The sequence below is a fragment of the Methylobacterium litchii genome, assembly GCF_038442315.1.
Classification (GTDB): Bacteria; Pseudomonadota; Alphaproteobacteria; order Rhizobiales; family Beijerinckiaceae; genus Methylobacterium; species Methylobacterium litchii.
Map to the genome: position 1 here is coordinate 110,845 of NZ_JBBXMY010000006.1, position 178,314 is coordinate 289,158.

Genomic DNA, 178,314 nt, shown 5'->3' on the forward strand with positions numbered 1-178,314 from the left:
GAGGCCGGGGCTCAGCGTGTGCAGCCGCGCCATCGCCAGGGAGAGGAGGTCGCCCCGCTTCGAGGTGACGAGCGCGTGCAGCTCGTCGAGGATCACGCAGCGCAGGCCGGCGAACAGGTCGGCGGCCTCGCGATGGGCGATCAGCAGCGACAATTGCTCCGGCGTCGTGAGCAGGATGTCGGGCGGGCGGCTGACCTGCCGGGCGCGTTTGTGGGACGGGGTGTCGCCCGTGCGGGTCTCGACGCGGACGGGGAGATCCATCCCCTCGATCGGCGCGTCGAGGTTGCGGGCGATGTCGACGGCCAGCGCCTTCAGCGGCGAGACGTAGAGCGTGTGCAGGGCAGGCTTCTTCGCCTTGCCGCCGCCGCGCTCGGAGAGCGCGACGAGGCTCGGCAGGAAGCCGGCCAGCGTCTTGCCCGCGCCGGTCGGCGCCACGAGGAGCGCGGAACGCCCCGCCCGCGCGAGGCGCAGCAGATCGAGCTGATGGCTGCGGGGCTCCCAGCCCCGCGCGGCGAACCACGATCGGAAGGCTGGGGGGAGATCGTCCGCCGCGCCGCTCAGGCGAGGGCCATGAGGAAACGGTCGATCAGTTCGAGGGCGCGCTCGCTCATCGCGCCGGGATGGCGCACGAAGATGTGGCATCCCCCCGGATAGATCGCCGTGTGCCCGCCATTGCCCGCCGCCGCCCAGCGCGCGGACATGTAGAGCGTGTCGTCGATCAGCGGATCGCAGGTGCCGACCGTGAACAGGGCCGGCGGCAGGCCCTTGAGGTCGGCGTAGATCGGCGAGACGTCCGGCCGGCGCCGGTCGATCCCCTCGCGCACGTAGCCGTCCGCGAAGCGGGTCAGGTCTTCGGTGTTCACCACGAGGCGTTCCGACCCCCAGTTCCGCACCGAGGGGGTGAGGCCGAGATCGAAGAAGCCGGCATTGAGGTTCGCCCCGCGGAAGGCGCGGCCGAGCCCGTGCTTGTCGCGCAGGCGCAGCATCACCATCACGGCGAGGTGGGCGCCCACCGATTCACCACCGATGGTGAGCGCCGAGACGCCGAACTCGGCCCGGCCCTTGCCGACGAGCCAGAGCGCCGCTGCCTCGCAATCGAGGAGGGCGGCCGGGTAGGGGTGTTCAGGGGCGAGCCGGTATTCCACCGAGAGCGTGACGAACCCGCAGGTGTCGGCGACCCGCTCCAGCCACGGGTCCTGCTCGTCGGCCGAACCCCAGATCCAGCCGCCGCGATGAATGTGCAGATAGGCACCGCGCACCTTCGCCCCCGGCTTCGGCCGGATGCAGCGAACGCGCAGCGGGCCGTCCGGCCCATCGATGGTCAGCCATTCGGCCCGCGCGCTGCGCGGCATGGCCGGGGAGGCCTGGGTGCCGGCCCGGCGGCGGGCGCGCACCTCCGCGATCGGCAGCGTCCAGGGGTCCGGCTGCGCGGCATGGGCCGCGACGATCTCGGCATTCAGCCGTTTCGTCTCGGGATCGATCGTCGCCGGGTCGAACAGGGCGTGGTCGATCATTCTCTCGTCTCTGTCGGCCGGCGGGGCTCGGGCGGCATCCCGGCCATCTTGGCGTGAGTCGCCATGCTTGCCATCTGGGGCGGGGCGGCGAAATCCGCCACTGTCGCGGATGTCACCGGCTTTCGCGCCGGTGTGGTGCGCCGGCCACGGTTATGCCCGGTTCCGGGACGAAGTTAGGGCGCTCGAGCGAGACGAACGATGCTTCTCAACCACGATCGACACCAGACCGGCGCGCCGCCCCATTCCGCCTACCCGACGGGGCAACCCTCGACCCTGCGCCGGTTCCTCGGCGGATCGCCCGCAGGCGTGTTCCTGCGCCTGCTGTTCCTGTCGATCCTCGTCGGCGCCTTCATGTCGATGCTCGGCGTCACGCCGGGGCTGCTGTTCTGGCGCGCGGTCGATTCGATCCAGGACCTCGTCCATCTCGCCGCGAGCCAATTGCACGACCTGACCGGCTGGGTCGTGGCCGGCGCCCTCGTCGTGGTACCGCTCTGGCTCGTCGCCCGGCTGTTCGCCGTCTCGCGCTAGGAAAAGCCCGGCGTCGCGTGCGCTGGCGCACGGACGCCCCCACCATCGCGGCGGGACGGCTTTGAAACCGTCCGTTCAGCGGGTCCTGCCGTGACCGCCTCCGCCGCCATCCCCATCAATCATGCCCGCGTGCTGCGTCTCGCGCTGCCGATGACGCTCGCCAACGTGACGACGCCGCTGCTCGGCTTCGTCGGCGCGGCGGTGATCGGCCGGCTCGGAGACGCGGCCCTGCTCGGCGCCATCTCGCTGGGCGCCGTCATCTTCGATGCGATCTTCTGGTCCTTCGGCTCGCTGCGCATGGCGACGGCGGGGCTCACCGCCCAGGCGGTCGGCGCGGGGGACCGGTCAGAGGTGGACCGCACCCTCGCCCGCGCCCTCGCGGCCGGCGCGCTCGCGGGCCTCGCCATCGCGCTGCTGCAATGGCCCCTCGGGCAGGCGGCCTTCGCGGTGAGCGGCGCGAGCCCGGCGGTGGTCGCGGCCCTGTCGGCCTACTTCCACATCCGCATCCTCTCGGCGCCCTTCGTGCTGGCGAACTACGCCCTGCTCGGCTCGGTGCTCGGCCGGGGGCGGACCGACCTCGGCCTCGTGCTGCAGGTCGCGATCAACCTCATCAACATCGCGCTCACCCTCGCCCTGGTGCTCGTGGCCGATCTCGGCATCGCGGGGGCGGGCCTGGCGGCGCTTGGCGCCGAGGCCGCCGGGCTGGTGCTCGGGCTGTTCGTGGTCTCGCGGCTAGGCTCGCGACCGTTCCGGGTGCCGCTGGCGGAAATCCGCGACGCGGCGGCGCTGAAGCGGACGCTGGCCGTGAACATCGACGTCATCCTGCGGACGCTCGCGATCATCGCGGCCATCGTTACCTTCTCGGCGCTCGGGGCACGGCAGGGCGACGTGATCCTCGCGGCGAATGCCGTCCTGTGGAATCTCGTGCTGATCGGCGGATTCTTCCTCGACGGCTTCGCTACCGCCGCCGAGACCCTGTGCGGGCAATCGGTCGGCGCACGCGACGCGGCCTCCTTTCGTACCGCCGCCTCGCTCAGCCTGCGCTGGTGCCTCGGGTTCGGACTCGCGGTGAGCCTGCTGGCGCTGACCGGCGGGGGCGCCTTCATCGATTTCGTGACGACGAACGGTCCCGTCCGCGAGGCGGCGCGGAGCTACCTGCCCCTGGCCGGGTTCGCCCCCGTCGCGGCGGCCTCGGCCTTCGCCTACGACGGCATCTTCATCGGCGCGACATGGACCCGGGCGATGCGCAACCTCATGCTCATCGCCTTAGTTGTCTTCACCATCACCGTCGCGCTGGTTCAGGCCCTGGGCCTCGGGAACACGGGGTTCTGGGTCGCCCTCATCGTGTTCCTCGCCGCGCGGGGCATCGGCCAGCGGATCGCCTATCCCGGCCTCCTGCGGCGCACCTTCGCCTGAGCTAGGCTCAGCGCGGATCCTTCCACGTGGTGGCCGTCGCGACCGTTGCCGGGCGGGGGATCGACGCCTCGGCCCGGCGCTGCGGCGCCCGGCGCGCGGAGACCACGCGACGGCTGCGGCGGACATGGCGGCGGCCGCCGCGCTCCGACGAGTTGCCGATGACGCCACCGATCACGGCCCCCGCCACGGCGCCGATGGGGCCGCCGACGAGGGCGCCCGCCACGGCGCCGGAGCCGACGCCGATGGTCGTGCGGCTCTGCGCCGAAGCGGCCTGAGGCGTCGCCAGGATACCGGCCAGCGCCAGCATCAGAAAAGTCCGTCTCATCAATAAGTCCAAAATTGCAGTGCGTTCGGCGGGCTTAGAATTGCCGACAGTGACGAAAGCACGGCCGTCGTCTGTTCTCGGGCGGGTGTCAAACCGTCCGGGCCCTCAATCGCCGATGCAAAACACCGATGCCCTGCGCGCCGCCGTCGTTTAGTGTGCGGCGCAACGCGACCACACCGGAACGGGCCACCGGCCGGGCGAAGGGTCGACCGATGAACAGCCGTGGCCGGAGGGCCGCGAGGGAAGGATGGTGCCGATGGCCACGCTGACCGATCTCCGCCTGCGCCGCAGCGTGCTCTACATGCCGGGCTCGAATCAGCGGGCGCTGGAGAAGGCCAAGTCGCTCCCCTGCGATTCCATCATCCTCGATCTGGAGGATGCGGTCGGCCCCGACGAGAAGGAGACGGCGCGCGAGCAGGTCTGCGCGGCGGTGAAGAACGGCGGCTACGGTGAGCGCGAGTTGATCATCCGCGTCAACGCGCCGCAGACGCCCTGGGGCGAGGCGGACCTGCATGCCGCCATCGAGGCCAAGCCCGACGCGATCCTGATGCCGAAGGTGTCGTCTCCCGCCGTGCTGGAGAACATCGCCGACCGGCTCGAATCCCTCGATGCGCCGGAGGATATCCGCATCTGGGCGATGATCGAGACGCCGGCCTCGATCCTCAACATTCACGACATCGCCAAGGCCCGGCGCGACCACCGCAACCGGCTCGCCTGCTTCGTTCTCGGCACCAACGACCTTTCGAAGGACACCTGGGCCAAGATCGTGCCCGGCCGCGCGCCATTCATGCCATGGATGATGACCGTCCTGGCCGCCGCCCGCTCGGAGGGCCTGACTATCCTCGACGGCGTGTTCAACGACATCTCGGACGTGGAGGGCTGCCGCGACGAGTGCCGTCAGGCGCGCGACCTCGGCTTCGACGGCAAGACGCTGATCCACCCGAGCCAGTTGGAGCCCGCCAACACCTCCTTCGCCCCCACGGAGGAGGAGGTGCGCCGGGCCAAGATGGTGATCGAGGCCTTCGAGAAGCCGGAATACGCCAAGCGCGGCGTCATCAAGCTCGAAGGCCGGCTCTACGAGCGCCAGCACCTCGCCATGAACCGCCGCGCCGTGAACTGGGCCGAGGCGATCCAGGCCAAGGGGTTCTAGGCCTCCGCCAGAGCCCGCGCGTCGCGGCCGACGAAGGCCGCGACCGACGTGCCGCCCTCGGCGCGGACCCGTTCCGCGAGGCCGCGCTTGATCCGCCCGACCAGACCCGGCCCTTCGTAGACCAGGGCGGAATAGAGCTGCACGAGGCTCGCCCCGGCGCGGATCTTCGTCCAGGCGGTCTCGGCCGAATCGACCCCGCCGACGCCTACAAGGGGGATCGCGTGCCCGACTCGCTGCCACGCCTGCGCCAGCATCCGCGTCGCCGGGACGAAGAGCGGACGGCCGGACAGACCGCCGGTCTCACGGGCGAGCGCGCCCTCGCGCAGGCTCGTGGGCCGGTCCACGGTGGTGTTCGAGACGACGAGCGTCTGAACACCCCGCCGCAGGGCGGTGGCGCAGACGGCGTCGAGGGCGTCGAGGGCCATGTCCGGGGCGATCTTCAGCAGGATCGCCGCCTCGGCGCCCGCCGCGTCGCGGGCCGCGACGACGCGGGCCAGAAGCTCGTCGAGGAAGGCTTCCCCCTGCAAATCGCGCAGGCCCGGCGTGTTCGGCGAGGACACGTTCACGGTGACGAAGGCGACATGCGGCACCAACGCCGCCGTGCAGGCGGCGTAGTCGGTGAGGCGGTCGGTCGAGTCCTTGTTCGCCCCGATGTTGACCCCGACGAGACCGGGTCGCCCGGCCCGCGCCTTCAGCCGCGCGGCGACCACGTCCAGCCCCTCGCTGTTGAGGCCGAAGCGGTTGATCACCGCCCGGTCGGCGGGCAGCCGGAAGACACGGGGCTTGGGATTGCCCGGCTGCGGCCGGGGCACGACGCCGCCAACCTCCACGAACCCGAAACCGAGCCCGAGCAGGGCATCCGGCACCCGCGCGCCCTTGTCGAAACCGGCCGCGAGGCCGACCGGGTTCGGGAAGCGCCGGCCGAGGACATCGACCGCAAGGCAGGGATCGTCGGGCGCGGGCGAGCCGGCCGGCAGCGCCGCGAGGGCGCGAATCGTCAGGTCGTGGGCGCGCTCGGCGTCGAGGCGGTGCAGCAGGGGCCGCACCAGGGGGAAGGCCGCGTCGATCATTGCGGGGGGATCCCCTCCGGGAAGCTGTGGCGCCCATTCTGGCCGAGGGGCATCTCCTCGACCGAGACCACCGCCGACAGCGGCAGGTCGCCGTAGAGATGCGGGAACAGGTCGCCGCCGCGCGAGGCTTCGTAGCGCAGGGCCTCGCCCAGCCGGTCGCCCTCGACCGCGACGAGGAGGAGGTCGTCCTGCCCGGCGAAGTGGCGGGCGGCGGTCTCGGCCACCTGCGCGGCGGTAGAGAAATGGATGAACCCGTCCGCGACATCCACCGGCGCGCCGGTGAAGCGGCCCAGCCGCTCGGCGTCCCGCCACAGGGCGCGCGGACAGATCTTGTAGATGAGCGGCATGGTCAGGTCCCTCGTGGGCGTCGGATAGGGCCAGCCCCGTTCGGCGGCAACAGCCGAAAGCACGGAATCCAGTCTTTCTGAACGGTCACTTGAGTCTCGATTGCAATCGGCGCGGTATAGTTCTAGTTTCCTAGAATTAGGCTGCGCGTCTCAGCCATGCCGGCTATCGGATTGTATCCGGCGCGGAACAGGCGGGCCGAGGTCTCCGGACCGTTTTGACCAGACTCGGCGGGTCGCATGCTGTCGCACGAACAGATTTGGAACGCCATCGACCGCCTCGCCGAGCGCCATGGCTATTCCGCCTCCGGGCTCGCCCGCAAGGCCGGGCTCGATGCCACGAGCTTCAACCGCTCGAAGCGAGTCGGTGCGGACGGGCGCAAGCGCTGGCCCTCCACCGAATCAATCTCGAAGGTTCTGGCCGCCACCGGGGCGAGCCTGGATGAATTCCTTCGGCTCATCGAGGCCCGCGCCGTGCCGGCCCGGACGATGGTGCCGCTGATCGGCCTCACGCAGGCCGGCTCCGGCCGGGTGTTCACCGACGATGGCATGCCGACCGGCGGGCCGGGCTGGGAGGAGATCGAGTTCCCCGACCTCGGCGAGGAGCGCGCCTTCGCGCTGGAGGTGCAGGGCGATTCGATGAATCCCCTGTTCCGCGACGGCGACGTGCTCATCGTCTCGCCCACCGCGAGCGTGCGGAAGGGCGACCGGGTCGTCGTGCGGCTGCATGGCGGCGAGGTCCTGGCGAAGGAGCTGCGGCGGCGCACCGCGCGAACCGTCGAACTCGCGTCTCTGAACCCGGAGCATGCCGACCGGGTGCTCAACATCGGCGAGATCGCCTGGATGGCCCGCGTCATGTGGGTCCGCCAGTAAGGATCGCCCGCTCTTGGCCGGGCCGGCGGCAGAGGCTATCGCTCCGGCAGGCGAGGACGTTTTGGCGAAGGCGGGGATGGCGCAGCGCGACACGGATCCCGGCGAGGCCGCACGCACGGTGCTCGCCGCCCTGCCGACCCCGAGCCTCACCCTCGCTGCGGACGGCACGATCCTATGGACCAACCCGGCCTTCGACGCCCTCACCGGGCACGGGCCGTCGGCGCTTGCGGGCCAGGGGCTGGAGGCGCTCGCCTGCCCCGGCAACGCCGCCGCCGACGCCACCCTCGACGCGCCGCAGGAATTCCTGGCCCGCCGGGCGGACGGCGCGACCTTCTGGGCAAGCCTGACGCTGGCGCCCTTCGCGGAGGGCGGCCGAAAGATCGGCCAGATCCTCGACGTGACGGCCCGTCACGAGGCGGAGGCCGCCCTCGCCCTCTCCCGCCAGCGGGAGGCCCTGGGGCTCCTGACGAACAGCGTCGCCCACGAGTTCAACAACTTCCTGCAGATCCTGATCGGCTACATCGACGGGTTGAAGCGCCGCCTCGGCGACCGGCAGGAACCGTTCATCCAGCGGGCGATCTCCCGCTCGGCCGACGCCACCGAGCGGGCCGCGATCCTCACCCGGCAATTGCTCGCCTATTCCCGGCGCATCGCGCCCGATGTCCGCCCCGTGGACCTCGACGCGCTTATGGCCGATCTCGGCGGGCGGCTCGCGACCGACCTACCGCCGGGGATCCGCCTCGCCATCGAGCAGACCCCCGGCCTGCCGCGGGCGATCACCAACCCGACGCAGATCGAGTTCGCCCTACGGCACCTCGTGGCCAATGCCTGCGAGGCCATGCCGGACGGGGGCACGCTGACGCTCTCGACCTTCCGCATCGAACCCGGCGACCGCTCGCTGCAATATCCCGGCGCCGGGGCGGTGGGGATCGTGGTGGGCGATACGGGGCAGGGCATGTCGCCAGAAATGCTGGCGCGGGCGCTCGCCCCGTTCCAGACCAGCCGGGAAGCGGGGAGGGGCGCGGGCCTCGCCATCGTCCACGGTTTGATGAAGCGCCAGAACGGCACCATCTCCCTCGACAGCGAACCCGGCGGGGGCACGCGCGTGCGCCTCGTCCTGCCGGCGGCGCCGGAACGGACCCTGCACTGACGCGGTGAACTGCGCAGCTTGCGGAGTGACGGACTAAAATCCCCGCCCATCCGTTCCCATATGATCACTGGCGGCTTCGTCGCCGGTTCGTCTTCAGAGGCGTTTCATGTCGACCATCCAATCGCGCAGCCGGCGCAAGGCGGCCCTCCTGGCGCTCGCCGCGGCGCTGACCGTCGCGGCCCCGATCGCCGAGGCTCGGCCCGGCGGCGGCGGATCCATGGGTTCGCGCGGCTCGCGCACCTACACCGCGCCCTCGGCCACGCCGACCGCCCCCGGCGGCGGCATGACCATGCAGCGCAGCCAGACCTCGCCTTCGCCGGGCATGACCAATCCCGGCATGCAGCCCTCCGGGCGGCGGTTCGGCGGCGGCTTCTTCGCGGGCCTGCTCGGCGCCGGCCTGCTGGGCGCCCTGCTCGGCGGCGGCTTCTTCGGTGGCCTCGGCGGCCTCGCCTCCATGATCGGCCTCCTGTTCCAGGTCGGCCTGCTCGTGGTCGTCGTGATGCTGGTGATGCGGTTCTTCCGCCGCCGCAACGCCGAGCCGGCCGCCGCCAGCTATGCCCGCACCGGCCCGAACCCCGGCAACGGGGGGCCCATGGGCGGTCCGATGGGCGGCCCGACGGGCGGTCGGGCCGGTGGTCCGATGGGTGGCATGGCCGCCGGCCCGATGGGCGGCACGCCGCGCCAGCCGCAGATGCGTCAGGTGCAGATCGGCCCGAACGACTTCCAGGCGTTCGAGCGGCTGCTCGGCGACATCCAGGACGCGTATTCCCGCGAGGACCGCGTGACCCTGTCGAACCTCTCGACCCCCGAGATGGTCGGGTACTTCGATGAGGAGTTGCAGGGCAACGCCTCGCGCGGTGTCGTGAACCGCATCTCGGACGTGAAGCTCCTGCAGGGCGACCTCGCGGAGAGCTGGGGCGAGGACCGCACCGACTACGCCACCGTCGCCATGCGCTACGCCCTGAAGGACGTGACCATGGAGCGGGGCAGCGGCCGGATCGTCGCCAACGGCGACCCGGAGGCGACGGAGCTCTGGACGTTCCAGCGTCAGCCCGGCCGGGGCTGGATCCTCTCGGCGATCCAGCAGACCACCCGCTAAGGTCCCGACAGGCCGGCGCCCCTCAGGCGCCGGCCTTTTTTCTGTCCGCGTCCCAGGCGTTGGCGAGGGCGACGAAGCCCTCCACCGGGATCTCCTCCGCCCGCGCCGTCTCCACGATGCCCACCGCGTCGAGCAGGGGCGACGGATCGGGGATGAGCGCCTTGAGGCTCTGGCGCAGCATCTTCCGCCGCTGCCCGAACGCCGCCCGCGTCACCGCCTCCAGCGCGCCCGCCCGGCAGGGCAGGGGCACCGCGCGGGGCACAAGTCGCACCACGCTCGACGTCACCTTGGGCGGCGGCACGAAGGCCGAGGGCGCCACGTCGAACAGGATCGACGCCTCCGTCCGCCAGCCGCACAGCACCCCGAGCCGCCCGTAATCCGCCCGCTCCTCCGGCGTGGCGACGATGCGCTCGGCCACCTCCCGCTGGAACATCAGCACCGCGCTGTCCCACCACGCGGGCCACGCCTCGCCGGAGAGCCATCCGGTCAGCAGCGCCGTGCCGACATTGTAGGGAAGGTTCGCCACGATCCGCGCCTTGCCGTTGCCGACGACGGGCCGAGGATCGAAGGCGAGGGCGTCGGCGTCGATCACCTCAAGCCGGCCGGGATAATGCGCGGCGATCTCGGCGAGCGCCGGCAGGGCACGCGGATCGCGCTCGATCGCCACGACACGCGCCGCCCCCTCCGCCAACAGGGCGCGGGTGAGCCCGCCGGGACCGGGGCCGACCTCCACCACCGTCACCCCGTCGAGGGGCCCGGCGGCACGGGCGATGCGGCCGGTGAGGTTGAGGTCGTAGAGGAAGTTCTGGCCGAGCGCCTTCTTCGGTTCGAGGCCGTGGCGCGCCACCACCTCCCGCAGAGGCGGCAGCCCGTCGGATGCGCTCACAATTCGTCCTCGGGATCGAAATGGTTGGTGCCCGGCGGACGCTGCCGCCCGGCATAGACGCTCGTGGGATGGGCCGGGTCCCGCGCGAATCGGGGGACCGTACCGGCCAGCCGCTTGGCGAGGCGGATCGCGGCGATGAGGCTGTCCGGCCGGGCGATGCCCTGCCCGGCAATGTCGAAGGCGGTGCCGTGGTCCGGCGAGGTCCGCACGAAGGGCAGGCCGAGGGTGACGTTCACCCCGTCATCGAAGGCGATGGTCTTGATCGGGATCAGCGCCTGATCGTGGGTCGGGGCGAGGGCGACGTCGTAAGTCGCCCGGGCGCGGGCATGGAACAGCGTGTCGGCGGGCAGCGGCCCCCGGATGTCGATGCCCTCGGCGCGCAACCGCGCCACGGCGGGCGCCAGCACGTCCCGGTCCTCGTGGCCCATCGTGCCGGCCTCCCCCGCATGGGGGTTCAGCCCCGCGAGGACGAGGCGCGGCTCGGGCAGGCCGAACCGCTCGCGCAGGTCGCGGGCGACGATGCGCGCGGTCTCCTCCACGAGGTCCTGGGTGAGCAGGTCCGGCACGTCGCGCAAGGGGACGTGGATCGTCACCGGCACGACGGCCAGCGTCTCGCTCCAGATCATCATCACCGGCCGGGGCGGCGTGACGCCCGGCGGCACCGCGAGTGCCGCCAGGAACTCCGTGTGGCCGGGATGGGCGAAGCCCGCGCGGGTGAGGACGTGCTTGGCGATGGGGTTCGTCACCACCGCCGAGGCACGCCCGGCCTTCACCAGCCCTACGGCGGCGCTGATCGATTCGATCACCGCGCCCGCATAGCCGGAATCGGGCACACCGGGGGTCGCCTCTACCGTGGCGCCGCTCGGCAACGGGACGACGGGCAGGGCGCGGGGGAACACCTCGGTCGCGGTCTCGGGATCGACTTCCGCCACGGGAACGAGACGGCCGAGGCGCAGGGCGAGGCGTTCGAGGAAGGCGGGATCGCCCAGCACGAAGAAGGGCGGCAGCGGGTCCGGGCCGCCGCGTTCGAGCCACGCGGCGAGCGCCAGTTCCGGACCGATCCCGGCGGGATCGCCGAGGGTGAGGGCGAGGGAAGCCATGGCGCTCTATACCGCGCCCCGCGCCGCCCGCGCCATCATCGCGCGGAGGCGATACCGTCCGCCGTGGTCGCGATGCCGACGTTCTGGCGCAGATCCGCCTCACCCAGTGTCTTCAACTCGACCCGGAGCAGCACCGTCTGGTTGCGCTCGCGGACGCCGGTCGCCGTGGCGATGGGCGAGTTGATGTAGTTGAGCGTGACGGTGGTGCACTCATCCTGATAGCCGCCGCCGAAGCTCGCCCCGGCGAAGTAGAACCGGCCGGGATTCTCGTAGAGCGGCGCCGAGCCGATCGGGTTGGCGAGGTAGCCCGCCAGGGCGTCGGTGTAGGTATTGCGCACGTCGAGGTAGTGGGTCAGGTCGAGCAGCATCGAGCCCGAGACGAACCAGTTCGGCGTGATGTTGTAGGTGGCCGAGGCCGTCACGCCCTCGCGGTAGTGGCTGTAGCCCAGCAGCGGCTGCGCCTCATAGTACGAGTAGAACAGCGAGGTCGTGAGCGGCACGAACGGGGCGAAGCGAGCCGTGACGCCCGTCTCGAACCGCGCGACGTGGAAGTCCGACTGGTTGAACCGCGCCCGTGTGATGAACGTGATGTTCTGGTTCGGCGACAGCTGGAAGCGGCCGACATAATCCGACAGCGTCTTGTCGAGGCCGGATTCGAGACCGGTGTTGGCGAGGTCGCCCCGGCGGAAGGAGTTCACGCCGGCAAGCTGGATCGACTCACCGAACATGACGTTCGCGTACCAGCCCGAGGGCGTGACGACGGAGTACTGGCCGCCGAGATTGGTGCGGACACCGCCCTCGACGCGGTCGTAGCCGGAGAACTTGTCCCACTCGAACAGCGACGTGTCGTCGAAGACGAGACTCTGCGCGTCCTCGTTCGGCAGGCGGCCGATCTTGGTCTCGGAGGGGCGCAGCAGAAGCTGGCCGATGGGCTCCAGGGTGTGGACGCCGAGCCCGCCGAAATTCGCGACGAACGGATAGCGGTAATCGAGGCCGACCGTCGGCATCACCCGGCCCGACACGCCGTCATCGATCCGCGCCACCGAGGGGGCGAGGTCGTTCTGGTAGCCTGACAGGTTCGGGTTCACGAAGAACGCGTCCGCCCGCAGCGAGGCGAAGGGCGTGAACTTCTGCCCGTAATCGTCGATGAAGCTGCGCCGCCAGGTCAACTGCGCCGAGGCGCGGGTGTTCTGCCCGGCCAGCCCCTGGATCAGGCAGGCGCCACGCACGAACACCGCGCAGGTCTGGTACAGCGGAAAGCTGATGCCGTTGATGCTCGGCGAGAACTGGTAGGTCGTGGTGCGCGGCAGGCCCTGGTACTGGGTCACGTCGCGGTCGAGGCTGGTGATGTTCGCCTGGAAGCGCAGCTCGCCGCCGATCTCGGACGGGCCGTTGATGCGCTTGTCGTAGTCGATGACCGGCGCGACGATGGGCTGCTGCTTCTGCCAGTCGAAGCTCGACAGACCTTTGAAGTAGTAGCCGCGCGCGTCGAAATACGAGCGGTCGCCCTGGCCGGTCAGGTAGGCCGTAGACACCGCCTCGCGGAAGAAGTCCGTGGTGATCGACTGATTGCGGATGCGGTAGTTGTCGAGGAACCACTTGTCGGTGACGCCGACGACATCCCAGCCCGTGCGCCAGCGCTCGTTGATGTAGAACCGGCCCTGGCTCTCGATGGAGCCCCGGAAGTCGCGATCGCCCGCGCCGAGGGGGCTCGGCAGGAAGGCCGAGGGCGTCGTCTGCGAGATGCCCGACAGGCGCAGGGAGTAGAAGCCGTTATCCAGGCGGTGGCGGAACTCGGCCTGCCCGAGCACGCCCTGGCGGCTCAGCAGGGTCGGCGTCAGCGTCAGGTCGTAGTTCGGCGCGAAATTGATGAAGTACGGCAGCGACACGCCCCGGCCGAGGGCCGTGGTCGAGATGAAGCGCGGCGTCAGGAAGCCGGTCTTGCGGCGCTCGCTCGGGTCCGGCGCCTCGAAATAGGGCAGGTAGACCACCGGGATGCCCGCGATCTCGAGGGTCGATTCCTCGAAGTAGATCGTGTGCGTCTCGTTGTTGTGGATGATCTTCTGCGCTTTGATCTGCCACAGCGGCGGCTTCTCGGGCGCGTTCTTGCACGGCTCGCAGGCGGTATAGCTGCCGTAGTCGAAGGAGGTCTGCTCGCCGTTCACCCGCTCGCCGCGCGGCGCCGAGAAGCGCACCCGCACGGTCTCGTTCTTCCGCTCGACGGATTGCTGCACCCGGAGCGAGTCCACGAAGCCGGTCTTGAAATCGTCGGTGAGCTCCATGCGCTCGCCGGTCACGACGCCGCCGTCGGACTCGGTGAGGCGGACGTTGCCCTCGGCGAAGACGCGGCCGGTGCCGCGATCATAGCGCACGCGGTCGGCCTGCAGGGTCCGGGGGCCGTAATGCAGCTCCGCGTTGCCGCGGGCCGTCACCGTGTTGCGGTCGTTGTCGTAGACGAGCTCGTTCGCCTCGACGAGCAGCTTCTCGCCCGGCTTGCCTTTGGGCGCGGGAATGCTCTGGGCGTGCCCGCTCGATACGGGCAGCACCGCGACCGTCAGAGCCACCGCGAGACCGGCGCTCCGCAGGATGTCGGCGACCTTACGCAACGCCAGTCCCAACTCCTGTGACGACTTCCGCCACGACACTCACACTCGTCTCCCGACCCACGGGGCCGCAGGCTTCAGCCGTCCTCTTGGTACAGAAGCGCGAGCGTACCGAGAAGACTTCCTACCACCGCCGGGAACCAGGCAGCCACAGGTGTTGCAACCAAACCCGAGGCGCCGAGCCCTTCCATGATCTGGCGCACCACGTACAGGGTGAACCCCGCCGCGACGCCCCCGAGGACGAGTTTTCCAACGCCACCAAAGCGGAAGAACCGTAACGAAACGGTTGCGGCGACGAGAACCATCGCCACGAACAGAATCGGCCTCGCCCACAGGACATCGTACTGCAGCCGGTACCGGGTCGCATCCAGCCCCGCCCGCTCGGTCTGTGCGATGGTCGCGGGCAGTTGCCAGAAGGGCACAGATTCCGGGCTGGTGAAGCGCTGCCGCACCCGCTCCGGCTGGAGGTTCGACGCGATGAGGTAGGTGCCGAAGCTCTCCGGCGGCGCGTCCGGCCGCATGATGCGGGCGTCGGTCAGCTCCCAGAATCCGTCGTGCAGAATCGCACGCGCCGCGACGATCTGCGAGGTGAACTCGCCGTGATCGTCGAAGGTGAACACGCCGACCCCCGCCAGCGTGGTGGTGCCCTCGATCGCCGTCTCGGCGCGGATGATGGCCTCGCCGTCGATGCTCTTCTGGCGCAGCCACAGGTCCTTGCCCGAGGACGCCTTGGTGGATTTGGCGAAGATCTTCGCCTCGATCTCGGTGGAGCGCTGCTTCAGCATGGCCGAGACAGGGTTGTAGACCCCCACCGCCACCGCCCCAAGGGCGAGGGCCACGAACAGGCCCGGTTGCAGGAACTGCCACGCGGAGATGCCGGCGGCGCGGGCCACCACCAGCTCCAGCTTCCGCGACAGTTGCAGCATCGCCGCCATGGAGCCGAACAGCACGGCAAAGGGCAGCACGCCCTCCGCGACGGTGGGCGTTCGGTAGAGCGACAGCTGCGCCATCAGCCCCGGCGAGGCCCCCTGCGCCTCGCCCGCCCGGCGCAGGAGCTCCACGAAGTCGAGGGTGTAAACCAGGGCAAAGACGGTGATGAACACGCCGAGCACCGTGCGGGCGAAGCGCGCGGCGAAGTAGCGTCCGAGGGTGGGGCCGATTAGCATCGCGGGACGCTACTGCGCGGGGGCGAGGCGGGGAGGGCGCAGCCGCCCCCGCACGAACCGGGCCAGGCCGGCGTTGAAGGCCCGCACCCGTGGCCCCTGGAAGATCACGAGGCTCGACAGGAGGATCGCGAGGAGCGGCACGCCGTAGATCGCCACCACCGCGCCGGTGCTGCGCGCGGCCGCGCTGACGGCGGCGAACCCGCCGATGCGCAGGGCCACCACCGCGACGATGGCCCCGGCGATGGCGAGCCCCCGCCCCTGGCGGGTGGTGCGCGGGTCGCCGAGCGCGGCGAAGGCGATGAAGACCAGCGCCAGCGGATAGAGCGCCGCCGAGAGCCGGTCGTGCAACTCGGCCCGGAAGCGGCCCTTCTGCAATTGGTAATAGGCTTCGCTGCGATCGGGGAACAGGAGCTGCGCCGTCGAGCGCTCGCGCGGCTTGTAGATCGTGTCCGAGTCCGGCGGCGCGAAGGCGGCGAGGTCGATCGTGTAGCGGTCGAATTTCAGGACAGAGGAATCCCGGCTGTCCTTCTGCTGCTGCAGCACGGTGCCGTGTTCGAGGATCAGGTAGCTCTGCCCGTCGATGTCGACAGCGTTGCCCTTGTCCGCGAGGTAGACCTTGGTCTTGCCCGCCTCGCGCTTGTCCTGGATGAACAGCCCTTCGAGCACGCCCCCCGGCCCACGCTGGCGGAAGTGGAAGGTGATGCCGTTGTCGAGCTGGGTGAACTGGCCTTCCTTCACCACGTTGGCGATGAAATCGCCGCGCACGCGGGTGATGACGTCGCGCAGTTCCTGGAAGCTCGCGGGCATCACCACGATCACCACCACGCCGACGAGGAAGCTGACGCTGAGCGCGAGCGTCACGAAGGGCCGCAGCAGCGCGCGCGGCGGCATCCCGGCCGCCGACATCACGATCAGCTCGGAATCGCCGTTCAGCTTGTTCAGAGCGTAGATCGTCCCGATGAACAGGGCCACGGGCGCGATCACCACGACCAGCGTCGGCAGCGACAGCGCCGTCACGAACAGGAAGACGAGCAGCGTCTGCCCCTTGGCCGTCACGAGGTCGAGCTCGCGCAAGGCCTGGGTGACCCAGATCGTCCCGGTCAGGCCCAGCAGACAGGCCAGCGTGCCGCCTGCCGCGATCCGGAAGATGTAGCGTTCGACCTGCCTCATCGTCTGAGAGGCCTACTCCCTGGTTCGCTCCCCTGCCAGCGGCATGACGGGATAAGTGGGGCGATTCCAGGGCTCTCGCGCCGCGTTGCGTTCTGCGTCTCAACGGCTACACAGGTGAGATTGCGCATCGCGGCCGGCGTTCCACGGCCGAGGCGGCGGGATGGCTCCAAGCATGACGGACAAGATCGACATCGCCTTCGGGTCCCTCGGCCAGGGTGGCCAGGGCGACCTCGTGGTGTTCGTAGGCGACGACCTCGCTCTGGGGGGCCCGGCGCGGGATGCCCTCGGCGGGTCCGGCGCGGACCTCGTGGCCAAGGCGGCGGCCTCCGAGAAGTTCAAGGGCCGCTCCCTCTCGGCGCTCATGCTGCCGGCCCCGGCGGGCGTCTCCGCCGACCGGCTCGTGGTGGTCGGCCTCGGCAGTGAGGCGGATCGCGGCAAGCTCGATTGGCCGGCGCTCGGCGGCTTCACCGCCGCGAAGGTGTCCGGCCGCACGGCGCGGATCGTCTTCGACCTGCCGGGCGTCGCGACGGGGCCGGAACAGGCCGCCGCCTTCGCCCTCGGGGCGCGGCTGCGCAACTACACCTTCGACCGCTACAAGACGAAGAAGAAGCCCGACGCCGAGGACAAGGCCGGCACGAGCCTGACCATCCTCGTCGCCGACCAGGCCGCCGCCGCCCGCGAGGCCGAGACGGCGCGCGGCCTCGCCGACAGCGTCATCCTCGCCCGCGACCTCGTGAACGAGCCGCCGAACGTCCTCTTCCCCGAGGAATTCGCCAAGCGCGCCAGCGAATTGAGCAAGCTCGGCGTCGAGATCGAAGTCCTCGACCTCGCCCGCCTGCGCGAGATCGGCATGGGCGCCCTCCTCGCCGTGGCCCAAGGCTCGGGGCGCGAGCCGCGCGTGGTCATCATGCGCTGGAACGGCGGCGCGTCCGGCGAGGCACCCGTCGCCTTCATCGGCAAAGGCGTCGTGTTCGATTCGGGCGGCGTTTCGATCAAGCCGGGCGCCGGCATGGAGGACATGAAGGGCGACATGGGCGGCGCCGCCGCCGTGGTCGGCGCGATGCACGCGCTCGCCTCGCGCAAGGCCCGCTGCAACGTCATCGGCGCCATCGGCCTCGTGGAGAACATGCCCGACGGCGGCGCCTACCGCCCGTCCGACATCCTCACCTCCCTGTCCGGCCAGACCATCGAGGTCATCAACACCGACGCCGAGGGCCGCTTGGTCCTCGCCGACGTCATCACGCACATCGTCCGCACGGCCAAGCCGAAGGCAATGATCGACCTCGCGACGCTGACGGGCGCCATCATCGTGGCGCTGGGCCAGGACATCGCCGGGATGTTCTCGAACGACGACACGCTCGCGCAGAACATCCACGCGGCGGGCGAGGCGACCGGCGAGGCGGTGTGGCGGATGCCGCTCATCCCCGCCTACGACAAGGCCATCGACTCGAAGTTCGCGGACATGAAGAACACCGGCGGGCGCCACGGCGGCGCGGCGACGGCGGCGTCCTTCATCAAGCGCTACGTCGAGGACACGCCCTGGGCGCATCTCGATATCGCGGGCGTGGCCATGTCCTCGACCTCGAACGAGATCAACAAGAGCTGGGGCGCCGGCTGGGGCGTGCGCCTGCTCGACCGGCTGATCCGCGACCATTACGAGGCGCGCTGACCGGCTGGGAGTTGCTTCCGTGGCGGGCGATGCCTTCCTCGACGTGGTCGGATCGGGCTTCGCGCCCGTTCGGTCGCCGGCCCCACGCCACGCGGCCCCGCGCGGGATCTGGGCGGGGCAGGGCGTCGTGGCCGCCGTCCCGGTCGCGGCGGCGCTCGTTGCGCTGGCCCTCGTCGCCGCGAGCGGCCTGAGCCGCCGCTCGGGCCTGCCGGAGGCGCTGGAACCCTACGCCTACGGCTACTTCCTCGACCGCTATCCGCTCTTCGCCTTCGCCCTCGTCTATGGCGCGGCGCGGATCGTCGCCGCCGCCGCCGGGCCGGGACCGGCTGGGCCGGTGCGGCGGGTCGTCTTCGCCCTCCTGGGGCTCGGTGCGCTGGCCATGGCGGGGCTCTATCCGACCTTCGGGGGCCTGACCCTGCGGGGCGGCTACGCCACCGGCAGCATGGCCTTCCTGACCGGGCAGCCCCTCTGGCTCGCCTACGCCCTCGGTGCCGCCGTCGCGGCCTCGATGGTCGGCGGGATCGTCGGCGTCGCCGTCATCGCCGCGAGCCGTCCCCTCCGCCCGCGCTGGCGGCGGATCGGCTGGGGCGCCCTGTCCTTCGTGGCATTGTGGTTCGGTGCAGGGGTCATCGGCCTCGCAAAGACGTTCGGCTTCGGCCCCTGGCCGGCACGGGCCATGACGGCGAGCGAAGCCGGGCTCGCGGCCGGGCTGCTGCTCGTGGCGATGGCACCGCACAGCCTGCTCGTCGCGTTACGCCGTCGCCGCGCTGTCGCCTGAGGCCAGCTTGCGCGCGTCTTCCGCTTCGCCCACAGTTCCGGGTGAGGGGGCGGGATTGACGGCCGCAAGAGCCGCACCTGCGGGAGAAACGCCATGAATGCCAGCGTGACCATGAACCGCGATGCGGTCGGCGCGCCGGGCGGCTCGGCCACGCGGCCGTGGCTCGCCGCCTATCCGCCGGGCATGCCGGCCGAGATCGACGTCGCCAGCCTGAAGACCCTGCCGGAGCTGTTCGCGCACAGCATCGCCACCTTCCCCGACAGGCCGGCGGCGACATGCTTCGGCTCGGACCTGACCTATGCCGAACTGGGCCGGCAGGCGCGGGCGCTCGCCGCCTACCTTCAGGCCGATGGCGTCGCCAAGGGCGACCGGGTGGCGATCATGCTGCCGAACGTGCCGAGCTACGTGGTCGCCATCGTCGCGGTGCATCTCGCCGGGGCGGTCGTCGTCAACATCAACCCGCTTTACACGAGCCGCGAGATGGCGGCGCAGGTGTCCGATTCCGGCGCTCGCGTGCTGATCGTGCTGGAGAACTTCGCTCACACCGTCGCGGGCGCCCTCGACGAGATCGACCTGCGCCGGGTGATCGTCGCCGGGCCCGGAGACGGGCTCGGGGTGAAGGGGCAGGCGATCAACCTCGCCAGCCGCCACCTGCGGAAAGCCGTGCCGGCCTTCACGCTGCCCGACGGGATGGCCGTGCGCTACGGCGCTGCCGTGAAGACCCGTGCCACCCTGCGCCCGGTGCCCGTCGCCCCGGACGACCTCGCCTTCCTGCAATATACCGGCGGCACGACCGGCGTCGCCAAGGGGGCGATGCTCACCCACCGCAACGTCTCGGCCAATGTCGAGCAATGCGTGACGTGGTTCGAATCGACCGATACGAGCCGGCTTCGGGTCACGGTCACGGCCCTGCCGCTCTACCATATCTTCGCGCTGACGGCCTGTTTCCTGTTCGCCGTGCGAACCGGCGGCAGCTGCCTGCTGATCCCGAACCCGCGCGACTGCGACGGCTTCGTGAAGACGCTCTCGCGCACGCGCTTCACCGGGCTCGCCGGGGTGAACACCCTGTTCAACATGCTGGTGAACCACCCGAAGATCGGCACGGTGGATTTCTCCCACCTCGATTTCGTCATCGGCGGCGGCACCGCCGTGCAGAGCGCCGTCGCCGCGCAATGGAAGGCGCTGACGGGCAAGGCGATCGTGGAGGGCTACGGCCTGTCCGAGACCTCCCCCGTCCTCTGCGCCAACCCCTACGCGCTCCAGGATTTCAGCGGCACCATCGGCTACCCGCTGCCCTCGACGGACGTCTCGATCCGCGACGGGGACGGCGAGCCGTTGCCCCCCGGCGAGCGCGGCGAACTCTGCGCGCAGGGTCCGCAGGTGATGAGCGGCTACTGGAACCGGCCGGACGAGACCGAGCGGGTGATGACCCAGGACGGCTATTTCCGCACGGGCGACATCGCGGTGATGGATGAGGGGGGGCAGGTCCGCATCGTGGACCGGCTCAAGGACATGATCCTGGTCTCCGGCTTCAACGTCTATCCGAACGAGGTCGAGGACGTGATGGCCTCGCACCCGGCCGTGCTCGAATGCGCTGTGGTCGGAACGCCCTATGCCGAGACCGGCGAGATGGTGGTGGCCCACGTCGTCCTGAAGGACCCGAGCGTCACGAAAGACGCCCTGCGCGCCTACGCCCGCACGCAGCTCACCGGCTACAAGGTGCCCCGCACGGTGGTGCTGCACGATGCCCTGCCGAAGACCAATGTCGGCAAGGTGCTGCGGCGGGTCCTGCGCGACGAGACACCGCCGGCACCGGACGCGACGTAACCTCGCGGGCCTCCTCGCCGAATGGTGAGGTGGGCCGGCTTGTCCGGCCCACGTTCCGGCCCGATCTCCCGTTACGAGATCGCGGCACGAGGCAGGGAGAAAACCATGTTGATCAGGCGCCATCGCGGGTGGGAAATCCCCGAATCCCAAGCCACGCCTGAGACGATATTCCTCAACCGCCGCAGCCTGATCGGCGGCGCGGCGGGTCTGGCGGCGGGTTCGCTCATTGGCGGGCGGGCTTTCGCGGCGGGCGACGCCGGCGCCTACCCGGCCCCGCGCAACGACGCCTACACCCTCGACCGCGCGGTGACGCCCGAGCGCTTCAGCGGCGACTACAACAACTTTTACGAATTCGGCATGTCCAAGACTGTCCTTCCGGCCGCCAACGCGCTGAAGACCTCGCCTTGGACGGTGAAGATCGACGGGCTCGTGGAAAAGCCGTTCGAGATCGGCGTCGATGACCTGATCAAGAAGATCGGGCTCGAAGAGCGCCTGTACCGCCACCGCTGCGTCGAGGCGTGGTCGATGGCGGTGCCGTGGACCGGCTTCCCGCTCTCGAAGCTCGTGGCCTTGGCCAAGCCGACCTCCGGCGCGAAATACGTGCGCTTCGAGACCTTCATGGACAAGGCGATGGCGCCGGGCCAGCGGGTCTTCTACTACCCCTGGCCCTACATCGAGGGCCTGACCATGGCCGAAGCCGGCAACGACCTGCCCTTCGTCGTGACCGGCATCTACGGCAAGCCCCTGCCGAACCAGTTCGGCGCGCCGATCCGCATCGCGGTGCCGTGGAAGTACGGCTTCAAGTCCGCGAAATCGATCGTGAAGATGTCCTTCACGGCCGACCGGCCCAAGACCTTCTGGGAGGGGCTGCAGGCCTCCGAATACGGTTTCTGGGCCAACGTGAACCCGGCCGTACCGCATCCCCGGTGGAGCCAGGCGAGCGAGCGGGTGCTCGGCACCGACCAGCGCGTCCCCACGCTGATCTACAACGGCTACGGCGAGCAGGTGGCGGGGCTCTACAAGGGCATGGAGGGCGAGCGGCTGTTCGTCTAGCCGCCCGCCTCCGGGCTCACATCTCCAGGCAGATCTTCCCGAAGTGGCGGTTGCTCTCCTGGTGCTCGAACGCCTCGACCATGGCGTCGAGGGGGTAGCGGCTGTCGATGACCGGCCTCATGCCGTTGGCATCGATGGCCCGCACCCCTGTACCAGCACCGTGTCCCCCGCCTTCACCTTCCCGTCGTCGTGGAGTGCCCGCCACGCGGTCAGGCCGGCGGTGGTGAGCGTCGCCGCCTCGGCATGGTCCCAACCGGCCGGGGCATGGGTGAAGGCCGTCGCCGGGGCGGTGATCGCCTCGCGGGCATAGCCATCGACCCCGTCGCCCGGAACGGTCGCGAAGCCGACGACGTCGGGCTGTCCGTCGAGCCAGGTCGGGAAGAAGGTGCTGACCACCGCGAAGTCGTGGTCGTTCAGCGAACTCGCTCGAACCCGCCGCCGGCCCCGACGACGAGCGCTTTCGTCATCCCGCCCATACTCACCTCCCGGTTGCATCCGCGACCGGGACATAGCGCAGCCTCCCCGCCAGAGGATGCCGGCCGGACCGCCAATCGATGAGGGCTCGGCAACGCCAAGTTGCGATTGGTATGGTTAACCAACCGGGGGTTGCAGCTTCCGCAAAATTCCGCGCGGTTATGCGTTCAATAGGTCCAGCGTTGGGCTTTCTGGACGAGGAAGTCGCGGAACGCCTGCACCCTGGCCACGGAGCGCATCTCCTCGGCATAGACGAGGTAGCTCTCCAGCGTCGGCATGTCGGTTTCCCGCAGCACCTGCACGAGGTTGTCGTCCCCATCGACGGCATAATCGGGCAGGATGCCGATGCCGGCACCGGCCTCCATCGCCCGCTGCAGAGCGCCGATGTTGTTCACCGTCAGGTGGACCGGCCGCCGCTCACGCCCGTCGCGCCCGGCATCGGCCAGCCAATGCGCCGCCAGCAAATAGGACGGCTCGTTGCCGCCGAAGGAGACGATGCGGTGCTCGTCGAGATCCTGCACGGTCTTCGGCTCGCCGAACCGCTTCACGTAATCCTGGCTGGCGAAGGCGTGGTAATGCACCGTGAACAGCCGCCGCTGGATCAGGTCCGGCTGGGCGGGACGGCGCATCCGAATCGCCACGTCGGCCTCGCGCATCGCGAGGTCCAGCTCCTCGTTGGTGAGGATCATCTCGATCCGCACATCCGGATAGAGGTCGAGGAATTCGCCCACCCGCTGGGACAGCCACGACACGCCGAGGCCGACCGTCGTCGTCACCTTGAGGTCGCCGGTCGGGCGCTCCGACGTCTCGACAAGGCGCGCCCGGGTGTTCTCCAGGCGCAGCTTCATGTCCTTGGCGGCGCGGAACAGCAGATCGCCCTGCTCGGTGAGGATCAGCCCGCGGGCATGCCGGTGGAACAGCGGCGCCTTCAGCTCCCGTTCGAGGGCGCTGATCTGGCGGCTCACCGCCGATTGGCTCAGCCCGATATCGTCCCCGGCCTTCGTGAAGCTGCCCGCCTCGGCGACGTTCAGGAAGATACGAATCTTGTCCCAGTCCAACGCCAGAACTCCCGGTCGTGCTGCGCCGCGGAGCCCGATGACCCGCTTCGGCTGGGCGGAAGCTGCCTCCGTGCCCTCGACCGACAACGCCGCTGGGCCGACATCAACGCCACCGTGCCATGCGATATACGCATTCCTGCGCGGAGAACAGACCTATGCATCCGGCGCGGGCCTTATAGGCCCGACGACCGGTGCATAATCCCAGAAAAAGCGGGGACGGCGCGTCGATTATTCCGCCGCCGCGCGGGCCGGGCTCTCGCCGATCTCGAGATTGGCGAGGTACTTCTCGGCCTCCAGCGCCGCCATGCAGCCCATGCCGGCGGCGGTGATCGCCTGACGATACACATCATCGGTGACGTCGCCCGCCGCGAACACGCCGGGGATCTCCGTCTCGGCGGTGCCAGGCTTCACGGTGAGATAGCCGCCATCCCGCAGGGGCAATTGCCCGTCGAAGATCGCCGTGGCGGGCTGGTGGCCGATGGCCACGAACACGCCATCGGTCTTCACCTCGCTGATGTCGCCGTTGCGCGTATCTTTCAGGCGCAGATGGGTGACGTTCGGCGCGGGCTTCTCGACGCCGCAGATTTCATCGATCTGCTTGTGCCACAACACCTCAACATTCGGGTGCTTGAACAGGCGCTCCTGCAGGATGCGCTCGGCGCGGAACTGGTCGCGACGGTGCACGACCGTGACCTTCTTGGCGATGTTGGCGAGGTACAGCGCCTCCTCGACGGCGGTATTGCCGCCGCCGACCACCACGACCTCACGACCCCGAAAGAAGAAGCCGTCACAGGTGGCGCAGGCGGAGACGCCGCCGCCCTGGAACTTCGCCTCGGAGGGCAGGCCGAGCCACTTGGCCTGCGCTCCAGTCGCGATGATGAGCGCGTCGCAGGAATAGGTCTCGCCGGAATCGGCTTCCAGCCGGAACGGCCGGGTCTGCAGATCGACCTTGGTGATGTACTCCGAGAGAATTTCCGTGCCGACATGCTCGGCCTGAGCCCGCATCTGCTCCATCAGCCACGGGCCCTGGATCGCCTCCGCGAAGCCGGGATAATTCTCGACATCGGTGGTGATCATGAGCTGCCCACCGGGCTGGAAGCCGGAGATCAGCAGCGGCTTCACCATGGCGCGAGCGGCGTAGATCGCGGCGGTGTATCCGGCCGGGCCGGAGCCGACGATGATGAGCTTTGCGTGCGTGTGGGCCATCGGTCTCGAACTCTTCGTCTTGCCGCAGGGGCGTCAATCTCGGCCACGGCGACGCGCAATATAGGCATCCGCGAGCGCCTGCGCGATCACCGGCGTCGCGTCGATGGGGGTATACCGCAGATCCGTGAGCCGTCCGTCAAACGGCGCGAGCGCCCCGGCACGCACCAATGCCGCATACATCGCTTGGTGGCGGGGCGGTGTCCCCTCGATCTTGAAAAGCAGGACCGGAACACCTGTCGCCACGGCCTCGCTCACCATGTTCACCGAATCGGAGGTGACGACGATCGCCTCAGCCAGCGCCAGCATGGCGACGTAGGGGTTCTCGCCGGTCCCGTCCCAGAAGAACCCGCCGGTCTCGGCCGCAAGGCGGCGAGTCGGTGCGCGTAGACGCTCGGGGGTGCGGCGCGAGGCCGTGACCATCAGCGAACACCCCGTCGCCGCAAGAGAACGCAGATCGACGAGCAGCCTCGCGATCATGTCCTCCGAGAACCGCAGGTGACGGCTGTCCCCACCGAGCAGCACCGCGACGCGCCGTCCCACAAGGTGCGCTAGGCGTGGATCGGGCGTTGCCCGCGCCGCATCCAGCCTCGACGCGGAGACGCGGTGCGGGGAGGTAATCGTGCGGAGCACGTTGGAGCCGCGCAGCGAATCGTGCTCCGGCACCCAGATGAAATCAGCGGTGCTGGCGCCCGTGCGCGGGTCCTTGAGGAAAGCCGTGAAGCCGACGCCGAGCCGTCGGCAGGCGCGCAGGTACGGCGCCGCCCGGCGCCCTGAGGCGATGACGAGATCGGGGAGGGGACCGCGCAGGGCACCGCCGGGCCGGCGGGGCCCCTGTCGCGGATCAATGGGCCCCCAGGGTGCGAACCACCCGAATGGCCCCGAGGCGGGGATCCGGCGCAACTCCGCTTTAAGCCCCAGACATTCGGCGAGGCCGAGGCACTGATTCTCGTCGCCGGCCTTGCCGTCTGTGATGATCCAGGCGCGCAGACCGGCGAGGCCGGGCATTGCTAGTCCCGCGGCAGGTTGCGGGCGAGCCACTGAGCGTAGATGTCGGCGATCACGGAGACGCGCCGACGCTCGTTGTCCGGGTCGTACCACGCGCCGCCATAACTCGACGGCGTCGCGGTCATTTGGTGGTGCCGGCCCAACACCTCACCCCGGCGCCCGACGAGGAGGGCGTCGCCCTCCAGATAGTCGCTCTGCGTGCCGCCGAGGCCGAACCGCCCGCCGTTATTGCCCACATAGTCGCGCAGCGACAGGCCAGTGAGCACGACGACAAGGCTGGGGCCGCGCCCGCCGATTCGATCCGCGAGGTTCTTCCGCAATGCCGCCGTTAGGTCGACCGCCAGCGCCTCGGCCGGCAAGCCTCCGCCCTTGGCGAGCAGCGGCCGCGCATCGACGCGCACGTCGGAGAAGACCGGCGTCGGCGGGAAATCACCCGCCGAGGCTGGCCCGCACAGGCCGACGAGGGCCACGAGACCGGCGGCAAACCGAAAACCACGCGCCATCGGCTCAGCCGCCAAACCGGATCTCAACCACTTCGTAGGACTTGCCACCGCCCGGCGTCGTCACCTCGACGGTGTCGCCCACGGCCTTGCCGATCAGCGCACGGGCGATGGGCGAACCGATCGAGACACGGCCCGAGCGCACGTCGGCCTCCGGCTCGCCGACGATCTGGTAAGTCTTCTCTTCCTCCGTGTCCTCGTCCACGAGTTTCACGGTGGCACCGAAGATGATCTTGGAGCCGGACAGCTTGGCGACGTCGATCACCTCGGCACGGGCGATCATGCTCTCAAGTTCCATCACCCGGCCCTCGTTGTGGGACTGGGCTTCCTTGGCGGCGTGATATTCGGCGTTCTCGGACAGGTCGCCCAGGGCGCGCGCTTCCGCAATTGCCTGGATGATCCGCTGCCGCTCGACCTGTTGCCGATGCTTCAACTCTTCTTCCAGGGCCGCATAGCCGCGGGTCGTGATCGGAACCTTGTCTATGCTCATTGTCTCGCGCCGTAATGAAGAAGCCCGGCCGGGAGCGGGTCACTCCCTCCGGGCCCTGATAGTGTTACCGGGGCCTGCAACTTCAGGCCGCGAAATATTCCTGCAACGCGCGTACCTTGAGATCGCCTTCGAGATAGGCCTTGATCCCCTCGGCCGCCGCCATCGCGCCGGCTAGAGTGGTGTAGTACGGCACCTTATGCAAGAGGGCGGCGCGGCGGAGCGAGCGCGAGTCCGACAGCGCGCCGGCTCCCTCCGTCGTGTTGAACACGAGCTGGATGTCGCCGTTCTTGATGGCGTCGACCACGTGGGGCCGCCCTTCCAGAACCTTGTTGATCCGCTCGGACTTGAGGCCCTGCTCCACGAGGTAGCGCTGCGTCCCGCCCGTGGCGAGGATGGTGAAGCCGAGATCGGCCAGGAGCTTCATGGCGGGCAGGATGCGCGCCTTGTCGTCGTCCCGCACCGACACGAACACCGCGCCCGACCGCGGCACCTGATTGCCCGCGCCGAGCTGGCTCTTGGCGAAGGCGACGCCGAAGCCGGCATCGAGGCCGATGACCTCGCCGGTCGAGCGCATTTCCGGTCCGAGCAGCACATCGACGCCGGGGAATCGAGCGAAGGGGAACACCGCCTCCTTCACCGCGATATGCGGCAGGGTCTTCTTCACGAGGCCGAAGGTCGACAGCTTCTCCCCCGCCATGACCCGCGCGGCGATCTTGGCGATCGGCTCGCCGATCACCTTCGCCACGAAGGGCACCGTCCGCGAGGCGCGGGGGTTCACTTCGAGCACGTAGATCATGCCGTCCTTGATGGCATACTGCACGTTCATCAGGCCGCCGACCTTAAGGGCCAGCGCCATCGAGGTGGTCTGCCGTTCCAGCTCGGCGATGGTCTCGGGTGAGAGCGAGCGCGGCGGCAGCGAGCAGGCCGAATCGCCGGAGTGGATACCCGCCTCCTCGATGTGCTCCATGATGCCGGCGATGAACACGGTCTCGCCGTCGCAGACCGCGTCCACGTCCACCTCGACCGCGTCCGACAGGTAGCGGTCGAACAGCAGCGGGTTCTTGCCGAGCACCGTGTTGATCTGCCCCGTCTTGTCGTTGGGGTACCGCGCCTTGACGTCGGACGGGATCAGACTCGGCAGGGTGTCGAGGAGATAATCGGCAAACTGCGCCTCGTCGCGGATGATCGCCATGGCCCGGCCGCCGAGCACGTAAGATGGGCGCACGACGAAGGGCAGGCCGAGATCGGCCGCCACCAGCCGGCTCTGCTCGACGGAATAGGCGATGCCGTTCTTCGGCTGCTTCATCGCCAGCTTGTCGAGCAGGCGCTTGAACTGGTCCCGGTCCTCGGCGAGGTCGATGGCGTCCGGCGAAGTGCCGAGGATCGGAATGCCGGCGGCTTCGAGGGCGCGGGCGAGCTTCAGGGGCGTCTGCCCCCCGAACTGCACGATGACGCCGTGCAGCGTGCCGTTCTGCTTCTCGGTCTCGAGGATTTCGAGGACGTCCTCGGCGGTCAGGGGCTCGAAATAAAGGCGGTCCGAGGTGTCGTAGTCGGTCGAGACCGTCTCCGGGTTGCAGTTGACCATGATGGTCTCGTAGCCCGCGTCGCTCAGCGCGAAGCAGGCGTGACAGCAGCAATAGTCGAACTCGATGCCTTGACCGATCCGGTTCGGGCCGCCGCCGAGGATCACGACCTTCTTGGCGTCGGTCGGCGCGGCCTCGTCCACCACAGTGCCCGCGAAGGGCGCCACGTAGGTCGAGTACATGTAGGCGGTGGGCGACTTGAACTCCGCCGCGCAGGTGTCGATCCGCTTGAATACCGGGCGCACGGCGAGCGCCCGGCGCTTCTCGCGCACCTCGCTCTCTTCCATCTTGGCAAGGACGGCGAGGCGGGCATCGGAGAAGCCCGCTGCCTTAAGCTGCCGGAAGGCGCCCGGCGTGGTCGGCAGGCCGTGGGCCTTCACCCGCTGCTCGAGGTCCACGATGGCCTGAAGCTGCTCCAGGAACCACGGGTCGATCTTGCAGGAGGCGTGGACCTCCTCATGGCTCACGCCGAGGCGCAGGGCCTGGGCGACCTGCAACAGGCGGTCGGGCGTCGGGGTGCCGAGCGCCGCCTTGATCGCGTTGCGGTCATCGCCCTTACCGAGGCCCTCGATCTCGATTTCGTCGAGGCCGGTCAGCCCGGTCTCCAGCGAGCGCAGGGCCTTCTGGAGGGATTCCGCGAAGCAGCGGCCGATGGCCATCGCCTCGCCCACCGACTTCATGGCGGTGGTCAGCGTCGGCTCGGCGCCGGGGAACTTCTCGAAGGCGAAGCGCGGGATCTTCGTGACGACGTAGTCGATGGTCGGCTCGAAGGAGGCTGGGGTCGCGCCACCCGTGATGTCGTTGGCGATCTCGTCCAGGGTGTAGCCCACGGCGAGCTTGGCCGCGACCTTCGCGATAGGGAAGCCAGTCGCCTTCGAGGCGAGCGCCGATGAGCGCGACACACGCGGGTTCATCTCGATCACGATCATCCGCCCGTTCTCGGGGTTGATCGCGAACTGCACGTTCGAGCCGCCGGTCTCGACGCCGATCTCGCGGAGCACCGCCAGCGATGCGTCGCGCATCACCTGATACTCCTTGTCGGTGAGCGTCAGGGCCGGGGCGACGGTGATCGAATCGCCCGTATGGACGCCCATCGGGTCGATGTTCTCGATGGAGCAGACGATGATGCAGTTGTCGTTCCTGTCGCGAACGACCTCCATCTCGTACTCTTTCCAGCCGAGCACGCTCTCCTCGATCAGCACCTCGTTGGTGGGCGAGGCGTCGATGCCGCGCTCAACGATGTCGAGGAATTCCTCGCGGTTGTAGGCGATGCCGCCGCCGGTGCCGCCCATGGTGAAGGACGGGCGGATGATCGCGGGCAGGCCGACTTCGGCCAGCGCGATCAGCGCCTGGCCGAGGGCATGTTCGCCGTAGCGCTTGCGCCGCTCGGACTCGCCCGCGTGCCACTTCTTCTCGAAGGCGGCGAGGGCGTCGGCGCGGGCCTGCTCGTCGGTGTGGGTGGCCTCGATCCGGGCGATCTCGGCCTGATACTTCGCCCGGTCGGCCTTCTTGACCGCCGACGCGTTGGCTAGCGCCGACTTCGGCGTGTCGAGGCCGATCTTGGTCATCGCGTCGCGGAACAGCGAACGGTCCTCGGCCTTGTCGATGGCCTCGGCGGTGGCGCCAATCATCTGCACGCCGTACTTGGCGAGCACGCCCATCTTCTGGAGCGACAGGGCGCAGTTCAGCGCCGTCTGGCCGCCCATGGTCGGCAGGATCGCGTCGGGGCGCTCCTTCTCGATGATCTTGGCGACGATCTCCGGCGTAATCGGCTCGACATAGGTCGCGTCGGCCATGTCCGGGTCGGTCATGATCGTGGCGGGGTTCGAATTCACGAGCACGATGCGGTAGCCCTCCTCGCGGAGGGCCTTGCACGCCTGAGTGCCGGAATAGTCGAACTCGCAGGCCTGCCCGATGATGATCGGCCCCGCCCCGACGATCAGGATCGAGGAGATATCGGTGCGTTTGGGCATCGGACGCCTTGATACAGGCACACGCGCCCCGTCGTCGGGCATGGCCCCACGACCGGACGCACGGCGGGATTGTCGTTGAGCCCTGCGTTTACACGCGGCTTCGCACCCGAGACAAGGGCGCGCGGCCGCTCAACGCAAGGAGGATGCCGACCTATCCACTCAGACGGCGGCGAAAAGCGCCGCGATAGCGCGGTCGATGGCGAGGTAGAACACGCCGAAGGCCACGACGGCGGCGGCGGCGAACTCCACGGCCACGTTCGGCAGGGTCTGTGCCCGGCGCAAGCTCTCGCGCCCGGCGACGATGGAGACCCAGGCGAGCGCCAGCACGGCCGGCATGGCGAAGAGGTAGGAGAAGGTGCTCTCGATCCGGTCGAGCCCGGCGACGGGGTCGATCAGCGCGCGGATGTTGCGCACCCACGGCGCGTAGGCCGCCGCGTAGAGGGCCGTGAGCCAAGCCAGGGCCGTCGCCACGCCCAGGTGGAAGCTGAAGGCACGGTGCAGACGCGAGAAGTCGTCGCTTGCCTGTCTGGCAATCATTGGGATCATCCCCCGCCGCGGCCGGCGCGATCGCGATGGCGTCGCCGTCTCAAGCCGTTGGCGGGGGATAAGCCTTCCGAATTCGGGGTTTTTGTGACCCCGATGGGGCAGTCTCGGGATCAGGCTTGCGCGGCCGATTCCGGCTTGCCCGAGCGCATCAGCGCCACGAACCGCTCGAACAGATAGTGGCTGTCACGCGGGCCGGGCGAGGCCTCAGGGTGGTGCTGCACCGAGAAGGCCGGGCGGTCGGTGAGCGACAGGCCACAATTCGAGCCGTCGAACAGCGAGACATGCGTCTCCACCGCCGAGGCCGGCAGGCTGGCCGGGTCCACCGCAAAGCCGTGGTTCATGGACACGATCTCGACCTTGCCGGTCGTCTTGTCCTTCACCGGATGGTTCGCGCCGTGGTGGCCCTGGCCCATCTTCACCGTGCGGCCGCCGAGCGCCAGACCCATGAGCTGATGCCCGAGGCAGATGCCGAACGTCGGCACCTTCTCCTCAAGCAGCTTGCGGATCACCGGAACGGCGTACTCGCCGGTCGCGGCCGGGTCGCCGGGGCCGTTCGAGAGGAACACGCCGTCCGGCTTCATGGCCAGGATCTCCTCGGCCTTGGTGGTGGCCGGCACGACGGTGACGTCGCAGCCCGCTTCCGCCAACAGCCGCAGGATGTTGCGCTTCACGCCGTAATCGATGGCCACGACCTTGAAGCCCGTGCCCGGCGCCCGCTTGCCGTAACCGTTGCCGAGCGCCCAGACAGTCTCCGACCATTCGGACGTCTCACGGCTCGTCACCGGCGGCACGAGGTCCAGTCCCTCCATCGGGGCGAGGGCGGCGGCGCGGGCCTTGAGGGCCTCGCGGTCGAACTGCCCGTCGGGATCGTTCGCGATGACGGCGTTCGGCATGCCGTTGTCGCGGATGAGCGCGGTGAGCGCCCGGGTGTCGACTCCGGTGATGCCGACGATGCCACGTGCTCGCAGCCAGCCGTCGAGATGCGAGGAGGAGCGCCAGCTCGAAGGCTTAGTCACGGCCGAGGCGATGACGGCGCCGCGCACGCCGGAGGCCGGCGCCGCATCGAGGCTTTCGAGATCCTCGTCGTTGGTGCCGACATTGCCGATGTGCGGGAAGGTGAAGGTCACGATCTGCCCGGCATAGGACGGGTCGGTCAGGATCTCCTGATAGCCCGTCATGGCGGTGTTGAAGCAGACCTCGCCATCGGCCACGCCGGTCTGGCCGATGCCGAATCCTTCGAGGATCGTGCCGTCCGCCAGCACCAGAAGGGCAGTGGCGACGGGCTCGGACCAGGGCGCGGGCTCGGCCGTGGGGTGCGCGGACGCGCCGTCGTCTTGCAGCATCGGGACCTTCTCGCTTATCTCGTCGGCATCCGGCGCCTTGCGGCGCGCGCGGAACCCTCCGGCGCGTCTTAAAGACTGCGGCGTGTGATGTGGTCAATGTGGCTGCAACTCGCGTGACGTTCAACGCCCGTCGTCGCGGGGCAGCCGCCCGCTTTTCACACCCTCTGAAGGACTTCGAGATGCAGTTGCGCGAGCGTTTCACCGCCGAGATGAAAGAGGCCATGAAGGCCGGCGACAAGGGCCGCCTCGCCACCGTGCGGATGATGCAGGCCGCCCTGAAGGACAAGGACATCGAGGCGCGCGGCCTCGGCAAGGATCCGGCCTCGGACGACGACATCCTCTCGCTGCTGCAGAAGATGATCAAGCAGCGCACCGAATCGGCCACCGTCTACGAGCAGGCCGGACGCCCCGAACTCGCCGAGAACGAGCGCGCCGAGATCGCGGTGATCGAAAGCTTCCTGCCGAAGCAGATGGACGAGACCGAGGTGAAGGCCGCCGTCGAGGCCGCCATCCTCGAGACCGGCGCGGCCGGGCCGAAGGACATGGGCCGGGTGATCGGCGCCCTGAAGGGCACCTTCGCTGGCCGCATGGACTTCGCCAAGGCGAGCGGCCTCGTGAAGGAAGCCCTCGCCGCGAAGGCGTGAGGGCCGGAACAACGCAACATCGCGGTTCTGCCCGCAATCCCCCGGGCGGGGCGGCGGGCGGATCGGGACTCGGTGGGGTGGAACGCGCTATACTCGCCGGTCCCGTCCTCTGCCCCGCGATACCCTTGCGCTATCCGCCGCACATTCTGGAAGAAATTCGCGCCCGGCTTCCGGCCTCGGCCGTGGTCGGCCGCCGGGTCCAGCTGAAGAAGGCGGGACGCGAATGGCGCGGGCTGTCGCCGTTCAATGCCGAGAAGACGCCGAGCTTCTACGTGAACGACCAGAAGCAGTTCTACCACTGCTTCTCGTCCGGCAAGCACGGCGACGTCTTCACCTTCCTGATGGAGACGGAGGGCCTGACCTTCCCCGAAGCCGTGGAGCGGCTGGCGGGCGAGGCGGGCGTTCCGTTGCCGGCGCCGTCTGTCGAATCGCGTGAGAGCGAGAAGCGACGCGCCACCGCCATCGACGTCATGGAGATGGCCGCCGCGTGGTTCGAGGAGCGCCTGCGCTCGTCCAAGGGCGCGGACGCCCGCGCCTATCTGGATCGGCGCGGCCTCGGCGACGACGTGAGGGCCCGGTTCCGCCTCGGCTACGCGCCGAACGAGCGCTACGCCCTGCGGGATCATCTCGCCGGCAAAGGCATCGAGCGCGACACGATGGTCGAACTCGGCCTGCTCGCGGGCGGCGAGGATGTGGCCGTTCCTTACGATTATTTCCGCGACCGGGTGATGTTCCCCATCACCGACATGCGCGGCCGGGTCGTGGCCTTCGGAGGGCGAGCTCTCGCCAAGGAAGTGCGCGCCAAATACCTGAATTCCCCGGAGACGCCGCTCTTCTACAAGGGGCGGATGCTCTACAACTTGCACACCGCGCGGAAGGCCGCGCACGAGCGCAGCTCGATCATCGCTGTTGAGGGCTATGTCGACGTCATCGCGATGACGCTCGCGGGCCACGGGGAAACGGTGGCGCCGCTCGGCACCGCCCTCACCGAGGACCAGTTGGCTCTGCTCTGGCGTCATGCCGACGAGCCGGTGCTGTGCTTCGATGGCGACGGGGCGGGCGTGCGGGCCGCTCACCGGGCCATCGATGTCGCGCTGCCTCTGCTGGAGCCGGGCAAGAGCCTGCGCATCGCCCTGCTACCGGCCGGGCAGGATCCGGACGACCTCCTGCGCTCGGGCGGCCCCGCTGCCATCGACCGTGTGCTCGAAGCGGCTATCCCCCTGTCGGAACTGCTCTGGCGCCGGGCGGTCGAGGCGCAGCCCGTCGACACGCCGGAGCGCCGGGCCGGGTTCGCCCGCGCCCTGCGCGCCACCATCACGACGATCCGCGATGAGACGGTGCGGCGCTATTACCGCGACGACATCGAGGAGAGGCTGCGCGGTCTGTCGCCCCAGCCCGTGCGCAATGCGCCGCAGAACCGCGAGCGCGGTCGGCGGCAGCCCGAGCCGGTTTCACCGCGCCTGCGGGCCGCGCCCAGCGCCTCCGTCACCGCTTCGGCGGGGTTCAGCGGCGCCGCGCCCGTGCGGGAATCGATGATCGCCGCCACCTTCCTCGTGCACCCGGCGATGGTCTCGACCTTCGGCGACGAATTGGCGGAACTGGACTTCGCTGATTCGGACTGCCGGGCGGTCGTCTCGGTCCTGCTGGCCTGCGCGACCGAGCACGCGCTACCTGACGCGACTCTGTTGCAGGAACGCCTCACTCGCACGGGACTGGCCGAGGCCGCAGAGCGCGTGCTGGGTCTGGCCCGTTCGCGGGAGCGGGCACAACTCGATCCGCAGGGGGATCCGGCACAGTGCGCGGACGCCTTGCGCCAAGCGATGATCTTGCACCGGCAGGCTGGAGCGCTACATAGCGAACTTCACGAGGCCCGGCAGGCGTTTGAGGCCGATCCGACAGACGCCGGCTGGACTTGGGTCTGCGACGTGAAAGAGAGGCTGGCAATCGTGCTGTCTGCGGAGTCGGAGGCTGATCTTCCGGCGACGGATGCGCGAAGCGCGCCGTGACTTCCCTGGGGCGCTGGCGCTATAGGCGGCTATCGGCTGTGGCCGCTCCACGCTGGCAGCCTTAGTTAACACAAGGTCAAGCGTCAGGCTTGCATACGAAGATGGGTCGCGCGGTCATCCGCCGCGATTCGCACCAGTTTTTGCATCGCGGCGTCGAAGGCGTGGACAGGCTCCCGATGCCTCCGCAATCCGCCGCAACGGGACAACAATAGGCTCATCATGGCGACGAAGGCAACGGAACGGGACGAGGCGGACGCTGCACCCGAGCAGCAGACCGACGGGCCGCTCCTCGACCTGTCTGATGCCGCAGTGAAGCGGATGATCAAGCTCGCGAAGAAGCGCGGCTACGTGACCTATGAAGAGGTCAACGAGGTGCTTCCGGAGGGCCAGTCCGACCCGGACCAGCTCGAGGACGTGCTATCCCAGCTGTCCGAGATGGGCATCAACGTCGTCGAGGCCGAGGAGACCGAAGAGGCCGCCGCGGGCGAGAAGGCGGCGACCGGCGAGGCCGACGAGGAGGAGGCCGAGGGCGGCGAAGTCGCGGAGGTCACCTCGACCCGCGCCGTCGCTGTGGCCACTACGACCAAGGAGCCGACCGACCGCACCGACGATCCGGTGCGCATGTACCTGCGCGAGATGGGCTCGGTGGAGCTTCTCTCCCGCGAGGGCGAAATCGCCATCGCCAAGCGCATCGAAGCCGGGCGCGAGGCGATGATCGCTGGCCTGTGCGAGAGCCCGCTGACCTTCCAGGCCATCATCATCTGGCGCGATGAGTTGGTGGAGGGGAAGGTCCTTCTGCGCGACATCATCGACCTCGAAGCGACCTATGCCGGGCCGGACGGGCGCAACGCGCCGCAGATGGCCGAGGGCGAGGCCGACGAGGATGCCGACGCGCCGACGCCGCCCGACGGGGGCGACGAGGAGGACGATCTCGAGAACAACGTCTCGCTCGCCGCGATGGAAGCGGAGATCAAGCCGCGCGTCCTCGAGACCTTCGACGCCATTGCCCAGAACTACCACAAGCTGCGCAAGGCGCAGACGGAGACCGCGTCCGTCGCCGTCGCTGACAAGACGTCGGCACAGACCAAGAAGCAGGGCGATCTGAAGGATATCGTCGTCGCCGACGTGAAGTCCCTGTCGCTCAACAACAACCGCATCGAGGCGCTGGTCGGCCAGCTCTACGCGATCAACAAGCAGCTCATCGGCCACGAGGGCCGGCTGATGCGCTACGCGGAGAGCCACGGCGTCGCCCGCGACGAGTTCCTGCGCCATTACCAGGGCTACGAGCTCGACGCGGCCTGGATGGACCGTGTCGGCACGCTCGGCGGCAAGGGCTGGAAGAACCTCGTTGAGAAGGGCCAGAAGCAGGTCAAGGAACTGCGCGCGCAGATCCTCGACCTCGCCTCCGAGACCGGCCTGGAGATCGGCGAGTTCCGCCGCATCGTGAACATGGTCCAGAAGGGCGAGCGCGAAGCCCGGCAGGCCAAGAAGGAGATGATCGAGGCGAACCTGCGTCTCGTGATCTCCATCGCGAAGAAGTACACGAACCGTGGCCTGCAGTTCCTGGATCTGATCCAGGAGGGCAACATCGGCCTGATGAAGGCCGTGGACAAGTTCGAGTATCGCCGGGGCTACAAGTTCTCGACCTACGCGACGTGGTGGATCCGGCAGGCGATCACCCGCTCGATCGCGGATCAGGCGCGGACCATCCGCATCCCGGTCCACATGATCGAGACCATCAACAAGATCGTCCGCACCTCGCGCCAGATGCTCCATGAGATCGGCCGCGAGCCGACCCCGGAGGAGCTGGCCGAGAAGCTGGCGATGCCGCTCGAAAAGGTCCGCAAGGTCCTGAAGATCGCCAAGGAGCCGATCTCCCTCGAAACGCCCATCGGCGACGAGGAAGACAGCCACCTCGGTGACTTCATCGAGGACAAGAACGTCGTCCTTCCGATTGACGCGGCGATCCAGTCGAACCTGCGCGAGACCACGACGCGCGTGCTCGCGTCGCTGACCCCGCGCGAGGAACGCGTGCTGCGCATGCGCTTCGGCATCGGCATGAACACCGACCACACCCTCGAAGAGGTCGGGCAGCAATTCTCCGTGACCCGCGAGCGCATTCGCCAGATCGAGGCGAAGGCGCTGCGCAAGCTCAAGCATCCGAGCCGCAGCCGGAAGCTCAGGAGCTTCCTCGACAACTGAGTCGGCGGCGCGTGCCGCCGGCTCACGGCAAAGCCTTGCTTTGCCGTTACGGAATCCCACCTTGGCGCCATGCTCGAACGACGTCCGCCACTGCCCGGAACACCGACGGCCGATGCGGACGGCTCCGAGACCAGCGACGTGCCGTTCGGCGCGCTGGAACCCTCGGTCGGCATCCGCGACTGGCTGCTTGGTGAAGGCGCCCGCATCGACAAGGCCGAGCGGATGCTCGAAGGCTTGGCCGAGCGGCTGATCGACATCGGCGTTCCGGTCGATCGCGCCTCCACCGCCATCGACACGCTCCATTCGGAATATGCCGGCGTCGGGCGCGTCTGGACGCGCAACGGCGGCGTCACGGTGCGGCTCTTTCCGCACGGCAGCCGCTCGCAGGAGGCGTATCTCCGCAGCCCCTTCGCGGAGGTCCACCGGACCGGCCGATGGCTGATCCTCGACCTCTCCGAGACGCCGGACGACGCCTACGCCATCGTGCCGGACCTCAAGGCGGAAGGGTTCACGCACTATGTCGTCGCGCCGCTGTTCTTCACGAACGGCACGCAGAACGGCATCACCTTCGCCACCAAGTGCCCGACGGGGTTCGAGCGCGAGCACATCGCGATCCTGCGTTTCATCATGCCCGCGCTCGCGGCGGTGATGGAGATGCGGGTGCTGAACAAGCAGCTCGACCACGTGCTGCGGGTCTATGTCGGCGACGAGCCGCACCGGGCGATCCTGTCGGGCGACATCCGGCGCGGGCAGGTGACGCGCATCCGCTCCGCGATCCTGTTCGCCGACATGCGCGACTACACGCGCATCTCCGCCGACATGACGCCGGAGGAGGCGGTGGCCCTCCTCAACGTGTTCTTCGATTGCCTTGTCCCGCCCATCGAAGGCGAAGGCGGCGAGGTACTGAAATATCTCGGCGACGGGCTGCTCGCGATCTTCCGCGAGAGCGGCGACGACCTCGGCGGCGCGGCCAAGGGCGCCCTGACGGCGGCGCAGCATATCCTGGCCGCCATCGACGAAGCGAACGCCCTGCATCAGTTCCCGGTGCCAATCCAGGCGGGCATCGCCCTCCACCACGGCGAGGCGGCCTACGGCAATGTAGGCTCGGGCTCGCGCCTCGACTTCACGGTGATCGGCCGCGACGTGAACCTCGCGAGCCGGCTCGCCAAGCTCAACCGGGGCCTCGGCGAGGAGCTTCTGATGTCGAAGCCCTTCGTGGATTTCCTGTGGGGCGATCCGGTGCCTGTCGGCGTCCACACACTCCATGGCTTCGAGGAACCGATGGCGGTGTTCAAGCCGAAGTTCCTGCGGCCACGCAAACGGGATTGACCCCGGCGGCGCGAGGGCCCACATCTGCCTCTGTTCCAGGGAGATCCCCGGCAAGGGGCTGAGAAACCGATGGCACGCCCTTGATGGGGCCTGCGGCGCGGAAATCCTTCGAACCTGATCCGGTTCACACCGGCGTAGGGATTGGACCGCGGCCGTCGTCCTGACAGGCCATCGCTTTTCACGAAGCACCCGGCCCCATCCCTCCGCCCGATAAGCGGAGTGTCGCCATGGGGCTTCCGAGGCCCGTTTCACCCATTGGACAGCGCCGGGATCCGGGGTTCGACGCCCGGACCTCGAGACTGCCCGCGCGTGCGGATGTCGCCGTCATCGGCGGCGGGCTGATCGGCCTTGCCAGCGCGTGGCGCCTCGCGTCCCGGGGGCTCTCCGTCACGGTGATCGAGCGGGGAAGCATCGGTTCCGGCGCGAGCCTTGCCGCCACAGGAATGCTGGCGCCGGCCGCCGAGCACGAGCCCGGCTCCGACCCGCTGCTGCCGCTTGCCATGGACTCGCTCGCCCGCTGGCCCGGCTTCCGCGGCGAGCTCGAAGCCGCCTCCGGCCTCTCCATCGATTACCGGCCTGACGGCACGCTGGTCCTCGCCGTCGGCCGCGACGAGGTGGAGCGCCTGCGCTTCCGCTACGATCTGCAGCGCCGCTCCGGCCTCGACGCGACATGGCTGAACGGCACCGAGATCCGCCGCCTGGAACCCGTCCTGCGCCCCTCGGTGACGGCGGGCGTGCAATGCCCCCTCGACCATCAGGTCGATCCCCGTCTCGTCATGGCGGCGCTGGTGCGCGCCTGTGAGGCGGCGGGCGTGACGATCATCGAGCGCATGGCCGTCACCGGCCTCGACTGGTCGGGCGGGCGTGTGACCGGCGTGCTGACGGAGGCCGGGCGCCTCTCCGCCGAGACGATCGTTCTTGCAGCCGGCGCGTGGAGCGGGGAGGGCGGTTTGCTGCCGGACAGTCTCGCGCTGCCGGTGCGCCCCCTGAAGGGGCAGGCCCTCGCCCTGCGGACCACACGCCAGACCGGCACCCTGTCCCGCATGGTCTGGACCGAGCAGGTCCACATGGCCCCGAAGAGCGACGGCCACCTCGTCATCGGCGCGACGGTGGAGGATTGTGGATTTCGCGCGGGCGTGACGGCGGGCGGGCTCTACGCCCTGCTCGAAGGCGCGCGACGGGTGCTGCCGGGCATTGAGGAGATGGAGGTCGAGGCCGTGTGGAGCGGCTACCGCCCGACCTCCGACGACGACGCGCCGATCATCGATACCATCGCACCGGGGTTGGTCGTCGCCACCGGCCACCATCGCAACGGCTATCTGCTGGCGCCCGTCACCGCCGATGCCGTGGCCGACCTCGTGGCCTCGGGCGAATTACCGGCCGTGGCCCAAGCTTTCACCCTGTCGCGCTTCGCGCGACCGGAGCCGAGGAGGGCCGCGCGATGAAGCTCTTCGTCAACGGCGAGCCCCGCGAGAGCGAGGCCGCCACCGTCGAGGCCCTGTTCACCGCCGAGGCGGACGAGGCTGGGATCGAGGGGCCGCAGGGCATCGCCATCGCCCTCAACGGCCGCGTCCTGCGCCGGAAGGACTGGGCCGACACCACCATCACGCCGGGCGACCGCATCGAGATCGTCCGCGCCATGCAGGGAGGCTAGAGCATGGACAGCATCGTCACGCCGCTGCGCCCCGAGGAGGACGACGCCCTGGTGATCGCCGGGGTGCGGCTCTCGTCGCGCCTGTTCCTCGGGACTGCCGGCTACCCGACCCAGGCGATCATGCGCGACGCGGTCGAGGCGTCCGACGCGGAAATCGTCACCGCGTCGATCCGCCGGGTCTCCCTCCGGGGGCACGGGTCGGACACGGTGAGCCTGCTGAAGGGGCGCCGCTTCCTGCCGAACACCGCCGGCTGCGAGACCGCCCGCGACGCCATCATGACCGCCGAACTCGCCCGCGAAGCCCTCGACACCACCTGGATCAAGGTCGAGGTGATCGGCGACCGCGAGACCCTGTACCCGGACGTCGCCGAACTGATCGAGGCCTGTCGCCACCTCGTGGACGAGGGCTTCACCGTCCTGCCCTATTGCAACGACGATCCCATCGTCTGCCGACGGCTGGAAGACATCGGCTGCGCCGCCGTGATGCCCATGGGCTCGCTGATTGGCTCCGGCATGGGCGTCGCCAACCCGGCCAACATCGAGTTGATCTGCCGCCGGGCGGGCGTACCGGTCATCGTCGATGCCGGGATCGGAACGGCGTCCGATGCTGTGATCGCCATGGAACTCGGCGCCGCCGCCTGCCTCGTGAACACCGCCGTCGCCAAGGCCGACGATCCCGTGCGGATGGCCCGCGCCATGGCCCGCGCCGTCGAGGCGGGTCGCGATGCCTATCTCGCTGGGCGCATTCCCCGCCGGGGCCGGGCCGATCCGTCGAGCCCGCAACTCGGCCTCGTCGGCTCATGAGTCTGCCGTCGCCGCTGCTTGCGGTGACGGACCGCCACGGCCACGCCCGCCCCCTCGCCGAGACGGTGCGGGCGGTGCTGGCCGGGGGAGGGCGTTGGATCTGGTTCCGCGACCGCGACCTGTCGGCGGACGAACGGCGCGACCTCGGGGAGGCGGTGACGGGGGCGGTGCGCGCGGCCGGCGGCTTCCTCAGCGTCGGCGGCGATCTCGACCTTGCTCATGCGCTCCGCGCGGACGGGGTACATCTGCCGATGTCCGCCCTGCCCGGATTGCGAGAGCGGGCAGGCCCTAAGCTACTCGTTGGCCTCTCCGCGCATTCGGTTCGCGACGTCGCGGCGGCGGCCGAGGCGGGCGCCGATTACGTGACGCTCAGCCCGATCTTTCCCACCGCCAGCAAGCCCGGCTACGGACCGTCCCTCGGGCCTGAGGCGATCGCCGCCGCACGACGCATCGGCCTGCCCGTCGTCGCCCTCGGGGGACTCACGGAGGACACGCTCGGCCCCTGCCGCGTAGCGGGGGCGGCGGGGTTCGCCGTCATGGGCGGGCTGATGCGGGCGCCCGATCCGACTGACGCGGCACGCCGCCTCTTGGCCGCGTGGTCCTCTCAGCCCTGCGGCGATGGCCCGTAGGGCGGGCGCGGGATGGCCCGGTGGGCGGCCCGCAGGGCGGCGGACCAGCGCTCGCGCAGATCGTGGAAATAGCCCTCGCCCGCCTCGATCCGGTGGTTCACCTCCAGGGTCAGCACCCCGCGCCGGGCCACGGCGATGTCGATGGGCAGGCCGACACCAAGATTCGAGCGCATGGTCGAATCCATTGAGACGAGGCCCACCTTGAGGGCGTCGTACAGATCGGTCTCGAACTTCACCGCCCGGTCGAGGATCGGCTTGCCGTATTTGTGCTCGCCGATCTGCAGGAACGGGGCGTCGGTGCTGCACTCGATGAAATTGCCGGCCGAGTAGATCAGGAAGAGCCGCATCGGCTCGTTGCCGATCTGTCCGCCGAACAACAGCGAGATCGAGAAGCGGATGCTCGCCGCCTCGAATCCCTTCTGCTCAATGGTCCGCACCGTGCGGATCGCCCGGCCGACCAGCTGCGCCGCCTGGAACATGGTCGGCGCGTCGATCAGGCGTTGGGCAGGCTCGCCCTCGTCGCCCGGCACCCCCTCCTGCAGCATGCTCAGCACCGATTGGGTGATCGAGAGGTTGCCGGCCGAGGCCAGCATCATCACGCGCTCGCCCGGCACGTTGAAATGGTGCAGCTTGCGGTAGGTCGAGATGTCGTCGAGCCCCGCATTGGTGCGGGTATCGGCGACCATCACGAGACCCTCCTCGACGAGGACACCGACGCAGTAGGTCATGGGTTCAGGGTTCCGGCGTGGGATGCGTCAGCATTGGACGGCCGACCTGCCTTGCTCGACGCGAAGCTTCACGTCCAGCGTCTCGGTGCCGCCACCCATGCGGCTGCCGCGGATCGGGGCCGCGCCGAGATAGTCCAGCCCCATGGCGAGGCGGATGTACTGCTCGGACGGGCTGATCTTGTGGACCGCGTCGAAGGCGACCCAACCGAGGTTCGGCACCAGCGCCTCGGCCCAGCCATGCGGCGCTTCGACCTCGGCCTCGCCGTCGTCGCGCGCGCGGTAGCCCGCCACGTAGCGCGCCGGGATGTTCAGGTGCCGCGCGCCCGCGATGAAGACGTGGGCGATGTCCTGCGAATTGCCGCTGCCCGCCGCCAGGGCCTTGGCCGCCGGGACGGCGGCGTTCGCCGGGCCCGATTCGAACGTCACCGCGTCGTGCACCGTCTCCATGAGCCGGTGAAGCACGGCGAGCGGGTCCTCGGCGCCGCGCGCGGCCTCCTCGGCGAGGTCGTGCAACTCGGGGCTCGTGGCACAGAACTCCGTGTCGCGCAGGTAGAATAGGTCGGGCAGCCGCTCGACCGAACCGCGCACGACGCCGTGCGTGTCGTCGGTATCCGCCTCGCCGGTCACGCGGATCATCAGGGCGTCGGCCGCCTCGTCCGGGGTGAACCAGTGGACGATGTTGCCGAACCCGTCCTCGCGGGCGGTCAGGCGACCGTCCACGGAGGTGTCGATGCGCCAGCGGCGGATGTATTGCCCGTCATGGTCGCGCGGCGTCAGGCGCAGGATCTGGATCAGACCCCGTGCCGGCTGCTCGTAGGTGTAGCTGGTCTCATGGACCACGCGGATGCGCATGCGCCTTTCCCGCCTGTGATGGTCGTCAACTGCCCGGCCCCCGGCCGGACTCAGCCGACGAGATACTGCTTGGCGATCGCTTCGCCCACCCCGTTGTTCTCGACGATGAACGCTTCCACGAACTCGTGGAGGCCGGCGTTGAAGATGCGGTCGATGTTGTCGCTCTCCAGCTTGGCGAGCAGGTTGCCCGCCAGCCGCTGGCTCGGCCCGCGCCGTCCGTAGGCGTCGGCGATGAGGTCGAGGTACTCCACGATCACGCCGTAGCAATTGGCGAAGGAGCGCGGCATCTGCTTGTTGAGCATCAGCAGGTCCGCCACCAGCAGGGGCTTCACGCTCTCGCGGTAGACCCAGTGATAGGCCGTCAGGGCCGACACTTCGCGCAGGATCGTCGTCCACTGGAAGTAGTCGAGGCTGCCGCCGATCTTCTCGTCGTGCGGCAGGAGGATCTGGTATTTCACGTCCAGGATGCGGGCGGTGTTGTCGGCCCGCTCGATCGCCGTGCCGAGCCGCGTGAACCAGAAGGCGTCGTTGCGCAGCATCGTGCGGAACGCTGAGCCATCATAGGTGAGCGAGACGGTCTTCACCCAATCGAGGAAGCGGCCGAACTCGTCGCGGTTCAGGTCGCGCCCGGCATAGGAGCGCAGTTCGAGCCACGCACCGTTGATCGCGTCCCACATCTCGGTGGTCAGCGCCGTGCGCACGGAACGGGCATTCTCCCGCGCCGCCTCGATGCAGGAGCGGATCGAGGACGGGTTGTGGGGGCTGAAGGCGAGGAAGTCGCACACCGTGTCGGCATTCACGACGCTGTAATGCGGCTTGAACAGCTCCGGGTCGCCAGCCGAGGCCAAAGCCGATTCCCACTCGTTGCTCTCCCCGTAACTGGAGGGGAGGGCGGCGAGGCGGTGGGCGGCGTCGAGGATGCGCGCGACGAAGTCGGCGCGTTCGACGTAGCGCGAGAGCCAGTAGAGGTTGTCGGCAGTCCTGGAGAGCATGTTGCGGCTCGATCGTCCCGGCCCCGGGGGGCTTACGCGGTCTTGAACGGGTTCAGGCGGTCAGGCGTCGAGCACCCAGGTGTCCTTCGTGCCTCCGCCCTGGCTCGAATTCACCACGAGGGATCCTTCCTTGAGGGCGACGCGCGTCAGACCGCCCGGCACGATACGAATCTCGTCCGCCCCGCATAGCACGAAGGGCCGCAGGTCGACGTGGCGCGGGGCGATGCCGGAGGCGACGAAGGTCGGGCAGGTGGAGAGCGAAAGGGTCGGCTGGGCGATGAACCCGTCCGGCGCGTGGCGCAGCTTCTTCGCGAAGTCGTCGATCTCGCGCTTGCTCGCATGGGGGCCGACGAGCATCCCGTAGCCGCCCGAGCCGTTCACTTCCTTCACCACTAACTCGGACAGGTTGTCCATCACGTAGGAGAAGGCCTCCTTCTCGCGACAGCGATAGGTCGGCACATTGTGCAGGATCGGCTCCTCCCCCGTGAAGAACTTCACGATCTCCGGCATGTAGCTGTAGACCGCCTTGTCGTCCGAAATGCCGGTGCCGACCGCGTTGGCGAGCGTCACCGAGCCCCGCTCGTAGGCGTTCATGATGCCCGGCACGCCGAGCACCGAATCCGGTCGGAAGACCAGCGGGTCGAGGAAGTCGTCGTCGAGGCGACGGTAGATCACGTCCACCTTCCGCGGCCCCTCGGTGGTGCGCATGTAGACCACGTCGTCCTTGGTGAAGAGGTCGGACGCCTCCACCAGTTCGACGCCGAGTTTGTCGGCCAGGAACGAGTGCTCGTAGAAAGCCGAATTGAAACGGCCGGGGGTGAGCAGCACGACGGTCGGGTCGCGGGTGGCCGAGGTCGGGGCGAGGCTGCGCAACGTCGCGAGGAGGGCGTCGGGATAGTTCTCGACCGGGGCGACGCGATGCTTCGAGAACAGGTCCGGAAAGAGCCGGAGCATCACTTCGCGGTTTTCCAGCATGTACGACACGCCGGAGGGGATGCGGGCATTGTCCTCGAGAACGAAGAAGTCCTTCTCGCCGGTGCGGACGATGTCGATGCCGGCGACATGAACGTAGAGATCGTGCGGCACCCGGAAGTTGCGCATCTCCATCCGGTAATGGGCGTTCCGGTAGACGAGGTCGGCGGGAATGATGCCGGCCTTGATGCATTCCTGCGCGCCGTAGACGTCCTTCAGGAACATGTTCAGCGCCGTGACGCGCTGTTTCAGCCCCCGTTCCAGGAAATCCCATTCCGGCCGGGTGATGACCCGGGGAATGATGTCGAAGGGGATCAGGCGTTCGGTCGACTCGGTGTCGCCGTAGACGGCGAAGGTGATGCCGATGCGCCGGAACAGCAATTCGGCCTGGGAGCGGCGGGTGTTGAAATGGTCGGCGGGCGTCGAGTCGAGCCAGGCCTTCAACCGACCATAGGCCTCGCGGAGGGTGCTCGGATCGGCGGGGCCGCCCAGGCCGGTCATTTCGTCGAAGGCTGCGGCAGCCATGCTGTGCTCTCTCCCAAGCGCTCAAGCTCAAGAGGCAAGAGGCGCGCCATGGCCGTTAGCGTAGCGGTCCCGAGCCGGCTTACCAGGGGACACCAGTTCTAGATGAGCTTGAGCCCTTTCAGGCTCGCATGACCGTTACGGGCCATGATGATGTGATCGTGCACCACGATGTTCAGCGGCGCCAGGACTGAAACGATCTCGCGGGTCATGCTGACATCCGCTGCCGAGGGTTTGGGATCACCCGACGGGTGGTTGTGCGCGAGGATGATCGCCGTCGCCGAGAGTTCGAGCGCCCGCCGCGCGACCTCGCGGGGATAGACGGGGGTGTGGTCCACCGTGCCCCGCCCCTGAACCTCGTCGGCGATCAGATGGTTGCGCTTGTCGAGGAAGAGGATGCGGAATTCCTCGCGTGGGGCGAACGCCATGGTCGCCCGCAGGTATTCGGAGAGGGCGCTCCACGAGGTGAGCACGTCGCGCTCGCGGATCGCGCCCCGGGCGAGGCGGCGGCCGGCGGCCTCCACGAGCTTCAGATCGGCGACGACGCCCGGCCCGATCCCCCCGACTTCGAGGAGCCGGGCCCGCTCGGCGCCCAGCACCTCCGCGAGGCTGCCGAAGCGACGGATCAGCGCCTTGGCGAGCGGCTTCACGTCTCGGCGGGGAATCGCCCGGAACAGCAGCAATTCGAGGAGTTCGTAATCGGGGAGGGCGTCGCCCCCGGCCTCCGCGAACTTGTCGCGCAGGCGATCCCGATGGCCGAGATAGTGGGGCTCCTCCGCAGGGGGAGCCGGCGGCGGCGCGGACTCCACGCCCGTCCTCAGGCCGCCGGGTTGACCGGCTGGTGGAGGCCCTTGGGTGAGACCGTGAAGATCTCGACGCCCGTGTCTGTCACGGCGACCGTGTGCTCGAACTGCGCCGAGAGGGAGCGATCGCGGGTCACGGCGGTCCAGCCGTCGCCCAGCACCTTCACCGCCGGGCGGCCGAGATTGATCATCGGCTCGATGGTGAAGAACTGGCCGGGCTTCAGCGGCACGTCGTAGCTCGCCTCGACGTAGTGCAGGATGGTCGGCGCATCGTGGTAGCTGCGCCCGAGGCCGTGGCCGCAGAAGTCGCGCACCACCGAGCAGCGCTCGGACTCGGCGAAGCTTTGGATCGCCCGGCCGATGTCGTTGGTGGAGCCGCCGGGCTTCACCGCCGCGATGCCGCGCATCAGCGCCTCGTAGGTGATCTCGCACAGGCGCTGCGCCTTGCGCGGCACCTCCCCGACGAAGGCCATGCGGCTCGAATCGCCGTGCCACCCGTCGAGGATGAGGCAGATGTCGAGATTGATGATGTCGCCCTCGCGCAACGGCTTGTCGTTGGGGATGCCGTGGCAGACGACGTGGTTGATCGAGGTGCAGATCGACTTCGGATAGCCGCGATAGAACAGCGAGGCCGGATAGGCCTTGTTGTCCATGGCGAATTCGAAGGCGAGCTTGTCGAGGGCGTCGGTCGTAACGCCGGGCTGGGTTGCCTCCATCAGAAGGTCGAGGGCCTGGGCGGTGAGGTGCCCCGCCCGGCGCATTCCCGCGAAATCCTCCGGGCCGTGGATCGGCGGCTCCGGCGCCCGGCGCGCCTGGGCGCTCGCCTGTTCCTGCATCATGATCAGCGGTTTCTGGTAGGATCGTCTTACTGGCGTCGGTGTCTATGTACGGTGCGCCAGCCGGCAGGCCAAGCGCCCCGCGCGACGGGCGATGCGCAAACGGCATGTCCTGTCCGCGAGGCTCGCGTGCCGCCTCCCTTGCGCGGGCGGGGGCCGGGGCGGCATAAGCGCAGGCGGACATGCCCCACGGGCGGGGCAGGCGAGGGCCGGATGGCAGGCAAGTCGGTACCGCATTTCCACAACGAACCCGGCGTCCCGGCCATTTCGGTCGGCGCGAAGGAGTTCATGTGCATCGGCGCGCTGCCGCCGTTCGACCACCCGCACGTGTTCCTCGACATGGGCGCGGACAACGAGATCATCTGCCAGTATTGCTCGACGCTCTACCGCTACCAGCCGTCGCTGGGTGCCGGCGCGGCCGACCCGGCCGAGTGCGTCTGGCACGACGATTCGGCGGCGGCGGCGGCCTGAAAGGGCGCCCGAGAGCGGTGTCGCCCGAACCGACCTCTCCCGCCACCCAACTCGACATCGGGATCGTCGGCGCCGGCATCGGCGGCCTGACGGCGGCGCTCGCCCTGTCGGATGCGGGCCACGCGGTCACGCTGATCGAGCGGCGCACCGGTTTCAGCGAAGTCGGGGCGGGTATCCAGATTTCCCCCAATGCCAGCCGGGTGCTGGCCGGGCTCGGCCTGTCCGCCGCCCTGCGCCGGGCGGCGAGCGAGCCGCCGGGGGTCGAGGTGCGCGCCCTTGAAAGCGGCCGCCGGATCGGCGGCGTCGCCCTCGGCGCGGGCGCACGGGAGAGCTTCGGCGCGCCCTATTACGTGATCCACCGCGCCGACCTGCAGACCCTGCTGCTCGACGCGGTGCGGGCGCGGCCCCGCATCCGCCTGTTGATGGGCCGCTCGGCCGCGCAGGCGCGGGAGGGGTCTGAGCGGGTCCAACTCACCGTTGAGACCGGCACGGGCACGCAGGACTTGGACTTCGATCTCTTGATCGGGGCGGACGGGCTGCGTTCTGTCCTGCGCCAGCATTTCGACGATGCGCCCCTGCGGCCGGGCCGGGCGGCGGCATGGCGGGCCCTGATCCCGCGCGAGGCGGTGCCGGACTCCCTCCAGGGGGAGGCGACGGGCCTGTGGCTCGGGCGCGGCCGACACGTGGTGCACTACCCGGTGAGGAGCGGGAGCCTGCTCAACGTCGTGGCCATCGTTCCCGAGGCGGTGGGCGAGAAGGGCTGGGGACGGCTCGGCGAGCCGGCCGTGCTGCGCTCTCATTTCCGCCGCTGCGCCGAGCCCCTGCGGGAGGTGCTGGCCCTGCCCGATTCGTGGCTTGTCTGGTCCCTTGCCGACCGCCCGGCGCCCCGCCCCTTGGCGCGGGGGCGGATCGCCTTGCTCGGCGATGCGGGGCATCCGGTCCTGCCCTATCTCGCGCAGGGTGCGGCGCTGGCCATCGAGGACGCCGCCGTGCTGACGCGCTGCCTCGCGGAAGCGTCCGCCGTCCCGGCGGCCCTCGCCGCCTATGCTCAGGCTCGCGAGGCCCGCGTGCGGCAGGTGCAGCGGGCGGCCCGCGCCAACGGGCGCACCTACCATGCCGGCGGCGTGGTCGGCCTCGTCCGCGATGCCGTGATGCGGCGTCTTGGGCCAACAGGCATGCGCGACCGTTACGCCTGGGTCTATGGATGGACGCCCCCGGCTTGATCCCGGCGAGCGCGGCGGCTACCGCTGCGCTGCGAGCGGACGTGGCGGAACCGGTAGACGCACGAGACTTAAAATCTTGCGGCCGAAAGGCCGTGCGGGTTCGAGTCCCGCCGTCCGCACCACATCACCGGCATCGTCGTCACCGCCCCGTCCTCACGCCGCGCGAACCGTCGCCACGAAGCGGGTCATCTCGGCCTGAAGGCGCTCGGAATGGCGGGAGAGTTCGGACGCCGCGTCGAGCACTTGGCTCGCCGCCGCGCCGGTCTCCTCGGCCGCGCCCGCGACATCGGCGATGGTGTTCGTGACCTCGCCCGTGCCCGTGGCCGCCTGGGCGACATTGCGGACGATCTCCTGCGTCGCCGCACCCTGCTCCTCCACCGCCGCCGCGATGGCCGTCGCCACGCCGCTGATCTCACGGATGCGTCCGCCGATCGAATCGATGGCACGCACCGCTTGGCCGGTCGAGGCCTGGATCCGGGCGATCTGGGTCGCGATGTCCTCGGTCGCCCGCGCCGTCTGGCCCGCCAGCTCCTTCACCTCGGAGGCCACCACCGCGAAGCCCCGCCCCGCCTCTCCGGCGCGGGCCGCCTCGATGGTCGCGTTCAGGGCAAGCAAGTTGGTCTGCCCGGCGATGTGGGCGATCATCGTCACCACGTCGCCGATCCGCGCGACGGCCTCGTTCAGTTCCTGCACGGAGGACGCGGTCTCGCCGGCCTCGTCCACGGCCCGGCGTGCCAGATCGGCCGAACCCGCGACCTGCCGGCCGATCTCCTGCACCGACGAACCCAGTTCCTCGGCCGAGGCCGCCACCGTGGTGACGTTCACCGCCGCCTCCTCGGCCGCGACGGCGACCGTGGTGGATTGCGCGGCGGTGCGGGAGGCCGTGCCGGACATCGCCTGAGCCGTCGCCTGCAACTGCGTCGCCGAGGACGAGACCAGGGTGGCGATCCCGCCGATGGCGGCCTCGAACCCGTCGGCCATCTGGCGCATGGCGGTCTGGCGCTGCTCCTCGGCCGAAAGGCGGGCGACGCGGGTCTCCTCCTCAAGCTGCCGCTCGCGGATGAGGTTGTCGCGGAACACCTGCACGGTCGCGGCCATGGCGCCGATCTCGTCCCGGCGGCCCGCGCCGGGGATGGCGACAGTGGTGTCGCCCCCCGCCAGCTTCTCCATCGCGCCGGTCATGCGCTGGATCGGCCGCGAGATGCGCAGGAAGCTGAACAGGGCCGCCAGCAGCGACAGCACCACCACGAGGCCGGCGGCGAGGCCCGCCGTGCGGATCGCCGATTCGGCATCCGCGATGGTCCCGCTCACCGCGACCTCGGCGGCCTGCTTGTTGACCGCGACGTTCTTCTTCAGCGTGTCGGACGCGTTGGTCGCCAGTTGCAGCAGGTCGGGCCCGAGCAGGATCGCCAGGGCTTCGCTCCGATGGCCCGCAGCCAGGGTGTCGATCACCGTCGCCTGCTGCGTGAGATACGTGGCCCAGAGGGTCGAGAACCGCTCGTAGAGGGCACGCTCCTCGGCGGTCTTGTCCATGGCTTCGTAATCGTGCCGCAGCGTATCGATGGTCTTGCCGACGCCGTCGACCGATTTCCGGTTGTCGGCAAGGTCCTCCGCCGTCTGGGACGACAGGACCAGCCGGTAGAGCTTCACCCGGTGGTCGCGGATCGCGGTGTTGATCTGGTTGACGACGTTGACTGCCGGAAGCTTCACGCGGCCGATCTCGCCGATGTTCTGCTTCATCTCGGAGAGGCTTCGGACGGCGACATAACCTTGCCCTGCTGCGACGAGAGCCGCCAAGCCGAACATGCCCCCGAGGGCCGCTTTGATCGAGACATGCATGGTGGACGGCCAGTCAAAAGAACACTGCCGTCATGCATAAAAATACACATTGAAGATTGTATAAACATCATCCAATCGCTGCCTAGATTCACGGCAGCGATATCTTTCCGCACCCCGCAGCGATAGTTGGATCGCTGCGGGGGCGGGGGCGATCACCAGCCGCCGTAGCCGTAGGGCCGATCGCAATGGCGGCGGTGGCCGTAGCCGTAACCGGCGTAGCGGTAGCCGTCGTCGGGATCGACGTCGTAGCGGCGCACGACGCGCTCGGTGCGGTAGACCGGGACTTCGTCGACCTCGTAGGCGCGAACGCGCGGGGCCGGAGCATAACCGTAGCCGTAGGCGGGAGCGGGCCGGGCGTAGCCGTACCCGTAGGCCGGCTCGGCATGGGCTTCGGAGATGGCGGCGCCGAGAAGGGCGCCCGCCGCGAGGCCGCCGATCACGCCGGCGGCGACCGCGCCACCACCCCGCGCCTGCGCCTGCGGAGCGCCGAGGGACCCGACCATGACCAGGGTGGCGGCGGCCAGGGTAGCGAACGTCTTCATGGCCCAACCCTCTCGATGTCTTCGGCCGGCTGTTCCGGCCATGGAGAGAGAATGCCGTGCGCCGCCTGCATCGGCCCTGAAGCCATCTGGCAGCAATTGTTCAGCTTGGGGTGGCGTCAGGCCGAGGGGGATTCCACCGGCCCCGCATAGGCCCGCAGCCGCCGGGCCATGGTGATGCCGGGGATGGCCAGCGCAGCAAGGACACAGGCCGCCACGACGAGGAGCGCGGTGCCCATCACCCGGAACAGCACCACGCCGAGGATACCCCCGCCGAGGAACGCCGCCACGGTCACGAGGTGGAGGCGCAGCTTGTCCCGGTCGACGCCGGGGTGGCGTTCGAGGAGGTTGGCGAGCCCGATCCCAATATCCGTCACCATGCCGGTGACGTGGGTGGTGCGCACCCGCGCGTTGGTGATCTGCGTCACGGTGGCGTTCTGCAGGCCGAGGAGGAAGCTGAGGCCGAGCGCGAGCACCGCGCCGCGCGCGTCCTCCGGCAGGAACGGGGCCGCGCAGCCCAGCACCAGCAGCAGTGCCGCCTCACCGAGGATGCCGTAGGCGTAGACCCCCGGCAGATGCCGCGTGCGCCCGGCATCGATGAGCAGGGTCGCGGCCATCGCCCCCGCGACGAAGGCCAGCACGAGGAGCAGGCCGAACAGCGCCATCCGCACCTCGCCGAGGCCGAGATGGTCGGCGAGCGCCGAGACGTTGCCGGTCATGTTCGAGGAGAAGGTGCCGAAGGCGTAGAAGCCGGCGACGTTCAGGGCCCCCGCGATGGCGGCGAAGGTCCAGCCGAGGCGTTCGTCGATCCGGTACGTCCGGGTGGACCCTTCGTGAACAAGCATGGCGGCGGTGGTCTGGTAGGTAGCGAGAGATCGGGCGCGGCCGGATGATACCGGCCGGACGTTACCGAGCTACAGCCCCAGCGCCCCGCCATCGGAGCGCGGATCGTGCGTGGCAGCGATGCGTCCATCGCGGGAATGGCGCACCAGCATCCCGGCATGGCCGAGGGTGTCGCTGTAGGCTTGGCCGACCGGCTCGATCTCGTGGCCCATCCGCTCCAGGGCGGAAAGGCAGGCGGGATCGAAGCGATCCTCGACCTTCACGCTGAGCGACGGCGCACCCCAGGTGCGGCCGTAGAGCAGGCGTGGGGCATCGACGGCCTCCGCCACCGACATCCCGTAGTCGGCGTAGCGCGCGAAGATCTGCGCCTGGAATTGCGGCTGCCCGTCCCCGCCCATCGAGCCGTAGGCCATCACGCGGCCGTCGTCGAAGCAGGCCAACGCCGGGATCAGGGTGTGGAACGGACGCCGCCCCGGCTCCAGCGGGTTCACCGAGGCCGGATCGAGGGAGAACGACACGCCGCGATTGAGCCACGCGAGACCGGTCCGCGGCAGCACCGTGCCGGAGCCGTATTCCCAGTAGACCGACTGGATGTAGGAGACGGCGAGCCCGTCCTTGTCGATCACGCCCATCCACACCGTGTCGCCGCTATGCGAGACGACCGGGATCGAGGCGGCCCGCTTCATCTCGATTCGCGCCGCCTCGGCGGCGAGGCGCTGCGCGTCGAGGAAGGTCGCGGGATCGTGGCGCAGGCGGGAGAAGTCCGTCACCACCCGGTCGCGGATGGCGAAGGCGCGCTTCGTCGCCTCGATCATCCCGTGGTAATGCGCGGCCGTCTCCGGCTCGGCGATGGCGAGACGGTCGAACAGGCCGAGGATGATGAGCGCCGCGAGCCCCTGGGTCGGCGGCGGGAAGTTGTACAGCGTCGCGTCCCGGCGGCGCAGGGTGAGCGGCGCCCGCTCCGCCGGCCGGTAGGCCTTGAGGTCGGCGCGGGAGACCGGGGCGCCGAGCTTTTCGAGATCGACGCCGATCTCCCGGCCGATATCGCCCCGGTAGAAGTCGTCCAGCCCGGCGTGGCTCAGTTGTTCGAGCGTTCCGGCGAGCGCCGGGAGACGGCGCGTCTCGCCCGCCGGGAAGGGCTTGCCGTCCTTCAGGAAGGTCGCCGCGAAGTTCGGCGCCTCGTGCAGGGTGTCGCCCGGCTGCGGCGTGTAGCGCGCCTCGCTCGCCGACACCGGCACGCCCTCGCGAGCCTGACGGGTCGCGTCGGCCAGCAGCGTTTCGAGGGGAAGCCGTCCGCCCAGCGCTTTCGAGAGTTCGAGGGCAAGAGCCCAGCCGCCGACGGCGCCCGCCACCGTCACCATCGCCTCCGGGCCACGGGGCGGGATCGCGTCGTAGCCCTTCTCCCGGTAGCGGGCGATGGTGGCCTCGCGGCCCGCCGGGCCGCAGGCCTCGATGCCCCGCACCTTCCCGCCGCGCTCGCGCACCAGCCAGAAGCCGTCGCCGCCGAGGCCGTTCATGTGCGGGTAGACCACCGCGATGGACGCCGCCATGGCGACCATCGCCTCGATGGCGTTGCCGCCCTGCGCCAGCACGGTGAGGCCCGCCTGCGCCGCGAGGCTGTGCGGCGCGGCGACGGCGGCGGACGAGAAGATCGGTGTCTCGGGCATGGCGTGTCCGGCGGGTCTTGCTGTCGAATAGGCGAGGGCGGCGGGCAACGCAAAGCTTATACCCGGCGCGAGACCCATCGCGCCCTATGTCCGGGTCATGTTGATTTTCGAATGGACCGTCGCCGTCCTGCTCGGCGCGGTCGTCCTGACGGGGCTCGCCGCACGGCTCGGCGCCCCGTATCCGGCGTTTCTCGCCATCGGCGGCATCGGCCTCGCGTTCGTGCCCGGCGTGCCGAACCTGCGCCTCGATCCCGAACTGGCGCTCGCCTTGTTTCTCGCTCCGGTCCTGCTCGATGCCGGGTTCGATGCGTCCCTGCGGGACCTGAGGGTGAGCTGGCGACCCGTGCTCGGCCTCGCCGTGGGCGCGGTGGTGGTGACGAGCCTCGCGGTCGCGGTCGTGGCGAAGGTGATCGTGCCCGACATGCCGATTTCGGCCTGCATCGCGCTGGGCGCCATCGTCGCGCCTCCCGATGCGGTGGCGGCGATGGCGGTGCTTCGGCATGCGCCGATGCCCCACAGGCTCGCGACCATCCTCAAGGGCGAGAGTCTGCTCAACGATGCGGCATCGCTGCTGCTCTACCGTCTCGCCGTCGGTGCCGCGATGGCGGGCAGCTTCTCGATGCAGGAGGCCCTCCCGGGCTTCCTGCTCGGCGTCGCCGCGAGTTTCGTCGTCGGCCCGCTGCTCGGGATCGCTTTCGTCGCCCTGCGAAAGCGGATCAGCGATCCGCCGACAGCCATCGTGCTGCAATTCGTCGCCGCCTTCGGTCTGTGGCTCGCCGCCGAGAAGGTGGAGATGTCCGGCGTCCTCGTCGTCGTCACCTTCGCGATGACCGTGGCCAGGAAGGCGCCGGGCGTCACCGCCCCGCGGGCGCGGATCGTCTCCTACGCCGTGTGGGACACGGCGGTCTTCGTCATCAACGTGCTGGCCTTCGTCCTCATCGGCATCCAGATCGATCCGATCCTGGAGCGGCTGAACCCCACCGACCAATGGCAGGCGATCCTGTTGTCGGGCTTCGTCTTCCTGACCGTCGTCCTGGCGCGGCTCGCCTGGGTTCTCCCGACGAGTGGCCTGCGCGGCTTCGGCCTCGGCCCGCACGGGGACCGGGCCCGGCTCGGGGCCGGGGTGGCGGTGGCCTGGGCTGGGATGCGCGGGATCGTGACCGTGGCGGCGGCGCTCGCCCTGCCGCAGGACTTCCCGCACCGGGACCTCGTGGTGTTCACGGCCTTCTTCACCGTGCTCGGGACGCTGGTGCTGCAGGGCCTCACCCTGAGCCCGCTGCTCAGATTGCTGAAGCTGCCCGACGACGACCCCGTAGGGCAGGAGGTCGGGCGCGGGCGGGCTGCCGCCTACGGCGCGGCGCTCAAGAGCCTCGAAGCACGTGGGGATTGCGCCGCCACGGATTCCCTGCGCGCGGAGTTCCGCTCCGCCCTCGCCGAAGCCGAGGCCCATGAGGAAGGGCGCGCGCCCGAGAGCCTTCCCGCCGACGCCGCGCGCCTCAACGCCATCCTCGCCGCCCGCGACAAGGTGATGGAGATGCGCCGCAAGGGCGAGATCGGCGACGACGCCTACTTCCTGCTGGAAGAGGAGTTCGATTGGGCCGAACTCAGCGCGACCCCGCGCGCCGACTTGTGAGGCTCAGCCCGCCTTGCGCGCGGCGATGCGGGTCTCGATGGCATCCCACACGGTGACGGCGAGGTTCGGCCCGCCGAGGCGCTCGATGGCGCGGATGCCGGTGGGGGAAGTGACGTTGATCTCGGTGAGATGGCCGTCGATCACGTCGATGCCCACGAGGATCAGGCCGCGCCGCGCCAGCTCCGGGCCGATCGTCGCGCAGATCTCGCGCTCGCGCTCGGTCAGTTCGGAGGCCGAGGCCGCGCCGCCGCGCACCATATTCGAGCGGATGTCGCCCGCCGCCGGCACGCGGTTCACCGCGCCCATGGCGACGCCGTCCACGAGGATGATGCGTTTGTCGCCCTCGGTCACGCGGTCGAGGTAGCGCTGCGTCACCCAGGCTTCCTTGAAGGTCGTGGCGAAGAGATCGAACATCGAGCCGAAGTTCGGGTCCTTCTCCGTCACCTTGAACACCGCCGCGCCGCCATGGCCGTGCAGCGGCTTCATCGCCACCGTGCCGTGCTCCAGGCGGAACGCCTCGATGTCCGCGCGATCACGGCTGATCAGCGTCGGCGGCATCAGTTCGGGGAAATCGAGGACGAAGAGTTTTTCTGGGGCGTTACGCACCTCGGACGGGTCGTTGACGACCAGCGTCTTCGGGTGGATCCGCTCCAGCATATGAGTCGCCGTGACATAGGCCATGTCGAACGGCGGATCCTGGCGCATCAGAACCGCATCGCACTCGGCGAGGTCCATCCGCTCTGGCGGCGCGAGGGTGAAGTGATCACCCTGCACGTCCTGGACGGTCAAGGCCTCGACCCGCGCCGTCACCCGCCGGCCCTGCATCGAAAGCCGATCGGGGGTGTAGTGGAAGAGCCGGTGGCCCCGGCGCTGAGCTTCGAGCAGCAGCGCGAAGGTCGTATCGCCCGCGATCCGGATGTTCTGGATCGGGTCCATCTGGACCGCAACGGTCAGGCTCATGGTGGCTTTCCCGTGCGCGGGTGACGCGGCTGTCAGTTGTTCTGCATCGACTTGCCGCCGGTGCGGCGATCATAGTCGCCGATGGCCGCGCGGCACTTCTGAGACAGCTTGGCACGGTTGCGCTGCATGCAGCGGTCCGCGTCGGGGCTGTTCGGATCGACGCCGATGCACAGGCGGAAATAATCGTCGGCGCAGCCGAGCTGCAGGCCCTGATCTTCACGCTGCGCGAAAGCCGGAGCGGCCGAGAGCGTCAGAAACGTCAGTGCTGCGAGCGCGACGGCTCGCGGCGAACGAAGGGAATTGTCCGGAACCAGTCGCATCCAGCCTTGTCCTCAAACAACGATTGCGGGGCGGCGGACCAGCCCGCGTTGCGTCCGCATATCGGGCCAGCCGGGCGGTAGGCAAGCGCCCCGGCCACCACTTGTGTCGCACGTTGCAGAAATACGGCGGCCGGCTCCCGGCGAGAAAACGGCCCCGCCCGCATCCGGGCAGGGCCAGTTAAAGGGAGGAAACGCCCGCCATGGGCTACGGTCTTCAAGCAAGGCGCAGGCCAAGTGAATCCGGCCGCACCGCGACCCCGGCAAGCATCTGTTAACCATCCCGTGATGATCTGATCAGGCACGAGACCAGAATTCAGGCCCTTCCACCTAACGCCCCTTGCCGACGCCCATTGCCGGGCCTGGGCAAAAGCCCGGATCGCCGACAGGAGCCAGATCATGAACCGCCACCGGAAAATCGAACGCAGCGCCGTGTCCTCTCCGGCATCGGACGAGCCCGCCGGCACCGGCATCGTCATTGCCTTCCCGTCGCGGGGCACGCGGCCGACCCGCCCGGCGCCCGTCTCGGGCGAGTCGCGCGGCCAGATCCTGCTCTTCCTCGGCGTACGCTACGAGCGCCTCGCCTCCTGAGCGACCCCTCGTCCCGCCCGGGCCCCTTCCCGGTACAGTGACGCGTCCGGCGCGGCCGGCGGATGCGACCGCACGCCCGCAGCCCCGTTCAGCGCCATGCCCCAGACACTCAGCCTCCCGCATGCGGGCGCGATGCGCAGGCGCCGCGCCCTCCGCACGCTGCCCTTCGGCCTCGCCCTCGGCCTTCTGGTCTCATGCGCGCAGCAGGGGGATTTCGGGCGGCCCAAGGCCGGCGTCTGGAACAGCCTGATCGACGCCACCGGCACCGTGGCGGCGGGCGAGCGCGGCGGCCCGGCCTCGGCGTCGCCGCTCACCGACAACGAGCAGGACCTGCGCGCCCGCGCCTGGCGCTTCCTGATGCCCGCGACGACGCGGGAGGCCTTCCTCGACATCCTCGCCAACCTGACCCGCGCACGGGTGCTGCCGCCGTCCTGGCGGCCCCACGATCCATCGCGCTACCACGACGCGATCTTGGGCGAGGGACTGCGCTCCCCGGTCTCGCGCTACCGCCGCCTCACCGACGACGCCGTGGCCGATGCGCGGCTGATCCCGCCCTTCGCTGTGCTCGCGACGCGGGTGGCCGATGCCGACGCGCGGCGGCTGAAGAGCCTCCCCTTCGCCAAGACCCTCGACGATTGGGACGTGCGGCAGGCGGCCATGCGGGTGGCGGAGAACCGCTGCCTCGTGGCCTGGGTGCGGATGGAGACGGGCGAGCGCCTGGAAGCCTACCGCTACGCCTTGGAACACCTGTTCGCCGAGGCACCGGACCCCGCCGCCGCCGAATCCGAACGTGCCCTGGCGATGCTCTCCGGCCGGCGCCCCCTGCTCGATCCGGTGCTGCCGCCGGATGCGGCAATCCGCTGCGGGCTCGTTCCCGCGCCGGCCGTCGCCGTGGCGCCGCCGCTGGTCGTGAAGGACTGATACGGCGCTAGCGCTTGGCCGAATCGTCGGCGGCGGCGTCGGTGGTGCAGTTCACCGCTTGCACGGCGGCGTTGGCCGCCTCGCGCTGGCTCGGCAACCCGGCGATCACGCGCACCACGACGAAGCCGCGCCCCTCGGGGGCGACGATGCGTACATCGCGGCTCGGCTCGTTCTCGTCATCGTCGGCCAGCGCCTGATCGTATTGCGCGCGGGTGAGGATCACGAGGTCGAGGGCCCCGCGCACCGCCGCCTGATCGGTCACGGCGTAGAACGCGCCCTGCCGCCCATGGGCCGCGAGCGACAACGCTAGCGGACCCGTCCGGGCCGAGACGCGCATCGGCCCGTCCGTCAGGTCGAAGGCGCAGACGCCCACCGCCACCGCCGGGTCGGGGATCGGCAGCCACGCCTCCTGCGGCGCGGGCGTCTCGCCGGTCGAGAGGGCGTAGATCACCTGCGGATGGTCCAGGCTCTCGCTGGTGCGGGCGCGCGTCACCGCATCCGTCTCCGCGAGGCGCGGAATGGCCAGCACCGCCGCGATATGGACGATGCCCGCCAGGACGAGCCCCGCGAGGGTGGCGTAGGCGAGGCGCAGTCTCACGGCGCGCAACCCTTCCGAATGATGGAGGGCACGACGCTCCGGTCGAGGGAGCCGACGCCGGCGGCAGCCGGCGTGTCGTAGAGGCGCAGCGCCAAGCGCATCGGCCCGGTTGCGCGCGGGCTCGGGAGCCAGTTGCCGGGCTCGGCCTCCGGCGAAAGGGTGATCACGAAGCGCCCGTCCTGCCGACGCAGGATCTCGGTGGAGGTGAAACCGTCACGGATATGAGGACGATCCGGGTCGCGCACGCCGCGCCCGGCGACGGTCATCGTCCAGGCGCGGGCGGGGGGCACGACGCCGCCGATGGCGTAGGTGCAGGAGGCGTCGAGGGCGCGGCCCTCGTCGTCCTCGGCCGCCGTGAGGAGCAGGCCCTCGCCCACCGCGAGGGGGACCTCGCCCCGGCGGGCGTTCACGGCGCGGGTATAGGGATCGGCGCTGGTCGCCCCGGCGCGGGGCCACGCCGTCCAGGGGCCGATGCGGACGCCGCCGAACGGATAACCGCCCCGCGTCGCCCAATCGGCGCTAGCGAGACCGAGCACCGCCCCGAGGGCGAGGGCGTAGAGCACCAAGAGCGGCGTGCCGCTCTTGCGGACGAAGCGGGCGACGAGCCCCCCGGCCGCCCCAGCGGATGCGGGCAGGCGAGCGGCCTGACCGGACAACGCGACCTTCATGGCCTCATGCCTCACGGCAGGGCGATGCGGCCGCCCACGGCGCGGGCGCCCTCGGCGACCTCGCGGGCAGGCGCGGCGGAGGCGCGGTCATCCGAACCCGGCCGGGCATTGGCGCGGGGGCGCTCGGCGGCGCGGAACAACCCGTTCAGCCCGCCGATCACCTCGAACGAACGACGGGAGAGCTTGCCGAAGGCGCTGGCGTTCGGATCGACCGGCGCCGTCGCGCCGCCCGCCGCCGCCTGCGCGGCGGCCTTCGCGCTGTCCTTCAGGCCGGGCAGGCCCTTGATCTCGATGCCCTGGTGGGCCGGTTCCATCACGTCGTGCCACGTCTGGGCGGGCAGGGAGCCGCCGGTCAGCTTGTTGGTGGAGGTGTGGTCGTCGTTCCCGTACCAGACGGCGGCGACGTAATTGCCCGTGTAGCCCACGAACCATGCATCGCGGTAGGCGTTCGTGGTGCCCGACTTGCCGGCGACCTTGATGCCTTCGAGCTGCGCCCGCTTGCCGGTGCCTTCCTCGACCACCTTGTTGAGCATGAAGTTCATGTCGGCCACGACCTGCGGCGACAGGATCCGCTCGGGTGCCTCGTCCGCGTGGCGGTAGACGACCTCGCCGGAGGAATTGCGGATTTCGGTGGCGGCGTAGGGCTTCGCCTTGAACCCGCCGTTGGCGAACACGGCGTAGCCCGCCGCCTGATCGATCACCGTCACCTCGTCCGAGCCGATGGGCAGCGACACCGTGTCGATGAGCGGCGCGGTCACGCCCATGCTGTGGGCCATGGCGATGATCTTGGCGCGGCCCGCCTTCGCCGCCTTCGCCTCGTGGGTGATGCCGAGCGCCTTGCCGAGAGAGATCGAGATCTTGATCGGGATCGTGTTCACCGATTTCGCCACCGCGAGCCACATCGGCTGGCGGCCGGAATAGGAGCGCCCGTAATTCTGCGGGCACCAGTTGCCGATGCAGACGGGGCTATCCACCACCGTCGTGTCCGGCTTGAACTGGCCCGAGGCCAGGGCCGCCGCGTAGACGTAGGGTTTGAACGACGAGCCCGGCTGGCGCATGGCATCGGTGGCGCGGTTGAACTGGCTCTCGCCGTAATCGGCGCCGCCGACCATGGCGCGCAGAGCGCCATCGGGATCGAGGATCACCATCGCCGCCTCATCGACGTCGTAGGCGTCGCCGGACTTGCGCAGGATGTCGGCCACCACCTCGTCGGCGCGCTTCTGCACGGCGAGGTCGAGGGGAGTCTTCACCGTCAGCACCCGGTCGCGGATCTTGCCGCTGTCGGCCATGGCCTTCACCTGACCGAACGCCCAGTCGAGGTAGTAATCGGCCGTGATGTCGCGGGTGCGGGTGACGGGCGTGGCGGGGTTGCGCAGGGCCGTCTGGATCTGGCCCTCGGTGACGAAGCCAGCCTCGACCATGTTGTGCAGAACGTCGGCCGCGCGGGCGCGGGCGGCCGGCAGGTTCACGTGGGGCGCGTATTTCGTCGGCGCCTTGAACAGGCCCGCCAGCATCGCGGCCTCCGCAAGGCTGATGTCCTTGAGCGGCTTGCCGAAATAGTAATCCGCCGCCGCCACCGCGCCGAAGGTGCCGCCGCCCATGTAGGCGCGGTCGAGGTACAGCTTCAGGATCTCGTTCTTGGTGAGGTGGCTTTCCAGCCAGAAGGCCAGGAACGCCTCGTTCACCTTGCGCTCCAGGGAGCGCTCGTTCGTCAGGAACAGGTTCTTGGCAAGCTGCTGGGTTATGGACGAGCCACCCTGCGTGTTGCCGCCGCCGCGCGAGTTGGCGACCAGGGCGCGCAGCGTCCCGATCGGATCGATGCCGTAATGCTCGTAGAAGCGCCGATCCTCCGTGGAGATCAGCGCCTTGATCATGATGTCGGGAAACTGGTCGAGCGACAGCGAATCGTCGTGCTTGATGCCGCGCCGCCCGACCTCGGTGCCGTAGCGGTCGAGGAACGTGACCGCGAGGTCCTGCTGCTTCAGCCAGTTGTCGCTGGTGAGCTGGAAGGCCGGCTGCGCCAGGGCGAGCATCGCCAGGATGCCGCCCACGCCGAGCGTCAGCGCCTCGCTGGTGAGGTCGAGGCCGATCCGTTTCCACCCGCGCACGGCGAAGCGGCTCATGAAGCGCTGGAAGCGCTCGTAGACCTCGCCGGTCGAACGACCGCTGTCGTAGAGCGAGGCGTTGACCCACGCGTCGAAGGCGAGGGCCGCGCGCTCGATGCGAGTCTTGATTGCGTTCAATCTGGGCAGGCGCACGGTGTTCGGATCCGGTGTTCGGGCGCCCTCTCGGCTACCCTTTCCTTATCAGGGTTGCATCGCGGCGGCGAGGCGGCGCGATGCGCAGGTTAACGCAGGGGCCCCTCCAGGGGCCCTTTCCCCAGGGGCGGGATCATCATCGCGGTTAACGCGGCGATTGCGGCGGGCACGGGACGGCGGCTTGCCTCCGGCGGGCGCCTCAGGCAGACGGTCGGGGCCGATGTCCCGCTCCCCTTTCAAATCCGAGCCGCCTGCGGACGCGCCGTTCTGGCGCACCAAGTCCCTCGAAGAGATGTCTCCCACCGAGTGGGAGAGCCTGTGCGACGGCTGCGGCCGTTGCTGCCTCATCAAGCTCGAGGACGAGGATACTGGCGAGGTGCTGCACACCGATATCGGCTGCACGCTCCTCGACGGCTACGCCTGCCGCTGCCGGGATTATCCCCGGCGCCAGAAGAAGGTGCCCGATTGCGTGCGCCTGACTCCAGAGGCGGTGCGCGCGATCCCGTGGCTGCCGCCGACCTGCGCCTACCGCTTGGTCCGCGACGGGCTGCCGCTCTATTCCTGGCACCACCTCGTCTCGGGCAGCCGCACCACGATCCACGAGGCCGGCATGTCGGTGCGCGGGCGTATCGCCGGCGCCGAGGAGGAGTTCGGCGAGGACGAGTATCCCGAGCGCATCGTGGACTGGCCGGCGCTCTCGCCCGAGGACGAGGCGTAGCGTCGCGCCCTCATGCGGGTGCTTTGGAGAGCAGCCGCCCCCCGGCCAGGGCGTTCAGCCCGATCACCCCCGCCACGACCACGGCGTGGACGAGGAGGTCGGACGCGGTGGCCTCCGCCGGGTGGAACGGCACGAGGAGCGTCGCGGCGGCTCCCGCCACGGCGAGGCCGGCGAGCGCCGCCGTCAGGTTCGGCCGCAGGGGGCAGGCCCGGCGCAGCATCGCGACGATCAGCAGCGACAGCGGCACCGAAACGCAGACGAGGAAGCTGAAGCAGCTCACCGGCTCGTGCGCCTCGCTGAGGTCGAGGGGCGGGGCGACCCACGCCCGTAGGCATCCGAGGCCGCTCGCGCCGATCCACAGGGCGGCGGCCGGCACGGGCAGCAGCGCCCAGGCCGGCGAGCGGCCCGGCACGCTGGTGGCGAAGGCGGCGTAGGCGGCGGTGATCGCAGTGAGCGCCCCGCCCGCCGCCGCGAGCCAGAGATCGGCCCGGCCGGTGCGGTGTTCGAGCCCGATCATCGCGAGTTTCGAGGCGAGCAGCGTGCCGATGACGACTGCCGCGCCGATCCACAGCGCCGCCCGCAGCGCGGGACGGGGCAGGGGCCGTACGGGTTCGAGGCGGCCAGCGAGATCCTCGACGAGCCGGTCGTGGCGCGTGTCCATCATTCGCCCCCCGGCGTGAGACTGGCCCGGAGCGCCTTCAGGGCCCGGTGCAGGTTGACCTTCAGGGCGTTCTTGCTGCGCCCGGTGAGGGCGGCGGTCTCGTCGAGGCTCAGTTCGCGCAAACCCAGATGCTCCACCGCCTGCCGCTGCCCCTCCGGCAGGGCCGCCACCGCCCGCGCCAGGGCGGCGCCGCGCTCGCGCGCTTCGATGCCCGCGCCGGGGGCGGGGAGGGGATCCACCTCCGCCTCGTAGGAGAGGGGATCGAACACCTCCTGAGGCCGGCGCGCGGCCCGGCGCAGGCGGTCGATGGCCCGGCGCTTAGTGATGGCCCGCAGCCACGGCATGAAGGGGCGGGCGGGATCGTAGCTCGCCCGCGCGGCGTGCAGGGTCATCAGCGTGTCCTGCACCACGTCGTCCACCGCGTCGCCGCGCACACCCTGCGAGCGCGCGAAGCCGGCGATGACCGGCAGACAGGCGCGGAGCAGCGCGCGGTAGGAGGCCGCATCGCCCCGCTGCGCCGCCGCCATCAGGCCCGCCAATTCGCCTTCGAGCGCCATTCCGCTTCCGGCCCGTGCCTCTCCGCGAGCGCTTTCTAGCGCAGCCGGCCGAGATGCGCGACCGACCGGGGTGAACCCGCCGGCGCCGAGGGCGAATGAGGCGGCCATACCTAACCTCCCGTTCGCGCGGCGCCGATCACGCGGCCCGCTCCGTCCTGCACGATCACGGCGGCGGCCTCGCCCGCCGGCCAGGGCAAGGTCCATTCCCGTGCGGCGCCGGTCCAGCGGCCGATCTCGGCGACGGAGCGGACCACGTTCGCCTGCTTGATGGTGCGCCCGGCATTCTCGCCACGGGCGACGGATGTCACGTGGCTCGGATCGAACCCGACGAGGGTGACGGTGCCGGAGCCCGTCCCGGCGCCGAGGCGCACCCGGAGGCCGCCCTCGCGCGCGAGGGTCACCGGCACGGCCTCGCCGCCCCCCGCCTTCGCCGCCGCGATGGCCGCGCGGACGGCGGCCTCCTGCGAGCCGACGAGGCCCGTCTGCCCGTCGATCACGGCCTGGGGGGTGTAGACCTGCCCGTCGAGCCGCTTCGCGTAGGCGTTCTGCCGCTCGGTGGCGGCGGGGAGGGAGTAGGTGTCCCGCCAGTCGAGATGGTTCCAGTAGGTCACGTGATAGGCGAGGGGCAGGACGTCGCCGCCCTCGCGGGCCAGGGCGCCGATCAGCGCCTCGGCGGGCGGGCAGGACGAGCAGCTCTGCGACGTGAACAGCTCCACCACCACCGGACGGGCGGTGGCGGGCGCGAGGCCGGCGAGCAGCGCGAAAGCGGCGGCCGGGAGGAGGCGAAGGGAAGGCTTCTGTCTCATGGAAGGCTCCGGCGGGACAGACCTGCCCCACGCATATCCATTCGCCGCCCTTCCTGCTGCGGTTACGATCGATCCGCATATTTTAGGGAACGGATTGCGGGCGCTGCAATCAGAAGCTTTCTTTCGAAAAATATTCGCGTTTATTTGCGGCTGCGATCGTGTCGATTAGCTCTTTTGAAATAGCGAACCCGCACTCCCCAGGTGATCGTGCAAAGATAATCCGCTACAGCGCCGCAGCGTTGCTTCTCGGATCGGATCGCGAGCGATGGACGGGGTTCGTATCGGCTGCCTCGATGTCATCATGCCGGCATACAATGCGGCGGACACGATTGCGGAAAGCGTGCGCAGCGCCCTCGCCTTCCCCCTCTGCCGCCGCGTCTTCGTGGTTGATGACGCCTCGCGTGATGACACAGCCGCCATCGTCGAAGCCCTGGCGGTGCAGGCGGCGGATCGCGTGGTCCTCACCCGGCTGACGCGGAATGGCGGTCCGGCCTATGCCCGAAACATCGGCCTCGCGCTGGCCGAGACGGGTCTCGTCGCCTTTCTCGACGCCGACGATCTGTACGAAGAGCGGGCGCTCGACGTCGCTGTGGCCGCCCTCCACGGCATGCCGGATCTCGCTCTCCTTCGCTTGGCACTGAGTCCGCTCGGCCTCGACCCGGCTTATCGGGACCATCCGCTCTTCCCGGAAGCCTGGGCACGGGTGACGTTCAGCACGCCCAGCAACGTCGTGGCCCGCCGCCGCTCGATCGTGGATGCAGGAGGCTTCCCGGAGAACGACTTGTTCCGGCGTCAAGGGGGCGAGGATGTCGCGCTGTTCAAGGCGATCACCCGCACCTGCCGCACGGGCACGCTGTTCACGCAGCCGGGGGTCCTCTACCGCATCCGTCCGGATTGCGCGGCCCTACGCTTGTTGCGCGCTTACCTCGAACCAAAGCCGTCGCCGGAGATCGAAGCCGATCTCCCGAGGGCGGAAGCAATCACGGAGCGCATCATGCAGCGCCTTCAGATCCTGAGCCCCCTCGCGGTCCAGGAACCCGCCGTCGTCGAAGTGCTGATCACGTGGTCTCAAGCCGGCGCTGACTAATTCGGCCACACCTCGAAACGACTCACCTCGCCGAGCAGATCGACAAAACGCCTCGCCCCATGGTCGAGCAGGCGCTCCCCCGCCTCCGCGCTGCCGAGCCGGGCATCGCCGATGGCGCCGGCCGGGTTGAGGTTGCCGGCCTTCCAGGCGAGCGCCGCCGGGCGGCCGGTGCGCAGCACGGTGTGGGTGCGGGCGATCTCGGCTCCGCGCGACGGGAAGTCGGCAATCCTGTCCCGGCGCACGAGATCGGGGCGCAGCGCCAGCATCAACGCCGTCTCGATCCCGCCCGCATGGATGCCGTGGGTGATCTCGTCGGCCGGGAACAGCCCGTCCGGGTAGCCGAGCCGGCTCCACGAGGTCGTGACCGCGACCATGCCGAGCCGGTTGCGCAAATCCCCGGCCACGAGGTCGATCAGGGCCGAATTACCGCCGTGACTCGTAACGATGATCAGGCGCTTGCAGCCCGCGCGGGCGATGCCGGTGCCGATCTCGGTCCAGGCGGCGAGCGCCGTCGTGGTGGTGAGGGTGAGCGTGCCGGGGAAGTCGTCGTGCTCGTCCGACTTGCCGATGGTCTGGATCGGCAGGATCAGCGTCTCGACGTCGTGGGGCGTCAGCGCGACGACCCGGTCGAGATAACCCCGCGCGATGTCGGTATCGGTCGAGAGCGGCAGGTGCGGCCCGTGCTGCTCGGTGGCGGCCACGGGCAGGACAGCGACCGTCCGCGCCATGTCGCAGGCGGCGAATTCCTCGGTCGTCAGGTCGGACCAGTAACGCGCCGCCATTCCCTCACACCGTCCGAACCCGGCCCGGTGACGGTGTAACCGTCTCCCGGCGCCGGAGTCGACCGTCAGGCGAAGAGGGCGTCGATGTCGTCCTGGCTAGTGGCGATCTCCTCCGCCTGCGGCCCGTTGAGCATCAGCTCGGCGGCCCGCTCGCGACGGGCGCGCTCGGCCGGGTCGGAGATGGCGGCATCCCGCGCCCGGACGGCGCCGATGAAGCGGTCGAGCCGCTGCTCGAAGCTCTGCAGGGCGCTCACCACCTTGGAGATGCGCTGGCCGGTGATGTCCTGAAAGGCACAGGCCTCGAAGATCGTCCCGACATGCTCCTCGAGGTCGGGGCGCGACGCAGGACCGTCCGGCAGGTTCAGGATCGACTCGGCGGCGGCCATGATCCGGTTGGTGGCGCCCGCCGTGGCGGCGAGGACGCTGCCCAGCTCCTCATGCGCCATGGGGATCCGGTCGCGGGTCATCTCATTGGCACGCAGGGCCGCGATCTCCTCGCGCATATGCGTGATGTATTCGGCGATCTGGATCAGTTCGGAGACCACGGCGGTCGATTCGAACTCTCGGATATCGGCGGATTGTCTCCGCAGCGCGTCAGACATCTGATCTACCTCGAGTGCCGGACCACCTTCTGTGACCCGCCCGTCCCCCCCGCAGTCTTGCCGGGGGCACGCGGCGGATCCGCCGTCGCACCCCGGCGGGGCCGTCAGCTGCCGCAGACGGCTTCGATCTTCGACTTCAGCGTGGCCGCGTTGAACGGCTTCACGATGTAGTTGTTCACGCCCGCCTTCTTGGCGGCGATGACGTTCTCGGTCTTCGACTCGGCGGTGACCATGATGAACGGCGTCGTGCGCAGCGCCTCGTCGGCGCGGACATGGCGCAGGAGCTCGTAGCCGGTCATCGGCTCCATGTTCCAGTCCGAGATGACGAGACCGTACTTACGGCCTTTCATCCGGGCGAGGGCGGCCGTCCCGTCGGAGGCGTCGTCCACCTCTTCGAAGCCGAGCTGCTTCAGCAGGTTGCGGATAATGCGGACCATCGTCTGATAATCATCGACGACGAGGATCGGCATGCTCAGGTCGAGAGCCATGAACCAAATGCTCCGAAGTCACCCGGGAGATTGAAATCCCGGATCGTTGGATTGTCGTGTCCGCCGGAAGGACCGTGCGGAACCTGTTGTGACCCTAGCGCCGACCGCGTTGCAAAGGCGTTAAAGCGGTCGAAGAGAGCTCGCTTGACCGGCTCGGCCCGTTTCGGCAGGGTCCGGCCGCGTCGGGGCCCGGGCGGGCGCCCCGGCCTTCCCGCGCTCTCGCGAGTTTCGATCCCAGATCCGATGGCCTCAGGCGACGACACGACCGCGCGGCCCTTCCACCTCTGCCGTGTGGACGAGCCCGTGCCGGCCGCCCTGCGTGGAGCCGTGGCGGCGATCGGCAATTTCGACGGCGTACACCGTGGCCACAGGGCGCTGGCGACTGCCGTGCGCGAGGAGGCGAGGGCGGGCGACCACCCCGCCGTGGCCCTCACCTTCGAGCCCCATCCCCGTGCCTTCTTCCGCCCCGACGCGCCGATGTTCCGGCTGACCGGGCAGCACGCGAAGGAGATCCTCTTCGCCCATAGCGGCCTCGACGGGCTGATCGTCCGGCGCTTCGACGCCGCTCTCGCGGGGACGAGCGCTCGCGCCTTCGTGATGGATTTCCTGCGCGACGGCCTCGGCCTGTCGGGCGTGGTGGTGGGTCACGACTTCCATTTCGGCCGCGCGCGCGAGGGCTCGCCGTCCCTGCTGCGCGATCTGTGCCGCGAGGCGGGGCTCACCTGCCGCCTCGTGGATCCCGTGGCCCTGTCGGGGGAGGAGGAGCCGGTGTCGTCCAGCAAGATCCGCAATGCGCTCGCCGACGGGGACGTGGCGCGGGCGAACGCGCTGCTCGGCTACCGCTGGTTTGTGACGGCCGAGGTCCGCCACGGCGACAAGCGCGGACGCATCCTGGGCTACCCCACCGCGAACCTGATGCTCGCCGATTGCGCCCTCGCCCACGGCATCTACGCCGTGCGCATCAAGCTGCCGGACGGCACGATCAAGAACGGGGTGGCGAGCTACGGCCGTCGCCCGACCTTCGATGACGGCGCGCCGCTTCTCGAAGTGAATCTGTTCGACTTCGCGGGTGACCTCTACGGCCAGGAACTGGCCGTGGAGTTCGTGGCCTACATCCGGGGCGAGGAGCGCTTCGCCAGCGCCGACGACCTCATCGCGCGGATGCATCTCGACGCCGCCGAGGCGAAGCGGCTCCTCGCGGCGGATGCCGTGCCGACTATGCTCGCCTGAACGCGCGGGACGGGTATAGAAGGGCGCGAATTGTCGTCGGAGGCGTGACGTGCTGGGCCGTTTGGATCGGGGAAATTCGGGTGAGGCGGTCGTCTCCTACGGCGACGGCACGATGCGGGTGGTGAAGCCCGGCGCCTTCGTGCGCTGCGCGGTGACAGGGGACGCGATCCCCCTCGACAATCTCCGCTATTGGAGTGTCGCGAAGCAGGAGGCCTACGCCACGCCTGAGGCGCTCATGCAGCGCTTGAAGGAATACGGCCGTCCGTAAGCAGCGCCAACGGGTTGCACCGGAAACTCAAGGTTCAACTTCAACGGGTTTCCGGCGACGATGACAGGGCGGCGGCCAGTTGCCGCCGCAACGGCTCGGGCTCGACGAAGACGAGCCTGACCGTCAGCATGGCGACCCGCGCCAGAACATCCTTCGGCAGGCGGACGGCGTCCTTCTCCGTCGTGATGAGCCGCGCGCCGAGGCGGTCCGCGTCCGCCGTGAGCCGCGCGAGGTCGCTGTCGCGATAGGGATGATGGTCCGGGAAGGCGTGGGTCGCTGCCAGTACGGCGTCCTGGTCACGGAGCGTCGCGAAGAATTTCTCCGGCCGCCCGATCCCGGCGAAGGCCAGCCAGCGCCCTCCCGCGAGGTTGGCCCGCTCCGGCACGAGCCGCGCCCGGTGGACGGGCAGCCCCCGCGCCATCGCCTGCGCGGCCACGGCCTCACCCGCCGCACCCTCGCCGATCAGGATCACTCCGCCGACATGCGGCCATTGCCGCTGCAGCGGCACGCGCAGGGGGCCGGCGGGGAAGACGTGGCCGTTGCCGTTTCCGGCGGCGGCATCGACCACGGCGAAGGAGAGATCCTTCGCGAGGCTCGGGTTCTGCAACCCGTCATCCATCACGATGGCGGTGGCGCCGAGGCTGCGACACAGGGCGGCCCCGGCCGGGCGGTCGCGGGCGATCACGGCGGGCGCGGCGCGGGCGAGAAGGAGCGGTTCGTCGCCCACATCGGCGGCCCGGTGCACCGCGGGCGCGACACGTACGGGACCGGGGAGGCGTCCGCCATAGCCCCGGCTGAGGAAGACGGGCGAGGCGCCGAGGTCGCGCAGGATCGCCGCCACGGCCAGCGCCGAAGGTGTCTTGCCGGCCCCGCCGAGGGTGAAGTTGCCGAGGCAGATCACGGGGCAGGGGGCGTGCGCGCCCGGCCTGTCCATGCGGCGGGCGCCGGCCGCACCGTAGAGTGCGCCGAGGGGTGAGAGCAGCCGCGCCACGGGATGGCGAGGCCCGGCCTGCCAGAAGCCGGGCGGGCGCATCAGGCCCGGCCGCGCGCCGCCGGGTGCAGCCCCTGCAGCTTCATCTGCGCCACGAATGGATCGAGCACCGCCAGGGTGCGCGCCACCGCGCCCTCGAAGGGCTGCAGGGCAGCGTGGCCCGCCTCGGCCATCGTCGCGAGGCGTGCCGGATCGTCGAGCAGCCGCCCGACGGAATCGGCGAGTTCCGCGCCATTGGCGACGAGGGCCGCACCGCCCGCCCGGTCGAGGGCATCGTAGATCTGCACGAAATTGCCCGTATGCGGCCCGTGCAGCACCGCCGCGTCGAGGCGCACCGGCTCGATGGGGTTCTGTCCGCCGCGCGGCACCAGCGATCCGCCGACGAAGACGAGAGGGCTGAGCCGGTAGAACAGGCCAAGTTCGCCGATCGTGTCCGCGACGTAGAGGTCGACGCCCGGATGCGGGCGCCCCCCCGCCGAACGCCGGGCGCTACGCAGGCCGGCGGCGGTGGCGCAGGCGGCAGCCTCGGCGCCCCGGCCGGGATGGCGGGGGGCGAGCACCGTCAGGAGGTTCGGGAACCGGCCCTTCAGCTCCGCATGGGCGTGGGCGATGGCCGCCTCTTCGCCGGGATGCGTGCTCGCCGCCAGCCAGACCGGACGCCCGGTCAGCATCGGCCGGAGGTAGTTCAGTTGCTGCGGGTCCACGGGCGGGACCGGCGCGTCGAACTTCAGGTTCCCGGCGATGGAGACGCGCGGGGCGCCGAGTTGGGCGAAGCGGGCGCCGTCCTCCTCCGTCTGCGCGAGGCAGACGGCGATCCGCGACAGGAGCGCCGCCGCCGTGCGCTTCGCACGCTCCCAGCCCCGGAAGGAGCGCTCGGACATCCGCCCGTTCACGAGGATCAGCGGGATGTCGCGTTCGTCCAGGGCGACGATGGTGTTCGGCCAGATCTCCGATTCGGCCACCACGGCGATGTCGGGCTGCCAATGGTCGAGGAAGCGCTCGATCCAGCGGGGCGCGTCGAGGGGCATGTATTGATGCACCGCGCCGGGCGGCAGGCGTGCGCCGATCAGGTCGGCGGCGGTGCGGGTTCCGGTGGTGACGAGCACCGAGTAGCGGCGGGCGATCATGCCCTCCACCAGGGCGACGAGGGACAGGACCTCACCGACGCTCGCGCCGTGCATCCATACGAGCGGGCCGACCGGACGGGCCCGGCCCGGCAGGCCGCGCCGCTCACCGAGCCGGCGCGGATCCTCCTTCCCGCGACGGGCACGCCACGCGAGCAGCCCCGCCACGGCTGGCTCGCCGACGCGCAGGCCGGTGCGGTAGAGCCGCAGGGGCAGGGTCAGCGGGGCCGGCCTCATACGGCGACCTCCGGCATGGCGGCCGCCGGGGCGACGCTCTGCCCGTAATAGGCGGCGCGGTCAGGCCGCCCGACCAGCGCGTAGGCGCGGGCATGGACCCGGTCCATCTCCGTCTCGACGAGGAGGCGCAGGCGCTCGAACGCCTCGCCCTCGCACTCGCGGGGCACGAAGACCGGATCGCCCAGCACGACCGCCGCCCGGCCGAAGGGCAGGGCGAGGCAGGCGCGGTCCCAGGAGCCGAAGCGGATATGGCGGCTCATCACCACCGCCGAGGGCACGATGGGCCGCCCCGAGAACCGCGCCAGGGTGAGGATGCCGGCATCGCAGCGCCGCGTCACCTTCGGCACGTCGGCGCTGAAGGCGACGCATTCGCCGGCCTTCAGGGCCTTGAGCATGGCGCGCAGACCCTCCGCCCCGCCCTTGGAGCGGGCATCGGCCGTCCGCCGCCGGCCACGGGCCCCGGAGGCGCGCATCACCCGCACGCCGAGGCGTTCGAGGGCGATGGTGTTGATGTCGCCGTCCGGGTTGCGGGAGATGATCGTCGCGACGCGGTCGGTGGCGCGCATCATCAGCGGCATCTGGATGTGCTGGCCGTGCCACATGCCGAAGATGGCGGGCAATTGCGCGTCGAGCCATGCATTCGCGGCTTGCAAGTCGCCCGCGAACCCCGCGCCCGTCTCCATGGTGAAGCGGTTGGTGGCGCGGACGAAGCGCAGATAGCCGGCGGCGAGACGCCCAAGCGCCCGCTTCACCAGCGGCTGTCGAAGGAGGCGCTTGAAGAAACTCATCACGGCCCGCGTGTCAGGCCCGGCGGCATAGCCCCGCGAGCCGGCTCGGTTCAAGCCGCCCAAGCCAGACAATCGCTCATCCCAAGAGGGGAAGAGCCATCGCGCACACGACTCACAAAGGCGTGTCACCGCTTGTTTTGAACGATTACAAACTGTAGATTGGAACTGTTCCAGGAAGGGGGCGGCGATGGCGATGGTGGTGGACGATGCGGCGACGGCACTGGCCGAGGCGCGGCGCGATCTCGTGCTGCGCTATGTCCAGCCCGGCCTCGCGGGGCTGATCGACGGGTCGGTCTCCACCCTGGCGCCGATCTTCGCCGCCGCCTTCGCCACGGGCCACAATTGGTCGACCTTCCTCGTCGGGCTCGCAGCCTCGGTGGGGGCGGGAATCAGCATGGGCTTCACGGAAGCCCTGTCGGACGACGGCAGCGTGACCGGGCGGGGCAGCCCTCTGATGCGCGGCCTCGTCTGCGGGGTGATGACGACGCTCGGCGGCCTCGGCCACACCTTGCCCTACGCGATCCCCGACACCCTGCCGCCGGGCTGGCCCAACGCCTTCGTCTTCGCCACCACCCTCGCGGTGGCGGTCGTGGTGGTCGAGCTGGTGGTGATCGCGGGCATCCGCACCCGCTACATGGCCACGCCGTTCTGGCGGGCGGCCCTGCAGGTGATGTTCGGCGGCGTGCTCGTCCTCGTGACCGGGATCCTTATCGGCAGCGCTTGACGGCGGCGCCCGGCGCCGCGATGCCGGGGGCGAAGTCCGGAGCGCCCCCTCGCCTTGATCTTCCGCCTCGCGCATCTCAGCGACCCGCATGTCGGCCCCCTCGGCCGACCGCGCCTCAGCCAGTTGTTCGGCAAGCGCGCCACCGGCTACGCCAACTGGCGCCGGGGCCGCTCGCGCAGCCACGACATGGCGACCCTGTCGCTCCTCGTCACGGACCTGCGGGCGCAGGGGGCGGGGCACATCGCCTGCACGGGCGACCTCTGCAACATCGGCCTGCCGAGCGAATGGGCGACCGCCCACTCCTTCATGGGAGCGCTCGGTCCGCCCGAGGACGTGAGCCTCGTGCCCGGCAACCACGACGCCTATGTGCGCGGCTCGCTGGAGGGGCTGCTCGACGCCTGCGGCGCCTACACGGCGGACGATTCGGGCACGCAGGCCCATTTCCCCTATCTCAGGCGGCGGGGCCCCCTGGCGCTGATCGGCCTGTCGAGCGCCATCCCGACGAAGCCCTTCGTGGCGAGCGGGCGCCTCGGCCCGCCGCAACTCGCGGCGGCGGAAACCCTGCTGCGGGCGCTGGCCACCGAGCCGGGGCGGCCCTGCCGGGTGGTGATGATCCACCATCCGCCCCATCCGGGCGGTGCCTCGCCGGGGCGTGAACTGAAGGACGCCGCCGCCTTCACGGCGATGATCGGCCGGGTCGGCGCGAACCTGATCCTGCACGGCCACAACCACATCGCGAGCCTCGCCCGCATCGCCGGGCCGGGCGGGCGCATGGTCCCGGTAGTGGGCGTGCCCTCTGCCTCGGCCCTGCCGGATGGGCACGGCGCAGTACCGGCCCGCCGGGCGGGCTACATGCTCTACGACATCGCGCGGGTGAACGACGGCTACGCCATCGCGGCCCGGCGGCGCGGCCTCGACGCCGCCGGGTCCATGGCCGATCTCGGCCCCCTCGATCTGGGGCCGGGCGCGACCCTGTCAGTTTAGGGCTCAGCCGGCGCTGGCGAGGACCGGGGCCTGCATCCGGGCGATGCTGGCCTCGTAGCGTTCGGCCTGGGCGCGGGTGAGCCCGCTGACCAGGGCGAGGTTGCCGCGATAGACCGTGTAGGTGCCGTCGTGAGTCGGCTTGACGCGAATGGCTTCGGACATGGAAACCTGCCTCTTGCTGGAGAAAGCTGCCGCAGGGGTCATGGGATGCCGAACCCGTTCTGGGCCGACGCCCAGGTCGGACGCGCATCTGAGCCGAGGTTAGGCATGCGCCGCTTGGACGCAAGACCGGCCTGTGGTGAAGTACCGATGGCAGGGAATGTGCAGTGCGGGAAAACGTTGAGCGGTCTCGCAATCCTGCCGATGCCTAAAATGACGGCAGTATCGATGCATTTTGTATAAGTCGGTCGGAAGCGAATTTAGCCGGTTCAACGGATCCCGAATCACGCAAGTTCAGGTCAATCGAGGTCGATTCATGGAACTCTGGCGCCTGTCCGCGACGGACCTCGCGAATCGCATCCGAGCCGGCGACGTATCCGCCCGGGAGGTGGCCGCCGACGCCCTGGATCGCCTCGCGGCGGTCAACGGCGCGTTGAACGCCGTGGTCGATTACCGGCCTGAGGAGGTACTGGCCGACGCGGAGGCGGTGGATGCCGCCCGCGCGCGGGGCGAGGCGCTGGGGCCGCTCGCCGGGGTGCCGGTGACGACCAAGGTCAACGCCGACCAGCGGGGCTTTGCCACCACCAACGGCCTGCGCCTACAGAAGGACCTCGTCGCGAAGGACGACAGCCCCGTCGTCGCCAACCTCCGGCGGGCGGGGGCGGTGCTGCTCGGGCGCACCAACACGCCGGCCTTCTCGCTGCGCTGGTTCACCACCAACAGCCTACACGGCGAGACCAAGAACCCGCGCGATCCCGGCCTGACGCCGGGCGGCTCCTCCGGCGGGGCGGGCTCCGCCGTAGCGGCGGGCATCGGCGCCATCGCCCACGGCACCGACATCGCCGGCTCGGTGCGCTACCCGGCCTATGCCTGCGGAGTCCACGGCCTGCGCCCAAGTTTCGGCCGCATCCCCGCCTGGAACGCCTCCTCCCCCGAGCGCGGGATCGGCCCGCAGCTCATGGCGGTGTCTGGCCCGCTCGCGCGCAGCATCGCGGATGTCCGCCTCGGCCTCGCCGCCATGGCCGCGCCGGATCCGCGCGATCCCTGGTGGGTGCCCGCGCCCCTCGAAGGCCCGCCCGCGCCGCGCAAGGTCGCCCTGTGCCTGCGGCCGGGGGGCCTCGCCATCGTGCCGGAGGTCGAGGCGGCTTTGCGCGACGCGGCCCGGCGCCTGGAAGCCGCCGGCTGGCAGGTCGAGGAGATCGCCGACACGCCGCCGCTGCGCGAGGCGAACGACATCCAGTTGACCCTCTGGCTCGGGGACGGCTTCGCCGCCGTCCGCGCGGCGGCCGAGCGGGAGGGCGATCCGGCGGCCATCGGTCTCCTCGACGCCTTCCGCCCGCGGGCCGAGGCCCTATGGCCCGACGCGATCACCCAGGCGCTGACCCGCCGGGCGACCCTCGCCCGGCAATGGTCTGTGTTCCTGGCCGAGAACCCGGTGCTGCTCGTGCCCGTCTCCGGCGAGTTGCCCTTCCCGGACGGGCTCGACCGGACGCCGGAGGGCATCGCCCGCGCCTTCGAGGCGCAATTGCTTCAGGTCGCCCTGGCGCCGCTCGGCATCCCCGCGCTTACGGTCACGACCGGGCTCGTCGGGCGGAGTCCGGTCGGCGTGCAGGTGGTCGCCGGCCGCTTCCGGGAGGATCTGTGCCTCGCGGCGGGCGAGGCCATCGAAGCCGGGGGCGTCCCGCCGATGCCGGTGGACCCGGCGGGCGCCTGAGCCTCAGGCGCCGAGGCGCATCAGCAGGCCGGCGAAGAGCGCCGCCCGGCTCGGCAGGGAGTCGATGAGAACGTGCTCGTCCAGGGTGTGATAGCCGTGGCCGAGCACGCCCAGCCCGTCGAGGGTCGGGATGCCCATGGCCCCGGTGAAGTTGCCGTCCGAGCCGCCGCCCGCGCTGCAATGGGTGAGCACGACACCGGCCTCGGCCGCGAGGTCCTTCGCCAGGGCGTAGAGGGCGAGCGTCCCCGCATCCGGCTCCCAGACCGGCCGCGTGACGCCCCGGCTCACGGTGAAGCGCACGCCGTCCTCCTCGCCGGAAAGGGCGAGCATCCGCTCGACCACCCGGTCGAGGTCCGCTTGGCGCTTCGCCATGCTGAGCGCCTGCCCCCGGCACAGGGTCGGCACGCAATTCACCCACATCCCGCCGGAGACGATGCCCGTCGAGACCGTGCAATCGGCGTCCGATAGGGAGTCGATGGTAAGCACCTTGCGGGCCATCGCACGGATGGCGGAGCGCCCCTCGCCCGGCGAGGAGCCCGCATGGCTCGGCCGGCCGACCGCCTCCAGATCGAACCGGGCGATGGCGTAGCGGCCCGTCACCACCCCGTCGCCGGGCTGGCCGGGCTCCGGCACGAGCACGTAGGAATGCCGCGACGCCTCGGCCTCGATCAGGTCGCGGGTGGCGGGGCTGCCGATTTCCTCGTCGCTGGTGAACAGCACCGTCACCGGCAGGGGCGTCTGCGCCCCGGCTGCGATCAGGGCGCGGAGCGCGGCGACCGCGATGACGTTGCCGCCCTTCATGTCGAGGATGCCCGGCCCGTAGGCGCGGTTGCCCTCTACCCGCCAGGGCAGGCGCGCGAGAGTGCCCACGGGATGGACCGTGTCCAGATGACCGAGGACGAGGATGCCCTTCTCGTTGCTCTTCGGGTGCGGGAAGCGCGCCCGCACGCAATCGCCGAGGCCCATTCGGCCGGGGATCGTCTCCACCTGCGCGCCGAGCAGCGCGAGGTCGCGGGCGGCGAGCGCCATCATGCGGTTGACCGCACCCGCATCGTAGGTCGGGCTCTCGCATTCGACCCAGGCGCGCAGTTGCGCGAGCAGGGCCTCGGGGGCGAAGTGCAGGTCACGGGTCATCGGGCAGCCTCCGGGGCCGAGCCGGCAAAGGGGTCGTCCACGCGCGGCCAGAAATTCGGGTCGCGCTTCGTATAGGGAATCGCCCCGTAATCGGGCGGCACCGCGCCGGGCGCCGCGACGTAGCGCACGGCGGAGGCGATGGGGACGAAGCCGGCATAGAAGTGCTGCATCGACTTCACCACCACGATGCGCTTGTCGTCGAGGGTCAAACCGAGGCCGGTGAAGGCGTCCGGCGCGAAGGGCTGCTGGCGCTTGTGGGTGAGGACGAGGTGAATGCCGTCCGCCTCGACCCAGGCGGCCGGGCCGAGCGTGGCCCGCCCGCCGCTCAACCCGCCCTGGCTGTGATCGTCCGAGAGGCCGCGCACGGTGACGCGCAGGTCCACTGGATCGCCGGAGGTGACGCCGCACTTGCCGCCGACCCGCAGGTCGAAGGTCGCGCCGAGCCCGGCCTCGTGGCAGATACCGACCGCGCCGGGGTCCCAGATCATGCCGAGCGCCGCGCCCTTCTCCTGGCGGGCGACGAGACGGGCGAGGATCGCCGTGTTGTCGGAGGGCGCACCGGCGCCCGCATTGTCAGCGGTGTCGGCCAGCACCATCGGCCGGGGATCGTCGGAGGCCAGCGCCGCGTCGAGGGCGGCGTCGATGCTGTCGAAGGCGGTCGAGGCTTCCACCCGCATCGCCCAGATCTCGGCGGCGAGTTTGTTGGCGAGCGCCTGGGCCTTCGCCATGTCGCCATCAGCCACGACGAGCATCTTCGCCCCGACATCGGCCACATCGGCGTAAGGAAAGCCGTGGCCGAAGGAGACGGACAGGATGCCGTCGTGACCCTCCAAGTCGAGCATCCGGCGCACGAAGCCGGCGATGGGCTCGCGGGTGGTCTTCCACATGCTGACCATCCGGCAATCGCCATAGGCCATGACCGGACGGATGCGCTTTTCGACGGTGGCGACGACGAGCGGATAGAGGTCGCGGGCGCGGTCCACGATGTCGGTGTGGGGGTATTCCTTGTAGATCACCACCACGTCGGCCTCGCGCCGCAGCGTCTCCGTGAGGTGGCAATGCAGGTCGAGTTCGACGCCGATGGTCACGTCGGGTCCGACCAGGGCGCGGACCCGCTCCACCGTGTCGCCCTCGCAATCGTCGTAGCCCTCGGCCACCATCGCCCCGTGCATGAAGAGCAGCACGGCCTGGACCGGCATCGCGGCGCGGAGGTCATCGAGCAGGGTGTCGCGCAACTCTTCATAGACGTCGCGCAGGGTGATCCCGCCGGGCTGGGCGAAGGTCGAGATGCTTTCGGAAACCTCGTGGCCGTCGGCCTCGGCCATCTCGCGCCACGCCTTCAGGCCGATATTGCTGAGGGAGGGCGGGGCGCGCGTGCCGTCGCGGCGGGAGTAATCGGCCAGGAACGCCGCGCGGCCGGTCGGCAGCGGGGCAAAGGTGTTGGTTTCGGTCGCAAGGCCGGCGATGAAGATCTTCAAGACTTATCCTTCGCGTCTTTCCGCGCCGGCCGACGAGCAAGTCATGCGCCGGTTTCGGGGGTGAGGACGATGACGTGCCGCGTCGCCGCCGCGACGGCTTCCGGCGAATACGGCATCGGCGCGTAGCCCTGTCGAGCCCACACCTCCCCGAGGTCGCGGTAGTGCGGATCGCGCGGGTCGCCCGACTGGCCGGGGACGTTCACGAAGACCGATGCGTCCCAGCCGCCGACATCCACCACCATGCGGAACGAGGCGCCGTTGGTGACGCGGAACGAGTCCGTGCGGTACTCGGCGTGCATCACACAGGCGCCCGCTCCGCCGAGGGGAAACGGCCCGACATCCCATCCCGCGTCCCCGCCGAGTGCCGACAGGGGATGCGCGAACAGCGCTTGGTGGAGGCGGCCCCAGGCCCAGGCGGAAGCCTCCGCGCCCATCAGCGTGCCGCAGGTCGTCCAGGCGGCGGCGAGCGCCGTCTCGAGGAGCGCCGCGGGCCTGTCCACCGCCTCTAGCCGGGTGAGCAGGCTCTCCGTGTCGCCCGGGGGAATGAGCCTGCGGAGCGCCGCATCGGGCACCAGCGCCGCGATCAGCGCCGGGCGCAGGTGGCGGACCCAGAGTACTTCCACCAGGGCGGCGGCGGCGCTGGCAGCGGTAAGTCGGCCGTCGAAGCCCCGAAGCAGGTCCTGCGCCTGCCGGGCCTCGGCGCTCCCGGCCGGGACGGCGCAGGCGAGCCGCGCGATGCGCAGGGCCGGCTCCGAGACAACGTCGGCCTGCAACGCCTGCGAATCGGCCAGCGCGTGCCTGTCCTGCGAGCCCAGCACCGCGCGCAGACGCGTGGCGCGCCAGGGCTCGTGCCACTCGAAGCCAATCTTCCTGTCCTCGGCCGGGTAGCCCGGCGGAAGGTTCATCTCGTTGGCGGTAGCGAACCAGCCCTCGACTGGGTCGATGGCGCGGGGCAACTCCTCCGCGTCGAGGAAGCCCGCCCAGTCGAACCGCCCGTCGCCCGGCACGGGCAGGAGCCCGTCATGACCCGGCCGGCGCGGCGCCTTGCCGGCCATGAACCACGCGATCCGCCCATCCCGGTCGGCATAGAGCTGGTTCACCGAAGGCGCGGACCAGTACCGCAGCGCCTCCCCGAACGCCTCGGGGGTCCGCGCGTCGAGATAGGCGAGGCTGCCGAGATAAGCCGCCGAGCCCGGCGCGGACCACACCGTGGCCAAGGCGAAGGCCCGGCGCGCATCCTCCGCGATCACTGGCCCGTGGCGGGTGTAGGCGAGGGAGACGGTCTCGTCCGGCCCGCCCCGCACGGGGATCGCCTCCAGGACGCGGGCGATCCGCTCCCAGCCCTCGCCGTCGCGGATCAGGTCGGGATCGTCTCCGTGCTTCTCGCAGACGAACAGGTCCTCCTGATCCATCGGCGCGATGGTCAGGCTGAAGGCGGCGTGGCCGTTATGGCCGATGGAGATGCCGGGCAGGGCCGGCTCGCCCGCGCCGATCACGTCGAGGCCCGGCGCGGTGAGATGCACGGCGTAGCGCAGGGACGGGTTGAGGTAGATCCGGTGCGGATCGCTGGCGAGGATCGGCCGCCCGGTGGCGGTGCGGCCGGGGCCGATCACCCAGTTGTTCGAGCCCTCGCTCGGCTCCGGCGGGGGCGCGCTCGTCCGCCCGACGGTGCCGTGGGCATCGACCTTCGACCACGCCCACGCCTCCTCGCGGGTCGCTCGGAGCCGTTCGGGGCTGAACTGCACCTGCGCCGTGGCGAGGCGGAACAGGTCGAGGAGGTCGTCGGGCCAGTCGGCGGCATCGAGGCCATCGGGCACGAAGGGCGTGTGCGGCGGGCTCAGGTGCTTGCGCAACTCGTCCGTCTCATGGCCGCCGCCGAGGCTGAGCCCCTTCGCGCGGGCCACCTCGGAGAGGACGTTGCGCACGAGCCCGTGGCTGCGGATGCGCACCACGTCCTCCGGCGCCCAGAAGGCGGGGCGCGTGCCCATCCGCGTGAATTCGGGCGGCAGGAGATCCGATTGCGTCTCGGTCAGTGCGAGGTAGGCGTTCAGCCCGCCGACGAAGGCCGTGACGATGGCCTGCGTATCCTGCGGGCCGTAGGCGGCCCATTCGGCGGCCATGTCGCCCCGGTAGAGGAACAGCCGCGTGGCCCTGTCCTGCGCGAGGTAGCCCGGCCCGAAATCCGCCGCGAGCAACCCGAGCCCGCGCTTGCGCCACAGGTCGAGCTGCCAGAGCCGGTCGCGGGCGGCGTTGAAGCCCTGGACGCGGTAGGCGTCCAGAATGCTGCCCGCCCGGATATGGGCGAGGCCGGCGGCGTCGATGCGGATCTCCGCCGGCCCGGTCAGGCCGGGCAGGGCGAAGGTCCGGCTCACAGCACCACCTCGATGAGGTAGGGGCCTTTCTCCGCGAGCCCGTGCTTCAGGGCATCGATAAACTCGGGCAGCGTCTCGACCCGCCGGCCATCGACGCCGAAGCCCCGCGCCAGCGAGACCCAGTCGAGGGCGGGGTTGTCGAGGCTCAGCATCCCGATGGCCTTCGGGCCGGGATTGTGCGCGCCGACATTGGCGAGTTCGCCCCGCAGGATCGCGTAGGCGCGGTTCGACCAGACCACCGTCACCACGTCGAGGCGTTCACGGGCCTGCGTCCACAGCGCCTGCACCGTGTAGAGGCCGCTGCCATCCGCCTGCAGGTTGATGACCTTCCGGCCCGGCGCCCCGATGGCGGCACCGGTCGCCATCGGGATGCCGACGCCGATGGAGCCGCCGCTCAATTGCAGCCAGGCATGCGGGGCGCTGGCCTTGGTCAGCGCGAAGAAGTTGCGCCCCGTGGTGAGGGATTCATCGCAGATCACCGCGCCTTCGGGGATCAGCGCGCCGATCACGGCGCCGATGGCGTCCTGGTCCAGGGCCTCGGAGGTGGGGATCTCCGGCCGCGTGCCGAGATCGGGAAGGGCGATTTCGGGCGCGTTCACCGCCTCCGCGAGCCGTTCGAGGGCATCGATCTGGTCCTGCTCCGGCGTTGCCAGCGTCAGGGTCGTGCAGCCCTCCGGCGCGAGGAGGCTCGGCTTGCCGGGATAGGCGAAGAAGCCGACCGGCTGGGTCGCGCCAATCAGGATGATATGGCGGAAGCCCTTCAAGGCCTCGATGGCCTGATCGATCGGGTAGGGCAGGCGCTCGATGGGCACGGTGCCGACGCCCCGGTCGATCCGGGCGTTCGAGGTCATGGCCAGCAGCTTCGCGCCGGTCTTGCGGGCGATGCGGTCGGCGATCACCCGGCCCTCACCGCGCACCGCCCGGTCGCCGAGATGGAGCAGCACCGGCTCGCCGCTCGCCAGCACCTTCGCCGCCTCGCGGACCGCCTCGTCCTCGGCGCGGGCACGCTCGGGGATCGGCGGCACGGGGGCGATGCCGGTGCCAGGGTCCCAGGCGGTGTTGGCGGGCAGGATCAGCGTCGCGACCTGCCCCGGCGCTGTGCGGGCGGCGGCGATGGCGTCGGCCCCGTCGCGGCCGATCTCCTCCGCACTCATCCCCGTGCGGACCCAGGCCGACATCGGCCGCGCCAGACCCTCGATGTCCGAGGTGAGCGGCGCATCGTATTGCCGGTGGTAGATGGCGTGCTCGCCGACGATGTTGATCAGCGGCGAGCGCGCCCGCCGGGCATTGTGCAGGTTGGCGAGGCCGTTCGCGAGGCCGGGGCCGAGATGCAGCAGCGTCGAGGCCGGCTTGTCCGCCATCCGGGCATAGCCGTCCGCCGCGCCGGTGGCGCCGCCCTCGAACAGGCAGAGCACGCAGCGCATCCCCTCGACGCGGTCGAGGGCGGCCACGAAATGCATTTCCGATGTACCGGGATTGGTGAAGCAGACCTCCACCCCGCCCGCCACCAAGGTGCGCACAAGACTTTCGGCGCCGTTCATCGGCGCAGCCGCCGCCCCATCCGTCGGTTCAGCCACGCCAATCCTCCCAGCACGCCTCAATTCCACTCATCGTGGCACGGTGGAGCGGCGGCGCAAGGCCCCTTGAACGCAGAATGGACAAGCATCGCCCTGCGGCGTCACCGCCTGTTCTGGCGCGGGACTTGCCGGGGGCGCGGCGTCAGCCACGGTATCCGGACACCCGATGACGTTTCCCCGACGCACCGCCCTCGCGCTCACCGCCAGCCTCGCCCTCGCGGCCCAAGCCCAGGCCGACAGCGTGCTGCGCATCGCCATGACGGCGACCGACGTGCCCACTGCCACCGGCCTGCCGAACAACGGCTTCGAGGGCATGCGCTTCATGGGCTACCCGATCTTCGAAGCTCTCACGCAATGGGACCTGACGCAGACGGACAGGCCGTCGGGCATCAAACCGGCCCTTGCACAGAGTTACGAACAGGACCCCGCCGACGGGCACATCTGGACCTTCCACCTGCGCCAGGGAGTCAAGTTCCACGACGGCACGCCCTTCGACGCGAACGCCGTGATCTGGAACCTCGACCGGTTCTTCAAGAACGACAGCCCGCAATTCGAGCCGCAGGCGGCGGGCATCTCGCGGGCGCGGGCGCCCATCGTCGCGAGCTACCGCAAGATCGACGACGCGACGGTGCAGATCACGACCACGCAGGTCGCGTCGTACTTCCCCTACATGGTGGTGTACCTGCTGTTCACCTCGCCCCAGTCCTTCGAGAAGGCGGGCCGCGACTGGACGAAGGTGCCCGCCCTGCCGGCGGCCGGGACCGGGCCGTTCAAGATCGTGAAGGTCTCCCCACGCGAATCCGTCGATCTCGCCCGCAACCCGGACTATTGGGATGCCGGCCGCATGGCGAAGGTCGACCGCATCCGCCTGATGCCGATCCCGGAGGCGAATGCCCGCGTCGCCGCCCTGCGCTCGGGGCAGGTGGACTGGATCGAGGTCCCGGCCCCGGACGCGATCCCCTCGCTGAAGCAGGCCGGCTTCACGATCACCACGGGCTCGTACCCGCATGTCTGGCCGTGGATCTACAACATCGCCGGTACGAACAGCCCCCTGAAGGACGTGCGCGTGCGGCAGGCGTTGAATTACTGCGTCGACCGCGAGGGCATCGTCGCCCTGCTGAACGGCACCGCCGAGCCCGCCTCCGGCTGGCTCAACGACAAGGATCCGAATTTCGGCAAGCCGCAGAATCACTACGTCTCGGATCCGGAGAAGGGCAAGAAGCTCCTGGCCGAGGCCGGCTACGGGCCGAGCAAGCCCCTCAGCCTGAAGGTGATGGTGTCGTCGTCGGGCTCCGGCCAGATGCTGCCCATGCCGATGAACGAGTACCTTCAGGAGAACTTGAAGCAGTCCTGCAATGTGGACGTGTCGTTCAACGTGGTCGAATGGCAGGTGCTACTCAACGCGAGCCGGCTCCTGCCCGATTCGGGCAACCTGCAGGGCTCGAACGTGCTGAACGTCTCCTCGCCCTCCTCCGACGCGGCGGTGATGGAGCGGTACTTCTCCTCGTCCCGATTCCCGCCGGGCGGCTTCAACTTCCCGAACTGGAAGGACGACCAGTTCGACGCGGCCCTCAAGGCGCTCGCGGAGACGAAGGACCAGAAGGTGATCGACGCGCAGACGCAGATCGCCCACGAGCGCCTCGTGGACAATCCGCCCTGGCTCTACGTGGTCCACGATCTCAACCCGCGCGCCATGTCGAAATCGGTGAAAGGCTTCGTCTCGCCGCAATCCTGGTTCGTCGATCTCACCCGTGTCAGTGTTCAGTGAGCGGCCGGAGCCCGTCATGACCGAACTCCACACCCTCCCGGCCGCCGCCCTCGCCCGGGACATCGCCGCGCGGAAGCTCTCGCCGGTCGATTGCGTCGAGGCCCTGCTCGGCCGGATCGAACGGCTGGAACCGCGGCTTCAGGCCTTCACGGAGGTCTTCGCGCAGGATGCCCGCCTCGCCGCCGAGGGCGCCGACAAAGCGATCCGCTCGGGCCACGCGGTCGGCCCGCTCCACGGCGTCCCCGTCGTGCTGAAGGACCTGATCGATTTGGAGGGCCGGATCACCATGGGCGGCTCGGCCGCCCACCGGACCCGTCGGGCCGCGCGCACGGCCACCGTGGCGCGCAAGCTCATCGCGCAGGGCATGATCGTGCTGGGCAAGACCCACACGGTCGAGTTCGCTTATGGCGGCTGGGGCACGAACCAGCATCTCGGGACGCCCTGGAACCCCTGGGACATGCAGGTGCAGCGTGTGCCGGGGGGATCGTCCAGCGGCACGGGCGTCGCCGTCGCCGCGCGGCTCGCCCCCTGGGGCATCGGCACCGATACCGGCGGCTCGGTGCGCCTGCCGGCCTCGTTCTGCGGGCTCACCGGGCTCAAGGTCACGGTGGGGCGGGTCTCGACCCACGGGATCGTGCCATTGTCCGCGACCCTCGACACGCCCGGCCCCCTGGCCCGCACCGTCGAGGACGTGGCCCTACTCTACGAGGCGATCTCCGGGCCCGATCCCCTCGATCCGGTGACGAAGGGCGTCGTCCCGGCGGATCCGTGGATGTCGCTGCACCGGGGCGTGAGGGGCCTGCGCCTCGCGCGGATGCCGGCGGCCGAGCGGGATGGCGTCGCGCCGGACATGCTCGCTGCCTACGACGCGGCGCTCGATACGCTGGCGGGGGAGGGCGCCGAGATCGTGGACATCGCCCTGCCGTTCCGCTTCGCGGACTTCCTGGCGATGAGCGACATCACCAACGCGGAAGCCTATTTCGAGAACGGACCGCTGGCGGAGGATGCGGCCTCGCCGCTGGGCGACGCGGTGCGGGGGCGCATCCTCGCCGGCGCCGCCGTGTCCGCACAGACCTATCTGCTTACGCAGCGTCGCCGGGCGGCGATGAAGGTGCAGTTCGCGGCGGCGATGGAGGGGATCGACGCCCTGCTGACCCCCACGACGGAATGCGCGGCGATTCCCGTGTCCGAGGTGGACGAGGCCTATGCGCCCTCGCGCTTCACCCGCTTCGGCAACCTGCTGGACCTCTGCGCCCTCAGCCTGCCGTCAGGCTTCACGGCGGGCGGCCTGCCGCTGTCGCTCCAGATCGCCTGCCGGGGTTACGAGGAGGCCATGGCCCTGCGAATCGGGCGGGGCTTCCAGCGCGCTACCGAATGGCACCTTCGCCAGCCGATGCCTTAAGGATGCCGAGCCCCGCGAGTAGCGTCGCGCGGGCCCGGCTCACCCGGCTCTTCACCGTGCCGACCTGACACCCGATCCGGTCCGCCGCCTCCTCGTAGGTGAAGCCCTCGGCCCCGACGAGGAGCAGCGCCTCGCGCTGGGCGGCAGGCAGGAGTTTCAGGTGCTCGCGCACCGTGTTCAGGGTGCTCGCGTCCTCCTGATCGGACAGGGCGACCATCCGCTCGGCATGGACGCCGTCGGCATCCTCGACCTCGCGCTTGGCCTTGCGCAGGTCCGAGTAGAACAGATTGCGCAGGATCGTGAACAGCCACGCGGTGAAGTTGGTGCCGGGCCGGAAGCGATGCTGGTTCGCCCAGGCGCGGGCGAAGGCTTCCTGCACGAGGTCGTCGGCGCGCACCGCATCCCCGCAGAGGGAGAGGGCGAAGGTCCGCAGCGCCGGCAAGGCGTTGATGATGTCGGCGCGGAAATCGAAGGCCAGCGCGTCGTCGGCGCCCGCAAAAAGGGCTTCGAGCCGGGTCACGAGTCCCGACAGCCGCTCGGGCAGCGCGTCATTCGTCGTGAGGGCGAAGTAATCCTTCAGCGGCGCGGACAGATGGCGCCCGATATCGCTGGTGCCGTGAGACGGCCCGGCCTCGGTTACTCCTTCCGGCAGATCGGCGATCATCCCGCCTCCCTCGACAGATTGAATATTGGAATTTGTCTAAGGTCTCGTACGAGCCGCCGCATGAACCGCTGCTAAACAACCGCGGACGGATTTGCGGGATTGTCCGAAAGTCCAATCCGGTGGCGTTTCAGGCTTGGCATCGCGGGGACGCGGGGTGCATCCTCCCGGCCCGAGGATCAGCCATGACGCACGACCATCACCACCACGATCACGACCATCCGCACGGCAGCGATCTCACGCCCGTCGAGGCGCGGGTGCGGGCACTGGAATCGCTCCTCGTCGAGAAGGGCTACGTGCAGCCCGCCGCCCTCGATGCGCTGGTCGAGATGTACGAGACCAAGGTCGGCCCCCATCTCGGCGCCCGCGTCGTCGCCCGCGCCTGGACCGATTCCGCCTATCGCGAACGGCTCCTGAAGGACGCTACGCCGACCATCGCCGAACTCGGCATCGGCGGACGGGGCGGCGAGCACATGGTCGTCGTCGAGAACACGCCCGAGGTGCATAACATGGTCGTGTGCACGCTGTGCTCCTGTTATCCGTGGCCCGTCCTCGGTCTGCCGCCGGTCTGGTACAAGGCGCCGGCCTATCGCGCCCGCGCGGTGATCGACCCGCGCGGCGTGCTGAGCGATTTCGGCGTCGGCATCCCCGAGACCACGCGGATCACCGTCTGGGATTCCACCGCCGAGACCCGCTTCATGGTGCTGCCGATGCGGCCCGCCGGCACGGAGGGGTTCTCCGAAGAGGCGTTGGCCGCGCTCGTCACCCGAGACTCGATGATCGGAACCGGCCTGCCGCTCTCGCCCGGCGCGGAGATCCAGCCATGAACGGCGCGCAGGATCTCGGCGGCGCACACGGGTTCGGGCCTGTGCGGCCGGAGCCGAACGAACCGGTCTTCCATGCGGACTGGGAGAAGCGCGTCTTCGCCATGGCGATGGCGATGGGCTTCACAGGCACCTGGAACCTCGACGGGAGCCGCGCCACGCGGGAATCGCTGCCGCCCGCGCAATACCTCGCGTCGAGCTACTACGACATCTGGCTCGAAGCCCTGGAAGCGCAGATCCTCGCGAACGGGCTTGCCACGCGGGAGGAGATCGTCGCCGGCCGTGCAGCCGAGCCGCCCAAGCCCGTCGCCCGCGTGCTCACCGCCGACATCCTCGAACCGCGCTTCCGGGCGGGCTTCCCGAGCGACCGGGAGCCCGAAGGGCCCGCCCGCTTCGCCATCGGCGAGACCGTCGTCGCGAAGGTGATGAATCCGGTCGGGCATACGCGCCTGCCGCGCTACGTCCGGGGCCGGCGGGGCGTGGTCGAGGCGATCCACGGGGCCTTCGTCTTCCCCGACACCAATGCCTACAAGCAGGGCGAGAATCCGGCTTGGCTCTACACGGTCGCCTTCACGGCGTCCGAGTTGTGGGGGCCGGAGGCCGATCCCGGCGGGCGCGTCACCATCGCGGCCTTCGAGCCCTACTTCGACCCGGCATGAGCACGCCACGCCCGCAGGGGCCCTTCTCCGCGCCGTGGGAGGCGCAGGTCTTCGCCATGGTCGTCTCGCTGCAGGAGGCGGGCCTGTTCACCTGGGGCGAATGGGCCGACGCGCTCGGCCGCACGATTCGGCCTGACGGGGCGGGCGAGCAGGCGGCCGATTACGGCCGCTGGCTGGAGACGCTGGAACGCCTCCTCGCCGAGCGCGGCGTCACGGACGGCGCGAGCGTCGCGGCACGTGCCGAAGCTTGGCTGCGCGCGGCCCACGCCACGCCCCACGGCCAGCCCATTCTTTTGGAGAACGACCCGGAGCACCACGCTCGTCCGTCATTGCGAGCCTAGCGAAGCAATGACGGGGTGTGAGCGGAACCGCGCTCTACTTCCGCAACTCGTCCAGCGGCACCGGATAGGCGTGCGGCCTCGTCGCGAGCATCGCGTCGATCAGCGCCAGCACCTCGGCGCGGCCGCAATTGGCGGCGGGTTCGAAGGGCGTCCAGGTCTGGGTGAAGTCGAGCCGGGCGAACACGTCGCGGTAGTGGCGCAGCTCGTTGATCGTCAGCGGCACGCCGCGCACGAAGGCCTTGTGCGCCGAGATCGTCCGCGCCCGGCGGAAATCCTCCGAGTCGAGTTCGAACTTCAGGGCGTCGCCGCAGAAGCAGATCCGGCGCTTGCGGTCGAACAGCACGGCGTGCCCGTCGAAATGCCCCGCCGTGCGGTGGAGTTCGAGGCCCGGCAGCGGTTCGAGGAAGTCGTCGTAGGGCCAGCTCACCTGAAGCGCGGCGCTCCATGTGAAGTCCGCGGCGGGCAAGCAGAGTTCCGGGTCGAACCGGTCCTGCAACTGGACCAGCGCCCCATAGGAATGCGGATGCGAGGCCGAGAGGAACTGCATCCCGCCGAGGCGGGCGATCTGGTCGAGCGCCGCCTCGCTGAAGACCGGGCAGCCCTCGAAGCCCATGTTCCCGGCCTCGGTCTGGATCAGGTAGGCGGAGGGACCGATCCCCGAGACCGGCTCGTTCCAGAAACGCCACACGCCCGGCTCCAATTCCTGCCAGTGGCAGGGGAAGGCGTCCTGCGCCTCCGATTCGGTGCGGAAGCGCCAGCCGTCCTGCGGCACCACGTGGCGCGCGTCGAGGCACATCGGGCAGGCGGCGGGCGTCTCGAAATGCCGCTGCCAGAACCCGCAATTGTCGCAGGTGTAGGCGGGCAGCTTCAGGGCGCCCGCGAAGGGCAGGTATCCGGGCATCGTCTCGCGTCCTCCGCCCTCACGCAGCGGTGAGCGCACCGCCTGAAACTGTCCCCGCCCGGCCCGGTTTCCAGACCACGCCGCGACATCGCCGTCCGGATCGGCCGCTCGACGCCGGCCTCGAACCGGGACACAGTGCGGCCTCGGTGCGGATGGGAGACCCCCGCCCATGACGACAGCACGCACGATTCGGCTTCCATTCGACCGGTGGCCCATCGATCCCTGGCCCCGCGCCTCCCTCGGGGAGCGGACGGCGGTGGGCTCGGTGCTGATCCTCCTCCTGGCGCTGCCCTGCATGGCGGCGGCGGTGGCGGTGGTGCTCATCGCGATCCTCACGCAGCACGCCTATCGCTCCTACGAGGCCGGCGCGATGCTGCGGGCACGGCTCATCCGCCGCTGAGGAAAAACAATCTCGGGTCACGCAGGATTTGACCTTGGCGCCAAGCCTGGGTCAGTCATGGCGCGAGGCCGGAGACCACCATGTTCCGTTCGTTGATGACCGCGCGGCGTTTCGCGCCGCTGTTCTGGTGCCAGTTCTTCTCGGCCTTCAACGATAATTTCCTGAAGAACGCGCTCGCCTTCCTCATCCTGTTCGGGATCGGGGGCCAGGCCGGCGCCTCCGAGGAGGGCCATGCCGGCGTGCTCGTCACCCTGGCGAGCGCGGTGTTCATCGGCCCGTTCTTCATCCTGTCGGGTCTCGGCGGCCAATGGGCCGACCGCTACGACAAGGCGCTGATGGCCCGGCGCCTCAAGTTCGCGGAGATCTTCGCGGCGGGCTGCGCGGTCGCGGGCTTCCTGTTCCATTCCGTGCCGGTGCTGTTCGTGGCGCTCGGCCTGTTCGGGACGATCGCGGCCCTGTTCGGCCCGATCAAGTACGGCATCCTGCCCGATCACCTGCGCCGGGAAGAACTGCCCGCCGGCAACGCCCTGGTCGAGGCCGCGACGTTCCTGGCGATCCTGCTTGGCACCATCGCGGCGGGCACCGCCTCAGCCATGGGCGGCTCGGGCGCCCTGTTCGCCGCCCTCGTCATGGCCTTCGCCGTGCTGTGCTGGCTCTCCGCCCGGATGATCCCCGCGACGGGGGAGGGCGCACCGGATTTGAAGGTCGACCGCAACATCGCCCGCTCCACCGCCAGCCTGCTGCGCGACCTTTGGGTCGATACGCGGCTGTGGCGCGGCTCGCTCATCGTGAGCTGGTTCTGGCTGGTCGGCGTGGTGGTGCTGTCGCTGCTGCCGGTGTTGGTGCGCAACGCCTTCAACGGCACCGAGACGGTCATCACCCTGCTGCTGGCGACCTTCTCCATTGGCATCGCCCTAGGATCGGGCCTCGCCTCCTGGCTCGCCAGCGGGCGGATCGTGCTGCTGCCGACGCCGGTCGGCGCGGTGCTGATGGCGCTGTTCGGCTTCGACCTCGCCTGGACGGTCTCGCATCTGCCGCCGGTCCCGGCGGAGGCCATCGGCCCCGTCGCGTTCCTGCGCAGCCAACACGGCCTGCGCACGGTGATCGACTTCCTCGGCCTCGCCATGGCGGGGGGCCTCTACATCGTGCCCTCCTTCGCGGCCGTGCAGGCCTGGGCCGACAAGGCGATGCGCGCCCGCATCATCGGCGCGGTCAACGTGATCACCGCCGCCTTCATGGTCGGCGGCACGCTGGCTTTGGCGGCGCTCCAGGCGGCGGGCCTGTCGATGGCGAGCCTCCTCGCCCTCGTAGCGGTGCTGAACCTCGTGGTCGGCGCCGTGGTGCTCGCCACCCTGCCGACGAGCCCATTCCGGGACGCGATCTCGATCCTGTTCCGGGCCTTCTACCGCCTGGAGGTGCGCGGCCTCGACAACATCGAGAAGGCCGGGCCGAACTGCATCGTGGCCCTCAACCACGTCTCGTTCCTCGATGCGCCGCTGGCCCTGTCGCTCCTCGATCAGGAGCCGGTCTTCGCCATCGACAGCGGCATCGCCAAGCGCTGGTGGGTGAAGCCCTTCCTCCGGATGACGAAGGCGATGCCGCTCGATCCGACGCGGCCGCTCGCCACCCGCACGCTCATCAACGCCGTGCGCTCCGGCGAGACGCTGATCATCTTCCCCGAGGGGCGGCTTACCGTCACCGGCAGCCTGATGAAGGTCTATGACGGGGCCGGGCTCATCGCGGACAAGTCCGGCGCCATGGTGGTGCCGGTGAAGATCGACGGCCTGGAGCAGACCGTCTTCTCGCGCCTGTCCCGGCGGCAAGTGCGCCGCCGCTGGTGGCCGAAGGTGGTTGTCACCGTCATGCCACCTCTGCGGCTTAGCGTCGATCCGGCGCTGAAGGGCAAGTCCCGGCGGCAGGCGGCGGGCGCGGAACTCTACGACGCGATGTCGGAACTGCTCTTCCGAACCACCGAGATCGACCGGGGGCTGATGGCCGCCCTGATCGACGCGGGCGACAACCACGGCTGGCGTCGCAACGCCTTGGAGGATCCCGTCACCGGGCGGCTGACCTACGGGCGGCTCGTGATGGCGGCCAACATCCTCGGCCGCAAGCTGATGGCCTACGCCCCCGAGGGCGGACGCATCGGCCTGATGCTGCCCAATGCCAACGGCACGGTTGTGACGTTCTTCGCCCTGGCCTCGGCGGGGCGGGTGCCGGCGATGATCAACTTCTCGGCGGGGCCGAAGAACGTGCTCTCGGCCTGCGCCACGGCGGAGGTCTCCACGGTGCTGACCTCCCGCGCCTTCATCGAGAAGGGCCGCCTCGGCACCCTCGTGGAGGCGATGAAGGACACAGTGAAGCTCGTCTACCTCGAGGACCTGCGCGCCACGATCACGACGGCGGACAAGATCCGGGGCTTCCTCGCCCCTCGCAAGCCGCTGGTGAAGCGCGGCGGCGAGGATCCGGCAGCGGTGCTGTTCACCTCCGGCAGCGAGGGCACGCCCAAGGGCGTCGTGCTCGCCAACCGCTGCATGCTCGCCAACGTGGCGCAGGTCGCGGCGCGGATCGATTTCGGGCCGATGGACAAGGTATTCAACGTGCTGCCGGTGTTCCACGCCTTCGGGCTCACCGCCGGCACGGTCCTGCCCCTGGTCTCCGGCGTTCCGGTCTATCTCTATCCGTCGCCGCTGCATTACCGGATCGTGCCGGAGCTGATCTACGGCTCGAACAGCACCGTTCTGTTCGGGACGGACACGTTCCTCACCGGCTACGCCCGCGCGGCCCATTCCTACGATCTACGCTCCCTGCGCTATGTCGTGGCCGGCGCCGAGGCGGTGAAGGACACGACACGCCGGACATGGCTCGAGAAGTTCGGCTTGCGCATCCTCGAAGGCTATGGCGTCACCGAGTGCGGGCCGGTGGTCGCCCTCAATACGCCGATGTTCAATCGCTTCGGCACGGTGGGCCGCATCCTCCCCGGCATCGAGACCCGGCTCGATCCCGTGCCGGGCATCGACGAGGGCGGGCGGCTCGTCCTGCGCGGGCCCAACATCATGCTGGGCTACCTGAAATCCGACCAGCCCGGCCGCTTGCAGCCGCCGCCCGAGGGCTGGCACGATACCGGCGACATCGTCACCATCGATGCGGAGGGGTTCGTGACCATCCGGGGCCGGGCCAAGCGCTTCGCCAAGGTCGCGGGCGAGATGGTCTCCCTGGCCGCCGTCGAGGCGCTGGCCTCGGAACTGTGGCCCGACCGCTTGAGCGCCGTCTCCGCCGTGCCGGATGCGCGCAAGGGCGAGCGGCTGGTGCTGTTCACCCAGGCGAAGGAGGCGACCCGCGCCGCTTTCCAGAGCTTCGCCAAGGGCAAGGGCGCCTCGGACGTCTCGATCCCCGCCGAGGTGGTGGTGCGCGAGGACATCCCCCTGCTCGGCGCCGGCAAGATCGACCTCGTCGCCCTCGACAAGCTGGCCCGGGAGCGCGCCGACGCCCCCGAGGCCGCCTGACACGGGCGGGGGCCGGGGCATGGGCAGGCTGCGGCTCCCCATCCTGGCCCTCGGCATCCTGCCGCTTTTGGGACTGGCAGCGCTCGCCGCTTACGCCCTGTCTCTGCCGCCCCTCGACCTGAGTGCCGCAAGGGCGCGCTCGGTGGTCGTGCTCGACAGGGCAGGGGACTTGCTGCGCCCCTTCGCGACGGCGGATGGCCGCTGGCGGCTTCCGGTGAGCGCCGGGTCGGTCGATCCGCGCTACCTCGCGATGCTGCGCGCCTACGAGGACCGGCGCTTCGACCACCATGCCGGCATCGACCCCGCCGCTGTGCTGCGGGCGGCGCTGCAGGGCCTGCGCCACGGGCGCATCGTCTCCGGCGGCTCGACCCTGTCGATGCAGGTCGCCCGCCTCGTGGAGCCAAGGGCGCAGCGCTCAGTGGCCGCGAAGCTGCGGCAGGCGGTGCGGGCGGTGAGCCTGGAACGCCGGCTCGGCAAGGCGCAGGTGCTCGACCTCTACCTTGCCCTCGCGCCGTTCGGCGGCTCGCTGGAGGGCGTGCGCGCGGCGAGCCTCGCCTATTTCGGCCGCGAGCCCGCCCGGCTCACCGTGGCGCAGGCGGCCCTGCTCGTGGCCCTGCCGCAATCGCCCGAGACCCGCCGACCCGACCGCTTCCCCGAACGGGCCAGGGCGGCGCGGGACCGGGTGATCGGCATCGCCCAGGCGCGCGGCCTCCTCACCGCCGACGAGGCGGCGCAGGCGCGGGCGGAGCCCGTCCCGCAGGGCCGTCGCCCCTTCCCGATGATCGCCGCCCACGCCGCCGAGGAGGCGGTCGCCGCCGACCCGTCGAACCCGGTGATCCGCCTGAGCCTCGACGGGCGCTTGCAGGCGAGCCTCGAAGCGCTGGCCACGGAGCGGGCCGCCTCGGCAGGGCCGGTGCTGTCGGCGGCCATCGTGGTGCTCGACAACCGCGACGGACGACTCCTCGCTCAGGTCGGCAGCGCCGGCTACCTCGACGCGAGCCGGCGGGGGGCCATCGACATGACCCGCGCCATCCGCTCGCCCGGCTCGGCGCTGAAGCCCTTCGTCTACGCCATGGCGTTCGACGCCGGGCTCGCCCATCCCGAGACGCTGATCGAGGACCGCCCGTCGCGCTTCTCCGCGAGCTACGCGCCGGAGAACTTCGACCTCACCTTCCAGGGCACGGTCAGCGCCCGGCGGGCCCTGCAACTCTCGCTCAACGTGCCGGCCGTCGCGCTGATGGAGGCGGTGGGCCCGGCGCGCTTCGTGGCGCATCTGCGCGCGGCGGGGGCCGATCTGCGCCTACCCCGCGAGGCCGCCCCCGGCCTGCCGGTGGCCCTGGGCGGCCTCGGCCTGACCCTCACCGACCTCGCCCGGCTCTATGCCGGCCTTGCCCGCGAGGGGCGGATGCCGCCGCCCGTGGACGCCAAGCGGATCGCGGGGGATGTGGCCGCATGGTACGTCGCCGACATCCTGCGCGGCACGCCACCGCCGGACAACGCCCTGCCGAACCGTATCGCCTACAAGACCGGCACCTCCTTCGGTTATCGGGACGCCTGGGCGGTCGGGTTCGACCGGCGCGTCACCATCGCCGTCTGGGTCGGGCGGGCGGACGGGGCAGCCGTCCCGGGATTGGTCGGACGGATCGTCGCAGCCCCGGCCCTGTTCGACGCTTTCGCCCGCTACGGCGGCGAGCCGACCTTCGGTCCGCGCCCTGCCGAAGCCCTGGTCGCAACCAACGCCACCCTGCCGCCGCCCCTGCGCCGCCTCGCCCACGACGAGGCACAGGAGGGCGCGCCGGCGCTGAAGATCGCCTATCCGCCGGACGGGGCGCGGGTCGATCTCGGCCTCGCCGCGCCGGGCGGCAGGACGGGGGAGGGCGTGATCCTGAAGGCGTCGGGCGGCGTACCGCCCCTCACCTGGATGATCGATGGGATGCCCGTCGACCGAACGATCCGGCGTCAATCGACCTGGGTGCCGGATGGTGCAGGCTTCGCCCGCATCTCCGTTCTCGACGCAAACGGCGCGACCGACAGCGTGGCCGTACGGATTGAATGATTTGCAGGCATTGGTGTCAAGCAAGCTTTACTGTAGCGTAATTGATCCAATTCACGAATTCTCAACCGAACCACGCATAAGTCATTCGATGATGTGGTCTCAGCTGAGGACATACGGCGCTGCCGCGGTGGCGCTCGCTGCGCTCGCAGCCGCGACGGGTCCCGCCGGGACCTCGGAGGATGACCGCCGCGCCGTGTGGCGGGCCGCCTACCGCCCGCCCTCGGTCATCCCCTTCCCCGAGACCAACCCCTATTCCCCCGCCAAGGCGGATCTCGGCCGCAGGCTGTTCTTCGACCCCATCCTGTCCGGGAACAACGACCGCGCCTGCGTCTCCTGCCACCGGCCAGACCTCGCGTGGTCGGACGGGCGGGCGCGCGCCTCCACCCTCGTGGGCGGCGACATGGACCTGCGCACGCCGACGCTCTTGAACGTCGCATGGCAGGACGGGCCGCTCGGGTGGGACGGCAAGTTCCACAGCCTGGAACTCGTGGCGCGGGCGCCGATCACCGGAATCGGCAACATGAACTCCAAGATCCCCGAGGCGGTGCAGCGCCTCTCGGCGGACGAGAGCTACCGCGAGGCCTTCGCCGCCGCCTTCGGCGATCCCGTGGTGAGCGCCGAGCGTCTCGACGCGGCGCTGGCGACCTTCCAGCGCCTGATCGTGGCCGGCAAGGCGCCGTTCGACCGCTGGATCTCCGGCGACGAGGCGGCGATCCCGGACGCGGCCAAGCGTGGCTTCGATCTGTTCAACGGCCGCGCCGGCTGCTCCGGCTGCCATTCCGGTTGGTCGTTCACCGACAGCTCGTTCCACGACATCGGCACCGCCACGGGCAACGACATCGGCCGGGGCCGGCTGATGCCGAACTCGGTCGCCCTGCGCTATGCCTTCAAGACGCCGACCCTGCGCGAGGTCGGCAAGCGGGCGCCCTTCATGCATGACGGCTCGATCCCGACGCTCGAAGCGGTGATCGATCTCTACGACAAGGGCGGGATCGAGCGGCCCAGCCGCTCCCGGCAGATCAAGCCCCTGAACCTCACGGCCGAGGAGAAGGCCGACCTTCTCGCCTTCCTCGGCACGCTCACCGCCGAGGGGGACCGGGACGAGACCTCGGCGGTCTTCCCGCCCCAGGCGCCGACGCCCTGAGGGCGCCGCAGGCTTCGCTTGCGGGGTCTAATGGAAGACCGGCAGGCCGGAGCCGAGCAGAACCAGACCCGACACGAGAAATACGCCGCCCGAGGTCTCGAAGGCTTCGGCGCGCAGGCCTGCGGACGGCGCGTGAGCCGCGAGGGCGACGCCGAGGCAGAGGCTGAGAGCGCTCGCCAATCCCATCATGAACGACTTCTCCGCAAGGCTCTCCGGGTGCCCCGGCGCGACCGCTACGGCCACGCTAGGCGCCAAGCCTTAACCGCATGCTTCCAGCGGCCGTTCCTCGCAGGCTGGGGACAGTGCGTGCTCTAAGACACACAGAATCCACAGCGTTAACCTTTTGGGTAGACATGTTAACAAAGGCTTAGCGTCGGGAGGCGGAATCGATTTAAATTCATTTCATAGAGCACGGCCGATCAGGGCGAGGGTCTTATGCAGTCCCCCAGGAAGTTGTTTTCTGGTCTTCTTTCGCCCTTCGCCGCCGCGGTCCCACTGAGCTTAGCCTTGTCGGGCGAAGCCAGCGCGCATGTGAAGTGGTTCTGCGCCTACGACGTATCGGGCCAGCCGCGCGGTCTTGAGAACGTCCTCTGCCTCAATTTCGAATGGTTGGTGGCGCTGGCCCTGGCCTGCCTGATGTTCGGCTGCCTCGCCGAGGGCACACCGCTCGGCACCGCGCTGCTCAACGCCCTCGACCGCGTGACGACTCGCATCCGCACCGACACCGAGCTTCTGGTGCGCGCCACGGTCGGCTTCTTCTTCGTCTCGCTCTGGGGCCTCGGCGGCGTCATCCTGACGCCCGAACTCAAGACCGACGTCGCCTGGATCCCGTGGTTCCAGCTCGCCCTCGCCGGATGCCTGATCTGGCGCAGGACGATGCCGATCACTGGCCTCGGGATCGTGTTCCTGTTCTCCTACGCCACCGCGCAGTACGGCCTGTTCCACCTCGCGGATTATCCGGTGTTCCTGGGCGTCGCCACCTACCTGATCCTGCGCGGCCTCGACGTGTCGCCCTACGGCATCCGCCCCCTCGACATCGTCCGCTGGACCGCCGCGATCACCCTGATGTGGGCCTCCGTCGAGAAGTGGGCCTACCCGCAATGGACGGATCCGCTGATCGCGGCCAAGCCCTCCATGACGATGGGTGCGAGCCCCGAGCTCTTCATGCAGGCGGCCGGCGTCATCGAGTTCACCCTCGCCTTCGCCCTGATCTGGACCCCGCTGGTGCGCCGCACCTCCGCCCTGATCCTGGCCGGCGTGTTCATCTCGGCCATCTTCGAGTTCGGCAAGATCGACGCCATCGGCCATTCCGGCATCATCGTGGTCCTGCTCGGCATCGCCGCCGACGACGTGCGGGCCAAGGTCCGGGTCCGCGACACGGTCCTCGCCCCAGCCTGGTACGCCGCCTCCCTCGCCGGCTTTCTCCTGCTCTACTATCTCGGCCACGCCGCGATGTATGGCGGGTTCTCGGAACTGCCGGTGATCTAGGCTCCCCTCAGCGAGACCGACCGAATGACGCGAAGGCGTCGTTCAGGCCGGTCAGCAGGATCTGGGTGCCGACGCAGAGGAGCAGGAAGGCGAAGAGCCGCCCCAACACCCGCGCCCGCGCCGGCCCGATCAGGGCGACCACCCGGTCCGCCGAGCCGTAGACCAGGGCGACGAGCAGGGCGACGCCGAGCGCCGCCAGCGAGACCCCGGTGTAGAAGCCGATCCGGTCGGCCAGCATCTCGGGCCGGCTCGCCCCCAGCGTGATCGCCACCGCGATGGTGCCGGGGCCGGTGGTGAAGGGGAGGGTGAGGGGGAAGAAGGCGATCTCGGCGAGGTTGCCGGAGGGCGCTTCCACCGGCAGGTCCTGGGCCCGCCTGTCCCGCGAGCCCGACGCCTCAGCCTGCTTGCGGGCCTCCCGCGCCTCCGGCCGGTTGAGTTGCGTCCAGGCCGAGGACATCACCACGAGCCCCCCGGCGATGCGCAGGGCCGCGAGGCTGACGCCGAAGAAGTTCAGGATCGGCGTGCCCGCCCAGAGGGCGCCCAGCATGATCATCGCCGCGTAGACGCCGATCCGCCGCGAGAGCAGAACCCGCTCGGCATGGCTGAAGCCGCCCGCGACCTGCGCGAAGATGAGCGAGCCGCCGATCGGGTTGACGATGGCGATCAGGCCCGAAAAGGCCAGCAGGAAATGCTGGATCGTGGAATCGACGCTCACCCGGCTCCGCCCTCCGTTCGGAGGAAGGTCTAGCCGGGTGCGGGCGCCGGGACGAGTACGCGGGCCGGGGCGAGGCGACGGGCGCGGCGCACCTGTGCCACGGCGATCGGGCGGTAGAGCTGCTTCGTCGCGTCGATGACGTGGAGCCCGGCGAAGGGCATGGCGAGCGACGTGCCGCAGGCCTCCCAGATCGGCCCCGTCCGCAGGAGCACCCGCGAGCGCACGGGAGGCATGTACAGGATCTCGGCCCAGCCCTCCGGCGAGAACAGCGTGTCGCGCATCAGCCGCCCGAGCTGCGAACGGCTGTAGGGCTGGCCGTGGCCGAAGGGCGTCGCCTCGCGCCGAGCCCAGATGCCGCGCCGGTTCGGCACCACCAGCACCATGCGCCCGCCCGGCGTGAGGGTGCGCCAAACCTCCTGGAGCAGTTCGGTCGGGCTCTCGACCGATTCAAGCGCGTGGACGAGGATCACCCGGTCGATGGCCGCCTCGGGCAGGGGCATCATGGTCGGGTCGGTGAGGGCAGTGCAGGAGCGACCGGAGCCCGGCCAGTTCACCACCCCCTGCGAGGCCGGCATGAAGGCGAGCGTCCGTTCGGCGATGCAATGGACGGGGGCGAGGTAGGGAGTCGCGTAGCCGATCCCCAGGACGCGCAGGCCCGAGACCGACCCGAGGAAGCCATGCACCGAACGGCCGACGACCCTGAGGGTCGTGGCGCCGAGGGGCGTGGCATAGAAGGCCCTCAGGCCGTTGACGTCGAGGCGCATGATCGTTCTACGCGCTTCTGCAGGCTGCCGCTGATCCCGGCGGGGCGTGCGCCCCGCGTCCAGGGCCATCAATGGTGGCGGGAATGGCCCGCGGCAAGGCGTGGCGGAACCTCGCTGCGCGAAAGCGGCTTTTTCCAACCGGAGCCTTGGACGGGATCGGTCGCGAGGCAGCAGGGAGAGACGCGGACGTGTCAGCGCAGGTCAAGACGTTCCTCTGCCGCTCGGACAATATCGGCGTCCTGATCCACGATTCAGAGACCGGCGCCTGCGCCGCCATCGACGTGCCGGAAGCCGGCCCCGTCCTCCGGGCCCTCGACGAGACCGGCTGGCGCCTCACCGACATCCTCGTCACCCACCGCCACGGCGACCACATCGCCGGCATCCCGGAGGTGAAGGAGAAGACCGGCGCCCGCGTCACCGCTCCGCGCAAGGCGGGTGGCGAAATCCCCGGCGTCGATGTCGCGGTGGGCGAGGGTGATACGGTCTCCGTCGGGTCGCTCACGGCGCAGGTCTGGGAGACGCCCGGCCATTGCAGCGACCACATCACCTACTGGTTCGAGCAGGCGGGACTCGTCTGCGCGGGGGACACGTTGTTCACCCTCGGCTGCGGCCGCGTCCTCGAAGGCCCGCCGGAAGTGTTGTGGCGTTCGCTTCAACGGTTTTCGTCGCTGCCGGACGACACCCAAGTCTTCAGCGGGCATGACTACGTACTGTCGAATGGCAAGTTCGCCCTCGCCGCCGACCCGAACAACGAGGCCCTGCGCGCCCGTGTCGCGGAGGCCGAGCAAGCCAAGCGCGAGGGCCGCTTCCTCATCCCTTCGACTCTCGCTCACGAGCGCCGCACCAATCCCTTTCTGAGGAGTGAAAGCCCAGAACTGGCACAGGGCGTCGATCTGCCAGCAGGTACGAGCGCGGAGAAGGTGTTCGTCACTCTAAGGTCGTGGAAGGATCGGTTCTGAGCGAGTTGAGACGGAAAAATTTGTTGCGTTCTCAAATCATTTTGAACATACGACACATAAGCGGCAGCGAAGCTGCATGAGCACGCGGGCTCCCGGGGGGACACCGCAGAGTCAACCGGAAGCGCCCCGGCGCTTCTTTCGGAACGATGGGGGTCCGCCTCGCCCTACCACCTGTCCTCTTCCCGCCTTCCACTTCCGTTCCTCAGGTCGGATGTCGAATCCTCGAAGGATGACGAGCCCGGCCTTAAGGTAAGCCTCCCGGGAATCGACGGTCTTCCGCCTGCCGCGTCGCGTGATGGCGCCGAGGCCACGGGGCCCACCAAGGCCCGGGCTCCCGTTTCAGCCGATATCCGCCTTCTGGGCATCGCCACCGAGCATCTGGCGCGGCTCGGTCCCAAACGGGTGACGGTGGTCGCCGTGGCCGCCGAGGCGGGCATGACGCACGCCAACGTCTACCGGTACTTCCCCTCGAAGGATGCGCTGCTCGACGCCGTGGCGGGGCGCTGGCTGCGGGATGTGGAAACGCGGCTCGCCGGCATCGCCGACGCTCCCGATCCGGCCGACGACAAGATCGAGCGCCTGCTCGTCGCCCTCGCGGCCCTGCAGCGGGACGCGCTGGCCAACGAACCGAACCTGTTCGCGGTCCATCTCGACGCTACCGTCGCGGCCCGCCCCATCGCCCGACGTCACCGGGTGCGCCTGCGCAGCCTCGTGGAGCGAGTGGTCGAGGAGGGAATCACCTCCGGCATCTTCTCGGCGCGGGACCGGGAACGGGCCATCGCCTACATCTTCGACGCGAGTTACCGCTTCACGCATCCCCTCGCGATCCAGCACGACGCGGACGTGCCGCGAGACCTGATCGAGGCGCGGTTCGGCGCCGTGATCCACGCCATCCAGCGAGTCTTACGCGCTGGGGTGCTCTGAAAGACCAGGGCGGGGTTCGCGGCAGACGCGACCCCGCCCTTCTCGTTTTCGGGCCGCGAGTCGCGCCAAGGCGCCCCTCGAAAATGTGAAACTGACAGGTTCGGCATTCTGTCATTGCGACCTTCCGGCTCGCTGCACCGCACCTAAAACCTTTGCAGCACAGCGATTTCCGCGCTGGTCCTGCGCGTGCCCGGACGGCCTTCCGGCGCGATCCGGCCCTTTGGCCAAGTCGCATCGGGTTGAAGCGACGGTGCTTTTCGGCCACACAGCCGCGCAGAATTTCGGACGCGACCGAGCCGGCGCAATGCACGCTGGCGCGAACCCTACGCGCTACGAACGCACAGTTTCAAAGGAGGCAGACCCGACATGGCACGCAGCAAGATCGCCCTCATCGGTGCCGGCCAGATCGGCGGAACCCTGGCCCTTCTCGCCGGCCTCAAGGAACTGGGCGACATCGTGCTGTTCGACATCGTCGACGGCGTGCCCCAGGGCAAGGCGCTCGACATCGCCGAGGCCGCCCCGGTCGAGGGCTTCGACGCGAAGCTCGCGGGCGCCAGCGACTACTCGGCGATCGCCGGGGCCGACGTGGTGATCGTCACCGCCGGCGTGCCGCGCAAGCCCGGCATGAGCCGCGACGACCTGATCGGCATCAACCTCAAGGTCATGCAGGCGGTGGGCGAGGGCATCAAGGCGCACGCGCCGGACGCCTTCGTGATCTGCATCACCAACCCGCTCGACGCGATGGTGTGGGCACTGCAGAAGTTCTCCGGCCTGCCGAAGAACAAGATCGTCGGCATGGCCGGCGTGCTCGACTCGGCCCGCTTCCGCCACTTCCTGGCCGAGGAGTTCAACGTCTCGGTCGAGGACGTCACCGCCTTCGTGCTCGGCGGCCACGGCGACGACATGGTGCCGCTGGTCCGCTACTCGACCATCGCGGGCGTGCCGCTCCCCGACATGATCAAGCTCGGCTGGTCCACCCAGGAAAAGCTCGACGCCATGGTCGAGCGGACCCGTAAGGGCGGCGGCGAGATCGTGAACCTGCTCAAGACCGGCTCGGCCTTCTACGCCCCGGCCTCCTCCGCCATCTCGATGGCCGAGAGCTACCTGCGCGACAAGCGCCGCGTGCTGCCCTGCGCCGCCCATCTCGACGGCCAGTACGGCATCGACGGCCTGTTCATCGGCGTGCCGGTGGTGATCGGCGCAGGCGGTGTCGAGAAGGTCCTCGAAGTCGAGTTCAACGGCGACGAGAAGGCGATGTTCGAGAAGTCGGTCAACTCGGTGAAGGGCCTCATCGAAGCCTGCAAGACCGTCGACGGCTCGCTGGCCTAAGCCACTCGCCCCTCCCTCTTCGCTCCTCTGAAAGAGGCTCCGATGAACATTCACGAATACCAGGCCAAGGCGGTCCTGCGGGAGTTCGGCCTGCCGGTCTCCCGCGGCGTGGCGATCTTCAACCCCTCCGAGGCCGAGGCAGCCGCCAAGGAACTCGGCGGTCCGGTTTGGGTCGTGAAGAGCCAGATCCATGCCGGCGGTCGCGGCAAGGGCACGTTCGTCGGGGCCCCGCAGGGCGCCAAGGGCGGTGTGCGCGTCACCAAGTCCATCGACGAGGTGAAGCAGTATGCCGGCGAAATGCTCGGCCAGACCCTGGTGACGATCCAGACCGGCCCGGCCGGCAAGCAGGTGAACCGTCTCTATATCGAGGAAGGCGCACAGATCGCCGCCGAGTTCTACCTGTCGATGCTGGTGGACCGCGAGACCGGCGGCGTCGCCTTCGTGGTCTCCACCGAAGGCGGCATGGATATCGAGGCAGTCGCCCACGATACCCCTGAGAAGATCCACACCATCCCGGTCGATCCGGCCACGGGCGTCATGCCCCATCACGGCCGGGCGGTCGCCAAGGCGCTGGGGCTCACGGGTGCCCAGGCCAAGGAAGCGGCCGACGTCACCGACAAGCTCTACAAGGCCTTCGTGTCGAAGGACATGAGCCTCCTGGAGATCAACCCGCTGGTCCTGACCGGCGACGGGCACCTGAAGTGCTTGGACGCCAAGATGGCCTTCGATTCGAACGCCCTCTACCGGCACCCCGACATCGTGGCGCTGCGCGACGAGACCGAGGAGGACGCCAAGGAGATCGAGGCGTCGAAGTACGACCTCGCCTACATCGCGCTCGACGGCACGATCGGCTGCATGGTGAACGGCGCGGGTCTGGCCATGGCCACCCTCGACATCATCAAGCTCTATGGCGAGAGCCCGGCGAACTTCCTCGACGTGGGCGGCGGCGCCTCGGAGGAGAAGGTGACGGCGGCGTTCAAGATCATCACCGCCGACCCGAACGTGAAGGGCATCCTCGTCAACATCTTCGGCGGGATCATGAAGTGCGACGTGATCGCCAACGGCGTGATCGCGGCGGTGAAGGCGGTGGGGCTGCAGGTCCCGCTGGTGGTGCGCCTGGAAGGCACCAACGTCGAGCAGGGCAAGGCAATCATCCGCGCCTCCGGCCTCAACGTGATCCCGGCCGACGACCTGGATGACGCCGCCCAGAAGATCGTCGCCGCCGTGAAGGGAGCCTGATCATGTCGGTGATGATCGACGCCAACACTAAGGTCATCTGCCAGGGCTTCACCGGCAAGAACGGGACCTTCCACTCCGAGCAGGCGCTCAGCTACGGCACCAAGATGGTCGGCGGCACGTCCCCCGGGAAGGGCGGCTCCACCCATCTCGGCCTGCCGGTGTTCGACACGGTCGCCGAGGCCCGCGAGGCCACGGGCGCCGACGCCTCCGTCGTCTACGTGCCCCCGCCCGGCGCGGCGGACGCGATCTGTGAGGCCATTGCGGCCGAGATCCCGCTGATCGTGTGCATCACGGAAGGGATTCCGGTGCTCGACATGGTGCGCGTGAAGCGTGCCCTGGTGGGCTCCAAGTCCCGTCTCGTCGGCCCGAACTGCCCCGGCATCGTCACGGCGGGCCAGTCGAAGATCGGCATCATGCCGGCCAACATCTTCCGTCAGGGCTCGGTCGGCATCGTCTCGCGTTCCGGCACGTTGACCTACGAGGCCGTGTTCCAGACCACGACGGCGGGCCTCGGCCAGACCACGGCGGTCGGCATCGGCGGCGATCCGGTGAAGGGCACCGAGTTCATCGACGTGCTCGAACTGTTCCTGGCCGACGACAAGACCGAGTCGATCGTGATGATCGGCGAGATCGGTGGCTCGGCCGAGGAAGAGGCGGCGCAGTTCCTGCGCGACGAGGCCAAGCGCGGCCGCAGCAAGCCGATGGTCGGCTTCATCGCCGGCCGCACGGCGCCCCCCGGCCGCCGCATGGGCCATGCCGGCGCGATCATCTCGGGCGGCAAGGGCGGCGCCGAGGACAAGATCGCGGCGATGGAGGCGGCGGGCATCCGCGTCTCCCCGTCGCCGGCGCGCCTCGGCTCGACCCTGGTCGAGGTCCTGAAGGGCTGACGACCTCCCCGGCGGCCTCTCGCGGCCGCCCGGCGCAAGGCAATCGGGTGAGGGGCGCGCGGCGCCCTTCACCGCTTTCTAGAGCCGGCGACGTTCCGGCACCGCGATGCGGGTGGCTCCGCCGCCCGCCCGAGCGACAGGATGGACGGACCATGGCACGCCAGGACGTGAACGAAGCGCTCCTCGAAACCTCGTTCCTCTACGGCGCGAACGCCGCCTACATCGAGGAATTGCAGGCGGCTTACGCGCGCAACCCGCATTCCGTCGATCCCGAGTGGCAGAACTTCTTCAAGGCCCTCGGTGAAGACGAGACCCTCGTCGAGAAGAACGCCGCCGGCGCCTCCTGGGAGAAGCCGAACTGGCCGGTGCCGCTGAACGGCGAGCTGGTCTCGGCCATGGACGGCAACTGGGCCGCCCTGGAAAAGGCCATCGGCGACAAGATCGTCGCCAAGGAGAAGAAGGGCGAGGCCCTGCCGGGCAAGCCGGTCGATGCCGCGGCCGGCGGCGTCCTGGCCACCACCGGCGTCTCCGTCGAGCAGGCGACCAAGGATTCGGTGCGGGCGATCATGCTGATCCGCTCCTACCGCATGCGCGGCCACCTCCACGCCAAGCTCGACCCGCTGGGGCTGGCCCCACGCGGCGATCACGAGGAGCTGCACCCGCAGCATTACGGCTTCACCGAAGCCGATTACGACCGGCCGATCTTCCTCGACAACGTGCTCGGCCTGCAATTCGGGACGATCCGCGAGATCGTGGACATCCTGGAGCGGACTTACTGCCAGACGCTCGGCGTCGAGTTCATGCACATCTCCGATCCCGCCGAGAAGGCGTGGATCCAGGAGCGCATCGAGGGCAAGGACAAGGAAATCTCCTTCACCCCCGAGGGCCGGCGCGCGATCCTCAACAAGCTGATCGAGGCCGAGGGCTTCGAGAAGTTCCTCGACCTCAAGTACACCGGCACCAAGCGCTTCGGCCTCGACGGCAGCGAGGCGATGATCCCGGCGCTGGAGCAGATCATCAAGCGCGGCGGCGCGTTGGGCGTCCGCGAGATCGTGTTCGGCATGGCCCATCGCGGCCGCTTGAACACCCTCACCACCGTGATGGCCAAGCCCTTCCGGGCGGTGTTCCATGAGTTCAAGGGCGGCTCGGCCTCCCCGGCGGAAGTCGAGGGCTCGGGCGACGTGAAGTACCACCTCGGCGCCTCGTCCGACCGGGCGTTCGACGGCAACAACGTCCACCTCTCGCTCACCGCCAACCCGTCCCACCTCGAAATCGTCGATCCGGTGGTGCTCGGGAAGGTCCGCGCCAAGCAGGACCAGTGGGCGAAGCCCAACGTCGAGCGCCGCACCGTGCTGCCGCTGCTGATCCACGGCGATGCGGCCTTCGCCGGTCAGGGCGTGGTGGCCGAGTGCTTCGGCCTGTCGGGCCTTAAGGGCCATCGCACCGGCGGTTCGGTGCACTTCATCATCAACAACCAGATCGGCTTCACCACCGATCCACGCTTCTCGCGCTCCTCGCCCTATCCGTCGGACGTGGCGAAGATGGTCGAGGCGCCGATCTTCCACTGCAACGGCGACGACCCGGAGGCCGTGACCTTCGCGGCGAAGATCGCGGTCGAGTACCGCCAGAAGTTCGGCAAGCCGGTCGTGATCGACATGCTGTGCTACCGCCGTTTCGGCCACAACGAGGGCGACGAGCCGGCCTTCACCCAGCCGAAGATGTACCAGCGGATCCGCAAGCATCCGACCGTGCTGGAGACCTACGGCCGCAAGCTCGTGGACAACGCCACCCTCTCGCAGGAGGCGCTGGACGCCCGCAAGGCCGAGTTCCGGTCGATGCTCGACAGCGAGTTCGACATCGCCACGAACTACAAGGCCAACAAGGCCGATTGGCTCGACGGGCGCTGGTCGAACATGAAGGCCGTCCACGAGGACGTGGACGATCCGCGCCGGGGCCGCACCGCCGTGCCGGCCGAGACGATCCAGGAGATCGCCCGCAAGATCACGCAGGCGCCCCCCGGCTTCCACCTGCACCGCACGATCCAGCGCTTCATGGACAACCGCGCCAAGGCCGTCGAGACCGGCGCCGGCATCGATTGGGCGACGGCCGAGGCCCTGGCCTTCGGCGCGACGCTGCTGGACGGCAACCGGGTCCGGCTGTCCGGCCAGGATGTCGAGCGCGGCACCTTCTCCCAGCGCCACGCGGTGGTGATCGATCAGGAGAACGAGCAGCGTTTCACGCCGCTCAACAACATCCGCGACGGGCAGGCGCAGATCGAGATCATCAACTCGATGCTCTCGGAAGAGGCGGTGCTGGGCTTCGAGTACGGCTACTCGCTGGCCGAGCCGAACGCGCTGGTGTTGTGGGAAGCGCAGTTCGGCGACTTCGCCAACGGCGCACAGGTGGTGTTCGACCAGTTCATCGCGTCGGGCGAGCGCAAGTGGCTGCGCATGTCCGGCCTCGTGCTGCTGCTGCCGCACGGCTACGAGGGGCAGGGGCCGGAGCACTCCTCGGCCCGCCTGGAGCGCTATCTCCAGGCCTGCGCCGAGGACAACATCCAGGTCGCCAACTGCACGACGCCCGCGAACTACTTCCATATCCTTCGCCGGCAGCTGAAGCGTGACTTCCGCAAGCCGCTCATCCTGATGACGCCGAAGTCGCTACTGCGCCACAAGCGCGCCGTGTCGACGCTCAGCGACATCGCCGAGGGCTCGACCTTCCACCGCGTCCTCTGGGACGAGGCGGAGAGCGAGGGCAGCGAGTACAAGCTGGTCCGCGACGACAAGATCCGCCGCGTCGTGCTGTGCTCGGGCAAGGTCTATTACGACCTGCTGGAAGAGCGCGAGAAGCGCGGCATCACCGACGTCTACCTGATGCGTGTGGAACAGCTTTACCCGTTCCCGCTGAAGGCGCTGGCCAACGAGATGGCCCGCTTCCGCAACGCGGACGTGGTGTGGTGCCAGGAAGAGCCCAAGAACATGGGCGCGTGGTCCTTCGTCGAGCCCTATCTCGAATGGGTGCTGGGCCAGGCCAACTCCCCCGTGTCGCGCGCCCGCTACGTCGGCCGCCCGGCTTCGGCCTCCACGGCCGTGGGCCTGATGTCGAAGCACCAGGCGCAGTTGCAGGCGTTCCTCAACGAGGCGCTGGCCGTCTGATCCGTCCCGAGACTCCGGCGGCCGCGCTCAGCGACCGCCGATCCCATCCAGGGTCCCCCGGGGACCCGCCGACCTGACAGAGCGAGACCATGGCAACCGACATCCTCGTCCCGACGCTCGGGGAATCCGTGAGCGAGGCCACGATCGGCCGCTGGTTCAAGAAGCCCGGCGACGCGGTGGCGGCCGACGAGCCGTTGGTGGAACTCGAGACCGACAAGGTCACCCTTGAGGTCAACGCCCCGGCGGCGGGCGAACTCGGCGAGATCCTCGTGAAGGACGGCGAGACCGTCGAGCCGGGCGCGATCCTCGGCTCCATCGTCGAGGGTTCGGGCGCTCCCAAGAAGCCGGAGCCGAAGGCCGCCGCCAAGGAAGCCCCGAAGCAGACCGCCGAGACGAAGGCCGAGAGCCGCAGCGAGGCCCCGAAGCCCACCGAGGCGAAGGCCCCCGAAGGCGGCGCCGGTTACGGCAACCACGACGCGGGCACCCCGGCCCAGCAGCGCCCGGTGGGCGACAACGGCCCGGCCGTCGCCAAGCTCGCCCGTGAGTCCGGCGTCGATCCGTCCGGCGTCAACGGCTCCGGCAAGGACGGCCGCGTGACCAAGGGCGACATGCTCGGCGCCATCGCCAAGGGGCCGAGCAGCCCGGCCCCGGCCAAGGAAGCCCGTCCGAGCATGCCGCGCGCCCCGTCCGCCCCGGACGACGCCTCCCGCGAGGAGCGCGTGCGCATGACGAAGCTCCGCCAGACCATCGCGCGCCGCCTGAAGGACGCGCAGGACACGGCGGCGATGCTGACGACGTTCAACGACGTCGACATGTCCGCCGTGATGGCGATGCGCAGCCAGTACAAGGACATCTTCGAGAAGAAGCACGGCACGAAGCTCGGCTTCATGGGCTTCTTCACCAAGGCGGTGATCGGCGCCCTCAAGGACGTGCCGGCGGTGAACGCCGAGATCGACGGGCAGGACCTCGTCTACAAGAACTACTACCACATTGGCATCGCGGTCGGGACCGATAAGGGCCTCGTCGTGCCGGTGGTGCGCGATGCGGACGACCTGTCCATCGCCGGCATCGAGAAGAAGATCTCCGGCTTCGGCAAGAAGGCGCGCGAGGGCAAGCTCTCCATCGAGGACATGCAGGGCGGCACCTTCACCATCACCAACGGCGGCATCTACGGCTCGCTGATGTCGACGCCGATCCTCAACGCGCCGCAATCGGGCATCCTCGGGATGCACCGGATCGAGGAGCGCCCGGTGGTCCGCGCCGGCAAGATCGAGGCGCGCCCGATGATGTACCTCGCCTTGTCCTACGATCACCGCATCGTGGACGGGAAGGAGGCCGTCACCTTCCTCGTGCGCGTGAAGGAAGCCCTGGAGGATCCGGCCCGGCTCGTGCTGGATCTCTGAGGATCCCGTTGAACCCATGAGGAGCGGAGACGTGAGCGGACAAACCACCCCCGTCGCCGTCGTGACCGGCGGCAGCCGCGGCATCGGGCGGGCGGTGTGCCTGATGCTGGCGGATCGCGGCTACGCGGTCTGCCTAAGCTACGTCTCCGATGCGGGGGCGGCCCAGGCGGTGGTCGAGGCGATCACCGCCAAAGGCGGGCAAGCCGTGGCTGTCCGCAGCGATGTCGGCGTCGAGGCCGACGTGCTCGCCCTGTTCGAGGCCGCCGACCGGCTCGGGACGCTGAAGGCGCTCGTCAACAACGCGGGCGTGGTCGATGTCGCCGGCCGCGTCGATGAGATGAGCGCCGCGCGGCTTCAGCGGATGATGACGACGAACATCGTCGGCAGCTTCCTCTGCGCCCGCGAGGCGGTGCGGCGCATGTCCACCCGGCACGGCGGGCATGGCGGCGGCATCGTCAACCTGTCCTCGGTCGCGGCCCGCCTCGGCGGCCCCGGCCAATACGTGGACTACGCCGCCTCGAAGGGCGCCATCGACACCTTCACCACCGGCCTCGCCCGCGAGGTCGCGGCGGAGGGCATCCGTGTCAACGCGGTGTCACCGGGCATCATCGATACGGAGATCCACGCCAGCGGCGGGCAACCCGACAGGGTCGCACGGCTGGGGCCGGACCAGCCGATGGGCCGGGCCGGCACGGCGGAAGAGGTGGCGGCTCCCATCGTGTGGCTCCTGTCCGAGGACGCCGCCTACACGACCGGCGCCAACATCCTCGTCTCCGGCGGCCGCTGACGTCCCATCGCCTTACGGAACAACCCGTCCGGCCCCTCAAGCCGGAGAAGGAAACGAACGATCATGTCCTACGATCTCGTCGTCATCGGCACCGGCCCCGGCGGTTACGTCTGCGCGATCCGCGCGGCGCAACTCGGTCTGCGGACGGCCGTCGTCGAGAAACGCGCGACCCATGGCGGCACCTGCCTCAACATCGGCTGCATCCCGTCGAAGGCGCTGCTCCACGCCTCCGAGGCCTTCGAGGAGGCCAGCAAGCATTTCGGCGACCTCGGCATCGATGTCGGCACGCCGAAGCTCGACCTGAAGAAGATGATGAGCTTCAAGGCCGACGGCGTCGCCGGCAACACCAAGGGCGTCGAGTTCCTGCTGAAGAAGAACAAGGTCGAGACCTTCCACGGCACCGGCCGGATCGCCGGAGCGGGCCGCGTCGAGGTGCTGTCCGAGGACGGCGGCAACCAGATGCTGGAGACGAAGAACATCGTCATCGCCACGGGCTCGGACGTGGCGAACCTGCCCGGCATTACCGTGGACGAGAAGGTCGTCGTCTCCTCGACCGGTGCCCTGGAGCTCGACCGCGTGCCGAAGAAGCTCCTCGTCATCGGCGCGGGCGTCATCGGCCTGGAACTCGGCTCGGTCTGGCGGCGTCTCGGCGCCGAGGTGACGGTGGTCGAATACCTCGACCGGATCCTGCCGGGCATGGACGGCGAGGTCGGCAAGCAGTTCCAGCGCATCCTCGGCAAGCAGGGGATGGAGTTCAAGCTCTCCACGAAGGTCACGGGCGTCGAAGTCGGTAAGAAGGGCGCGACCGTCACGGTGCAGCCCGCTGCCGGCGGCGAGGCCGAGACGCTGCAGGCGGACGTGGTGCTCGTCTGCATCGGCCGCGTGCCCTACACCGAGGGCCTGGGGCTGGAGAATGCCGGCGTCCAGAAGGACGATAAGGGCCGCATCCACGTCGATTCGCACTTCGCAACCAACGTCACCGGCATCTACGCCATCGGTGACGTGATCGCCGGGCCGATGCTCGCCCACAAGGCGGAGGACGAGGGCGTCGCCGTGGCCGAGATCCTGGCGGGTCAGTCGGGCCACGTGAATTACGCGGTGATCCCGAACGTCGTCTACACCTTCCCCGAAGTGGCCTCGGTCGGCCGCACGGAGGAGGAACTGAAGAAGGACGGCATTGCCTACAACGCGGGCAAGTTCCCCTTCACGGCCAACGGCCGCGCCAAGGCCAACGGGACCACGGACGGGTTCGTGAAGGTGCTAGCCGACGCGCAATCGGACCGTGTGCTCGGCGTGCACATCGTCGGCGCGGATGCGGGCAACCTCATCGCCGAGGTGGCGGTGGCCATGGAGTTCGGCGCCTCGTCCGAGGACATCGCCCGCACCTGCCACGCCCACCCGACCCTCACCGAGGCGGTGAAGGAAGCCGCGCTCGCGGTGAACAAGCGCGCCATCCACGTCTGAGGGGTCAGGCGCGCAACCGCGCCCGGGGATGGGCCGCCTCGTAGGCGCTCATCAACCGGGCGGCATCGACCTGCGTGTAGAGCTGCGTCGTCGAGAGCGAGGCGTGGCCGAGCAGTTCCTGGATCGCCCGCAATTCGCCCTGCCGGGCGAGGAGGTGGGTCGCGAAGGAATGGCGGAGCGCATGCGGCGTCGCCTCGTCGGGCAGCCCGAGGGCGCCGCGCAGCCGCGCCACCGCGTATTGGATGATCCGGGGCGACAGCGGTCCGCCCCGGGCGCCGACGAAGAGCGGCCCCTCCGGCGGCAACGGGAACGGACAGGCGGCGAGATAGGCGGACACCGCCTCCGCGACCACCGGCAGCACCGGCACCATCCGCTCCTTGCCGCCCTTTCCGAGCACCGTCACCTGATCGACCCCCGGCAGGGGCGCATCGGCCCGGCGCAGGCCGAGCGCCTCGGAGATGCGCAGGCCCGCCCCGTAAAGCAGGGCGAGGACCGCCGCGTCGCGGGCGAAGATCCAGGGCTCGCGGTCCTCCCCCGCGCGGATGCCGACATCGGTCAGCGCCACCGCCGCGTTCACCGGCAGAGGGCGCGGCAGGCGCCGGGGCACCTTGGGCGAGCGCACGCCACCGAGCGCCGAGATCGCGCCGTGGCCCTCGCGCTCCAGGTGGCGCCCGAAGGAGCGCAGGCCGGCGAGCATCCGCATCAGCGAGCGACCGGAGATGTCGTCCGCCCGCCGGGCCGCCATGAAGGCGCGGATGTCCCGCACCTTCAGGTCGATGAGCATGGCGATGGTGGGCGCGCCGCGCCGGCTTTCGAGATGGACGAGGAACTGTCGCAGGTCGCGGTCATAGGCCTCGACCGTGTTGGCCGACATCCGCCGCTCGCGGGCGAGGGCATCGGTCCAGCCCGCGACGGCCGCCCGCAGCGGGCCGTCCCCTGGCGGGAGAAGGATTTCAGCAGGGGCGTCGGAAGCGGACGATGGGGGCATGCCCCCATCAGAGCGCGACGGCGTTAACGCACCGCTTCAGCGGGTGTAATCGCTGTCCAAGACCTGTTCGAGCCATACGACCGGCGAGCCGTAGAAGGCTTCCTGCACAGCGATGTGGCTCATGGACGACGTGGCGCTCGCCCCGTGCCAATGCTTCTCGTCGGGGGCGAACCACACCACGTCCCCGGTCCGGACCTCCTCCACCGGGCCGCCGAGCGTTTGCACCCATCCCGTGCCATCGGTCACAATCAGCGCCTGCCCGAGGGGATGGGTGTGCCAGGCCGTCCGCGCGCCGGGCTGGAACGTCACCCAGGCCCCGCCGGCGCGGGACGAATCCGTGGGGCCGAACAAGGGGTCGATCGTGACGCTGCCCGTGAACCACTCCGCCGGGCCTTCCTTGCAGGGCCGCGTACCGATCCGCCTGATCTCCACGAGACCTAACCCTTCGTTCGCAAACGTTCCGGCAAAGATGCACGAAATGGGATTTGATTGGCAAGTCACTTGCCCGACGATTCTATATCCTTCTAAAAATTTTAGAAATACTATCTTATGAGCAACATTGTATATTGCTGCGCGGCGCTCGCCGAGATCGCGGGGTGCTACGCCTTTTGGATGTGGCTGCGGCTCGGCCACTCCGCGTGGTGGGCGGTCCCGGGCGTCGCATCGCTCATGACCTTCGCGGGCCTGCTGACCCTCGTCGAGAGCGAGGCGGCGGGCCGCGCCTTCGCGGCCTATGGCGGCGTCTACATCGCCGCGTCGCTGGCCTGGATGTGGTTCGTGGAGGGCGAACGCCCTGACCTGCGCGACGGGCTCGGCGCCGCGCTGTGTCTCCTCGGCGCCGGGATCATCCTGTATGGGCGCGGCCGGTAGGGGCTCTCACGCCCGGCCCATCCCGAAGAACTCGGCGTTCGGCCGCAGATCCGTGGCGCTGGCGAGGCGGTTCGACAGGGCGAACAAGCCGGTGATCGCGGCGATGTCCCAGATGTCGTCCTGCGAGAATCCCTGCTCCTCCAGGAGCGCGTGGTCCTCCGCGCCGACCGCGCCCGGATCGAGGGCGAGCTTCACGGCGAAGTCGAGCATCGCCTTTTGGCGCCACGAGATGGCGGCCTTGGCGTAGTTGGTGGCGATCTCGTCGGCGAGCAGCGGGTCCTTCGCGCGGATCCGCAGGATCGCCCCGTGGGCGACGACGCAATAGAGGCAATGGTTCGCGGCGCTCGTCGCCACCACGATCATCTCCCGTTCCGCCTTGTTGAGGCCACCGGGCCGGTCCATCAGCGCGTCGTGATAGGCGAAGAAGGCGCGGAACTCCTCCGGCCTGTGGGCGAGCGCCAGGAAGATGTTGGGCACGAAGCCCGCCTTCTCCTGCACCTGCTCGATGCGCTGCCGCAGGTCGGCGGGCATCTCCGCCAGCGACGGCACCGGGAAGCGGCTGATCGGAGTGTCGTGGCGCATCCTCGTCCTCGTCTGGTGAGAGGCCCGGCTTCACGGTACGGGTGGGGCAGCCGGCCTGCGTCCTGAAATCGGGCTCACGAGCCCCCGAGCGAGCATGATGAGCACCGCCATGACAACCGGCACGAACGCTCCGGTCCGTATCCTCGGGATCGATCCGGGCCTGCGCCGCACCGGCTGGGGCCTGATCACCGCCCGAGGGACCAGCCTGACCTATCACGATTGCGGCGTGATCACCTCCGATGGCGAGCTGCCGCTGGCACTGAGGCTGCGCGAATTGTTCGAGGGGCTGACCCGGATCTGCCAGACGCTCCAGCCCGACGAAGTCGCCGTGGAGGAGACCTTCGTGAACAAGGACGCGCAGGCGACCCTGAAGCTCGGCCATGCCCGTGCGGTGGCGCTGCTCGTGCCGGCGCTGGCCGGGCATCCGGTGTTCGAATACGCGGCCAACCTCATCAAGAAGACGGTGGCGGGCTCCGGCCATGCCGACAAGGCGCAGATCCAGGCGATGGTGCGCTTCCTGTTGCCGAAGGCGGAATTCCGCGTGGCCGACGCGGCGGACGCGCTGGCCATCGCCGTCACCCATGCGAGCCACCGGGATTCCCACGCCCTGCGGGCGCGCCACCTCACTGGCCGGGCGCCGCGCAGCCTGTCGGGCGTCGCGCAGGCGGGCCAGACGCTGGAAGGCAAGGGCTATTCCGCCGTCGCCGCGGCCCGCATCGAGGCCGCGCTGGCGAAATCGCGCTGATGGTGTGGGTGAGGAACTTGGTGGGGGAAGTAGGACTCGAACCTACGAAGCTTACGCAGCGGATTTACAGTCCGCCCCCTTTGCCGCTCGGGACATTCCCCCAAGGTCGGTGAGGCCCGCCTGGGGCCGTCCCGCGCCGCCCTTATGGTGGGGGGGTGGCGCCGTGTCAACGCTTCCCTGGCGCAACCTGCGCAGTTAAACCCCGCCTCCCGCGCGGGCGGGCGAATGATGCATCCATCATGCAATGGCGCCACAACCTGGTCGTGCGCAAGGATCGCTTCGAGCCCGCAACCGTGGCCGTAAGCAGGCCTGGGGGCCGGAGCGCGTCACACGCCGATCGTTCGACGATCTGAGACAAACATAAAGCAGATTTTTACTGGCCGCTCCGTCCATTTCCCTGTCTCAGGCGCTGGAAGCGATCACACTTTGCGTTGGCGGGCGGAACAACCGCATGCCGAGTATTGACTTCAACACTCCGTGATCGGAATTATCTCTCCACCACGAATATTGCGTATAAATACGTGACTTAGCCGAACGTATCTTCGCACGATGCGCTTCTGCGATTATGGATGCGGCGTGTCATCGAGTCTCGCAATAGAAGCTCTCTTGATCGCGATCTGCCTCGGAAGCCTTCTGAGCGGCGTGATTCTCGCTGCGCTGTCGGTTCGGGATCCCTCGCGCGCCGGTTTCCTCGAGCGCTGGAGCGGGATCTGCCTGATCGTCGGCCTGTGCCTCCTCGGGGTCAGTCTACGTATTTCCCGCTGAGGCAGCCGCCAGTGGAACGTCACATCGATGCGACATGTTGTCGGTGCATCGCGCCACGACGGTCGCGGCGTAGGACGGAGTAGACCCATGAGCCTTCTCGGCAACATCGTCAGCAAGATCCTCCACCCGTTCGGTGGCGGACAGGCAGAGGCGGCCCCCTCCTCCACGACATCGAGCTCCGGCCAGACCAGCACGCCCGCTCCCACGGGTAGCGCAGGTGGCAGCAGCGGCGATCCGGTGGATGTCGAAGCCGTCCTCACCGGCATGGCGGAGAAGAACCCGCAGAAGCTCGATTGGCGCCACTCGATCGTGGACCTGATGAAGCTCCTCGACCTCGATTCGGGCCTCGCGTCGCGCAAGCAGCTGGCCGACGAACTGCACTACACCGGCGACAAGGAGGACTCCGCCTCCATGAACATCTGGCTGCACAAGCAGGTGATGCAGAAGCTCGCCGAGAACGGCGGCAAGGTGCCGGACGACCTCAAGCACTAGTCCCGCGGCCCTCCCGTGACCCTAGGATCACGGGAGGGCGCCTCTGCTCAGCGCCCCGTGCGGACCCGCGTCCAGAGCCGCGTGACGAAGCGCTGGGTGCGCTCGTCCCAGGCAGTGTTCACCGAGAGGCGCTGCATCGTCGCCTCGTCCGGGTAGATGCCGGGATTGTTCAGGATCTCCGGCTTCACGCGGGCCTTCGCCGCGAGGTTGCCGCTCGCGTAGGACACGAAGTTCGTGTTGGCCGCCGCCACCTCGGGCCGCATCATGTAGTCGAGGAAGGCCAGGGCCTCGTCCGGGTGCGGCGCGTCCTTCGGGATGGCGAAGGAATCGAACCACATCAGCGATCCCTCCTTGGGGACCACGTAGGCGACCTCGACGCCGTTATTGGCCTCGTCCGCCCGCTTCTTGGCCTGCAGCACATCCCCCGAATAGCCGACGGCCATGCAGATATCGCCGTTGGCCAGCGCCTGGATGTATTCCGACGAATGGAATTTCCGCACGCTGCCGCGCACCTTGTACAGGGCGTCGGTGACGAGGGTCATGTCGTCCCAGCGCTTGCTGTCGGCCTTGGCGCCGAAGAACGGGAGCATGCTCGGGATCAGGTCCTCGGGGCTGTCGAGCATCATCAGCCCGCATTCCTTCAGCTTCGCGGCGGAGGACGGATTGAGCACAACACCCCACGAATTGACCGGCACGTTCGGCCCGAGCTTCTCCCGGACCAGGGCGACGTTGTAGCCGATGCCGGTGGTGCCCCACATGTAGTCGATGGCGTAGACATTGCCGGGGTCGTAGCCCGCGAGCCGGCTCATGATGTCCGGCCAGAGGTTGCCGAGGTTCTTCAGCTTCGCCTTGTCGAGGGGCCGGAAAGCGCCGGCCCGGATCAGGCGCTGGAGATAGGGCCCCGACGGCACCACGATGTCGTAGCCCGAGCGGCCGGCGAGCAGCCGGGTCTCCAGGATCTCGTTGTTGTCGTAGGTGTCGTAGACGACCTTGATGCCCGTCTCCCGGGTGAAGGCATCGAGCACCTGCGGGTCGATATAGTCCGACCAATTGTAGATGTTGACGACCTTCTCGTTCGCCGGGCGCGCGGCGCCGGCGAACAGGGCGGTGCCGAGCGCCGCCGCGAGGCAGGCGCCGAGGGCGGCGAGCCGCCCCCGCCTCGGAAGACGGAGCGCCACGTTCAGGCCGCCCGCGCGGCGACGACGACGATCTCGACGAGGTATTCCGGCGCGGCGAGCTTCGCCTCGACGGTGGCGCGGGTCGGCGGGTTCTCCTTCGACACCCAGGCGTCCCAGGCGGCGTTCATCTCGGCGAAGGTCGCGATGTCGGCGAGGTAGATCGTGGCCGTCAGGAGCTGCTCCTTGTCGGTGCCGGCGGCGGCCAACAGGCGGTCGATCTGCTCCAGGATGTTCTGGGTCTGCGCGGTGACGCCCCGGCCCACCGGCTCGTCGGCCACCTGCCCGGCGAGGTAGACGGTATCGCCATACACCACGCCCTGGGACATCCGTGCCCCGGGCTCGATCCGCCTGATCGCCATACGCTCTCTCCGTCCATCCTGAAGGGTTCGCCGGACGACGTCCGGCGGCGGCGTATCTGCCGCCGAGGACGGCTTGGCGTAAAGGGCGGGCGCGGTCACCAGTGTCGCAGACGGGAACCGCGAAAAAAATCCGCACCGCGATGACGAGTCGGAGCAACCGGTTGGAAAATCCAAACGTTCAGAGGGCGTCAGCGGCCCAAAGCGGGGAGACACATGGGCATTCTCTGGACCATCATCATCGGATTCCTGGCGGGGGTCATCGCCAAGTTCATCATGCCGGGGCCGAACGAGCCTGCCGGCTTCATCTTGACCACGATTCTCGGCATCGTCGGCGCCTTCGTCGCGACCTTCATCGGTCAGGCGGTCGGCTGGTACGGGCCGAATCAAGGCGCGGGCTTCATAGGAGCCATCGTGGGCGCGGTGATCGTGCTCGCCATCTACGGCTTCGTCGCAAGCCGTCGCACCACCACCTACTGAGAAGCTCCGCCGCAGCGGGCTAAAGGAAGGGGCGCCCTGGGCGCCCCTTTTTTGTCTCAGAACTCGTTCGCCATCGACTTCACGGCGCAATGCCCGGTGGCGCCGCGCATGGCGAGGCCGACGCCGACCACCAGGGCCGCGAGGCTCAGCCACTTGTTCGGGCGCGGCTGGGCGGCCGCCGCCGCGATGCCGAGGCCGAGGGCCACGGACACCGCCCGCTCCGTCGTGCTCAGGTTCGGCGTGCCGCTGAAGATGTCGTGGATCATGTCTCGGGCCATCGGGCTCCTCCGCTTCCAATCGCGGGGCGAACGCGGAGGGGGCGGGGGCGTTCCGTGCTGTGCCGCAAACGAAAACGCGGCCCCCGAGGGGACCGCGCTTCGTCGTCACGTCAGATCGTGAAGGGGAGGGCGATTACTCGCCCGCCTCGCGGCGGCGCTCGCCACGGTGGCTGCGGCCACCCTCACGACCGCCCTCGCGGCCTTCGCGGGGCTCACGCGGCTCGTCGCCACGCTCGGACCGCTCGGAGTCGCGCTGCGCCTTGATCTTGTCGGTGATGTCCTCGCCGGTCTGCTGATCGACGACCTTCATCGACAGGCGGATCTTCCCACGGTCGTCCTGACCGAGGAACTTCACCTTCACCTTGTCGCCTTCCTTGACGACGTCCGTCACCTTGGCGACCCGCTGGGCGGCGAGTTCCGAGATGTGGACGAGACCGTCCTTGGCGCCGAAGAAGTTCACGAAGGCGCCGAACTCCATGCACTTCACGATCGTGCCGTCGTAGATCGTGCCGGCCTCGGGCTCCGCGACGATGGAGCGGATCCAGTTGTAGGCCGCCTTGATCGCCTTGCCGTCGGCCGAGGCGATCTTCACGATTCCGGTGTCCTCGATGTTGATCTTGGCGCCGGTCTTCTCGACGATCTCGCGGATCACCTTGCCGCCGGTGCCGATCACGTCGCGGATCTTGTCCGTCGGGATCTGCATGGTCTCGATGCGCGGCGCGTACTCGCCGAGCTCCGGACGCGCGGCGGTGAGGGCCTTGGCCATCTCCACCAGGATGTGGGCGCGGCCGTCCTTCGCCTGATCGAGGGCGACCCGCATGATCTCCTCGGTGATGCCGGCGATCTTGATGTCCATCTGGAGCGAGGTCACGCCCTCGTCCGTGCCGGCCACCTTGAAGTCCATGTCGCCGAGGTGATCCTCGTCGCCCAGGATGTCCGACAGGACCGCGAAGCGCTCACCCTCGAGGATGAGGCCCATCGCGATGCCGGCCACCGGACGGCGCAGCGGGACACCCGCATCCATCAGCGACAGCGAGCCGCCGCAGACCGAAGCCATCGAGGACGAGCCGTTCGACTCGGTAATCTCGGACACGACGCGGATCGTGTACGGGAACTCGTGAGCCGGCGGCAGAACCGGACGGATGGCGCGCCACGCCAGCTTGCCGTGGCCGATCTCGCGACGACCCGGCGAGCCCATGCGGCCCGTCTCACCCACCGAATAGGGAGGGAAGTTGTAGTGGAGCAGGAAGCGCTCCTTGTAGGTGCCTTCCAGCGCGTCGATGAACTGCTCGTCCTCGCCGGTGCCGAGGGTCGCGACCACGAGGGCCTGCGTCTCGCCACGGGTGAAGAGCGAAGAGCCGTGGGCGCGGGGCAGCACGCCGACCTCGGAGAGGATCGGGCGGACGGTCTTCACGTCACGGCCGTCGATGCGCGAGCCGGTGTCGAGGATGTTCCAGCGGACCACCTTCGACTGGGCCTCCTTGAAGGCGGCCTTGACCTTCTCGGCCGGGAACTTCTCCGCACCGTCGGCGCAGAGGGCGGCCATGACCTTGGCCTTCACCTCATCGACGGCGGCGTAGCGCTCCTGCTTGACGGTCTTGGTGTAGGCGGCGCGCAGCTCGGCCTCGCACACGTCGAGGACGGCCTTCTCGACGTCGGCGTTCTCCGGCGGGGAGAAATCGCGCGGCTCCTTGGCGGCCTTCTCGGCGAGGCGGATGATCGCCTCGATGACCGGCTGGAAGTGCTTGTGGCCGAACATCACGGCGCCGAGCATCACGTCTTCCGAGAGCTCCTTGGCCTCGGACTCGACCATCAGCACCGCGTCCTGCGTGCCGGCGACGACGAGATCGAGGGAGGACTCTTCCTTGGTCTCGGTGACGAGCGGGTTCAGCTTGTAGCCGCCGTTGATGTAGCCGACGCGGGCCGCGCCGATCGGGCCCATGAACGGCACGCCCGAGAGGGTCAGCGCCGCCGAAGCCGCCACCATGGCGACGATGTCCGGATCGTTCTCGAGGTCGTGGGTCAGCACCGTGACCGTGACCTGCGTGTCGTTACGCCAGCCCTCGACGAAGAGGGGGCGGATCGGCCGGTCGATGAGGCGAGAGACCAGCGTCTCCTTCTCGGAGGGGCGGCCTTCGCGCTTGAAGTAGCCGCCCGGGATGCGGCCGGCGGCGTAGGCGCGCTCCTGATAGTTCACGGTGAGGGGGAGGAAGTCGATGCCGGCCTTCGGCTCCTTCGCGCCCACCACACAGGCGAGCACCGAGGTCTCGCCGTAGGTGGCGACGACGGCGCCGTCCGCCTGACGGGCCACCTTGCCCGTCTCGAGGACGAGCTTGCGGTCGCCCCACATCAGCTCTTCGCGTTGTACGTCGAACATGGTCTGTCTGTCCTTGCCTTCATGCGGCGGGCTACGCCCGGCACGGCGGGGGCAAGACGACGGGGGGCTTCACGAAGCCCCCGGCGATCCTGCCCCGATCTCGTGCGAGGGGCGGCCCGTTCGGCCTGCCCGAGCCCCATGCCCGGACCTGCCAAAGTCGAACGCGGCCCCGGAACCCGGAAGCCGCGTCGGGTGAGATTAGCGGCGGATGCCGAGCTTCTCGATGAGCGAACGGTAGCGCGACTCGTCCTTGCGCTTCAGGTAGTCGAGAAGCGAGCGGCGCTGGGAGACCAGCTTCAGGAGGCCGCGGCGGGAATGGTTGTCCTTGCCGTGGGTCTTGAAGTGCTGGGTCAGGTTGGAAATCCGCTCGGAGAGGATGGCCACCTGCACCTCGGGGGAGCCGGTATCCTTCGCGTCCGTGCGGTGCTGCTTAATGAGCGCGGTCTTGCGCTCTGCCGTGATCGACATCGCGTACCTTTCGGGTGTTTCGTACGGTGGAGCGCCCTGCGGGGCGCCTTGAGCCTGCGGACCGGCCTGAGCCGGGATGTCGTCCAGCACGGTCTGCCGCAAGCGGTTCAAGCCCCGCCCGGTCAACCGGGTCGAGGCTATGGGATCCATACACGAAACGGGCGCGGATGCCACCCCCGGCCCGGGACTTGCCCTGTCGCCACCGATGGAAGGAAGAGGCATGTCAGGATCATCGAGCGCGCCGGCTGGGTCTTCTCAGGATCTGGAACGGGCGCTCACCGCGCCGGGGCTCGTCTGCATCGGCCTCGGCGGGACCATCGGCGCGGGCATCTTCGTCCTGACCGGCACGGCGGCCGCGCATTATGCCGGGCCGGCGCTGATCCTATCGTTCCTGATCGGCGGCCTCGTCAGCGGGCTGGTCGGCCTGTGCTACGCCGAACTCGCGGCGATGATCCCGGAGGCCGGCTCCACCTACGCCTATACCCGCGTCAGCCTCGGCCTGCTGCCGGCCTGGATCGTCGGCTGGGACCTCGTGCTCGAATTCGCCTTCGCGGCGGCGACCGTCGCCTCGGGCTGGTCGGGCTACGCGCAATCGCTGCTCGCGGATTTCGGCCTGCGCCTGCCGGCCGCCCTCGCCGCCGCGCCGGGCGCGGGCGGTCTCATCGACCTGCCCGCCGTGATCGTGGTGCTCGCCCTCACCGTCCTGCTGACGCGGGGCGTGCGCGAAGCCTCCGGCATCAACGCCGCCCTGGTGGCGCTGAAGGTGGCGATCATCCTGGCCTTCGTCGGCATCGGCGCCGCCCATCTCAGGCCCGAACTCTGGCACCCCTTCGTGCCCGCGAATGCCGGCGCCTTCGGCGAGTTCGGGACGAGCGGCATCTTCCGGGGTGCGGCGGTGGTGTTCTTCGCCTTCATCGGCTTCGAGACCGTCTCGACGGCGGCCGGCGAGTGCCGCGATCCGCAATCCGACGCGCCGAAGGGGCTGATCGGCTCGCTCGTCGTGAGCACGCTGCTCTACGTCGCCGTCGCCGCCGTACTCACCGGCCTCGTGCCCTATCGCGAACTCGGCGTGCCGGACCCGATCGCGAAGGCGGTCGATTCCATCGGCCATCCCGGCTTCTCGCTGTTCGTGAAGCTCGGCGCCCTCGTCGGGCTGACCACCTCGACGCTCACCGCCCTCTACGGACAGGGCCGGATCTTCTACGCCATGGCCCGCGATCGCCTCCTGCCCGACGTCTTCGCCCGCGTCCACCCGCAGACCCGCGCCCCCGCCACCGGCCAGATGACCATCGGCCTGTGCACCGCCGCCGTGGCCGGATTGGTGCCCATCGACGTGCTGGGCGAACTCGTGAGCATCGGCACGCTGCTGGCCTTCGGCCTCGTCTGCGCCAGCGTGCCGATCCTGCGCCGCCTCCAGCCGGACCGCCACCGGCCCTTCCGCGTCCCGGCCGCCGACCTCGTCGCGGCCCTCGGGCTCCTCGCCTGCGCGGCCCTGATGGCCTCCCTGCCGGCCGAGACCTGGCTGCGCCTCGCCGCCTGGACGGGCGTGGGCCTCGCGATCTTCTACGGGTACGGGCGCAGGCGCGCACGCTCCGCTGGCAGCGCCTGAGGCAATTGTTGCGGGCGGCGCATCGATTGATCCAATTTTGACGTTGGACAGCTCCGCGACGCCGTCCCACCGATGAGGCGCAACGACGACCCGCCGCGCTCGCGAACGAGCCACGAGATGGGCCGCGTCATCGGAGGAACGTCATGTCGGAGATCGTGAGCCGCAGGCTCGTGCTGACGGGGGCCGCTGCGGCGGGGGCCGTCCTCACCACGGCGCGGAACGCCAGGGCGGCCTGGGAGCCGTCGCAGCGCCTGCCCGACCCAGCGGTGGAAATCCTCGATCCGGGCTTCGCCAAGTACCGGCTGAGCCTCGCGGCCATCGAGCGGATCGCCACCGGCCTGCGCTGGGCCGAGGGCCCGGTGTGGTTCGGCGACATGGACATGCTGCTCTTCAGCGACGTCACCAACGACCGGATCATGCGCTGGGAGGCCGGGACCGGCCGGCTGTCGGTCTTCCGGCAAGGCTCCTCCTTCGCCAACGGCAACACCCGCGACCGCGAGGGCCGTCTGCTGACGTGCCAGCACCAGACCCGCAGCGTCACGCGCACCGAGCACGACGGTAGCCTCACCACCCTGCTCGACCGCTTCGACGGCAAGCCGCTGAACTCGCCCAACGACATCGTCTGCCGGTCGGACGGATCCGTGTGGTTCACCGACCCGGCGTTCGGGCCGAACCCCTACGAGCGGATGGCGGCCCCGGAGCTGCCGGGGAACGTCTACCGGATCGATCCCGCGACGGGACGCGCCACGGTGGCGGTGGCCGGCATCAACGGCCCGAACGGACTTGCCTTCTCCCCCGACGAGTCGCGGCTCTAAGTCGTCGAGGGCCGGGCCGAGCCGAACCGGCTCATCCGCGTCTACGACGTGGTCGATGGCGGCCGGGCGACCGCGAACGGCCGTGTGTTCTTCGATTGCGGGAAGGGCACGGCCGACGGATTCCGCGTCGATGCTGACGGCAACCTCTGGTGCGGCTGGGGGATGGGCGAGGCCGAGGACGGCGTCGTGATCATCTCGCCGCAAGGCAAGATGATCGGCCGCATCCGCCTCCCGGAACGCTGCGCCAACCTCTGCTTCGGCGGCCAGGGCCGGAACCGGCTGCTGATGACCTCCACCCGTTCCGTCTACGCCCTGTATGTCGGCGTGCAGGGGGCGGTCGCCTGCTGAGGCCCGCCCTACCGCAGCGACAGTTTCGCCGCCGCCGCGAGATCGGCCGCATCGGTGAGCCGCAGGCCCCTGCGCTTGAGGCTCGCCAGCATCGCCCGGTCGGGGAACGGGCAGTAGGGCAGCACGTCCGCCATCCGCCCCTCGGGCAGGGCGCCGGTCGCGGCCACCGTGTCGAGCAGCCGGTCGAGCATGGCGCGGCCGTGCTGGTGGAGCAGGATCGCAGCGCGGGTCGCCGTCACATCGGCGGGCATCCGCACTGCCTCCTGATCGAGGATCGCGCCGGCATCGATGGCGGCGGCGAGCCGGTGCAGGGTAATGCCGAACGCATCCGGCCCCTCCGCGAGGGCGTGGATTGTCGGCACCGGCCCGCGATGGCGGGGGAGCAGGCCGGGATGCCCGTTGATCCCGCCGAGCCGCGCCAGGGCGATGGTCTCCGGCTTCAGGATCTGGTCGAAATGGTAGGTGAGGATCACGTCGGGCGCGGCCTCGCGGAGGGCGCGGTGCATCTCCGCCCCGTTCACGTCATCGACCTTCACACTGCGGATGCCCATCCGGCGGCAGAGGGTCGCGAGCGGCGTCGCCTCCGGCACCTCGGCGCTGCCGGCGGCGGCCTGGGTGAGGGGGGCGAGCGGGCGCAGCAGATCGGGCAGGCCGAAATTCACCGCGAGGTAGGGCAGGATCCCCGTGCCCGAGCGGCCGAGATGGCGGCGCAGCTGCCCGGTCAGGCCGCCGCTCGACGGCCGCTCCGCGTTCGAGAGGCCGACGAGGACGATCTCATGCCCGCGATCCGCCACGAGGCGGCGCACGGTGCGGGCATTCGGCAGGGCTTCGAGGACGAGGAGCGCGATCCGCAAGGCCGTCACCGCTGGTTGAACTTGAAGGCGGAGAGGCTGACCCGCCGCACCCATTCGGGCAGCAGCAGCACGCAGCGGGCCAGCACCGCCAGCGGCAGGGGGAAGGACACCACGTCCCGGTCCTTCGCGAGGCCCTTGGCGATGATCGCGGCAGCCTGCTCGGCGCTCATCTCCAGGGGACGCCAGCCCTTGAGCTCGCTGCCCATAGGCGTCTTCACGTAGCCCGGCGTCACCACGCTGATGCGCACGCCGAGCGGCCAGACCTTCTGGCGCAGGGCGAGGCCGTGGGCGATCAGCGCCGCCTTGGCGCCGCTATAGGTCGGCGCGTCGGCGAGCGGCGCATAGGCCGCGAGCGACGACATGAGCGCGATCTGGCCTCGGCCCCGGGCGAGCATCAGGCTCAGGGTCGGCAGCATCACGTTGAGCGAGCCGGTGTAATTGATGTCGGCGGTCTCGAAGGCCATCTCTTCGGTCTCGACCCGGCCCTCCTTGCCGCCACCGTTGATGGCTGCGTTGACCACCACGAGATCGAGGGGCGAGCGGGCATCGACCTCTGTGAGCAGCCGGCGGATCGCCGCCCGGTCGCGGGTGTCACCCCGGGCGACTTCGGCCTCCGCGCCCTTGGCGCGGCAATCCCGCGCCACGGCTTCCAGGCGCGGCGCGTTGCGGGCCACGAGGATGAGGCGGGTTCCGGCGGCGGCGTAATGGCGGGCGAGGGCGGCGCCGATGCCGCTCGAAGCCCCCGTGATCAGAATCGTCCTCACCGGGCGCCGCCCGGCCTGCCGCTGGTCATTTCCGCCATGATCCCCACTTTCCCTCTCCGGCGTGCGCCCCGTCCCGTCTCGCTTGACGCTGTCGAAACGATGTGGAAGGCCGCGCGCCGTCGCGGGCCTCGTAGAGTGCTCCCCGCCGGAGGGGAAGCCATTTCGGCCTGGCCCCCTGCGGTGCTATGCCCAAACGCTCGCCTTCCGGGCCGTTATCCACGTCGGCGGGTGCGGCTCAACGGTTCCGGTGATGGATGATTCTCGGATGGAAGGTGGCAAGCTCAAGCGCCTGTGGCCCCGGACGCTCTCGGAGATCGAGATGCCCGGCGGCCGCCCGGTGCGGCGCCTCGGCAGCGAGCCGGTCTCGCGCCGGGTCGGCCATGCCGACCGCTGGGACGAGGGCTTCCTGCGCCTGCCCGGCGCCCGCACGCAGCGCCCGCTGAGCTCCATCGTCGACGGTCTCGGCATCTATTACGACGCCACCGCGCGCAGCGAACTGGAGATCATCCTTCAGGAGGGCGGCTGGGAGAACGACGAGATCCTCGCCCGCGCCGAGGACGGCATCGCCCTGCTGCGCGAGGCGCGGCTCAGCCTCGACAACGACCCCCGCCGCGCCAACCTTGCGACCCTCCTCGACGGGCGCGACACGACGCGCCCCCTCGTGGTGATCGTGGATCAGGTCCAGAAGGACCCGACCATCGGCTTCGGGCTCGCCAGCGAGACCGGCTTCGCCACCATGCTCGCGACCGCCGCCGCCGAGCACCCGGAGGCCGACCGCGTGGTCATCATGGACCCGGCCGCGCGGCCGGGAACGATGGGCCATCTCGAACGCGCCGCCATCGAAGCCGCCGGCGCGCGGGCCGTCTACGAGCCGGTGGAGGCGTGGTCGGTGATCGAAGCGGCCGCGCGGCTCTACGTGGTCACGAGCCATATCGGCTTCGAGGCGGCGCTGGCGGGGCGGCCGGTGAGCTGTTTCGGCGTGCCATTCTATGCCGGTTGGGGCTTCACCGACGACCGGCTCGATCCGATCCGGCGCAGCCGCAACCGCACCCCGGCGGAAGTCTTCGCGGCGGTCTACCTGATCTGCTCACGCTACTTCGAGCCCTATGGCGGCGAGACCTGCCGTTTCGAGGAGGCGGCGGCGATCCTGCGCCTCGTCGTCGAGGAGCAGCGCGCCAACGCCGCCCGCACCCTCTGCATCGGCTTCGCCGCGTGGAAGCGGCGCTGGCTGTCGCGGGCGCTGGCCTCGCCGGGTCGGATCCCCGCCATCGCCGCCCCCCGCCATGAGCCGAAGCCCGCCGAGATCGCCCGCTACGAGCGCGTCGTGGCCTGGGCGAGCCGCGCGCCGGACAGCCTCGGCGCCGCCTGCCGCGCGGCCGGCGTGCCGCTGCTGCGGATGGAGGACGGGTTCATCCGCTCCATCGGCCTCGGCGTGGCGTTGCGCCCCGGCGCCTCGCACGTCATCGACGCCACCGGCATCTATTACGACGCCAGCGGGCCGAGCGACCTCGAACGCCTCCTGGAGGAGGGCGGCTTCCCCGCCGACGTACTGGACCGCGCCAAGCGCCTGCGCGCGGCAGTCGTGGAAGCCAAGCTCAGCAAGTACAATGTCGGCGCGGCGCCGATGCCGACCCTCCCGAAAGGCGCGCGGGTCGTGCTCGTCGCCGGGCAGGTGGAGAACGACGCCTCGATCAAGCTCTGCGGCGCCACCGTCGCCCGCAACGTGGACCTCCTGAAGCTCGCCCGCCAGCGCCATCCCGACGCAGTGATCGCCTTCAAGCCGCACCCGGACGTGGAAGCCGGGCTCAGGCCGGGCCGGGTGGCGCCGGACGAAATCTCGGCCCACGCGGATATCGTCCTGCGCGACGTGGCGGCAGCCGATGCCATCGAGGCCGCCGACCACATCGAGACGATCTCATCGCTGATCGGGTTCGAGGCGCTGCTACGCGGCAAGACCGTCACGACCCACGGCCTGCCGTTCTACGCGGGCTGGGGCCTCACGGAGAGCCCGGCCTGCCCGAGGCGGACGCGGCGCGTGACCCTCGACGAGTTGGTTGCAGGGGCGCTCATCGTCTACCCGCATTACGTCGATCCGCGTACGGGCCTGCCCTGTCCGCCGGAGGTGATCATCCAGCGGCTGTCGGAGGGCGATGCGGGGTTGATGCGGCGCGAGCCGACCGTCGAGGCGGCGATGAAGCAGGTTTGGTCGCTGGCCTCGCGCCACCTGCTCCGGCGGCGCTAGGCGCTGCCGAGGACCGGCTCAGACGTTCTGGAACTCGAAGCCGTGCTCCGGCACGGCTTGTTCCGCCACGGCGGCGTTGCGGCGGGCACGGGAGCGCATTTCGAGCCATGCGCCCTCGGTGAGGTCGAGGCGCGAGGCGGTCGCCTGCACGGCGGCGGCGAGGCCTTCCTTGGCATAGTACACGCCGCGGATCTGGATATGCCCGACGATGGCCCGCACGAAGGCGTGCCACAGGTCCTGGCGCGGGGGCTTCGCCTCGGTCCAGAACTGGTCGAGGGGACCTTGGAAGGTCAGGCCCTCGATGTCGTAGACCGCCGTGCCGAGGGTGATCGTCGGCACCGCGACGCGCATCGACCAGAGGCCGACCGTGCTGTTCACGGTGATGCAGCCCTTCGAGGCTTCCAGCATCACGGCGAGGTTGCCGCCATCCACGAAATCCACCCGCCCCGCGACGCCGTGCTTGGCGGCCGAGCGGCGGACAATCCGCGCCCAGTTGCGAAGCCCCGGATCGAGGGGATGGGCCTTGATGACGAGGCGGCTGTTGGCCGGCGCGTTCTTGGCGAAGGAGGCGACCACCGCGTGGATCGGCGCCTTGAAGTCGAAATAGGGCGAGTAGGCCCGCAGCTGGAAGTCGTTCTCCATCTGCAGGGGCAGCACGTAATAGGGCGCCTTCTCGGCCTTCAGCTTGCCGACGAAGCGGTCGACTTTCGGCGAGCTGAACTTCGCCCGCAGGATGTGCAGGCCCGTGCCGAGATAAACGAGCCCCGGATGGTAGAGCTGGTGCGAGCGGTAGAACGGGTACAGGAACCACAGCCAGTTGGTGAGCATGTGGTAGGCGATGTCCCAGATCACCTGGGTCTTGAAGCTGTCGCCGTAGCGCGGCTCGAGATCCGGCGCGGGCAGGCCCTCGGCCAGCTTCATCACCGCCTCCGGCTCGCGCGGGAAGCAGCTGTCGCCCGACATGCCGTCGCGCTCCAGGGTGATCCAATCCGGCCGGAGATAACCGAAATCCGTCACGGTGACGTTGAGGTTGCGCGCCTTGGCCGCCGCGATTGCCACCTTGTGGTAGAAGCGCTGCTCGCCGAGCAACATCAGGTCCGTCACGCCCTCGCGGTCGATCAGGTCGGCGATGAAGGCGGGCCAGTTTTCCCGGCGGCCCCGATAGTTCACCGCACCCGGACGGCGCCAGAACAGCCAGTCGCCGAAGCAGAGGTTGACCCGCAGGCAGCGGTGGCCGCGCGCTTCGAGCTCGTTCGCCGTGTCGGCGAAATAGGGTGTGACCGGACCCTGTAGGAACAGGAAGACCTGGCGTCCGCCCTGGCGGGAGGCCGCCTTGCCCGTGGTGCCACGCTCGATAGGGCCGGGGGCGGGGATCAATGCCATGAAAGCCACACTTTCCGATCGCGCACCGTCGGAGCCGGAACGGCGCTCCGTCGCGCCGAATCCCGCCGCGTTTTCTCATCCCGTCCTGCCGCGAAAAACGCGGCAGCATCATGGTCGCGCGGAACGCGGCAATGGGTTGGGGATGAATGTTGCGCAGATGGCACGCCATCGGGCCGCGAAAGATGCGATCCTCGAACCGGCCTCAATTCACCGTTAAGCTGATGGCAGTCCTTCAGCCCCCTTATGGGGCGGCGGGCCGCGTCGACGGGCCCGGCACAGCGGATTTCTGAATGATGCGTTTGGGGAACCTTGCCGTTTCGTCGGCCTGCATCGCCACGTTGGCGGTGTCGGGCTGCACGCTGCTGCCCGCAGCGGGGCCGACGGCCACGGCGATCCAGGCCGGCGCCGAGGTGCCGGAGTCCGGGGGCGGCCTGCTCGCCCGCTACGAGATCATCGACATCAACCCCGCCACCATCGAGGCGCTACGCGGACGGCCCCTCGACAGCCTGCTCGCCTCCTTCGGCGATCACCGCCCCTCCGCCGAACCCCTCATCGGCATCGGCGACATGGTCGCCGTCTCCGTCTGGGAGGCCGGGTCCGGCGGCCTGTTCTCCGGCCCCCTCGTCGCCGACCGCTTCTCCGCCGGCTCCAAGTCCGCCCTCATCCCCGAGCAGCCGGTCGGGCGCGACGGCTCCATCTCCGTCCCCTACGCCGGCCGCATCGCCGTCGCCGGCCGCCGCCCGCAGGACGTGCAGGCGCTCATCGAGAACGAGCTCGCCGGCAAGGCCATCCAGCCGCAGGTGCTCGTCTCCGTCACCAAGCCGATCTCGCAGACCGTCACCGTGACCGGCGAGGCCGTGGCCGGCGCCCGCCTGCCGCTCACCGGCCACGGCGACCGCCTGCTCGACGTCATCGCCACGGCGGGCGGCGTGCGCTCGCCGGTCTCGGAGACCTTCGTGCGGCTGTCGCGCGGTCCCGTGACGGCGACGGTGCCGCTGACCACGGTGGTGTCGAACCCGAAGGAGAACATCTACCTGCGGCCCAACGACGTGCTGACGCTGGTACGCGATCCGCAGACCTTCCTGGCGGTGGGGGCGCTGGGCAACTCGACCGAACTGCCGTTCTCGGCGGACGGGATCACCCTGGCGCAGGCGCTGGCCAAGGCGCGGGGCCTGTCGGACTTCCAGGCCGATCCGGCCGGCACGTTCATCTTCCGCTTCGAGCCGGCGGCGATCGTGCGGCGTCTCTCCCCGGGCTCGAAGCTGACGGGCACGCCGCTGGTGCCGGTGGTGTACCGGATCGACATGCGCGACCCGAACAGCCTGTTCACGGCGCAGGCGTTCCGGATGCGCAACCGCGATCTCGTCTACGTCTCGAACGCGCCGTTCACCGAGGTCCAGAAGGTTCTGGGCGTTCTGTCCACCGTCACGGGGCCCGTCGCCTCGGCGGCCGCCGTGTACAGCTACTCGCGATAGGCGAACCCGAACGACAAAGGCCGCGGACCTCACGGTCCGCGGCCTTTGTCATGTCCGGTCGGTGCCTGTCAGCGCTTGGCGAGAAGCTGCTCGATCAGCGAGCCACCCTTGTCGATGGCAGCCATCTCCTCGGCGACGGCATTGACCGTGTCCGTGATCTGCTCCGGCGTGTGCTCGGAGGTCAGGAAGAAGCGCAGGCGCGAGCCGCGCTCCGGCACCGCCGGGTGGATGATCGGCTGCACGTTGATGCCGCGCTTGAACAGCCGGTCGGACAGCGTCACCGCCTTGAGGGAATCGCCCACGATCACCGGGATCACCGCGAGGCCGAGGCTGGTCCCCGTATCGAGGCCGAGCTTGCGCGCGGTGGCGAGGAACAGGTTGCCGTTGCGGCGAAGGCGCTCCACGCGCTCCGGCTCGGCGTGCATCACCTCGAGCGCGGCCTCGGCGGCCGCCGCGATCGGCGGCGACATGCCCACGCTGTATACGAAGCCGCCGGCCGAGTGCTTCAGGTATTCGATGAGTGCGATGGGTCCGCAGATGTAGCCGCCGCAGCCCGAGAGGGTCTTTGACAGGGTGCCCATCCAGATGTCGACCTCCTTCGGATCGACACCGCAATGCTCGAACAGGCCCGCGCCCGTGCGGCCGGTGACGCCGAGGCCATGAGCCTCGTCCACCATCAGCCACGCATCGTAGCGCTTCTTCAGGGCGACGAAGCCGGCGAGATCCGGGGCATCGCCGTCCATGCTGTAGAGGCCCTCGATCACGATCAGCGCCCGGCGGTGCTCGTGGCGCGTCGCTTGGAGCAGGTTCTCCAAGGCGTCGAGGTCGTTGTGGGCGAAGGAGCGGCGCTGCGCCCCCGAGAGTTGCACGCCCGTGACGATGCTGTTGTGCGAGAGGGCATCGTGGAACACCACGTCGCCGGCTTCCAGCAGGGCGCCGATGGTCGTGACGTTGGTGGCGTGCCCACTCACCATCACCACGCAGCCCTCGGTGCGATAATGAGCAACGAGTGCCTGTTCAAGACTGATATGGCCCGGACGCTCACCCGCCACCACGCGGCTCGCGGAGGCCGAGGTGCCATAGGCTTCGATGGCCTCGCGGGCAGCGCCACTGACCTTCGGGTGTCCGTTCAGCCCGAGATAATCGTAGGACGAGAAGTTCGTGAAGGTCTTCTGGTCGATCCGCGTCGTGGCGCCGGCCTTGGCGTCATGGACGCGGAAGAACGGGTTGCCGAGGCCGATCAGTTCAGCCGCCGAGCGCTGGAGCTTGAGCTCCCGGTAGCCCGGCAGATTCTCGAAGTTCTGGGCCGCGCTCACGCGCGATGCCTCAGGCGCCTTGGCCTGGGCGGGCCGGGGGGTCGCACGCCCGAGGCGGTTCGTCACGAAGCCGGCCAGGGCCGCACGCCCACCGTCGGGCCGCGCAGATTGCGTCATCGCTGGGTCTCTTTGCTCTCGTTCTCGCGCGCCTCGATCAGGTCGCGCAGAGGGGCCATGACGCTCGCACTCACCTCACCGCCGATATGCTTGGCCATGAGGCTCATCGCGACGCCCGCCGTGTCGTCCATGGGCGCGGAAACCGCCTGAATTAAGGAATCCGACAGCTCGTTGACGGTCATGCCCGCCGAAAGCCCCGCAGGCGGTGACTCGAGGCCGAACCGCTCCTGAAGGCTCGCACCGAGTTCCACGCCCATAAGCGAGTCGAGGCCGATCTCCGAGAGCTGACGCACGCGGCTGATGTCGTCCTTCGGCAGGCGCAGGATGCGGGCGATGTCGTCCACGATCGCGTCCGACACGGTCTTGCGCACCGTGTCGATGTCGGAGCCCTTGAGCAGCGAGGCAATATTGATCGTCTGGACCGCGCCGGCCTCCGCCTGCTGGTCGGACCCGAGTTCGGCGTAGCTCGGCGAGCGCATGGTGGCGAGCCGCTCGCGCGCCTTGCCCCAATGCATCGCCGCGATGGCGATCACCGCCTCGTCCGGGGCGGTGCCCTGGTTCGACAGGGCGTCGGCCATCAGGTCGAGGCAGCGGCGGGCTTCCATCGGCGTCACGCCGACGCGACCGGCCAGGGTCTCCATCACGGCCTTGTTGCGGGCGAGCATGCCCACATCGCCGATGGCCCCCCAGGCGACGGCCAGAGCCGGAAGGCCCCGGCGGCGGCGCTGGCGGGCGAGGCCTTCCATGAAGCCGTTGGCGGCGACATAGGAGCCCTGGCCCGGATTGCCGATGAAGGTCGTGGCCGAGGAGAACAGCACGAAGTAGTCGAGCGGCCGGTCGCGGGTGGCCGCGTCGAGGTGCTGGGCGCCGATCACCTTCGGGCCGATCACCGCGTCGAGCGCCGAGACGTCGATGTTGGCGATCAGGCCGTCCTGCAGGACCGCCGCCGCGTGGATCACGCCCGCGAGCTTGGCGCCGCCGCGCTCGATCTCGGCGAGCATCCGGTCCACCGCCGACCGGCTGGTGATATCGACCGCCTTGGCCTCGACCTTGACGCCGCGCCCGGTCAGCTCGGCGAGCAGGGCCTTGGCCTCGTCGGTCGTCGCGCCCTTGCGGCCGGAGAGGACGATGTGTCGGGCGCCGCGATCCGCGAGCCAGCGCGCCGCCTCCAGGCCGAAGCCGCCGAGACCGCCGGTGACGAGGTGCACGCCCTCGCCCGAGACGGCGAACGGCTTGGCCACATCCTTGAGGACCGTGCCGGCCTTGGGCGGGCTGATCACGATCTTTCCGATATGCCCCGATTGCTGCATCAGCCGGAACGCGTCCGAGGTCTCGGCCGCGGTGAAGGGCTGGTAGGGCAGGGGCTTCAGGCCGCCGTCGTTGAACAGGGCCATCACCTCGCGGAACATCCGCGCGCCGTCGTCGCCCTGGTGCTGGATCACCTGATCGAGATCGACGCCAAAGTAGCTGAGGTTCCGCCGGAACGGCCGCAGGCCGATATGGGTGTTGGCGACGTAATCGCGCTTGCCCAGCTCCACGAAGCGCCCGAAGGGCCGGAGCGCGTTGAGGGAGCGCTCCATCGCCTCGCCGAACAGGCTGTTCAGCACGATGTCGACGCCCTCGCCCGTGATCGCCCGCACGTCGTCCACGAAGGCGAGCGAGCGGGAATCGAGGACGTGCTCGGCACCGAGCGCCTTCACCAGGGCGCGCTTCTCGCGGGAGCCCGCCGTCGCGATGACGCGGGCGCCCTTGAGCTTGGCGATCTGAAGCGCGGCGAGGCCGACGCCGCCCGCGCCGCCATGGACCAGCACCCACTCCCCGCGCCGCATCCGGGCACAGGAGACGAGGGCGTAGTAGGCGGTGAGGAAGGCCACCGGCACCGTCGCCGCCGCCATCGGATCGACGCCCTGCGGCATCGGCGCGACGACGAGATCGGGCACCACGATATGCGTGGAGAAGCCGGACTGGGCGAAGGCGACGACCGCGTCGCCCACCTTGAAGCCCTTCACCCCCGGCCCGACCGCCGTGACGCGGCCGGCGCATTCGAGACCCAGGCGCGGGCCGGCGAAGCCGTCCTCCAGGATCTCCTCCGGGAGCATCGAGAGCGCCCAGAGCACGTCGCGGAAGTTCAGGCCCGTCGCCTCGACCGCGATCTCCAGTTCGCCGCGACCGGGCGCGACGCGCTCGGCCGGACCCCAGACCATCTCGTTGAGGCCGCCCGTGTTGCTGCGCTCCAGCCGCGCGGCTGGGGCGGGCACGGTGTCGGCCGGGTCGCGGTGGCGCGGCCGTCCGGCATGGAAGCGCACGACCTGCGTGCTCTCGTCGTCCAGCACGATCTCCGTCTCCGGCGTGCCGGAGAGGATGAGGTCGCGCAGGCGCTCGGAGGCGCGCTTCGAGGACATCTCGGGCGAGAGATCGATGCGGCGGATGTCGAGGTTCGGCACCTCGTTCGCCAGGGTGCGGGTGAACGCCCACACGCCGGATTCGACGTTCGTGGCCTGGCCGCCGCGATCACGGGTGGCGCCGGGCGACACGACCCAGAGGCAGGTCTGGCGGGCGCCGAGATGCTCGACGCAGCGCTTCAGGCTGAGGCAGCGGTCGCGCAGGCGCTCGGCCGCCTCGCCGCCGCGCATGAAGGCGCCGGCCAGGAAGACCACCGTGTCCGGCGTCTCCTTCTCCAGCTCCATCAGCGAGGTCTCGGAATCGAGGATGATCGAGACATGGACGCCGCCCGCGACGAGCAGCGTCGCGAGGGAGGAGGCGGTCTCGGCGGCGAAATCGTCGTCCGAGCCGATGATGAAGGCGAAGCTCTGCGCGGCGGCCGGGACCGGCCGGGCCGGCGCCTCGGCCACGAGGAGCAGGTCGTCGCCGTTGCCGGAGATCGCACGATCGACGGAGACCGAAACGAGGCCCGCCGCGCTCAGGGTGCGCTGCCAGCCGCCGACATCGTCGAGCCGGCCCACGGGCAGGCCACCCATCCCGTCCTCGAACCAATCGGGGGTGAGCCCGAAGACGAGATCGCGGAACAGGGAGATGCCGGGCTCCACGGCGACCATCAGGCCGCCCGTCGCCAGGGCCGTCGAGAGGTTGCCGATGAGGCCGCGCTCGCCCCGGTGGAGGCTGCCGGCGCCGATGATCAAATCGAACCCGCCGGCCGTGAGCTCGTCGGTCGACTCGATCAGGGTCGCGGCGCGGCCGAAGGAGAGACGCGCCCGCTCGGCGAGCCGCCGATCGGTCTCGAAGATGGTGAAGCGCGCCTCGGCCGAGGTGGCGAAGGCGGCGGCCTGGGCCGAGAGCGGGCCGTAGCCCACCTGCAGCACCCGCAGCGCCCGCTCCTTCGGAAGCTGCCCGAGGGCGCCGTCGAACAGGCTCGCCAGGGCGTTGGCCGAATGGCGGGACGTGGCCGAACGCAGGATGAAGGCATCCACCGCGCTCTGCGGCAGGTTCGGCAGGTCGGTGACGTCACCCGCGAGAATGCGGTCCACCGTGGCGCCGACATCCGCGATCAGGACCAGTTCGGCCGAGAGGTCGGGATGGTCCGCCGCGATCCAGCGCATGATCTCGTCGGGCGCGGGCAGGGCCGAGCCGTCATTGAGGCGCCACGCGTCGGTCTCGTGCTCGGCGAGGCCGCTGCTTTCGAGGGCATAAAGGGCGTTGACGAGCCAGGGCCGCAGCGCCGCCGGCAGGCGGGGATCGCTCAGGGCCACCTGACCGGATTGCTCCGCCAGACCCTTGGCGAGGCGGAAGGCGAGCGAGGTCGCCCAGCCTTCGAGGAGCAAGTGCCCCGGCGACAGGCTGGCGTCGGCCGAGCCCTTCACCGGCTGCGTCAGCGGGCGCAGGCGCGCCGCGACGCTCGGGCGACGCTCCATCGGAATCGCCGTCGGCTCGGTGGCGAGTTCCGCCCGCTGGGTGATCGCGTAGGCCGCGAGCTCGTCGCCACCCTTCGTGCGCAGGGCCTGGAACCGGCCCTCGCGGATCGTGGCGATGACCTCGCCCTTGGCGTCGAGCAGGGTGAAGTCGGCGAGGATCGAACGCTCGTTGGCGCGGCGGGTGCGAATCACCGACCGCGCGATGACGGCGCCCGGCCGCACGAGGCGGATCTCGCCGAAGCGCACGGGGATGTAGGCCTTGCCCGCGCCGTCTCCGAGGAGGTCGGCGAAGAGCAGGATCAGGCCGTGGAAGCAGGCATCGAGCCGCGAGGGCACGAGGGCGAAGCGCGAATCGGCCTCGGCGGGCTTCAGGTCGGCGACGATGGTCGCCTCATCGAGGCGCGCCGCCATGGCGACCTGCCGGAAGCTCGGGCCGAAGCCGAGACCCGCCGCCTCGGCGCGGCCGTACAGGGCCTCGCCGGAGAGGACGTGATCGCCCGCCGTGTCGAAGTCGAACCCGTCGAGGTCCGGCTTGCGCGGGGGCGAGAACTCGCCCTCGACGATCTTCGCCTGGGCGTGAAGCTGCCAGGGCGTCTGGGTCAGGCGCGGGCGGCTCAGCACCTGGATGCCGTTGCCGGAGCCGGCGAGGCGCACCGTCACCTCGCGCAGGGCGTCCTCCGCGAAGATCATCGGCGCGACGATCTCGAACTCGGAGAGCACCACGGAATCGTCGCGCAGCGCGATCTGGGCGGCGGCGAGGGCCATCTCCACGAAGCCCGCGCCGGGCATGATGACCTGCCCCTCGACGCGGTGATCCTCCAACTCGGGCAGCGTCTCGGGATCGACGTAGCCGTGCCATTCCAGGCCATCCGCCTCGGCCCGCGAGCCGATCAGCGGGTGGTAGGGGCGGGGGCTCAGGGCGCCGACGCTCTCGGTCGTGTCGTTCAGGCGGAAGGGGCGGCGCTGCCACGGGTAGGTCGGCAGGCGCACGTCGCCGCGCGGCGCGGAGCCGAACAGCTTGTCGTCATCGACGGCCGCGCCGAGCACGAGGGCTGCGTTCACCGCCTTGGCGATGGGGTCGCTGCCGGACGCCTTGCGGTGCATGACGCCGACGGTGGCGATCTCGATGCCGAGCGGCTCCACCGCATCGCCCACATGCGACATGAGGGTCGCGCGGGGGCCGACTTCCACGAACACGCGGGCGCCCTGGCGGGTCGCCTCCTGCACGGCGTCGCTGAAGCGCACTGGCTCGCGGATGTTGCGCCACCAGTAGGTCGGGCCGACGGTCGAGCCGTCGAGCTTCGCGCCGGTCACGGTGGACATCATCGCCGTGCCGCCCGCCTGCGGGCGCAGGCCGGCGAGGTCGCGCAGCAGCGGCTTCTCGGTCGGGTCCATCAGCCTTCCGTGGAAGGCGTAGGCGAGGTCGAGCTTCCGGCCCCGGCGGCGCTTGCGCGACAGCGCCTTGAGCGCGGCGTCGATGTCGGCCACCGGCCCGGCCACCGTCACGGCCTTCGGGCTGTTGGTCGCCGCGAGGTCGAGGCTCGGGAAATCCTTGAGGAAGGCCGGAACCTCTTCCACCGGCATCAGCAGCACCGCCATGGTGCCCTGGCCGTGCGTCGTCTCCTGATGGTGGCTGCGGTAGTAAATGACCTTGACCGCATCCTCGAGCGTGAGGATCCCGGCCGCCTCCGCCGCCGCGATCTCGCCCACGCTGTGGCCGAGCACGTAGGCCGGCACGAGACCCTTGGCGCGCAGAGAGGTAGTCGAAGCGCTCTCGATGGCGAAGATCAGCGGCTGCGAGACGCTGGTCAGGACGAGCCGCTCATCGAGGTCGTCGGCGTAGAGGGCGTCCTTGAGCGACCAGTCGGCGTAGGTCTGGAACAGCGTGTCGATCTTGTCGAAGGCGTCGCGGAAGACCGTGTTCAGCTCGTAGGCCTCGCGGCCCATGCCGGCCCATTGGCTGCCGTTGCCGGAATAGACGAAGGCCACCTCGGCGGCGCGGTCTACGGCGGTGCCCGTATGCGCCACCTCGGAATCCTCGCCCTCGCCGACGGCGCGCAGGGCCGAGGCCACGTCTGCCGGGCCATCCAGCGAGACGGCGAGGCGCGCGGGCATCCGCTCGCGGCGATGCGCGATGGCGGCGGCGACTTCGGCCACGGCCTCCGGCTCGGCCTCGAAGCGCTCGGCGTAATCGAGGGCCAGTTCGTTGAGGGCGGCGCGGCTCTGCGCCGAGATCATCAGCACCTGCGGCGCGCGCGCCGCCTCGCCCGCCACGGCCGGGACCGGGTCGGCATCGGTGATGACGACGTGGGCGTTGGTACCGCCGAAGCCGAAGGAGTTCACGCCCGCGAAGCGCTGGCGGCTGCCACGGGTGATCGGCAGCGCCTGCCGCACGACGTGCAGGTTCAGATCGCCGAAGGGGATCTCGGGGTTCAGTTCGGCGGCGTGCAGCGAGGGCGGCACGAGATTGTGTTCGAGGGCGAGAGTCGCCTTCATCAGGCCCGCGAGACCCGAGACCGGCTCGGTATGGCCGATATTGGTCTTGATCGAGCCGATGGGCAGCGGGACGCCGCGCCCCTTGCCGAGCTTGGTGCCGATGGCCGACGCCTCGATGGGGTCGCCGACCGGCGTGCCGGTGCCGTGCGCCTCCATGAAGGCGAGGTCATCGACGGCGATTTCGGCCTCGCGATAGACCTGCTCCAGCAGCGCCGCCTGGGCGTAGCCGGAGGGCAGGGAGATGCCGGTGGTGCGGCCGTCGGAGTTCACGCCGGAGGCGGCCACGACCGCGCGCACGGTGGAGCCGGCGCGGCGCGCTGCCTCGGCCGAGCGCAAAACCAGCACCACGCCGCCCTCGGAGCGCACGTAGCCGTCGGCGTTCTTGGAGAAAGCTTGGCACAAGCCGGTGCGCGAGAGCATCTGCGCGGCGGAGAAGCAGATGAAGTTGAACGGGCTCGCCAGCACGTTCACGCCCGCCACGATGGCGGTGTCGATCCGGCCGGAGCGAATCGCCTGGACGGCGTTGTCGAAGGCGACGAGAGAGGACGAGCAGGCCGTGTCGACGGTGAAGCTCGGACCCTTCAGGTCGTAGATGTAGGAGATACGGTTCGAGAGGATCGAAAGCGTGTTGCCGGTGGCGGTGTAGGCGTCGCCCGAGGGCGCATCCATGATGCGCAGGTTGCCGTGATCCAGCGACGAGGCGCCGACGAACACGCCGATCTGGCTGCCCGCGACGGCCGAGGGCCGCAGACCGGCATCTTCCAGCGCTTCCCAGGTCAGTTCCAGCAGCATCCGCTGCTGCGGATCCATCTGCTCGGCCTCACGGGGGGAGATGCCGAACACGGTGGGATCGAACGACCAGACGTCCTCGAGCGCGCCCGCCGCGAAGGTGTAGCTCTTGCCGCGCTCATGGGCGCGCGGATGCAGAAACCGTTCGAGGGAGAAGCGGTCCGGGGGCAGGGTGGTGACCGCGCAGCGGCCCTCCGAAAGCAGCTGCCACAGGCCCTCGACGCTCGGCGCCCCGGGGAGTCGGCAGGCGCGTCCGACGATCGCGATATCTGTGCGTTGTGTCACGTTCGGTTCGCGGGCGCTCGTGAAGGTAAGGTGGCTCGGCTCTCGACGAGTGAGGACCATCTGGTCCCTTAGTATGGCGTCAATGCGGTGTCCAACCTCGCGCCGGGCTAGGACTTCCACCTAGAGAGAATTTGCGCCGCGATGTGACATGTATTCATCAGCGCAATCCACAATCGCTGCCGCATAAAAGCCAATTTCGAATCCAGGGCAGCGCTACCGTGATGATTGATTCATCATCCGAACTCGGTACTGCTCTGCTTGGAAGCATTGTGCTGCGACAGTCTATCCGTTGACGCGCGGCAAATCACGGCCGCGCCGGCCCACGGTCATCGCCAGTATCGCCCGGTCGTTCGCCGGTGCGATTCACTCAGGCTTCGGACGTCGAGGCCGTCCCGGCGCTACGACCGACGCCCTGATAGGCAAATCCATGCTGCGCTGCGATAGCGGGGTCGTAGATGTTGCGCAGATCGACCAGAACCGGCGTGCGCATCGCCATATGAAGACGCTTGAGATCGAGGGCGCGGAAGGCGTTCCACTCGGTGACGATCACCACCGCGTCGGCCCCTTCTGCACAGGAATAGGCATCCTCCGCGAAGGAGACGGCGGGCAGGAGCGGGCGCGCCTGCTCGATCCCCTCGGGATCGTAGGCCCGCACCTTGGCGCCGCCGTCCTGCAGCCCGGCGGCGATGGCGAGCGAGGGCGCCTCGCGCATGTCGTCCGTGTCGGGCTTGAAGGTGAGGCCGAGGAGGGCGATGGTCTTGCCGCGCACCGAACCGCCGCAGGCGCGGATCACCTTGCGCGCCATCGCGCGCTTGCGCTGGTCGTTGACGGCGACCACCGTCTCCACGATGCGCAGGGGCATCCCGTGGTCCTGCGCCGTCTTGGCCAGGGCCAGCGTATCCTTGGGGAAGCACGAGCCGCCATAGCCCGGCCCGGCATGGAGGAACTTCGTGCCGATGCGCCCATCGAGGCCGATACCGCGTGCCACCTGCTGCACGTCGGCGCCGACCGCCTCGCACAGGTCGGCCATCTCGTTGATGAAGGTGATCTTGGCCGCCAGGAATGCGTTGGCCGCGTATTTGGTCAGTTCGGCCGTGCGGCGTCCCGTCACGAGGATCGGCGAGGCGTTGAGGTAGAGCGGGCGGTAGACCTCCCGCATCACCGCCTCGGCGCGGGGATCCTCGGTGCCGACGACGATCCGGTCGGGGCGCTTGAAGTCGCCGATGGCGGCGCCTTCGCGCAGGAATTCCGGGTTCGACACCACGGCGAACTCGGCCTGCGGCACCGTCTCGCGGATGATGCGCTCCACCTCGTCGCCCGTGCCCACCGGCACCGTCGATTTGGTCACGACGACCGTGTAGCCCGACAGGGCCCCGGCGATCTCGCGCGCCGCATCGTGGACGAAGGACAGGTCCGCGAAGCCGTCGCCCCGGCGGGAGGGCGTGCCCACCGCGATGAACACGGCGTCGGCGCCGGCCACCGCCTCACGCAGTTCCGTGCGGAACGAGAGCCGGCCCTGGCGCACGTTGTCCGCGACGAGGGATTCGAGCCCCGGCTCGTAGATCGGCATCCGGCCCTGTTCGAGGGCGGCGATCTTGGCCGGGTCGCGGTCGATGCAGACGACGTCGTGGCCGAAATCCGCGAGGCAGGCACCGGACACCAGTCCGACATAGCCCGCCCCGATCATCGCGATACGCATGCCAATCTCCCGGCAGCCGACCGGGCGGCGTGCCGCATCGCAGCATGTGCCGCTCACGGCGTCGGCGCAACCGGGCCGCGCTCGCGCGACCCGATCTGTAGCCACGCAGCAACACCGCGAAATCACGACGGTTTTTTGACAGCGCCGGAATGCGCGCCACGCGCCGATGGCGGCTTCAACGGCCCGGACAAGTCCTGTAGAAGCACACCGCCCTGAGACCCGAGCCCCCGCCGAACCCGGGTGGGAAAGCTGGCAAAGGACCGCGATGACCGAACTGCCGAACGTGCACGTGCGCGCCGAGATCCTCGCCCAGGCGCTGCCGCACATGCAGCGCTACGATCAGGAGATCGTGCTCATCAAGTACGGCGGCCACGCGATGGGCGATGCGGAGGCGGCGCAGACCTTCGCGCAGGACGTGGTCCTCCTCGAACAATCCGGCCTGAAGCCCCTCGTGGTCCATGGCGGCGGGCCGCAGATCGGCCGGATGCTCGACCGGCTCGGCATCCAATCCGAATTCCGGGGCGGCCTGCGCGTCACCGACGCCGCCACCGTCGAGGTGGTGGAGATGGTGCTCGCCGGCTCCATCAATAAGCAGATCGTCGGCTGGATCTCGGGGCAGGGCGGCCGGGCCATCGGCTTGTGCGGCAAGGACGGCAACATGGTCCGCGCCAAGCGCGCCATGAAGACGTTCCGCGATCCCGAGAGCAACGAGGAGCAGGTGCTCGACCTCGGCCTCGTCGGCGAGCCCGAGCATGTCGAGCGCGGCGTCCTCGACGCGGTTCTGAAGGCGGAGCTGATCCCGGTCCTGGCCCCCGTGGCCTACGGGGCCGACGGGCAGACCTACAACGTCAACGCCGACACCTTCGCGGGCGCCATCGCCGGGGCGCTGCGGGCCAAGCGCCTGCTGCTGCTGACCGACGTGCCGGGCGTGCTCGACAAGGACAAGAAGCTCATTCCCGAACTCACTGTCGAGGATTGCCGCCGCCTCATCGCGGACGGCACCATCACCGGCGGCATGATCCCGAAGATCGAAACCTGCATGTACGCCCTCGACCGGGGCGTGGAGGCCGTGGTCATCCTCGACGGGAAAGTGAACCACGCGGTTCTGCTGGAGCTGTTCACGAATTACGGCGCCGGAACGCTGATTCGGCGGGGCTAGCAACCTCGGCCGTCTCCGCGCATTGTCGTCGCCCGGCCTCGGGCCGCCCCTCTTTCCTGCGACGGATTCCTTGTATCAGCCGACGCAAGACCACTTCACCGCCCCGGGTGCCCGGGGCTTCGGCGATGTCGACACCTGGGTGTTCGATCTCGACAACACGCTCTATCCGAGCGACGCGCGGGTCTGGCCGCAGGTCGATGAGCGCATCACCCTCTACGTGATGCGCCTCTACGGGCTCGATGCCATCTCGGCGCGGGCCCTGCAGAAGTACTTCTACCACCGCTACGGGACGACCCTGAAGGCGCTGATGGTCGAGGAGGGCGTGGATCCGCACGACTTCCTCGACTTCGCCCACGACATCGACCACTCGACGATCAAGCTCGACGCCCCCCTCGGCGCGGCGATCGAGAAGCTGCCCGGCCGCAAGCTGATCCTCACGAACGGCTCCCGCCGCCACGCGGAGAATGTCGCGGCCAAGCTCGGCATCCTCGACCATTTCGAGGACGTGTTCGACATCGCGGCGGCCGATTTCGTGCCGAAGCCCGAGCGCGTCACCTACGAGCGCTTCCTGAAGGCCCATGGCGTCGAGCCGACGCGCTCGGCCCTGTTCGAGGACATCGCCCGCAACCTCGCCGTGCCGCACGACCTCGGCATGGCGACGGTCCTCGTGGTGCCCCGGATCATCGACCCCTATCGCGAGGCGTTCGAGCAGGAGGCGGTGCAGGAGCCGCATATCGACCACATCACCGACGACCTCGCGGGCTTCCTCACCACCTGCGTGCAGCCGGTGGTCGGCACGGCATGAGCGGCCTCGCGGGACTGCGGGCGCCGGACCTCGCCGAGATCGAGGCCCTGGCGCACGACGCCTTCGCCGCCCTGCCGCTGGCCTTCCGCACCCGCTGCGCGGGCGTGACGATCCATGTCGAGGATTTCCCCGACGAGCAGACGCTCGACGAGATGAACTGCGAGAGCGAGTTCGACATTCTCGGCCTGTTCCGGGGCGTCGGGCTCGCGCAGTCCGGCGAGGTCGAGACGGGGCGGATGCCGAACTCCGTATGGCTCTATCGCCGGCCGATCCTCGATTACTGGGCCGAGCACGACGAGACGCTGGGCGATCTCGTCACCCATGTGCTGGTCCATGAGATCGGCCACCATTTCGGCCTCTCCGACGAGGACATGGACCGCATCGAAGCCGCCGCCGGCGAGGTCTGACGGGCATCGACAAGAGCGCCGCGCTGGTGTAGGGACCGCGCCAACTCACAACAGGATCGCCGAAATCCTGGTGCTCGCCACCCTCGGGGCGGTTGGGCGCAACGGCTGGAGCATTGTCATGAACATCATCGAGCAGCTGGAGCGCGAGGAAGTCGCGCGCCTCGCCAAGACCATTCCCGATTTCGAGCCGGGCGACACGGTCATCGTCAACGTTCGCGTGAAGGAAGGCGAGCGGACCCGCGTCCAGGCCTACGAGGGCGTGTGCATCGCCCGTTCTGGCGGCGGCCTCAATGAGAGCTTCACCGTCCGCAAGATCTCCTACGGCGAGGGCGTCGAGCGCGTCTTCCCGGTCCACTCCCCGATGATCGATTCGATCAAGGTGGTCCGTCGCGGCAAGGTGCGTCGCGCCAAGCTGTACTACCTGCGCGACCGTCGCGGGAAGTCGGCCCGTATCGTCGAGCGCGTCGACCGGACCGCGAAGCCCGCCAAGGGCGCTCCGGCCCCGGCTCCCGCCGCCGCCGAGTAATTCTTCGACGCCCAGGCCGACATGAAACAGCCCGCCCGGCTTGGCCGAGGCGGGCTTTCTCATGTCCGCGCCGGATCGGCTGTCAGGGATGCCTCGCCAGGGCGAGACCGATGCCGGCGCCGAGGAAGAAGCCCGCGCCGAGGCGGTTGCGCCGCCTCTCGGGCATGGCCGCCAAGGCCCGCAGCCGCCCCGCCGCGAGGGCCCAGACCGAATCGAGCATCAGGGACAGAGCGACGAACGTCGCGGCCAGCAGCACGAGCTGCCCGAAGGCATCGGGGCCGGGCTCGACGAATTGCGGCAGGAAGGATCCGAAGAACAGGAGCGTCTTCGGGTTCGTCAGGGAGACGAAGAACCCCTTGGCCACGCTGCGTCCCGTCCCGGCCGGCTGCGTCGCCGCCGGCTTCGGCCGCGCGGTCCAAGCATGGACCGCCAGCAGGACGAGATAGGCGACACCGATCCAGCGCAGCACCGCGAACCACGCCGCCGACATCTCCAGCAGGATGCCGGCGCCGAGGACGACGACTGTCAATTGCAGCACCATGGCGAGGGCGGCGCCGAGCACGGTCGCGAGCCCCGCGCGCAGGCCCTGGCTGAGGCTCGTCGCGAGGATGAGCGCCACGTTGGGGCCGGGCAGGAGGATCAGCCCGACCGAGGCGCCGACGAAGGTGAGATAGACGGAGAGCGACATCGGAACCCGGCGAATCGATCCGCCGAGCCTAGCCCATCGCCGTCGCGGCTCGAAGGCTCAGCGGCGCAGGGCTTCGAGCACCTTGCCGCCGGGACGGCCGGTCGCCGGCATGCCGAGCTTGCGCTCGATGTCCTTGATTGCGTCGCGGGTCTTCTGGCCGACCTTCCCGTCCGGCTCGCCGACATCGTAGCCCATGCTGGTGAGGCGCACCTGCAGGTCGCGGCGCTCGGCCCGCGACAGGGGCGGATCGTCGGTCGGCCATGCCACCTGCACGCCGGGACGGCCGCGCAGGCGGTCGGACAGGACGGCGATGGCGAGGCCGTAGGATTCGGCGGCGTTGTAGGAATAGATCGCGTCGAAGTTCCGCGTCACGAGGAAGGCCGGGCCGCCCGCGCCGGCCGGGGCGATGATGCCCGCCGCGCCCTCGCCCGAAAGGGGGCGCCCGTCGAGGCGAGTGACGCCGAGCGACGCCCAGTGCGAGACCGGCTTCTTGTTCTTCCGGCCGGCGGCGGAGACGTTGAAGCCCGAAGGCAAGCGCACCTCGTAGCCCCAGGGCTGGCCGTTCTGCCACTTGGCGACGTGCAGGAAGTTCGCCGTGGAGGCGACGGCATCCGCCACCGAATCGACCACGTCGCGGCGCCCGTCGCCGTCGCCGTCGACCGCGAGGCGCTGGTAGGTGGTCGGCATGAACTGGGTCTGGCCGAAGGCGCCGGCCCAGGAGCCGGTCAGCCGCTCCGGCGCGATGTCGCCCCGGTCGATGATCTTCAGGGTGGCCATCAGCTCGCCCCGGAAGAAGTCCCGGCGGCGGTTGCCGGAGCAGGCGAGGGTGGCGAGCGACTGCACCAGCGGCATCTTGCCGAGGTTCTTGCCGAAGTTCGATTCCACGCCCCACACGGCGGCGATGGTGTAGCGGTCCACGCCGTAGCGGGCCTCGGCGCGGGCGAGGGCGTCGGCGTGCTGGCGCATGGCGGCGCGCCCGTCCTCGACCCGCTCGTCGTCCACGAGGGCGGCCATGTAGTCCCAGATCGGCGTCTTGAACTCGGGCTGCGCCTGCGAGAGCTCGATCACCTTGTCGTCGTAGGCGATGCCGGCGGTGGCGGCCTCGAACGCCCGGCCCGAGATGCCGGCGGCGGAGGCCTGGGCGCGCAGGCCCGCGAGACACCCGTCGAAATCGGCGCGGGCGGGCACCGCCGAGAGGCCGGCGAGAAGGCTCAGCGCCACGGCGAGCCCCTGTCCGTTGGTCGGCTTCGGCATGGCGGGAATCCTCATGTCGGCAGGCGGAATCTGGGCGCGGATTCAGGCGGCATGAGGGTTAACGAAGGGTGACGAAACGCCCGTCACCCCCAGTCGCCCGAGGCCTCAGGCCCATTCACGCGCGGCGAGCTTCTGCTCGTAGGCGTCGATGGCCGAGCCGCGCTCCAGCGTCGTGCCGATCTCATCGAGCCCGTTCAGCAGGTTGTGCTTGCGGCCGGGCTCGATGTCGAAATGCAGGGTGCCGCCATCCGGGCCCCGGATCGTCTGGGTTTCGAGATCGACGGTCAGCGTGGCGTTGGCGCCGCGCTCGGCATCCTCGAACAGCTTCTCCAGATCCTCCGGCGCGACGCGGATCGCCAGGATGCCGTTCTTCGCGCAGTTGTTGAAGAAGATGTCGGCGAAGCTCGTGGAGATCACGCAGCGGATGCCGAAATCGGCCAGCGCCCAGGGGGCGTGCTCGCGGGACGAGCCGCAGCCGAAATTGTCGCCGACCACGAGGATCTTGGACTGGCGGTAGGCCGGCTGGTTCAGGATGAAGTCCGGGTTCTCGGAGCCGTCCTCGCGGTAGCGCATCTCCGCGAACAGGCTCTTGCCGAGGCCGGTGCGCTTGATCGTCTTGAGATACTTGGCCGGAATGATCCGGTCGGTATCGACGTTGATCGTCCGCATGGGCGCCGCGACGCCCTCCAGGGTCGTGAACTTGTCCATCGTCTCTTTGGTGCCGGTCGGGTTTCTGGAATCGCTCCGGTGTAGCAGCCTCTTGGCCGGGCCGGAAGTTCAGGCGTGCTCCCGCCGCAGGGTGCCGTCATGGAGGGCCGAGGCGACGAGGGCGCCCGCGATGCCCGCCGCCGCCAGCGCCCGCAGGTCCTCCTGCCCCCGCACCCCGCCCGCCGCGTAGACGCGGCGGCCCGGCGCCCTCGCGCGGATAGCTTGGAGGGCGGGGAGGTCGGGACCGGACCCGGCGCCGACGCTCGCCAGCGTCATGGCGATGACGTCGGCGGGCCAGAGGGCGGCGTCCTCGTGCAGCCTGTCGGGGCCCATCCGCTCGCCGCCGCGCGTGTCGAGGGACAGCACCGCCCGGTCGCCGAGGGCCGTCACGAGGGCGGCATCCTCCTGGCTCTCGGTGCCGATCACCGGGCGTCCCAGCCCCTCGGCCAGGAACGCCTCCACCCCATCGGTCCGCGCGAATCCGGCATCGACCCACAGGCCTGTTCCGGGGCAGGCGGCGGCGATGGCGCGCAACGCCGCGAGGTCCGGCGCGGCGCCGTCGATGATGGCGTCGAGATCGGCCACGTAGAGGCACCGCGCCGGCCATGCCCGCAGCAGGCCGGACGCCACGGCGGCGGGGTCGGATCCCTTTGCCAAGGGCGTCTCGATCGGGGCATAGGTGGCGCGCTCGCCCCGGCGCGCCCGAACCACGCGGCCCCCGCGCAGGTCCAGCACCGGAATCACCGCGAAGCCGGGAGCCCCGGCCGCGTCCCCCACTCTCTCGAAGCTCGTCATCCGCGCATGTCGATTGCCAGCACCATCGTCGGGTGGGACCTCGGCGGGGTCCACGTCAAGGCCTCGTTGATTCGCGACGGGCGCGTGCAGGCCGCCGTGCAGGCGCCCTGTCCCCTATGGCAGGGTCTGAAGGCGCTCGACACGACACTGGCGACGCTGCCCGACTGGACGCGGCAGGAAGCGCACCACGCCGTCACCATGACGGGGGAACTCACCGATTGCTTCGCCGACCGGACGGAGGGCGTCGCGGCGCTCGCCGGCTGGGCCGCCGAACGGCTCGCGGGTCCGGTGCGGATCTTCGCCGGCCGCGCGGGCTTCGTCGCGCCAGAGGAGGCGGCCGCCGCGTCCTTCGAGATCGCCTCGGCCAATTGGTACGCCACCGCCGCCCTGGTAGGCCGGCTCGCCCCCGATGCGCTCGTCGTGGATATCGGCTCCACCACCGCGGACCTGATCCCGGTCCTGGGAGGGCGCCCGGCGGCCACCGGCTACAGCGACGCCGAACGGCTGGAGACCGGCGAACTCGTCTATACCGGCGTGGTGCGCACGCCCCTCATCGGCCTGACGGACCATGCCCCGTTCCTGGGACGCCGCACCCAGCTGATGACCGAAACCTTCGCCCACGCGGCGGATGTCTACCGCATCCTCGGCGACCTGCCGGCGGAGGCCGATCAGCAGGGCACGGGCGACCGCAAGGGCAAATCGGTGGCGGAGAGCGAGACGCGCCTCGCCCGCATCGTCGGCCGCGACCGGGGGGAGGGCGATGCCTCGTCCTGGGTCGCCCTCGCGGGCCATTTCGCGGAGGCGCAGCTGCGCCTCCTGCACGATGCGGCGGCGACCCTGCTCTCGCGGCCCGACATGCCGGCGGGCGCCCCCCTCGTGACCTGCGGCGCCGGAGCCTTCGTCGGCGACCGGCTCGCTGTTCGGCTCGGGCGCTGGCGCACGGGCCTCGCCGACCTCCTCGCCGCGCGAGCGGGGGAGGCGGCGTCCACTTGGATTTCAACCTGTGGCCCGGCCGTGGCGGTCGGCCTTATCGCGGAGGACCTGACTCGATGAGCGCCATCAAGATACTCGCGCGGATGCTGGCGGTGCGCGTCGGGCCGCATATCGAGCTGGCCGTCGAGGCCGAGACCGGCGAAGTGCTGAAGGTGCTCGCCACCGAGGATCAGATCGACCGGCTCATCGACGAGTTGGAGGATCTGCTCAACTCGCCCGCTGCACCAAGCGACGACGAGCCGCCGGAAGCGGCATGAAAAAAGGGCCGTCGCGGATGCACCGCGACGGCCCTTCTCGTTCGCTAAGTAAAGCGCCTTAGGCGGCGGTGCGCTTGCGGGCTTCCTGCTTGGTGTCCACGCCCGAGGCTTTGATCTCGGACAGCTTCTGCGCGACGTTGCGCGAGAACACGAACTCGGCCGGGCGCTGGTTCGCAAGGCTGACGTCCGGGGCCATGTCGCCCTCGGTCTTGATGCCGCGCAGCATCTGCACCACCGGCTTCCACGGCTTGCGGACCGAATCGACCACCGAGGAGGCCTCGTAGCCCGAGTGGACCATGCAGTCGGCGCACTTCTCGTAGTTGCCGGTGCCGTAGGAATCCCAATCGGTGTCTTCCATCAGCTCCTTGAAGGTCGCCGCGTAGCCCTCGCCGAGCAGGTAGCAGGGCTTCTGCCAGCCGAACACGGTGCGGGTTGGGTTGCCCCACGGGGTGCAATGGTAGGTCTGGTTGCCGGCCAGGAAGTCGAGGAACAGGCCCGACTGCTGGAAGGTCCACTTCTCGCGGCCCTTCTCCTTGCCGTGCCGGAACACGCCGCGGAACAGGTCCTTCGTCGCCTTGCGGTTCAGGAAGTGCTGCTGATCGGGGGCGCGCTCGTAGGCGTAGCCGGGGGAGACGGTGATGCCGTCGATGCCCATCCGGGTCACGCTGTCGAAGAAGTCGGCGATCTTCTCCGGCTTCGAGTTGTTGAAGAAGGTGCAGTTGATGGTGACGCGGAAGCCCATCTCCTTGGCCTTCGCGATCGCCGCCACGGCCTTATCGTAGACGCCGCGCTGGCACACCGACTGATCGTGCATCTCCTTGTCGCCATCGAGATGGATCGACCAGGTGAAGTACGGGCTCGGCTTGTACTCCTTGATCTTCTTCTCGAGGAGCAGCGCGTTCGTGCACACGATCGCGAACTTCTTCTGCGCAATGATGCCTTCCACGATCTGCGGCAGATCCTTGTGGAGAAGCGGCTCGCCACCCGCGATCACCACCACCGGGGCGCCGCACTCGCGCACCGATTCAAGCGCCTCGTCCACCGGCAGGCGCTTGTTGAGGATCTCCTCGGGATAGTCGATCTTGCCGCAGCCCGCGCAGGCCAGATTGCAGCGGAAGAGGGGCTCCATCATCATCACGAGCGGGTAGCGTTTGCGACCCGTCAAATGCTGCTTGAGGATGTAGCCGCCGATCTTCGCGACGTACCGGAGGGGGATACCCAAGTTGCGGCTCCTTAGTTGCGTCGGCCCCGGACAGGCGGGGTGCATAGCGTGGAAAGATCTCGATTTCCAGCAACGTAGCTTGGAACGACTCTCAAACTACGGTGTAGAGGACTTGTAGAAACTCATTAGTCCGAGGCTGACGCATCGGCGCCACAGGCAGACGCATGGCTGATGCCAGTCGCCGTCATCCCGGCGGCCTCGACCCCGGACGGTGCACGACTTCCACGCGCACAATGCGACCGCATTACGGCCATTCCGTTTGCTTGCGCAAACCTCGTCGCGGTTACGGTGCGGCAACGCACGCCTGTGGCCGGAAGGTGACGCGGGGCCCCCTCGCGTTGCAATCCTGAGCCCGCCTCTTTACTGAGCCAAGCGACTGCGCCGCAAGAAGGCGCCGGGCGCGGGGGGAACTCCGCACCGGTTGCAGGCTTGCCCCGCGCGTAGTCCCTCGACGACCACGGGTCCGGCGGTTCTCAGAGCCGTTCGGCCCGGCAAGCGTTTCCGGAACGAGCGGGATCTCCCCCTTCGCGTCGGACGAACTGGCAGGATACTCGTGATCGAAGGTCTCGTCGCGTCTTCCGTCCGCTTCCGCTGGACCGTCATCGCCCTCATTGCGGTGATGACAGTCGCGAGCCTCGGTGTCGCCGCCCACCTGTTCCGGATCAACACCGATGTGGAACGGCTCATCGACCCGAAGGAGCCCTGGCGGCAGGACGAGATCGCCTTTGAGAAGGCCTTCCCGCAGCGCTCGAACCTGATCGTCGCCGTCATCGACGGGCAGACGCCGGAGGAGACCGAGGAGGCCGCCGCCTCGCTCACCCGCGCCCTCTCCGAGCGCAAGAACCTCATCGAGACCGTCTACCGGCCGGATGGCGGCCCGTTCTTCGACAAGAACGGCCTCCTGCTCATGCCGCAGGCCGAGCTCGACAAGACCCTCGACCAGTTGACCCAGCAACAGGGCCTGCTCGGCCCGCTCGCCGCCGACCCGTCGCTGCGCGGCATCATGCGCGTGCTCACCCTCGGCGCCCGAGGGGTGAAGTCGGGCGACGCGACGCTGCAAGACCTCGACAAGCCGATGGCGCAGATCGACGCCACGCTTCAGAAGGTCCTGAAGGGCGAGCCGGCGCGCCTGTCCTGGCAGACGCTGCTCGCCAACGGCGAGACCCGCGTCACCGACAAGCTGAAATTCGTGATGATCCAGCCGGTGCTGGACTTCAACGCTCTGGAGCCCGGCTACGAGGCGACGAAGATGATCCGCGAGGTCGCCCGCGACCTCAAGATCGACGCCGCCAACGGCCTGCGGATGCGCCTCACCGGCCCCGTCGCCGTGGCCGACGAGGAATTCGCGACGCTCTCCGAGGATGCGCTGTTGAATAACAGCATCATCGTCGGCGCCATCGTGCTGTTCCTGTGGCTCGCCCTGCGCTCGGGGCCGCTCGTCATCGCCGTCATCATCACGACCTTCGCCGGCCTGATCGTGACGGCGGCCCTGGGGCTGGTGCTCGTCGGCGAGTTGAACCCGATCTCCGTGGCGTTCGCCGCCCTGTTCGTGGGGCTCGGCATCGATTTCGGCATCCAGTTCTCGGTGCGCTACCGCGCCGACCGCTACGAGCAACCGACCCTGCAGGCCGCGATCCGCGCCGCCGCACGGGGCGTCGGCTGGTCGCTGACGCTGGCGGCCGTGTCCCTGCTCGCCGGCTTCTTCGCCTTCCTGCCCACCGCCTTCCGGGGCGTGTCCGAACTCGGCCTCATCGCCGGCGTCGGCATGATCGTGGCCTACCTCTTCTCCCTGACCCTGCTGCCGGCCCTCATCGCCGTGTTCCGGCCGAAGGGCGAGAAGGTCGCCGTCGAGACGAAGTGGCTGGTGGGCGTCGATCCGTGGATCATCCGCAACCGCAAGCCGATCCTCATCGCGGTCGGCTTGGTGACGCTCGCCGGCATGCCGCTGCTGTGGTCGCTGCCGTTCGACTCGAACCCGATGCACCTGCGCAGCCCGAAGGTCGAGTCGATCGCCACCTATCTCGACCTCATCAAGAATCCCGAGACGAGCCCCAACGTCATCGACGTGCTGGCCCCAAGCGTCGCGGCGATCCCCGAGGTTTCGAAGAAGCTCGAGACCCTGCCGGCCGCCGACTTCGTGACGAGCATCAACACCTTCGTCCCGCCGGACCAGGATAAGAAGCTGGCGCAAGTCGCTGACACGGCACAGCTTCTCGACCCCGTCCTCAACCCGGCCCGCAAGCCGCCACCCCCCACCGACGCCGACAACGTGAAGGCGCTGAAGGACGCGGCGACCGCCCTGAAGGGCGTCGCGGACGAGGCGAAGGCCGGCACGCCCGGCGCCGGCACGGCCAAGCACCTCGCTGGTACCTTCGACACCCTCGCGGACGGCCCTGTCCAGAAGCGCGAAGCGGCCTCCGTGGCGCTGACCAAGGATCTCGGGCCGCTGCTGTCGCGCCTGCGCGATCTGCTCCATCCGGAGAAGATCACCCTGGGGAACATGCCGCCGCAGTTGAAGGCCGACTGGGTCGCTGCCGACGGCCGCGCTCGCGTGGAGGTTCACCCGAAGGGGGATTCGAACAACGACAAGGTCTTGCGCAACTTCGCTGACGAAGTGCTCAAGGTCGCCCCGCACGCCACGGGTGCGCCGGTCTCGACCACCCGGTCGAGCTACACGATCCTCGGCGCCTTCGTGCAGGCCGCCGTCACCGCGCTGGTGCTGATCTTCGTCATCCTCTCGGTCGCCCTGCGCAAGCCGTGGGACGTGGCGATGACCCTGGGCCCGCTAGTGATCGCGACCCTGTGGACGCTGATGGCGATGCGCATCATCGGCATGCCGCTGAACTTCGCCAACATCATCGCCCTGCCATTGATGCTCGCGGTGGGTGTGGCCTTCCACATCTACTACGTGATCGCGTGGCGGGCGGGCGTGACCGACATGCTGGCCTCCAGCCTGACGCGGGCGATCTTCTTCTCGGCGATGACCACGGGCAGCGCCTTCGGCTCGCTGGTGCTGTCGAGCCATCCGGGTACGGCGAGCATGGGCGAGTTGCTGGCCCTGTCGCTGTTCTTCACGCTGCTGGCCGCGTTCTTCGTGGTCCCGGCGACGCTGGGGGAGCCCCCGGCCCAGCCCGACCGCAACCGCCCCGAAGGCGACGCGGCCGGCAAGAGCCCGATCCTCGGGAAGCGCCGCGCGGAGCCGGTGCCGGCGAAGTAGCCGGCACGCTGGACGCCTTCTTTGGCGGCGCTTACCTTGAGTGCCATGGAATCGGTGGCGCTCGATAAGGCGGATCTCGACCTCGCGGACCTCGTCGCGCGCGCGGAAAAGGGCGAGCATATCGTCCTCACGCGCGACGGCGAGCCCGTGGCCGACCTCGTCCCGCACCCTCAGCCGGCGCGCCGGATCGATCTGGCGGCGGGCGCCGCGTTTCTTCGCGCGCGGGGAGTCGACAAGCCTTTCGGATACATCGCGGACGATTTCGACGATCCGCTTCCTGAAGATTTCCTGCTGCGGCCCTCTCCTGGGCCGTGAGGCTGCTCCTCGACACCCATACCCTGCTGGGCCTCCTGAAGGAGACGCTCGAAGCGACGGCCCCCTCGGTCGCTGCAGCGATGGCTCGGCCGGATATCGATGCCTGCGTGAGCGCGGCCAGCCTCTGGGAGATCGCGATCAAGACCCGCCTCGGCAAACTGGAGCCGGGCATGCACCTCGGTCTCCTTCCTCAGGCCATTACGGCGATGGGTTTCACGATGCTGCCGATCACGGCATCGCATGCACTCGCGGAAATTTCACCGCTCCCCGCCACACGAGACCCATTCAACCGGCTCTTGCTGGCGCAGTGCATCGTAGAGGATCGGCGGCTCGTAACGCTGGATCACGCTCTCGCGGATCATCCGTTCGCGGCGCGGCTCACACCGATCATCGAATGAAGTCCGAGAACCCGCCTCGGACGGCGCCCGACGCATGGGCCGCGGCGAGGCTCGCCGGGGCGATGAGCGCATCGCGCTCCTGCGCGTAGAGGTAGCCCGGCGCCTCACAGGGGAAGCCGCCGCCGGTCGCCGGGTGCGTGTAGAGTTCCGTCAGGCCATCCGGCAGATGGGCGAGAAGCCCGGCCACGCGCGGCGGCGTCATGGCACCGGACCATGCGAGCCCGAGGGTCCGGTCGGGGATCAGCAGCCCGGCCTGACGGGCGCGCACGGCGAGCAGGGCGGCCCAGGGGGCGCTGTCGAGGGCGGCGCGGGGGCGTGCCTCCGGCTCGGCGCGGCGCAGGATCTCGCGCGGCTCACGAGGCACGCGGATCGCGCGCATCCCATAGCGCCGGCCGATGCGCAGCACCGCGCCCGCGATCAGCGGGTGGACGTGGAAATGCTTGTGGGCGTTGACGTGATCGAGGGGCAGGCCGGTCGCCCGGTAGGCCTCAAACTGGGCCTCGATCTCGGCGGCGAGCTGACGCCGCGCGGCGGGACGGCGGGCGAAATCGAGCCCGAGCTTCGCCATGTCGGCGCGCAGCAGGCCATCCGGCCCGGCAAGATCGGGAAGCGAAGCGGGCGGCAGGGTCGGCCACGCCTCGACCAGAACGAGATGCAATCCCACACGGAGTGAGGGCAGACGCTTGGCCCGCGCCACCGCATCGGCGGCGGCAGGGGCGGACACCATGAGGCTGGCGGCCGTGAGGATCCCCTCGCGATGCGCCTGTTCGACGGCCTCGTTGACCTCGAGGCTCAGCCCAAAATCATCAGCCGTAACGACGAGACGCTTCACAATGACCTCGTAAAGGGTGTCGAGAGGGCGAGCCCTCTCGCGGGTCCGGGGCCTGAGGCCCCGGACCCCCGATCCTTACGCGGCCTTCGCGGTGCCCTGACGCTCCTTGAGGAAGCGGTAGAACTCCACGCCCTCGCGCAGGCGGCGCTTCATCATGTCGGGCGAGCGCACCATCTCGCTGACGATGGAGGCGATCTTCGGAGCCCGGAAGTAGAACTTCTTGTAGAACTCCTCCACCGAGGTGAAGATCTCGGTGTGCGACAGGTGCGGGTAGTGCAGCGGGGCGACCTGCACGCCGTTCTCATCGACCAGCTCGGCGTTCTCGATGTCGAGCCAGCCGTTCTCCACCGCCTGCTTGTACAGGAAGGTGCCCGGGTAGGGCGCCGCCAGGGAGACCTGGATCGTGTGCGGGTTGATCCGCTTGGCGAAGGCGATCGTCTCCTGGATCGTCTCCTTCGTCTCGCCCGGCAGGCCGAGGATGAAGGTGCCGTGGATGGCGATGCCGAGGTCGTGGCAATCCTGGGTGAACTTCTCGGCCACCTCGACGCGCATGCCCTTCTTGATGTTGTGAAGGATCTGCTGGTTGCCGGACTCGTAGCCGACGAGGAGGAGGCGCAGGCCGTTCTCCTTGAGGACCTTCAGAGTCTCACGCGGCACGTTCGCCTTGGCGTTGCACGACCACGTGACGCCGAGCTTGCCGAGCTCGCGGGCGATCTCCTCGGCGCGCGGCAGGTTGTCGGTGAAGGTGTCGTCGTCGAAGAAGAACTCCTTGGTCTGGGGGAACTCCTTCAGGCAGTACTTGATCTCCTCGATCACGTGCGCGACCGAGCGGGTGCGGTAGGTGTGCCCGCCGACCGTCTGCGGCCACAGGCAGAACGTGCAGCGGCTTTTGCAGCCACGGCCCGAGTAGAACGAGATGTAGGGGTGCTTCAGGTACCCGATGAAGTACTTCTCCATCTCCAGATCGCGCTTGTACACGCTGGTGACGAAGGGGAGCTGATCCATATCGGTCATGATCTCGCGGTCCTCGTTATGGACCACGGTGCCGTTGGCATCGCGATAGGACAGACCCTTGATCTGCGCCATCGGCACGCCGTCGGCGACTTCCTTGACCGTGAAGTCGAACTCGTTGCGGGCGCAGAAGTCGACCACCGGGGCCTGGGCCATGGCGCCGGCAGCGTCCACGGCCACCTTCGCGCCGATCAGGCCGGCGATCAGCTTCGGGTTGGCGGCCTTCAGCGCCTCGATCGTCTTCACGTCGGACTTGAAGGACGGGACCGAGGTGTGGAGCACCACGAGGTCGAAATCGTTGGCCTGGGCCACGATCTCGGACAGCTTGATGTTGTGCGGCGGGGCGTCGATCAGCTTCGAGTTCGGCACGAGGGCGGCCGGCTGGGCGAGCCAGGTCGGGTACCAGAACGATTTGATCTCGCGCTTGGCTTGGTAGCGGGAGCCCGCGCCGCCATCGAACCCGTCGAAGGTGGGGGCCTGGAGGAAAAGCGTGCGCATGGGGTTCAAGGCCTCAATGCTGGGCATGGGGTCGGGTTCGGGCGGATCAGGCGGTCGGAGCCCCGGCATCGCGGCCGAGGTCTGCGTCGGGGATCAGCGTACCGTCCGCAACCACGTGATAATCGTGACCTTTCCATGTCACCGACCCCGAGAGGAAGGCACAGGAGAAGTTCATGAAGGAGAGGATGTCGCGAATCGGCAACAGCCAGTAGGCGTGCGGGGGCAGGCGGAAGGCCCGCTCGACCTGCCGGCACAGCAGGATGCGGCTGGCGAGCGCGCTCGCCGCCACCACCAGCGACAGGGTGCCTGCGCCCGGCAGGACGGCGCCGATCAGCGCCAGCGGGAAAGCGTGGGTCACGACGGAGCCGGCATAGCCCGCCGGATCCACGGTGCGGATCGTGCGGTTCCAGCGCAGCTCGTGCTTCCACATGCCGTGAAGCTCGGTATCGACGCAGGTATGGCCGATGGTGAAGGTCGGGATTGTCACCCGGCCGCCGAGGCCGCGCAGGGCGGCGCCGATGGCGTAATCGTCCGCGAGGTCGTTGCGGAAGCGGCGGAAGCCGCCGACCGCGTCCAGGCTCTCGCGGGTGAAGGCGACGGTGGAGCCGAAGCACGGCTTGGCGAGGCCTAGGCTCAGCCCCATCACGACGTTCGGCAGGAACTGCACGTCGATGGCCAGCGCCGAGAGCTGCCCCATCGAGCCGGGGAAGGCCGGCACGCCGTGGTAGAGGCAGGTCACGCCGCTCACGCCCGGCTGGGACAGTTCAGCGACGATGCGCTCCAAGTAATCCGGCGCGACCACCATGTCGCTGTCGGCCAGAACGATCACCGGATGGGCGATTGCCTCGGACATGTTGATGAGGTTCGAGACCTTGCGGTTGGACCCGTGCTGCCGCGCATCGATCACGAGGTCGATCCGCTTGTCGGGGTAAGCCTCGCGCAACGCCCGGACCACGCCGATGGCGGGGTCGCCCGCGTTCTGTACGCCGAAGACGACCTGCACCGCGCCGGCATAATCCTGGCGCAGCACCGTCTCGAGGTTCTGGTAGAGGTTCGGCTCCAGCCCGCAGAGGGGCTTCAGCACCGTCACCGCCGGCCGGGCGTCACCGGGGAGGGCAGGAATCCGGCGGGCGCCGTAGCGGCCAACGAAGAACGACGCCGCAAGTCCGTAGAGGCATCCCGCCCCGGCGAGGAGCAGGCAGAGCGGCGACAGCCAGAGCAGCGCCTGCGACGCCAGGGAAGTCAGATCCATCCGTCGGGTCCGTGAATGTCCGGCCGCCGGCTGCGGCGTTGCGGGCGGCGACTACTGAGCGGCCTTGGCGGGGGCGGGTTTGGAAGCGGGTTTCGCGGCGAGCATGCCGTCGGCCCGCTCGTTGAGGAACTTGACGGCCCCGTCCGCACCGCCGCTCGCCAGCGGCTTCGACAGCAGGGTGCGCTGCGCCGCCAACTCGCTCACGTCGCCGTTCAGGAGGACGTCCTGCACCCTATCGTCCGCATTGACGACGAAGTCGACCTCGGAATCGTCGCCGCCGACCGTGGTGACCTTGGTCGGAACGACGCGCTGCGCGCCGCGCATCTCGATCTTCGGCATCACCTCAAATTGGCCGCCCGCCGCCTGGCTGAGGCGGTTCGCGTAGGTCACGGTGAGGCTGCGCTTGAGCGCCTTGGTCAGCGCCTGCTGCTGCTCGGGGGTGAAGCCCGACCATTTCGAGCCCACGGCGATGCGCGCCATGGCGGGAAAGTCGAAGACCTTGTCGATCACCGGGGTCACGGCCTCGACGCGGGCGGGCAGGGGGCCCGCGCCGTCCTTCACCGCGCCCGAGAAGGCGGCATAGAGGTCGCGCACGTTCTGGATCGCCGCCTCGTCGCCCGCCTGAGCGGGGGCGGCGAGGGGCAGGGCCAGGATCGCGGCGACGGCGAAGCGGCGGATCAAGCGCACTTCTTCAGGTCCTTCTCGTCCAGCCGGGCGCCCATGCGCGGCGGGGCATAGCTGTAGAACGGACCGAGGGTCGCCGCATGAGTCGTCGGCTTGGGCCGGCGGGAGAAACGGATCGCCCCGTCCGGGTCGGATTCGGCTTCGGCCTCTTCCGTCTCTTCCTCGCCCTTGGCGCGGATCGCGGCCTCGGTGCGGTGCCAGAGGAGCAGGCTCGGCAGGCCGACGCCGAGGTCGGCGAAACGCTTCACCAGGGAGAGGGCGAGCGCCGCCTCGGCGGGGATGTTGAACAGCCCGCACAGGGCGATCAGGCCGCCCTCCTGCGCGCCGAGGGCGCCGGGCACGGCGAAGGCCGCGCCGCGTACCGCCTGCGCGAGGCTTTCGATGACGAGCGCCTGCATGAAGTCCACGGGGTAACCCATGAAGTGCAGGCACAGGTAGACTTCGAGCGTTCCGATGATCCAGCCACCGAAATGCACGACGATGGCCGCGAAGACCCGGCCCGGCGCGCCGTAGAGCCGGCGCAGGCCGTCATAGAGCTGGTCCACGGCGCCGAGCGCCCGCCACTCGCGCCCGGAGGCGAAGCGGTTGACGAGGGCCTGGATCACCCGGTGACCGGCCCGGCGCTGGATCAGGTAGAAGGCGGCCAGCGCCGGCACGGCCAGGGCGACACCGCCCGACACGGTGCGGGCGACCGGGCCGTCCCCGACGAGCCAGATCAGCAGCCCGAGGCCGAGCACGGTGAAGACGAGCTGCGTCACCGCCTGGGTCATCAGGTCGACGAACATGCTCGCGCCGGCCAGGGCACCGCTGACGCCGCGCTTGGCGAGAAGGCGCGCGCCGACGAAGTCGCCGCCCACCGTCGCCACCGGCAACAGCGTGTTGATGCCCTCGCGCACGAAACGCAGGGAGATGCAGTCGCGCAGGAGGGGGGTCGGCGCCTTCGGGAAGACGACGTACCAGCCGAGGCCCGCCCAGGCGACGGCGACGATCCTCGCGAGCACGACGAGGAGGGCGCCCCATCCGGCGCTCGCAACGGCGGCCGACACGTCCTCAAGTCCCGAGGACGCGAACAGGCCCACGACCGTGCAGAGACCGGCAATCGAGGCCAGTGTCGTGAGACGCTTCATCTTCGTCTTTCAAGCTCGCAAGTGGCTTGATGCGGGAAATCGGTCACGGTCGCGGCGGAAATAGGTCCGAGCGGCCCCAACAAGCTATTCCGCCACGTTGCAGCATGGATGAGCCCTGTCTATCACCCGTTTGCTACACCGAGGGGCAAAGCGGCGAACGGGCCTGACGTCCCGGACATGAGACCGCGAAACGTCGCAGAAGGGGCACACGTCATGGACCGCGAATCACCCATCACGGCCGCCGAGGCCGTGGACGAATCCGCGCGCGTCGAGGGTTTCGCGACCCACTCGCGGGAGCCTTCCACGCCCGCGCCGCACTCGCCCGTGATGGCGTGGAACGAGTGGGATCCGCTGGAGGAGGTCATCGTCGGCTCCCTCGACGGGGCGACGATCCCGACCCACCATCTCACGGTCATCTTCAACCTGCCGCGGGCGGCCCAGCCCTTCTACCGGCTGGCTTCGGGCTGGAAGTATCCCAAGTTCATGAAGAAGCTCGCCCAGGCCGAGCTCGACAACTTCATCACCATCCTCGCGGGCGAAGGCGTGAAGGTGCGCCGGCCCGACACGGTGGATTTCTCCCGCAAGTTCAAGGCGCCGCGCTGGTCCTCGCGCGGGTTCTGCGTGGCCTGCCCGCGCGACCCGTATCTGGTCATCGGCGACGAGATCATCGAGAGCCCGATGTGCTGGCGCTCCCGTTACTTCGAGGGTGACGCCTATCGCTCGCTGTTCAAGGAATACTTCCGTAACGGCGCCCGCTGGACCTCGGCCCCGCGCCCGCAGCTGACGGACGACCTCTACAACTACGATTACCGGGTGCCGAACCTGAAGGCCGGCGAGCCCATGCAGTTCACGGTGAACGAGTTCGAGCCGGTCTTCGACGCCGCCGACTTCGTGCGCTGCGGCCGCGACCTGTTCGTGACCCGCTCCAACGTCACGAATCTCATGGGCATCGAGTGGCTGCGCCGCCACCTCGGCTCCGGCTTCCGCATCCACGAGATCGAGAGCCGCTGCCCGCAGCCGATGCACATCGACTCGTCGTTCATGCCGCTGGCGCCGGGCAAGGTGCTGGTGAACCCGGATTACGTGGACATCGAGCGCCTGCCGGCCGTGCTCAAGAAGTGGGACGTGCTCGTCGCCCCGCGCCCCGACCCGGTCGAGGGTTTCATGAGCAAGATCTCGATGTGCTCGCCCTGGACCTCGATCAACGTGCTGGCGATCACCGAGAAGAAGATCGTCGTGGACCAGAGCCAGCCGACGCTCATCAAGGCGCTGAAGGATTGGGGCTTCGACCCGATCCCCGCGCCGTTCCTGAGCTACGGCCCGTTCGGCGGCTCGTTCCACTGCGCCACGCTCGACGTGCGCCGCCGGGGCACGCTGCAATCGTACTTCTAGTCGCCGATCCCCTGGATCAGCGCCCGGTTGAAGGCCTCCGGCTCGGTCATCTGAGGCGCGTGGCCGGACTCGGGAAACTCCACGAGGCGGGCGCCGGGGATGGCTTTGGCGGCCGCGCGGCCGAGTTCGGGGTAATGCCCGAGCGTCGGCCGCACCTCCGGCGGGGCGAGGTCCTTGCCGATGGCGGTGGTGTCCTTCTGGCCGATCATCAGCAGCGTCGGCACCGCGATCTGCGGGAAGCGATAGACCACCGGCTGCGTGACGATCATGTCGTAGAGCAGCGCCGAATCCCAGGCGACGGCCTCCTTGCCGGGGCCCACATAGAGCCCGGCCAGCATCTGCACCCAGGGCTCGTAGCGCTCCTCCCAATGGCCTGAGTAGTAAGTCGCGGTCTCATACTTGCGGATCGACTCCGCGCTCGTCTTCAGTTCGCGCTCGTACCAGCGGGCGATGGAGACGGGGGGCAGACCCTTGGCGCTCCAATCCTCCAGGCCGACCGGATTGACCATGACGAGCCGCGCGACCTCCTTCGGGTAGAACAGGGCGTAATGGGCGGCGAGCATCCCGCCGGTCGAATGTCCGACCACGATGGGCTTCTCGACGCCGAGCTTGTCGAGCAGGGCGTGAGTGTTCTCGGCGAGTTGCCGGAAGGTGAACTGGTAGGCGCCCGGCTTGCTCGACTTGCAGAAGCCGATCTGGTCCGGCGCGACCACCCGGTAGCCGGCTCCGGTGAGGGCCCGGATCTGCCCCTCCCAGGTCGCGGCGCAGAAGTTCTTGCCGTGCAGCAGCACCACCGTGCGCCCGTTCGGCTTGTCCGGCTTCACGTCGAGATAGGCCATCTGCAGGGGCTGGCGCTGCGAGGTGAAGGCGAAGCGCTCGACCGGGAAGGGGTAGTCGAACCCTTCGAGCTCCGGCCCGTAGGCCGTCTCCGCCCGACAGGGCAGGGCGGTGAGGCTCAGCGCGAGAAGGGCCGGGGCGAGGGCGAGACGGGGCATGAGCACTCCGGATGGGACCGGCCCATCACATCGCCCTATAAGAGCGGGAGGAAAGCCCCCTCCGGACAAACCCGATGCTCCGTTTTCTCATGATCGCCGGCCTCCTCGCCGCCACGCCGGCTGCTGCGGCCGATGCCTGCGATGTCCTGACGGCGAAGGTCATCCGCGTGACCGGCGCCTCGCTCGCCGGCCGTACCGGCGAATACGCGGTGTTCCGGGCGCAGGATGCCGAGCGGATGAGCCTCGATTGCCGGAGCCCGGCGCGGATCACCCTCGCCTCCCTCGATCGCGAGCCGGACAAGGCGTATTTCGCCCTTGTCGGCCTCGCCGCGCGGGCGCTGACCGGCACCGATGCGGAGCGCGCCGAGGTGCTGGCGCTCAACCTCCATCAGGACAGCCTGCTCGCCGACGCCCCCCGCCGGGGCGCCACCGGCCGGGCGCTGTTGCTGTGCGAGACCGGTCCCCGCCAGGATGCGCTCGCCGGGGACCTCACCGTCTGCCGGATCGCCCCCGCCGCTCTTCCCCGTCGGCGCCATGCCGGCTAGACCCGCGCCATGTCGAACGCTCTGACCGGCCCCGTCGTCCGCGCCCGCGACGCCGCCTTCGCCAACCACCTGCCCCTGTCGCTGATAGCGGGGCCCTGCCAGCTCGAAGGCCGCCAGCATGGCCTGGAGATCGCGGCCGCCCTCAAGGAGCTGGCGGCGCGGCTCGGGATCGGCCTCGTGTTCAAGGCGTCCTTCGACAAGGCGAACCGCACCTCCGGCGGCGCTGCGCGTGGCATGGGGCTGGACGGCGCCCTGCCGGTCTTCGCCGAGATCCGCGAGACCCTGGGGCTCCCGGTCCTCACCGACGTGCACGATGCCGCCCAATGCGCCCCCGTGGCCGAGGCGGTCGACATCCTGCAGATCCCGGCCTTCCTCTGCCGCCAGACCGACCTTCTCCTCGCCGCCGCTGCCACGGGGCGGGTGGTGAACGTGAAGAAGGGCCAGTTCCTCGCCCCCTGGGACATGAAGCACGTCGCCGCCAAGATCACCCAGGCCGGCAACCCGAACGTCATCGTCACCGAGCGTGGCGCCTCCTTCGGCTACAACACCCTCGTGTCGGACATGCGCAGCCTGCCGATCATGGCCGAGGTCACGGGCGGCGCGCCCGTGGTGTTCGACGCGACCCATTCCGTGCAGCAGCCGGGCGGCCAGGGCGGCAGCTCCGGCGGGCAGCGGGAGTTCGTGGCCGTGCTCGCCCGCGCGGCGGTGGCGGTCGGCGTGGCGGGCGTCTTCATCGAGACCCACCCCGACCCCGACCGCGCCCCCTCGGACGGGCCCAACATGGTCGCCCTGAAGGACATGCCGGCTTTGCTCGAACAGCTGATCGCCTTCGACCGGCTTGCGAAGGGCCTCTGAGCTAGCCCCTCGGCAGAAGCACGTGGATCCGCAGGGGCTGGACCAGGGCGAAGCGTCCTTCCTGGCCCCTGACGGCAGCGCCTGAAAAGGCCACCTCGATCATGTCGCGCCGTTCGCGGATCGCCCTGGCACGGTCGGGGTCCACGGCGGTCACGCGGGTGAAGAACGCCTCGCTGTCCGCGAAGGATTCCCGCCGCTCGACGGTGAGATCGCGCTCGCAGGCGAAGGCGCCCTCTGCAACGGCGTGCGCGATGGCCGCCTGCGCCGCCGCGCGGATCGCAGTCTCGTCCTCGATGGGCTTCAGCGCATCGAAGAACGTGCCCGAGGCAAGCGGTTCGATCACCACCAGCCGTCCCCCCGGCCGCAGCACCCGCGCCGCTTCGGCCAGCGCCTTGGCCGGATCGGGGACGTGATGCAGGGAATTCAGCATTACCGCCCCGTCGAACTGCCCATCTGCGAAGGGCAGTGAATCGGCGGATGCCGCCTCAAACCGCGCAGAGGGGACGAGGGTGCGCGCCTTGGCGAGGGCCTCCGCACCGGGATCGATGCCGGTCACGGCCGCGCCGTCCTCGCTCAGGGCGCGGGCGAGGGTGCCCGTCCCGCAGCCGATGTCGAGGATCGCCCGGTCGGCAAGGGGCGCGAAGGTCTCGCGGATGAGCGTGAGGGCGTCCATCGAACCCGAACTCCGGCACGCCGATGCCCGGCGCGTCTCACCTATGCGCCGGTTCGCGCGTTCGTGCATCCCGCTTGGGCAGAATCGGACTTCGATCAAATCGCCGTGTGCAGGGATCCGTCCTCTGAATGGCGTTCGAGCATCCGCCAACGCCGATCCAATGCCGGCAAGTCCCCGCCCTCAACGGCCCAGCTTCCGGTGAACACGGGACAGGCATCACGCATCGAATTCGAGCGTGATCGCGTGATGAACAGGCGTTCATGATTTTGCGGCGTTAAGAAACGCGTCGCGAATCCTTTGGAACCCCCACGCTGCCCCTACGTTATTGGGACATCATCGATCAGTGATCGAGAAAGGATATCATGCGCAAGTTTGCTCTCATCACCGCCGCCGCCGCTCTGACTGTCGGCAGCATTGCCGCCACGACCGGCGCCGAGGCGCGCCCCTACGGCTTCCATGGCGGTTACGGGCATCATGGCTATTACGGTGGCCGTCGCGGTATCGGGACCGGCGCAGCTGTCGGCCTGGGCATTGCCGGCCTCGCGGCCGGTGCGATCGCCGCTGGTGCGGCCCGTGACGCCTACGGTTACGGCCGTCCGGCCTATGGCTACGGCTATGGCGCCCCGGCTTACGGCTATGGCTACGGTGCGCCGGCCTACGGCTACGGCTACTAAGTCCTAGCGGTTGAATCGAAGGGGCGGTCGGCGCGAGCCGGCCGCCCTTTTTCGTGCGTGACGTCAGCGCCCGCGATAGGGCGCGACGCCGGTCTCCGGGAGCCAGATCGTGGCAGGCGGCGTGCCGGTCTGCCAGAACACGTCAATGGGGATGCCACCGCGCGGGTACCAATAGCCGCCGATCCGCAGGTAGCGCGGCGCGAGCAGTTCCACGAGGCGCTTCCCGATGGTGACGGTGCAATCCTCGTGGAAGGCGCCGTGATTGCGGAACGAGCCCAGATAGAGCTTCAGCGACTTCGATTCGACGAGCCATTCGCCCGGCACGTAGTCGATCACGAGGATCGCGAAGTCGGGCTGGCCCGTCACCGGGCAGATCGAGGTGAATTCCGGCGCGGTGAAGCGGGCGACGTAATCCGTGTCCGCATGGGGATTCGGCACCCGGTCGAGCCGGGCTTCCTCGGGAGTCTGGGGAAGGGGGGTCGCCTGCCCCAGCTGAAGGTCGGATGTGCTGGTCATGGCTCCCTATAGCGTGGGGACCGGCTTTGGAAAGCCTTGAGCGGCATTCGCAAAGATTTCGCCGGGAAGCGAGGCCGCGCCGGGTTGCCGGGGGGCCGAGCATGGCGGATAAGCCGCCCGCGACGCGTGGCCGTTGGGCCGACGCGACGAACGGCCCGCGGCCCTCGGGGAGACAACCATGACCGCGATCACCAATATCAGCGCCCGTGAAATCCTCGACAGCCGCGGCAATCCGACCGTCGAAGTCGATGTGCTGCTGGAGGACGGCTCCTTCGGCCGCGCGGCGGTTCCCTCCGGTGCCTCGACCGGCGCCCACGAGGCGGTCGAACTGCGCGACGGCGACAAGTCCCGCTTCCTCGGCAAGGGCGTCCTGAAGGCGGTCGAGGCCGCGCAGACCGAAATCCTCGACGCCATCGGCGGCATGGATGCGGAGGATCAGGTCGCCGTCGATGAGGCGATGATCGAGCTCGACGGCACCGCCAACAAGAGCCGGCTCGGCGCCAACGCCATTCTCGGCGTGTCGCTCGCGGTCGCCAAGGCGGCGGCGGAGGCCTCCGGCCTGCCGCTCTACCGCTATGTCGGCGGCGTCCAGGGCCGCGTCCTGCCGGTGCCGATGATGAACATCATCAACGGCGGCGCCCATGCGGACAACCCGATCGACTTCCAGGAATTCATGATCATGCCGGTCGGCGCCGATTCCATCGCCGAGGCGGTGCGGATGGGCTCCGAGGTGTTCCACACGCTGAAGGGCGCCCTCAAGAAGGCCGGGCACAACACCAATGTCGGCGACGAGGGCGGCTTCGCCCCGAACCTCCCCTCCGCCGAAGCCGCGCTGGACTTCGTGATGGAGGCGATTCAGGCCGCCGGCTTCAAGCCGGGGTCCGAGATCGCCCTGGCGCTCGATTGCGCGGCCACCGAGTTCTTCAAGAACGGCGCCTACCTCTACGAGGGCGAGGGCAAGACCCGGGACATCGCCGCCCAGGTCGATTACCTCGCCGAGCTCGTCGGCAAGTACCCGATCGTCTCCATCGAGGACGGCATGTCCGAGGACGATTGGGAGGGCTGGAAGCTGCTCACGGACAAGGTCGGCGCCCGCTGCCAGCTGGTGGGTGACGACCTGTTCGTGACCAATGTCGAGCGCCTGTCGCGCGGCATCGCCAACAGCACCGGCAACTCGATCCTCATCAAGGTGAACCAGATCGGCTCGCTCACCGAGACCCTGGCCGCCGTCGATATGGCCCAGCGCGCCGGCTACACGGCGGTGATGTCCCACCGTTCGGGCGAGACCGAGGATTCGACCATCGCCGACCTCGCGGTCGCGACGAATTGCGGGCAGATCAAGACCGGCTCTCTGGCCCGCTCGGACAGACTGGCCAAGTACAACCAGCTCATCCGCATCGAGGAGGGCCTCGGCCCGCAGGCGCTCTATGCCGGGCGCGGCGCGATCAAGCAGATCGCGCAGGGCTGATCGCTCCCTCGGCCGAACAGAGGCCCCCGACGTCCACGCGGCGCCGGGGGCCTTTTCGTTTGGGGGCGGACGGCAACCAGCCGTTAACCTTCCCGCGCCAGTGTTCCCACATGGTTGTCCGCCGCCGCGTCAGAATGATCGTGCTGCCGCTGGGTCTCTGGACCCTGTCGGCCCTGGTATGCGGCTACTTCATCGTCCAGGCGGAGAGCGGCAATCGCGGCCTCGAAGCCAAGCGGGCGCTGAAGATCCGGGCCTTCGGCCTCAACCAGGAACTGGCCACGGTGAAGGCCGAGCGCGCCGTGTGGGAGCATCGCGTCGCCCTGCTCAAGAGCGACCAGATCGACCGCGACCTGCTGGAGGAACGGGCCCGGATCGTGCTGGGCCGCGTCCACGCCAACGACGTGGTCATCATCGATCCTTGAGAGTTCTTGCCGCACGTGCGGCTGTAGCCGGCAATCCGCTACAGCCCTGTGGATTTGCTGCGCCGCCCCTCTGACATCGGCGCTTGCCTGTCAGAGGGGCGGGCCTCGCTTTCGGTCTGTTCCTAGCCTACACCCGCCTCACGACAGCGAGAGTGCGGGAGAAGCGACATGGATGCTGGCAAGACGGCCGAGACCGAGCCCGCTGCCGGCCCGTCGTCGGCATCGGCGGCCGAGGCCCACAAGCCGGCTCCGAACATGCCGCAATTCACCCGCGAGCAAGACCTCCACGCCTACCACGAGATGTTGCTGATCCGCCGCTTCGAGGAGAAGGCGGGCCAGCTCTACGGCATGGGTCTCATCGGCGGGTTCTGCCACCTCTACATCGGCCAGGAGGCCGTGGTGGTCGGGATGCAGATGGCGTCCGAGGACGGCGATCAGGTCATCACCGGCTACCGCGACCACGGCCACATGCTGGCCACCGGCATGGAGCCGAAGGGCGTGATGGCCGAGCTCACCGGCCGTCGCGGCGGCTACAGCCGCGGCAAGGGCGGCTCGATGCACATGTTCAGCCGCGAGAAGCAGTTCTTCGGCGGCCACGGCATCGTCGGCGCGCAGGTTTCGCTCGGCACCGGCCTCGGCTTCGCGGACCATTACCGGGGCAACGGCAAGGTGAGCCTCACCTACATGGGTGACGGCGCCGCCAACCAGGGCCAGGTCTACGAGAGCTTCAACATGGCGGCGCTCTGGAAGCTGCCGGTCGTCTACGTGATCGAGAACAACCGCTACGCGATGGGCACCTCGGTCGCCCGCGCCTCGGCGCAGACCGATTTCTCGAAGCGCGGCCTGTCCTTCGGCATCCCCGGCGAGTCGGTGGACGGCATGGACGTCCGCACGGTGCACGAAGCCGCCAGCCGCGCCATCGAGCATGCCCGCTCCGGCAAGGGGCCCTTCATCCTCGAGATGCAGACCTACCGCTATCGCGGCCACTCCATGTCCGATCCGGCCAAGTACCGGACGAAGGACGAGGTCTCGAAGATGCGGGACGAGCACGACCCGATCGAGATGGTGCGCAAGCGCCTGCTCGAACTGCACGGCGTGCCGGAGGCGGACATCAAGGCGACGGACGCCAAGGTCCGCGAGACGGTGAACGCGGCAGCCGAGTTCGCCACCAACGATCCCGAGCCGGATCCCTCCGAGCTGTGGACCGACATCCTGCTCGAAGTCGGCGCCTGACCGCGCCGCCGAACCCCTAGGCCGCCCCCGTACGAGAGCGACGCGAAGAACTCACCATGGCGACCGATATCCTCATGCCCGCCCTGTCTCCGACCATGGAGGAGGGCAAGCTCTCGAAATGGCTCAAGAAGGTCGGCGATCCGATCAAGTCCGGCGACGTGCTGGCCGAGATCGAGACCGACAAGGCGACCATGGAGGTCGAGGCGGTGGACGAAGGCGTCCTCGCCAAGATCCTCGTGGACGAGGGCACCGAGGGTGTCGCCGTCAACACCCCCATCGCGATCATCGCGGACGAGGGTGAAGACGTCGAGGCGGCCGCCTCGTCGGGCGGAAAGCCGCCGGCCGAGGCGCCGAAGGCCAACGGTCACGACACCTCCGTCGAGCAGGGCGGCGACAAGCCGGCCACGATCGCCAAGACCGAGGACGACGCCCCCCGCGCTCCCGCCGCTCCGGCCAAGATCACCGCCAAGGCGAACGATCCGGTGATGGAGGAATTCCCCACCGGCACCGAGATGGTCACGATGACCGTCCGCGAGGCCCTGCGGGACGCCATGGCCGAGGAGATGCGCCGCGACGGCGACGTCTTCGTGATGGGCGAGGAGGTCGCCGAGTACCAGGGCGCCTACAAGATCACCCAGGGCCTCCTGCAGGAGTTCGGCGCCAAGCGCGTGGTCGACACCCCGATCACCGAGCACGGCTTCGCCGGCATCGGCGTCGGCGCGGCTCTGGCGGGGCTGAAGCCCATCGTGGAGTTCATGACCTTCAACTTCGCCATGCAGGCGATCGACCAGATCATCAACTCGGCGGCCAAGACCCTCTACATGTCCGGCGGCCAGCTCGGCTGCCCCATCGTGTTCCGCGGCCCCAACGGCGCGGCGGCCCGCGTCGCCGCCCAGCACAGCCACGATTATGCCGCGTGGTACTCCAACGTGCCGGGCCTGAAGGTCATCGCGCCCTATACCGCCGCCGATGCCAAGGGCCTGCTCAAGGCCGCGATCCGCGACCCGAACCCGGTGATCTTCCTTGAGAACGAGATCCTCTACGGGCAATCCTTCCCGGTGCCGAAGCTGGACGACTTCCAGCTGCCGATCGGCAAGGCGCGGGTGCACCGCCAGGGGTCGGACGTGACCATCGTCTCGTTCTCCATCGGCATGACCTACGCCCTGAAGGCCGCGCAGGCACTGGCCGAGCAGGGCATCGAGGCCGAGGTCATCGACCTGCGCACCATCCGCCCGATGGACACGGACACGGTGCTCGAATCGGTGAAGAAGACCGGCCGCTGCGTCACCGTCGAGGAAGGCTTCCCGCAATCCGGCGTCGGCGCCGAGATCTCGGCGCGGCTGATGGTCGATGCCTTCGACTACCTCGACGCCCCCGTCCTGCGGGTGACCGGCAAGGACGTGCCGATGCCCTACGCCGCCAACCTCGAGAAGCTCGCCCTGCCGAACGTGGCCGAGGTGATCGAGGCGGCCAAGGCCGTCTGCTACAAGTCGTAGGGCTCGGCTCGCCGTCACCCCGTCCTCCCGCCCCGCCGGCGGGACAACGCAACCCGGTCCCGTCCGATGAGCGCGAACTTCGCCGAACTCGCCGCACCGCCCGACGCCCTCGAACAGGGCGGCGTCGAGGTGTTGCGCGCGGCGGTGGTGGACGGCGCGGTGAGTGTCGCCCTGCGCCGCTCCTTCGACGATCCGGCGACCTGGGGCCGGCTGCTGGTCGATCTCGCCCGGCAGGCGGCGCACGCCTACGCGGTCGATACCGACATGTCGGAGGACGAGGCGTTCGAGCGGATCCGCGCCGCGATCGAGGCGGAATGCCTCGCTCCGGGCGAGTTCAACTGACGGGGGCCCGCATGGCCCAGGCGGCTCCGCGCCTCGCCACCTACGCCGACCTCGCAGCGGTGCCGCCGCACCTCGTCGCCGAGATCGTGGACGGAACGCTGGAGACGCATCCGCGCCCGAGGCCGATGCACGCCTCGCTGTCCGTGAGCCTCGGCGCCGAGTTGCAGATGCCCTTCGGCCGTGGCCGTGGCGGGCCGGGCGGCTGGGTGTTCATGGCCGAGCCGGAACTGCATCTCGGTCCGCATGTCGTGGTCCCGGACCTCGCCGGGTGGCGCCGGGAGCGGATGCCGACCGAGCCGGAGGACGCGTTCATTACGACCCCGCCGGACTGGGCCTGCGAGATCCTGTCGCCTTCGACGTTCCGGCTCGACCGTGGGCCGAAGCGCCGGATCTATGCCGAGGCCGGCATCGGCCATCTCTGGCTGCTCGACCCCGACCAGCGCACCCTCGAAGGGTTCGCGTTGACCGGCGGCCGATGGCTCCTGCTCGGAACGGTGGTCGGCGGCGAGCCCGTCTCGCTGGCGCCCTTCGACGCCGTGTCATTCCCCTTCGACGATCTCTTCCCCTTCGCCGATCCGGCCACGCCCGAGACCTGACCATGCCGATCAACGTCCTGATGCCCGCCCTGTCCCCGACGATGGAGAAGGGCAACCTCGCCAAGTGGCTGAAAAAGGAAGGCGACTCGATCAAGTCCGGCGACGTGCTGGCCGAGATCGAGACCGACAAGGCGACCATGGAGGTCGAGGCCGTCGATGAGGGCGTCCTCGCCAAGATCATCGTGCCCGAGGGCACGGCCGACGTGCCGGTGAACGACCTCATTGCCCTCATCGCGGGCGAGGGCGAGGATCCGGGCAGCGTCCAGGCCCCCGGCGGCGGCGCCAAGGCCGAGGCCCCGAAGGCGTCCCCCGCCGAGGCGCCGAAGGCCGACGCCAAGACGACCGACAACGCCCAGATGTCCTATGCGCGCTCGAACGAGGCGCCCGACGCCGCCAAGGCGGTCAACCCCGCAGCCGGTCAGCCCGCCGCGCCGCCGGCCTCCGGCGGGGAGGGGGGCCGCGTGTTCTCCTCGCCCCTCGCCCGGCGCCTCGCCAAGATGGACGGCATCGACCTCGGCGCCATCCAGGGGACCGGTCCCCATGGCCGCGTGATCGCCCGCGACGTCCAGGCGGCGAAGGCCGGCGGCGGATTGAAGGCACCTGCGCCCCAGGCCGCCGCTGCCGAGGCCCCGAAGGCGGCTGCCCCCGCGCCGAAGGCCGCTCCCGCGGGCGGTGCGCCCGCCGGGCTCACGACCGATCAGGTCAAGGGCTTCTACGCCAAGGACGCCTACGAGGAGGTCCCCCTCGACGGCATGCGCAAGACCATCGCCAAGCGCCTCACCGAGGCGATGCAGGTGGCGCCGCACTTCTACCTGACCGTCGATTGCGAGCTCGATGCGCTGATGAAGTTGCGCGAGACGCTGAACGGCTCCGCCGGCAAGGACAAGGACGGCAAGCCTGCCTTCAAGCTCTCGGTGAACGACTTCGTCATCAAGGCGATGGGCCTCGCCCTCACCCGCGTCCCGGCCGCCAACGCGGTCTGGGCCGAGGACCGGATCCTGCGCTTCAAGCACGCCGAGGTCGGCGTCGCGGTGGCCATCGACGGCGGCCTGTTCACCCCGGTGATCCGCCGCGCCGACGAGAAGACGCTCTCCACCATCTCGAAGGAGATGAAGGATTTCGCGGCCCGCGCGCGCGCCAAGAAGCTGAAGCCCGAGGAGTACCAGGGGGGCGTCACCTCGGTGTCGAACCTCGGCATGTTCGGCATCAAGCACTTCACGGCGGTGATCAACCCGCCGCAATCGAGCATCTTGGCGGTGGGCGCGGGCGAGAAGCGCGTCGTCGTGAAGGACGGGGCGCCGGCCGTCGTGCAGGTGATGACCTGCACCCTCTCCTGCGACCATCGCGTCCTCGACGGGGCGCTCGGCGCGGAGTTGGTCTCGGCCTTCAAGGGGCTGATCGAGAACCCGATGGGAATGCTCGTCTGAGGAGAGCCCTTCATGTCTGAGACCTACGACGTCCTCATCATCGGGGCCGGACCCGGCGGCTACGTCACCGCCATCCGCGCCGCGCAGCTCGGCTTCAAGACCGCCGTGGTGGACCGCGAGCATCTGGGCGGCATCTGCCTGAACTGGGGCTGCATCCCCACCAAGGCGTTGCTGCGCTCGGCCGAGATCTTCCACTACTTCCAGCATCCGGGCGAATACGGCCTCACGGCGGAGAAGGTCGGGTTCGACACCGCCGCCATCGTGAAGCGCTCGCGGGGCGTCTCGGCCCGCCTCAACGGCGGCGTCGGGATGCTGCTGAAGAAGAACAAGGTCGACGTGATCTGGGGCGAGGCCACGGTCGAGTCCGTCGCCAAGGGCAACCAGCCCGGCCAGGTCACTGTGAAGGAGAGCAAGCGCGCCGAGCCGCCGAAGGGCGCCAAGGGCGCGGGCTCCTATCAGGCCAAGCACATCATCGTCGCGACGGGCGCCCGGCCCCGCGCCCTGCCGGGCATCGAGCCCGACAAGAAGCAGATCTGGACCTATTATGAGGCCATGGTCCCCGAGACGATGCCCAAGAGCCTGCTGGTGATGGGCTCCGGCGCCATCGGCATCGAGTTCGCCTCGTTCTACAAGACGATGGGCGCCGAGGTGACGGTGGTCGAGGTTCTGCCGCAGATCCTGCCGGTGGAGGATGCCGAGATCGCCGCCATGGCGCGCAAGCGGTTCGAGAAGCAGGGCATCAAGATCCTCACCGGCGCCAAGGTGACGAAGGTCGAGAAGGCCGCCGACTCGATCACCGCCACCATCGAGGGCGGGGACGGCAAGAGCCAGCAGATCAAGGCCGAGAAGATGATCTCGGCGGTGGGCGTCGTCGGCAACATCGAGAATCTCGGCCTGGAGAAGCTCGGGGTGAAGACCGACCGGGGCTGCATCGTCACCGACGGGCTTGGGCGGACCAACGTGCCGGGCCTCTACGCCATCGGCGACGTCGCCGGCCCGCCGATGCTGGCGCACAAGGCCGAGCACGAGGGCGTCATCTGCATCGAGACCATCAAGGGCCTGCACACCCACCCGATGGACAAGGGCAAGATCCCCGGCTGCACCTATTGCCAGCCGCAGATCGCCAGCGTCGGCCTCACCGAGGCCAAGGCGAAGGAGCAGGGCTTCCAAGTGAAGGTCGGCCGCTTCCCCTTCGCGGGCAACGGAAAGGCCATCGCACTCGGCGAGCCGGACGGGATGATCAAGACCGTCTTCGACGCCAAGACCGGCCAGCTGCTCGGCGCGCACATGGTCGGGGCCGAGGTCACGGAGCTGATCCAGGGCTACGTCGTCGCCATGAACCTCGAGAGCACCGAGGAAGAGCTGATGCACACGGTGTTCCCGCACCCCACGCTCAGCGAGATGATGCACGAGAGCGTCCTCGACGCGTACGGCAAGGTGATCCACACCTGATCGCCGCAAACGGAAACGGCCGCCCCGAGGGGCGGCCGTTTCTTTGTTCGGAGTCGGAAGATCAGCGGCCGGTGGCGCCTTGACCACCGTTGAAGCCGGAGGCGTTCGGCGAGCCCTGCATCTTGCCGTCGTTCTTCATCTCATGGCCCGGCGCGACGCTCGACGCACCCGTGGTGCTGCCGGTGGTCTCGCCCTTGCCGAAGCCGGCGGCGTTCGGCGAACCCTGCATCCGGCCAACGGCGTTGCCGGTGGTGCTCTGGGTGCTCGGGCCGCTCTCGGCCGCGAACGCGCTGGTGCCGAGGGCGAGCAGGCCGGCGGCGGCGAGGAGGGTGGTGGTCTTCATGGCTGCGTCTCCGAAATCTTATCGTTGTCCCTCAGAAGAGGGCTCTGCGGGAGTAACGCCCCCGGGGGCGAGGCCGTTCATTTCCGCGCGGGGTCCTCGTCCTTCTCGGACGGAACGTAGGCGCACCATTCGCAGATCCCCCGCTCGGCGCCGCGCGCCGCGTTGCGCTGTGAGCAAAGAGGGCAAACGAGGACCAGAAGCCGCGCGCCGAGGCGCAGCCCGAGCCCCCGGCCCCGGAAGGTGACGGGCGTACCGGACAGACGGGTTTCGTCCTGCGTCATGCCGGCATCCGTGCGAATGCCCGCTTTCGTTCGAGCCGTGCCATTGTGTGCTCCCCCATACGGGAGATAATCCCCGGCGACGCTAATGGCTCCGCTCGGGTTCTCGGGGCGGCCAAGCGGTCCACGAGAGTCTCACCATGCCCGTCCCGGCCCCGGATACGCCTGCCCTGCCGACCTTCGCGGATGTGAAGCGCGCCGCCGGCCGCATCGCGGGCACGGCCCATCGTACCCCCGTGCTCACTTCCCGCACCGCCGACGCGATGAGCGGGGCACGCCTGTTCTTCAAGGCGGAGAACCTGCAGCGGGGCGGGGCCTTCAAGTTCCGGGGGGCCTACAACGCGATCAGCGCCCTGCCGGAGGAGGTGCGCCGTCGCGGCGTCATCGCCTTCTCGTCGGGGAACCACGCCCAGGCCATCGCCCTCGCAAGCCGCCTGCTCGGCGTGCCGGCGGTGATCGTGATGCCGGAGGACGCCCCGCAGGTGAAGGTCGAGGCGACGCGCGGCTACGGCGCCGAGGTGGTCTCCTACGACCGCTACAGCCAGGACCGCGAGGTGCTGGGCCGGGAAATCGCGCAGGCGCGGGGCCTGACCCTGATCCCGCCCTACGACCATCCCGACGTCATCGCGGGGCAGGGGACCCTGGCCCTCGAACTCATCGAGGAGACCGGGCCCCTCGACATGCTGGTCGCCTGCCTCGGCGGGGGAGGGCAACTGGCCGGCTGCGCCCTGGCGGCGTCGGAACTCTCCCCCGGCATCGCGATCTACGGCGTCGAGCCGGAGGCGGGCGATGACGGGCGCCGCTCGTTCCACGAGGGCAGAGTAGTGACGATCCCGGTGCCGCGCACCATCGCGGACGGGGCGCAAACGACCTATCTCGGTGCCCTCACCTTCCCGATCATCCGCGAGCGCGTCACCGACATCGTCACCGTCAGCGACGACGAACTCGTCGAGACGATGCGCTTCTTCGCCGCCCGGATGAAGCTCGTGGCCGAGCCCACCGGATGTCTGGCGGCGGCGGCGGTGCTGCACGGCAAGCTCGACGTGGCGGGCAAGCGGGTCGGCATCGTCATCAGCGGCGGCAATGTCGACATCGCGTCCTTCGCGCATCTCGTCTCGCCCGCCGCCTGAGCATGCGGATCGTGTGGACCCGGACGGCCGGGATGCTTATCTTGAACGGACACGACACCCCACGTCCCACGGGCCTTGAACCCGTTCGGGCCGGAGAGAGACGATGATTGCAAACTTCAAGGTCCTCTCGCTGACCGATCGCGCCGCCGATCAGATCAAGGCGATCATGGCCCAGGCCGACAAGCCGATGGCGGGCCTGCGCGTCGGCGTGCGCAATGGCGGCTGCGCCGGCATGACCTACACGATGGAATATGCCGAAGAGCGCAAGCCCGGCGAGGATGTGGTCGAGGACCAGGGCGTACAGGTCTTCATCGACCCGAAGGCCGTGCTGTTCCTGCTCGGCACCGAGATGGACTTCACCACCACGAAGCTCGCGTCGCAGTTCGTGTTCAACAACCCGAACCAGACCTCGGCCTGCGGCTGCGGCGAGTCCGTGGCCATCACGCCCGTCTCGCCCGAGTTGATGCCGGCCTCGGCCTAAGGAGCGGGGCCGCCTTCAGGCGGCCTGGGACGGCGCCGAGATCGAGGCGTCGTCCACCACGCGGTTGCGGCCGCCGCGCTTGGCCGCGAACATGCACAGGTCGGCCCGCTCCAGCAGCGAAGCCGGCGTGTCGCCGGAGCGGTGTTCGGCCACGCCGAGCGATACCGTCACCTTGCCGAGGGACTCGCCCGTCGAGCGCTTCACGAGCTCCCGACCGATCATGCTCAGCCGGATCGTCTCGGCGATCTGCACGGCATCAAGGCGGTTGGCGCCGGGCAGGATGATGCCGAACTCCTCGCCGCCGAAGCGGGCCAGATGCGCGTTGGCCTGCACGCTCTCGCGCATCACCACGGCCACCAGGCGCAGCACCTGATCGCCGGTCAGATGGCCGAACTGATCGTTGAAGCGCTTGAAGTAATCGATATCGACGACGATCACGCTGAGGCGCCCGCCGGCCCGCACCGCAGCCACGGCCGTGTGCATCATTTCCTCGAAATGCTTGCGGTTGGAGAGGCCGCTCAGCGGGTCGGTCAGGCTCTCGGTGCGGGTGGCTTCGAGCTTCTCCCGCAGGCTCTCGACCTCGTCCCGGCTCTCGCGGATACGCGCTTCGAGGACGCGGTTGTCGGCCACAACCTCCCGCGTGGCCGCCGCCAGCGAGGCGACCATCTCGGCGAGGCGGGCGCGGCTGAGCTGCGCCTGCGCGAGGTCGTGCGTCAGGGTCGAGAGGGATTCGCCGTATTGCTGCGTGGAGCCGAGGGAGAGGTCCAGCACCTCGCTCACCGCCGCCAGCTCGGCCAGCACCGTCTTGCTGACGACGCTCGCATCGATCGCCCGGCGCTGCCCGTCGAGGTAGCTCTCGTGTAAGTGATCGACGTCGATCTCGGTGAGATGACCCTTCTCGGCCGTCATCCGTTTGACGGCGTCGTTGAGCAGAGGCACCTCGCCCGAGACGTAGGTGTACCACACGGCATAGGCTCTCGGCGTGGCCGAGGGACCGTAGTCCCGCATGAGCTCGTTCGTTCGCTTCGCCAAGGCGAAGGACCGGTCACGATCAGGGAAAGCGTCCTGGCTCATCCTCAACCCACATCGGGGCGAGCTTGCCCGCTCGGGCATCGCCTCATGAGCCAGGGTTGTAGCTAAACTTTGTACACGCGCAGTTAAAGGCGCAGGGGCTGGACCGGCTTTGATCGAGCCCTAGCGATTTAGCGCCTTGAACTGATTCGAGCGCTGAATAGAACGATTTCGTGCATGACCAAAACAATCTCGGCGGATGCCGCCGGGATTCAGCGCTCGCGCTTCACGGTCGGTGCGCGGAGGAGGAAGGCCGGCACGTGCGAGCCGAGCCCGACCGGCGAGTCGCCGTCGTTCTCTTCCCGTGGGCTGCGCCGGTTCTCCCGGCGGGGGGCCTCGCGACGGGTCTGTTCGGGCTTCGGCGTCGGGGCCGCCTCGGCACGGGGCGCGGCACGCTCGCGGGGCTCCGACCGGGGCTCACGCGCGACGCGCGGCTCACGCGGCTCGCGGGCCTCCTTGCGCTCGCGATCCTCGCGGCCGCCGCGCTCGCCGCCCCGGCTCCGACGTCCCTCGCTCGAGCGACCGCGATGGCGGCTGCGTGGCTCGGAATCGGATGAGGTGACGGTCGTCAGGTCGCCGTCGAACCACGGGATCGGCTGGCCGATCAGCGCCTCGATGGCGCCGAGCGACCGGTCGTCCTCGGGGCTCACCAGGGTGAAGGCGGCGCCGGCCCGGCCCGCGCGGCCGGTGCGGCCGATGCGGTGGACGTAATCCTCCGGGTGACGGGGGATGTCGAAGTTGAAGACGTGGCTCACGGCCGGGATGTCGAGGCCGCGCGCGGCCACGTCGCTGGCCACGAGCAAGGCCGTCTCGCCGTTGCGGAACGCGTCGAGGGCGGCGGTGCGGGAGCGCTGGTCCATGTCGCCGTGGAGGGCGGCGGCATCGAAGCCGTGGCTCACCAGGGATTTCTGCAGGATCGCGACATCGCGCTTCCGGTTGCAGAAGATGATGCCGTTGGTCAGCCCATCCTCGGCGCGGATCAGGCGGCGGAGACGGTCGCGCTTGGCGTGGTCCTCGCCCGAGGTCGCGACGAGGCGCTGGGTGATAGTGGTGGCCGTGGAGGAGGCGCGCGCCACCTCCACCCGCTGCGGCGTATGCAGGAACATGTCCGCCAGCCGCTCGATCTCCGGCGGCATGGTCGCCGAGAAGAACAGCGTCTGCCGGGTGAACGGCACCATCTTCACGATACGCTCGATGTCCGGGATGAAGCCCATGTCGAGCATCCGGTCGGCCTCGTCGATGACGAGGAGTTCGACGCCGGTGAGCAGGAGCTTGCCGCGCTCGAAATGGTCGAGCAGGCGGCCGGGCGTGGCGATGAGCACATCGGTGCCGCGCGTCAGCTTCGCATCCTGATCGGCGAAGGACACGCCGCCGATGATCAGCGCGACGTTGAGCTTGTGGTTGGTGCCGTAGCGCTCGAAGCTCTCCTCCACCTGCGCCGCGAGTTCGCGGGTCGGTTCGAGGATGAGCGTGCGCGGCATCCGGGCGCGGGCGCGGCCGGTTTCCAGCAGGGTAAGCATCGGCAGCGTGAACGCCGCCGTCTTGCCGGTGCCGGTCTGGGCGATGCCCAGGACGTCGCGGCGCGCCAGCACATGGGGAATGGCCTGCGCCTGGATCGGCGTCGGCTCGGTGTAACCGGCCGATGTAACGGCCTGCAGGACTTTCTCACTCAGTCCCAGATCGGAGAACGGCATTTCGTGTCGGCAACATTCACGCACCCGGCCGGCGCGATGGACATCGTCGCGGCAACGATCCGGGATTGAGCGGACGCACGGGCACAACCGCGGCCGCCGAGCGATTACCGCTTCACCTAGAGCCTTGCGTCGACTTGTCAATCTTGCGGGCTTCGGAAGGGCGGGATGACGGGGGATGGGCTGCCCGTTTCCCCTGTAGAAGCGTGGCAATACGCCATCGCGGCGGACGACGCGTCTGAGGTTAAGCAAATGCTAGCACCGCGCGCGAGGCAGCATGCCGCAGCGTCCTAAAATAAAACGCGACGCCTGCGGTGCTGCGCCTCGACCGGATTAAATGTTCGATAAGGCCCGCCGCGGTTTCGCCTCATTTTCAATTGGGACGGAACGATAGTTCAAGCGTCATCACTTCGAGTGGTACCGCTGTGCGGCAGAGCACATCGGTCCTTGGTCACTGTTACGTCCTCATAACCTTCACCTTTCGTTGACCCGACATGGCTAATCTGACCCTGCTTGTTGCAGGAAAGCGACAGACCCGTTCGCCGCAAGCGCCTAGAAGGCCGCTGGCCTAAGCCAACCCAGGATTTGGTACCCCGATGAAAAAGCTTCTCCTTGCTTCGACCGTTCTCGCCGGCCTGACCGCCGCTGCCTCGGCCGCCGATCTGCCGCGCCGCGCCGCCCCGCCGCCGGTCTTCACCCCGGTGCCGGTCTTCACCTGGACGGGCTTCTACGCCGGTTTCAACGCCGGTTACGGCTTCGACGCCTCCTCCAGCCGCGCCCCGACCGTCG

The 178,314-nt window shown here is 69.5% G+C and carries 164 protein-coding genes, 2 tRNA genes, 4 pseudogenes and 1 riboswitch (1 of these 171 only partly in view); of the genes and pseudogenes, 84 read left to right on the forward strand and 86 right to left on the reverse strand.

Features of this window, described 5'->3' with window-relative positions; all coding sequences use genetic code 11:
* A protein-coding gene (locus AAHF99_RS13245; RefSeq protein WP_412759882.1) for a ligase-associated DNA damage response DEXH box helicase crosses the window boundary here: on the reverse strand, window positions 1-642 show its beginning. The gene continues 2,001 nt to the left of window position 1, outside the view; 642 of the gene's 2,643 nt are visible here — the first part of the coding sequence; the start codon lies at window positions 640-642; the stop codon falls past the left edge of the window.
* The gene (locus tag AAHF99_RS13250) at window positions 558-1,514 is read right to left on the reverse strand and encodes an alpha/beta hydrolase (protein WP_243954005.1); all 957 of its coding nucleotides are present in this window, start codon (window positions 1,512-1,514) and stop codon (window positions 558-560) included. Before AAHF99_RS13250 ends, AAHF99_RS13245 begins: the two co-directional genes overlap by 85 nt.
* A gap of 198 nt (window positions 1,515-1,712) precedes the next feature.
* On the opposite strand from AAHF99_RS13250, the gene AAHF99_RS13255 reads away from it, so the two are divergent.
* Window positions 1,713-2,042 carry a DUF6460 domain-containing protein gene (locus AAHF99_RS13255; protein WP_342164825.1) on the forward strand — a complete coding sequence of 110 codons (330 nt, stop codon included), beginning with the start codon at window positions 1,713-1,715 and terminating at the stop codon, window positions 2,040-2,042.
* 150 nt (window positions 2,043-2,192) lie between these two features.
* Entirely contained in the window at window positions 2,193-3,458 is a 1,266-nt protein-coding gene (locus tag AAHF99_RS13260) for an MATE family efflux transporter (RefSeq protein WP_342165010.1), read from the forward strand.
* 7 nt (window positions 3,459-3,465) lie between these two features.
* On the opposite strand, the gene AAHF99_RS13265 is transcribed toward AAHF99_RS13260, so the two are convergent.
* Complete coding sequence (locus AAHF99_RS13265; protein WP_342164826.1) at window positions 3,466-3,783, reverse strand: hypothetical protein; 318 nt, start codon at window positions 3,781-3,783, stop codon at window positions 3,466-3,468.
* Between the two features lie 256 nt (window positions 3,784-4,039).
* On the opposite strand from AAHF99_RS13265, the gene AAHF99_RS13270 reads away from it, so the two are divergent.
* Window positions 4,040-4,933 (forward strand): HpcH/HpaI aldolase/citrate lyase family protein, encoded by an 894-nt coding sequence (locus AAHF99_RS13270; protein ID WP_342164827.1) that lies wholly within the window; start codon window positions 4,040-4,042, stop codon window positions 4,931-4,933.
* On the opposite strand, the gene AAHF99_RS13275 is transcribed toward AAHF99_RS13270, so the two are convergent.
* Window positions 4,930-6,003, reverse strand: a complete 1,074-nt coding sequence (locus AAHF99_RS13275) for a quinone-dependent dihydroorotate dehydrogenase (RefSeq protein ID WP_342164828.1) — start codon at window positions 6,001-6,003, stop codon at window positions 4,930-4,932. The two genes, AAHF99_RS13270 and AAHF99_RS13275, sit on opposite strands and share 4 nt — an antisense overlap.
* A complete protein-coding gene (locus tag AAHF99_RS13280) occupies window positions 6,000-6,350 on the reverse strand; it encodes a DUF952 domain-containing protein (RefSeq protein WP_342164829.1) in 351 nt (116 codons plus the stop codon). The genes AAHF99_RS13275 and AAHF99_RS13280 overlap by 4 nt, the downstream gene beginning before the upstream one ends.
* Window positions 6,351-6,587: 237 nt before the next feature.
* Between AAHF99_RS13280 and AAHF99_RS13285 the strand changes: the two genes are divergently transcribed.
* The 3 genes from AAHF99_RS13285 to AAHF99_RS13295 all read left to right on the forward strand — a co-directional run bounded on the left by AAHF99_RS13285 (window position 6,588) and on the right by AAHF99_RS13295 (window position 9,469).
* Entirely contained in the window at window positions 6,588-7,220 is a 633-nt protein-coding gene (locus AAHF99_RS13285) for a S24 family peptidase (protein ID WP_243954011.1), read from the forward strand.
* Window positions 7,221-7,296: 76 nt separating this feature from the next.
* A complete protein-coding gene (locus AAHF99_RS13290) occupies window positions 7,297-8,370 on the forward strand; it encodes a two-component system sensor histidine kinase NtrB (RefSeq protein WP_342164830.1) in 1,074 nt (357 codons plus the stop codon).
* 106 nt (window positions 8,371-8,476) lie between these two features.
* Window positions 8,477-9,469 (forward strand): TIM44-like domain-containing protein, encoded by a 993-nt coding sequence (locus tag AAHF99_RS13295; RefSeq protein WP_342164831.1) that lies wholly within the window; start codon window positions 8,477-8,479, stop codon window positions 9,467-9,469.
* Window positions 9,470-9,491: 22 nt separating this feature from the next.
* Here the strand turns inward: AAHF99_RS13295 and rsmA are convergent, their stop codons facing one another.
* The 5 genes from rsmA to lptF all read right to left on the reverse strand — a co-directional run bounded on the left by rsmA (window position 9,492) and on the right by lptF (window position 16,394).
* Window positions 9,492-10,355 carry a 16S rRNA (adenine(1518)-N(6)/adenine(1519)-N(6))-dimethyltransferase RsmA gene (rsmA, locus tag AAHF99_RS13300; RefSeq protein ID WP_342164832.1) on the reverse strand — a complete coding sequence of 288 codons (864 nt, stop codon included), beginning with the start codon at window positions 10,353-10,355 and terminating at the stop codon, window positions 9,492-9,494.
* Window positions 10,352-11,455 (reverse strand): 4-hydroxythreonine-4-phosphate dehydrogenase PdxA, encoded by a 1,104-nt coding sequence (gene pdxA, locus AAHF99_RS13305; protein WP_342164833.1) that lies wholly within the window; start codon window positions 11,453-11,455, stop codon window positions 10,352-10,354. The genes rsmA and pdxA overlap by 4 nt, the downstream gene beginning before the upstream one ends.
* A gap of 35 nt (window positions 11,456-11,490) precedes the next feature.
* On the reverse strand, window positions 11,491-14,061 hold the full coding sequence (locus tag AAHF99_RS13310) for an LPS-assembly protein LptD (protein WP_342164835.1): 2,571 nt from the start codon (window positions 14,059-14,061) through the stop codon (window positions 11,491-11,493).
* A 74-nt stretch (window positions 14,062-14,135) separates the two neighbouring features.
* Complete coding sequence (gene lptG, locus AAHF99_RS13315) at window positions 14,136-15,224, reverse strand: LPS export ABC transporter permease LptG (protein WP_342164836.1); 1,089 nt, start codon at window positions 15,222-15,224, stop codon at window positions 14,136-14,138.
* Between the two features lie 9 nt (window positions 15,225-15,233).
* Entirely contained in the window at window positions 15,234-16,394 is a 1,161-nt protein-coding gene (gene lptF / locus AAHF99_RS13320) for an LPS export ABC transporter permease LptF (RefSeq protein ID WP_342164837.1), read from the reverse strand.
* A gap of 172 nt (window positions 16,395-16,566) precedes the next feature.
* Here lptF and AAHF99_RS13325 point away from each other — a divergent pair, with 172 nt between their 5' ends.
* From AAHF99_RS13325 to msrP, 4 genes are all read left to right on the forward strand, one after another.
* The gene (locus AAHF99_RS13325) at window positions 16,567-18,063 is read left to right on the forward strand and encodes a leucyl aminopeptidase (RefSeq protein ID WP_342164838.1); all 1,497 of its coding nucleotides are present in this window, start codon (window positions 16,567-16,569) and stop codon (window positions 18,061-18,063) included.
* 19 nt (window positions 18,064-18,082) lie between these two features.
* On the forward strand, window positions 18,083-18,841 hold the full coding sequence (locus AAHF99_RS13330) for a hypothetical protein (protein WP_342164839.1): 759 nt from the start codon (window positions 18,083-18,085) through the stop codon (window positions 18,839-18,841).
* Window positions 18,842-18,934: 93 nt separating this feature from the next.
* Entirely contained in the window at window positions 18,935-20,668 is a 1,734-nt protein-coding gene (locus tag AAHF99_RS13335; protein WP_342164840.1) for an AMP-binding protein, read from the forward strand.
* Between the two features lie 105 nt (window positions 20,669-20,773).
* Window positions 20,774-21,721: a protein-methionine-sulfoxide reductase catalytic subunit MsrP gene (gene msrP / locus AAHF99_RS13340; protein ID WP_342164841.1), complete on the forward strand. Its 948-nt coding sequence runs from the start codon at window positions 20,774-20,776 to the stop codon at window positions 21,719-21,721.
* A 16-nt stretch (window positions 21,722-21,737) separates the two neighbouring features.
* Here msrP and AAHF99_RS13345 read toward each other — a convergent pair whose 3' ends face one another.
* The 10 genes and pseudogenes from AAHF99_RS13345 to carA all read right to left on the reverse strand — a co-directional run bounded on the left by AAHF99_RS13345 (window position 21,738) and on the right by carA (window position 31,899).
* The gene (locus AAHF99_RS13345; RefSeq protein ID WP_342164842.1) at window positions 21,738-21,842 is read right to left on the reverse strand and encodes a zinc-binding dehydrogenase; all 105 of its coding nucleotides are present in this window, start codon (window positions 21,840-21,842) and stop codon (window positions 21,738-21,740) included.
* Between the two features lie 17 nt (window positions 21,843-21,859).
* Window positions 21,860-22,216: pseudogene (locus AAHF99_RS13350) on the reverse strand (NAD(P)-dependent alcohol dehydrogenase); the annotation flags it as partial.
* A 146-nt stretch (window positions 22,217-22,362) separates the two neighbouring features.
* Window positions 22,363-23,253, reverse strand: a complete 891-nt coding sequence (locus tag AAHF99_RS13355; protein ID WP_342164844.1) for a LysR family transcriptional regulator — start codon at window positions 23,251-23,253, stop codon at window positions 22,363-22,365.
* A 228-nt stretch (window positions 23,254-23,481) separates the two neighbouring features.
* The gene (gene trxB / locus AAHF99_RS13360; protein ID WP_342164845.1) at window positions 23,482-24,459 is read right to left on the reverse strand and encodes a thioredoxin-disulfide reductase; all 978 of its coding nucleotides are present in this window, start codon (window positions 24,457-24,459) and stop codon (window positions 23,482-23,484) included.
* A gap of 33 nt (window positions 24,460-24,492) precedes the next feature.
* Window positions 24,493-25,464 (reverse strand): mitochondrial fission ELM1 family protein, encoded by a 972-nt coding sequence (locus AAHF99_RS13365; RefSeq protein WP_342164846.1) that lies wholly within the window; start codon window positions 25,462-25,464, stop codon window positions 24,493-24,495.
* Window positions 25,465-25,466: 2 nt separating this feature from the next.
* Window positions 25,467-25,967: a hypothetical protein gene (locus tag AAHF99_RS13370; RefSeq protein ID WP_342164847.1), complete on the reverse strand. Its 501-nt coding sequence runs from the start codon at window positions 25,965-25,967 to the stop codon at window positions 25,467-25,469.
* A gap of 4 nt (window positions 25,968-25,971) precedes the next feature.
* Window positions 25,972-26,448 carry a transcription elongation factor GreA gene (greA, locus tag AAHF99_RS13375; RefSeq protein ID WP_243954114.1) on the reverse strand — a complete coding sequence of 159 codons (477 nt, stop codon included), beginning with the start codon at window positions 26,446-26,448 and terminating at the stop codon, window positions 25,972-25,974.
* Between the two features lie 88 nt (window positions 26,449-26,536).
* Window positions 26,537-30,010: a carbamoyl-phosphate synthase large subunit gene (gene carB / locus AAHF99_RS13380; protein WP_342164848.1), complete on the reverse strand. Its 3,474-nt coding sequence runs from the start codon at window positions 30,008-30,010 to the stop codon at window positions 26,537-26,539.
* A 159-nt stretch (window positions 30,011-30,169) separates the two neighbouring features.
* Window positions 30,170-30,547 carry a hypothetical protein gene (locus AAHF99_RS13385; RefSeq protein WP_342164850.1) on the reverse strand — a complete coding sequence of 126 codons (378 nt, stop codon included), beginning with the start codon at window positions 30,545-30,547 and terminating at the stop codon, window positions 30,170-30,172.
* A 119-nt stretch (window positions 30,548-30,666) separates the two neighbouring features.
* A complete protein-coding gene (carA, locus tag AAHF99_RS13390) occupies window positions 30,667-31,899 on the reverse strand; it encodes a glutamine-hydrolyzing carbamoyl-phosphate synthase small subunit (protein ID WP_342164852.1) in 1,233 nt (410 codons plus the stop codon).
* 179 nt (window positions 31,900-32,078) lie between these two features.
* Here carA and AAHF99_RS13395 point away from each other — a divergent pair, with 179 nt between their 5' ends.
* The 8 genes from AAHF99_RS13395 to AAHF99_RS13430 all read left to right on the forward strand — a co-directional run bounded on the left by AAHF99_RS13395 (window position 32,079) and on the right by AAHF99_RS13430 (window position 41,167).
* Window positions 32,079-32,543, forward strand: coding sequence for a GatB/YqeY domain-containing protein (locus AAHF99_RS13395; RefSeq protein WP_342164853.1), 465 nt, complete (start codon window positions 32,079-32,081; stop codon window positions 32,541-32,543).
* A 125-nt stretch (window positions 32,544-32,668) separates the two neighbouring features.
* Entirely contained in the window at window positions 32,669-34,549 is a 1,881-nt protein-coding gene (dnaG, locus tag AAHF99_RS13400; protein ID WP_342164854.1) for a DNA primase, read from the forward strand.
* A gap of 219 nt (window positions 34,550-34,768) precedes the next feature.
* Window positions 34,769-36,751 (forward strand): RNA polymerase sigma factor RpoD, encoded by a 1,983-nt coding sequence (rpoD, locus tag AAHF99_RS13405; RefSeq protein ID WP_243954032.1) that lies wholly within the window; start codon window positions 34,769-34,771, stop codon window positions 36,749-36,751.
* Between the two features lie 69 nt (window positions 36,752-36,820).
* On the forward strand, window positions 36,821-38,080 hold the full coding sequence (locus AAHF99_RS13410) for an adenylate/guanylate cyclase domain-containing protein (RefSeq protein ID WP_342164856.1): 1,260 nt from the start codon (window positions 36,821-36,823) through the stop codon (window positions 38,078-38,080).
* A 28-nt stretch (window positions 38,081-38,108) separates the two neighbouring features.
* A riboswitch (TPP riboswitch) is annotated at window positions 38,109-38,239 on the forward strand.
* Window positions 38,240-38,307: 68 nt separating this feature from the next.
* Window positions 38,308-39,525: a glycine oxidase ThiO gene (gene thiO / locus AAHF99_RS13415; RefSeq protein ID WP_342164857.1), complete on the forward strand. Its 1,218-nt coding sequence runs from the start codon at window positions 38,308-38,310 to the stop codon at window positions 39,523-39,525.
* Window positions 39,522-39,734 (forward strand): sulfur carrier protein ThiS, encoded by a 213-nt coding sequence (gene thiS / locus AAHF99_RS13420; RefSeq protein WP_342164858.1) that lies wholly within the window; start codon window positions 39,522-39,524, stop codon window positions 39,732-39,734. The genes thiO and thiS overlap by 4 nt, the downstream gene beginning before the upstream one ends.
* Window positions 39,735-39,737: 3 nt before the next feature.
* Window positions 39,738-40,538 carry a thiazole synthase gene (thiG, locus tag AAHF99_RS13425; RefSeq protein WP_342164859.1) on the forward strand — a complete coding sequence of 267 codons (801 nt, stop codon included), beginning with the start codon at window positions 39,738-39,740 and terminating at the stop codon, window positions 40,536-40,538.
* Window positions 40,535-41,167: a thiamine phosphate synthase gene (locus AAHF99_RS13430; protein ID WP_342164860.1), complete on the forward strand. Its 633-nt coding sequence runs from the start codon at window positions 40,535-40,537 to the stop codon at window positions 41,165-41,167. Before thiG ends, AAHF99_RS13430 begins: the two co-directional genes overlap by 4 nt.
* Here the strand turns inward: AAHF99_RS13430 and AAHF99_RS13435 are convergent.
* The 6 genes from AAHF99_RS13435 to map all read right to left on the reverse strand — a co-directional run bounded on the left by AAHF99_RS13435 (window position 41,143) and on the right by map (window position 46,875).
* The gene (locus AAHF99_RS13435) at window positions 41,143-41,895 is read right to left on the reverse strand and encodes a peptidase (protein WP_342164861.1); all 753 of its coding nucleotides are present in this window, start codon (window positions 41,893-41,895) and stop codon (window positions 41,143-41,145) included. The genes AAHF99_RS13430 and AAHF99_RS13435 overlap by 25 nt on opposite strands.
* A 27-nt stretch (window positions 41,896-41,922) precedes the next feature.
* Window positions 41,923-42,747, reverse strand: coding sequence for a transglutaminase family protein (locus tag AAHF99_RS13440; protein ID WP_342164862.1), 825 nt, complete (start codon window positions 42,745-42,747; stop codon window positions 41,923-41,925).
* Between the two features lie 50 nt (window positions 42,748-42,797).
* Window positions 42,798-43,739: an alpha-E domain-containing protein gene (locus tag AAHF99_RS13445; protein WP_243954040.1), complete on the reverse strand. Its 942-nt coding sequence runs from the start codon at window positions 43,737-43,739 to the stop codon at window positions 42,798-42,800.
* A 60-nt stretch (window positions 43,740-43,799) separates the two neighbouring features.
* Complete coding sequence (locus AAHF99_RS13450) at window positions 43,800-45,236, reverse strand: circularly permuted type 2 ATP-grasp protein (RefSeq protein WP_342164864.1); 1,437 nt, start codon at window positions 45,234-45,236, stop codon at window positions 43,800-43,802.
* A 98-nt stretch (window positions 45,237-45,334) separates the two neighbouring features.
* Entirely contained in the window at window positions 45,335-46,042 is a 708-nt protein-coding gene (gene radC, locus AAHF99_RS13455) for a RadC family protein (RefSeq protein ID WP_342164865.1), read from the reverse strand.
* Between the two features lie 8 nt (window positions 46,043-46,050).
* On the reverse strand, window positions 46,051-46,875 hold the full coding sequence (map, locus tag AAHF99_RS13460; RefSeq protein WP_342164866.1) for a type I methionyl aminopeptidase: 825 nt from the start codon (window positions 46,873-46,875) through the stop codon (window positions 46,051-46,053).
* A gap of 210 nt (window positions 46,876-47,085) precedes the next feature.
* Here map and AAHF99_RS13465 point away from each other — a divergent pair, with 210 nt between their 5' ends.
* From AAHF99_RS13465 to AAHF99_RS13475, 3 genes are all read left to right on the forward strand, one after another.
* Window positions 47,086-47,343 (forward strand): zinc-finger domain-containing protein, encoded by a 258-nt coding sequence (locus AAHF99_RS13465; RefSeq protein ID WP_342164868.1) that lies wholly within the window; start codon window positions 47,086-47,088, stop codon window positions 47,341-47,343.
* A gap of 17 nt (window positions 47,344-47,360) precedes the next feature.
* Window positions 47,361-48,566, forward strand: coding sequence for an FAD-dependent monooxygenase (locus tag AAHF99_RS13470; RefSeq protein ID WP_342164869.1), 1,206 nt, complete (start codon window positions 47,361-47,363; stop codon window positions 48,564-48,566).
* A 35-nt stretch (window positions 48,567-48,601) separates the two neighbouring features.
* Window positions 48,602-48,688: transfer RNA gene (locus tag AAHF99_RS13475), tRNA-Leu, on the forward strand.
* Between the two features lie 31 nt (window positions 48,689-48,719).
* Here the strand turns inward: AAHF99_RS13475 and AAHF99_RS13480 are convergent.
* The 4 genes from AAHF99_RS13480 to AAHF99_RS13495 all read right to left on the reverse strand — a co-directional run bounded on the left by AAHF99_RS13480 (window position 48,720) and on the right by AAHF99_RS13495 (window position 53,454).
* A complete protein-coding gene (locus AAHF99_RS13480; RefSeq protein WP_342164871.1) occupies window positions 48,720-50,405 on the reverse strand; it encodes a methyl-accepting chemotaxis protein in 1,686 nt (561 codons plus the stop codon).
* A 152-nt stretch (window positions 50,406-50,557) separates the two neighbouring features.
* A complete protein-coding gene (locus AAHF99_RS13485; RefSeq protein ID WP_342164872.1) occupies window positions 50,558-50,947 on the reverse strand; it encodes a hypothetical protein in 390 nt (129 codons plus the stop codon).
* Between the two features lie 116 nt (window positions 50,948-51,063).
* Window positions 51,064-51,789: a YoaK family protein gene (locus AAHF99_RS13490; RefSeq protein ID WP_342164873.1), complete on the reverse strand. Its 726-nt coding sequence runs from the start codon at window positions 51,787-51,789 to the stop codon at window positions 51,064-51,066.
* 69 nt (window positions 51,790-51,858) lie between these two features.
* Complete coding sequence (locus tag AAHF99_RS13495) at window positions 51,859-53,454, reverse strand: gamma-glutamyltransferase family protein (RefSeq protein ID WP_342164874.1); 1,596 nt, start codon at window positions 53,452-53,454, stop codon at window positions 51,859-51,861.
* Window positions 53,455-53,551: 97 nt separating this feature from the next.
* Here AAHF99_RS13495 and AAHF99_RS13500 point away from each other — a divergent pair, with 97 nt between their 5' ends.
* Window positions 53,552-55,087 (forward strand): cation:proton antiporter, encoded by a 1,536-nt coding sequence (locus AAHF99_RS13500; protein ID WP_342164875.1) that lies wholly within the window; start codon window positions 53,552-53,554, stop codon window positions 55,085-55,087.
* A gap of 3 nt (window positions 55,088-55,090) precedes the next feature.
* Here the strand turns inward: AAHF99_RS13500 and gshB are convergent, their stop codons facing one another.
* Window positions 55,091-56,047 carry a glutathione synthase gene (gene gshB / locus AAHF99_RS13505; RefSeq protein ID WP_342164876.1) on the reverse strand — a complete coding sequence of 319 codons (957 nt, stop codon included), beginning with the start codon at window positions 56,045-56,047 and terminating at the stop codon, window positions 55,091-55,093.
* A 32-nt stretch (window positions 56,048-56,079) separates the two neighbouring features.
* Window positions 56,080-56,367 carry a hypothetical protein gene (locus tag AAHF99_RS13510; protein ID WP_243954052.1) on the reverse strand — a complete coding sequence of 96 codons (288 nt, stop codon included), beginning with the start codon at window positions 56,365-56,367 and terminating at the stop codon, window positions 56,080-56,082.
* A gap of 396 nt (window positions 56,368-56,763) precedes the next feature.
* Between AAHF99_RS13510 and AAHF99_RS13515 the strand changes: the two genes are divergently transcribed.
* Together AAHF99_RS13515 and AAHF99_RS13520 are read left to right on the forward strand one after the other, a co-directional pair.
* Entirely contained in the window at window positions 56,764-56,955 is a 192-nt protein-coding gene (locus AAHF99_RS13515) for a hypothetical protein (protein WP_342164878.1), read from the forward strand.
* 132 nt (window positions 56,956-57,087) lie between these two features.
* Window positions 57,088-57,876 (forward strand): hypothetical protein, encoded by a 789-nt coding sequence (locus AAHF99_RS13520; protein WP_342165011.1) that lies wholly within the window; start codon window positions 57,088-57,090, stop codon window positions 57,874-57,876.
* Between the two features lie 7 nt (window positions 57,877-57,883).
* On the opposite strand, the gene AAHF99_RS13525 is transcribed toward AAHF99_RS13520, so the two are convergent.
* The 3 genes from AAHF99_RS13525 to AAHF99_RS13535 are packed head-to-tail and all read right to left on the reverse strand — an operon-like array spanning window position 57,884 to window position 61,400.
* The gene (locus AAHF99_RS13525) at window positions 57,884-58,483 is read right to left on the reverse strand and encodes a DUF1254 domain-containing protein (protein WP_342164880.1); all 600 of its coding nucleotides are present in this window, start codon (window positions 58,481-58,483) and stop codon (window positions 57,884-57,886) included.
* Window positions 58,471-59,142, reverse strand: a complete 672-nt coding sequence (locus AAHF99_RS13530; protein ID WP_342164882.1) for a DUF1214 domain-containing protein — start codon at window positions 59,140-59,142, stop codon at window positions 58,471-58,473. Before AAHF99_RS13530 ends, AAHF99_RS13525 begins: the two co-directional genes overlap by 13 nt.
* Window positions 59,143-59,153: 11 nt before the next feature.
* Window positions 59,154-61,400, reverse strand: a complete 2,247-nt coding sequence (locus AAHF99_RS13535) for a transglycosylase domain-containing protein (protein ID WP_342164883.1) — start codon at window positions 61,398-61,400, stop codon at window positions 59,154-59,156.
* 220 nt (window positions 61,401-61,620) lie between these two features.
* On the opposite strand from AAHF99_RS13535, the gene AAHF99_RS13540 reads away from it, so the two are divergent.
* Window positions 61,621-62,118: a YcgN family cysteine cluster protein gene (locus AAHF99_RS13540; protein WP_342164885.1), complete on the forward strand. Its 498-nt coding sequence runs from the start codon at window positions 61,621-61,623 to the stop codon at window positions 62,116-62,118.
* A gap of 10 nt (window positions 62,119-62,128) precedes the next feature.
* Here AAHF99_RS13540 and AAHF99_RS13545 read toward each other — a convergent pair whose 3' ends face one another.
* From AAHF99_RS13545 to AAHF99_RS13555, 3 genes are all read right to left on the reverse strand, one after another.
* On the reverse strand, window positions 62,129-62,782 hold the full coding sequence (locus AAHF99_RS13545) for an NrsF family protein (RefSeq protein WP_342164886.1): 654 nt from the start codon (window positions 62,780-62,782) through the stop codon (window positions 62,129-62,131).
* Entirely contained in the window at window positions 62,779-63,336 is a 558-nt protein-coding gene (locus tag AAHF99_RS13550; protein WP_342164887.1) for an RNA polymerase sigma factor, read from the reverse strand. The genes AAHF99_RS13545 and AAHF99_RS13550 overlap by 4 nt, the downstream gene beginning before the upstream one ends.
* A gap of 110 nt (window positions 63,337-63,446) precedes the next feature.
* Window positions 63,447-64,142 (reverse strand): DUF1223 domain-containing protein, encoded by a 696-nt coding sequence (locus AAHF99_RS13555; protein ID WP_342164889.1) that lies wholly within the window; start codon window positions 64,140-64,142, stop codon window positions 63,447-63,449.
* 265 nt (window positions 64,143-64,407) lie between these two features.
* Here AAHF99_RS13555 and AAHF99_RS13560 point away from each other — a divergent pair, with 265 nt between their 5' ends.
* Window positions 64,408-65,229, forward strand: a complete 822-nt coding sequence (locus tag AAHF99_RS13560) for a glycosyltransferase family 2 protein (protein WP_342164891.1) — start codon at window positions 64,408-64,410, stop codon at window positions 65,227-65,229.
* Here AAHF99_RS13560 and AAHF99_RS13565 read toward each other — a convergent pair.
* The 3 genes from AAHF99_RS13565 to AAHF99_RS13575 all read right to left on the reverse strand — a co-directional run bounded on the left by AAHF99_RS13565 (window position 65,226) and on the right by AAHF99_RS13575 (window position 67,101).
* Window positions 65,226-66,011, reverse strand: a complete 786-nt coding sequence (locus AAHF99_RS13565; protein WP_342164892.1) for a creatininase family protein — start codon at window positions 66,009-66,011, stop codon at window positions 65,226-65,228. The two genes, AAHF99_RS13560 and AAHF99_RS13565, sit on opposite strands and share 4 nt — an antisense overlap.
* A gap of 65 nt (window positions 66,012-66,076) precedes the next feature.
* Window positions 66,077-66,613 (reverse strand): protein phosphatase CheZ, encoded by a 537-nt coding sequence (locus tag AAHF99_RS13570; RefSeq protein WP_342164893.1) that lies wholly within the window; start codon window positions 66,611-66,613, stop codon window positions 66,077-66,079.
* Between the two features lie 104 nt (window positions 66,614-66,717).
* Complete coding sequence (locus AAHF99_RS13575) at window positions 66,718-67,101, reverse strand: response regulator (RefSeq protein ID WP_243954062.1); 384 nt, start codon at window positions 67,099-67,101, stop codon at window positions 66,718-66,720.
* A 243-nt stretch (window positions 67,102-67,344) separates the two neighbouring features.
* On the opposite strand from AAHF99_RS13575, the gene AAHF99_RS13580 reads away from it, so the two are divergent.
* The gene (locus AAHF99_RS13580) at window positions 67,345-68,331 is read left to right on the forward strand and encodes a bifunctional riboflavin kinase/FAD synthetase (RefSeq protein WP_342164894.1); all 987 of its coding nucleotides are present in this window, start codon (window positions 67,345-67,347) and stop codon (window positions 68,329-68,331) included.
* Window positions 68,332-68,380: 49 nt separating this feature from the next.
* The gene (locus AAHF99_RS13585; RefSeq protein ID WP_243954064.1) at window positions 68,381-68,599 is read left to right on the forward strand and encodes a DUF2093 domain-containing protein; all 219 of its coding nucleotides are present in this window, start codon (window positions 68,381-68,383) and stop codon (window positions 68,597-68,599) included.
* Window positions 68,600-68,639: 40 nt separating this feature from the next.
* Here the strand turns inward: AAHF99_RS13585 and lpxK are convergent, their stop codons facing one another.
* Genes lpxK through AAHF99_RS13600 form a run of 3 tightly spaced genes read right to left on the reverse strand, consistent with a single transcriptional unit; the run spans window position 68,640 to window position 71,739 of the window.
* The gene (gene lpxK, locus AAHF99_RS13590) at window positions 68,640-69,632 is read right to left on the reverse strand and encodes a tetraacyldisaccharide 4'-kinase (RefSeq protein WP_342164896.1); all 993 of its coding nucleotides are present in this window, start codon (window positions 69,630-69,632) and stop codon (window positions 68,640-68,642) included.
* Window positions 69,632-70,951, reverse strand: a complete 1,320-nt coding sequence (locus AAHF99_RS13595; RefSeq protein WP_342164898.1) for a 3-deoxy-D-manno-octulosonic acid transferase — start codon at window positions 70,949-70,951, stop codon at window positions 69,632-69,634. The genes lpxK and AAHF99_RS13595 overlap by 1 nt, the downstream gene beginning before the upstream one ends.
* On the reverse strand, window positions 70,948-71,739 hold the full coding sequence (locus tag AAHF99_RS13600; RefSeq protein ID WP_342164899.1) for a lysophospholipid acyltransferase family protein: 792 nt from the start codon (window positions 71,737-71,739) through the stop codon (window positions 70,948-70,950). The genes AAHF99_RS13595 and AAHF99_RS13600 overlap by 4 nt, the downstream gene beginning before the upstream one ends.
* Window positions 71,740-71,968: 229 nt before the next feature.
* Between AAHF99_RS13600 and AAHF99_RS13605 the strand changes: the two are divergent.
* Window positions 71,969-72,463 (forward strand): annotated as a pseudogene (locus AAHF99_RS13605) (VIT1/CCC1 transporter family protein); the annotation flags it as partial.
* A gap of 57 nt (window positions 72,464-72,520) precedes the next feature.
* A complete protein-coding gene (locus tag AAHF99_RS13610) occupies window positions 72,521-73,447 on the forward strand; it encodes a metallophosphoesterase family protein (protein ID WP_342165012.1) in 927 nt (308 codons plus the stop codon).
* A 3-nt stretch (window positions 73,448-73,450) separates the two neighbouring features.
* Here the strand turns inward: AAHF99_RS13610 and AAHF99_RS13615 are convergent, their stop codons facing one another.
* Entirely contained in the window at window positions 73,451-73,609 is a 159-nt protein-coding gene (locus tag AAHF99_RS13615; protein WP_342164900.1) for a hypothetical protein, read from the reverse strand.
* Between the two features lie 313 nt (window positions 73,610-73,922).
* Here AAHF99_RS13615 and AAHF99_RS13620 point away from each other — a divergent pair, with 313 nt between their 5' ends.
* On the forward strand, window positions 73,923-75,320 hold the full coding sequence (locus tag AAHF99_RS13620; RefSeq protein WP_342164901.1) for an amidase family protein: 1,398 nt from the start codon (window positions 73,923-73,925) through the stop codon (window positions 75,318-75,320).
* 3 nt (window positions 75,321-75,323) lie between these two features.
* Here the strand turns inward: AAHF99_RS13620 and AAHF99_RS13625 are convergent, their stop codons facing one another.
* The 4 genes from AAHF99_RS13625 to AAHF99_RS13640 are packed head-to-tail and all read right to left on the reverse strand — an operon-like array spanning window position 75,324 to window position 81,845.
* The gene (locus tag AAHF99_RS13625; RefSeq protein ID WP_342164902.1) at window positions 75,324-76,454 is read right to left on the reverse strand and encodes a M20/M25/M40 family metallo-hydrolase; all 1,131 of its coding nucleotides are present in this window, start codon (window positions 76,452-76,454) and stop codon (window positions 75,324-75,326) included.
* On the reverse strand, window positions 76,451-77,932 hold the full coding sequence (locus AAHF99_RS13630; protein WP_342164903.1) for a M81 family metallopeptidase: 1,482 nt from the start codon (window positions 77,930-77,932) through the stop codon (window positions 76,451-76,453). Before AAHF99_RS13630 ends, AAHF99_RS13625 begins: the two co-directional genes overlap by 4 nt.
* 41 nt (window positions 77,933-77,973) lie before the next feature.
* On the reverse strand, window positions 77,974-80,304 hold the full coding sequence (locus AAHF99_RS13635; protein WP_342164905.1) for a penicillin acylase family protein: 2,331 nt from the start codon (window positions 80,302-80,304) through the stop codon (window positions 77,974-77,976).
* Window positions 80,301-81,845 carry an acetolactate synthase large subunit gene (locus AAHF99_RS13640; RefSeq protein WP_342165014.1) on the reverse strand — a complete coding sequence of 515 codons (1,545 nt, stop codon included), beginning with the start codon at window positions 81,843-81,845 and terminating at the stop codon, window positions 80,301-80,303. The genes AAHF99_RS13635 and AAHF99_RS13640 overlap by 4 nt, the downstream gene beginning before the upstream one ends.
* Window positions 81,846-82,047: 202 nt before the next feature.
* Between AAHF99_RS13640 and AAHF99_RS13645 the strand changes: the two genes are divergently transcribed.
* Window positions 82,048-83,649, forward strand: coding sequence for an ABC transporter substrate-binding protein (locus tag AAHF99_RS13645; RefSeq protein WP_342164907.1), 1,602 nt, complete (start codon window positions 82,048-82,050; stop codon window positions 83,647-83,649).
* 16 nt (window positions 83,650-83,665) lie between these two features.
* On the forward strand, window positions 83,666-85,051 hold the full coding sequence (locus AAHF99_RS13650) for an amidase (RefSeq protein WP_342164908.1): 1,386 nt from the start codon (window positions 83,666-83,668) through the stop codon (window positions 85,049-85,051).
* Here the strand turns inward: AAHF99_RS13650 and AAHF99_RS13655 are convergent.
* The gene (locus AAHF99_RS13655; protein ID WP_342164910.1) at window positions 85,017-85,715 is read right to left on the reverse strand and encodes a sigma-70 family RNA polymerase sigma factor; all 699 of its coding nucleotides are present in this window, start codon (window positions 85,713-85,715) and stop codon (window positions 85,017-85,019) included. The two genes, AAHF99_RS13650 and AAHF99_RS13655, sit on opposite strands and share 35 nt — an antisense overlap.
* A gap of 182 nt (window positions 85,716-85,897) precedes the next feature.
* Between AAHF99_RS13655 and nthA the strand changes: the two genes are divergently transcribed.
* From nthA to AAHF99_RS13670, 3 genes are read left to right on the forward strand one after another with little or no spacing between them, the layout of a single operon-like run.
* On the forward strand, window positions 85,898-86,539 hold the full coding sequence (gene nthA, locus AAHF99_RS13660; RefSeq protein ID WP_342164912.1) for a nitrile hydratase subunit alpha: 642 nt from the start codon (window positions 85,898-85,900) through the stop codon (window positions 86,537-86,539).
* Window positions 86,536-87,195: a nitrile hydratase subunit beta gene (gene nthB, locus AAHF99_RS13665; protein ID WP_342164913.1), complete on the forward strand. Its 660-nt coding sequence runs from the start codon at window positions 86,536-86,538 to the stop codon at window positions 87,193-87,195. The genes nthA and nthB overlap by 4 nt, the downstream gene beginning before the upstream one ends.
* On the forward strand, window positions 87,192-87,536 hold the full coding sequence (locus tag AAHF99_RS13670; RefSeq protein ID WP_342164914.1) for a nitrile hydratase accessory protein: 345 nt from the start codon (window positions 87,192-87,194) through the stop codon (window positions 87,534-87,536). The genes nthB and AAHF99_RS13670 overlap by 4 nt, the downstream gene beginning before the upstream one ends.
* Before the next feature lie 34 nt (window positions 87,537-87,570).
* On the opposite strand, the gene AAHF99_RS13675 is transcribed toward AAHF99_RS13670, so the two are convergent.
* Window positions 87,571-88,437, reverse strand: coding sequence for an MBL fold metallo-hydrolase (locus tag AAHF99_RS13675; protein WP_342164915.1), 867 nt, complete (start codon window positions 88,435-88,437; stop codon window positions 87,571-87,573).
* A gap of 169 nt (window positions 88,438-88,606) precedes the next feature.
* Here AAHF99_RS13675 and AAHF99_RS13680 point away from each other — a divergent pair, with 169 nt between their 5' ends.
* From AAHF99_RS13680 to AAHF99_RS13695, 4 genes are all read left to right on the forward strand, one after another.
* A complete protein-coding gene (locus tag AAHF99_RS13680; RefSeq protein ID WP_342164916.1) occupies window positions 88,607-88,837 on the forward strand; it encodes a hypothetical protein in 231 nt (76 codons plus the stop codon).
* Window positions 88,838-88,917: 80 nt separating this feature from the next.
* Complete coding sequence (locus tag AAHF99_RS13685) at window positions 88,918-92,343, forward strand: acyl-[ACP]--phospholipid O-acyltransferase (RefSeq protein ID WP_342164917.1); 3,426 nt, start codon at window positions 88,918-88,920, stop codon at window positions 92,341-92,343.
* Between the two features lie 19 nt (window positions 92,344-92,362).
* A complete protein-coding gene (pbpC, locus tag AAHF99_RS13690; protein ID WP_342164918.1) occupies window positions 92,363-94,399 on the forward strand; it encodes a penicillin-binding protein 1C in 2,037 nt (678 codons plus the stop codon).
* Between the two features lie 88 nt (window positions 94,400-94,487).
* Window positions 94,488-95,543 carry a cytochrome-c peroxidase gene (locus AAHF99_RS13695; RefSeq protein WP_412759883.1) on the forward strand — a complete coding sequence of 352 codons (1,056 nt, stop codon included), beginning with the start codon at window positions 94,488-94,490 and terminating at the stop codon, window positions 95,541-95,543.
* A 27-nt stretch (window positions 95,544-95,570) separates the two neighbouring features.
* On the opposite strand, the gene AAHF99_RS13700 is transcribed toward AAHF99_RS13695, so the two are convergent.
* Window positions 95,571-95,786 carry a hypothetical protein gene (locus tag AAHF99_RS13700; protein WP_342164920.1) on the reverse strand — a complete coding sequence of 72 codons (216 nt, stop codon included), beginning with the start codon at window positions 95,784-95,786 and terminating at the stop codon, window positions 95,571-95,573.
* Between the two features lie 192 nt (window positions 95,787-95,978).
* On the opposite strand from AAHF99_RS13700, the gene AAHF99_RS13705 reads away from it, so the two are divergent.
* On the forward strand, window positions 95,979-97,031 hold the full coding sequence (locus tag AAHF99_RS13705) for a hypothetical protein (RefSeq protein ID WP_342164921.1): 1,053 nt from the start codon (window positions 95,979-95,981) through the stop codon (window positions 97,029-97,031).
* A gap of 7 nt (window positions 97,032-97,038) precedes the next feature.
* Here AAHF99_RS13705 and AAHF99_RS13710 read toward each other — a convergent pair whose 3' ends face one another.
* Both AAHF99_RS13710 and AAHF99_RS13715 read right to left on the reverse strand, forming a co-directional pair.
* Entirely contained in the window at window positions 97,039-97,746 is a 708-nt protein-coding gene (locus AAHF99_RS13710; protein WP_342164923.1) for a MarC family protein, read from the reverse strand.
* A 29-nt stretch (window positions 97,747-97,775) separates the two neighbouring features.
* Window positions 97,776-98,510, reverse strand: a complete 735-nt coding sequence (locus AAHF99_RS13715; protein WP_243954086.1) for a class I SAM-dependent methyltransferase — start codon at window positions 98,508-98,510, stop codon at window positions 97,776-97,778.
* A gap of 188 nt (window positions 98,511-98,698) precedes the next feature.
* Here AAHF99_RS13715 and gloB point away from each other — a divergent pair, with 188 nt between their 5' ends.
* The 9 genes from gloB (at window position 98,699) to lpdA (AAHF99_RS13760) (ending at window position 110,657) form a co-directional block, all read left to right on the forward strand.
* On the forward strand, window positions 98,699-99,469 hold the full coding sequence (gene gloB, locus AAHF99_RS13720) for a hydroxyacylglutathione hydrolase (RefSeq protein ID WP_342164924.1): 771 nt from the start codon (window positions 98,699-98,701) through the stop codon (window positions 99,467-99,469).
* A gap of 348 nt (window positions 99,470-99,817) precedes the next feature.
* Entirely contained in the window at window positions 99,818-100,393 is a 576-nt protein-coding gene (locus AAHF99_RS13725) for a TetR family transcriptional regulator (protein WP_313898749.1), read from the forward strand.
* Window positions 100,394-100,759: 366 nt separating this feature from the next.
* Entirely contained in the window at window positions 100,760-101,722 is a 963-nt protein-coding gene (mdh, locus tag AAHF99_RS13730; RefSeq protein ID WP_243954089.1) for a malate dehydrogenase, read from the forward strand.
* Between the two features lie 42 nt (window positions 101,723-101,764).
* Window positions 101,765-102,961 carry an ADP-forming succinate--CoA ligase subunit beta gene (gene sucC, locus AAHF99_RS13735; protein WP_342164926.1) on the forward strand — a complete coding sequence of 399 codons (1,197 nt, stop codon included), beginning with the start codon at window positions 101,765-101,767 and terminating at the stop codon, window positions 102,959-102,961.
* Window positions 102,962-102,963: 2 nt separating this feature from the next.
* A complete protein-coding gene (sucD, locus tag AAHF99_RS13740; RefSeq protein ID WP_243954091.1) occupies window positions 102,964-103,848 on the forward strand; it encodes a succinate--CoA ligase subunit alpha in 885 nt (294 codons plus the stop codon).
* 152 nt (window positions 103,849-104,000) lie between these two features.
* Window positions 104,001-107,003 carry a 2-oxoglutarate dehydrogenase E1 component gene (locus AAHF99_RS13745; protein ID WP_342164928.1) on the forward strand — a complete coding sequence of 1,001 codons (3,003 nt, stop codon included), beginning with the start codon at window positions 104,001-104,003 and terminating at the stop codon, window positions 107,001-107,003.
* An 89-nt stretch (window positions 107,004-107,092) separates the two neighbouring features.
* Complete coding sequence (odhB, locus tag AAHF99_RS13750) at window positions 107,093-108,406, forward strand: 2-oxoglutarate dehydrogenase complex dihydrolipoyllysine-residue succinyltransferase (protein ID WP_342164929.1); 1,314 nt, start codon at window positions 107,093-107,095, stop codon at window positions 108,404-108,406.
* Between the two features lie 16 nt (window positions 108,407-108,422).
* Window positions 108,423-109,193 carry an SDR family oxidoreductase gene (locus AAHF99_RS13755; protein ID WP_342164931.1) on the forward strand — a complete coding sequence of 257 codons (771 nt, stop codon included), beginning with the start codon at window positions 108,423-108,425 and terminating at the stop codon, window positions 109,191-109,193.
* A 63-nt stretch (window positions 109,194-109,256) separates the two neighbouring features.
* Window positions 109,257-110,657: a dihydrolipoyl dehydrogenase gene (gene lpdA, locus AAHF99_RS13760; protein ID WP_342164933.1), complete on the forward strand. Its 1,401-nt coding sequence runs from the start codon at window positions 109,257-109,259 to the stop codon at window positions 110,655-110,657.
* Window positions 110,658-110,661: 4 nt separating this feature from the next.
* Here the strand turns inward: lpdA (AAHF99_RS13760) and AAHF99_RS13765 are convergent, their stop codons facing one another.
* Both AAHF99_RS13765 and AAHF99_RS13770 read right to left on the reverse strand, forming a co-directional pair.
* The gene (locus tag AAHF99_RS13765; protein WP_342164935.1) at window positions 110,662-111,645 is read right to left on the reverse strand and encodes a tyrosine recombinase XerC; all 984 of its coding nucleotides are present in this window, start codon (window positions 111,643-111,645) and stop codon (window positions 110,662-110,664) included.
* Between the two features lie 36 nt (window positions 111,646-111,681).
* A complete protein-coding gene (locus AAHF99_RS13770) occupies window positions 111,682-112,077 on the reverse strand; it encodes a (R)-mandelonitrile lyase (RefSeq protein ID WP_342164937.1) in 396 nt (131 codons plus the stop codon).
* A gap of 117 nt (window positions 112,078-112,194) precedes the next feature.
* Between AAHF99_RS13770 and AAHF99_RS13775 the strand changes: the two genes are divergently transcribed.
* A complete protein-coding gene (locus AAHF99_RS13775; RefSeq protein ID WP_342164938.1) occupies window positions 112,195-112,515 on the forward strand; it encodes a YnfA family protein in 321 nt (106 codons plus the stop codon).
* 6 nt (window positions 112,516-112,521) lie between these two features.
* On the opposite strand, the gene AAHF99_RS13780 is transcribed toward AAHF99_RS13775, so the two are convergent.
* Window positions 112,522-113,097 (reverse strand): peroxidase-related enzyme, encoded by a 576-nt coding sequence (locus AAHF99_RS13780; protein ID WP_342164940.1) that lies wholly within the window; start codon window positions 113,095-113,097, stop codon window positions 112,522-112,524.
* Window positions 113,098-113,206: 109 nt separating this feature from the next.
* On the opposite strand from AAHF99_RS13780, the gene ruvC reads away from it, so the two are divergent.
* Window positions 113,207-113,842, forward strand: coding sequence for a crossover junction endodeoxyribonuclease RuvC (gene ruvC / locus AAHF99_RS13785; RefSeq protein WP_342165015.1), 636 nt, complete (start codon window positions 113,207-113,209; stop codon window positions 113,840-113,842).
* Between the two features lie 18 nt (window positions 113,843-113,860).
* Here the strand turns inward: ruvC and AAHF99_RS13790 are convergent.
* Window positions 113,861-113,944, reverse strand: a tRNA-Tyr gene (locus AAHF99_RS13790).
* A 504-nt stretch (window positions 113,945-114,448) separates the two neighbouring features.
* Between AAHF99_RS13790 and AAHF99_RS13795 the strand changes: the two genes are divergently transcribed.
* Together AAHF99_RS13795 and AAHF99_RS13800 are read left to right on the forward strand one after the other, a co-directional pair.
* Window positions 114,449-114,607 carry a hypothetical protein gene (locus tag AAHF99_RS13795; protein WP_342164941.1) on the forward strand — a complete coding sequence of 53 codons (159 nt, stop codon included), beginning with the start codon at window positions 114,449-114,451 and terminating at the stop codon, window positions 114,605-114,607.
* Between the two features lie 87 nt (window positions 114,608-114,694).
* The gene (locus AAHF99_RS13800) at window positions 114,695-115,099 is read left to right on the forward strand and encodes a DUF3597 domain-containing protein (protein WP_243954100.1); all 405 of its coding nucleotides are present in this window, start codon (window positions 114,695-114,697) and stop codon (window positions 115,097-115,099) included.
* Between the two features lie 47 nt (window positions 115,100-115,146).
* Here AAHF99_RS13800 and AAHF99_RS13805 read toward each other — a convergent pair whose 3' ends face one another.
* Window positions 115,147-116,277 carry a polyamine ABC transporter substrate-binding protein gene (locus tag AAHF99_RS13805; RefSeq protein ID WP_412759884.1) on the reverse strand — a complete coding sequence of 377 codons (1,131 nt, stop codon included), beginning with the start codon at window positions 116,275-116,277 and terminating at the stop codon, window positions 115,147-115,149.
* A 2-nt stretch (window positions 116,278-116,279) separates the two neighbouring features.
* Window positions 116,280-116,636, reverse strand: coding sequence for a RidA family protein (locus AAHF99_RS13810; RefSeq protein ID WP_342164942.1), 357 nt, complete (start codon window positions 116,634-116,636; stop codon window positions 116,280-116,282).
* Window positions 116,637-116,849: 213 nt separating this feature from the next.
* Here AAHF99_RS13810 and AAHF99_RS13815 point away from each other — a divergent pair, with 213 nt between their 5' ends.
* Window positions 116,850-117,113 carry a GlsB/YeaQ/YmgE family stress response membrane protein gene (locus AAHF99_RS13815; protein ID WP_243957095.1) on the forward strand — a complete coding sequence of 88 codons (264 nt, stop codon included), beginning with the start codon at window positions 116,850-116,852 and terminating at the stop codon, window positions 117,111-117,113.
* A gap of 56 nt (window positions 117,114-117,169) precedes the next feature.
* On the opposite strand, the gene AAHF99_RS13820 is transcribed toward AAHF99_RS13815, so the two are convergent.
* The 3 genes from AAHF99_RS13820 to rpsO all read right to left on the reverse strand — a co-directional run bounded on the left by AAHF99_RS13820 (window position 117,170) and on the right by rpsO (window position 120,236).
* Window positions 117,170-117,391, reverse strand: a complete 222-nt coding sequence (locus AAHF99_RS13820) for a YgaP-like transmembrane domain (protein ID WP_243957096.1) — start codon at window positions 117,389-117,391, stop codon at window positions 117,170-117,172.
* 133 nt (window positions 117,392-117,524) lie between these two features.
* Window positions 117,525-119,768, reverse strand: coding sequence for a polyribonucleotide nucleotidyltransferase (gene pnp, locus AAHF99_RS13825; RefSeq protein WP_342164945.1), 2,244 nt, complete (start codon window positions 119,766-119,768; stop codon window positions 117,525-117,527).
* 198 nt (window positions 119,769-119,966) lie between these two features.
* The gene (gene rpsO / locus AAHF99_RS13830; RefSeq protein WP_243957100.1) at window positions 119,967-120,236 is read right to left on the reverse strand and encodes a 30S ribosomal protein S15; all 270 of its coding nucleotides are present in this window, start codon (window positions 120,234-120,236) and stop codon (window positions 119,967-119,969) included.
* Window positions 120,237-120,456: 220 nt separating this feature from the next.
* On the opposite strand from rpsO, the gene AAHF99_RS13835 reads away from it, so the two are divergent.
* Both AAHF99_RS13835 and AAHF99_RS13840 read left to right on the forward strand, forming a co-directional pair.
* A complete protein-coding gene (locus tag AAHF99_RS13835) occupies window positions 120,457-121,845 on the forward strand; it encodes an APC family permease (RefSeq protein WP_342164946.1) in 1,389 nt (462 codons plus the stop codon).
* A 143-nt stretch (window positions 121,846-121,988) separates the two neighbouring features.
* Window positions 121,989-123,008: pseudogene (locus AAHF99_RS13840) on the forward strand (SMP-30/gluconolactonase/LRE family protein).
* Between the two features lie 8 nt (window positions 123,009-123,016).
* On the opposite strand, the gene AAHF99_RS13845 reads toward AAHF99_RS13840, so the two are convergent.
* Both AAHF99_RS13845 and AAHF99_RS13850 read right to left on the reverse strand, forming a co-directional pair.
* Window positions 123,017-123,871 carry a formyltransferase family protein gene (locus AAHF99_RS13845; protein ID WP_342164947.1) on the reverse strand — a complete coding sequence of 285 codons (855 nt, stop codon included), beginning with the start codon at window positions 123,869-123,871 and terminating at the stop codon, window positions 123,017-123,019.
* A complete protein-coding gene (locus AAHF99_RS13850) occupies window positions 123,868-124,626 on the reverse strand; it encodes an SDR family NAD(P)-dependent oxidoreductase (protein WP_243957108.1) in 759 nt (252 codons plus the stop codon). Before AAHF99_RS13850 ends, AAHF99_RS13845 begins: the two co-directional genes overlap by 4 nt.
* Before the next feature lie 265 nt (window positions 124,627-124,891).
* Here AAHF99_RS13850 and AAHF99_RS13855 point away from each other — a divergent pair, with 265 nt between their 5' ends.
* Window positions 124,892-126,868 carry a capsular polysaccharide biosynthesis protein gene (locus AAHF99_RS13855; protein WP_342164948.1) on the forward strand — a complete coding sequence of 659 codons (1,977 nt, stop codon included), beginning with the start codon at window positions 124,892-124,894 and terminating at the stop codon, window positions 126,866-126,868.
* Window positions 126,869-126,886: 18 nt separating this feature from the next.
* Here AAHF99_RS13855 and AAHF99_RS13860 read toward each other — a convergent pair whose 3' ends face one another.
* Entirely contained in the window at window positions 126,887-128,251 is a 1,365-nt protein-coding gene (locus AAHF99_RS13860; protein WP_342164950.1) for a capsule biosynthesis protein, read from the reverse strand.
* On the opposite strand from AAHF99_RS13860, the gene AAHF99_RS13865 reads away from it, so the two are divergent.
* Both AAHF99_RS13865 and AAHF99_RS13870 read left to right on the forward strand, forming a co-directional pair.
* A complete protein-coding gene (locus AAHF99_RS13865; protein WP_342164951.1) occupies window positions 128,250-128,468 on the forward strand; it encodes a hypothetical protein in 219 nt (72 codons plus the stop codon). The two genes, AAHF99_RS13860 and AAHF99_RS13865, sit on opposite strands and share 2 nt — an antisense overlap.
* 73 nt (window positions 128,469-128,541) lie before the next feature.
* The gene (locus AAHF99_RS13870) at window positions 128,542-129,726 is read left to right on the forward strand and encodes a polysaccharide biosynthesis/export family protein (RefSeq protein ID WP_342164953.1); all 1,185 of its coding nucleotides are present in this window, start codon (window positions 128,542-128,544) and stop codon (window positions 129,724-129,726) included.
* 68 nt (window positions 129,727-129,794) lie between these two features.
* On the opposite strand, the gene AAHF99_RS13875 is transcribed toward AAHF99_RS13870, so the two are convergent.
* From AAHF99_RS13875 to AAHF99_RS13885, 3 genes are all read right to left on the reverse strand, one after another.
* Window positions 129,795-131,159, reverse strand: coding sequence for an aminotransferase class I/II-fold pyridoxal phosphate-dependent enzyme (locus tag AAHF99_RS13875; RefSeq protein ID WP_342164954.1), 1,365 nt, complete (start codon window positions 131,157-131,159; stop codon window positions 129,795-129,797).
* On the reverse strand, window positions 131,156-138,598 hold the full coding sequence (locus AAHF99_RS13880; protein WP_342164955.1) for an SDR family NAD(P)-dependent oxidoreductase: 7,443 nt from the start codon (window positions 138,596-138,598) through the stop codon (window positions 131,156-131,158). The genes AAHF99_RS13875 and AAHF99_RS13880 overlap by 4 nt, the downstream gene beginning before the upstream one ends.
* A gap of 367 nt (window positions 138,599-138,965) precedes the next feature.
* Window positions 138,966-140,297 carry a UDP-glucose dehydrogenase family protein gene (locus AAHF99_RS13885; RefSeq protein WP_243955949.1) on the reverse strand — a complete coding sequence of 444 codons (1,332 nt, stop codon included), beginning with the start codon at window positions 140,295-140,297 and terminating at the stop codon, window positions 138,966-138,968.
* Window positions 140,298-140,562: 265 nt separating this feature from the next.
* Between AAHF99_RS13885 and argB the strand changes: the two genes are divergently transcribed.
* The 4 genes from argB to rplS all read left to right on the forward strand — a co-directional run bounded on the left by argB (window position 140,563) and on the right by rplS (window position 143,194).
* Window positions 140,563-141,456, forward strand: coding sequence for an acetylglutamate kinase (argB, locus tag AAHF99_RS13890; protein WP_243955950.1), 894 nt, complete (start codon window positions 140,563-140,565; stop codon window positions 141,454-141,456).
* Between the two features lie 70 nt (window positions 141,457-141,526).
* The gene (locus AAHF99_RS13895) at window positions 141,527-142,261 is read left to right on the forward strand and encodes a pyrimidine 5'-nucleotidase (protein ID WP_342164956.1); all 735 of its coding nucleotides are present in this window, start codon (window positions 141,527-141,529) and stop codon (window positions 142,259-142,261) included.
* Complete coding sequence (locus AAHF99_RS13900) at window positions 142,258-142,668, forward strand: metallopeptidase family protein (protein ID WP_342164957.1); 411 nt, start codon at window positions 142,258-142,260, stop codon at window positions 142,666-142,668. Before AAHF99_RS13895 ends, AAHF99_RS13900 begins: the two co-directional genes overlap by 4 nt.
* 118 nt (window positions 142,669-142,786) lie before the next feature.
* Window positions 142,787-143,194 (forward strand): 50S ribosomal protein L19, encoded by a 408-nt coding sequence (gene rplS, locus AAHF99_RS13905; RefSeq protein ID WP_342164958.1) that lies wholly within the window; start codon window positions 142,787-142,789, stop codon window positions 143,192-143,194.
* Between the two features lie 82 nt (window positions 143,195-143,276).
* Here the strand turns inward: rplS and AAHF99_RS13910 are convergent, their stop codons facing one another.
* The 4 genes from AAHF99_RS13910 to AAHF99_RS13925 form a co-directional block, all read right to left on the reverse strand.
* Window positions 143,277-143,882, reverse strand: a complete 606-nt coding sequence (locus AAHF99_RS13910) for a LysE family translocator (RefSeq protein WP_342164960.1) — start codon at window positions 143,880-143,882, stop codon at window positions 143,277-143,279.
* A gap of 57 nt (window positions 143,883-143,939) precedes the next feature.
* Window positions 143,940-145,136, reverse strand: coding sequence for a lytic murein transglycosylase (locus AAHF99_RS13915; protein WP_342164961.1), 1,197 nt, complete (start codon window positions 145,134-145,136; stop codon window positions 143,940-143,942).
* Between the two features lie 105 nt (window positions 145,137-145,241).
* The gene (leuD, locus tag AAHF99_RS13920) at window positions 145,242-145,844 is read right to left on the reverse strand and encodes a 3-isopropylmalate dehydratase small subunit (protein ID WP_342164962.1); all 603 of its coding nucleotides are present in this window, start codon (window positions 145,842-145,844) and stop codon (window positions 145,242-145,244) included.
* A 69-nt stretch (window positions 145,845-145,913) separates the two neighbouring features.
* Entirely contained in the window at window positions 145,914-146,639 is a 726-nt protein-coding gene (locus tag AAHF99_RS13925; protein ID WP_342164963.1) for a HisA/HisF-related TIM barrel protein, read from the reverse strand.
* A gap of 6 nt (window positions 146,640-146,645) precedes the next feature.
* On the opposite strand from AAHF99_RS13925, the gene AAHF99_RS13930 reads away from it, so the two are divergent.
* Window positions 146,646-147,692 carry a hydantoinase/oxoprolinase family protein gene (locus tag AAHF99_RS13930; RefSeq protein ID WP_342164964.1) on the forward strand — a complete coding sequence of 349 codons (1,047 nt, stop codon included), beginning with the start codon at window positions 146,646-146,648 and terminating at the stop codon, window positions 147,690-147,692.
* Entirely contained in the window at window positions 147,689-147,889 is a 201-nt protein-coding gene (locus AAHF99_RS13935) for a hypothetical protein (protein WP_342164965.1), read from the forward strand. Before AAHF99_RS13930 ends, AAHF99_RS13935 begins: the two co-directional genes overlap by 4 nt.
* A gap of 58 nt (window positions 147,890-147,947) precedes the next feature.
* On the opposite strand, the gene hpnH is transcribed toward AAHF99_RS13935, so the two are convergent.
* Window positions 147,948-149,111 (reverse strand): adenosyl-hopene transferase HpnH, encoded by a 1,164-nt coding sequence (hpnH, locus tag AAHF99_RS13940; RefSeq protein WP_342164966.1) that lies wholly within the window; start codon window positions 149,109-149,111, stop codon window positions 147,948-147,950.
* 553 nt (window positions 149,112-149,664) lie between these two features.
* Here hpnH and AAHF99_RS13945 point away from each other — a divergent pair.
* Genes AAHF99_RS13945 through AAHF99_RS13955 form a run of 3 tightly spaced genes read left to right on the forward strand, consistent with a single transcriptional unit; the run spans window position 149,665 to window position 153,041 of the window.
* Window positions 149,665-152,328: an MMPL family transporter gene (locus tag AAHF99_RS13945; RefSeq protein WP_342164967.1), complete on the forward strand. Its 2,664-nt coding sequence runs from the start codon at window positions 149,665-149,667 to the stop codon at window positions 152,326-152,328.
* A gap of 45 nt (window positions 152,329-152,373) precedes the next feature.
* Window positions 152,374-152,643: a type II toxin-antitoxin system Phd/YefM family antitoxin gene (locus AAHF99_RS13950; RefSeq protein ID WP_342164968.1), complete on the forward strand. Its 270-nt coding sequence runs from the start codon at window positions 152,374-152,376 to the stop codon at window positions 152,641-152,643.
* On the forward strand, window positions 152,640-153,041 hold the full coding sequence (locus AAHF99_RS13955) for a type II toxin-antitoxin system VapC family toxin (RefSeq protein ID WP_342164969.1): 402 nt from the start codon (window positions 152,640-152,642) through the stop codon (window positions 153,039-153,041). Before AAHF99_RS13950 ends, AAHF99_RS13955 begins: the two co-directional genes overlap by 4 nt.
* Here the strand turns inward: AAHF99_RS13955 and hpnK are convergent.
* From hpnK to AAHF99_RS13980, 5 genes are all read right to left on the reverse strand, one after another.
* Complete coding sequence (gene hpnK, locus AAHF99_RS13960; protein ID WP_342164971.1) at window positions 153,031-153,873, reverse strand: hopanoid biosynthesis-associated protein HpnK; 843 nt, start codon at window positions 153,871-153,873, stop codon at window positions 153,031-153,033. The genes AAHF99_RS13955 and hpnK overlap by 11 nt on opposite strands.
* 75 nt (window positions 153,874-153,948) lie before the next feature.
* Window positions 153,949-155,382 carry a hopanoid biosynthesis associated radical SAM protein HpnJ gene (gene hpnJ / locus AAHF99_RS13965; protein WP_243955977.1) on the reverse strand — a complete coding sequence of 478 codons (1,434 nt, stop codon included), beginning with the start codon at window positions 155,380-155,382 and terminating at the stop codon, window positions 153,949-153,951.
* A 46-nt stretch (window positions 155,383-155,428) separates the two neighbouring features.
* Window positions 155,429-156,634 (reverse strand): bacteriohopanetetrol glucosamine biosynthesis glycosyltransferase HpnI, encoded by a 1,206-nt coding sequence (hpnI, locus tag AAHF99_RS13970; protein WP_342164972.1) that lies wholly within the window; start codon window positions 156,632-156,634, stop codon window positions 155,429-155,431.
* 51 nt (window positions 156,635-156,685) lie between these two features.
* Window positions 156,686-157,321, reverse strand: coding sequence for an MlaC/ttg2D family ABC transporter substrate-binding protein (locus tag AAHF99_RS13975; protein WP_342164973.1), 636 nt, complete (start codon window positions 157,319-157,321; stop codon window positions 156,686-156,688).
* Entirely contained in the window at window positions 157,312-158,445 is a 1,134-nt protein-coding gene (locus tag AAHF99_RS13980) for a flippase-like domain-containing protein (RefSeq protein ID WP_342164974.1), read from the reverse strand. Before AAHF99_RS13980 ends, AAHF99_RS13975 begins: the two co-directional genes overlap by 10 nt.
* A 213-nt stretch (window positions 158,446-158,658) precedes the next feature.
* Here AAHF99_RS13980 and AAHF99_RS13985 point away from each other — a divergent pair, with 213 nt between their 5' ends.
* Window positions 158,659-159,837, forward strand: coding sequence for an amidinotransferase (locus AAHF99_RS13985; RefSeq protein ID WP_342164975.1), 1,179 nt, complete (start codon window positions 158,659-158,661; stop codon window positions 159,835-159,837).
* Here AAHF99_RS13985 and AAHF99_RS13990 read toward each other — a convergent pair.
* Complete coding sequence (locus AAHF99_RS13990) at window positions 159,834-160,832, reverse strand: alpha/beta fold hydrolase (protein WP_342164976.1); 999 nt, start codon at window positions 160,830-160,832, stop codon at window positions 159,834-159,836. The genes AAHF99_RS13985 and AAHF99_RS13990 overlap by 4 nt on opposite strands.
* A 74-nt stretch (window positions 160,833-160,906) precedes the next feature.
* Between AAHF99_RS13990 and AAHF99_RS13995 the strand changes: the two genes are divergently transcribed.
* Complete coding sequence (locus tag AAHF99_RS13995; RefSeq protein WP_342164977.1) at window positions 160,907-161,377, forward strand: hypothetical protein; 471 nt, start codon at window positions 160,907-160,909, stop codon at window positions 161,375-161,377.
* A 9-nt stretch (window positions 161,378-161,386) separates the two neighbouring features.
* A complete protein-coding gene (gene kdsA / locus AAHF99_RS14000; RefSeq protein ID WP_342164978.1) occupies window positions 161,387-162,232 on the forward strand; it encodes a 3-deoxy-8-phosphooctulonate synthase in 846 nt (281 codons plus the stop codon).
* A gap of 1 nt (window position 162,233) precedes the next feature.
* On the opposite strand, the gene AAHF99_RS14005 is transcribed toward kdsA, so the two are convergent.
* Window positions 162,234-162,905: a class I SAM-dependent methyltransferase gene (locus AAHF99_RS14005; protein ID WP_342164979.1), complete on the reverse strand. Its 672-nt coding sequence runs from the start codon at window positions 162,903-162,905 to the stop codon at window positions 162,234-162,236.
* Window positions 162,906-163,267: 362 nt separating this feature from the next.
* On the opposite strand from AAHF99_RS14005, the gene AAHF99_RS14010 reads away from it, so the two are divergent.
* The gene (locus AAHF99_RS14010) at window positions 163,268-163,579 is read left to right on the forward strand and encodes a hypothetical protein (protein ID WP_342164981.1); all 312 of its coding nucleotides are present in this window, start codon (window positions 163,268-163,270) and stop codon (window positions 163,577-163,579) included.
* A gap of 63 nt (window positions 163,580-163,642) precedes the next feature.
* On the opposite strand, the gene queF is transcribed toward AAHF99_RS14010, so the two are convergent.
* Window positions 163,643-164,095 carry a preQ(1) synthase gene (gene queF, locus AAHF99_RS14015; RefSeq protein ID WP_243955995.1) on the reverse strand — a complete coding sequence of 151 codons (453 nt, stop codon included), beginning with the start codon at window positions 164,093-164,095 and terminating at the stop codon, window positions 163,643-163,645.
* Between the two features lie 178 nt (window positions 164,096-164,273).
* Here queF and eno point away from each other — a divergent pair, with 178 nt between their 5' ends.
* From eno to lpdA (AAHF99_RS14055), 8 genes are all read left to right on the forward strand, one after another.
* Window positions 164,274-165,563 (forward strand): phosphopyruvate hydratase, encoded by a 1,290-nt coding sequence (gene eno / locus AAHF99_RS14020; protein ID WP_342164982.1) that lies wholly within the window; start codon window positions 164,274-164,276, stop codon window positions 165,561-165,563.
* Between the two features lie 110 nt (window positions 165,564-165,673).
* Window positions 165,674-165,985: an FtsB family cell division protein gene (locus tag AAHF99_RS14025; RefSeq protein WP_243955999.1), complete on the forward strand. Its 312-nt coding sequence runs from the start codon at window positions 165,674-165,676 to the stop codon at window positions 165,983-165,985.
* Window positions 165,986-166,153: 168 nt separating this feature from the next.
* On the forward strand, window positions 166,154-167,218 hold the full coding sequence (gene pdhA, locus AAHF99_RS14030; RefSeq protein WP_412759885.1) for a pyruvate dehydrogenase (acetyl-transferring) E1 component subunit alpha: 1,065 nt from the start codon (window positions 166,154-166,156) through the stop codon (window positions 167,216-167,218).
* A 56-nt stretch (window positions 167,219-167,274) separates the two neighbouring features.
* A complete protein-coding gene (locus AAHF99_RS14035; protein ID WP_342164983.1) occupies window positions 167,275-168,714 on the forward strand; it encodes a pyruvate dehydrogenase complex E1 component subunit beta in 1,440 nt (479 codons plus the stop codon).
* 66 nt (window positions 168,715-168,780) lie between these two features.
* The gene (locus AAHF99_RS14040) at window positions 168,781-169,056 is read left to right on the forward strand and encodes a DUF5076 domain-containing protein (protein ID WP_342164985.1); all 276 of its coding nucleotides are present in this window, start codon (window positions 168,781-168,783) and stop codon (window positions 169,054-169,056) included.
* An 11-nt stretch (window positions 169,057-169,067) separates the two neighbouring features.
* Window positions 169,068-169,652: a Uma2 family endonuclease gene (locus tag AAHF99_RS14045; RefSeq protein ID WP_342164987.1), complete on the forward strand. Its 585-nt coding sequence runs from the start codon at window positions 169,068-169,070 to the stop codon at window positions 169,650-169,652.
* A gap of 2 nt (window positions 169,653-169,654) precedes the next feature.
* Window positions 169,655-171,079 carry a pyruvate dehydrogenase complex dihydrolipoamide acetyltransferase gene (locus AAHF99_RS14050; protein WP_342164988.1) on the forward strand — a complete coding sequence of 475 codons (1,425 nt, stop codon included), beginning with the start codon at window positions 169,655-169,657 and terminating at the stop codon, window positions 171,077-171,079.
* 12 nt (window positions 171,080-171,091) lie between these two features.
* Window positions 171,092-172,531, forward strand: a complete 1,440-nt coding sequence (gene lpdA / locus AAHF99_RS14055) for a dihydrolipoyl dehydrogenase (protein ID WP_342164990.1) — start codon at window positions 171,092-171,094, stop codon at window positions 172,529-172,531.
* A gap of 61 nt (window positions 172,532-172,592) precedes the next feature.
* Here the strand turns inward: lpdA (AAHF99_RS14055) and AAHF99_RS14060 are convergent, their stop codons facing one another.
* Window positions 172,593-172,874, reverse strand: coding sequence for a hypothetical protein (locus tag AAHF99_RS14060; protein ID WP_342164992.1), 282 nt, complete (start codon window positions 172,872-172,874; stop codon window positions 172,593-172,595).
* 77 nt (window positions 172,875-172,951) lie between these two features.
* Window positions 172,952-173,155 (reverse strand): hypothetical protein, encoded by a 204-nt coding sequence (locus AAHF99_RS14065; protein ID WP_342164993.1) that lies wholly within the window; start codon window positions 173,153-173,155, stop codon window positions 172,952-172,954.
* Between the two features lie 137 nt (window positions 173,156-173,292).
* Here AAHF99_RS14065 and AAHF99_RS14070 point away from each other — a divergent pair, with 137 nt between their 5' ends.
* Window positions 173,293-174,282 (forward strand): threo-3-hydroxy-L-aspartate ammonia-lyase, encoded by a 990-nt coding sequence (locus tag AAHF99_RS14070; protein ID WP_342164994.1) that lies wholly within the window; start codon window positions 173,293-173,295, stop codon window positions 174,280-174,282.
* A gap of 103 nt (window positions 174,283-174,385) precedes the next feature.
* Window positions 174,386-174,763 (forward strand): HesB/IscA family protein, encoded by a 378-nt coding sequence (locus AAHF99_RS14075; RefSeq protein WP_342164996.1) that lies wholly within the window; start codon window positions 174,386-174,388, stop codon window positions 174,761-174,763.
* A gap of 15 nt (window positions 174,764-174,778) precedes the next feature.
* Here the strand turns inward: AAHF99_RS14075 and AAHF99_RS14080 are convergent, their stop codons facing one another.
* Window positions 174,779-175,837, reverse strand: coding sequence for a diguanylate cyclase (locus tag AAHF99_RS14080; RefSeq protein ID WP_342164997.1), 1,059 nt, complete (start codon window positions 175,835-175,837; stop codon window positions 174,779-174,781).
* A gap of 209 nt (window positions 175,838-176,046) precedes the next feature.
* Window positions 176,047-177,528 (reverse strand): DEAD/DEAH box helicase, encoded by a 1,482-nt coding sequence (locus tag AAHF99_RS14085; protein WP_342164999.1) that lies wholly within the window; start codon window positions 177,526-177,528, stop codon window positions 176,047-176,049.
* A gap of 593 nt (window positions 177,529-178,121) precedes the next feature.
* Between AAHF99_RS14085 and AAHF99_RS14090 the strand changes: the two are divergent.
* Window positions 178,122-178,314: pseudogene (locus AAHF99_RS14090) on the forward strand (porin family protein); the annotation flags it as partial.

Excerpts from the sequence above, each read along its gene's own strand:
- AAHF99_RS13915 (WP_342164961.1), bottom strand. The coding sequence starts at position 145,136 with ATGCCGAAGCCGACCAACGGACAGGGGCTCGCCGTGGCGCTGAGCCTT.
- AAHF99_RS13580 (WP_342164894.1), top strand. The coding sequence starts at position 67,345 with ATGGCCTCAGGCGACGACACGACCGCGCGGCCCTTCCACCTCTGCCGT.
- AAHF99_RS13705 (WP_342164921.1), top strand. The coding sequence starts at position 95,979 with ATGCAGTCCCCCAGGAAGTTGTTTTCTGGTCTTCTTTCGCCCTTCGCC.
- AAHF99_RS13410 (WP_342164856.1), top strand. The coding sequence starts at position 36,821 with ATGCTCGAACGACGTCCGCCACTGCCCGGAACACCGACGGCCGATGCG.
- lptG (WP_342164836.1), bottom strand. The coding sequence starts at position 15,224 with ATGCTAATCGGCCCCACCCTCGGACGCTACTTCGCCGCGCGCTTCGCC.
- AAHF99_RS13870 (WP_342164953.1), top strand. The coding sequence starts at position 128,542 with ATGATGCGTTTGGGGAACCTTGCCGTTTCGTCGGCCTGCATCGCCACG.
- AAHF99_RS13765 (WP_342164935.1), bottom strand. The coding sequence starts at position 111,645 with ATGCCCCCATCGTCCGCTTCCGACGCCCCTGCTGAAATCCTTCTCCCG.
- AAHF99_RS13745 (WP_342164928.1), top strand. The coding sequence starts at position 104,001 with ATGGCACGCCAGGACGTGAACGAAGCGCTCCTCGAAACCTCGTTCCTC.
- AAHF99_RS13295 (WP_342164831.1), top strand. The coding sequence starts at position 8,477 with ATGTCGACCATCCAATCGCGCAGCCGGCGCAAGGCGGCCCTCCTGGCG.
- AAHF99_RS13290 (WP_342164830.1), top strand. The coding sequence starts at position 7,297 with ATGGCGCAGCGCGACACGGATCCCGGCGAGGCCGCACGCACGGTGCTC.
- AAHF99_RS13675 (WP_342164915.1), bottom strand. The coding sequence starts at position 88,437 with ATGCCCGGATACCTGCCCTTCGCGGGCGCCCTGAAGCTGCCCGCCTAC.
- AAHF99_RS13670 (WP_342164914.1), top strand. The coding sequence starts at position 87,192 with ATGAGCACGCCACGCCCGCAGGGGCCCTTCTCCGCGCCGTGGGAGGCG.
- thiO (WP_342164857.1), top strand. The coding sequence starts at position 38,308 with ATGGGGCTTCCGAGGCCCGTTTCACCCATTGGACAGCGCCGGGATCCG.
- leuD (WP_342164962.1), bottom strand. The coding sequence starts at position 145,844 with ATGGACAAGTTCACGACCCTGGAGGGCGTCGCGGCGCCCATGCGGACG.
- queF (WP_243955995.1), bottom strand. The coding sequence starts at position 164,095 with ATGACCAGCACATCCGACCTTCAGCTGGGGCAGGCGACCCCCCTTCCC.
- AAHF99_RS13565 (WP_342164892.1), bottom strand. The coding sequence starts at position 66,011 with ATGGCGGCGCGTTACTGGTCCGACCTGACGACCGAGGAATTCGCCGCC.
- AAHF99_RS13540 (WP_342164885.1), top strand. The coding sequence starts at position 61,621 with ATGTCCCGCTCCCCTTTCAAATCCGAGCCGCCTGCGGACGCGCCGTTC.
- AAHF99_RS13450 (WP_342164864.1), bottom strand. The coding sequence starts at position 45,236 with ATGGCTGCCGCAGCCTTCGACGAAATGACCGGCCTGGGCGGCCCCGCC.
- carB (WP_342164848.1), bottom strand. The coding sequence starts at position 30,010 with ATGCCCAAACGCACCGATATCTCCTCGATCCTGATCGTCGGGGCGGGG.
- AAHF99_RS13575 (WP_243954062.1), bottom strand. The coding sequence starts at position 67,101 with ATGGCTCTCGACCTGAGCATGCCGATCCTCGTCGTCGATGATTATCAG.
- AAHF99_RS13875 (WP_342164954.1), bottom strand. The coding sequence starts at position 131,159 with ATGACGCAATCTGCGCGGCCCGACGGTGGGCGTGCGGCCCTGGCCGGC.
- lpxK (WP_342164896.1), bottom strand. The coding sequence starts at position 69,632 with ATGCGCCCGCCCGGCTTCTGGCAGGCCGGGCCTCGCCATCCCGTGGCG.
- AAHF99_RS13510 (WP_243954052.1), bottom strand. The coding sequence starts at position 56,367 with ATGCGACTGGTTCCGGACAATTCCCTTCGTTCGCCGCGAGCCGTCGCG.
- AAHF99_RS14085 (WP_342164999.1), bottom strand. The coding sequence starts at position 177,528 with ATGCCGTTCTCCGATCTGGGACTGAGTGAGAAAGTCCTGCAGGCCGTT.
- lptF (WP_342164837.1), bottom strand. The coding sequence starts at position 16,394 with ATGAGGCAGGTCGAACGCTACATCTTCCGGATCGCGGCAGGCGGCACG.
- AAHF99_RS13335 (WP_342164840.1), top strand. The coding sequence starts at position 18,935 with ATGAATGCCAGCGTGACCATGAACCGCGATGCGGTCGGCGCGCCGGGC.
- AAHF99_RS13465 (WP_342164868.1), top strand. The coding sequence starts at position 47,086 with ATGGCAGGCAAGTCGGTACCGCATTTCCACAACGAACCCGGCGTCCCG.
- lpdA (WP_342164990.1), top strand. The coding sequence starts at position 171,092 with ATGTCTGAGACCTACGACGTCCTCATCATCGGGGCCGGACCCGGCGGC.
- AAHF99_RS13570 (WP_342164893.1), bottom strand. The coding sequence starts at position 66,613 with ATGTCTGACGCGCTGCGGAGACAATCCGCCGATATCCGAGAGTTCGAA.
- AAHF99_RS13820 (WP_243957096.1), bottom strand. The coding sequence starts at position 117,391 with ATGGCCCGAGACATGATCCACGACATCTTCAGCGGCACGCCGAACCTG.
- rpsO (WP_243957100.1), bottom strand. The coding sequence starts at position 120,236 with ATGTCGATCACGGCAGAGCGCAAGACCGCGCTCATTAAGCAGCACCGC.
- AAHF99_RS13275 (WP_342164828.1), bottom strand. The coding sequence starts at position 6,003 with ATGATCGACGCGGCCTTCCCCCTGGTGCGGCCCCTGCTGCACCGCCTC.
- nthB (WP_342164913.1), top strand. The coding sequence starts at position 86,536 with ATGAACGGCGCGCAGGATCTCGGCGGCGCACACGGGTTCGGGCCTGTG.
- rpoD (WP_243954032.1), top strand. The coding sequence starts at position 34,769 with ATGGCGACGAAGGCAACGGAACGGGACGAGGCGGACGCTGCACCCGAG.
- nthA (WP_342164912.1), top strand. The coding sequence starts at position 85,898 with ATGACGCACGACCATCACCACCACGATCACGACCATCCGCACGGCAGC.
- hpnJ (WP_243955977.1), bottom strand. The coding sequence starts at position 155,382 with ATGCGCACGCTTTTCCTCCAGGCCCCCACCTTCGACGGGTTCGATGGC.
- AAHF99_RS13325 (WP_342164838.1), top strand. The coding sequence starts at position 16,567 with ATGACGGACAAGATCGACATCGCCTTCGGGTCCCTCGGCCAGGGTGGC.
- AAHF99_RS13545 (WP_342164886.1), bottom strand. The coding sequence starts at position 62,782 with ATGATGGACACGCGCCACGACCGGCTCGTCGAGGATCTCGCTGGCCGC.
- AAHF99_RS13480 (WP_342164871.1), bottom strand. The coding sequence starts at position 50,405 with ATGCATGTCTCGATCAAAGCGGCCCTCGGGGGCATGTTCGGCTTGGCG.
- AAHF99_RS13860 (WP_342164950.1), bottom strand. The coding sequence starts at position 128,251 with ATGGCATTGATCCCCGCCCCCGGCCCTATCGAGCGTGGCACCACGGGC.
- AAHF99_RS13715 (WP_243954086.1), bottom strand. The coding sequence starts at position 98,510 with ATGCGCCTCGACGTCAACGGCCTGAGGGCCTTCTATGCCACGCCCCTC.
- AAHF99_RS14005 (WP_342164979.1), bottom strand. The coding sequence starts at position 162,905 with ATGGACGCCCTCACGCTCATCCGCGAGACCTTCGCGCCCCTTGCCGAC.
- AAHF99_RS13910 (WP_342164960.1), bottom strand. The coding sequence starts at position 143,882 with ATGTCGCTCTCCGTCTATCTCACCTTCGTCGGCGCCTCGGTCGGGCTG.
- pdxA (WP_342164833.1), bottom strand. The coding sequence starts at position 11,455 with ATGGCTTCCCTCGCCCTCACCCTCGGCGATCCCGCCGGGATCGGTCCG.
- AAHF99_RS14045 (WP_342164987.1), top strand. The coding sequence starts at position 169,068 with ATGGCCCAGGCGGCTCCGCGCCTCGCCACCTACGCCGACCTCGCAGCG.
- trxB (WP_342164845.1), bottom strand. The coding sequence starts at position 24,459 with ATGGCCCACACGCACGCAAAGCTCATCATCGTCGGCTCCGGCCCGGCC.
- AAHF99_RS13780 (WP_342164940.1), bottom strand. The coding sequence starts at position 113,097 with ATGCGCCACGACACTCCGATCAGCCGCTTCCCGGTGCCGTCGCTGGCG.
- AAHF99_RS13485 (WP_342164872.1), bottom strand. The coding sequence starts at position 50,947 with ATGAAGACGTTCGCTACCCTGGCCGCCGCCACCCTGGTCATGGTCGGG.
- rplS (WP_342164958.1), top strand. The coding sequence starts at position 142,787 with ATGAACATCATCGAGCAGCTGGAGCGCGAGGAAGTCGCGCGCCTCGCC.
- AAHF99_RS13930 (WP_342164964.1), top strand. The coding sequence starts at position 146,646 with ATGTCGATTGCCAGCACCATCGTCGGGTGGGACCTCGGCGGGGTCCAC.
- argB (WP_243955950.1), top strand. The coding sequence starts at position 140,563 with ATGACCGAACTGCCGAACGTGCACGTGCGCGCCGAGATCCTCGCCCAG.
- AAHF99_RS13885 (WP_243955949.1), bottom strand. The coding sequence starts at position 140,297 with ATGCGTATCGCGATGATCGGGGCGGGCTATGTCGGACTGGTGTCCGGT.
- AAHF99_RS14025 (WP_243955999.1), top strand. The coding sequence starts at position 165,674 with ATGGTTGTCCGCCGCCGCGTCAGAATGATCGTGCTGCCGCTGGGTCTC.
- AAHF99_RS13950 (WP_342164968.1), top strand. The coding sequence starts at position 152,374 with ATGGAATCGGTGGCGCTCGATAAGGCGGATCTCGACCTCGCGGACCTC.
- lpdA (WP_342164933.1), top strand. The coding sequence starts at position 109,257 with ATGTCCTACGATCTCGTCGTCATCGGCACCGGCCCCGGCGGTTACGTC.
- gshB (WP_342164876.1), bottom strand. The coding sequence starts at position 56,047 with ATGAGCCTGACCGTTGCGGTCCAGATGGACCCGATCCAGAACATCCGG.
- AAHF99_RS13440 (WP_342164862.1), bottom strand. The coding sequence starts at position 42,747 with ATGCGCATCCGCGTGGTCCATGAGACCAGCTACACCTACGAGCAGCCG.
- AAHF99_RS13270 (WP_342164827.1), top strand. The coding sequence starts at position 4,040 with ATGGCCACGCTGACCGATCTCCGCCTGCGCCGCAGCGTGCTCTACATG.
- eno (WP_342164982.1), top strand. The coding sequence starts at position 164,274 with ATGACCGCGATCACCAATATCAGCGCCCGTGAAATCCTCGACAGCCGC.
- AAHF99_RS13435 (WP_342164861.1), bottom strand. The coding sequence starts at position 41,895 with ATGACCTACTGCGTCGGTGTCCTCGTCGAGGAGGGTCTCGTGATGGTC.
- AAHF99_RS13625 (WP_342164902.1), bottom strand. The coding sequence starts at position 76,454 with ATGACCCGTGACCTGCACTTCGCCCCCGAGGCCCTGCTCGCGCAACTG.
- AAHF99_RS13800 (WP_243954100.1), top strand. The coding sequence starts at position 114,695 with ATGAGCCTTCTCGGCAACATCGTCAGCAAGATCCTCCACCCGTTCGGT.
- AAHF99_RS13640 (WP_342165014.1), bottom strand. The coding sequence starts at position 81,845 with ATGAACGGCGCCGAAAGTCTTGTGCGCACCTTGGTGGCGGGCGGGGTG.
- AAHF99_RS13490 (WP_342164873.1), bottom strand. The coding sequence starts at position 51,789 with ATGCTTGTTCACGAAGGGTCCACCCGGACGTACCGGATCGACGAACGC.
- AAHF99_RS13265 (WP_342164826.1), bottom strand. The coding sequence starts at position 3,783 with ATGAGACGGACTTTTCTGATGCTGGCGCTGGCCGGTATCCTGGCGACG.
- AAHF99_RS14040 (WP_342164985.1), top strand. The coding sequence starts at position 168,781 with ATGAGCGCGAACTTCGCCGAACTCGCCGCACCGCCCGACGCCCTCGAA.
- AAHF99_RS13990 (WP_342164976.1), bottom strand. The coding sequence starts at position 160,832 with ATGCCCCGTCTCGCCCTCGCCCCGGCCCTTCTCGCGCTGAGCCTCACC.
- pdhA (WP_412759885.1), top strand. The coding sequence starts at position 166,154 with ATGGATGCTGGCAAGACGGCCGAGACCGAGCCCGCTGCCGGCCCGTCG.
- AAHF99_RS13695 (WP_412759883.1), top strand. The coding sequence starts at position 94,488 with ATGATGTGGTCTCAGCTGAGGACATACGGCGCTGCCGCGGTGGCGCTC.
- AAHF99_RS13255 (WP_342164825.1), top strand. The coding sequence starts at position 1,713 with ATGCTTCTCAACCACGATCGACACCAGACCGGCGCGCCGCCCCATTCC.
- AAHF99_RS13650 (WP_342164908.1), top strand. The coding sequence starts at position 83,666 with ATGACCGAACTCCACACCCTCCCGGCCGCCGCCCTCGCCCGGGACATC.
- AAHF99_RS13370 (WP_342164847.1), bottom strand. The coding sequence starts at position 25,967 with ATGGCGCGTGGTTTTCGGTTTGCCGCCGGTCTCGTGGCCCTCGTCGGC.
- AAHF99_RS13530 (WP_342164882.1), bottom strand. The coding sequence starts at position 59,142 with ATGAAGGTCGCGTTGTCCGGTCAGGCCGCTCGCCTGCCCGCATCCGCT.
- AAHF99_RS13250 (WP_243954005.1), bottom strand. The coding sequence starts at position 1,514 with ATGATCGACCACGCCCTGTTCGACCCGGCGACGATCGATCCCGAGACG.
- AAHF99_RS13550 (WP_342164887.1), bottom strand. The coding sequence starts at position 63,336 with ATGGCGCTCGAAGGCGAATTGGCGGGCCTGATGGCGGCGGCGCAGCGG.
- sucC (WP_342164926.1), top strand. The coding sequence starts at position 101,765 with ATGAACATTCACGAATACCAGGCCAAGGCGGTCCTGCGGGAGTTCGGC.
- map (WP_342164866.1), bottom strand. The coding sequence starts at position 46,875 with ATGATGCAGGAACAGGCGAGCGCCCAGGCGCGCCGGGCGCCGGAGCCG.
- AAHF99_RS13285 (WP_243954011.1), top strand. The coding sequence starts at position 6,588 with ATGCTGTCGCACGAACAGATTTGGAACGCCATCGACCGCCTCGCCGAG.
- odhB (WP_342164929.1), top strand. The coding sequence starts at position 107,093 with ATGGCAACCGACATCCTCGTCCCGACGCTCGGGGAATCCGTGAGCGAG.
- AAHF99_RS13430 (WP_342164860.1), top strand. The coding sequence starts at position 40,535 with ATGAGTCTGCCGTCGCCGCTGCTTGCGGTGACGGACCGCCACGGCCAC.
- kdsA (WP_342164978.1), top strand. The coding sequence starts at position 161,387 with ATGTCGAACGCTCTGACCGGCCCCGTCGTCCGCGCCCGCGACGCCGCC.
- AAHF99_RS14065 (WP_342164993.1), bottom strand. The coding sequence starts at position 173,155 with ATGACGCAGGACGAAACCCGTCTGTCCGGTACGCCCGTCACCTTCCGG.
- AAHF99_RS13980 (WP_342164974.1), bottom strand. The coding sequence starts at position 158,445 with ATGAAGCGTCTCACGACACTGGCCTCGATTGCCGGTCTCTGCACGGTC.
- AAHF99_RS13925 (WP_342164963.1), bottom strand. The coding sequence starts at position 146,639 with ATGACGAGCTTCGAGAGAGTGGGGGACGCGGCCGGGGCTCCCGGCTTC.
- AAHF99_RS14010 (WP_342164981.1), top strand. The coding sequence starts at position 163,268 with ATGCGCAAGTTTGCTCTCATCACCGCCGCCGCCGCTCTGACTGTCGGC.
- AAHF99_RS13645 (WP_342164907.1), top strand. The coding sequence starts at position 82,048 with ATGACGTTTCCCCGACGCACCGCCCTCGCGCTCACCGCCAGCCTCGCC.
- AAHF99_RS13620 (WP_342164901.1), top strand. The coding sequence starts at position 73,923 with ATGGAACTCTGGCGCCTGTCCGCGACGGACCTCGCGAATCGCATCCGA.
- AAHF99_RS13560 (WP_342164891.1), top strand. The coding sequence starts at position 64,408 with ATGGACGGGGTTCGTATCGGCTGCCTCGATGTCATCATGCCGGCATAC.
- AAHF99_RS13775 (WP_342164938.1), top strand. The coding sequence starts at position 112,195 with ATGAGCAACATTGTATATTGCTGCGCGGCGCTCGCCGAGATCGCGGGG.
- AAHF99_RS13995 (WP_342164977.1), top strand. The coding sequence starts at position 160,907 with ATGCTCCGTTTTCTCATGATCGCCGGCCTCCTCGCCGCCACGCCGGCT.
- AAHF99_RS13445 (WP_243954040.1), bottom strand. The coding sequence starts at position 43,739 with ATGCTCTCCAGGACTGCCGACAACCTCTACTGGCTCTCGCGCTACGTC.
- AAHF99_RS13365 (WP_342164846.1), bottom strand. The coding sequence starts at position 25,464 with ATGCCCGGCCTCGCCGGTCTGCGCGCCTGGATCATCACAGACGGCAAG.
- AAHF99_RS13495 (WP_342164874.1), bottom strand. The coding sequence starts at position 53,454 with ATGCCCGAGACACCGATCTTCTCGTCCGCCGCCGTCGCCGCGCCGCAC.
- AAHF99_RS13520 (WP_342165011.1), top strand. The coding sequence starts at position 57,088 with ATGCGCAGGCGCCGCGCCCTCCGCACGCTGCCCTTCGGCCTCGCCCTC.
- AAHF99_RS13755 (WP_342164931.1), top strand. The coding sequence starts at position 108,423 with ATGAGGAGCGGAGACGTGAGCGGACAAACCACCCCCGTCGCCGTCGTG.
- AAHF99_RS14050 (WP_342164988.1), top strand. The coding sequence starts at position 169,655 with ATGCCGATCAACGTCCTGATGCCCGCCCTGTCCCCGACGATGGAGAAG.
- AAHF99_RS13985 (WP_342164975.1), top strand. The coding sequence starts at position 158,659 with ATGGACCGCGAATCACCCATCACGGCCGCCGAGGCCGTGGACGAATCC.
- AAHF99_RS13615 (WP_342164900.1), bottom strand. The coding sequence starts at position 73,609 with ATGTCCGAAGCCATTCGCGTCAAGCCGACTCACGACGGCACCTACACG.
- AAHF99_RS13385 (WP_342164850.1), bottom strand. The coding sequence starts at position 30,547 with ATGATTGCCAGACAGGCAAGCGACGACTTCTCGCGTCTGCACCGTGCC.
- AAHF99_RS13515 (WP_342164878.1), top strand. The coding sequence starts at position 56,764 with ATGAACCGCCACCGGAAAATCGAACGCAGCGCCGTGTCCTCTCCGGCA.
- AAHF99_RS14060 (WP_342164992.1), bottom strand. The coding sequence starts at position 172,874 with ATGAAGACCACCACCCTCCTCGCCGCCGCCGGCCTGCTCGCCCTCGGC.
- AAHF99_RS13395 (WP_342164853.1), top strand. The coding sequence starts at position 32,079 with ATGCAGTTGCGCGAGCGTTTCACCGCCGAGATGAAAGAGGCCATGAAG.
- AAHF99_RS13500 (WP_342164875.1), top strand. The coding sequence starts at position 53,552 with ATGTTGATTTTCGAATGGACCGTCGCCGTCCTGCTCGGCGCGGTCGTC.
- thiS (WP_342164858.1), top strand. The coding sequence starts at position 39,522 with ATGAAGCTCTTCGTCAACGGCGAGCCCCGCGAGAGCGAGGCCGCCACC.
- AAHF99_RS13595 (WP_342164898.1), bottom strand. The coding sequence starts at position 70,951 with ATGAGGCCGGCCCCGCTGACCCTGCCCCTGCGGCTCTACCGCACCGGC.
- hpnI (WP_342164972.1), bottom strand. The coding sequence starts at position 156,634 with ATGGATCTGACTTCCCTGGCGTCGCAGGCGCTGCTCTGGCTGTCGCCG.
- AAHF99_RS13815 (WP_243957095.1), top strand. The coding sequence starts at position 116,850 with ATGGGCATTCTCTGGACCATCATCATCGGATTCCTGGCGGGGGTCATC.
- sucD (WP_243954091.1), top strand. The coding sequence starts at position 102,964 with ATGTCGGTGATGATCGACGCCAACACTAAGGTCATCTGCCAGGGCTTC.
- msrP (WP_342164841.1), top strand. The coding sequence starts at position 20,774 with ATGTTGATCAGGCGCCATCGCGGGTGGGAAATCCCCGAATCCCAAGCC.
- carA (WP_342164852.1), bottom strand. The coding sequence starts at position 31,899 with ATGCTGCAAGACGACGGCGCGTCCGCGCACCCCACGGCCGAGCCCGCG.
- AAHF99_RS13810 (WP_342164942.1), bottom strand. The coding sequence starts at position 116,636 with ATGGCGATCAGGCGGATCGAGCCCGGGGCACGGATGTCCCAGGGCGTG.
- AAHF99_RS13345 (WP_342164842.1), bottom strand. The coding sequence starts at position 21,842 with ATGAGGCCGGTCATCGACAGCCGCTACCCCCTCGACGCCATGGTCGAG.
- AAHF99_RS13855 (WP_342164948.1), top strand. The coding sequence starts at position 124,892 with ATGGAAGGTGGCAAGCTCAAGCGCCTGTGGCCCCGGACGCTCTCGGAG.
- AAHF99_RS13900 (WP_342164957.1), top strand. The coding sequence starts at position 142,258 with ATGAGCGGCCTCGCGGGACTGCGGGCGCCGGACCTCGCCGAGATCGAG.
- AAHF99_RS13680 (WP_342164916.1), top strand. The coding sequence starts at position 88,607 with ATGACGACAGCACGCACGATTCGGCTTCCATTCGACCGGTGGCCCATC.
- AAHF99_RS13600 (WP_342164899.1), bottom strand. The coding sequence starts at position 71,739 with ATGAGTTTCTTCAAGCGCCTCCTTCGACAGCCGCTGGTGAAGCGGGCG.
- AAHF99_RS13685 (WP_342164917.1), top strand. The coding sequence starts at position 88,918 with ATGTTCCGTTCGTTGATGACCGCGCGGCGTTTCGCGCCGCTGTTCTGG.
- AAHF99_RS13555 (WP_342164889.1), bottom strand. The coding sequence starts at position 64,142 with ATGAGACAGAAGCCTTCCCTTCGCCTCCTCCCGGCCGCCGCTTTCGCG.
- AAHF99_RS14035 (WP_342164983.1), top strand. The coding sequence starts at position 167,275 with ATGGCGACCGATATCCTCATGCCCGCCCTGTCTCCGACCATGGAGGAG.
- AAHF99_RS13865 (WP_342164951.1), top strand. The coding sequence starts at position 128,250 with ATGAAAGCCACACTTTCCGATCGCGCACCGTCGGAGCCGGAACGGCGC.
- AAHF99_RS13655 (WP_342164910.1), bottom strand. The coding sequence starts at position 85,715 with ATGATCGCCGATCTGCCGGAAGGAGTAACCGAGGCCGGGCCGTCTCAC.
- AAHF99_RS14080 (WP_342164997.1), bottom strand. The coding sequence starts at position 175,837 with ATGAGCCAGGACGCTTTCCCTGATCGTGACCGGTCCTTCGCCTTGGCG.
- mdh (WP_243954089.1), top strand. The coding sequence starts at position 100,760 with ATGGCACGCAGCAAGATCGCCCTCATCGGTGCCGGCCAGATCGGCGGA.
- AAHF99_RS13835 (WP_342164946.1), top strand. The coding sequence starts at position 120,457 with ATGTCAGGATCATCGAGCGCGCCGGCTGGGTCTTCTCAGGATCTGGAA.
- ruvC (WP_342165015.1), top strand. The coding sequence starts at position 113,207 with ATGACAACCGGCACGAACGCTCCGGTCCGTATCCTCGGGATCGATCCG.
- AAHF99_RS14070 (WP_342164994.1), top strand. The coding sequence starts at position 173,293 with ATGCCCGTCCCGGCCCCGGATACGCCTGCCCTGCCGACCTTCGCGGAT.
- AAHF99_RS14075 (WP_342164996.1), top strand. The coding sequence starts at position 174,386 with ATGATTGCAAACTTCAAGGTCCTCTCGCTGACCGATCGCGCCGCCGAT.
- thiG (WP_342164859.1), top strand. The coding sequence starts at position 39,738 with ATGGACAGCATCGTCACGCCGCTGCGCCCCGAGGAGGACGACGCCCTG.
- AAHF99_RS13935 (WP_342164965.1), top strand. The coding sequence starts at position 147,689 with ATGAGCGCCATCAAGATACTCGCGCGGATGCTGGCGGTGCGCGTCGGG.
- AAHF99_RS13280 (WP_342164829.1), bottom strand. The coding sequence starts at position 6,350 with ATGCCGCTCATCTACAAGATCTGTCCGCGCGCCCTGTGGCGGGACGCC.
- pbpC (WP_342164918.1), top strand. The coding sequence starts at position 92,363 with ATGGGCAGGCTGCGGCTCCCCATCCTGGCCCTCGGCATCCTGCCGCTT.
- AAHF99_RS13260 (WP_342165010.1), top strand. The coding sequence starts at position 2,193 with ATGACGCTCGCCAACGTGACGACGCCGCTGCTCGGCTTCGTCGGCGCG.
- pnp (WP_342164945.1), bottom strand. The coding sequence starts at position 119,768 with ATGTTCGACGTACAACGCGAAGAGCTGATGTGGGGCGACCGCAAGCTC.